This window comes from Frigoribacterium sp. CF331 (assembly GCF_057787905.1).
The window spans coordinates 1585536-1810209 of sequence record NZ_CM173545.1 but is presented as its reverse complement, the minus strand read 5'-3'; the positions used below and the strand labels follow the sequence as shown (position 1 = coordinate 1810209).

Below are 224674 nucleotides of genomic sequence, written 5' to 3'. Positions count from 1 at the left end.
GCCTCGGTGCAGGTGCGGCTGGCCGACGGGGCCCGGCAGATCCGGCAGTACAGCCTGCGCGGCGGGCCCGACGAGCAGTGGCGCATCAGCGCGCGATTGCTCGTCGGCGAGCGGCCCGCCCCCGACGGTGAGGTCTCGTCCTACCTGATGCGCGAGCTGAGGGTCGGCGACGTCGTGAGCGTCTCGCCGCCGATCGGGTCGTTGACCATCGACGACCTCGACGACGCGCCGCTGCTGTTCGTCTCGGCGGGCATCGGCTGCACGCCCGTGCTCGGCATGCTCGACCACCTGGCCCGCACCGAACCCGACCGGCCCGTGACCGTCCTGCACTTCGAGCGCACGCCCGAGCGGCACGCCCACCGGGTCGAGCTCGAGGCCCTCGTCGCCTCCATGCCGAACGCGACCCTGCGCGTCAGCTACACGCAGGGGTCGCTGTCGGCCCTCGGCGCCCTGGCCGAGGCGTCGATCGACGGGCCGGGGGTCTACCTCGACCCGATCGACCTCGACCGGGTCGACCTCACGCCGGCGCACCGGGTCTTCTTGTGCGGACCCGTGCCGTTCATGGCCATCGCCCGAGCCGCGCTGATCGGCCACGGGGTCGACGCCGAGCGCGTGCACTACTTCGTCTTCGGGCCGGACGACGGCAGCGTGACCGGGGCCGACACCGGGCTGCGCGGGCTCGGATAGGCCCGCGCGGGCCCGGGTGGGGCCGGGCGGGCTGGTGTCCGCGTTTGGCGGTGTCGGCGGCTCGGGGCATACTCGGTATGCACGGTCGCCGGGGGTGGGGGCCGCGCCACGTGACACGGGTCGCGTGACGAGAAGCGGAGGGCTCCATGGCGGGACGACCAGACGACGTGGCCACCTCGTGACCGTCAGGCTCGGGTTGCTGGCGATCCTCGACCAGGCTCCCGGCTACGGGTACCAGCTGCGCAGCGAATTCGACCGACGCACCGGGTCGACGTGGCCGCTCAACGTCGGCCAGGTCTACTCGACGCTCGAACGCCTCGACCGCGACGGCCTCGTCGAGAGGGACGACCCGACCGACGGCGCGGCCACCGACGGCGCCTCCACCGGCGACCGGTCCACGCCGGGCGACCAGCACCGGCTCTGGCGCATCACCGAGGCCGGCCGCGCCGAGGTCGCCCGCTGGCTCGCGTCGGCGGTCGACAGCCCTGACGCGACCCGCGACGAACTGCCGCTCAAGTTCGCCCTCGCCGCGACGCTGCCCGGGGTCGACGTCGTGACGCTCGTGCAGACCCAGCGCCGCGCCTCCCTGGCGAAGCTGCAACGCCTGACCCGTGGCAAGCGGGCGGGCGGCGACCCGGGCGCACCGGGCGAGTTCGCCTGGCAGCTCGTCGTCGACTCGATGATCTTCGCGGCCGAGGCCGAGGTGCGCTGGCTCGACCACGTCGAGTCGCGCGTGCGCCGGGCGTCGCTCGCCGAGCGGCAGTGGGCGGTCGACGCGACGCCGGGTTCGCCGACGGCCGGCCCGACGACGACCCCGCGGGTCGCGGCCGGGTCCGACCGGGCGCGCGGCGAGACCCTCCGGGGCCGGTCGTGACGGGCCGCGCCGAGGTGCTGACCATGCTCGCCGTCCGGCACGAGCACGGCAGCGGCGACCTCGCCCGCACCGCCCTCGACGGAGTGAGCCTGACCGTGCACGAGGGCGAGCTCGTCGCCGTGATGGGCGCCTCGGGGTCGGGCAAATCGACCCTGCTGGCGATCGCCGGCGGGCTGACCACGCCGACCGCCGGCCACGTGCAGGTCGACGGCACGTGGCTGGCCGACCTGAGCCCCGCCGAGGTCGCGCGGGTGCGCCGACGGTCGGTGGGCATCGTCTTTCAGCAGTTCAACCTCGTGTCCACCCTCACGGCGGCCGAGAACGTGGCCCTGCCGCTCGAGCTCGACGGCATCGGGGCGAAGGCCGCCCGCCGCGCCGCCGACGACGCCCTCGTGAGCCTCGGCCTCGCCGGTCGGGGGCGGGCGTTCCCCGCCGAACTGTCCGGTGGCGAGCAGCAGCGCGTGGCGATCGCCCGTGCGCTCGTCGGCAGTCGGCGCCTGGTGCTCGCCGACGAACCGACCGGAGCCCTCGACAGCACGACCGGCGACGAGGTCATGGCCCTGCTGCGCGAGCGCGTCGACGCCGGGGCCGCCGGGCTGCTCGTGACGCACGACGCCCGCCACGCGGCCTGGGCCGACCGCATCGTGTTCCTGCGCGACGGGCGCCTGGTCGACGAGTCGGCGCCGCGCGGCCCCGAGTCGTTGCTGGCTCCGGAGGCGCGGTGACGGCGGGCGGCGAGGGGTCGTGCCCCGGTCACGGCCCCGCGCCGCAGCAGGCCCGGGCCGCGGTGCCCGAGCGTGACGGCCGCGGTCGCTCGGGCCGCGCCTCCTCGTCCGCCGTCGACCTCGTCGCCCGGCGGCAGGTGCTCAAGCGCCTGCGACAGTACGTGATGGTCGTGCTGTTGATCGCCCTGCCGGTCGCGGGGGCGTCGGGCGCGGCCGTGCTGGTCGCCAGCGCGCAGCCGACCACGGCACAAGAGATCGAGGCGACCCTCGGGCGGACGGCGGCGCGGGTGCAGTGGACGGGCGCCGAGACCCGCCAGTCCCCCGAGACGACGAGCCAGGCCCAGGGCGACCCCGTCGCCTGGCGGCCGGTCGACGACGTCGTGCCGGGGGTCGACCGCGTCCTCACGCTGCGCACGGTCTACACGCGGGTCGGCACCACGTCGGCCAGCGTCGTCCTCGGCCCGGTCACCGACCCGGCCTTCGACGGCCGCTACCGACTCGACGGGGGTCGTGCGCCCGTGCGTGCCGACGAGGTGCTGGTCACGCCGGGCCTCGCCCGTGACGCCGACCTGACCGTCGGGTCGACGACCACGCTGCACCACCTCGTCGGCACCGACGGGCCGCGCGACGTCGAGGTCCACGTGGTCGGCGTGCTCTCGCAGCGGGACGGCCCCGAGCAGCAGGTGTTCGCCCCGGAGGCGCTCTCGCCCCCAGCGGCCGGGGCCCCCGACCCGGGCGACCCCTCCACCGAGCAGTACCTGGTCGGGCAGGGCGTGGACTGGTCGGAGGTCCGTGCCCTGGGCCGCGCGGGCTACGTCACCTGGTCGGCCGACGTCGTCGCCGACCCGCCCGCGCCCGGCACCCCGGGCGTCATGAGCGACGTGGACGGCAACGCCGGCACCTACGCCGCCCTGGGCCTCGTCTTCGCCGTGTTCGCCGGGGCAGAGGTGGCCCTGCTCGCCGGTGCGGCCTTCGGCGTCGGTGCACGGCGGCAGCGACGCACCCTGGCGGTCCTCGCGGCCGTGGGCGCCGACCAGCGCACGCTGACGCGCGTCGTGGCCCGCCAGGGGGTCTGGGTCGGCGTGGTCGCGGCCGTGACCGGCCTCGCCGTCGGCGTCGACGTCGGCATCGCCGCCGTCGCACTCGCCCTCCGGTCCGGGGTCGACCTCGGGCCGTTCCGCCTCTGGGGCGTGCACGTGCCCGGCGTCGTCGTCGCGGGCATCGGCCTCTTCGCCGTGCTCGTGTCGTGGATCGCGGCGGTCGTGCCCGCCCGCCGCGCCGCCCGCGTCGACGTGACGGCCTCGCTGCGGGGCGGCACGACCGCCGGTGCGACCCGGGCACCCCGGGCACCCGGGGCGCCCAGGGCGCCTCGTCGAGTCCGACGACCGGTCGTCGCGGGAGCCCTCGTGGCCGTCGGCACCCTCGCGTGCCTCGGGGCCGGCTGGGTCTCGTACAGCACCTCGGTGGCGGTCGGCTCTGGCTGGTGGTGGGCCGGGTTCGCGGGCCTCGCGGTCGCGGCGGTGACGGCCCTGGTCGGGGTGCTGCTGCTCGTCCCGACCGTGCTGCACGCGCTCGGCCGGTCGTCCACCCACGCCCCCGTGCCGCTCCGCCTGGCCCTGCGCGACGCGACCCACGGCGTCGCCCGCACCGCCCCCGCCGTCGCCGCCGTGACCACGGCCGTCTTCGTGGCCGTGTTCGGCGCCTCGATGTCGACGGCGGCCTCGCAGCAGTCGAGCCGCTCGACGTACGTGCCCTTCCCCGACGGCACGGTCGCCGTCGCCTACGACCTCTCCGCCGACCTCCGGGTGCCCGCCGGCTCCCCCGAGGCCGAACGCCTCGACCAGGCCGCCGTCGCCGCGGTGGCCCGTGAGCTGCCGGTCGCCTCCGAGGTGACCTGGCTGACGCCGGTGCCGGGCGACTTCGACTCGAGCGGTTCGTCGGTGCCGGTCGAGGCCGTCACCCCCTGGGCCGTCGTGCACGTGCCCGACGGCTGCGACGCGTCCGGCGGTCGCCTGAGCGGCCTGTCGAGCCGCGAGATCGAGCGGATCACCCGGGCCGACCCGGCCTGCACGTTCCCGCTCGGCGGGTCGTCGTACGACAACGTCGTCGTGACGGACGACCGTGGCCTCGAGGTGGCCCTCGGCGCGGAGCCGAGTGCGGCCGCGCGTGCGGCCTTCGACTCGGGCGGGGTCGTCGCCTTCGACCCCTCGCTCGTCGTCGACGGGCAGGTGACCATCGGCCTGGCCTCGCCGGACGAGGTCGCCCGGGGCCACGACCTCTCCACCCCGTCCCGGTCCCTGACGCTCGAGGGCGTCGTCCAGCGGCCGACCTCGTTCACCGACGGAGCCGTCGTGATGAGCGTCGAGACCGCCCGGGCCGCGGGGTTCGCCCTCGACCAAGAGGCCGTCGTGCTCACGCTCGACCGGCAGCCGACGACCGACGAGCTGACGAGGGTCGGCGCCGACGTCACCGCGGCGACCGACGGACGAGCCTCGCTGCAGAGTTCGTCCTACGGCTCGCCGTTCGACCTCGGGCTGGTCGTCGCGCTCGTGGCCGCCGCCCTCGTGTCGGCGGCGGCGGCGGCCGTCGCCCTGGGGCTGGCCCGGGCCGAGGGCCTGAGCGACCAGATCACCATGCAGGCCGTCGGCGGCACCGATCGACAGCGGCGGGCGATGTCGTTCTGGCAGGGAGTGGTCGTCGTGGGCCTCGGCGCGGCGCTCGGCACCGCGCTCGGCCTGGTGCCCACGGCGGCGATGGTCTGGGCCGCCGACCTGCCCTTCGCACCGCCGTGGTGGGCGCTGGCGGTGGTGGTGGTCGTCCTGCCGCTCGTGGTCGCCGCGGGCAGTGCCGTCACGAGCCGCCGCCCCGCGTCGCTCGTGCGGCGGCCCGTGCTCGACTGAGGGGCGACCGCGGGCCCGGCGAGCCGGCGCTCAGCGGTCGGCGAGCTCGCGGGGGCGGCGGCCCGCGACGAGACCCACGACTCCGAGGGCGACGACCAGCAGCGCCGCGAGCGCCACCGGCCGGGGCTCGGCGCCCGTCCAGGCGAGCGAGTCCGAGGAGGCGCGGGCCGACTCGGCGGGCAGCGCGCGACCCCGGCCACCCGCGTCCTCGACGACGGGCGTGACGCCGCCCACCGGCGCGACGGCCGGATCGGACGGGGACGTGCCGGGCCCGGCGGGCAGGCCGCCGTCGCCCTCGCCCTCGCCCTCGCCCGGGACGGGTGCCGGAGTCTGAGCCGCGTCGACGCCGAAGGGCACGACCTGGCCGGTCGCCGACACGACGTCGTCCACGGTCCGCATGACGGCCGAGACCTGCCACTCCCCCGCGTCGAGGGCGTCGACCGTGGCTCGGAACGATCCGTCCTGCTCGGCCCGGACCGTGAGGGACGTGGTGCCGCTCGCTCCCGCTGACGAGGTGGGGGCTGATGACGCGGCGGTCGACGACGCGGGGGCTGACGACGTGGGGGCTGACGTCGCGGGGGTGGACGGGGTGGTGCCCGCTGCGGGCTCGACCGTGACGGTGACGAGAGCGGAGTCGAGGGCCGTGCCGGTGACGACCAGCGGCTGCCCCGACGACGACCGGGCGCCCGCGAGCGGTGACGTGACCACCGGGCCGGCCAGCGCCTCCTGCACCTCGACGGTGACGGTGGTGGTCGCCCCCGACGAGCCGACCGCGTCGAGGGTGAGCCGGCCGACCGGGGTCTGCGGCGAGAGACGGACGGGCAGCTCGACCCGGCCGCGGGCGTCGGCCACGGCCGGGGTCGCCTCGGCCATCGCGGCGGACCGGACCTCGACGGTCTCTCCGGGAGTGAAACCGGCCCCGCGCAGCGCGGCGGCGGCCCCGGCCTGCAGGGTGCCGTCGGGGGCGGCCACGATCGGACCCCGCCCGAGGTCTTCGGTCACGGCCGCGAAGGCGTCGACGAGCCCGGCCCCGAAGTACTCGGCCGGCACCTGGCCACCGGCCTGCCGGTCGAGCAGCGCGGCCAGCTCGGCCGGCGTGGCATCGCGGTGCACGGAGGCCAGCAGGGCCGCGACCCCGGCGACGTGCGGGGCCGCCATCGAGGTGCCGCTGAGCGCCGCGAACCCGCCGCCCGGGACGGTGCTGACGACCGCGGCCCCGGGGGCCGTCAGGTCGACGACGCCGTCGCCGTAGTTCGAGAAGCGCGACTTCTCGATCGCGCCACCGAGGCCCTGTTGGGCCGACGAGACCGCGACGACCCCCTCGGCCTCGGCCGGCAGCTGGACGCAACCCCGCGACACGTCGCGCCCCGTGATCGGGGTCGAGTCGTTCGGGCTGAGCGAGTCGGTCGTCTTGTGGGCCAGGTCGACGGCGACGGCCCCGGTCGCGGCGTTGCCGACCGCGGCCACGTCGAGCACGCCCTCGTGCTGCGACCAGGCGACGGCCCGGCGGACCGCCTCGAGGGCTGCCGCCTGGTCGGAGTCGCCCGTGCACCAGGCGGCCCACGGGTCGACGAAGAAGCTGGCGTTCGTGACGTCCATGCCCTGCTCCGCCGCCCACATGTAGCCGCAGATCGCGTACTCGGGATAGATGAAGCCGTCGGCGTCGACGACCTTGACGCTCGCCAGGCGCACGCCGGGTGCGACGCCGACCACCCCGCGACCGTCGTCGGCCGCGGCGATGATGCCCGCGACGTGCGTGCCGTGCTCGCGGGTGCTCGTCGACGCCCCGGGCGACGGCGACCAGGCGGAGGGGTCGGTGTCGGCCACGCCGTCGACGCTGCAGCCCACCGACGCCGTCGGGTCGACCTGCGAGGCGAGGTCGGGATGCGTGGCGTCGACGCCGCTGTCGAGCACGCCGACCAGCACGTCCGGGCTGCCGGGCTGGACGGCCCGGGCCTCGGCGGCGTGCACGGCCTGGTCGTTCCACTGCCGCTGCTCGGCGGGGTCGGCGACGTCGGCGGCCTGCGTGGCCTCGTCGTCGACCTGCCCGACCAGGCCGGTCGACTGCACGCCGCCCGCCTCGGCGGCGTTCGTCGCGCGGACGGCGGCCGTGCGGGTCGGCCCCGCGGACTCGACGGACGAGGAGGCGCGGACCCGGTCGACGAAGTCGGCCCCGGTCGAGCGGGCGGTCACCACCCCGATCTCGTCCCAGGCCGCGAGGACCGTGCCCCCGGCCGCGACCACGGCCGCGGCGGCAGCCGCGGTCGCCGCCTCGCCGGGCGCCGAGTTCACGACGTAGTTCATGGCGCCGACCGCGACGGCTGCGGACGCCGTGGGCGACGTGGCGACCGGAGCCGCACTCGACACCGGCGCGGACGGCGCGGGCGTCGTCGGAGCGGACGGCACGGCGTCGGCGGCGAAGGCCGTGACCGGGGCGAGCACGAGGACCCCGGCCAGCGCGACCCCCACCAGCGCACGGATCGACCGGCGGGCGGAGGGGCGTCGGCGTGGGCTGGTCACCTGGCCACGATAGGCGGCGCCGAGTCACGACGGGGTCACGATCGTCCGACCTGTGGACGAGGTCGCGGCCTGTGGGCGGGGTGACACGTCTCCTCCCCAGCCGTCGAGCGGGCCCCTCGTTACGCAGGGTTGCCCCGGCACCCGTCGCCGGGCCACGACACCCGTAACGTGGGCGGCATGGCCACCAGCGACACCATCTCGAACCTGCTCGACGAGCGACGGACGTTCGCCGCGCCTCCGTCGCTCGCGCGCGACGCGAACGTCACCGCCGACGAGCACGCCCGGGCCGCCGCCGACCCGGTCGCCTTCTGGGCCGAGGCCTCGCAGCGACTCGACTGGCACACCCCCTGGACGGTCGCCCACACGTGGAAACCCGTCACCGAGGGGCCCGACGGCGAACTCACGGTGCCCGAGGCGACCTGGTTCGCCGACGGCACGCTCAACGTCGCGGTGAACTGCGTCGACCGCCACGTCGAGGCCGGCCGGGGCGACAAGGTCGCCCTGCACGTCGAGGGCGAGCCCGGCGACCGGCGCGACATCACCTACGCCCAGCTGCAGCGCGAGGTCGTCAAGGCGGCGAACGGTCTGCGCTCCCTGGGCGTCGGTCAGGGCGACCGGGTGGTCGTCTACCTGCCCGTCATCGCCGAGACCGTCGTCGTCACGCTCGCCATCGCCCGCCTCGGCGCCATCCACTCGCTGGTCTTCGGGGGCTTCTCGGGCGAGGCGCTCAAGTTCCGGGTCGAAGACACGCGCGCCAAGCTGCTGGTCACGACCGACGGGCAGTTCCGCCGCGGGACGGCCGTGCCGGTCAAGGCGAACGCCGACCACGCGGTCTCGGGCGAGAACGAGATCGAGCACGTGCTCGTCGTGCGGCGCACCGGCGACCAGACGCCCGACGTGCCGTGGACGCCCGGCCGCGACCTGTGGTGGCACGACGTCGTCGACCCGCAGCCCGACACCGACGAGCCCGAGCACTTCGGGGCCGAGACGCCCCTGTTCATCATGTACACGAGCGGCACCACGGGCCGACCGAAGGGGCTCGTGCACACGAGCGGTGGCTACCTCACCCAGGCGAACTGGACGCACTGGGCCGTCTTCGACGCCAAGCCCGACGACGTCCACTGGTGCACGGCCGACCTGGCGTGGGTCACCGCCCACACCTACGAGATCTACGGGCCGCTGTCGAACGGGCTGACCCAGGTCATCTACGAGGGCACCCCCGACACCCCGCACCCCGCCCGTCACCTCGAGATCATCGAGCGCTACGGCGTGACGACCTACTACACGGCGCCCACGCTGGTGCGCACGCTCTCGTCGTGGTTCCCCGAGGGGCTGCCCGACACCCACGACCTGTCGTCGCTGCGCCTGCTCGGCACCGTCGGCGAGGCGATCAACCCCGAGGCCTGGGTGTGGTTCCGCGAGCAGTTCGGCCGCGGCGAGTGCCCGATCGTCGACACCTGGTGGCAGTCCGAGACCGGGGCCGCCGTCATGGCTCCGCTGCCCGGCGCCGACACCCTGAAGCCCGGCTCGTCCCTGCGCGCCCTGCCCGGACTGTCGACCTCCGTGGTCGACGACGCGGGCGAGCGGGTGCCGAACGGCAGCGGCGGCTACCTCGTCGTGCAGCAGACCGGCCCGGCCCTCGCCCGCACGGTCTGGGGCGACCCCGAGCGCTACCGCGACAGCTACTGGGCGACCTACTGGCGGCAGGGCTGGTTCTTCTCGGGCGACGGCGCGAAGTACGACGCCGACGGCGACATCTGGGTGCTGGGCCGCGTCGACGACGTCATCAACGTGTCGGGGCACCGGCTCTCGACCATCGAGATCGAGTCGTCCCTCGTCGCGCACCCGGCCGTCGCCGAGGCGGCCGTGGTCGGCGTCGCCGACGACCGGACGGGTCAGGCGATCGCCGCGTTCGTGGTCCCCGCCACCCGGCCCGCAGGAGGCGCGGTGCGAGACGCCGGCGACGCCGCCGAGCCGTCGGTGTGGGCTCCGCTCTCGGGGTCGCTCTCCCCCACCCTGCGAGCCCACGTCGCCGACCAGATCGGCCCGATCGCCAAGCCCGCGACCGTGCTCGTCGTGCCCGACCTGCCCAAGACCCGCTCGGGCAAGATCATGCGCCGCCTGCTGGTCGACATCGTCGACGGTCGCCCCCTCGGCGACACGACGAGCCTGCAGGACGAGACGGTCCCCGGTCGGGTCGCGGCCGTCCGTGAGGCGGTGGACCGCCCGGCGAGCTGACGACGGCGCAAGTGACATGTAGTTCTTGTCACTTGAAGTACAGAATGTTAGTCTTTTGGTAGCGTCCGCCCTTCCCAGCTGCCACGAGGTGACCATGCCCGAATCCGTCCCCGCCCCGTCCCCGCTTCCCGATACGCCCGACGGGGTGTCGAGCGGCACCGCGACGGTCGCCGCCGCGGTGTCCCCCCGGGCCGGCGGTCGCAGCCGGTCGGCCACCCGCCTCCTGTTGCCCGCGGCCGACGGGGCCGCCTGGTTCGTGGCCGTGGTCGCCACGGCCGGGCTCCTCGAGATCGCCACCGCCGAGACCTGGGCCTCGGTCGTCTCCGGCGCAGCGACCGCCGCCCTGCTCCAGGTGGCCGTGGGCGGACTGGCCGGCGTGTACCGCTCGTCCTTCCCGTCCGGCAGCCTGCCCGAGGCGCGTCGCCTGGTCGCCGGTGCGCTCGTCGTCGGGGCACTGGGCAGCCTCGTCCCGCTGACGGCGCCCGGCGTCCTCCGCGGCGCCGCCGCCTGGCCCACGGCCCTGACCGTCGTCGCGTTCCCGGTCGCCGCACTCGCCATGGCCGCGATCCGCAACCTGCTCCGCTGCCGGGCCGAGCGCCGCCTGCGCCCCGGCGACGACGCCGCCCCGACGATCGTGTACGGGGCGGGCACCCTCGGCCAGCACCTCGTCCGGCAGATGCTCAGCGACCCCGACAGCCCCTACCGCCCGGTCGCACTCCTCGACGACGACCCCGCTCGACGAAGCACCCGGCTGGCCGGGCTCCGGGTCGTCGGTGGGCGGGACGCCCTCGCGGGCGCCCTCCGCCGGTTCGGGGCCGCGACCGTCGTGCTCGCCGTCCCCCGGGCCGACGCGACGTTCATCCGTGACGCCACCGCGCGAGCCGAACGCCTCGGTGCCCGCGTCCTGGTCGCTCCGTCGGTCGACGAGATGCTGCGCGGATCGCGACCCGGCGACCTCCGAGACGTCTCGCCCGAAGAGCTCGTCGGCCGACGAGCCGTCGACACCGACGTCGAGGCCGTCGCCGACTACGTGCGGGGTCGCCGCGTGCTCGTCACCGGCGCCGGGGGCTCGATCGGCAGCGAGCTCTGCCGCCAGTTGTCACGCTTCGCACCCGCCGAGCTCGTCATGCTCGATCGCGACGAGACGGCCCTCCAGTCGGTCCAGGTGACCCTGAGCGGCCACGGCCTGCTCGACTCCCGCGAGGTGGTGCTCGCCGACATCCGCGACGCCGCGGCGCTCACCGCGGTCTTCCGCGCACGCCGGCCCGAGGTCGTCTTCCACGCGGCGGCCCTGAAGCACCTGCCCCTGCTCGAGCAGTACCCCGCCGAGGCCTGGCAGACGAACGTCATGGGCACCCTGAACGTGCTCGAGGCCGCCCAGGCGGTCGACGTGCAGACCTTCGTCAACATCTCGACCGACAAGGCGGCCAACCCCACGAGCGTCCTCGGTCGGTCGAAACGCCTCGCCGAGAGGCTCACGGCCGGCGTCGCCCGGTCCACCGGCCGGCGGTACCTGTCGGTCCGCTTCGGCAACGTGCTCGGCAGCCGGGGCAGCATGGTCCCGCTGTTCCGCGACCTGATCGAGCAGGGCCGACCCGTGACGGTCACCCACCCCGACGCGACTCGGTACTTCATGACGATCCCCGAGGCGTGCCACCTGGTGATCCAAGCCGGGGCGATCGGGGCCCCGGGCGAGGCGCTCATCCTCGACATGGGCGAGCCGGTCAAGATCCTCGACATCGCCGACCGTCTCATCGCCCTGTCAGGCCGCCACGTCGACGTGGTCTTCACCGGGCTCCGACCCGGCGAGAAGCTGCACGAAGAACTCAACGGCACCGACGAGGTCGACGCCCGTCCCGTCCATCCGTCGATCTCGCACGCCTCGGTTCCCGCGCTCGACGCCTGTCAACTCGACGTGCGCTCACTCACGAGCGATCCCCCGATCGCCCGCCTCGACACGGTCTGAGACCGGTCGCCCGGCACGGGCCGTCACTCCCAACCCCTCAACGTGAGGCTTGCGCAACATTTCATGTTTCTGTATTTTAGTGGTCACGTGGGTTGACCATCCCGGCACGCCCCGACCCGAACGGAAGAACTTCGACCATGACCCTCACCGACCACCTTCGACTGCTGCGACGTGCCTGGTGGCTCGTCGTCGCCGCCGCGGCCCTCGGGGCGATCCTCGCCGTCGTCGTGACGGCGAACACCCCCCGGCTGTTCGCCTCGAGCACCCAGTTGTTCGTCTCGGTCAGCGGCACGACGACCAACACCGCCATGGACGTGGGGCAGGGCAGCACCGCCGCCCAGCAGAAGGCCAAGAGCTACGCCGAGGTGGTGAAGACGTCGCGCGTCCTCGAACCGGTCGTCCGCGAGCTCCACCTGCCCTACAGCACGTCCCAGCTGGCCGATGCGGTGACGGTGACGACCGGGACGAACAGCGCCACGCTCACCATCTCGGTCCGCGACACCGAGGCCTCCCGCGCGGCAGCGACGGCCGATGCCATCGGCACGAGCCTTCGAGAATTCGTCACGACCCGTCTCGACGCCGCGGCCGACGGGCAGACGAGCCTCGTCGCCGTCGACGTGCTCGAACCCGCGTCGCTCTCGCACGCCCCCGTCTCACCGCGGACCACGGTCGACCTCGGCCTCGGCCTCGTGGGCGGAGGCCTCGTGGGCTATCTCACGGCCCTGGCCCGGTTGCTCCTCGACACGAAGGTGCGTGATCGGCACAGCATCGCCGAGGTCGTCGATCGACCCGTGCTCGGAGCGGTCCTGCACGACGCCGACGCGCCCAAGCGACCCCTGACGGTGCACCTCGATCCGCGAGGTCCTCGCGCGGAGGCCTACCGGACCTTGAGGACGAACATCCAGTTCGTCAACGTCGGCCAGGCAGCCCGCGTCATCGGCGTCACGTCGGCCCTGCCCGGCGAGGGCAAGACGACGACCACGGCCAACCTCGCCATCGCCTTCGCCGAGACCGGCGCCCGGGTCGCGGTGATCGACGCCGACCTGCGCCGGCCGCGACTGGCATCGACGCTCGGACTCGAAGGGGCAGCCGGCCTCTCGGACGTCCTGATCGGCCGCGCCGACCTCGACGACGTGACCCAACCCTGGGGCGGGATCGGCCTCGACGTCGTCCCGGCAGGCCAGATCCCGCCGAACGCCAGCGAACTGCTGGGATCGGTTCGCATGCGGGCGCTGCTCGACGAGCTGCGCGACCGCTATGACTACGTCCTGCTCGACGCACCCCCCGTCCTGCCGGTGACCGACGCGGCCGTCCTGAGCCGCCTCACGGACGGCACCCTCGTCGCCGCCGCCTCGGGCCGCACGCTGAAGGCACGACTCGGCGACGCGGTCGACACCCTCGACCAGATCGGCTCGCGAGTGATCGGAGTCGTCCTCACGATGCAGCCCCGGAGCACGTCGGGGGCCTACGACGAGACCTACGCCTACCCTGCCGAGCCCGCACCCGGCACCCACACGAGTTCCGGACGCAGAGCCGGGCGCTCATCCGCGCGCTCGGCCGGGCGAGCAGCCGGGCGAGCAGCCGGGCGCCGTTCGGGTCACGCCGGCCCCTCGCCGCGACGCGCGGCCCCCTCCCGCATCTGACGGCCGCGCGCGGTCGTGACCCGCGATCACCCCGTGCACGACCGGGCGCACCCGAGAGACCCCCACCGACCACGTCGGCGGGGGTCTTTCGGGTGCGCCCGGTCCACGACACCGGACACCGGACACAGGGCACAGGGCACAGGGGCACAAGGCACAAGGCACAAGGCACAGGGCACAAGGCACAGGGCAGAGCTGATCGCGGATGCACCACGACGCGGTGTCACCGCGGGTGCGGATGCCGATGTGGATGCCGATGAACGAGTCGGGGGCGAAGGCGGGTTCGTCGTGCGGAGCCTCCCCGCGACCTCGTGGACACCGGCCACCTCGATGCACTCGAACCCGGTGACGGTGACATCGATCCGAGCCTGCAGTACCACCTGCACCGCGGGTGCCCGCGACCGCTCGTCGGCCGCCGTCTCGGCGCGGCCTCGGCCTCGGCCTCCGACCCGTCGAGGTCGTGCCGGGCGGCTGGCTCGCCGACGGCCAGCTCTCCCGTTCAGCGATCCTCGGACGAGATCACGACGGGTGCGGGCCGGACACGGTGTCGGCCGGTCGGGCCCGGCGCACGACGGACTCGCCGGCGTCGACGGCGGGCTCGGCCCCGACCACGAGGCGGGCGTGCGGAAGCCCGCGGGAGGCACGCGAGGGCAGGGTGGGCCCCACCCCCAGACCGAGCGTCAGGAGGGCGAAGAACCAGATCAGTCGCGAATCGTAGAGGTCACCCGAGAAGAGGGCGCTGACGAAGACGAGCAGGGCGGCGAGGGCCGTGCAGAGCACACCCGGTTCGAGGCGGTCGAGCCGGCGGAGCCCGACGACGATCCGGGAGAGGACGACGAGAAGCAACACCAGGGCCACGGCTCCGCCCGTGCTCGCGGTCTCGATGACGAGGTTGTGGGTGTGCGACAGTCCCACCGTCTCGCGGAGGAGCAACGGGACCCCGCCCAGGCCGACCCCGGCGACGGGGTGCTGCGCGAAGATCTCGAGCCCGATCGCCGACACGACGTCGCGACCACTGCTGTAGCCCTGTTCGACGGTCTGTTCGACCAGCCTCTTCTCGATCAACGGCCCGAGCCTCGGCCCGAAGAGCACCCCGACGGGGACGCACGCGAGCCCGAGCGTGACGAGCACCTGGCCGGTCCGGTTCGGGCCGATGCGACGCATGACGGGCACGACGCCGACCACGGCGATGACCAACCCGGCGAGCATGCCTCCGCGAGAGCCCGACAGCAGGGCCCCGACGACGAACGGGGGCAGTCCGAGCAGCAGCCACAGACTGCGGCTGCGCAAGTAGGCGTAGAGCACTCCGACGGCACCGAGTCCCATGACGCGGACGAACACGTTCGGCCCACCGCCGAAGGCCGAGTAGCGGCCTTGGACGCCCGGGCCTGCCCCGACGGCCGCGGCGAGGTAGACGGCGGCGATGACGACGACGGCGCCCCACAACCAGCGCAGGTCGGCCACCGCGAGGTGCGTCGTCACGATGGCGGTCATCACCACGAAGGCGGCCAGGAACGACAGGTCGAGCAGGGGAGGCGCGAGCTCGGCGCCCCACGGCGCCCAGACCGCCGAGAGGGCGAGCCAGGCGAAGAGCACCACCAGGGCGGTCGCGAGGCCGCGTGCCGCCGGGGCGTACCGCACCGGCGGTCGTCCGGCCAGGGGCACCAGCGACAGCCCGGCCGCGACGGTCGCGAGCACCCGCACGTCGAGCGAGGGGAACCCGGGGACGAGACCCCCGAGGCCGAACCGGCCGGCGACGAGGCCGACGAACAGGACGACCAGGGCGAGGCGCGCCGGGTTGCCGGCCCGCGCCTCCTGCCTCCCGGAGCGTCGGCGGGTGGGGACGACGTCAGGCACGACCGGCCCACCGATCGGTCACGACGGGCACCAGCCCGCAGAGCGCCAGGCAGACGCCGTAGCCGACGGCCGACGCCCAGGCAGCGCCCTGCGCGCCGGAGCCCGGGATGAGCACCACACAGAGCACGACGGTGACGACGGCTCCGACCGTCTCGATCACGGACACCCCCGCATGCCGACCGTGCGCCACGAGGACGCCCTGCCAGATGCGGCTGAGCGAGTAGGCGAACGACGCCACGGTGAGCGCGGGCACCAGCGCGAGGGAGGACCGGTAGGCGTCGCTCAGCAGGGTGACGACCACGAGGACGCCGACGCCACCGGCCGAGACGGACAGGACGGCGGCCACCGCCGCCAGGGCCGCGACCGGACCTCGCGCCACCCGGCCCGTCACCTCGACCTGACGGCGCCACTCCCCGAGCCTGGAGTCGACCCAGTTCTGCACCGGCCACGACGCCGCCTCGACGACGGACGCGATGGTGACGTAGGCGCCGAGCGCGGCGGTCCCCGCGAGCACGGGCAGCAGGAGGCGGTCGGCACGCAGCAGGGCCGTGTTGCCGAACGAGGCCGGCAGCAGGGCGAGGCCCGACCGCCGGACCTCGGCGAGCGGACCGACGTCGAGCCGGCCGGCGTCGCCTTCGGCACGACGGGAGGACCGCACGGCGTGACAGACCACGACGACGAAGGGCGCGGTCGACAGGGCGTACGACACCAGCCACACGACCGGGCTGTCGACGCCGACCAGCACGAAGGCCAGGGCACACGTCACCAGCCCGACCTGCGACACGAGCGTCGCCGCCCAGTAGGCCCGAGCCCTCGCACCGGTGATGAAGGCCGTGCGGACGAGTCGGGCGAGCAGGTTGCCCGCGACGAACACGCTCGTCACCACCCCCACGACGACGAGCTCACGGTGCCCGAGGCAGGCCGCGACACCACCGCCGATCATCGGCAGGGCGGCGACGACGACCCCGGGGCGGGTCAGCCAGGCCAGTTCGCGCAGGGGCTGCCGGGTGGCCCCCTGCCGCATCGACACGAAGGGCCGCTCGACGCCGAGCACGGCAGCCGTCGTGGCGAAGTAGCCGATCTGCACCCAGAGCGCCAGGGCTCCGCGTCCCGAGGGCACGAGCGATGCCGAGGCCGCCAGATTGGTCGCGAACGCGGCGGCGACGGCGACCAGCTGGGTGGCCTGCAAGGTCAGCACGGAGGCGAAGGGAGCGACCACGGAGGCCACGCGGCGGGGCAGCCTGGTCGTCGCCCCTCCGCCGACGATCGGGAGGCGCGCTCGGGGAGGTCGCGCGCCGTCGTCCACCAGCCGCCCGGCCTCACGCACGGCCGTCGACCTCGTCGAGCGCTCTCGTCAGCACGTCCAGCACGCGCTCCCGGTCGTCCGCGCCGAGTCCGGAGCCACTGGGCAGGGTGAGCCCACGGGCGAACAGGTCGTCGGCGGAACCGGTGACGGTGCGACCGAGGTCGGCGAACACCGGCTGACGATGCAGGGGCTTCCACAGCGGCCGGGTCTCGATCGCGGCCTCGGCGAGGCGGTCGGTCACGATGCGCACCGCGGCGGGGTCGGCGAAGAGCAACGAGCTGAGCCAACAGTTGTCGTCGCGATCGTCGGCGCCCTGGAAGACCGCCACGGAATCGCGACCGGCGGTGAGGCGTCGGTAGTCGTCGCGGATCTCACGACGTCTCGCCATCATGTCGTCGAGGCGGGCGAGCTGGGCCCGGCCCAGGGCGGCGAGCACGTTGCTCAAGCGGTAGTTGAAGCCGATCTCGGTGTGTTCGTAGTGCCGTACGGGCTGCCGGGCCTGGCTCGCGACGCGGCGGGCCGTCGTCGCGAGTCGTTCGTCGTCGGTGACGAGCATGCCACCGCCCGAGGTGGTCATGATCTTGTTCCCGTTGAACGAGATCGCGGCGGCCGCGCCGAAGGACCCGGCCGCACGGCCGTCGAGCCGGGCCCCGAGCGACTCCGCGCTGTCGCACAGCACGGGCACGCCGTACCGGTCGGCGACCTCGCCGATGCGGCGCAGGTCGGCGACCTTGCCGTAGATGTCGACGGGCAGCACGGCCGAGACGCGTCGTCCCGCGGCGGCCAGCTGCGCGAGGGATTCCTCCAGCAGTTCGGGGCAGAGGTTGCCCGTGGCAGGGCAGCAGTCGACGAACCAGGGCTCGGCCCCCGTGTAGGTGACGGCGTTGGCGGTGGCGGCGAAGGTGAACGTCGAGGTCACCACCACGGTGCCCTGGCCCACCCCGATGCCGAGCAGCCCCAGGTGCAGGGCGGCGGTGCCCGACGAGAGGGCCACCCCGTGCGCGCGGCCGGTCCGGGCGGCGATCTGCGCCTCGAAGGCGTCGACCTCGGGGCCGAGGGGCGCCACCCAGCCCGACCGGAGGGCTCGGGCCACGGCGGCGTTCTCGGCCTCGCCGATGTCGGGTGCCGAGAGGGGGACGGAGACCGGGCGGAGGCACGCGGGGGCGGGCGCGTGACGGACGTCGACGGGCATGGCAGACCTCTCGGTGGGGTCGAGCACCCGGTCGGGTCGAGCCGGATGCGCTCCGTGGCCTGAGGCTGGAGCAGCGGGTGATATTCTACGTAGTCAATCTCAGTTTCGCAAGGCCTGGCGGCGCCTGCCACGGGACGCCCGGGCCTCCACGCCGTCACGTTCGACGATGTCGCAGAACTTCTCGGACAGCAGCTCGAGCGAGTGGCGCTCGGCCGCCAGGCGACCAGCGGCGACCGAGGCCCTGGCGACGGCGTCGGCGTCGTCGACGAAGGCCGCCAGCTCGCGGGCGGCGCGTGCCGGGTCCCGCGCGATGCGGATGCCCGCCCCCGTCTCGGCGAGCGCGTCGGCCTGCCACCCGCCGTGGTTCACGACCACCGGCCTGTGGGCGGCGAGCGCGTCGAAGTACTTGTTGGCACTGTTGCTCTCGAGGGCCGGCACGTCGACGAAGCTGCTGAGCGCCACGGTGGCCGCCGCCAGGACGTCGGGCAGGTCGGCCTTCGCGACGGGGTCGAGCACGACGAGCTCGTCGTCCAGCACGCCGAGCTCGGCGGCACGGGCGCGCACCCGGGCCTTCTCGGCTCCTGAGCCGAGGAGGACGATGCAGAGGTCACTTCCCAGCTCGCGCAGGTGACGGGCGACCTCGACGAGGTGGACCAGGCCGTTGGCGCGACCGAACGTGCCCGAGTACACGGCGAGACGACGCCCCCGGAGGCGCGGGTGGCGCGACAGGAACGCCTCGGCGTCGGCGCGAGACGGGTCGAAGCGCTCGAGGTCGCTGATGTTCGTCACGATCTCGGTGCGCTCGCGTGGATGACCGGTCGCGACGACCGAGTCGGCCATGCCGGGGGACAGCGCGACGACCGTCGACGACGCGAGGTAGGCGAGGCGTTCGAGGGTGCGTGCGGCGAAGCGCAGCACCGGGTTGCGCAACGAACCGAGGGCGATCGGGACCTCCGGCCACACGTCCCGCACCTCGAACACCATCGGGGTCCGGCGGCCGATCGTCGCCCCGATGCCCGGGAGCGCGATCGTCAGCGGGGTGCTCGTCGCGACGACGACGTCGCCGCCGAGACCGCGCGCACGCCCCACGGCCCGCAGGGCGAACGAGCAGAAGGCGGCCATGCGCCGCAGGTCACCCATGCCGTTGTCGTACGGGACGGGCAGGCGGTGCACGGTGATCCCGTCGACGACCTCGGTCGAGAACCGCCCACGATCGGCCCGGGGACTCGCGCCGGGGTCCACGCACGAGGCCGTCGGGGGCGTCGCCGTGACGACGTGCACGTCGTGCCCCCTGGCCGTCAGCGCACGGGCGAACTGGTAGGACCGGATGCCGCCGCTCTGCTCGGGGGTGAGGAAGTACTGGTGCAGGTAGACGATGCGCATGGAGGCCTCTCGGGTCGACGCGAGGTGCGTCGTGAGGGATACTTGACATATCCATTATGCCGGTCCGAGCAGGTTGTGCAACATGTCACATGGACGTATTTTTATGGTCGACCTGGTGGACGCCCTCTGCCGATCGATCCGAACGGACGGAACCCGTGAAGCTCCACGACCATTTGCTCCTGCTGCGCAGTGCGTGGTGGATCGTCCTCGCGACGACACTCGCCGGCGTCACCGTCGCCACCGCGATCACGGTGTCGGCGCCGCGGGTGTTCCAGTCGAGCACCGAGCTCTTCGTGTCGGTGTCCGGGGCGACGACCGCCACCGCGCAAGACGTGGCCCAGGGCAGCACTGCAGCCCAGCACAAGGCCAAGGGCTACGCCGAGGTCGCGACGAGTTCGCGAGTGCTCGATCCCGTCATCCGCGAACTGGGCCTCGACTGCACGGCCGCCGAACTGGCACGGGCCATGACGGTGACGACGGGCACGACCAGCGTCACCCTGACCATCTCGGTGCGCGACACGGACGCGGGCCGGGCGTCCGCCACGGCGGACGCCGCCGCGGCGAGCCTCCGACGGTTCGCGACGACGAAGCTCGATCCAGCGCCCGACGGGCAGCCCAGCCTGGTCGGCATCGAGGTCCTCGAACCCGCGACCGAAGCCGGGTCACCCGTGTCGCCCCGCCCGATCGAGAACCTCGGGCTCGGCGTCGCGCTCGGCGGCCTGCTCGGCTACGGGGCCGTCTACCTGCGTCGACTGCTCGACACGAAGGTGCGTGGGCGACGCAGCATCGACGAGACCGTCGACTGCCCCGTGCTGGGGACGATCCTGCACGACGCGAGCGCCTCCACCCGACCCCTGACCGTCCGGGTCGAGCCCCGAGGGGCCAAGGCCGAGGCGTACCGTGCCCTGAGGACCAGCATCCAGTTCGTCGGCACGGGACGGCCCGCCCACGTGATCGGGGTGTCCTCGGCGATGCCGGGTGAGGGCAAGACGACGACGTCGGCGAACCTCGCGGTGGCCTTCGCCGAGACCGGTGCCCGGGTGGCCCTCGTCGACGCCGACCTGCGCCGACCGCGCATCGCCGCGGTGATGGGCCTCGAGGGCGCGGTCGGGCTGTCCGACGTCCTGGTCGGTCGGGCCGACCTCGACGACGTCGCCCAGCCGTGGGGCGGACTGCCGCTCGACGTCGTCCCGGCGGGACGCATCCCCCCGAACAGCAGCGAGCTGCTGGGTTCGACGAGCATGGACGCGCTGCTGGACCACCTGCGAGGCCGGTACGACTACGTCGTCCTCGACGCGCCACCGCTGCTGCCGGTGACCGACGCCGCGGTGCTGAGTCGGCTCACCGACGGCACCCTCGTCGTGGCCGCGACGGCCCGGACCCGCAAGACCCAGCTCGCCGACGCGGTCGGAACGCTCCACCAGATCGGGTCCCGGGTGCTCGGCGTCGTGCTCACGATGCAGCCGTCGAAGGACGCCGGGGCCTACGAGACGGGCCGCGCCCACGCCGCGGACGCCATCCCGACGGTCGAGACCTCCCCCCGACGACGAGCCCGCGCCCGGGCCCGAGCCCGGGCCTGAGCACAGGCACGCGGGGGCGGGTCAGAGGTCGACGACGACCGCGCCCCAGGACAACCCGACACCGAAACCGACGAACATCGCCGTCATGCCCGGGCGCAGCTGACCCGACGCGAGAGCGGCGTCGAGCGCGATCGGGATCGACGACGACGTCGTGTTGCCGCAGTCGCGCATCTCGACGACGAAGCGCTCGGGCGCGATGCCGAGCTTCTTGCGCAGGGTCTCGAGCATGAACGCGTTCGCCTGGTGGAACACGAACGCGTCGATGTCGCCGAGGTCGACACCGGAACGCCGCAGCGCCTCCTCGACGATCTCGGGCACGACGCGCAACGAGAAGGTGAACACCTCCGCCCCGTCCATGTACATGTCGTAGCCGTTCGAGACGAGACCACGGGCCTCGGCTGTCGACTTCGGCGACAGGACGGCGCCGTCGGCCAGACCGCCGTGGGGGACGATCAGGTGCGGGGCGCCCGAGCCGTCGGTTCCGTACGACAGACCGCGCAGGGAGGGCTCGTCGGCCGTGGCCGTCACGAGGCTCGCGGCCGCGCCGTCGCCGAAGATGACGCGCAGCTGCCTGTCTGCCGGGTTGACGTAGCGCGACAGGGTGTCGGCCGTGAGGAGCAGGACGGTGTTCGCCCGACCCGACTCGACGAGGGCCTTGGCCATGCCGAGTCCGTACACGTAGCCGGAACACCCCATGCCGAGGTCGAGGGCGCCGATGTCGGTGCGGAGACCGAGACGTGCCTGCACGAGGCACGAGGTCGTCGGCATGGCGTGGTCGGGGCTCTGCGTGCAGAGCAGCACGAAGTCCACCTCGCGGCGGTCGACGCCGTGGCGACGGAACAGTTCTTCGGCCGCCGCCACGGCGAGGTCGGCTGTCGTCTCGCCCTCGCCGACCACGTGCCGACGGTCGATGCCGGTCTTGGCGGCGATCTTGGCGACACCGGCAGGGGCGAACTCGGCCTCGAGCTCGTCGTTGGTGACCACGCGGGCGGGCAGGTGGGTGGCGACCGCCGTGAGGGCCGCGTGGCGGGTTGCGTTCGGGTTCATGAGTCCTTCTTCGAGATGACGACGGCGGGGTTGCCGAAGACGGTGGTTCCAGGCCGGACGCGTCGCAGGACGACGCTGCCGGCACCGACCGTCGAGTCCGCGCCGACCCGCGCGCGGGGCAGGACGGTGGCTGCCGGGCCGACGAACACGCCGTCGCCGACGGCCGCACCACCCAGCAGCTGGGCGGCACCCGAGACGGTCACGTGGTCGCCGACGACGACGTCGTGGCCGATCACCGCCGCGGTGTTGACGAAGCAATGGGCCCCGACCTCGACGTCGGTCGAGATGACGGCGTTCGGATAGACGATCGTGCCCTCGCCCACCGAGGCTCCGTCGCAGAGGACCGCGCGGTCGTGGACGAACGAACCGAAGCGGCATCCGGAGAGCGCCAGCCGATCGGTCAGGCGGCGACGCGTGGATGGATCACCGACCGTGCAGAGCACGAGGTCGCCCTCGGCGGGCACGTAGTCGGCGACGCTCGAGACGACGTCGGGCCCGGTCGCACCGTCGTCGACGAAGACGATGCGGTCGACGCCGTGGGCCGAGACCCAGGCGGGGCTCGTGTCGATGACGGCCCGGACCTCGCGGCCGGCCCCACCGGCGCCGACGAGGACGACGCGGCTCGTGCCGCTCATCGGGCCGTGTACCCGCCGTCGACGACGAGCGCCGAACCGGTGACCCAACGGGCGTCGTCGGACAGGAGGAACCGGATCGAGGCGGCCACGTCGGACGCACGGCCGATGCCGAGGGGGTGTGCCTCGGCGACCTTCTGCACCCCGTCGTCGCCGATGGTGCGAGCCAGGTCGTGGAGCATGGGCGTGACGACCGTGCCCGGGCAGACGCAGTTGACCCGGATGCCCTCGCGGGCGAGCTCGAGCGCGAGCGACTTCGTCATCGAGATCAGGGCGCCCTTCGAGGCCGAGTACGCAGCGGCCCCCGGTTGCCCCACGAGCCCGAGCACCGACGACACCAGGACCACGGAGGCGCGCTCGGCGCGACAGCCACGGCGCCGGAACGCGCGAACGAGCTGCAACGCCGAGGTGACGTTGACCGACAGCATGCCGTCGACGACCGACGTGGTGGAGCCGCGGACCGGCTGGACGGTCTGCACGCCGGCGCAGTGCGCGAGTCCGTGCAGCGGCCCGAACGCGTCGACCACGGAGTCGACCAGACCCGCACAGGCCGTCGGGTCGGTGAGGTCGGCGACGAACGACCGGTGCCCCTCGCCCGGCAACGAGGCCAGGGTCTCGGCGAGCCGGGCCTCGTCTCGCCCGGCCAGCGCGACCGTGAGGCCCCGCTCGCCCAACGCGACGGCCGTGGCCCGGCCGATGCCGGACGACGCCCCGGTCACGAGCACGACGGGCCGCGACCCGTCGTCCACGGTGCTCACGACGACGAGACGGCGAGCCCGGCGACGTCACCCAGGGTGACGCAGTCGGCCAGCCGCTGCGCGTCGATCGTGATGCCGCACGTCGCATCGACCTGGGCGATGAACTCGACGTTCGAGAGGGAGTCCCAGCCGACGGACTCGAGGTCGTCGGCGAGCGTCAGGGACGACGGTTCGGCCTCGACGAGCTCTTCGGCGAGGGAGAGGAATTCTGCGGTGTTCACGGTTGCCCCTTCTGGCCTCTGGCCGATCCAAAGGCATGCAACATTTTAAACACCCGTTCCGACGAGGCGCAAGAGTGGTTCTGTCCCTTTTTCGAGGCCACTCTCTTGACATTCATATTTTGCATACTTAGCCTCGAGGCATCAGCATCCCTGCCACCGTCCCGATCGGAGCCTGATGAGCACGTCCCCCCTGCCCTCGCCGACCCCCGGCGCCCCGTCCGAGCGCCCGGGCCGCCGCAGGGCGTCCGACTCGTTCCGCACCCGGGGCGGGCTCGCCCTCAAACGGTGCGTGGACGTCCTCGGCGCCAGCGTGCTGCTCGCCGCGACGAGCCCCCTCCTCGTCGCGGCAGCTGCGGGCGTCGCCCTCACCATGGGTCGCCCCGTCCTCTTCCGGCAAGATCGCGCCGGACTCCACGGCCGACCGTTCGCGCTGCTCAAGCTGCGCAGCATGCACGACGTCGGCACCGGTCGCGTGTCCGACGCCGAGCGGCTCACTCCCTTCGGGCGAGCACTTCGGGCCTCCAGCGTCGACGAGCTCCCCGGGCTGGTCAACGTGCTCCGAGGTGAGCTCAGCCTCGTGGGCCCGCGCCCCCTGCCCGTCCGCTACCTCGGGCGTTACTCCGCAGAGCAGGCCCGTCGGCACGAGGTGCGACCCGGCGTGACCGGCCTGGCCCAGGTGCGAGGTCGCAACGCCGTCGACTGGACCGAACGACTCGCCCTCGACGTCGAGTACGTCGACCGGCGGAGCACCGCACTCGACCTGGGCATCCTGCTCTCGACCGTCGGCGTCGTGCTGCGACGCACGGGCACGTCGCGGCCGGGCGAAGCGACGATGACCGAATTCCGGCCCGAGACAGCCACCCCTCGCTGACCACTGTCGCGCTCGCCCACACCTCGGCCCCCGGATGACGGAGACGTGACGCGCCTCGTCCCCCGCGCAACACGGCCCGGCCGACACGACGGCCGGGCCGCGAGCCGGCCCGGCCGCCGTCGACCGCGGGGTCGGGCCCCGTCGAGCCCGGTCGTCAGGCGATGGTGAAGGTCACCCAGTCGAAGCCCCACGTCGTGCCGTCGCCGTCGGCGATCTTGGCGTAGGCGGTCTGACCGGCCTCGCCACCGCGCACCGTCAGCTCGGCGCGGCCCGACTCGTCGGCCTGTGCCCAGGCCATCGAGCCGCCCAGCGCGACCAGCACCCACTCGCCGGGAGCCGCGGAGGCGACGACCGTGGTGCTGCCGCCCGACGCTCGAGCCGTCTCGACGGTCGGCGCGGGCTTGACGCCCAGGACGTCGACGACGGCCGAGGTCGTCGCGTGCGCGCCGGTCGGCGTCACGACGTCGAGGGTGATCGGGTGGCTCTGCCAGGCCGCGAGCTCGGTCGAGACGCAGGACGCGGTCCGACCGGCCGTGACCGGGGCCGAGCACAGCTCGGTCTGACCCGAGCGGATCGTCGCCGTGCCCGAGGAGGTGCTCGAGAACTCGATCTCGGGCGTGGTGTCGTGCGAGGCGAAGTGGAGCGTGCCGGCCGGCGCCGTCAGGGGACCGGTGTCGCCGTCCACGGACAGGATCGAGGCGTCGGACGGCGGCGGCGTGTAGCCCCAGGCCGAGGCCGAGGTGGCGGGCAGGACGACGGCGGCGAGCGTGGCGGCGGCGAGCGCCGACGTGCCGAGCGTGCGGGTGAGGGTCGACATGGTGACTCCGTTCAGATCGGGGCACCCGGGCGGGTGCCACCGTGATCCTGGCATGTTCCATATTTCACATTCTGTGAAGAGGCCGAGTGCGTCGACGAGGTCGGCGACTGGTGCAACCCAGCCGGGGCTGCTTGGCTGGCCGCATGTCGATCTCCACGACGGCCGAGAAGGCCGAACTCCTCCGCTCCCTGCACGTCCCCGGTGACCCGCTGATCGTGACGAACGTCTGGGACGCGATCACGGCGCGCACCGTCGCCGGGGCGCCCGGCGTCAAGGCCCTGGCCACCGCCTCCCACTCCATCAGCGAGGCGCACGGCGTCGAGGACGGCGAGGGGCTCGACGTCGACGACATGCTGACCGCGGCCCGCATCGTGATCCGTGCCGTCGACCTGCCCGTCTCGGTCGACTTCGAGAAGGCGTACGCCACCGACGCGGCCGGCACCCTCGACAACGTCTTCCGCCTGATCGAGGAGGGGGCCGCCGGCCTCAACCTCGAGGACAGCATCGGCCAGGCCAAGGCTCCGCTCTACGACATCGACACCCAGGTGTCGAAGATCGCCGCCGCCCGTCAGGCCGGCGACCGCGCCGGGGTGCCGATCGTCATCAACGCCCGCGTCGACGCGCTGGCGGGCGACCCCGACTCGTTCGACGACGCGGTCACCCGCGCCAACGCCTACCTCGACGCGGGCGCCGACTGCGCCTTCGTCCTCGGCCTCGGCACCGACGACCTGGTCAAGACCGCGCTCGACCGCATCCACGGCAAGGTCAGCGTCATCTCGAACCCGTCGTCCGTGCCCCTCGCCCGCCTGGCCGAACTCGGCGTCTCGCGCGTCAGCTTCGGCCCCGGCACCCTCGGCCTCACGCTGTCGCACCTGCGCGACGCCGCGACCACCCTCACCGCGCGCGGCGACTACCCCGCCGAGCTCGGCTTCTCGTTCTAGCCGCCCCGCCGACGCACCCCGCCGACGAGAGACGACCCGCGCCTCCCGAGCTCGTGAGAGCCGAGGAGGCGCGGGTCGTCTCGCGCGAGGACGTCACCTAGTCGTCGCGGTGGCCCTTCGTGCGCTCGTCCTTCTCGCGGTCGGACCCGGACGGCTCGGAGCCGCCCTCGCCGTCGGGCTCGGGCACCTCGTCGCCGTTGCGCTCGATGGTCGCCGCGGCGGCCTGTCGGAGGCGCATGCCGGCGAGCTCGTCCTTGGCGAGGGCCGCGGCCTTCTTCTCGCTCTGGGCGGTGTCGCGCGGCGGCAGCAGGATGTCGCGCTCGGCCCGGAGACCGGCCTGCAGCTCGCGTCCGCGTTCGAGCTCGGCGTCGAACTCGGCCCCGAAGAGCAGGGCGTTGTTGGTGATCCAGAGCCACAGCAAGAAGACGATCACGGCACCGAGCGAACCGTACGTCTTGTTGTAGTTCGAGAAGTTCGCGATGTAGAACGCGAACCCGACCGACGCGACCAGCCAGATGACCAGGGCCACGAGCGACCCGAGGCTCATCCACTTGAACTTCGGCTGCTTCACGTTGGGCGCCCAGTAGTAGAGCACCGCGACGATCACGATGGCGATGACCGCCAGGACCGGCAGCTTGGCGATGTCCCAGACGAACACGGCCGTGCTGCCGAGGCCGACGAGGTCGCCGACCGTCTCGGCGACGGGACCGCTGATCACGAGGATGAGGGCGGCGACGACGATGAGCACCACGGTGAAGGCCGTGACGCCGAGCATCGTCGGGCGGAGCTTCCAGATCGGACGACCCTCGTCGATGCCGTAGACGCGGTTCATCGCCCGGCCGAACGCCCCGACGTAGCCGGAGGCCGACCACAGGGCGCCGAGCACACCGACGACCAGGGCGAGGCCCGCGGCGGGCGAGGCCGTCAACTGCATGATCGGGTCTCGCAGCAGCCCCTCGACGTCCTCGGAACCGAATTGTCGGACGAGGTCGAGCACGGTCTCGGCGGTCGCCTGACCCTGCCCCACGACGCCCAGCAGCGACACGATCGCCAGCAGCGCCGGGAAGATCGCGAGCACCGCGTAGTACGTCAACGCCGCGGCGAGGTCGGTGCACTGGTCACGGGTGAACTCGCGCAGCGTCTTGCCCAGCACGTAGCCCCACGACGGCTTCGAGACGTCGGTCAGGTCTTGCGGCTTGCGCGAGTCGTCCTCGTCGGGCGCCTGCTGCTCGCGCTCGGTGCTCTTCTGGGCCACGACTCAGCGCCTGATCGTCTTGACGATGCCGGCCACGAGGGCGACGACCCCGACGGTTCCGGCCGCAGCCGCCGCGAGGACGGGCTTCGGGTCGGAGTCGAGCCGCCGCGTGACGCTCGCCTTCAGGCGACGGGCGTGGGCGGGGACGCTGAGCTTGTCCTCGATGGCGTCGAGCGTCGCCGCGAACTCCTCGCGGGTGCGGGCGAGGTCGAGTTCGATCTCGGGGATGCTGGCACCGGCGCGGGGGCCGTCGGCGTTCTCGGCGTCCTTGTCGGGCGAGACGCCGGCCGAGTCGGCCCGAGCCTCGTCGGCACGGGCCCGAGCCAGTTCGTCGCGGGGATCGGGCTTCGCGGCCCCCGACGACCGATCGCCGTCAGTGCTTCTCGGAGTCATAGCTGCCCTGCCCCTTCAGTGCGCTGACGTCGGCCTTCACGCTGGCGACCGCCTTCTCGGGGGTCGGGGGGACGCCCTTCTTGAGCGCCTTGATGCCGAGCATCGCCAGCACCGCCGTGATGACGAGCAGCACGGCGGCCACGATCAGGGCGGCCAGCCAGGGGGCGACGACGTTCGAGAGCCCCAGGACGCCGGCCGTGATGAGCACGGCGAGCAGGAAGAAGCCGAACAGGGCGGCGCCGACCAGCAGCCCGACGCCCACCCCGGCCTCTTTGGCCTTGGTGGTGAGCTCGGTCTTGGCGAGTGCGATCTCGCCGCGGATCAGACGCGAGATGAGCTCGGGCAGGCTGCCGATCAGCGAGCCGAGCGAACGTTTGGTGCTCTGTTCGGGTGCCTTCAGGTCACTCACCGACCGTCACCCCCGGCAGCTTGTCGTCGTCCGGGCTGGTGCCGCTCGTCTTCTCCTTGACGTCGTCGGCCTTCTCGTTCACCTTGTCGGCGGCCTTGCGGGCCGCGTCGGTCGCCTTGGCGGCGGCCTTGTCGGTGGCGTCGGAGCCCTTGCCCGAGACGGACTTCGCCTTGGCGCCGACCGCGTGGGCCGCGTCGTTCGCAACGCCCTGGGCCTTCTTGGCGACGACGGGAGCGTTCTCCTTCACGAAGCCCTCGGCCTGGTGCACGCCCTTCTGCACGGTCGGGTTCTCCCACAGGCTCTCGGCCTGGCCCTTGATCTTGACGTAGGCGCCGCGGCCCGCGCGGGCTCCGAGGACGTACCCGACGGCCGCTCCTGCGACGAAGAGGATCTTGCCTTTCATGAGTGCTCCTTGGTTCGTGGTGGCAGGTAGGACCTCCACGCTGGCACGAGACGGGGCGCGCGGCCCAGATTGGCGGGCCACCCCGGGACGACCGGACGCCTCGCCGCCCTGGGGGCGACGCGACGACGACCCGTCAGGAGGCGCGGGTCCCCACCGCGGGGACGCGCACCTCGGCCGCGTCGCCGCGCACCGTCTCGACCGCCTGCCGCACGAGGCGCACCGTGCACCAGCAGAACAACGCCACGAGCAGGGCGTTGCGTGCCCCGAGCACGATCACCGCGACGGGGTTCAGCTCGATGAGGGGTCGGTAGAGGAGGGGGAAGACGAGGGTCGTGAGCCCCGAGGCCCAGGCCGTGAGCACGGCGGGCTTGCGGAACGCCTCGGGGCGCGACGCGTACCCGACGGCGACGATCGGGACGATCCAGAGCAGGTACTGCGGCGAGCCCACCTTGTTGAAGACGACGAACGCGAGGGTGAGGGTCAGGGCGCCGAGCAGCACCGTGCCGAACTCGTCGCCGCGATCGCGACCCGGGGCGACGAGGACGCCGGCCGTCGACCGGGCCGACCCGCGCCTCCTCGGCCCGACCCACCGGGGGAGCCCGAAGGTGGCGACGGCGAGCACGCCGGCCAGCACCGCGAGCACGGCGAGCATGACCTGGGTGCTGTCGTTGATCATCCAGGTGTCGCCGGGGCCCATCACCTCGCGCGTGGCGAGCGCGACGTTCTGGTAGATCGAGGCCCCGGGCACGCGCAGCATGGCCATCCAGACCCAAGGCGTCGCGAGCGTCGCCTCGAGCTGCAGGGCCCGACCGGACTGCATCGAGACGAAGCTCGTGATGTCGTCGGCACCGCGGCCGAGCAACACGCACGAGACCACCACCATCGTGACGAGCACGCCGGCCCGCAGGACGACGACGCGGTGCCTCGACCCGACGGCGACCGCCACGACGACCGCCGCCGGCCAGACCTTGATCCAGGTCGCCGTGGCCAGCAGCAGCCCGGCCACGCGCGGCCGGGTCGACAGCAGCATGAGGGCGGCGACCACCAGCGGGGCGCTGAACCCCTCGAGCCGCAAGAACGCGACGGGGCTGAGCACGAGCGTCACGAGCAGCCACCACCAGGCGGCCCGGTTGTCGACCGTGCGACGACCGCGGTCGGTCAGCAGCCACAGCGCGACGGCGTTGAGGGCGGTCAGCAGCGCGAGCCAGACGAACTGGTAGTGCTGTTCGCCGAAGACGTTCGGCAGCACCACCGGCACGACGGCACCGGCCGGGTAGACCCACGAGAAGTCGAGCACGGGCCAGACGCCCTCGCTCAGGGCCTGGGTCGCCCAGAGCCGGTACAGGGGCAGGTCGCCGCTGACCCCGCCGCCGATCATCAGGGGCGTCAGGGCGAGGAAGACCGCCGCGTGCACCGAGGCGAAGCCGTAGAGCAGACCGCGCGGGTGCGCCTGCACCCGCGCCCAGGTGCGGCGCAGTCGCACGGGGAGGGGCGCAGGCGCGACGGCGCTCGAGGTGGTCACGCCTCGAATGTAGGGCCGTGGGCTTTCGTTTGTCTTGACGGCAGGTGAATCCGACGGAAGATCCCTCTCGAGGCGGAGGCCGGGGCGGTGTACGGTGCCGACCATGGACCGACGACGTTCCGCAGACGGGGGCGAGGTCACCCCGCCGACCGACGACACCAGCGCACCCACCACCCCGGGCCCGGCACGCGAGGGTGACGGGCCCGTCGACCTCGGCAGCGTCGACGACGACCTCGCCGTCGACCGCGGTCGGCCGATCGGCTTCTGGCTGAAGCTCGTCGACGGGCTCGTCGACCGACGGTTCGACCAGGTGCTCGACGAGCACGGCGTCACGCGCCGGCAGTGGCAGCTCCTGAACCTGCTCGAGCGCGGCCCGGCCACGCGGGCCACCCTCGACGCGGCCGTGGCGCCCTTCCTCGACCCCGCGACGGGCGAGACCAGCGCCGACCACCTGTCCGAGCTCGTCGAGAGCGGGTGGGTCAGCCTCGCGACGGACGGCGTCGGGGCCGGGCGGTACGCGCTGACCGAGCGGGGCGGCCTCGCCCACCGCAAGCTGGTCGACGTCGTCGAGGGAATCCGCGACGAGGCCGTGCAGGGTGCCGAGCCGGGTGCCTACGCGACCACCGTGAGATTCCTCCGGACGGCGGCCCTCAACCTCGGCTGGCGCCCCTGACGCCCACGCCCGATGCCCGGGCCCGTGCCGACGACCCCGGGAGGCGCGGCGTCAGTTCCGCAGGAACACCCACCAGATCATGAGCATCGTCACGACGAACCCGCTGACGAAGTTGAGCGCCAGGAACCGTCGCCAGCCCCGGTTGACCTCCTCGGCCCGGTCGTCGGTGACGTTCCACCACGGCGCGCAGCTGATGGCGTAGGGCAGGGTCAACAGCGCGGCCACCGGGCCGGGCCACTCGGTGAAGGTCAGCAGCACGCCGGCCAGCAGGTAGGCGAGGACCGACAGTCGGACGGTCGCCCGGGCACCGATCTCGGTCGCGATCGACGAGATGCCGCCCTCGCGGTCGGCCAGCACGTCCTGCACGGCCCCGAAGGCGTGACTCGCGACGCCCCACAGGAAGAACGCGCCGAGCAGGGCCCACAGCTCGGGCGTGAACGAGGCCCCGGCGAGCACGAGACCGTAGACGGCGGGACTGACGAAGTGCGTGCTCGACGTGATCGAGTCGACGAAGGGGCGCTCCTTGAAGCGCAGGCCGGGGGCCGAGTAGGCGACCACGGCGAAGACGCTGACCGCCAGCACGAACCAGCTCAGCGGACTGCCGACCGCCACCAGGAACACCAGGAACGGCACGTTCGTGACCACCGCGGCCCGCAACGTGGTGCGGTGCAGGCTGCGGTCGAGCAGGGCCCCCTCGACCCCGCCCTTGCGCGGGTTGTGCAGGTCGCTCTCGTAGTCGAAGACGTCGTTGATGCCGTACATCGCGAGGTTGTAGGGGATCAGGAAGTACAGGGCGCCGACGATCAGCACGAGCCAGTTCACGGGGCTGAGGACGTCCTCGGGTGCCGAGAAGATGACGGCCCGGGTGCCGTCCGGCAGGGGCTCGGCCTGCGACAGCGGACCGTACGAGCCGGAGTACGCCGTCGTCGTCGGTGCGAGCAACGAGGTCAACACGTACGCCGCCGCGAACGGGAACGCCGTGTTGATCCAGCTCAGGGGCCGGGACGAGACGAACAGGGCCTTGAGCGTGTTCACGAGCGCGCCTCCTTCGATGCGGCGGCCGCGGCGGCCGACGTCGCCGCCTTCGGCGCACGAGGCGCCTTCGGCCCGCCGAGCAGCACCCACACCGACGGCAGCAGCACGAGGGCCGCGACCGCGTAGGCGAAGTCCTCGAGCGGGGCGATGCCCACGAAGACGCCGCTGATGCGGGCGGCGTCGTAGCCGACCAGCCCGATGCCGATCATGACGTTGTCGAACACCGCGGTCATCACGAGCAGCACGCCCGTCGCGATGCCCGCGCCCAGCACGGCCTCGCGACGTCGTCGCGTCGACGCCCCGGGCGACGAGGAGGCGCGCGCGGCCCGACCGCGGACCGCCGCGGTCACCAGCGCCAGCACCCCGACGACGGCGACGATCGCCAGGAACACCGCGTTCACGGCCCAGTAGGTCACGACGACGCCCCGTCCGTGGAGCGAGCCGCAGCAGGGTCGCCCGCGACCGCGGTGGAGGACCCGCGGCGGTCGAGCACGACCGCGGCGACCATCCGTGCGCCGGCCAACAGGTTCATCGTGAGGTAGCAGAGCAGCGCGAGGAAGAACACCTCTTCGAGCGGCAGCTCGGTCGCCACCAGGACGCCGGTCATGAACGAGGTCTCGCCGCGGAAGAAGATGCCGAGGTCGATGCCGACGACGTCCCAGATCAGGAAGAACACGACGCCGACCAGCAGCGTCACCGCCGCCCGGGGGACGTCGCGCCAGAAGAACAGCCGGAACCTGCGGTCGAGCACCACCATGCCGAACAGCGAGACGAGCAGCGCCGCGAGGTAGACGAAGCCCATCAGCCGACGGCGGGCTCGGGGAGCGGCTCGGTGCTCGTGTCGCCGCGCAGGTTCTTAAGCAGCACCTCGGCGCTGATCAGGCACATGGGCAGGCCGATGCCCGGCCGGACCGAGCCGCCCGCGTAGAACAGCGAGTCGACCCGCGTCGAGACGTTGCCGGTGCGGAACAGCGCGCTCTGGGCGAGCGTGTGCGCCGGGCCGAGCATGCTGCCGCTCCAGGCGTTGACGTCGTCGACGAAGTCGCGCGGACCGCGGGTGCGGCGCACGACGATGCGGTCGGCGAGGTCGGGCACGTGCGCCCACTCGGCGATCTGCGCGATGACGCCGTCGGCGAGGCGCTCGATCATCGGGTCTCCGTCGCCGTCGACGTCGCCCGAGCCCAGGGACGGGTCGGCGGGCAGCGGGACGAGCACGAAGAGGTTCGTGTGGCCGGCCGGAGCCGTCGACGGGTCGACCGAGCTGGGCTTGCAGACGTAGAGCGACGGCGGGTCGGGGATGCGCTTGTCGGCGCCGAAGATGCGCTCGAAGTTCTCGTGCCAGTCGCGGGCGAAGAGCAGCGTGTGGTGTTCGAGCTCGGGGATCTCGCCCTCGACGCCCAGGTACAACAGCAGGGCACTCGGCCCGGGGTTCTTCGTCGCCCAGTACTTCTCGTCGTAGGTGCGCAGCTCGCGCGGCAGCAGCCGGGTCTCGGTGTGGTGCAGGTCGGCGGCGCTGACCACGAGGTCGGCGTCGACGCGGTGCGTCGCGCCCCCGGCGTCGGTCCAGTCCACCCCGGTCGCCTCGGCGGTCGCCTTCGAGCCGCGGGGCAGGGCCGCTCCCTCGGCGGCGAGCGGCTGCGTGACGATCCGGGTCACGGTCGCGCCGGTGACGACGGTCACGCCCGCCTCGACGGCCACGTCGCGGATCGCCTCGATGACCGAGATCAGGCCGCCCTGCGGGTACAGCACGCCGTCGTCGAGGTCGAGCGTGCTCATCAGGTGGTACATGCTCGGCGTGTCGAACGGCGACGACCCGAGGAACACCGCGGGGTAGCCGAGGATCTGGCGGAGGCGCGGGTCGGTCACCGTCCGCGAGGCGAACGAGTCGAGGTTCGTCAGCAGCAGGCGCGCCAGCTTCGGCATCCGGACGAGCACGTCGCCGCGCAGCAGCGGGGTGAGGCTGCCGAAGCTCGTGTAGAGGAACCTCCGCTTGGCGATCTCGTAGGTGTCGCGGGCCGAGCGCAGGTAGCGGCGCATGCGGTCGCCGCTGCCGGGCTCGATGCGGTCGAAGAGCTCGACGTTCTGCTCGAGGCCGCGCGGCACGTCGATCGGTGCGCCGGCCGCGGGGTCGTCCGGCGTCGGCTCGAAGAACACGCGGTACCCCGGGTCGAGCTCGACGAGGTCGAGTCGTTCGGCGGCCGACGTGCCCATCAGGCGGAAGAAGTGGTCGAACACCTCGGGCATCAGATACCAGCTCGGCCCGAGGTCGAAGCGGAAGCCCTCGTGCGACCACGAGCCGGCGCGGCCGCCGACCTCGTCGTTCTTCTCGAGCAGGGTGACCTCGTGACCCTCGCGGGCCAGCAGGGCGGCGGACGCGAGACCGCTGATGCCTCCGCCGACCACGACGACGCGTCGCCCGTGCCGGGTGACGCTGAGGCCGTGCGAGAGGTCGGGTGCCCCGGTGCCGGCGCCCGTCGCGCCGCGGTCGACCGACTCGTGGCTCATGCGCGGGCCTCGGGCAGGCGCGTCACGCGACCGGCCGCGGCACCCGCCGCGATGCGCACCTTGACGGGGTTCGGCACGCGCACCCGCGCCCGGACCAGCGAGGAGGCGGGGGTCGCCTCGAGACGCCGGTTCAGCTCGGCGAACAGGCCGTGCGCGAGGGCCACCGCGCGACGCGAGGTCGTCGGCAGCACGGGGATGATCTCGCCGCTCACGCGGAGGTCGTCGTCGATGTCTCGCACCAGTCTCGTCTTGGTCTGCTCGTCGAACGTGGTCACGTCGACCCCGGGGAAGTAGCTGCGGCCGAGCTGCTCGAAGTCGGCCGCGAGGTCGCGCAGGAAGTTCACCTTCTGGAACGCCGCGCCCAGCCGGCGGGCACCCTCTTCGAGCTCGGCCACCGTGCTCGGGGGGAACGCGTGGCCGTGCAGGAACGCCTTGAGGCACATCAGGCCGACGACCTCGGCCGAACCGTGCACGTAGGCGTCGAACGAGGCCTGGTCGTGTTCGCGGGCGCTGAGGTCGGCGCGCATCGAGGCGAAGAACGGGGCGGTCAACTCGGCGCCGAAGCCGGTCGCCCGCGCGGTGCGGGCGAAGGCGTGGACGACGAGGTTGGGGCTGAAGCCCTCGGCCAGGGCCCGCTCGGTCTCGGCCTCAAACCCGTCGAGCAGCCGGCCGGCCGCCTCGACGCCGAGACCGGCCTCGGTCGCGGGCCCGTCGACGATCTCGTCGGCCACGCGCACGAGCGCGTAGACGTTCTCGACGTGCTGACGCACGTCGCCGCCCAGGAGGCGCGAGGCCAGCCCGAAGGACGTCGAGTACCGGCGGATGACCCCGCCGGCGGTCGCGTCGGCGACGGCGTCGTACAGCGACAGGCCGGTCATCGCACCCTCTCGAGGACGTCCTGGACGACCGGGGTGAGGGCCTCGCGCAGCGTCTCGGACACCTCGGGACGATCGAGCACGTCCAGGGCCCGGCGGGCGTGCTGCTCGACGAGGCCCTCGGCGAAGGCCCGGGCGCCGCACACCTCGAGGCGACCGCGCACGTGCTCGGCCTCGGCCTCGCTGAGGTCGGCCTTGCCGATGAAGGGCTGGATCGAGAACCACTCGTCGGTGGTGGCGGCGTGGGCGACGAGCACGGTGCGCTTGCCCTCGCGCAGGTCGCCCCGCGTCGTCTTGCCGGTGGCCTCTTCGGTGCCGAACACCCCGAGCAGGTCGTCGACGACCTGGTAGGCGACGCCGACCTCGCGACCGAAGTCGCCGACGGCCGTGACGACCGCCTCGCCGGCACCGGCCAGCACCGCACCGGCCTGCAGGGGGGCCTCGAACGAGTAGACGGCGGTCTTGGCGCGTTCCATGTCGAGGATCTCGTCGACCGTCGGCAGGTCGGCGGCCAGCGAGAACTCGACGTCGACCATCTCGCCGCCGGCGCTGACGAAGATCGCCTCGTCGAGCAGGTCGAGCAGCCGGGTGCGGACGTGGTCGGCGCAGCCGATGCCGAGCAGCATGCGGCTGGCACCCGTGAGGGCCAGGTCGCCGGCGATGACGGCCGCCGACATGCCCCGGTGCTCGGCCGCGGGCGTCGGGATGCCGGCCGTCGTGGCGGTGTCGCGGTAGCTGCCCGAGACGTTCGGGATGCCGCGTCGCGAGAAGTCGCGGTCGATCACGTCGTCGTGGACGATCAGGGCGGTGTGCAGCAACTCGAAGGCCGCGCCGACGCGGGCCACGGCCTCGTCGTCGTCACCGCCGAGGGCGTCGTACGCCGTGAACACCATGCGGGGCCGGAACCGCTTGCCGCCTGCGCTGTTGCGCTCGAGCACCGACCACAGGTCGACGTAGCGCCAGCCGACCGACTCGGCCCGGCGCTTGGCCAGGGCGAAGAAGTCGTCGAGGACGGCGTCGACACGATCGTGTCTCGCCCGCGTGCCTGCGTGCAGGTGATCACCGTCCACCAGGGCAGACTACCTCTCATGACCCGTGAGACCCCGACGACCCGTCCCCAGCCGACCCCCGGCCACGACGGCGGCGCGCACGACGAGCTCGTCGTGCTGCTCGCCGACGACGGGACGCCCGTCGGCACCACCGCGAAGGCGACCGTGCACACGGCGACGACGCCGCTGCACCTCGCCTTCAGCTGCCACGTCACCGACGACCTCGGCCGCGTCCTCGTCACCCGTCGCGCGCTGTCGAAGAAGACCTGGCCCGGCGTCTGGACCAACTCGTTCTGCGGACACCCCGCCCCGGGTGAGACCCCGGCCGAGGCCCTGATGCGCCGTGCCCACCAAGAGCTCGGCATGGAGGTGCGCGACGTCCAGGTGATCCTGCCCGAGTTCCGCTACCTGGCCACCGACGCGTCCGGCGTCGTCGAGAACGAGATCTGCCCCGTGTTCACGGCGCGTGCCGTGGGCCTGCCCGACCCGTCGCCCGACGAGGTCGCCGAATGGGCCTGGGTCGAGCCCGACGAACTCCGTGACGCCGTCGCGGCGGCCCCCTTCGCCTTCTCCCCCTGGCTCGGGTGGCAGCTGGCCGCCTGGCCGTCGTGACCCGCCCCCGCCGACGACGTCCTCGGTGACGGCACACCGGCGCGGCCGACGAACGTAGCCCCTCGACCCCCCGCCTGACAAGCCCCTCGCGGCCCCGGCGGGCTCGTCCTATCGTGGCGGTCGGAGCACCGGATGCGACGTCCGGACGACGGTGTGGGAGGCGATCGTGGAGTCCAGCTACGAGAGTGACGCGTCGACGTCGCCCCTCACGATCCACCCCTACCCGAAGCAGCAGTCGCGGCCGGTCGGCGGTGCCGACCGCCGATCGACGGACCAGGAGGCGCGGCTCGCGTCCCCCGGCGCCCGTCCCGTCCGCTACGAGGACTTCTTCGAGGACGACGAAGGCGCGAGCCGGTCCGCCTGACCCGGCCCGCGCCTCCTGCGCTCGTGGCGTCGACCGCCTAGCGCGGACGCAGCGCGTACGCCGCGGGGCAGTCGAACGGGTCGCGGGCCGACAGGCCGACGCGGTTGAGGTAGCGGATGACGATCGCGTAGGACGCGCCGATCGTGGCCTCGGTGTAGGGGATGCCGTGCTCGGCGCAGTGCGCCTTGACGAGCGCGCTGGCGGCCCGCAGGTTCGGGCGCGCCATGCTCGGGAAGAGGTGGTGCTCGATCTGGTAGTTGAGCCCGCCCATGAAGGCCGTCGAGTGACGCCCGACGATGTTGCGCGAGGTGAGCACCTGCTTGCTGAGGAAGTCGACCTTCGCCCCCTCGGGGATGATCGGCATGCCCTTGTGGTTCGGCGCGAACGACGACCCCATGTAGAGGCCGAAGACGGCCATCTGCACCCCGACGAAGGCGAACGCCATGCCCACGGGCAGGAACCAGAACACGACGCCGAAGTAGGCGACCAGACGCACGGCGATCAGCGTGATCTCGAGCGCGCGGCCCTCGACCTTCTCGCGACCGAGCAGCGTGCGGAACGACGTCACGTGCAGGTTGACGCCCTCGCCGAGCAGCAGCGGGAAGAAGAAGTACCCCTGACGGCGCGTGACGAAGCCGAGCACGCCCCGGGCCTTCGCCGCGTCCTCTTCGAGGAACGAGATCGTGTCGAACGCGATGTCGGGGTCCTTGCCCTTGGTGTTGGGGTTGGCGTGGTGACGGCTGTGCTTGGTCATCCACCACGCGTAGCTGATGCCGACGACGCCCGCCGCGAGCACGCGGCCGACCTTGTCGTTGCGCGTGCCCGACTCGAACACCTGACGGTGCGAGGCCTCGTGGGTGAGGAACGCGAACTGCGTGAGGATGATGCCGAGCGCGCCGGCGATCAGCAGCTGGAACCAGCTCGAGCCGAGCAGGACGAACCCGGTGGCCGCGCCGCCGAGGCACGCCACGAGGACGACGAAGACCGTGACGTAGAAGCCGGTCCGGCGCTTCAGGAGCCCGGCCTCGCGCACGGACTTGAGCAGGCTCGAGTAGGTGCTCGTCGGCTTGCCGACCTGGCCGGCGACGGTGGGCCGGAACCCCGCCGGTGCGGCACCCGCGGGCGCGTGCACGATGAGCGGGCGGGAGGTTCGAGGGGTCGGGGGGACGGTGGCGGTCATCGGGGCTCCCGCGGCTGATCGACTTCTCAGCCGGGTGGTGGGGCCGGAGGCGGCCCGCAGATGGTGTGAACGTAGTGGCGCGGGCTGAGAAGAGGTGGGGAGATCGCCTGGCCCGCCTGAGCTTGCCCGACCGACATGTCACACGTAACCTGTCGGGGTGACAGCCGGATTCGTCGAGCGCCTGAGCGGGGTCGTGCGCGACCTCGAGCAGGTGCCCTACCGCACGGGCGAACGCAACGCCCGGCAGGGCTTCGGCCTGCGCGAGAGCGCGCTCGAGGCCGCGTCGTCGGACGCCCCGGCCCGGCGGGTCGAGATCACGGGGCTCGAGCTGCTCGTCGAGATCTGGCCCGACGCCAAGGACGGCCACGGGTCGTGGGTCACGGGCGGCACGGTGGTGGGCACGGGGCCCCGCCCGGCCTCCGTCGTCGCCGGCTACGTCGACCTGCTCTTCATGAGCACCGAGGGCCGTCGCCGCACCTACTACCGGCTGCTGACCGTCGACGACCCCGACCCCGACGTCGCGACGGTCCGGTTGATCGAGTGCGTCAAGGAGGTCGGCCCCGACTGGCGATCCACCTGGGCGGACGCGTCGACCGTCTACACGCGGGTGAGCAGGCTGCCGACCGGCGTGCTCATCGCGGCCGAGATCGACACGGCCGAGGGGCTCGCCTTCACCCGGCGCGTGATGGACGGCGTGCTGACCGGGTTGGCGCTCGAGTCCGAGGGCGTGCTACGCGTCACGCCCTACGGCATGGCCCGCCAGCTCACGACGTTGACGGGCCGCGGCTGGCCGTTGACCTTCGGCACCGCCCGCCGCCTGGCGTTCAGGAGCGCGCGGTAAACTCTGCGGGTCCCCCACCCGTGAGAGAGGCCTCGTGACGCCTGCGCACCACGAACCCGGCGCGAACGCCCCCGTGGCGTCGAGCGACCCCTCCACCCGGGGCGTCGACCCGTCGTCCTCCGCGTACTGGCCCGTCCCCGTGCTGCGCGCCGTGCCCGCACTGGCGGCGGCCGCGGCGATCACGTTCAACCCCGACCACTCGCCCCAGGTGGGCCTCGTGACCTTCGGCTGGGCGGCCGTCGTGGGCGGCGTCGTCCTCGCCGCGGGGTCGGCCCTGCGCCTGAGCGACCGCTCGAGCCGCACGATCGCCGTCCTGCAAGGCGTCGTGGGCACCGTGATCGGCGCCCTCTGCCTCGTCTTCTCGCACGGGCAGCTGCCCGTGCTCGTCGCCTTCGTCACGGCCTGGGCCGTCCTGACGGGCGTCCTCGAACTGCTCACCGGCCTGCGCCGACGCCGCCGCTCACCGCTCGCCCGCGACTGGACGACCGTGGGCGTGCTGACGCTCGCGCTCGCCGTGGTCTTCCTCGTGGTCCCGCCCGACTACAGCCAGCAGCTCGGCGGCATCGAGCAGATCGAGGGCGAACTGACGTCGTCGACCGTGCTCGTCGGCATCCTGGGCGCCTACGGCGCCCTGGTCGGCGTGTTCCTCGTGATCGCCGGCCTCTCGCTCAAATGGCAGACCGGGCACCCGCCCGCTGCCGACACCCCTGACGACAAGGCACGCACGTCATGACCCACCCCACCTGGCGCGACCGGTTCCGTCCCGCCGAGTTCCTCGGCCTGTCGGCCGTCTTCGCCGCCTTCGTCGGCCTCGTCGTGCTCATGACGACGCGCGACCTGCAACTCGCGCTGATCTTCGGGTGCGTCGGCTTCATCGTCGCCCTCGTCCTCATCGCGATGCTCGCCCTCGCGGCGAAGCCGAACGACGACGAACGGCACGAGATCGACGACGCCGACAAGCCCCGCGGCCACTGACGCGAGCCGCCCGACCGACCGGCGCGAGCCGCCCGACCGACCGGCCCGAGCCGAGCGGCCGCGCGGCCGGGCGACGCAGGCCGACCTCGGGGCTCTGCCCGCACCTCCTCGGGCTCAGGGCAGGCGGTCGACCAGCTGCGAGGCGATGCCGGTGTAGGTCGCCGGGGTCAGCGCCACGAGCCGGGCCTTGGCCTCGTCCGAGACGTCGAGGCCCTCGACGAACGCGACGAGTTCGGCCTGCCCGACGCGCCTGCCGCGGGTCAGTTCTTTGAGCATCGCGTAGGGGTCCGAGATGGACGACCGACCGGCGACGACCTCGGCGCGCACCACGGTCTGGATCGCCTCGCCCAGGACCTCCCAGTTGGCGTCGAGGTCGGCCTCGAGGGCCACGGTGCCCACGGCGATCTCGCCGAGGCCGCGACGCAGGTTGTCGAGGGCGAGCATCGAGTGGCCGAACGCGACCCCGATGTTGCGCTGGGCCGACGAGTCGGTCAGGTCGCGCTGCTGACGGCTGGTGACCAGGGTCGAGGCGAGCGAGTCGAACAGCGCCGACGAGATCTCGAGGTTGGCCTCGGCGTTCTCGAAGCGGATCGGGTTGATCTTGTGAGGCATCGTCGACGACCCGGTCGCGCCGGCCTGCGGGATCTGGGTGAAGTAGCCCATCGAGATGTAGGACCACACGTCGGTGGCGAGGTTGTGCAGGACGCGGTTCGCGTGCGAGACGCGTGAGTAGAGCTCGGCCTGCCAGTCGTGCGACTCGATCTGGGTCGTCAGCGGGTTGAAGGTCAGGCCGAGGGCGTCCTCGACGAACGACCGGGCGGTCTCGGGCCAGTCGAGGGCGGGGTCGGCGACGACGTGCGCCGAGAACGTGCCGGTCGCGCCGCTGAACTTGCCGAGGAACTCGGTGCCGACGATCTGGGCGCGGAGGCGCTGGAGGCGGTGGGCGAAGACGGCGAACTCCTTGCCCACGGTGGTCGGGGTCGCCGGTTGGCCGTGGGTGTGCGCGAGCATCGGGACGTCGCGGGCGTCGGTGGCCCAGGTCGTCAGGGCGGCCAGGACGGCGTCGAAGGCCGGCAGCCAGACGTCGACGAGGGCCGCCCTGACGGTGATCGCGTACGAGAGGTTGTTGACGTCCTCGCTCGTGCAGGCGAAGTGGGTGAGCTCGGCGATGCGGTCGAGGCCGAGTTCGGCGAGGCGGGCTCGCACGTAGTACTCGACCGCCTTGACGTCGTGGCGCGTCGTCGCCTCGAACCCGGCCAGCTCGTCGATCGCCGCCTGCCCGAAGTCGGTCACGACGGCCCGCAGCGCACGCTTCTGCTCGTCGTCGAGCGGGGTCGAGCCGAACGCGCCCCGGTCGGTCTGGGCGATCAGCCACTCGACCTCGACGTGCACCCGGGCCCGGTTCAGCCCCGCCTCGCTGAGGTGGTCGCCCAGCGACCCGACCGACGTGCGGTAGCGGCCGTCGAGCGGGCTGAGGGGTTGAGGAGGCAACGTCATGACTGTCCCTTGCGGAGTGCGGGTTCGATCTGGCGGAAGAGGGCCGAGCAGGCGCGCTCGACCATGTCGAGCACCTCGTCGAAGAGTCCTGCGTCGGAGTAGTACGGGTCGGGGACGTCGAGACCGCCACCCGCCGGCGCCGCGTCGGGGGCGAAGGTGAGCAGCAGCTGCACCTTCGATCGGTCGGCGTCGTCGCCTGCCCAGGCCCGGAGGATGCGCTCTTGACCGCGATCGAACGCCACCACGAGGTCGTAGCGGGCGAAGTCGTCGGCCTCGAACTGCTTCGCCCGGTGCCGCGAACCATCGTAGCCGCGACGCTCGAGGGCCTGGACGGTGCGCGGGTCGGCCCCCTCGCCGACGTGCCAGTCGCCGGTGCCCGCGCTGGTCACCTCGAGACGGTCGCCGAGACCGGCGTCGTCGGCGAGCGACCGCAGCACGGTCTCGGCCATGGGCGAGCGGCAGATGTTGCCCGTGCAGACGAAGCAGATGCGGAACCGGTTCACCGCTGACGGTCACCCCGCCCGACGACGGGGCGGACGACGACGCCGATGGCCCAGGCGAACACGGCGAGGACGACGGCGCCGAGCACGCCCCACCAGAAGCCGTCGACCGTCAGCCCGAAGCCGAAGAGGCCCGAGATCCAGGCCACGATCAGCAGCAGCAGCCCGTTGACGACGAGCGCGATCAGCCCGAGCGTCAGGATGTACAGCGGGAACGCCACCACGCGGATCGCCGTGCCGACCACGCCGTTGACGACGCCGAACACGAAGGCGATCAGCAAGAAGGTCAGGATCGTCTCGACGGTCCCCCCGTCGCCGTACGGCGTCACCCTCACCCCCGACACGAGCAGCGTGGTGAGCCACAGGGCCACCGCGTTGATGAGCAGCCTGACGACGAATCGGGTCATGCCCCCATCATGCCGACCTCTCGTCCACGGGCGGTAGCGCCCGGACGCATCCCCCAGGAGGCGCGGTGCCCTGACGCGACGCGGGCCCCGCCCCATAGGCTGGCCGCGTGACCACTCCCGTACGACTCCGCCCCGAGATCGCCGCCCTGCCGCCCTACCGGCAGGGCAAGCAGGCGTCGCCCGACGCCTTCAAGCTGTCGTCGAACGAGAACCCGTTCGACCCCCTGCCCTCGGTCGTCGAGGCCGTACGCGGTGCCGTGTCGCTCAACCGGTACCCCGACGCCTCGGCGACCGCCCTGCGGACGGCCCTGGCGACGCGCTTCGGCGTCACCGTCGACGAGGTGCACGTGGGTGCCGGGTCGGTCTCGCTGCTCGCCCAGTTCGTGCTCGCGGCCGCCACGGTCGGCGACGAGGTCGTTTACGCCTGGCGCTCGTTCGAGGCGTACCCGGGGCTCGTCACGGTGGCCGGCGCGACCAGCGTGCAGGTGCCCCTGCGGGCCGACGGCGCTCACGACCTCGAGGCCATGGCCGCCGCGGTGACCGACCGCACCCGCGTCGTCATCGTCTGCTCGCCCAACAACCCGACGGGCACGACGGTGTCGACGGCCGAGTTCGCGACGTTCATGGCCGCCGTCCCGGACGACGTGCTCGTCCTGCTCGACGAGGCCTACGCCGAGTTCGTCACCGACGGCACCGCCGTCGACGGCGAGACGCTCACCGAGCTGCACCCGAACCTCGTCCTGCTCCGCACCTTCTCGAAGGCCTACGGCCTGGCCGCACTGCGCGTGGGGTACGCGATCGGCGCCTCCTACCTGCTCGACGCCGCCCGGGCGACGGCCATCCCCCTCGCGGTCACCGAGCAGGGCGCGGCCGCCGCGCTGGCCTCCCTCGAGCACGCCGACGAACTGCTCGCCAGGGTCGACCGCATCGTGCTGCTGCGCGACCAGGTGCGCCGGGCGCTGCTCGACCAGGGCTGGTCGGTCCCCGAGGCGCAGGGCAACTTCGTCTGGCTCGCCACGGGCGAGCACACGGCGACCGCCGCCCAGGTGTTCGCCGACCACGGGGTCGTGGTCCGGCCGTTCGCGGGCGAGGGCGTCCGCGTCACGATCGGCGAACCGTCGTCGGTCGACAAGCTGCTGCACGCCGCCCAGCAGGTCGTCGACCTCACATCCCGGTGACGGCATATGCCGCGGAATAGATTGGACGCCATGTCCCCCTCCGAAGCGAACGACGCGCCCGCGCCCGTCCAGCTGTTGTCGCCGTCGGGCGAGGTGGTCGAGTCCGCCGCGGCCGACGAGTTCCGCCCGTACGTCGACGCGCTCGGCGACGACGACCTCCGCGCCCTGCACCGCGACATGGTGCTGACCCGACGGTTCGACCGCGAGGCCGCGGCGCTCGCCCGCCAGGGCCAGCTCGCCCTCTGGGTGCCGAGCCACGGTCAAGAGGGTGCCCAGGTGGGCCTCGCGCACGCCACCCGCCCGCAGGACCACCTCTTCCCGTCGTACCGCGAGCACGCCGTGGCCCTGTCGCGCGGCATCGACCCGGTCGACATCCTGCGCCTGCTGCGCGGGCACACGCACGGCGGCTGGAACCCCGCCGAGCACCAGAACTTCCACGTGTACACGCTGGTCATCGGGTCGCAGACGCTGCACGCGACCGGCTTCGCGATGGGCCTCACGCTCGACGGCAAGAGCGGCACGGGCGACCCGGAGGTCGACGAGGCCGTCGTCACGTTCTTCGGCGACGGCGCCACGAGCCAGGGCGACGTGAGCGAGGCCCTGGTCTTCGCCGCGAGCTTCCGGACTCCCGAGCTGTTCTTCCTGCAGAACAACCAGTGGGCCATCAGCGTGCCCGTGTCGCGCCAGTCGCGCACGCCGCTGGTCGCCCGGGCCGGTGGCTTCGGCATCCCCGGCACCCAGGTCGACGGCAACGACGTCCTGGCGAGCTACGCGGTCAGCCGACGCGACCTCGAGGCCGCGCGCGCGGGGGGCGGCCCCCGCTTCGTCGAGGCGCTGACCTACCGCGTCGGGGCCCACACGTCGTCCGACGACCCGACCAAGTACCGCACCGACGACGAGCTGCAGTCGTGGATCGCCCGCGACCCGATCACGCGGTTCGAGGCGTTCCTGCGTGGTCGTGGCGAGGGCGACGGGTTCTTCGCCGACCTCGAGGCCGAGGGCGACGACCTCGGGGCCGACGTGCGGCGACGCCTCGTCAGCCTGCCGAACCCCGACCCGGGCCTCATCTTCGACCACGTCTACTCCGAACCGCACCCGCTGATGGTCGAGCAGAAGCAGTGGCTGGCGACCTACGAGCAGAGCTTCGGCAGCGCGGGCGACACCGTGAAAACCGACGAGGAGGCATCATGACCGACACCGTCGAGACCGCGACGGGCGCCGGCGACCCGGCCCGCGCCTCCGTGCAGAGCATGCCGCTCGGCAAGGCGATCAACGCCGGCCTCCGCAAGGCGTTGGCCGACGACCCCCGCGTGCTGCTGATGGGCGAGGACATCGGGACGCTCGGCGGGGTCTTCCGCGTGACCGAGGGCCTGCAGGCCGAGTTCGGCGACAAGCGGGTCATCGACACCCCGCTGGCCGAGTCGGGCATCGTCGGCACGGCCATCGGGCTCGCCATGGGCGGGTTCCGCCCGGTCTGCGAGATCCAGTTCGACGGGTTCATCTACCCCGGCTTCGACCAGATCACCTCGCAGCTCGCGAAGCTGACGAACCGGCACGAGGGCGCCCTCACGATGCCCGTCGTGATCCGGGTGCCCTACGGCGGGCACATCGGCGCGGTCGAGCACCACCAAGAGAGCCCCGAGGCGTACTTCGCCCACACGGCCGGCCTGCGAGTCGTCAGCCCGAGCACGCCCCACGACGCGTACTGGATGATCCAGGAGGCCATCGCTTCGAACGACCCCGTGATGTTCTTCGAGCCCAAGAGCCGTTACTGGCCCAAGGGCGAGGTCGACCTGAGCGACCCGCAGGCCCCCCTGCACGCCAGTCGCGTCGTCCGCACGGGCACCGAGGTGACCCTGCTGGGGCACGGCGCGATGGTCAGCGTGCTGCTGCAGGCGGCCGAGATCGCGGCGGCCGAGGGAGTCTCGGCCGAGGTCGTCGACCTGCGGTCGCTCTCACCCGTCGACTACGGGCCCATCCTCGAGTCGGTCCGCAAGACCGGCCGGCTCGTGGTGGCGCAAGAGGCCCCCGGGTTCGTCAGCGTCGGCAGCGAGATCGCCGCGACGGTCGCCGAGAAGGCGTTCTACTCGCTCGAGGCGCCCGTGCTGCGGGTCAGCGGCTTCGACGCCCCCTTCCCTCCCGCCAAGCTCGAGACGCAGTACCTGCCCGACGCCGACCGCGTGCTCGAGGCGGTCGACCGGGCCCTGGCCTACTAGGAGTCACGACATGACCAGCGAATTCACCCTGCCCGACGTCGGCGAGGGCCTGACCGAGGCCGAGATCGTCGAGTGGAAGGTCGCCCCCGGCGACAGCGTCGAGATCAACCAGGTGCTCGTCGAGATCGAGACGGCGAAGTCGCTCGTCGAGCTGCCCTCGCCCTACGCGGGCGTCGTCGAGAGCATCCTCGTCGAGCCCGGCACCACGGTCGACGTCGGCACCCCGATCATCCGCGTCGGCGACTCGTCGGCCCCGGCCACGCCGTCGGGCCGGGCGGCCGAGTCCGAGTCGCTCGAGTCGGGCGGACTCGCCCGCACGGCCCAGATCATCTCCCAGGGCGAGGAGGCCCTGTCGGCCCAGCGCGCGCGCCAGGTCGAACCGGTCGCCGCGGCGTCGACGACGGGCTCGACGGCGATGCCGGCCGCGGCCCCGGCCCCGGCCCGTTCGGCCGACGCGGTCAGCGCCGACGGCGACACCGGCTCGGTCGTCCACGCCCCCGAGGCCCCTGCCGAGTCGGGCTCGGGCGCCGTGCTCGTGGGCTACGGCGCCGCCGGCGGCCACGGCGCGACCCGCCGCCGCCGCCCCTCGCAGACCGAGGTCGACGCACGTCAGCTGCGCGTCGCCGAGCAGGCCCGCCGCCGCCCCACCACGTCGGTGCCCGCCGCCCAGGCCCTGCCCATCATCGCCAAGCCGCCGATCCGCAAGCTGGCGAAAGACCTCGAGGTCGACCTGGCCGTCGTCCAGCCGACCGGGCTCGCCGGCGAGGTCACGCGCGACGACGTCATCCGTCACGCCCAGCAGGCCAGCGTGTTCCGCAACATCGAGACGCCCGAGTGGGGAGAGGAGCGCGTCGAGCGCATCCCGGTCAAGGGCGTCCGCAAGGCCATCGCGGCGGCCATGACGTCGTCGGCCTTCACCGCTCCGCACGTCAGCCTCTTCGTCGACGTCGACGCCACGCGCACCATGGAGTTCGTCAAGCGCCTCAAGGCGTCGCCCCAGTTCGCGGGCGTCAAGGTCTCGCCGCTGCTGATCATGGCCAAGGCCATCATCTGGGCCGTGCGCCGCAACCCGATGGTCAACTCGGCCTGGACCGACCGCGAGATCCTCGTGCGCCACTTCGTCAACCTCGGCATCGCCGCGGCCACCCCGCGTGGCCTGATCGTGCCGAACGTCAAAGAGGCCCAGTCGATGAGCCTGCTCGAGCTGGCCCAGGCCCTCGAACAGCTGACGTTGACCGCCCGCGACGGCAAGACCACTCCGGCCGACATGAAGGACGGCACGATCACCATCACGAACATCGGCGTCTTCGGCATGGACACCGGCACGCCCATCCTCAACCCGGGCGAGGTCGCGATCGTGGCCCTCGGCACGATCAAGCCCAAGGCCTGGGTGGTCGACGGAGAGGTGCGCTCGCGCATGGTGACGACGATCGGCGCGAGCTTCGACCACCGCGTGGTCGACGGCGACGTCGCCAGCCGGTTCGTGGCCGACGTGGCGAGCGTCCTCGAGGAGCCCGCGCTGCTGCTCGACTGACGCCGCGCCTCCTCGTCCGTACCTGGGAAGTCCGAGGGGGTCGGGTGCACGCCGGCCTGCGACCGCCCGGCGTGCACTAACGTCGGAGGCAGAACGACCGGTCATGACCAGACGGGACCACCCTCGGGCACGACCGACGAGGGGCCCGCCATGACCGACCACATCGTCGACGGAGCCGTGCCGAAGCACGAGCAGCTCCGCTCCATCGTGCAGCGCCTCGCCGCCGAGGCGCAGCCCGGCTCGGCGATCGCGAGCGAGCGCCAGCTCATGCTCGAGTACGGCGTCAGCCGCATCACGGTGCGTGAGGCCGTGGGCCAGCTGGTCAACGAGGGCTGGTTGACGCGGGTGCGGGGCAAGGGCACGTTCGTGGCCCACCGGGTGGTGCAGTCGACGCTGCACCTCGCCTCGTTCACCGACGAGATGACCAAGCTCGGCCACGTGCCGAGCACCGTCGTGCTGGTCAAGGCCGAGACGACTCCCCCGCCCGAGACCGCGGCGGCGCTCGGGCTCGGGGTCGGCGCCACCGCGTTCCACGTCAAGCGCCTGCGCCTGGCCGACGGCGTCCCGGTCAGCATCGACGACGGCTGGTACCCCGCCGGACGGCTGCCGGGCCTGCTCGACCGCGACCTCAGCCGCTCGCTCTACCGCACGCTCGACGGCGACTACGAGACCCCCATCACCCGGGCGACCCAGACCGTGAGCGCCGAGGGCGCGGACGCCGACGTCGCCACCCTGCTCGGCACGAGCGAGGGCGCCCCGGTGCTGTTCTTCGACCGGGTCTCGTTCGCCGGCGACGTCCCGCTCGAGCACGCCAGGAGCTGGTACCGCTCGGACCGTTACCGCCTGCAGATGCAGGTCGCGTCGGGCGTCTCACCCGCCTGACGCTCGGCCCCGGACGCACGGCACCGCGTCTCGTGCAACGCACCGCGTCGAGATGCGGTGCGGTGCACGAAAGGCGGTGCGGTGCCGGGCCAGGTCCCGTCGGCCGGGCCAGGCCCTGGCCCCGGCCCCGGCCCCGGCCCCGGCCCCGGCCCCGGCCCCGGCTCAGCCCTGGGCTCGGTGCACCGCGGCACCGCGTTCCGTGCACCGCACCGCGTCTAGAGCGGGCGCGGTGCACGGAACGGGGTGTGGTGCCGGGTTCAGAGGTCGAACAGGGGCGCGCCGGACGCGACGGTCGTGCCGACGGCCTGCTGCGAGACGCTGTCGGGCGCGCTGTCGAGCACCACGACCGGGACGACCGCCGAGTAGCCGGCCGCGGCCACGACGGCCGGGTCGAAGCGGACGACCACGTCGCCCGCCGACACCGTCGCCCCCTCGGACACCGCGAGCTCGAAGCCCTCGCCCGCGAGCTTCACGGTGTCGATGCCGACGTGCACGAGCACGCCCGTGCCGGACGCGTCGACCACGACGAACGCGTGCGGGTGCACCTTGACGAGCTCGCCCGCGATCGGCGAGACGACGTCGACGAGCGCGCCCGCGGCGTCGGACGCCGGGCCGTCGGCCGCGAGGCCCTCGGCCGCGGCGGCGTCACCGGCAGGAGGCGCGCTCGGCTCGATCGCGACGCCCGCGCCCACGAGCTGCTCGGCGAACACGGCGTCGGGCACCTCGGCGAGCGCCGTCACCCGACCGGCGACGGGCGCGACGACCGTGGTCACGGCAGCAGGTCGTTGATGTCTTCGGCCAGCGAGTCGGCGATCGTGCCGACGATCACCTGCACGCTGCCGCCCGCGTGGACGACGGCGGTCGCGCCGGCGGCCTTCAGGGCGGCGTCGTCCACGAGCGAGATGTCACGGACGTCGGTGCGGAGGCGGGTGATGCAGCCCTCGATCTCCTCGATGTTGTCGGCGCCGCCGAGTCCGTCGATCATGGCCTGTGCTTTCGACATGAGCTGTTCTCCTCCGTTGGTCCGTCGCTCGCGGCGACGAGGGGTGTCGTCCTAGTTGACACCACCCGCCGGTCTGAGGAAACTACCACTCACTGGTCATGACCGGACAGGACCGCCGAGCCCCGGCGCCCGACGCGACCCGCGCCTCCTGCACCGCCCCACGGCACCACCCGACCCCGCCCCGCACCACGGCTGCTCACCGACGAGAGGACCACCTGATGACGACGATGACCGAGTCGGCCCCGACCAAGAAGAGGGGCTCGGCCGCGTTCGCGGTGCTGCAGCGCCTCGGTCGCAGCCTCATGCTGCCGATCGCCGTGCTGCCGGCCGCGGGCATCCTCTTGCGCCTCGGGCAGGCCGACCTGCTCGGTGCCATCCCCGGCTTCGAGACCGGCGCCTCGGTGATCGGCTCGGCCGGCAACGCGGTCTTCACCTGGCTGCCGCTGATCTTCGCGGTCGGCATCGCGATCGGCTGGGCCAAGAAGAGCGACGGCTCGACCGCCCTGGCGGCCGTCGTCGGCTACATGGTCATCGACGGGGTGTTCAAGGCGATGTCGCCGGTCGTGCTCGCCGGCCGCGAGACCGCGACGGGCGACCCCGAGCTGATCAACTACGGCGTGCTCGGCGGCATCGTGATGGGCATCCTGTCGGCGATGATCTGGCAGCGCTTCTACCGGACGAAGCTGCCGGACTTCCTCGGGTTCTTCTCGGGGCGTCGCCTCGTGCCGATCCTCACGGCCGTCACGGGCCTCGTCGTCGGCGTCGTCATGTCGTTCATCTACCCGTTGTTCAACAACGCGCTCGTCTGGATCGGCACGGCCGTCGCGTCGAACGACGTCGTCGGCGGCGGCGTCTACGGCGTCGCCAACCGGCTGCTGATCCCCACGGGCCTGCACCACATCCTGAACTCGGTCGTCTGGTTCTTGGTCGGCGACTACACCGGTGCCGACGGCAAGCTCTACCGCGGCGACCTGACCCGGTTCTTCCAGGGCGACCCGAGCGCCGGCGTCTTCATGACCGGGTTCTTCCCGATCTTCATGTTCGCGCTGCCGGCCGCCGCCCTCGCGATCTGGCGCCACGCCCGCCCCGAGAAGAAGAAGCTGATCGGCGGCATCATGCTGTCGACCGCCCTGACGGCCTTCCTCACCGGCATCACCGAGCCGCTCGAGTTCTCGTTCATGTTCGTCGCCTGGCCGCTCTACCTCATCCACGCCGTGCTGACCGGCACGTCGATGATGCTGGTGAACGCGCTCGACATCCACACCGGGTTCACGTTCTCGGCGGGGTTGATCGACTACGTGCTCAACTTCAACATCTCGCAGAACTCGATCTGGTTGATCCCGATCGGGCTCGGCTACGCGGTCGTCTACTACTTCTTGTTCAGCTTCGTGATCAAGAAGTGGAACCTCAAGACGCCCGGCCGCGAGGACGACGACGTGGCCGGCGCCGAGTCGGTCGAGGCCGCCACCAAGGCCTGAGCGGCGCGAGACCCCAGGACGTGACCGAGACCCCCGTGCGCGCACGGGGGTCCCGGCGCGTCTGCAGGGTCTCGACGAGGCGAGGACGCGCGCCCGGCCGACCCGCGCCTCCTCGTTTTGACAATCATTATCAGTAGCAATAGCGTGACGGACATGAAGAAGCGATCGCTGCCGGCCCTGCTCGTCCTGCCCGCCACGGCGGTCCTCGTGCTGAGCGGCTGCTCGACGGGCGACGCCGGCGCGAGCGGCGGCGACGCCGACGGAGGCGCGATCGCCGTGGTCGCGTCGACGAACGTCTACGGCGACATCGCGACGACCGTCGGCGGCGACCTGGTCGACGTCACGAGCATCGTCAGCGACCCCTCACAAGACCCGCACTCGTACGAGGCCGACGCCCGCACGCAGCTGGCCGTCTCGAAGGCCGACGTCATCGTCGAGAACGGCGGCGGCTACGACCCGTTCGTCGACACGATGGTCGACGCGAGCGGGACCGACGCCACCGTCATCAGCGCGGTCGACGTCTCGGGGCTCGACCCCGAGGCCGGGCACGACGACCACGACCACGCCGACGAGGCCTCCGACGCCGCGACGACCGACGACCACGACGACCACGACCACGACCACGACCACGACCACGCGGCCTTCAACGAGCACGTCTTCTACAGCCTGCCGAGCATGGCGGCGCTCGCCACGGCGATGGCCGACGAGTTCGGCCGGGTCGACACCGCGAACGCCGACACCTTCACCGCGAACGCCGAGGCCTTCGGTGCGAAGGTCGCCGACCTGGAGGCGCAGGCCGCGTCGATCGAGGCGGCCCACGACGGCGAGTCGGTCGCCTACACCGAGCCCGTGCCCGGCTACCTCTTCGACGCGATGGGCCTGGTGAACGTGACGCCCGACGCGTTCTCGGAGGCGATCGAGGAGGGCGACGACGTCTCGCCCGCCGTCCTCAACGAGACCCTGAAGCTCTTCTCCGACGGCCGGGTCGATCTGTTGGCCTACAACGAGCAGACCTCGAGCCCCGAGACCGAGCAGGTCGAGGCGGCGGCGACCGACGCGGGCGTGGCGATCGTGCCGGTCACCGAGCTGCTGCCCGAGGGGGAAGACTACGTGTCATGGCAACAGAGCAACATCGACGCGATCTCGGAGGCGCTCGGCAAGTGACCGACGCCGCCAGCGCGACCTCCGTCGCCGCCGCCACCCGCGCCTCCTCGGCCGGTGGCGGCGGCGACGCCGTGCTGCGCCTGCGCGACGCCGGCGTGACCTTCGGCCGGCGGACGCTGTGGTCGGGCCTCGACCTCGACGTGCGGCCGGGCGAGTTCGTCGCCGTGCTCGGGCCCAACGGCGCGGGCAAGACCACCATGCTGCGCACGATCCTCGGGCAGCAGCAGCTGACCGAGGGCAGCATCGAGTTCCTCGGGCGGCCGGTCGGCCGCGGCCACCGCCGCATCGGGTACGTGCCGCAGCAGCGGTTGATGGAGTCCGGCACCCCGTTGCGCACCCGCGACATGATCGCCCTCGGCGTGACGGGCCACCGGTGGGGCCTGCGCCGCGAGTCCGCCGCCGAACGGGCCCGCATCGACGCCCTGGTCGACGAGGTCGGCGCCACGCCGTTCGCGACCGCGCCCGTCGCGAGCCTCAGCGGCGGCGAGCAGCAGCGCACGCGCGTCGGCCAGGCCCTCGCCGCCGAGCCCGCCCTGCTGCTCTGCGACGAACCCCTCATCTCGCTCGACCTGCGGCACCAGCGGGAGGTGACGCGCCTCATCGACGAGCAGCGCCGCGCCCGGAACGCCGCGGTGGTGTTCGTCACCCACGACGTCAACCCCATCCTCGACGTCGTCGACCGGGTGCTCTACCTGGCCGGCGGCCGGTTCCGCATCGGCACGCCCGACGAGGTGCTGCGGGCCGACGTGCTCAGCGACCTCTACGGCACGCCGGTCGACGTGATCCGCACCATGGGCCGCGTCGTCATCGTCGGCAGCCACGACGGGCACGACCACCACGTCGACGAGCCGGCCGACGACGACGGGCTCGTCCGATGACCGACCTGTGGTCGCAGCTGTTCAGCTTCCAGGACTTCGGCGAACTGCTCGTGCTCGTGCGCAACAGCGTCATCGCGGGGGCCGTGCTCGGGCTGGTCGGGGGCCTGATCGGCCCGTTCGTCATCACGCGCAACATGCCCTTCGCCGTGCACGGCATCAGCGAGCTCTCGTTCGCCGGGGCGGCCGCGGCCCTGCTGCTCGGCGTCAACGTCGTCAGCGGCTCGCTCGTCGGCAGCCTCGTCGCCGCCCTGCTGATCGGGTTGCTCGGCACCCGCGCGCGCGAACGCAACTCGATCATCGCCGTGCTCATGCCGTTCGGGCTGGGTCTCGGCATCCTCTTCCTGGCGCTCTACCGGGGGCGGTCGGCCAACAAGTTCGGGCTGCTGACGGGTCAGATCGTGTCGGTCGACAACCCGCAGCTGGGCTGGCTGATCGCCATCTCGGCGGTGGTGGTCGTCACGCTCGTCGTCATCTGGCGCCCGTTGACCTTCGCGAGCGTCGACCCGGACGTCGCCGCCGCGGCGGGCGTTCCCGTCCGCACCCTCGGCATCGCGTTCATGCTCGTGCTCGGGCTCTCGGTCGCCGTGTCGGTGCAGATCATCGGCGCACTGCTGGTGCTGTCGTTGCTCGTGACGCCCGCGGCCGCGGCCCTGCGGCTGACGGTGAACCCTCGACTCGTCCCGGTGCTGAGCGTGACGTTCGCCGTCGTGTCGGTCGTCGGCGGCATCCTGCTCGCCCTCGGCGGCGGCCTGCCGATCAGCCCGTACGTCACGACCATCTCGTTCGCGATCTGGCTCGTCTGCCGACTCGTGAGCTGGCGGCGGACGGCCGCCGCCGCGGGGCCACGCAGGGGCCCGCGGGTACCCTTGGCCTCGACCGGGGCCTGACACGGTTCGACGCACAGAAGATCGACGCACGCAGGGTCGACGAACGCAGGTCGACGCACAGAGGGTCGACGCACACTCCGGGGTCTGACGGACAGAGAGGCAGGACGACGTGGTGGTCCGACGCAACACGTGGCAACGCGAGGCCGTGCGAGAAGCACTGGGCACGAGCGAGGGGTTCGTCAGCGCCCAGGCGCTGCACGCCCACCTGCGCGACACCGGCATCGGCCTGGCCACCGTCTACCGTGCCCTGGCCGACCTCGCCGCCGACGGCTCGGCCGACTCGCTGCAGCAGGAGGGCGAGAGCCTGTACCGCGCCTGCACCCCGGGCACGCACCACCACCACCTCATCTGCCGCAACTGCGGCACCACCGTCGAGATCGAGGCCGACGAGGTCGAGACCTGGGCCCAGCACGTCGCCGCGACGCACGGGTTCACCGCTGCGCAGCACGTCGTCGACGTGTTCGGGCTCTGCCCCGCGTGCACGCTCGAGGCCCGCGCGGCCGCCGACGCCGCTGCAGCGGGCTGACCCGCGCCTCCTCGGCCCGCCGGGTCGTGCCCGGTCGGCCCCCGCCCGCGTGACGGCCTCGGAGCCGGGAGGCGCGGGTTGCGGGGGCTCGGGCGTGTCGCGTAAGCTGTCTCTTTGGTTGGGCGCACTCTGCGCCCATGTGCACCGCCTCCCGGCAACACCGTGCGATCCGACGATCGTGCAGGGGGATCGGCGCGCCGACAAGTGACCTTGGGTGAGGGCTCCGGCCCTCACGGTACCTACGGAGGAAAACCATGGCAGCAACCTGCCAGGTGACCGGAGCCGTTCCCGGTTTCGGACACAACATCTCGCACTCGCACCGACGCACCAAGCGTCGTTTCGACCCGAACATCCAGAAGAAGACGTACTACGTGCCGTCGCTTCGTCGTAACGTGACGCTGCAGCTCAGCGCCAAGGGCATCAAGGTCATCGACGCCCGTGGCATCGAGTCGGTCGTCAAGGACCTGCTCGCTCGTGGGGAGAAGATCTAATGGCTCGTCAGCAGGACGTCCGTCCCATCATCAAGCTCCGCTCGACGGCGGGCACCGGTTTCACGTACGTGACCAAGAAGAACCGTCGCAACAACCCCGACCGTCTCGTGCTGAAGAAGTACGACCCGGTGATCCGCAAGCACGTCGAATTCCGCGAGGAGCGCTAACCATGGCCAAGAAGAGCATGATCGCCAAGAACAACCAGCGCGCCGAGATCGTGGCCCGCTACGCCGAGAAGCGTCTCGAGCTGAAGAAGGCCCTGATCGACCCGAACGGTTCGGACGAGAGCCGCGAGGCCGCTCGCGTCGGCCTGCAGAAGCTGCCGCGCAACGCGTCGCCGGTCCGCCTCCGCAACCGCGACTCGGTCGACGGCCGCCCCCGCGGTCACCTCAAGGCCTACGGCATCAGCCGCGTGCGTTTCCGCGACATGGCCCACCGTGGCGAGTTGCCGGGCATCACGAAGTCTTCCTGGTAGGTTTCAACCGGTTCCACAGGGCCCTCGGCTCTCTGGTCTCGACCGCACGGGCATGGTGAACGCCGTGTCTCGTCACACCGAACGAAGTCCGAGGAGGACATTTACATGGCTGACAAGTCACTGAACCGTACCGAGCTCGTCGCAGCTGTCGCATCCGAGTCCGGCCAGAGCCAGGCCGCCGTCAGCGGCGTCGTCGACGCGTTCTTCTCCGTCGTCTCGAAGTCGGTCGCGGACGGCACGAAGGTCACCATCCCCGGGTGGATCGCCTTCGAGAAGACGCACCGCGCCGCTCGCACCGGCCGCAACCCGCAGACGGGTGAGGCCCTCGAGATCGCCGCCAGCGACAGCGTCAAGGTCAGCGCCGGCAGCAAGCTCAAGGCTGCCGTCAAGTAGTCTTCGTTCTCACGAGCACCCGAGAAGGGGCGTGACGACCCTCGGTCGTCACGCCCCTTCTCGGGTGTCCAGAGGCCCGCACCTCGGCGTGGGCCCCGCCCCGATCACTCGACGTCGAGCGACGGCCCGGACCCCCGCCTGTTCACCAGGTGATCCGACTTACCCTGGTAGACGATGCCCAGACTCGCCCGCACCACGGCCCCCGCACTGCTCGTGCTCGTGGCGTTCGCGTCCCTCCTCGCCGCCCTGAAGTTCGGCGGGGCGGCCGACGCGCCCCTCGTCGTCGACCCCGGCGAGGTCGTCCGCTACGGCCTGCCGATGGCCAAGATGCTCGGCAACGTCGGGGCGGCGCTGACCATCGGCACGCTCTTCCTGACCTGCTTCGCCCTGAGCAAGCGCGAGAGCGAGTACGACCGCGCCATGGACGTCGCGGCCGCTGCCGCCGGCTTCTGGGCGGTCGCCTCGGCGGTCACCACGTTCTTCACGTTCCTCAGCGTCGCCAACGTGCCGGTCACCTTCGACGACCAGTTCGGGCGCACGCTCGCGTTCTTCCTGACGAACACCGAGCTCGGCACCGCCTGGCTCGTCACGACGCTCGTCGCGGCGACCGTGACCGTGCTCTGCTTCGTCGTCCGCAACATCTGGCTGGTCGTCGCCGTGACCGTGCTCGCCGCCGGCGGGCTCATCCCCATCGCCGAGCAGGGCCACGCGGCCGGCACGAGCGGCCACGACGCCGCCGTCACCGACCTCGCCCTGCACCTCGTCGGCGCCTCGGTCTGGCTGGGCGGCCTGCTCGCCATCGTGCTGCTGCGCGGCCACCTCTCGAGCGGGCGCCTGGCGATCGTGCTCGCGCGCTACTCGAGCGTGGCGATCGTCTGCTTCGTGGTCGTCGCGGTCTCGGGCATCGGCAGCGCCGCGATCCGCATCGGCGACTGGTCGGCCCTCACGTCGGGCTACGGCGTGCTCGTGCTGGTCAAGACGTTCGCGCTCGTCGCCCTGGGCCTGTTCGGCGTGGTGCAGCGACGCTGGCTCGTCGGTCGCCTCGCGACCCACCCCAAGGCCACCGCGAAGCCGTTCTGGTGGTTCGTCACCGCCGAGCTCGCGTTCATGGGCCTGGCGTCGGGCGTCGCGGCCGCGCTGGCCCGCACGGCCACCCCGGTCGAGCAGGTCGCCGCCACCGACCTGGCCGACCCGACGCCCGCGGTCATCCTCACCGAGGAGGCGCTCCCGCCCGAGCTGACGCCGCTGCGCTACCTCACCGAGTGGAACGTCGACCTGCTCTGGGGCCTGCTCTGCGCCTTCGGCGTCTTCTTCTACCTGGCCGGCGTCGTGCGCCTGCACCGCCGCGGCGACCGGTGGCCGATCGGGCGCACGGTCTCGTGGGTGGCCGGCCTCGCCGTGCTGTTCTACATCACCTGCGGCGCCCCGAACGTCTACGAGGAGTACCTGTTCAGCACCCACATGCTCGCGCACATGGCGCTCGGCATGCTGGTACCCGTGCTGCTCGTGCCGGGTGCGCCGGTGACGCTCGCGCTGCGCACCGTCAAGAAGCGCACCGACGGCACGCGGGGCGGCCGCGAGTGGATCATGATCCTCGTGCACTCGCGCGCGGCGACCGTGGTCAGCAACCCGATCGTCTCGGCCGTGCTGTTCGCCGGCTCGCTCTGGGCGTTCTACTACACGCCGCTGTTCAGCTGGGCGACGACGACCCACGTCGGCCACTACTGGATGATCGTGCACTTCGTCATCACCGGCTACCTCTTCGTGCAGTCGATGATCGGCATCGACCCGGTCAAGGGTCGGCTGCCCTACCCCGCACGGCTCGTCGTGCTGCTCGCGACCATGGCGTTCCACGCGTTCTTCGGCCTGGGCATCATGAGCGCGTCCGGTCTCTTCCTGGCCGACTGGTACGGCGCCATGGGTCGCACCTGGGGCGCGACGCCGATGCAGGACCAGTACGTCGCCGGCGGCATCGCCTGGAGCGTGGGCGAGATCCCCACGATCATCATGGCGATCGCGGTCGCGATCATGTGGCAGCGCAGCGACGGCCGCGAGGCGGTGCGCAAGGACCGCCAGGCCGACCGCGACGACGACGCCGAGCTCAGGGCGTACAACGAGCAGCTCGAGGCGCTGTCGCACCAGCGCGAGCGCACCCGCTGACCTGCTGACCCCGGCCCGCGCCCGGGGTGCGGGCCGCAGCGCACCGCGTTCCGTGCACGGCACCGCGACTAGTCGGGGTGCGGTGCACGAAACGCGGTGTGGTGCGAGCCGGGTGGGTGCGGGGTGGGTGCGGGGCCGAGGAGGCGCGGGTCGGGCTACGCGAGCATCTCGCGCACCAGCGGCACGACCTTCGTGCCGTACAGCTCGATGCTGCGCATCATGAGCTCGTGCGGCAGGCGCCCCATGCTGTACCGCATGTCGAAGCGCGTCGCGCCGAGCAGGCGCATGTTCTGCGCGATCTTCGTCGCGACGGTCTCGGGCGAGCCCACGTAGAGCGCCCCGGTCGAGCTGGCGCTGGCCTCGTACTGCGCGCGGCTGTAGGGGGGCCAGCCGCGTTCGCGACCGAGCTGGTTCGTCTGCTCCTCTTGGTACGGGAACAGCGCCTCCTTGGCTTCCGCGTCGGTCTCGGCCACGAAACCGGGCGAGTGCATCGCGATCGGCTGCGACTCGTGGCCGAACTCGCCGAGCGCGCGGCGGTAGAGGTCGGCGTAGGGCGCGAACTGGGCGGGCTGCCCGCCGATGATCGCGAGGAAGAGCGGGAACCCGTAGTGCGCCGCGCGGATGACCGACTGCGGCGACCCGCCCACGCCGACCCAGGTGCGGATCGAGCCGCCCTCGGTCTTCGGGTACACCTCTTGCGCGTCGAGGCCGGCGCGCACGGTGCCCGACCAGGTGGTCGGGCCTTCTTTCAGCAGCTCGGCGAAGAGCTGGATCTTCTCCTCGAAGAGCACCTCGTAGTCCTGCAGGTCGAGGCCGAAGAGCGGGAACGACTCGGTGAACGAGCCGCGGCCCAGGATGACCTCGGCGCGGCCGTTCGAGACGGCGTCGACCGTGGCGAAGCGCTGGAACACCCGCACGGGGTCGTCCGAGCTGAGCACCGTGACGGCCGAACCCATGCGGATGGTCTCGGTGCGGGCGGCGATCGCGGCGAGGACGACCTCGGGGGCCGAGACGGCGAAGTCCTTGCGGTGGTGCTCGCCGACGCCGATGAAGTCGAGGCCGACCCGGTCGGCGAGGACGGCCTGCTCGACCAGGTTGCGGATGGCCTCGGCGTGCGTGACCGGGCTGCCGTCGAGGCGGTCGGTGATGTCGCCGAAGGTGTCGAGGCCGAACTCGAGGGGGTGTGCCATGCGGGTGATCTCCTGATTCATACGTTTGCATCATTCTAGCCGGTCGAGACCGGCAACGGGAGGGGGCGACGGGGCCGCGGGTCGACCCCCTTGACCGGGGGGTGTCGGGTCGGATAGACAGGACTCGCATGACAACGCTGTCATCGACGACACGCGTCGCTCGTCGTGCATCGCGAGTCGCCCCGACCGGGCGACCGCACCCGAGATCACGGGATCGAACCCCAGGAGAGTGACGATGGCGTCAGGTCGTGTCCAGGTCATCCGGCAGCGCGGGGGCGCACGCTGGGTCGCACGAGCGAGACGGGCGGGGGTGATGACGACGGCGACGGCACTGGCCCTGACGGGCACGCTCGTGGGGGCGGGCCCCGCGAACGCGGCCGACGGCGGCGGCGACGCCGACACCCGCCGGGCCGTGGCCGCCGGCAGCGACTGGCGCACGAGCTTCGAGGCCGCCGACGCGCAGCCGCTGGCCAGCACGCCCTTCGGCGAGCCGGTCAACGTCACCGGTTCGACCGGCTTCGCGCCCGGCAGCCTGCTCGGTCACGTCACCGACGTCTCGGCCAGCGCCGAGAACGGCCCGGGCGAGGTCGCGGTCAACCTGTCGGACGGCAACCCGGCGAGCAAGTGGCTGGCCTTCGAGCCCACCGCCCGCATCACGTACCTGCTCGACTCGCCGCAGACCGCGGCGACCTGGTCGCTGACGAGCGCGAACGACGCCCCCACCCGCGACCCCCGCGACGTGACCCTGCTCGGCTCGACCGACGGCGGCGCGACCTGGACGACGGTCGACCAGCGGGCCGGCACCGCCTTCGCCGGGCGCGGCACGACCGTCGACTTCGCCGTCCCCGCGCCGGCCGCCTACGACGCGTACCGACTCGACATCACGGCCAACGGCGGGGCCGGCCTGACCCAGCTCGCCGACTGGACGCTGAACGACGGGACCGACGCCGCGCCTCCCGCCGGTCCGATGGTGACCGTCGTGGGCTCGGGCCCGGTCAGCGGCCCGAACATGAAGCCGGGCGCCGGCTTCAGCGGCACGAAGTCGCTGCGCTACGCGGGCGAGCACACCGCCGCCGGGCCCGCCTCGGCCAGCAACGTGCTCTACGACGGCCTCGACCTGGCCATCGGCGAGAGCAGCGAGTTCTCGTACAAGGTCTTCCCCGAGCTGGGCGGAGACCTGCAGTACCCGGCGACCTACGCGGCCGTCGACCTCGTGCTCTCGGACGGCTCGCGCGTCAGCGCCGCCGACGGCGTCGTCGACGCCCACGGCGAGGGCGTCTCGGCCGCCGCCCAGGGGTCGTCGAAGATCCTCTACGCCGACCAGTGGAACTCGGTGCGCATCCCCCTCGGCGACCTCGCCGGGAAGACCGTCGAGTCGGTCGTCTTCACCTACGACAACGCCGGAGGCACCGCCGACACGCGCTTCCAGGGCTGGATCGACGACCTCGACCTCGACCCGGCACCCGCCCGGGTGGACGGGTCGAGCCTGGTGGAGCACGTCGACACGCGTCGCGGGACCAACTCGACGGGCAGCTTCAGCAGGGGCAACGACATCCCGGCGGCGACGGTGCCGAACGGCTTCAACTTCTGGACGCCGATGACGAACGCGTCGAGCCAGACCTGGCTCTACGACTACGCCCGCGGCAACGACGCGTCGAACCTGCCCACCCTGCAGGGCATCGGCGTCTCGCACGAGCCGAGCCCGTGGATGGGCGACCGCAACCAGCTCGCGATCCTGCCCTCGACGACGGCCGCCGGGGCCGGAGGCGCGGGCGCGCCGGACGCGACGCTCACCACCCGTGCCCTGTCGTTCGACCACGGCGACGAGATCGCCCGACCCGACCTCTACGCCGTGCAGACCACCAGCGGGCTCGAGGCCGCCGTCACCCCGACCGATCACGGCGCCGTGATGCGCTTCGCGTTCCCCGAGACCGCCGGCACCGACCCGGCGAGCGCCGCCCGCACGGGCAGCGTCATCGTCGACCGCGTGGCCGGAACGTCCGGCCTGGTCGTCTCGGCCGACGGCACGGTCAGCGGGTGGGTCGAGGGCGGCTCTGGCCTGTCGACGGGCGCGACGCGCATGTTCGTCAGCGGCACGTTCGACCGCACGCCCACCTCGGTGGGCCTGCCGGCCGGTGACCGCGACGGCGCGCAGTACGCGTCGTTCGACGCCTCGGCGACCAGCGCCTCCGGAAGCCCCGCCGGCGTCGTCGAGCTGCGGCTCGCGACGTCGTTCATCTCGCTCGAGCAGGCGACCCGCAACCTCGACCTCGAGGTCACCGGGCGCAGCTTCGACGAGGTGCAGGCCGACGCCGCCCGCCAGTGGGACGACCGGCTCGGCGTCATCACCGTGAAGGGGGCCCGCGACGACCAGCTCGCGACCCTGTACGGCAGCCTCTACCGGCTGAACATGTACCCGAACTCGCAGTTCGAGAACACCGGCACGGCCGCGGCGCCCGACTACCGCTACGCCAGCCCCGTGGCACCGGTGCAGGGCACCGCGACCGACACGACCACGAACGCGCAGGTGAAGAGCGGCAAGGTCTACGTCAACAACGGCTTCTGGGACACCTACCGCACCGTGTGGCCCGCCTACTCGATGCTCTACCCCGACGTCGCGAGCGACCTCATGGACGGCTTCGTGCAGATGTACCGCGACTCGGGCTGGATCGCCCGCTGGTCGAGCCCCGGCTACGCCGACCTGATGACGGGCACGAGCTCGGACGTCGCGTTCGCCGACGCCTACGTCAAGGGCGCGGTCGACGGCCCTCTCGCGCTCGAGGCCTACGACGCCGCGTTGAAGAACGCGTCGGTCCAGCCGACCGAGAGCGGCGTGGGGCGCAAGGGCCTCGACCAGTCGCTCTTCCTCGGCTACACGCCGGCCACGACGGGCGAGAGCGTCTCGTGGGGGCTCGAGGGCCACATCAACGACTTCGGGCTCGGGCAGATGGCGGCGAAGCTCGCCGACGACCCCGCCACCCCGGAGGCGCGGCGTGCGCAGCTGAAGGAGGAGTCGGCCTGGCTGCTCGACCGCGCCCGCGAGTACGGGTCGCTGTTCGACCCGTCGATCGGCTTCTTCCAGGCCCGCAACGCCGACGGCACGTTCCAGCAGGCCGCGGACGCCTACGACCCCGAGTCGTGGGGCGGCGCCTACACCGAGACGAACGGCTGGAACTTCGCCTTCCACGCGCCGTTCGACGTCGCCGGGCTCGCCGCGCTGTACGGCGGCTCGGACGGCCTCGACGCCAAGCTCGCCGAGTTCTACGGCACCCCCGAGGAGGCGGACAAGCCCGGCGGCTACGGCGGCGTGATCCACGAGATGGTGGAGGCGCGCGACGTGCGCATCGGTCAGCTCGGCATGAGCAACCAGGTGTCGCACCACATCCCCTACATCTCGGCCGCCAACGGCGACCCGGCGACGACCCAGCGGGTGGTGCGCGAGATCACGCAGCGCCTGTTCGTCGGCAGCGACATCGGCCAGGGCTACCCCGGCGACGAGGACAACGGCGAGATGTCGTCGTGGTTCGTGTTCTCGGCGCTCGGCTTCTACCCGCTCGCCATGGGCACCGACTCGTACACGATCGGTTCGCCGCTCTTCGACGAGGCGACGTTGCACCTCGCGTCGGGCGGGACGTTCACGGTGCGTGCCGAGGGCAACTCGAACGACGCCGTCTACGTGCAGTCGGCCCGCCTGAACGGTGAGGCGATCGACACCGCCTCGCTGTCGCAGGCGGCCGTCGCCGCCGGCGGGACGCTCGACCTCACCATGGGCACGACGCCGAGCACGTGGGCGGCGCACGCCCCCGAGCCGGTCGACGTGCCCACGCCGCTGGTCGACGCCACGACGCCCGGCCAGGGCGTGCTGACCTCGAGCGACGGCACCACGCTCGACCGCCTGGTCGACGACTCGGCGGTCACGCCCGTGACGTTCGACCTGCCGGACGCCGCCGTCACCTGGCGGTCGGCCTCGGGGCCGGTCACGGTCTCGCGCTACACGCTGACGAACGGGCCGACCGGCTCGGCGGCACCCACCGGGTGGACGCTCGAGGGCTCGACGGACGGCACCACCTGGCTGCCGCTCGACGAGCGCACCGGGCAGACCTTCCCGTCGGCGCTGCAGACCCGGCCGTTCACCGTCACCGACCCGCGTCCGTTCAGTTGGTACCGGATCTCGACGACCGGCACCACCGACGGCCGGGCGGCGACGCTGTCCGAGCTCGAGCTGATGGCCGACACCACGGCGACCGGCGGGGAGTTCACCCTCAACGGCAAGCCGGGGCTGAGCATCGAGGCGGGGACCGCGTTCGCGGGCTCCGTGGCGACGGTGACCAGCGCCTCCTCGTCCGGGACCACCGTGCCCGACGGGCTCGTGGCGACGGTCGACTGGCTCGACGGCCGGGGGCCGCAGGCGGCGACGCTCACCGCGACGGCGCTCGGCGGCTGGGACGTCGAGGCACCCGCGACGACCTTCGACGCACCGGGCACCTACACGGCCATCGTCACCGCGACCGACGGCACCGACTCGGCCAGCACCACGGTCGACCTCGCCGTCACCCGGACCGCCCCGACCCTCGTGGGCGCGTTCGACAGCGTCTGCCTCGGCGAACCGGGCCAGGCCGCGAACTGCGACTACCTGCAGAACGGGTTCTCCCGTCCGTCGCTGGCCGACGCCGGCTTCGTGCAGGGGACCACGGTCGCCGTGCCCGGCACCGCGCTCGACTTCGACCTGCCGGCCATCCCGGCGGGCGAGCCCGACAACGCGACCGGCGCCGGCCAGGTGCTGCCCCTGCACCTCGGCGACGACGTGACGCAGCTGTCGGTGATCGGCACCGCGAACGAGCGGGCGCAACAGACGGTCGGCACGCTCACCTTCGACGACGGCAGCACCCAGCCGTTCCCGATCGAGTTCGGCGACTGGACGGCGGGCGTCACCACGCCGGCCTTCGGCAACGTGGTCGTCGCGACCTCGCAGGGGCGGACGAACGGGGCGAACGGCTCGGACGGCGCCGTCGCCGGGGTCTACGCCACGGCACCGGTCACCCTGCCCGTGGGCAAGACGGCCGTGTCGCTGACGCTGCCGGTGCAGACGGGCGACCCCCGGGCCGCCGGACGCATCCACGTGTTCGCGCTGGCGACGGACGGGACGCGCCTCGCGCCTCCGGCCGACCTCGCGGTGACCGGCAGCACGGCGGGGCTCTCGGGCACCGCGGGCACCGAGGTCACGGGTGCGCTGGCCACGGTGACCGGCGGTGCGGACGGCGTCGACGCCGTGCCGGCCGACGGCACCGTGACCGCGACCGTCAACTGGGGCGACGGCACGGCCGTCACCCCGGGCACGGTCTCGGGCGGCGTCGTCTCGGGGACACACGCCTACGCGCTGCCGGGCAGCTACACCGTCACGGTCACGGCCGACGACGGACGCTCGAGCGCGGCGGGCACGACGACCGTCGCGGTCGCGGCGGCTCCGGTCGACCCGGGGCCCGGGACGGGCGAGCCCGGAGAGCCCGGCACGCCCGGCGACCCCGGCACGCCCGGCGACCCCGGGACGCCCGGCGAGCCCGGGACGCCCGGCGAGCCCGGTGATCCGGTCGTCTACGCGCCCTCTCTGCGGGTGCTGGCCGGGTCCGCGACGCGCGGCACGGTCGTGCCGGTCGACGGCGACGGGTTCGCGCCGAACGAGACGGTCGCGCTGACCCTGTTCAGCGACCCGATCGCGCTCGGCACGGTGACCGCCGACGCGGACGGCATCGTCCGCGGCTCGTTCACCGTCCCGGCCGACGCCACCACGGGCGCCCACGAGGTCGAGGCCCTGGGAGGCACGTCGCAGGTGGCCGTGCGCGTCGCGTTCGGTGTCGTCGACGTGGCGCCGGCCGACACGGGTGCGGCGCCGGTGCGACCCGGCTCGTACGACGGCGACCTCGCCTACACGGGCGGCACCGTCGGACGGCCGCTCGACGCGGGCGTGCTGGCCGGCATCCTGCTGGCCGCGGGCGCCCTCGCGCTCGGCATCGAGGCGACCCGTCGCCGCCGCCGCTCGCTGCTCGGGGCGGACACCCTGTAGCGGCCGGGCGGCCCGCCGCCCGGCCCACGACGACGACCCTCGGCCCTCCGGCCGGGGGTCGTCGCCGGTCGGGGGCGTCGCCATGCGTGGGGCGCCGTCGTGCGTGGGGCGTCGTCGTGCGTGGGGCGTCGCCGTGCGTGGGGCGTCGCCGTGTTCGGTGTCGGTCGGGGGTGGCCGTCGGTCGACGGCTCAGCGCCAGCCGACCCCCGGGCCGACCTCGCCCGAGCCGCGCGGCACGAGCGTCGTGGGGATGACGACCCGCCGGGCCGCCCGCTCACGCCCGGGCCCGGTGGGTTCGAGCGCGAGGCGCGCGGCCTCGCGTCCCATCTCGCAGGGTTCGTGCGACACGACGGTGACGCCCAGCAGGTCGGCGAGCTCGAAGTCGTCGAACCCGACGAGGGCAGGAGGCGCGGCGAGGCCCCGCAACGCCGAGAGCGCCCCGATCGTCACCCGGTTGTTGCTCGTGAAGACGGCGGTCGGCGGCTCGGGCGACGAGAGCAGGTCGCGCATGCCGCTGCGGGCCGACGCGGCGTCGTGGCGGTCCTCGCGCACCCACTCGCGCCAGCCGGTGACGCCCGCGGCGTCGAGCGCCTCGCCGTACCCGGTCAACCGTTCGAGGTGCGTCGACAGCCGCGAGTAGTCGCCCACGAAGCCGATCCGACGGTGGCCGTGGGCCAGGAGGTGCTCGACCGCGACCCGGGCGCCCGCGGCGCTGTCGAGCAGCACGGCGTCCGCCTGCAGGCCGACGGGCGGGCGGTCGACGAACACGACGCGCACGCCGCGCTCCTGGAGCACCCCCATGTCGACGTGGGAGGCGCGGGTCGACGCCACGACGAGCGCCCGCACCTGCCGCGACACCAGCTCGTCGACGAGCTCGCGCTCGCGTGCGCCGTCCTCGTCGGTGCTGGCGACCACCAGCTGCATGCCGTGCCCGCGGAGCTCCTGCTCGAGACCGGACGCGATCGCGGCGTAGAACGGGTTGGCGAGGTCGCCCGTGACGAAGCCGACGACCGTCGAGCGGATGCCCCGTCGCAGCATGCTCGCCGGCCCGTTGAGGCGGAAGGCGAGCCCTTCGGCCGCGCGCACCACGCGGCGGCGGGTCTCGTCCGCGACGTGCGGCTCGCCGTTCAGGGCGCGGGACGCCGTCTTGAGGCTGACCCCCGCCCGCGCGGCGACGTCGACGAGGGTCGCCGGAGGCCGCGCCCCGTCGACCACGTCATCGCCCGCCACGTCCTCGCCAGCCACGGGCTCAGTATGGCAGCGGCGCCTCTGGGGCCGCGGTGCACCGCGCGTGCCGCGGGGGGCCCGCCGCCCGGGGCGGGTCGCACCACCGCCGCGTCGTCGAACCACGCACGAGGGTGGTTCCGCGACGCGAGCGTGGTGCGACCCGAGGCACGCACCCGGCTCGCGACCCGAGGGCCGTCGCGGGTCAGAGCCGGTCGAGCGGGTTCGCCGCGATCCGGTCGCGCATGCCCGCGCGGATGGTCCGTGCGGCCTCGGACCCGGGCTTGCGGTGCGCCTGCGCCGAGACCAGCCCGCCGAACTCGACGCCGAAGCCGTCACGCGGCAGGCGTCCGACCAGGGCTCCGAGCAGCTCGACCGGCCAGTCGTCGCCGCCCACCCCCGACACGTCGAGGCTCGTCGCCCGCTCGAGCAGGTGCCCCTCGACGTCGAGGTCGGCCGACACCGCGGGCCACATGTGCCGCACGATCACGTCGACGAGCCTCTGCGCCCGCTCGGCCGACCAGCCCGCCCCCGACGCGAACACGCGGGCGACCTCCGCCCCGGCCCGCTCGAACGGCTCGGCGTGGCTGTCGAAGGGGGCGGCGAGTCCCACGTCGTGCAGCGCCGCCGCCACGAACAGCAACTCGTGGTCGAACGCGAGCCCCTCCCGGCGGCCGAGGTCGACGGCGAGCGCCGCCGACCGTCGGCTGTGCGCGAGCAGGGCCGGGCTCGACACCACCGCGGCGGCCTCGAGCGCCCGGGCGGCGACGGACGAAGGAGGCGCGAGCACCTCGTCGAGGAGGGCGGCGGTCGGTCGGGGCTCGGTGGTCATGGCAGGAACCCTACGAGTGGACAGGTCCTGCCACGAGTGGCAGTCTGGCCACCACCCGTCGACATCCCGCCACGCTCGGATGCCGCCTCGCTCGCCCGTTCCGCCACCCAGCCACCCTCGCCCGCACCGCCCCGCCGCCACACCGCCACACCGCCACACCGCCACGAAGTGGACACGACGCCACGAGAAGACGTGGCGCCGTGTCCACTCCGTGGCGTCGTGCGGCTCGTCCCCCCTCAGGAGCCACCATGCCCCCGTTCCGCACCGTCGCCACGATCGTCGCCGACGGCGTCGCCCCCTTCGAGTTCGGGGTGCTCTGCGAGGTGTTCGGCCTCGACCGGACCGACGAGGGCGCGCCTCCGTTCGAGCACCGCATCGTGACCGAGCGACCCGGGCTCGTGCGGACGAACCAGGGCTTCTCGATCACGGTCGACCTCGGCTTGGACGCGGCGACCGACGCCGACGTCGTCTGCGTGCCCGCCCTGTGGAACCGGCCCGACCGGGCCGAGCTCGTCTCGCCGGCCGTCCGCGAGCTGCTCGTCGCGGCCGAGGCGCGCGGGGCCTGGCTGCTCAGCGTCTGCAGCGGCGCCTTCGTGCTGGCCGAGGCCGGGCTGCTCGACGGCCGACGGGCGACGACGCACTGGCGGTACTCGGACGCGCTGCGGCGGGCCCACCCCGCCGTCGACGTGGACCCCGACGTGCTCTTCGTCGAGGACCGTCGCGTCATCACGAGCGCGGGCACCGCGGCCGGCATCGACGCCTGCCTGCACCTGGTCCGACGCGAGCACGGAGCCGCCGCGGCGAACGTGATCGCCCGTCGGATGGTCGTGCCGCCGCACCGCGACGGCGGCCAGAGCCAGTTCGTCAAGACGCCGCTGCCGGTCGAGGTCGACGACTCGCTCGCGCCGCTGACGGACTGGATGCTCGGACACCTCCGCGACGACCTGAGCATCGAGGGGTTGGCCGCGAGGGCGCACATGTCGCCGCGCACGTTCGCCCGGCGGTTCAAGGCCGAGCTGGGGGCGACGCCCGGGGCGTGGCTCACCCGCCAGCGCCTCCTGCGGTCGCAGGAGCTGCTCGAGGCGACGGGCCTCGGCATCGACGCGATCGCCGACGAGGCCGGCTTCGGCTCGGCGGCCGTCCTGCGGCACCACTTCGCCCGCGTGCTCGGCACGACGCCGCGCGCCTACCGCGCGACCTTCGGTGGCGCCGACGTGCTCGACCTCGAGCGGGCGGGTGCCGCCACGGCGTGAACGGGACCGTCCCCGACGGGCCGACCCGCGCCTCCTACTCGAACGTCAGCTCGTCGGCCGTGCTGATGCGCATGAGGTACGTGACGGTGAACGGGACGTCCTCGTCGATCGTGTACCGCTTGCCGTCGAAGAGGGACTGGGCGCCGACGACGAGGTGGGCGGTGCCGGCGACGCCGGGCACCTGCCACTGCCCGGACGGACCGGGCACGATCGAGACGACGGGGTGCACGGGAACCGTCCACGTCGGGTCGTCGGTGACCCGGTCGTCGACCTGTCGGCCGAACGGGCACCCGGCCGGCAGCAGCACCTGCTGCGTCACGCACTGCTCGTCGAGCTGGCGGTCGACCATGTCTTGCACGGCCTCGACGAACGCGGCCCGTGGCTGGACCTCGACCGCGACGCCCGAGGTGGCCCCGACGGAGACGACGTCGGCCTCGACGGTCGGCGCCTCGAGGTACTCGGACGAGTGGCCCAGCTCGAACCGCGACGGGGCGAGCACCGTGAAGCGGGTCGCGACGTCGGGGGCGTCGGTCGTGACCTCGCGGCCGTCGACCGTGAAGCGGGCGTCGTGCTGCGGCGTCACGTCGAGCGAGGCGGTCGGCGCCTGCACGAAGCGCCACGCGTGGAACAGCCCGAACCGGGTGCCCGCCCGCTGCACGACGAACTGGGACTGCGCCGGCGCCTCGGCGGTGGCCGACGTGCCCCGCATCGAGTACGACAGCGTGATCGCGTGGACGTCGTCACCGAGGTCGACGTCGCCCACCTCGGTCACGTCCTCGACGCCGCCGAGCGAGGGCACCTCGAGCAGCGAGTCGGCCAGCTGGTCGGTCGGCGTGACGCCCGCGAGCGTCAACGCGCTCGACGTGTCGCCCCGGTCGACCGCCGCCACGTAGCCGCGGGCGAACCCGGCGGCGCTGTAGACGGTCGCGTTCAGCGCCACGACCGTGACCCAGAAACCGATCAGCACGAAGAGCAGCGCCCCGCCCCAGATGGCGACGAACGGCCAGCCGAGCGACGGGCGCGTCCCCTCCCCCACAGACGACGACATGACGACAACAATAGGAGGCGCGGGTCACGGAGAGCCGAGCGTCGCCTCGGTCGCGGGTAGATTGGTGCCCTCCCCACCCCCTGTCGAAAGGTGCTCGTCGTCGTGAGCGTGGCCCTCTCCGCCGAACAGCAGGCGCTGTACGACGCGATCGAGAACACCCGCGAGCACATCTTCGTCACGGGTCGGGCGGGCACGGGCAAGTCGACGCTGCTGAACCACCTGTCGTGGAACACCTCGAAGCAGATCGTCATCTGCGCCCCCACCGGCGTCGCCGCGCTCAACGTCGGCGGCCAGACGATCCACTCGCTGTTCCGCCTCTCGGTCGGGTTGATCGCCGACCACGACATCGAGCAGAACGCCGAGCTGCGCAAGCTGCTCAACACCATCGACACCCTGGTCATCGACGAGGTCTCGATGGTCAACGCCGACCTGATGGACGCGATCGACCGCTCGCTCCGCCAGGCCCGGCAGCGCAAGCACGAGCCGTTCGGCGGCGTGCAGGTGGTGCTGTTCGGCGACCCGTACCAGCTGCCGCCGGTGCCGGGCGACGCCGAAGAGCGCGAGTACTTCCGCGACAACTACCGGTCGATGTGGTTCTTCGACGCCAAGGTGTGGGCCGAGGCGAGCCTGCGCATCTACGAGCTCGCGTTCATCCACCGGCAGACCGAGGGCGACTTCAAAGAGATGCTCAACGCCGTGCGGCACGGCCGCGTCACGGCCGAGATCGCGGGTGCGCTCAACGCCGCGGGTGCTCGACCGGTGCCGACCGACGGCGGGGCCATCACGCTCGCCACCCGCAACGACACCGTCAACCGCATCAACAAGGTCGAGCTCGACCGACTGTCGGGCAAGGTGATGACGGCCAAGGCCGAGGTCAGCGGTGAGTTCGGCGGTCGGGCCTACCCGGCCGACGAGGCGCTCGAGCTCAAGGTCGGGGCGCGGGTGATGTTCCTGCGCAACGACTCCGAGCAGCGCTGGGTGAACGGCACCACGGGCGTGGTCACCCGGGTGCGCGACACCGTCTTCGTCGAGGTCGACGGCGAGGTGCACGAGGTGCAACCCGTCGTGTGGGAGAAGCACAAGTACTCGTACTCGGCGACCACCAAGCAGCTCAAGAAAGACGTCGTGGCCGAGTTCACGCAGTTCCCGCTGCGCCTCGCCTGGGCCGTGACGATCCACAAGTCGCAGGGCAAGACCTACGACCGGGCCGTCGTCGACCTCGGCTCGCGGGTGTTCAGCGCCGGGCAGACCTACGTCGCCCTGAGTCGCATCACCTCGCTCGACGGCCTCTACCTCTCACGCCCGTTGCGGCCGGCCGACATCATCGTCGACCTCGACGTGCGCCGGTTCATGAGCGAGGCGTCGCGCGTGCCCGCGATCCAGGCCGCCGCGGACGCCCGCGGTGGCGGCGACGCGGCCCACGCGAGCGAGCAGAGCTCGGGCGCGAGCGCGAACGACGCACGACCGCCGCGGGCTGAGCGCGCGACCGGTGCGGGCGACCGTCCTGTCGGCGCGAAGGGCCGCACGGCCGCCGCGGGCTGAGCGCCGGGCCCGCGCCTCGGGTCAGACGGCGGCCTTCGCGGCGGCGAGGTCGGCGAACAGCTCGGTGCTGAACCGGTAGGCGGCGCAGACCTCGTCGAGCACGCGCTCGCGCTCGGCGGCGGACCACGCGACGGCGTCGAGCTGACGGCGGTAGGTCGTCTTGAACGACTTCGGCTCGGCGATCTCGGCGAAGAGGAAGAACCCGACGCCGTTGGTGTCGAACCCGAACCGTCGCTGCAGGATGCTGCGGATGAGGTGCCCACCCGACAGGTCGCCGAGGCACCGCGTGTAGTGGTGCGCGATGAAGCCGCCGGCCCAGCTCGACGCCCGGTCGATGCGGTCGACGTAGGCGCGGGTCGTCGGCAGCGGCGACACGAGTGCCCGCCAGTCGTCGCCGAGCAAGAACGCCAGGTCGGCCTCGATGGCCGGCAGCCGGGTCAACCCCGGAGCGAGGAACGGTGCCACGACCGGGTCGCCCGACCACCGCTCGGCGGCGTCCTCGAGTGCGGAGTAGACGAAGAAGTGCTGGGCCAACAGCTGCACGTAGTCGTCGCGCGTGCCGCGGCCGATCAGCAGGTCGGTCATGAACGAGCAGCCGACGTCGGCCGGCACGCGCTCGGCCGTGCGCTCGCGTACCGCCTCGGAGAAGGGGATGACGACGGTCATGGTGCGCACCTCCTGGGTGACCTCGGTTAGGTGACCCTAACCATAGTCAAGGAGGCGCGGTGCCGGTAGCCCCCCGGCGACGATCCCCATGGACCTGCAGGTGGCCCGCACGCCCCGGACGGCATGCCGACTGCGCGTCACCCCGTCATCCGGCGCAAACACCCTGCCTAGGCAAATCGCTCAGCGCCGCTTCGCGGGGTGTGGCACGTGTGCGCGTCGCCCCACCCCCACGACCGGCGAAAAACACCCTGCCTAGGCAAATCGCTCAGCGCCGCTTCGCGGGGTGCGGGTGCGGGGTGCGGGTGCGGGTGCGGGGTGCGGCCTCAGCGGCGGCGGCGCTCGGCGCCCGCGGCCGTCGCGAGCAGCAGCAGGCCACCGACGAGGTGCGTGACGTTGTCGCCGAGGTTGAAGGCCAGGAAGTTCACGTCGGTGCCCTCGAGGAAGAACCCCGCGACGCCGAACACGACGAAGATCAGGCCGACCCACGTGTTGATGTAGCGGGCGCTCGCCCGCGACGACGCCCCCGCGATGATCAGGGCGGCACCCGCCAGCACCCAGACGACGACCAGCGCCGGGTTGAGGTTCCAGACGAACCAGAGCGACGCGCCCCGCGTCGAGAAGAACGTGCCCATGTCCTCGACCAGGAACCCGATGGCGCCGAGCAGCAGGAAGACCGTGCCGACGAAGAGTCCGACCCCGCGGTTGGGCGACTCGCGGATCGTCGGCTCGTAGGGGGCCGGGGTCGCGGTGGTCGTGGTGCCGTGGGTGCTGCTCATGGTGAGGGTGCCTCTCGTCAGGTCGTCGGCATCCAGTATGCCCGCCGCGCCCGGCGGCCCGCCCGGCCCGCCGCCCACCGGCGCCCGCACCCGGCCAGGCACCCGCACCCGCACCCGTCCAGCCGCCCGCGCCCGGCCAGCCGCCCGCGCCCCGCGACCGCCCGGCTGGCATGATCGTCCCCATGACCCCGACGCCCCTCCGCCTGGTCGTGGCGGTCAACCCCGGTGCCTCCGCCGGTGGCCGATCCGGCCGAGGGGGCAAGGTGCTCGACGATCTGAGGGCCGCCGGCCACACGGTGGTCCCGCTCACCGAGACGACCTACGACGACCTGGTCGCGGCCGCCCGTCGCGAGCTCGACCGCGAACGGCCCGACGCACTCGTCGTGGTCGGCGGCGACGGCATGGTCAACCTCGGGGCGAACCTCGTCGCCGGGACGGACGTGCCGCTGGGGCTCGTGCCGACGGGCACCGGCAACGACACGGCCCGGTCCTTCGGGCTGCCCCACGACGACTCCGAGGCGGCCACCCGCCTCCTGCTCCGCCTGCTCGAGGGCGAGCCGACGACCATCGACGCCGGGCGCGTGCTGCAGGCCGACGGTCGGGCGACCTGGTTCGCCTGCATGGTCTCGGCCGGTTTCGACGCGGTCGTCAACGAGCGGGCCAACCGCCTGAGCTGGCCGAAGGGACGTCGTCGCTACGACGTCGCACTCGCGATCGAGCTGGTGCGCCTGCCGAGGATCTCGTACCGACTCGAGCTCGACGGCGTCGCCTCGACCGTCGAGGGCACCCTGATCTCCGTCGGCAACGGCCAGTCGCTCGGGGGCGGCATGAAGGTCACGCCCGACGCCGTGCTCGACGACGGCCTGCTCGACGTGCTCGTGGTCGAGCGCCTGACGAGGTGGCAGTTCGTCCGGCTGTTCCCGAGCGTCTTCCGCGGCACGCACCTGAGCCACCCGGCCGTCACGGTGCACCGGGTGCGCCGCGCCGTCATCGAGGCCGACGGCGTCGCGGCCTACGCCGACGGCGAGCGCGTGGGCCCCCTGCCGGTCACGGTCGAGGTCGTGCCCGGCGCCCTGCGCGTCTACGCCGCGCTCGACGCCTGACCGGCCGTCGACGCCCGACCGGCGGGAGACCCGAGCCGGGGAGGCGCGTCGGGCGGCACGCGCGCCTCACGCCGCCGGCACGACCGACCTCAGCCGCGGTGCAGCGTCTCGCGCGGGTACTCGCCGAACCGTTGCTGGTACGCGGCCGAGAACCGGCCCAGGTGGGCGAAGGCCCAGTGCCGGGCCACGTCGGCGACCGTCGTGGAGTCCGGGGTTGCCGCGCGGAGGGCCTCGTGCACGCGTTCGAGCCGGATCTCGCGCAGGTAGGCCGTGGGCGTGGTGTCGAGGTGGCGACTGAAGGCCTGTTGCAGGCCCCGCGGGGTGAGTCCCGCCTCCTGGGCGATGTCGGCGGCCGTGATCGGCAGGTGCGCGGCCGCGTGCATGTACTCGACGGCGAGGCGGAGGCTCGCGTTGCGGGGCGCGAGCAGGGCGTCGGGCATGCGGGTCGAGGTGTGGGCGAAGGTGTCGAGCATCGCCCCGGCCGCGAGGCGCGCCATCTCGGTGCGCATGAGGTCGCTCGGTTCGCCCGAGCCGAGGTACGCGCGTCCGATCAGGCGGACGGTGGCGTGCCAGGCCTGCACGGCCACCGACGAGACGGGGGCGGCGTGGTCGAAGCGGATCGTGCCGGGCATGATGCCGTGCCGCTCGGCCGCGACCTCGTCGACGACGGCCTTCGACAGGTGCAGCAGGCTCTGGTTGACGTCCTCGGTGGTGAACTCGAACTCCCGCCCCTGCGGGAAGAGCACCGGTCGGCCGACGGCGCCCGCGACCTCGTCGCGGCCGTTGTCGACGGTGGACCGGCCGTCGAGCAGCCAGTGCACGACGTGCTCGTCGCCGGCCGAGGCCTGACCGTCGACGCGACCCATGAACATGGTCGAGCGCAGCGTCATCGCGCCGTCACCGACGATCGTGTGCCGGAACGAGAAGGGCGCCTCGGTCGGGGCGACCTGGAAGCCGCGCCCGTTGTAGCCGGCGGAGAGGATCTCGACGGCTTCGTCGAGGTCGCGTCCGCGCGCGTCGAAGCGCATCTTGTCGTCCCGGGAAGCCATCTCGACGAATTGTTGCACGCACTCCAAGCCCGGCACCACTCGGCCGGCGGGGGTTGACAGCATCTCGATGACATGTCTACGAGCGGCCTCGCAGCGGATCGGCCTACCGTCGGGCGCATGAGCCTCGACGACATCACCCTGACCACGATCCGCGGCGAGTCCACCACGTTCGGCGCCTACGCCGACAAGGTCGTGATGGTCGTCAACGTGGCGTCGCGCTGCGGCCTCGCGCCGCAGTACGAGAAGCTCGAGGCGCTGCAGAAGCGGTACGCCGACCAGGGCTTCACGGTGCTGGGCTTCCCCAGCAACCAGTTCTTCCAGGAGCTCTCGAGCGGCGAGGCCATCGAGGAGTACTGCTCGGCCACCTGGGGCGTGACCTTCCCGATGATGGAGAAGGTCAAGGTCAACGGCCGCGGCGAGCACCCGCTCTACACCGAGTTGAAGAAGGCGTCCGACGCCGACGGCAAGGCCGGCCGCGTCAAGTGGAACTTCGAGAAGTTCGTCGTCACGCCCGGCGGCGCCGTGCACCGCTTCCGTCCCACGACCGAGCCCGACGCCCCGGAGGTCGTCGCGGTCATCGAGGAGGCGCTGGCCGGCTGAGCGGACCGGCCACCCCGGTCACCGGCCCGCGCGGTAGTGGGCGGCCACCTGGGTGGCGGAGAGGGCGACGGTGTTCCAGACCTGGGTGCTGTCGAGCGAACCGGCGAGGTAGTTGCTGGTGGGGGCCGAGGTCCAGCCCGAGAGCGGCAGCTGGCCGACGCGCCACCAGCCGTTGTAGGCCTGCGCACTCTTGGTGGCCGTGTCGGTGGCGACGCTCTTGCCGTCGACGTACAGCGCCATGCCGTTCGTGCTCGACAGCGTCGCGACGACGTGGTGCCAGGCACCGTCGTTGTACGACAGCGGCGACGCGATCGTCTTGACCGAGTTGGGGTAGACGCCGAAGACGAGCTTGCCCGCGTTCGTCATGTAGAGGTGCCGGTCGTAGTTGCCGGGGGCACCCGCCTGCGAGTTCGAGAAGCCGACGAGCTCGCCGCCGGCGGTGGTCTTCGTCCTGACCCAGGTCTCGATCGTCACGTTGTTGGAGCCGGTGAACGACGTGGGGGTGGTGACCTGCCCGCTGGCGCCGTCGAGCGTCAGGTACGGGCTGTCGTCGGCGGCGCACGAGCCGGCCGTGAAGGCGGCCCCGCCGACCAGGGTGCCCGGTCGAGCGTTGCCCGAGCTGTCGGCGGCCGTCGTGCCGGACGTCTCGTTGTAGGCGAACGCGAAGCTCGGGGCGTCGGCGTAGGTCTCGGTCAGGCAGTCGTAGCTGCCGGCGGTCAGCTTGGACGTGGGGTTCGTGACGTTCGCGGCGAACGCGGCGTGCGAGCCGCCCGAGACGACGAGGGTGAGCGCGAGACCGCCGCCGATCGCTGCCAGGCCGAGCGCGCCTCCTGCGGTCCGGAGGCGACGGAGGCGCCGCTCGCGTCGACGCTGCACGCGGCGGCCGGCCGAGACGGTCGCCGCCGGCGACGCGGTGCGCTCGTCGCGCAGCAGGTAGCGGTCGCCCCGGCTGAGCAGGACGACGAGGACGAGCAGGCCCCCGGTGACGAGCAGGTGGCCGTACCGGTGGTCGGCCGCCCAGACGAAGGGGGTGCCGACGTAGGGCACGCGGAGGAAGCCCACGCCGATGACGGCACTGCGGTCGATCGGCGTCGAGTCGGCGCTGGGGTTGGCGTCGCCCTTGGTGACGATCTGCCCGGCCCGACCGTTGTCGTGGTAGCGGTGCAGGCGCAGGTGTCCGGCCTGGTCGGGGTCGTCGAAGAGCAGCACCTGTCCGCGGTGGACCTCGGACGCTGCGACGGGCTTGGCGACGACGACGTCGCCGGGGTGGATGCGGGGCTCCATCGAGCCGGTCATCACGGTGGTGGGGCTCCAGCCGAGCACGGCCGGGGCGGCGGCGTAGACCATGAGGCCGAGCAGCGAGTACAGCACGACCCGCGACGCGGTGCCGAGTGCCAGGCGCGTCCAGTCGAGCCACGCACGAGAGGCACCCACGGGCAGCGTGATCGAGGCCGTGGCCGCGGGGGCGGGCCGCAGCTTCAGGTCGATCGTGCTCATGGGTGCCTCTGCTCGGGTGTGGTGCGGGTGGTGCGGTGTCGGGCCGCCTGGTGCTGTGTCGCTGTGGTGCGACGTTGCCGGCGTGCCGCGGCGTCAGGCGGCCGTCCGGGCTCAGCTGTTCTGGGCCTCCCAGGTGAGGCCGAGGCTGGCGGTGCCGCCCTGGGTCGTGTTGGGAGCCGAGTTCGAGACGGTGTAGGTCACCTGGTAGGTGCGGGTCTCGGACGCCGTGCCGGTGGGGGCCCAGGTGCCGACGCCGTTCGAGTAGTTGGTGTAGCTCGTCCCGAAGGCGGCCAGGGTGCCGCTGTAGAGGCTCGAGCCCGAGGCCAGGGGGGTGAAGCCGGTGCACGAGCCGAAGCCGCCGCCGGTGCCCTGCACGACGCTCAGCGTGATGTTCGAGGCCAGGTTGTTGGTCGTGGCGGCGTTCGTGCCGTAGAGCTTGACGGCCGAGGCGAGCGAGCCGGTGCTGGTGACGGCGATGCAGTTGGTGCCGGTCGAGCCGGGCTTGAGGTTGGTGGCCGTGAAGAGCGCGGTGTTGCTGTCGTCGTCGGTCAGGGCGACGGTGCCGGCGGTCCAGTTGCTGGTCGGGTTGACCGTGGTGGACGAGAAGGCCGAGTACGACGCGGTCGAGACGACGATGCCCGAGGCCACGAGGGCGGCGGGGATGGCGATCCAGGCGGCGATGCGGGCGATGCGGGGGGTGGGACGGGACATGGCGTGCTCCAGGGGGCGAAGGGGTGGAAGAGGGGGTGTCGTGCGGGGATGTCGGGGGCCACTCCGGCGACGAGGTTCAGGGGCTTCGCCGGTGAGAAGCTCGTCACCCGAGCCGTTCTGGTTTCGAGTGATCGTTGTTCTCAAGTGGTACGACAATCAAATTACTTGCGGTGCAAGAGGCTTGCAAGCCGAACCATGTCCCCAGTGGTGGGGGTGTCACGACGATCGAGATTCTTGTTGACTGAGGTGGTGCCACGGACGGCACGCCCACGCGTCATGGAGGACCCCTTGCCGATCGCCCCACCCCTGCTGGACCCCGCCGTCGCCGACGGCGGACTCGACCTCGACGACCTCACCCGCCTGCTCGACTCGTTCCGGTTGCTGATGCTCAACCACTCGCGCGTGCTCGACCACCAGGGCGACCTGTTCGGGCTGGGCGACACCGACATCCGGTTCCTCTTCTACGTGTCGGCGACCGGTGACTCCGTCACCCCGAAGCGCGCCGCCGACCACCTCGACCTCTCGTCGGGCGCCATGACGAACCTCGTCGACCGCCTCGTCGACGCCGGCTACCTCGACCGTCGGCGCAACCCCGACGACCGTCGCAGCGTCATCGTCAGCCGCACCCCGCGCGGCGTCGAGGTCACCGGCGCCATCGCCTCCGTCTACGGGGCGGCGTTCGCCGAGGTCGTCCCCGCCTCGCAGCACCGCGTCCTCGCCGACACGCTGCTCGACCTCGGCCAGGCGTTCGACCGCCACGGGGTCGGCGTCAGCCCGGCCGCCCCCGCCGCCGCCTGACCGGCCTCGGCCGCGGACCGGGCGCCAGAACGGGCGAGTCCGTGGCGGACGGGCGGGTGCGACGGCCCGTCGACGACGAACTGGCCCGCGCAGGCCGTGCGTCGCGGCCCGCGACCTACGGGATCAGGCGGCGCAGGCGTGCGGCGTCGGCCAGGTCGGCCCGGAACCGGTCGAGCGTCGACAGCGTGTAGAGCCCGTCGATCTGCTGGTCGACCCAGAGCTGGTGGATGCGCTTGAGGTCGGCCTGACGACTCTTCCACCCGATGCCGTCGATGACGGCCATGACGGTCTGGCGGGGCAGGCGGACGTCGGCCATCTCCTCGATCTCGCGGACGGCGTCGGTCAGCTTCGACCCGGTCGAGTCGAAGCCCTTCGCCGCGACCACGATCGCGGGCTCGTCGGCCGACGGGATCACCAGGTCGCACGGCGCCGTGCGGTTCGCCCGCCCGGTGAACCGCGTGCGCGTGCCGCAGGCGAGCCCGAGGTCCCGGGCGATCGCCTCGATCTCGTCCTCGAGCCGTCGGCCCGACACGCCCGCCCGGATCGCCGAGGCCCGCGTGCCGGCCCGGGCCGCCAGCACGTCGCCGAAGTCGTACGTGCGGTGCCGCTGCGCCGCGACGAGGCGCACGAGCTCGAACTCGTCGTCGAGGTGGGCCACCAGGTCGTCGGCCCGTCCGCGGGCGAGCGTCAGCCAGCTCGGGGTGTCGAAAGCGTGCCGGAGAGAGTTGCGCAGCTTCTCCTGCGACAACCCGACGGCGAGGCCGAGCGCCGGCACCCAGGCCGGGTGCTGACGGGCCCACTCGGCGAGGTGGTCGCGGTCGACGACGGGCAGCTCGCCGAGGCTGGCCGCGGCGCGGGCGAGGTCGCTCGCCGCGGCCGAGGGCGCGGTCGGGTCGACGTGGGCGGTCATGCGGCCGAGCGAGGCGACGTACTCGTCGAAGGTGGGGATGCCCACGGTCAGTCCCTCCCGACGAAGACGTACTCGGTGGCCGCCGTGCGGGTCGCCGCCCGGTGGGTTCCGAAGCTGTAGGTGTGGTCGACGACGTGCACTTCGACGTGCGGCTTCACCGTGCGCAGCAGCTGCTCGATGCGCCCGCGGTCCGGCACGGCGTTCGACGAGTACGACAGCACGAGCGCGCCCGCGTCGGCGAACTGCTCGAAGGTGCGCACGAGCGCGTCGTCGACCGTTCGCGGGTAGGCGAACGGCGTGAACAGCTTGGCGATCTTCTTCGTCCTGGTCTCGGTCATGATCGTCTGGCCCCGCCAGTAGACGGCCAACCCCTGCAGGAAGTGGTAGCGCTTCATGTAGTCCGCGTCGTCCCGAGGAGGCGCGTAGGGCGGGTCGAGGTACACCAGGTCGGCGGGCGGTCGCCTCAGTGCGGCCACGTCGCCCTCGACGGCCTCGTGGCCCCGGCCGTCGTCGAAGACGGCCCCGCCGTAGGCCCGGACGGCCGCCCGGAACTGCTCGGCCATGGTCAGCCGCAGGTCGCGACGACCGTCGTCGTAGCGCGCGCCCGTGAAGCTGAAGACGCCGCGCGGCTGCTTGCGGGCCGCGGCGAGCACGAGGCCGGCGATCGCCAGGTCGCGCTCGGCGCCGACCAGGCGGTCGACGTGCGACCAGGCCGAGTCGAGGAACGCCCGGTCGTCGGCCGAGAAGAAGACCCCGTCGAAGGTGCGTCGGACGAGGTCGCGGTCGTCGGCGGCCGGCCCGCAGATCTCGTCGACGAGCTCGTCCGACAGCGTGGTCGACCCGTTGACGACGGAGGCGCGGGCGATGACCGCGGGGAACGCCAGGAAGTCGTTGCTCACGACCCGGCGACCCTGCGCCTTCATGAGGTACGAGACGACGCCCGACCCGCTGAAGGCGTCGATCGCGCTCGAGGGCCGGGCCGCGCCTCCTCGGCCCCCTCGGTCGTCGGCCGACACGGGCGCGACGCTCGAGAAGACGTCGTGCAGCACGGGCAGCAGCGCGTACTTCGAGCCCATGTACCGCAGGCGGGGGAAGGCCGCGACGCGGGCGGGCACGGCCGTGACGGCACCGCCGACCTCGGGGGGAACGAGCTCGACGGTCACCGGGCAAGTCTGCCGCACTCCGGAACCGGGCAGGCGCCCGCGTCAGTCGTCGGTCGGGCTCCAGGCCTGGGTGTCGAGGTCGGCCCGCGACGCGTGCGGCACGTTGCCGGTCGTGGTGCCGGCGATGCGCAGGCTCTCCTGGCGCAGCTCGAGCTGGGCGACCACGAGGGCCGCGAGGTCGGTCAGGTTCGCGACCTGCTCGTCGCTGGCGGTGCCCGGCTGACGGTCGATGACCGAGAGGGTGCCGATGGTGTGGCCGTCGCGTCGGGTGAGCGGGACGCTGACGTAGAACCGCATGCCGAGCGGCCCGGTGACGAGGGGGCTGGAGGCGACGCGTCGGTCGGTCGCGGCGTCCTCGATGACCAGGGGTTCGGACGAGTGCACCGCCCCCTGCGACAGGTCGATCTGACGGGCGACGTCGCCCACGGCCGGGTCGTAGTGCGTGGTGAACCAGGTGCGGTCGTCGTCGATCACGGTCGCCAGGGCGATCGGGGCCGAGAAGAGGCGCGCCGCCATGGCGGTCACCCGGTCCAGCGCCTCGTTCGGCAGGGTGTCGAGCACCTCGCTGTGGTCGAACGGCTCGGTGTCGCCACCCCGCGTCGTGCCGTCGCCGGCGGGGAAGTCGCCCCCGCCGTCGCGGTGGTCGGTGGTCTCGGTGATCACGACGTCGCGCATCAACGCGACCAGCTCGGCCCGCGTCGGACGCTCGGCCGGGTCGCGCCGGGTCATCGCCCCCAGGGCCTGACGCCAGTGGTCGGGCAGCGGCTCGGGCAGCACCGGGTCGCGCGACAGGCGCGCGACGGCGGACTCGACGAGCGACCCCGGGAACTCACGGCGGCGGGTGAAGCACTGCAGCAGGACGAGGCCGAGGCTGTAGACGTCGCTCGCCGGACCGACCTCGCCGCCCACCGCCTGCTCGGGGCTGAGGTAGGCGGCGGTGCCGGTCGTGACGCCCTCGGCGGTCAGGCGTTCGACGTCGTCGGTGAGGGCGATGCCGAAGTCGGCCAGCTTGGCCCTGGCCCGGGCGGCACCGTGGTCGCCGTAGTCGACGAGCAGGATGTTCGACGGCTTGATGTCGCGGTGCACCACGGAGTGGCCGTGGATGTAGTCGAGCGCCTCGGCCATGTCGTAGCCGATCTCGGCGATGTGGCGGGGGGCGAGGGCGCCGTGGTTCAGGCGGTCCTCGAGGTTGAGACCGGCGATCAGCGGCATCACCAGGAAGCGCTGCGGGCCGTTCGGCCCGTGCTCGACGCCGGCGTCGAACAGGCCGACCAGGCCGTGGTGCTCGAGGCTCGAGAGGACGCCGAGCTCGGCTTCCTGCCGCGCCGGGTCGACCATCGCGCTGTGGAAGACCTTGATCGCGACCGTGCGGTTGAGGCTCTCGTCGACGGCCTTGTAGACGGTGGCCATGCCGCCTCGACCCACGACGGACTGCAGGCGGTAGCGCTCGGCGAGCACGCGATCGAGCGCGTCGTCCTGCTGTGGCGCGGCCATCGCCTCCCCCTCGTGACTGGTGTGGGGTCCATCCTGTCGCATGCGGGGCGTCCGCGTGACGATCGGACCGGTGACGATCGGATCACGACCGGCGCCCGACGAGGCCGCGACGGCCGACCCGCACCTTGTGAAGCCCTGGGAGAACGCCGCCGTCGGGAAGGGAGCCGCCCGCCCGTCGGTTGGGTTGCACATGACAACGTACGGAATCATCGGAGCAGGCAACATCGGCAGCCAGGTCGCCCGGGCGGTCATCGCCCACGGCCACGACGTCGTGATCAGCAACTCGCGCGGGCCCGAGACCCTCGCCGACCTCGTGGCCGACCTCGGCCCGAAGGCCCGGGCGGCCACCGCCGCCGAGGCCGGTGAGGCAGGCGACGTGGTCATCGTCACCGTCCCCCTCAAGAACCTCGACCAGGTGCCGGTCGAGCCGCTCGCGGGCAAGACCGTGATCGACACGAACAACTACTACTTCGAGCGCGACGGGCACATCCCGGCGCTCGACGCGGGCACCGACACGACCGCCGAGATGCTGCAGCGCCACCTGCCCACCAGCCGCGTGGTCAAGGGCTTTAACCACATCGAGGCGAAGGACATCACGACCGACGTCGCCCCCGCCGGCACCCCCGACCGCCGCGCCCTCGCCACGTCGAGCGACTCCCCCGAGGCCGTCGCCCTGGTGACCGACCTCTACGACGAGCTGGGCTTCGACACCGTCGACGTCAGCCCGCTGTCCGAGAGCTGGCGCGTCGAGCGCGACCGCCCGGCCTACGTCGTGCGCCAGACGAAGGACGAGCTCGTCGCCAACCTCGCGAAGGCGAACCGGGTGCCGCAGGCCTCGTGACCCGGCCGGGCGGCGACGCCCACCGACGGACGCGACCCGCGCCTCCTGCTCAGGAGGCGCGGGTCGCGTCGTCCGTCCGGCGTCGTGGTCAGAGCACCCAGCAGCGGTAGGCCGATCCGGTCACGGCCCGCTCGCTCGTGACGAGCGAGGTCGTGTAGGTCTGGGTGTGGGAGTCGACGGCGGGCAGCTCGACGACCTTCCAACCGACGACGGCCCGGTTCTCGTTGAGCGCCTGCACCGCGCACCCGACCTCGGTGCCGCCCGCCACGTTGACCGTGTACTGCACGTCGACCGAGTCGTCGCCGGCGACGGTGAACCCGTAGTGGCTCACCTCGAGCTCGGCCGAGTCGCCGTCGAACGCGACGAGCACGACCCAGGCCGTGACCACGAGGGCGACGGCCGAGCCCGCGACGAGGGCGACCAGTCGTGACCGCCGGGCCCGGCCGGGCCGTCGGCCGTACCGGTCGTCGAGTCGGGCGGCCGGGCCGACGCGGGCCGGGTCGGTGGTCTGCATGGCGTCAAGGGTAGGAGGCGCGAGCTCGGAACCGCATGGACGCGGACTCCCGGCGCGCCCGGCATCGCCCCGATGCCCGGGCGGGACGAGCGCGCCTAGGCGGCGTCGGCCTCGAACAGCACGGACAGGTCGAGGGGTTCGGTCGGAGCCAGCTCGACGTGGAGCAGGTCGTCGTTCACAGGAAGAGGCCGTTGCTGAGGAAGAGGGCGGCGACGAGGCTGGCGCTCGCTCCCACGGCCGCCGTGGCGATGACGAACAGCGTCGCCTGGCGCTCGGTCTCGCGGACCTCGGAGAACGGGCTGCGGGTGTCGTCGGCGCGGCGACGCGACGGGGTGAGGAGGGTCATGGTCGGTCCGTTTCTCGGCAGCCCTGGGCTGTCTGCCGGTGATGCTGGTCTCAGGGGACCGCGGCTCGGGAGCCGCGGTCCGCACCGCCCGTGAAGTCGGTACCCACGAATGAAATCACGAGGTAGCTAGGCCATCTAGCTACCTCGTGACGCAGTTCGCATTGCGGACAACGTGCGCGTGCCGACCGGCGTCGAGGGCGCCGGAGGGCCGCCGGTTAGCCGATTTCCGACGCATGCCCCAGGATGGGGGCCTGTCCTCTTTTCGGGGGACCACCAGACTGGCTACGGTCTCAGGACGAGACCGTCGGAGGCCGCGCCTCCTGCACCGCACGGATTGCGAACGAACATGCCCCTGGTCGAACCCCCGACCCCCCGCCGACACGGCCGCCTGGTCGCGGCGCTCGTGCGGGTCACGAAGCCCCTCTTCCGCCTCCACCTCGCGCTCTACGAGCGGGAGCTGGCGCGGGCCCCCTTCCCCCGCGACGCCCGACGCACGCTCATCGAGGGCCCCGACCCCGACCGGCTGCTCTTCGTCGGCAGCATCGCCGTCGAGGGCTTCGGCGTGCTCGACCACGACCTCACCTGCGCCAGCCAGACCGCCCGCCTGGTCGGCTCGACCCGAGGTCGCGGCGTCACCTGGCGCGAGGTCTCGGCGCCCGTGCTGACGGCCGCCGAGGCCGCCCGGATCGACCTGCCCGACGAGCCGGCGGACGTCGCCGTGGTGCTGCTCGGCATCTGCGACGTGTTGTTGGCGACCGAGGGCGCCTCGTGGGAGGCCGACCTGCTCCGCCTCGCCGACCGCGTGCGCGAGACCGCCGGCCCCGACTGCCGGATCGTCTACGTCGGCATCCCGCCGATGGCCGAGTTCCGGCCGATCCCACCCGTCGCGAAGCGGCTGCTGACGAAACAGATCGAGCGGCTCAACGCCTTGACGGCCCGGGTCGCGCTCACCCTGCCCGGGGCGTCCTGGGTGCCGTTCCCCGAGTGGCGCTCCGAAGGGCTCTACCACCAGGAGCTGCTCTCGTGGGCGACCATGCACCGACGCTGGGGCCAGGCGATCGCGCCGGCGGTCGTGTCGTCGCTCGATCCCGTCGAGCAGGCCGACGCCGCCACGATCGACCCGCGTCCTAGCAGACGATCGTGATCCGGTTGCCCGTCCCGTCGGCCTGACCTACACTCGATCCGTTCGAACACACGTTCGAACGAGCAGGAGGACGACATGAGCACGCAGACCACCCATGAGCCCGTGGCGCTCTGGTTCGAGCGCGACCTGCCCGCGCGGCTGGTGTGGTCGTGCCGGCGGTGGCGCGTGACCGACAGCCCGACCGAGCTGCGGGTCGAGCCGGCGGTCACGCCCGACTTCATCACCCACCCGCCGCGCCGGTTCGTCGGCTGGCGGTTCCAGGCCACCGACGACGACGGCACGACCCACATGTTCGAGGTCGTCCTCGGCGCGGACGGCGGCTGGGTGCTGGGCCGCGTCTACGACTGAGCCCCGAGAGGTGGACCGCCGGGTCGTGGATGCCGGGCGGCCGATGCGGTAAGAACGGTCCGTGATCGATCGCCCGGCCCTCGCCGACTTCCTCCGCCGTCGACGGACGGCCCTGCAGCCCGAGGACGTCGGCCTGCCGCGAGGTCCGCGGCGACGGACCGAGGGTCTGCGACGCGAGGAGGTCGCGGTGCTCTGCGCCATGTCGACCGACTACTACGCCCGGCTCGAACGCGGGACGGGGCCGCACCCCTCCGAGCAGATGGTCGCCGCGATCGCCCAGGGCCTGCACCTCACGGTCGCCGAACGCGACCACCTGTTCCGGCTGGCGGGCCACCACCCACCCGTGCCGGGGCTCGTGGGCGGGCACGTCGCACCGGGCGTGCTGCGCATCCTCGACCGACTCGAGGACACCCCCGCCGAGATCGTCACCGAGCTCGGCGAGACGCTCCGCCAGACACCGCTCGCCCGTGCGCTCACCGGTGACGCCACCGAACGCTCGGGCAGCCGCCGGAGCCTCGGCTACCGCTGGTTCACGGACCCCGAGGCGCAGGCCGCCTACCCGCCGGACGAGCGCGACGTGCTGTCGCGGGTGTACGCCGCGGGCCTTCGCGAACTCGTCGCGCTGCGCGGACCCGGGTCGCGGGCCGCCGAGCTGGTGCACGAGCTGTGGGACGACGCCGGGTTCCGTGCGGCGTGGGACCGTCACGAGGTCGGCCTCGCGCCTCCCGAGGTGAAGCGGTTCGTCCACCCGGAGGTCGGGGCGCTCGAACTCGCCTGCCAGACGCTCGTCGACCCCGACCAGTCGCACCGGCTGCTGGTCTACACGGCGGAACCCGGCAGCCCCAGCCAGGAGCGCCTCCGGCTCCTGGCCGTCGTCGGATCGCTCAGCCACTGATCGGCGGGCCCTGGATGCGCCCGTGACCAGACCCGAGCATGGGGGGACGCACCCGCCACCGAGAACCCCGGAGGACCTCCATGCCCACCACCCCGCACCTCGACATCCCCGACCAGACCGGCAAGCTCGCCCTCGTCACGGGCGCGAGCGACGGCCTCGGCGCCGTCATCGCCCGTCGCCTGGCCGCGGCCGGCGCCGAGGTCGTCATGCCGGTCCGTTCGGCCGCCAAGGGCGAACGGGTCGCCGCCGACATCCGCTCGCGGGTGCCCGGCGCGAAGGTCACCGTCGCCTCGCTCGACCTGTCCCGCCTCGAGTCCGTCGCCGCGCTGGCCGCCCGGCTGCGGGACGAGGGGCGACCCGTCCACCTGCTGGTGAACAACGCCGGGGTGATGCGACCGCCGACCCGGCAGCAGACCGCCGACGGGTTCGAGCTGCAGGTCGGCACCAACCACCTCGGGCACTTCGCCCTCACCCTCGGGCTGCTCCCCCTGTTGCAGGCGGGGCGCGCCCGCGTGACGAACCAGACGAGCGTGGCCGCCCGCAGCGCCACCTTCGACCTCGACGACTTCGCCGAGCAGCGACGCTACGACGTGATGCGCGCGTACGGCGCGTCGAAGACGGCCGTGGGCCTGTTCTCGCGCGAGCTCGACGCCAGGAGCCGCGCCGCCGGGTGGGGCATCACCAGCAACCTGGCCCACCCCGGCGTCTCGCCGACGAACCTCCTCGCCGCCCAGCCCGGCATGGGGCGCGAACGGGCCGGCGCGGAACGACGGGTCATCGGCGCGCTGTCCCGCGTCGGGGTGCTGGGCACCGTCGAGAGCGCCGCCCTCCCCGCGCTGATGGCGGCCACCCGGGCCGGGTCGCCGGGCGACGAGTTCTTCGGACCGCGCCGGACCGTCGGCGGCCCGCCCGCCCCTCGCCCGCTCTGGCGGCCCCTGACCGACCTCGACACGGCGCGGGCGCTCTGGGACCTGTCGGCACGCCTCACCCTCGTGCAGGCCTGACGAGCCGGTCCGGCGGCGCGCCCCCTCGACCGGTCGCCGTCCCGCCCGCCGTTGCCGCGCCTCCAGGTTTGTGCCATTGTTAGGACAATTGCCCACCACCTGGAAGTAGTACAGAGACGTATGAACCAGTCCCTCGCCCGCACCCTGCGTCCGGCGCTCCGATGAAGGCGTCCGTCGCCGGCGCCCCGGTGAGCTTCGGCGTCTTCGAGCTGACCCCCGAGGGCGCGGACGTCGTCGCTCCCGACGAGTTCGTCGACGTCCTGGCCGAGAGCGGCTACGCCGGCGTCGACCTCGGACCCGTCGGCTACCTCGGCCGCGGCGACGAGCTCCGCGCCCGACTCGCCCGCTCGGGCCTCGAACTCGCCGGGGGGTGGATCCAGCTGCCCTTCTCCGACGACGACGCCTTCGCGGCCGCTCTCCCGCAGCTGGACGCGACCCTGCGCCTCTTCGCCGAGGCGTCGGACGGCGGCCCGGCACGCCTGCCGCTGCCGACCCTCGCCGACGACGGCTCCGACGCCCGTCGCGCCGGACCGGGTCGCGGCGCCGCCACCGACCCGCTCGACGACCGACGGTGGTCCACCCTCGCCGCCAACGTCGAGCGCGCCGTCGACAGGACGCGGGCAGCAGGCTTCGAACCGACCTTCCACCACCACGCGGGCACGTTCGTCGAGTCGCCGGACGAGATCGACCGGTTCCTCGCCGTGGTCGACGTCGGCCTGACCCTCGACACCGGGCACCTCGTCATCGGGGGCGGCGACCCCGTGCTCGCGATCGAGCGCTGGGGCGACCGGATCAACCACCTGCACCTGAAGGACGTCGACGTCGCCGGACTCCGACGGGTGCTGGCCGCCGGAGGCGGGATGCGCGAGGTCTGGTCCTCGGGGTCGTTCGTCGCCTTCGGGCAGGGCGACGTCGACCTCGACGCGGTCATGACCGCCCTCGACCGCCTCGACTACGACGGCTGGATCGTCGTCGAGCAGGACGTCCTGAACGCCCCGGACGCCGACCTCTCGGCGTTCCGCACCGAACGGGGCGCCGACCAGCTCGTCAACCGCGACGCCCTCCGCGAGTGGGCCTGACGCGCCTCCCCACCCTCCCGCCCCTCGGGGCCCCACGACGCCCACGGGCAGCAAGGACGACGACGTGACCACTCCGCTCCGCTTCGGACTCATCGGCACCGGCCGCATCGGCCAGGTGCACGCCGCGAACATCGCGGCCGACCCCGAGGCCACCCTCGCCTGGGTCTGCGACCCGTTCGTCGAGGGCGCCGAGGCCGTCTCGGCACGCCACGGCGGCACCGTGACGACCGACGCCGCCGCGATGTTCGCGTCGGGCGAGATCGACGCCGTCCTCATCGCCTCGCCCACCGCGACCCACGTGGACCTGCTCGGGGCGGCACTCGACGCCGGCGTCCCCGCGCTGTGCGAGAAGCCGATCGACCTCGACATCGCGCGGGTCGACGCCCTGCTGCCGCGCGTCGAGTCGTCGGGCGTCCCCGTCGCCCTGGGCTTCAACCGCCGCTTCGACCCCGCGTTCGCCGCCGCGCAGGCCCGCGTGGCGGCCGGCGAGATCGGCGCACTCGAGCAGCTGTCGATCGTCAGTCGTGACCCGGCGGCCCCGCCGGCCGCGTACGTGGGGGTCTCGGGCGGCATCTTCCGCGACATGACCATCCACGACTTCGACATGGCCCGGTTCTTCCTGCCGGACATCGTCGAGGTGACGGCCACCGGCACGACCCTCTTCGACCCGGGCGCCCGCGAACACGACGACCACGACACCGCGATGGTGACGCTCCGCTCGGCCTCGGGGGCCCTGGTCTCGATCACGAACTCGCGGCACAGCGCCGTGGGCTACGACCAGCGGCTCGAGGCCTTCGGCGCCGAGGGCTCCCTGCAGGTGTCGAACGCGCTCACCAGCCTCGTGAGCGTCTCCACGGCCTCCCAGGTCGAGGCGAAGCCGCCGTACCAGGACTTCTTCCTCGAGCGGTACGCCGCGGCCTACGTCGCCGAGCTGCGCGCGTTCATCCGGCTGGCCCGGGGCGAGGAGTCCGCGAGCCCGACCTTCGCCGACGGTCGGGCGGCGCTCGTCCTCGCCGACGCCGCCGCCCGCTCGGCGGTCGAGCGCGTCTCCGTCGCCGTCGAACTCTGAGCAGGCCATGACCTTCCGGCTGGCGGCCTGCGCCGAGATGCTGTTCCGCGAGCTGCCCGTCGTCGACCGCGTCCGGCGCCTGCACGAGCTCGGCTTCGAGGTCGAGATCTGGGACTGGTCCACGAAGGACCTCCCCGCGCTCGCGGCCACCGGCGCGACGTTCTCGTCGATGACCGGCTACCTCGCGGGCGACCTGACGACGACCGACGGCATCGCCGACCTGCTCCGCACGGCCGAGCTCTCCCTCGCCGCGGCCGAGGTCGTCGACTCGCCGCGGCTCAACCTGCACGGCACCGGCCTCGACCCGGACGGGCTCCCGGTGCGACCGGGCGAGGCCGTGACGCCCGGCGACCGCGAGCGGGCGCTCGAGACCCTCGCCCGCCTGGCACGGCTCGGCGAGCGCCACGGCCGCGTCTTCACGCTCGAGAACCTGAACACGGCGGTCGACCACCCGGGCACGCCCTTCGCCCGGGCCGACGACACCCTCGCGCTCGTGAGCGCCGTCGACAGCCCGGGCCTGCGCCTCAACCTCGACCTGTACCACGCGCAGATCGGCGAGGGGAACCTCGTCGAGCTGCTGCGGCGGGCGCTGCCCTGGGTCGGCGAGATCCAGGTCGCGGACGTGCCGGGGCGCTTCGAGCCGGGCACGGGCGAGATCCGGTACCCCGCGATCGCGGCCGAGCTGCGGACGCTCGGGTACGAGGGCGTCGTGGGCCTCGAGGCCTGGCCCTCCGTCGACTCCGACACGGCGCTCGAACGCTTCCGCGCCTCCTTCGCCTGACGCCGCCCGCGGCGGACCGGACCCCGGGAGGCGCGGGTCCGGCCGTGCGGGCCGGCCCGCCCCCGGCCCGGCGGGGCAGGCACCTCGGGTCGGAGGCCGTCCGGGTCAGAGGTCGTACGTGGTGGGCCCTTCGACGCGGCCGACGGCCTCCCATGCGCGGGCCCGGTCGCTGCGGACGGCCGCCTCGACGATCTCGGCCGCCGACCAGGCGTCGGCGGCGGACGGCGCGAGCTGCCGACCCTCGAGCACCGACCGGAGGAACAACTGGGCCTCGATCGTCTTGAGGTCGTCGAAGCCCATGCTCGTGCCGGCGCCCGGCTGGAACCGGGCGAAGTCGCCGAAGCCGGGCTGGGCCATGACGGTGCGGTAACCGGTCGTGTCGTCGGCCACCTGCAGCTCGTTCAGCCGCTGGAAGTCCCAGCGCAGCGAGCCCTTCGTCCCGTAGACCTCGAGCGCGTACTCCGCGCGCGGCCCGATCGCCACGCGGCTCGACTCGAGCACGACCACCGCGCCCGTGTCGAACCGGCCGAGCACGGCGGCGTAGTCCTCGTTCTCGACCTCTCCGGTCGCCCCGCCCTCGGCGCCCTTGCTGAAGTGGCCCGCCGAGCCCGAGCCCGGCAGCGGACGCTCGCGGATGAACGTCTCGGTGAGGCCGGTCACGGACTCGATGCGCCCGACCACGAACTGGGCCAGGTCCGCCCCGTGCGACAGCAGGTCGCCCAGCACGCCCGACCCGGCCCGGTCACGACGGAACCGCCAGGTCAGGGCTCCGAGCGGATCGGCCGAGTAGTCGGCCAGCAGGCTCACCCGCACGTTGGTCACGGTGCCGAGGGCGCCCGAGCGGACGAGCTCCCGGGCCCGGGCGACGGCGGGTGCGTGGCGGTAGTTGAAGCCGACCGAGGTGACGACGCCGGCGTCGGCGGCGGCGCGGGCGATCTCGGACGACTCGGCGGCCGACCGGCCCATCGGCTTCTCGATCCAGAAGGGCTTGCCCGCGGCGGCCGCGGCGAGGGCCACCTCGTGGTGCAGGAAGTTCGGCGCGCAGATCGACACGACGTCGACCTCGGGGTCGGCGACCACCTCGCGGTAATCTCCGGTGGTGCGGCGGTAGCCGAGCACCGTCTCGGCGCTCCGTCGTGCATCGGCATCCGTGTCGGCGGCGGACACCAGGTCCACGCGGACCGGCAGCTCGGGATAGTGCTCCGCGACCGCGCGGTACGCCCGCGAGTGGAGCCGCCCCATCCATCCGAGCGAGACGAGACCCACTCCTACGCGATCCGGTGTCGACATGGTTCTCCTGACGTCGTCGGCGGGCCCCGGTCGAGCGGGGTCGGAACGAGCCTAGCCCAATGACAGAATGTATTGACAATCATGCACCCCTCGCACATACTCGGAGCCGACATCGACGTCACCCCGGACCGTCCTCCGCGACGAGATCCGCATCGAAGGGACTTTCAATGAAGAAGCGATTCCTCGCCGGCCTCGGCCTCGCTGCGGCGACCGGGTTCCTCCTCGCCGGCTGCTCGGGAACGGGCCAGGAGACGGCCAGCCCGGACACCGGAGGCGGCGACCTCACGTTCGCCGTCGTCACCCACTCCGGCCCCGGCGACGCCTTCTGGGACCGCGTGAAGTCGGGGGCCGAGACGGCCGGGTCGGACTACGACGCCACCGTCACCTACAACTCCGACGCCGACCCCGCGAAGCAGTCGCAGCTCATCGACAACGCGGTGGCGCAGAAGGTCGACGGCATCGTCGTCTCGATGGCCAACCCCGACGGCGTCGAGGACAGCGTCAAGAAGGCCGTCGCCGCGGGCATCCCCGTCGTCACCATCAACTCGGGCATCGAGCGCTCCGCCGAGTTCGGTGCGCTGACCCACATCGGCCAGAGCGAGACCGTCGCCGGCGAGGCCGTCGGCACCGAGCTCGCCGACGCCGGCCTGACCAACGCGCTCTGCGTCATCCAGGAGGCCGGCAACGTCGGGCTCGAGGACCGCTGCTCCGCCGCCGCCAAGACGTTCGGGGGGACGATGACGAACCTCCAGGTCGACGGCACGAACGACGCCGACGTGAAGGCGACCATCAAGTCGAAGCTGCAGGCCGACCCGTCCATCGACGGCGTCCTGACCCTCGGCGGCCAGTACGCCATCGACGCGGTCGGGGCGGTCGAGGAGTCCGGCAGCTCGGCGAAGGTCGGCACCTTCGACCTGTCCGAGGACGTCGTGTCCGACGTCGAGAACGGCTCCATCCTCTTCGCCGTCGACCAGCAGCCCTACGTCCAGGGGTTCCTGGGCGTCACGGCGCTCGAGCTGTACGTCACCAACGGCAACGTCATCGGCGGCGGCCAGCCGGTCTACTCCGGCCCGGCCTTCGTCACCAAGGACAACGCGGCCCAGGTCGCCGAGTTCGCCGCCAACGGCACGCGCTAGGCATCCCCGGGGGCCGGCGCGACGCGCAGCCGGCCCCCTTCCTCCCCCGACCCAGGAGTCACCGTTGACGACCACAGACATCGTGACGATCGCGACGAGGCCACGCCTCGAGCGGCGTCCCCTCCGCAAGATCCTCGCCCGCCCCGAGACGGGCGCCTTCGTCGCCGCGCTCGCGGTGCTCCTCTTCTTCTCGCTGTACACCCCGCAGTTCCTGAGCTTCGCCGGGGCCGGCGTCTGGCTCGAGTCGGCCTCGACGTTCGGCATCATGGCCGTCGCGGTGGCCGTGCTCATGATCGGCGGCGAGTTCGACCTCTCCGCCGGCGTCATGACCGGCTTCTCGGCGTTGATCGTGGGCATCCTCACGACGCACTACGGCCTCAACATCTGGGTCGCGGTCGTCGTGTCGCTCGTGGTCTGCCTCGGCGTCGGCGCCGTCAACGGGGTCCTCGTCATGAAGACGGGCCTGCCGAGCTTCATCGTGACCCTCGGCACGTTCTTCGCCCTCGCGGGCATCGACCTCGCCGTCACCAAGATCATCACCGGCCAGGTCGCCATCCAGGGCATGACGAAGGTCCCGTCCTACGACTCGATCCAGCCGCTGTTCGGCGCGTCGGTGCAGATCGGCGGAGGCACCTTCTACGTCTCGGTCCTCTGGTGGTTCGTCGTCGCCGCGGTGGCCACCTGGATCCTGCTGCGCACCCGTGCCGGCAACTGGATCTTCGCCGTCGGCGGGGCCCTGAACTCGTCCCGCCAGGTCGGCGTCCCCGTCTTCAAGACCAAGGTCGGCCTCTTCATGGGCACGGCCGGCGCCGCCTGGCTGGTCGGCATGATCTCGCTCTTCCGCACCTCGACGGTGCAGGCCAACACCGGGGTGGGCCAGGAGTTCATCTACATCATCTGCGCCGTCGTCGGCGGTTGCCTCATGACGGGCGGGTACGGCTCGGCGATCGGCGCCGCCCTCGGCGCGCTGATCTACGGCATGGTCTTCCAGGGCATCACCTTCGCCCAGTGGGACACCAACTGGCTGCGGACGGTCCTCGGCGCCATGCTGCTCGCCGCGGTGCTGCTGAACAACTTCGTCAGGACACGAGCAGGAGGCGCGCGATGAGCACCGAGACCACCACCGACCGCACGGACGCGCGTCCCGTGCCGCCGCGTGCCGCCGTCGGCACGACGATCGTCGAGGTCCGCGACATCGGCAAGAGCTACGGGGCCGTCAACGCCCTCTCCGGGGTCTCGACGACGGTCGCCGCCGGCCAGGTCACCTGCGTGCTCGGCGACAACGGCGCCGGCAAGTCCACCTTCATCAAGATGCTCGCCGGTGCCCACACCCCGAGCGAGGGCGAGCTGCTGCTCGACGGCGAGCCCGTCACCTTCGCCTCGCCGAGGGCCGCCCTGGGCGCCGGGATCGCGACGGTCTACCAGGACCTGGCCGTCGTGCCGCTCATGCCCGTCTGGCGCAACTTCTTCCTCGGCTCCGAGATGACGACCGGGGCCGGTCCGTTCCGTCGCCTCGACGTCAAGGCGATGAAGCAGATCACCTTCGAGGAGCTCGCCCGCATGGGCATCGACCTCCGCGACGTCGACCAACCGATCGGCACGCTGTCGGGAGGCGAGCGCCAGTGCGTCGCCATCGCCCGCGCCGTCTACTTCGGGGCCCGCGTGCTCATCCTCGACGAGCCGACGGCCGCCCTCGGCGTGAAGCAGTCCGGCGTCGTGCTCAAGTACATCGCGCGCTCGCGCGACGAGGGCCTCGGCGTCGTCTTCATCACGCACAACCCCCACCACGCGTACCCGGTGGGCGACCGGTTCCTGCTGCTGAACCGCGGCACGAGCCTCGGCAACTTCGAGAAGAGCGAGATCACCCTGCCCGAGCTGACCGCGCTGATGGCCGGCGGCGCCGAGCTGGACTCCCTCGCCCACGAGCTCGAACGCGAGATGCCCGGTTCGCCCGTGGCTCGCGAGATGGCGGCCGAGGCCTCCGAGACCGTGCCCGAGGCCGTGCGGCCCCGCGAGGGCTGACGCCAGACGCCTGCCGATCCCCCGCTGTGGAAGGATGGAGGACCACCGATCGAGAGCGGACACGATGCCTCAGGACGAGCAGCTGCTGCCCCCGGACTTCTTCCTCGGGCTCGATCGCTCCGGCCCGGTGCCGCTCTACTACCAGGTGTCCAACCTGCTCGAGGAGGCCATCCACGACGAGACGCTCCCCGCCGGGGCGCGCCTCGAGAACGAGGTGGCCCTCAGCGCCCGGCTCGGGCTCTCTCGCCCGACCATCCGGCGGGCCATCCAAGAGCTCGTCGACAAGGGCCTGCTCGTGCGTCGACGGGGCATCGGCACCCAGGTCGTCCACGGTCGCGTCACCCGCAACGTCGAGCTGACGAGCCTCTACGAAGACCTCGAACGCACCGGGCAGAAGCCCGAGACGTTGCTGCTCTCGTCGTCGGTCGAGGGTGCCGACGACAAGACGGCCGAGGCCCTCGGCGTCGAGGTCGACAGCCCCACGCTCCACCTCGTGCGCCTGCGCTCGGCCGACGGCGTGCCCCTGGCCATCCTCGACAACGTGCTGCCCGAGCCGTTCGTCGACCTCGACATGGCGTCGCTCGACACGCACGGGCTGTACCAGCTGCTGCGTGGCCGCGGGGTGACGATGCGGGTCGCGAAGCAACGCATCGGGGCGCGTTCGGCCACGGCCTCCGAGGCCCGCCTGCTCGACCTGCCCAAGAGCGCGGCCGTCCTCACCATGGGCCGCACGGCCTTCGACAACTCCGGGCGTGCCGTCGAGCACGGGCAGCACTGCTACCGGCCCGACCTGTACTCGTTCGAGATCACGCTCGTCGAGCGCTGACGCGCTGACTCGCGGGCGCGGGCACGGGCGCGGGCCGCGGGCCGCGGGCCGCGGGCCGTGCCGCCGGCGCGGCCCCGGCGGCCCCGGCGCGTCAGCCCAGCAGCGGGCGGCGCGAGGCCGACCGCGCGACGTAGCCGTCGCGAGCCTGACGCGTTCCGGGCAGCGTCGACACCTCGGCGACCGGCACGTCCCACCAGCCCTCGCCGTCGGGCGCGTAGAGCAACGGGTCGCTCTGCACGTGGATGAGCGTGGTGGTCTCGGACGCCTTCGCGGCCGCCACGGCCCTGCGCAGGTCGGCCACCGCCTCCGGACCCGCGGCGACCTCGATGGTCTCGACGCCGTAGCTGCGGGCGTTGGCGGCCAGGTCGACGGGCAGGGTCGCCCCGCCGGCATCGCGGTACCGCGTGCCGAAGCGCTCGGAGCCGACCGTCTCGGAGAGGTGCCCGATCGACGCGTAGCCGTGGTTCTGGATCAGCACGACGACGATCTTGAGGCCCTCTGCGACCGCGGTCACGAGCTCGGTGTGCAGCATGAGGTACGAGCCGTCGCCGACCATGACGATGACGTCGCGGTCGGGGGCCGCGCGCCGGACGCCGAGGCCGCCGGCGATCTCGTAGCCCATGCACGAGAAGGCGTACTCGACGTGGTAGCCGAGGGCGTCGCGCACACGCCAGAGCTTGTGCAGGTCGCCCGGCAGCGAACCCGCGGCCTGGACGACGACGTCGCGGGGGTCGGAGGCGGCCTGCACGGCGCCGATGATCTCGGCCTGACCCGGCAGGGCGAGCCCCGAGGGCTCGAAGGCGCGGTCGACGACGGCGTCCCATCCGGCCTTCTCGGCCGAGGCCCGCTCGACCCACGCGGCCGGTGCACGCCAGTCGGCGAGCTCGGCGCGCAGGGCGTCGAGGGCCTCGCGGGCGTCCGCGACGAGGGGCAGCTGCGTGCCGTGCTTGTACGCGTCGACCGAGGCGACGTTGACGTTCACGAACTGCACGCCCTCGGCCTGGAAGGCGGTCCGGCTCGCCGTGGTGAAGTCCGACCAGCGCGTGCCGACGCCGACGACCACGTCGGCCTCGGCCGCGAGGCGGTTCGCCGCGGTGCTGCCGGTCGCGCCGACGGCACCGAGGTAGCCGGGCTGGTCCCAGACCAGCGAGCCGCCGCCGGCCTGCGTGGTGCCGACCGGGATGCCGGTCAGCTCGACGAGCGCGCGCAACGACTCCTCGGCCCCCGAGTACAGGACGCCGCCTCCGGCCACGACGATCGGCGCCTTCGCCGCCCGGATCGCGGCGACCGCGCGCTCGAGCGGACCGCGCTCGGGCACGGGTCGGCGCACGTGCCACTCACGCGGCGCGAGGAACTCGGCGGGCACGTCGAGCGCCTCGGCCTGCACGTCCTCGGGCAGGGCGATCGTCACGGCGCCCGTCTCGGCGGGGTCGGTCAGCACGCGCATCGCGGCGAGTGCGATCGAGAACAGCTTCTCGGGGCGGTCGACCCGGTCGAAGAACCGCGACAGGGGCCGGAACGCGTCGGTGACCTGCACGCTCGGGTCGTGCGGCAGCTCGATCTGCTGCAGCACCGGGTCGGCGACGCGGGTCGCGAAGGTGTCGCTCGGCAGCAGCAGGGCGGGCAGGCGGTTCGCGGTCGCCAGCGCGGCACCGGTCAGCATGTTGGCCGCCCCGGGACCCACGGAGGCGGTGCTCGCGAAGGTGCCGCGGCGTCGCCTCGTGCGCGCGTAGCCGACGGCCTGGTGCACCATCGCCTGCTCGTTCCGGGCCTGGTGGTACGGCATGAGACCCGGCTGCTCGACCTCGAGCTGCTGCAGCGCCTGGCCGATCCCGGCCACGTTGCCGTGGCCGAAGATGCCGAACGTGCCGGCGACGGTCCGCTCGCGGTGGTCGCCGTCGACCGTCCACTGGTTCGCGAGGAACTCGATCAGCGCCTGCGCGACCGTCATCCGCCTGGTGGTGCCCATGTCGTCGTGTCCTGTCGTCGGTGCGGCTCCGTCGCCGCGGGTGGTCGTCGTGGGGGGCTCGTCGTGCGGTGGTCGTCGCTCGGAGCTCGTCGTGCGGTGGTCGTCGTGCGGTGGTCGTCAGGATCGGCGCTCGTAGGGGAGGCGCGGGTCGACGTCCTGCGCCTCCCACGTCGCGCGTATCCACCCGTGGGCCGGGTCGTCCGAGATGTGCCAGACCCGCTCGGGGTCGGGCCCGGCCATGACGTTGAGGTAGTACAGGTCGTAGCCGGGGGCCGCGACGCACGGGCCGTGCCAGCCGTGGGGCAGCAGCACGACGTCGCCGGTGCGCACCTCGGCGAGCACGTCGATCTCGCCCGCCGGCGACGAGTAGGCACGGACGAGGCCGAACGGGTCCGCCTGCGGTGGGGCGTCGACGCCCCTCGTGACCGCCGTCTCGAAGTAGTAGACCTCCTCGAGTCGCGACTCCTGCCCCTCGTGCCGCTCGTCGTGCTTGTGCGGCGGCCAGCTCGACCAGTTCTCGGCCGGGGTCACGACCTCGCAGACGATGAACCGGCCGGCGTCGAGCGCCTGGGGCGTGCCGAAGTTGTGCACCTGGCGGCTGGAGCGACCCGCCCCGCGCAGCTCGACGGGCACCTCGTCGCGCCGCACGTGGCGGCTGGGGTGCACCTCGTCGGTGGGCGCCTCGGCCACCGCCACCCGCCCCTCCCCCTCGATCGTCGCGGAGGCGCCGGTCGAGAGGTAGAGGACGTCGCTGGGGCCGTCGAAGACCGAGGCCCGTCCGGCCAGGTGCGTGGTCTCGAGGGGACCCGAGACCCGGTGCGCGACCGTGAACGACCCCGACAAGGGGACGACGAGGCGTTCGACGCCGGCGGCGGGCAGCGAGAGCCCGTCCCCCGGCCCGAGCTCGGCGACCCGCAGCCCGGTGTGCTGCCAGCCCTCGAGCTCGTCGTCGACGACGGTCTCCCAGTCGCCGCGCGTCAGCGTGCCCTTCGGGAACACCCGCTCGTCGTGCGTGGTCATGTCTCTCCTGCTCGTCGTGGGACCGGTCGGCTCCGGCGGCCTCAGTTCTGCGGGAACCCGAGGTCGACGCCGCCGTGCGAGGGGTCGAGCCACCGTGAGGTGATCGCCTTCTGCTGGGTGAAGAAGCGGACTCCCTCGGCCCCGTGGGCCTTGGTGTCGCCGAACAGCGAGTCCTTCCAGCCGCCGAACGAGAACGTGGCGACGGGCACCGGGATCGGCACGTTGATGCCGATCATCCCGACCTGCACCTCGTTCTGGAACCGCCGCGCCGCGCCTCCGTCGTTCGTGAAGATCGCCGTGCCGTTGCCGAACGCGCCGTCGTTGATCAGGGCGACGCCCTCGTCGTACGAGGCGACGCGGACGATCGAGAGGACGGGCCCGAAGATCTCGTCCGTGTAGGCCCGCGAGGTGGTCGGCACCCTGTCGAGCAGGGTCGGCCCGAGCCAGAAGCCCGCGGCGTCGCCGTCGACCTCGATGCCGCGGCCGTCGATGACGACCTCGGCGCCGTCCTCCTCGGCGATCGCGATGTACGAGGCGACCTTGTCGCGGTGCTGCTCGGTGACGAGCGGACCCATGTCGCAGCCGCGACGGCCGTCGCCGATGCGCAGCGTCGACGCGCGGTCCTGGATCTTCGTGATGAGTGCGTCCGCCACCGGCTCCACGGCGACGACGACGGAGATCGCCATGCAGCGTTCGCCCGCCGAGCCGAACCCGGCGTTGATCGCGGAGTCGGCGACGAGGTCGAGGTCGGCGTCGGGCAGCACCAGCATGTGGTTCTTGGCGCCGCCGAGGGCCTGCACGCGCTTGTGGTTCGCGGTGCCCGTCTCGGAGACGTACCGGGCGATCGGGGTGGAGCCGACGAACGAGACGGCGCGGACGGCCGGGTGCGTGAGCAGCCCGTCGACGGCCTGCTTGTCACCGTTGAGCACCGTGAAGACGCCGTCGGGCAGCCCGGCCTCGGCCCAGAGGGCGGCGAGCCAGAGCGCGGCGGAGGGGTCTTTCTCCGACGGCTTGAGGACGACCGTGTTGCCGGCCGCGATGGCGATGGGGAAGAACCACATCGGCACCATCGCGGGGAAGTTGAACGGCGAGACGATGCCGACGACGCCGAGCGGCTGCTTGGTCGAGTAGACGTCGACGCCCGTCGACACCTGCTCGGAGTACTCGCCCTTGAGGTGGTGCGCGAGGCCGGTCGCGAACTCGACCACCTCTTGGCCGCGGGTGATCTCGCCGAGTGCGTCGGAGACGACCTTGCCGTGCTCGGAGGTGATGATCTCGGCGAGTTCGTCCTTCTTCGCCTCGAGCAGCTCGCGGAACTTGAAGAGGATCTGCTGACGCTTGGCCAGCGAGAGGTCGCGCCAGGCGGGGAAGGCGGCCTGGGCCGAGGCGATCGCCGCCTCGATCTCGGCGTCGTCGGCGAGGGCGACGTGCTTCGTCACGACGCCGAGCGCCGGGTCGTAGACGGGGGCCGTGCGGCCCGAGCTCGACGGCGACTCGCGACCGTCGATCCAGTGCGGCACGACGGGCAGGTCGGCGGCGGGGGGTTTCGTCGAGGCGTCAGACATGGTCCTGCTTCTCTCCTTCGAGGGATCGGCCGTGCACGAGCGCGGCGGCGGTGTCGACCGCGGCGACCACGTCGCCGTCGGGCGGGTAGAGCAGCGTGCGGCCCACGACCAGGCCGCGGACGCCCGGGAGCGCGAGCGCGGCCTCCCACGACGCGTACGTCTCGTCGGGACGGCCCGACGGATCGCCGCCGAGCAGGAGGGTCGGCAGCGTCGTCGACGCCATCACCCGCTCCATCTCGGGCACGACGGGGAGCTTCAGCCACGACCAGGCGGACGTGGCGCCGAGGCCCGCGGCGATGGCGACCGAGGTGACCACCGCCTCCGGGGTGAGGTCGTTCTCGACGACGCCGTCGACCCAGCGGCTGAGGAACGGCTCGAGCATGATCGGCACCCGGGCCGCCGCGGCGGCGTCGACCGCCCGGGCCGTCGCCTCGAGGGTGGCCGCGGTCGCGGCGTCGCCGAGGTTGACCCGGATCAGCAGCTTGGCGAAGTCGATGCCCGACGCCACGATGCTCGGCACGTCGTAGCCGGTGAACCGGTCGTCCATCTCGAACGAGGCGCCCTTGAGGCCGCCGCGGTTCATCGACCCCACCACGACCTTGCCCTCGAGGGCGCCCAGCAGGGCGAGGTCCTCGATGACGTCGGGCGTGCCGAGCACGCCGTCCACCCCCGGTCGCGAGAGGGCGGTGACGAGGCGGGTGAGCATCTCGTAGCGGTCGGCCATCGCCGCGGGGTCGCCGCGGACGCCGAGCGCCCCGCGTGCCGGGTGGTCGGCCGCGACGACGAAGAGGCGGCCGTCGTCGGCGAGGAGCGGCCGACGCGCCCGGTCGCGCACGCGGGGCAGCACGGTCTGCGGGGCGAAGGTGCGCACGTGCCGCAGCGTCTCGAAGTCGAGCGGGCGGGGTGCCGTGGCGACCACGGGGACGTCAGGCGTCGACACGGGCGATGCTCCTCACGATCTGGTCGACCTCGTCGGTCGTGGGCATGGCGGTCGAGCACTCGCGTCGGCCGGCGACGATCGCCCCGGCGACGTTGGCGAAGCGGAGGACGTCCCGGAGCGACCAGTCCTGCAGCAGGCCGTGGCAGAGGGCGCCGCCGAAGCCGTCGCCCGCACCGAGGCCGTTGACGACCTCGACGGCGTGGGGCGGCACCTCGACGGTCTCGTCGCGGGTCTTGGCGAGCACGCCGCGCGGTCCCTGCTTCACGACCGCCAGGTCGAGACCGCGGTCGAGCAGGGCGTCGGCGGCGCGGTGGGGGTCGGTCTCGTCGACGGCGACCTCGCACTCCTCGCGGTTGCCGACGGCCACGCTGACGTGCTCGAGCGCGAGCGACACCTCGCGCCGGGCGTCGTCGGGCGACGACCAGAACATCGGCCGGTAGTCGAGGTCGAGCACGGTGAGCGGCCTCCGCCCCCGCGCCTGCCACGCCGCGTGGTGGGCCGTCCGGCTCGGGTCCTCGGACAGGCCCGTGACGGTGGCCCAGAAGATGCGGGCGTCGGTGATCGCGTCGAGGTCGAGCTCGTCGGCGTGGACGACCATGTCGGGGGCCTTGGGCGCCCGGTAGAAGTAGAGGGGGAAGTCGTCGGGCGGGAAGATCTCGCAGAACGTGACCGGGGTGTTCAGGTCGGGCACCGTGCGGACGAACCGGGTCGAGACGCCGAGGCGCTCGAGCTCGCCCGTCACGAAGCGGCCGAAGGGGTCGTCGCCGGTGCGGGTGACGATCGCGGTGCGGAGGCCGTGGCGCGCGGCGGCGACGGTGACGTTCGCCGCGCTGCCACCGAGGTACTTGCCGAACGTCTCGACGGCCTCGAGGCCGACGCCGTCCTGCAGCGGGTAGAGGTCGACGCCCGAACGCCCGATGGTGACGAGGTCGAGGGGAGCCGCCGTCGCGGAAGCTGTGGTGTCGGTCATACGTCGCTGTACAACTCTCTGGTCGTGTCGATCGGGCCCGCCCTGTCACGACGCCCATGTGCTTACATATGAACATAGCGCACGGGTGACGAGAAGTCACGGCCGGTGGTCGGACGACCGGCGTCAGGGCGCGACCGGCGCCTCCTCGTCGGCCGCGACGTCCTTCTGCACGGCGAACTGCGTCCGGTGCAGCTCTTCGTACCGGCCGGCCGCGGCCAGCAGCTCGTCGTGCGTGCCCCGCTCGACGATCGAGCCGTCCTCGACCACCAGGATCAGGTCCGCGCTGCGGATGGTCGAGAGGCGGTGGGCGATCACCATCGCCGTCCGCCCGTCGAGCGCCTCGCTGAGCGCCGCCTGCACGGCGGCCTCCGAGGTCGAGTCCAGCGCCGCCGTCGCCTCGTCGAGGATCACGACGCGCGGCTGGGCGAGCAGGAGGCGCGCGATGGTCATCCGCTGGCGCTCGCCTCCCGAGAGCCGGTAGCCACGTTCGCCCACCATCGTGTCGAGCTGGTCCGGCAGCGACCGGATCAACGGCTCGAGCCGCGCGCGGCGGACGGCGTCCCACACCTCGTCCTCCGTCGCCTCCGGCCGGGCGAGGCGGAGGTTGCTCAGGATGGTCTCGTGGAACAGGTGGCCGTCCTGCGTCACCATGCCCAGGGTGTCGCGCATCGACGCGAAGGTCACGTCACGGACGTCCGCCCCGGCGAGGCGGACGGCTCCGCCGTCGACGTCGTACAGGCGCGAGAGCAGCTGCGCGATGGTGGACTTGCCCGCACCGGACGTGCCCACCAGGGCGACGGTCTGCCCCGGCTCGATCCGGAACGACACGCCGTGCAGGACCTCCTCGCCGCCGCGGGTGTCGAGGGTGGAGACCTCCTCGAGCGAGGCGAGGGACACCTTGTCGGCGGACGGGTAGGCGAAGCGGACGTCGTCGAACTCGACGCTCACCGGGCCGTCGGGGACGAGGGTGGCGTCGGGCTTCTCCTGGATGAGGGGTTCGAGGTCGAGCACCTCGAAGACGCGCTCGAAGCTGACCACCGCGCTCATGATCTCGACGCGGGCGCTCGCGAGGCCGGTCAGCGGCACGTAGAGGCGGGTGAGGAGCAGGGCCAGCGTGACGACCTCGCCGGTGTCGAGCTGGCCGGCGAGCGCGAGGGCACCGCCGAGCCCGTAGACGAGGGCGAGGGCGAGGGCGGAGACGAGCGTCAGGGCGGTGACGAAGACGAACTGCAGGAGCGCGCTGCGGACGCCGATGTCGCGTACGCGGGCGGCGCGGACGCGGAACTCCTCGGCCTCCTCGTCGGGACGGCCGAACAGCTTGACGAGGGTGGCGCCGGGTGCCGAGAAGCGCTCGGTCATCTGCGTGCTCATCGCCGAGTTGTGGTCGGCGGCCTCGCGCCGCAACGCGGCGAGACGACTGCCCATGCGCCGCGCCGGCACCAGGAAGACGGGCAGCATGACCACGGCGAGCACCGTCACGAGCCACGACGTGCTGAGCATGACGACCAGCGTGAGGACGAGGGCCACGACGTTGGTGACCACGCCCGACAGGGTGCCGCTGAAGGCCTGCTGGGCGCCGATCACGTCGTTGTTGAGGCGGCTCACGAGGGCGCCCGTCCGGGTGCGCGTGAAGAACGCGATCGGCATCTTCTGCACGTGGTCGAACACGGCCGTGCGGAGGTCGAGGATGACGCCCTCGCCGATGCGCGCCGAGTACCAGCGCGTGGCGAGCGAGACGCCGGCGTCGGCCACGGCCACGACGGCGATGAGCAGGGCGAGCCGGACGATCGCCCCGACCTCGCCCCGCGCGACGATGACGTCGACGACCCGACCGGCGAGCACCGGCGTCGCGACGGCGAGGAACGCCCCCACGACCGAGAGGCCGATGAAGACGACCAGCTTCGACCGGTAGGGCACGGCGAACGTCATGATCCGCCGCACGGACTCGCGCGAGATGCCGTGCTTCCCGTCCCTCGCGGACGAGATCTTGTACAGCGAGCTCCAGGCCGCGCCTTCCATGCTCATGGCGGTTCCTTCCGTCGGTACCAGGCCCAACCTAGACGGCTGGACGACCCGGGCCCGCCGTTCTCCGCAGGAACCGCAGGAGGCGCGGTGCCGGGACGTCCGACACCGCGCCTCCTCGGGTGTTCGGTCAGGGGACGATGACGGCCCGGCCGCGGACGGTGCCGGCGGCGAGCGCCTCGTACGCCTTCGGGCCGTCGTCGAGCGAGTAGCGCTGCGTGGCGACCTCGACCTGGCCGGCCCGGGCGAGGTCGAGGACCTCGATCAGCTCGCTGCGGCTGCCCCAGTAGGGGATGCGCACGGCGACGTCGAAGGCCACCGTGCCGAAGCCGACCTCGACGGTGCCGCCGCCGATGCCGACGATCGTCACGTCGGCGTCCGGCGCCGCGACCGCGACGGCCGTGGCCATCGTCGGCTGCGCCCCGACGAAGTCGAAGACGGCCTGGACGCCGAGGCCGCCGGTGATCTCGCGGATCGCGTCGGCGGCGTGCTCGTCGCTGATCACGGTGTGGTGCGCGCCGACGTGCTCCGCCAGCTCGAGCTTCTCGTCCGACACGTCGAGGGCGATGATCTGCGCGCCCGACAGCGCCCGCAGGATCTGGATGCCCACGTGCCCGAGGCCGCCGGTGCCGATGACGACGGCGTACGTGCCGGCCCCGAGCTTCGGCAGCGACGTCTTGATCGCGTGGTACGGCGTCAGGCCGGCGTCGGTGAGCGAGACGTTCTCGACCGGGTCGAGGTCGCCGAGCGGCACGAGGTGGCGGGGGTCGTCGACGATCATGTACTCGGCCATCGAGCCGGGCGCGCCGAGCCCGGGGGGCTTGATGCCCTCGGCGGCGGCGTTGACGCAGTAGTTCTCCTTGCCCTGGGCGCACTGGTGGCACCGACCGCAGCCCCACGGGCCGTAGACGGCGACCGCGTCGCCGACCTGCAGGTGCTCGACGCCCTCGCCGAGCTCGGCGACGACGCCGGCGCCCTCGTGCCCGAGCGTGAGCGGCAGCGGGTAGCCCTGCGCTGTGTAGTCCTCTTCGCTGAGGCCCATGACGTACTCGTCGGAGTGGCAGACGCCGGCCGCCGTGACCTTCAGCAGCACCTGCCCGGGGCCGGGCGACGGCTTCTCGATCTCGACGACTTCGGGGTGCTGACCGACGGTGGTGTACTGGAGTGCCTTCATGCCGCGCAGGCTACGCCGGGCGGCTGGAAGGCGATCGACAGGTGTCGTCCAGCCGACGCGGACGGGGCGGCGGACGGACGTGCACGGGGCGGCCCGCCCACGAGGACGGCACGGCGCGCCCACGAGGACGGGTCGACGTCGTCGGGGACGACGGTGGTCGGCCCTACGATCGTCGGCATGGCACACCTGCACCGGGCCGGCATGGACCCCAGCAAGATCGCACTGCTCGACGCCTGGGTGCCGACCCAGCCGTGGTTCGAGGGCCCGGCGCCGTCCCCGGGCGACGGGGGGCTGCGCAACGTCGCCGCCTTCCGGTTCGACGACCCGGCGGGCGAGGTCGGCGTCGAGACGATCATCGTGGCCACGCCCGACGGAGTGCAGCTGCAGGTGCCCCTGACCTACCGCGCGGCCCCGCTGGCCGGCGCCGACGCCCACCTGGTCGGCACGACGCAGCACACGGTGCTCGGCGAGCGGTGGGTGTACGACGGCACGGCCGACCCGGTCTGGGCCGCGGCCCTCGCGACGGCGGTCCTGACCGGCGGCACGCAGGCCGAGGCCTGGTTCGAGGTCGACGGCGTCCGAGAGGTGCGCGAGCCGAACTCGACCGTCGTCGGCAGCGGCAGCCCCGGTGCCCCCGTGCCCGACGTCGACCGCGTGACGGTCGACCAGGTCGAGGGCCGCACGGTCGTCACCGGCGCGGCGCTGCGCATCGTCGTCGCCCGCGTGCTCGGCCGCCACGGCGCCGGCGCCCTCGCCTCGACCGGTGGCCACACCGGCGACCACGGCGTCGAGGTGCTGACCGGCACCTGGACGGGTCACGACCAGCCCGAGACCCTCGCGGTCGTCCTCACGGCCTGACGACCCGGCTGGGGCGCGGTGCCGGCGTGCGGGAGGGCCGGGTGGTGAGGGGCGCCGGGACGCGACCCGCGCCTCCTCGTCTCGTCCCCAGGCGGTCGCCGGGTGACGGGACGGTGAACGATCGTGCACGGAGCCCCGCCCGGCGGCACGGTGCCGCTACGGTGGCCCGATGACGGCGACCGACACCACCCCGACGACCGCGACCACCGCCCCCGGCACGCCCCTCCCGGGCACGGCCTCGCCGGCCGTCCGGGCGCCGATGACGAGCGCGACGGGCTCCGTGCTCGCGACGCCGCCGACCGCCGAGCTGCACCTGCACGTCGAGGGCACGCTCGAGCCCGAACTGGTCTTCGCCCTCGCCGAGCGCAACGACGTCGACCTGCCGTTCGCCTCGGTCGACGAGCTGCGTGCCGCGTACTCGTTCGGCTCGCTGCAGGAGTTCCTCGACCTGTACTACGCCTGCACGGCCGTGCTGCAGACCGAGCAGGACTTCCACGACCTCGCCTGGGCCTACCTCGAGCGGGCCCACGCGCAGGGGTTGCGACACGTCGAGATGTTCTTCGACCCGCAGGCGCACACCTCTCGCGACGTCGACGTCGACGAGGTGGTCGACGGCCTCACGCGCGCGCTCGGTGAGGCCCGTGAGCGGTTCGGCATCACCGGCGGGCTGATCCTGTGCTTCTTGCGGCACCTGCCGGTGGGCGACGCGGCCGCGACCCTCGAGTCCGTCGCGCACCGCGCCTCCGACCTGGTCGGGGTCGGGCTCGACTCGTCCGAGGTGGGGTTCCCGCCCGCGGCGTTCGCCCGCGTCTTCGACCGCGCCCGGGCACTCGGCCTGCACGTCGTCGCCCACGCCGGCGAAGAGGGGCCGCCCGCGTACGTGACCGACGCCCTCGACCTGCTGCACGTCGAACGCGTCGACCACGGCGTGCGCAGCCTCGAGGACGACGCCCTCGTCGCCCGCCTGGTTGCCGAGCGGGTGCCGCTGACCGTGTGCCCGCTGTCGAACCTGCGGCTCGCGGTGGTGTCCGACCTGGCCGAGCACCCGCTGCCCCGCATGCTCGAGGCCGGGCTGCTCGTGACGGTCAACAGCGACGACCCCGCGTACTTCGGCGGCTACGTCGGCGACAACTACCAGGCGCTGCGCGACGTGCTCGGGCTCGACGACGACGCGCTCGCCCTGCTGGCCGAGAACTCGGTCGAGGCGTCGTTCGCCGACGCGGGTCGCAAGGCCGAGCTCGTCGCCGAGGTGCGGGCCTGGCGCGAGGCGCGGCGCGCGGCCTGAGGTGCGGGTGCGGGCTCGGGTGCGGGTGCGGGCTCGGGCTCCGGCTCCGGCTGACGCGCGCGTGCCGGTTCGGGGCACCCCACCAAGCGGCACTGAAACCCTGCCTAGGCGGGTCGCTCAGCGCCGAACACGAGGGTCCCGGCCCGACCACCGCCCGTGCGGCACCCACCACCCCGCCAAGCGGCGCTCGACCCCTGCCTAGGCACGTCGCTCAGCGCCGGACGCGAGGGTCCCGGCCCGACCACCGCCCGTGCGGCACCCACCACCCCGCCAAGCGGTGCTCGACCCCTGCCTAGGCAAGGCGCCCAGCGCCGGATGCGAGGGTCCGGGCTCGACTAGAGCGTGCGGCCGGCGTTCGCGTCGAGCCAGGCCTTGGGGTCGACCTGGGTCGAGCCGCCCAGCAGCACCTCGAAGTGCAGGTGTTCGCCGGTCGCGACCCCGCTGCGGCCGACCTTGCCGACCAGTTCGCCCACCGCGACCGTCTGGCCCGCGACGAGCGGGCTCGAGCCGACCTGCATGTGCGCGTACAGGGTGCTGACGCGCTGCCCGTCGATCACGTGGTCGATGACCGCGTACTGACCGAACTGGCCGTGCATGCCCGAGGTGCGCACGACGCCGGCGGCGACGGCTCCGATCGGGGTGCCTCCGCCCGGGGTCATGTCGAGGCCCATGTGCATGCTCGAGCAGGCCGCGCACGGAGCCGTCCGGGGGCCGAAGCCCGAGCTCAGCACGACGGTGCCCGCGAAGGGCCACCGGATGTCGCCGGTGCCCGAGTTCACGATGGTGCCGGCACCCGAGGAGGCGCGGGGCGAGTTCGACCCTCCCGCGAGGGCCTGCGAGGTGACGACGGGCTCGGGCTCGGGCGGCGGAGGCGGCGGGGGCGCGTCGGTCACCCCGAAGGCGTCGCGCTCGGACACGGTCAGCACGACGAGCGACGCCGCGAGCGTCTGGGTCGGCATCGGCGCGGCACCGGCGGTCGGGATGTTCGACCCGCCCAGATCGCTGGCCGAGGCGGGAGTGAGGTTGGACGTGAAGAAGAGCATCACGGCGCAGGCTCCGAGCACGGGCAGCGTCGCCGCCCGCACGCGGGACGCGACGGTGCGCAGACCCGATCGACGCGGGGTGCCGCTCGACCCGCCACGCGGCTTCGGGCGGGAGTTCGTGCTCGGGCTCTTGCTCTCGCGCGGGCTCTCGCTCGGGCTCTTGCTCGGGCTCTTGCTCGGGCTCTTGCTCGCGCTCGCGCTCGCGCTCGCGCTCTTGCTCGGGCTCGGGCTCGGGCTCGGGCTCGGGCGAGTGTCGACGGCGACGCGGGCCCGGCGCAGCAGGGCCGGCACGGCCGTCCGAGGACGTCGCACGACGGTCGCCTCACCGCCCGGCGTCGCGGACGTGGGCGTGGGCGCAGCCGTCGCCGTCGCCGTCGCCGTCGCCGACGACTCTCGGACCCGGGTGCTCGTGGGTTCGTCGTGCGGAGCCGGGTTCTTCGCGGCCTCGGCAGCAGGTGCCGGCGAGGGAGCCGCTGCGGCGGCGGCGCGCTCGCGGGCCAGGGCCTCGCGGCGGGTGAGCGGCGGGTCGGACGCCGGAGGCATCGCCGCCTCGGACGTCGTCGCCAGGGGCGTCAGGGCCGACGGCCCGGCAGCCGAGGGCGTCGCGTCGGCGGGCGTCGCGTCGGCGGGCGTCGCGTCGGCGGGCGTCGCGTCGGCGGGCGTCGCGTCGGCGGGCGTCGCGTCGGCGGGCGTCGCGCCTCCGGGCGGGGTCGAGGGGTCGGTCATGAGCGCTTCCAGGGGCGGACGGCGCTTCGACTCACGGTTCTCCTCGACGGGGCGGACCGAGCGAGTCTACGATCCGAGCCGCCCGCTGACCAGGGGTGGAGGTGATCTTTCACGGACTGCACCCTTCGTGGTCGTCCGGCACCGCGCCTCCTGACCGGGGCCGCTCGCCGTGATGCGGGCGACGCTACGCACCGATCGGCACGGCGGTCACACCCAGAACGCGGCACAGGCAGGAGGGTCGCGACCCCTCCTCGCGGGGGTTCCGCCGGTCGCGGGGCACCCCCTACCCTCGGGCCGTGACCTTCGTGCTGGCTGCCCTGCCCCTCCTGCTGATCGTGGGGGCGCTCGTCGACATCGTCACCCGCCCCGAGGGCGACGTGCGTCACCTGCCCAAGGCGTTGTGGATCATGATCGTGCTGTTCCTGCCGCTGATCGGCAGCATCGTCTGGTTCGCCGCCGGCCGCGAGTACGGTCGGCGGGTCGAACAGATCGGTCCGCGCGACCAGAGCCGCTACCACGAGGCCGCGGCCCGCACGCTCGACCACCGCGTGCGCACGACCGAGCAGCAGCTCGCCGACCTCGACCGCGAGGCCGAGCACTACGAGAGACTCGCCCGCCTCGCGAGGCTCGAGGCCGAGGTCGAGCAGCGCCGGGCGACGACCGGCGACGACGTCCCCGCCTGACCGGCACCGCGCCTCCCCGGCCGGCGTCCCGCACCGCGACCGGCGGGCGTCCGGCGTGAGGCGCGCCATCGGCCGTGAACCCGGTTTCGAGCGACGAACCCGATCGCTCGTGGGTTCTCCTTTCGAAGGCGGGTTCATCGCGCTTCGGGTCGGGACGGGCGGGACGGGACGGACAGGACAGGACAGGGCGGGAGGCGCGGGGCGGCCGGGCACGCGCCGCTAGGCTCGCGGGATGGTCACCGTCGTGCTCCCCTGGCGTCCGCAGCCGAGCCGGATCGCCGCGTTCGAGGTCGTCCGCGACTGGTACGCCGAGGCGCTGCCCGAGGCCGACGTCCGCACGATCGACTCGCCCGACCCGGTGTTCAACCTGGCGCAGTGCCGCAACCTGGGGGTCGCCGCCCTGGCCGACGACGAGGTCGCCGTCATCGGAGACGCCGACACCCTGCCGCAACGCGAACCGCTGCTCGCGGCGATCGAGGCGGCCCGCACGAGCGGCCGGGTGCACCTGCCCTACACCGAGTACCACTGGCTGGGACGCGACGGCACCGCGCAGGCGGCCGCGGGCACGCCCCTCGAACGGTGCGACTTCGAGCTCGTCCGCGGGGCCTGCTCGGGGGTCTACGTGACCCGCGCCTCCTCGTGGCGGGCCCACGGCGGGCAGGACGAGCGCTTCCGCGGCTGGGGCTTCGAGGACGCCGCCTGGCACCTCGCCCACACCACCCTGCTCGGCGAGGCCCCGCGACGCCACGAGGGCATGGTCTTCGCCCTGCACCACCAGGCCGAGGTGCGCGAGGGGCCGCAGTACGACGCCAACGCCGCGCTGATGCAGCGCTACCGCGACGCGTCGGTCAGTGCCGAGAGCATGCGCGAGTTCATCTTCGGGGTCTAGGGCGGTCCTCCGCACCGCCTGCTGCTGGGCGGACACCGACCCGCACCTCCCGCCCACTCGACGGTCCGGGCGGGCGGCGTCGGGCGCCCCGATCGCCGAGGACGAAGACGCAGCCGCAGCCGAGGCCGCGGCCGCAGCCGAGGAGGCGCGGGCCGGTCCGGTCAATCGCGTCCGGTGAGTGCCGCGTGGGCCCGTGCCCTCCCGGGCGTCTCGCGCAGCGACGACGCCAGCCCGGCCAGGCGTGCGGCCGCACCGGGGTCGCGCGTCGGCAGGTCGAGCACGTGCCGCAGCGCCTCGACCAGCTCGTCCACGGTCGCCGTGTTCGGGGCGAGCGCCACGCCGACGCCGGTGCGCTCGAGGGCCGCGGCCCCGGCGAACTGATCCGTCGAGAACGGCAGGACGACGACGGGCACGCCCGCGGTCATCGCCTCGGTGACGCTGTTGTTGCCTCCGTGCGTGACGGCCGCGGCCGCCGCGTCGAGCAGGGTCACCTGCGGCAGGAACTCCCGGACGAGCCAGTCGGCCGGCACCTCGCCCAGGTCGGCGCGGGCCCCGGAACCGAGCGCGATCGCCGCCCGCACCCCGACCCGCCGCAGCGCCTCGGCCACGCGCCCGAGCACGTCGGACCGCACCGACAGGAAGCTGCCGAAGCTGACGTAGACGAACGGGGCGGGGTGGGGTGCGGCCAGCCAGGCGGCGACCTCGGCGTCGACCGGTTCGGCGCGGACGGCCGACCCGAGCCAGACGTGCGGCGGCAGCAGGGCTTCGCGGGCGGGATCGACGAGCTCGCCCGGGTAGTTGTAGAGGAGCAGGTCGCCGTGCTCGCCGAACGCACTCGTCGACGGGGGCAGGTGCGGAGCGAGCTCGGCCAGCGCGGCGTTCCACTCGGCGGTGAACGACGCGTCGACCTGCTCGCAGAGCTCGCGCAGGCCCGCGATGCCCGACGGGGCCGGCCCGGACGCGGGCCCGGGCCCGGGCGCAGACCCGGCGGCAGGTCGCACCACGTTCGCGTCGTCGAACCACCCCGGAGCGTGGTTCGACGACGCGACGGTGGTGCGACCTCCGGCGGGCGGGGCACCCGGGCCCGCAGCACCCGCTGCGCCGGTGTCCGCAGCACCGGCGCCGGAACCAGCGCCGAACGCGACCGGCCACTCGGACGGGCAACCGTAGACCTCGTCGCCCACGGGCAGCGCCGTCGGGTGCCCGAGCACGACGTCGGCGAAGGGCACGCCGCCGGCCACGAGGGCGAGCCGGGCGCTGAACGCGAGGTGGTCCACGACGATCTGGTCGGGCTGCACCGAGGCGACCACGTCGAGCACCGCGCGGGCCGTCGTGACGGGCTGCCACATGAGGTCGGTGAGGCGTTCGCGCGCCTGGTACGAGAGCGTCTCGACCATGCCGAGGCGGGTGGCGTCGAAGAAGCCGCGCAGCGACGCGTCCTCGTCGGCCACCTGCTCCTCCGCCCGGATGACGCCGGGGTTCGAGCCGCGCCCGAGCTGCAGGTGGACGCGCTCGAAGCCGAACGACTCGACGATGGCGGCGGTCGCGGGCCCGGTCGCGACGACGACGCGCTCGCCACGGTCGCGCCACTCGGTGGCGAGGGTCGCGAGCGGCAGCAGGTGCGAGGCGTAGTCGGGACTGATCACGAGCAGGGTCATCGGGCGCTCACGCTCCACTCGCGCTGCTCGAGCTCGTCGTGGTGCACCGTGTCGTAGACGCCGGTCAGCGACCGCGCCATGGCCTGGATCGTGAAGGACCGCTCGACGGTGTCGCGCGACCGGGCCGCGCGCGCCTCCGTGGTCTCGGCCGCGGCCGCGGTCAGGGCCTCGCCCATGGCCTGGCGGAGGGCGTCGACGTCCCAGGTGCGGGTGAGCCAGCCGGTGTCGCCCTGGCGCACGTAGGTCGACGGGCCGCCGCCCTGCGGCGCGACGACGAGCAGGCCGGTGCCCATGGCCTCGAGCAGGGCGATGCCGAACTCCTCCTTGAGGCTGCCGCAGACGTAGACGCCGCGAGGGGCCACCAGCCCGGGCAGGCCGAAGCGGGCCGCGGCGACCCAGCGGGCGACGGTGTCGTTCGGTCGGTGGCCGGGCAGCAGCAGTCCGGAGGCGCGGTGCCGGCCCGCCGGGACGATCGCGTCGATCAGGTCGAGCTGTTCACGCTCGTCGGCGCTGGGGTGCTCGAGGTCGCCGCCGATCAGCAGCAGGTTCGCGCGGTCGCGCAGCGGAGGCAGGTCGGCTCCGGCGCCGCCCGCGGCATCCGACGCCCCTCCCCCGCCGGGTCCGCCGGCCCCTCCGACCCCGCCGACCCCGCCGGTCTCGCCGCCGGCCCAGGCCTCGACGATCGTGGCCATGCCCTTCACCCGGTGCAGGCGGCCGACGCTGACGAGCAGCGGCAGGCCGCGGCGCTCGGGCGGCAGCGTCTCGAGCAGGGCGCACAGCTCGGCGATCGGCGGGGTCGCCGGGCGTCCGGCGGCGTGCTCGGCGGCCTCGGCGACCGAGCGGTCGACCACGTCGAGGTCGATGCCCTCGGGCACGATCGTGTGCCGCTCGGGGTGCGAGGTGACGTCGATGCCGACCAGTTCGCGCATGTCGCGCTCGAGTTCGGGCCGGGGGAAGAGCACGGTGTGCGAGGCGTTCGAGGCGAGCTGTTGCACGAGTCGCGTGCGGAACCAGAAGTGCTCGACCTCGTCGACGTCGCCGAAGGTCTCGCGGGTCAGGGCGCCCGACAGGTCGAGCGACTGGATGACGGCGTGCGGGTCGGGCGCGACCGTGAACACGACGGGGATGTCGAGCTCGCGTGCCACGTCGGCCGCCGCGAGGCTGCCCACGTCGGCCATCCGCAGGTGCAGCAGGTCGACGCCGCCCGCGGCGCGCAGCACCCGGCGGATGCCCCGGCGGGCCGCGACCCGCAACGGCCACGCGGTCGCCGACGAGACGGGGTCGCTGAGCAGCGGCACCCGCCCGTACACGTGCCCGGAGGCGCGGGTCGCCAGGTCGTGGACGCTCGCGACGGCCGCTCCGGCCGAACCGCGCGAGAGGGTGACGACGCGATCGACGCTGCGTCCGCCGGGGACGTCGGCCGCGCCTCCTGCGCCGAGGCCGGCGAGCGCGGCGCGGGCTCCCCGCGCGGCGACGTCGTCACCGGGGCCGGCCGACACCGAGGAGGCGCCCGGACCGTCGGCCGCGGAGGGCGCCACGGCGAGGGCGTCGCCGAGTCGGACGAGCAGCGTCGCGATGCCGCCGTTGTCGCCGCTGCCGGCATGGGTGAGCCCGGCGTCGATGTCGGCGTGCAGGAAGAGCTGGGCGACGGTGAGGCCCTCGCGTCCGGCCGGATCGGTGCCGTCGAGCTCGGGGTCGAGTCCGCGGTCGCGGCGGCGGTCGCCGTCGGGCACCTCGTCGGGGGCCGACAGGTCGATCACCGAGAGGCGGGCGACGTCGCCCAGGTAGCCGTCGTGGCGGGCGAGCTCGTGGACCGCGGCCGCCACGCCCTGGTCGCCTCGACGCTGCCCGAGGGCGGACACGGCGGCGACGCGGACGTGCTCGTCCTCGCCCTCGTCGCGGGCGATCGTCAGCAGCGGACGCGAGGCGAGGCGGGCCCGGACGAGGCCGAGCGTCTCGACCAGGCGGTACCGGGCGTCGGGTTCGCGGACGCCGATGAGCGTGCCCTCGAGCGCGACGCCGACCACGGCCGGGGCGGACGACGACCACTGCTCGAGCGTGCGCTGCGCGACCATGCCCGTGAACCCGCCCGCGACGACGAGGCCGATCAGGCGGCCCACCGTGTCGTGGCGGGGCAGGCGCTGGCTGAGCGCCGACGCGGCGTGCTCGCGCAGGAAGGTGCGGTCGCTCGACAGCAGGTCGCTCAGCACGACGTCGGCCTGCTCGTCGAAGACCTGGGCGAGGGCGTTCGTGGCGGCGATGGCGACGAGCTGGTCGTCGCTCTCGAGGGCGCCGCGCAGCACCCGGATCGTCCGGGCCCCGCCCGTGCGGGCCGCGTCGAGGGCGAGGTCGTCGGCCAGGCGCATCGAGTCGACCAGGCGGTCGGCCTCGTGGATCGCGTCGAGCGAGGTCTGGATGCCCATGACGGTGCCTCTCGGTGGTGCGGTGCGGTGCGGTGTCGTGCGGTGGGGTCCCGTGCGGTGCGGTGGGGTCTCGGGCCGGCGCGCGGGGTCGGCCCCGGAGCCCGGGCCTGAGGGAGCCTATCGCCGCCCGGTGGCCGGTCGGTGCGGGATCGGCGCGGGGCCGGTGCGGGCCGGTTCGCGCCATGACGCCGCCGAGTGGACACCGCACCACGGCAAGGCGCGGTGCGGTGTCCACTCGGCGGTGTACTCGCCGGTGCGCTCGGCGCCGCGGGCGTCCGGTACCGTCGTGGGCGGCATCGATCCCGCTGCCGAGTCCCGCAGCGAGAGGCCCCACCCGTGCGAATCGTCACCATCGGAGACGTCGGCGTGCTCGACGGCATGGTCCACGTCGGGGACGAGGCGATGTTCCACGAGGCGACCGTGCAGCTGCGGGCCCGCGGCGCCACCATCACCGGCGTCTCGTCGAACCCGGCCGAGACCGCCGAGCGGTACGGCGTCGACGCCGTGCCCGCGATCGGGTTCCACCCCGCGACCACCGGCGGCCGGCTCGGCCAGCGCGAGCGCCGGGCCCGCGTGCTGTCGGCGATCGACGGAGGCGCGGGTCACCTCCCCCAGGACGACCCGGCCTGGCAGCTCGTCGAGGCCGTCCGGGCCGCCGACGGCGTGCTCGTCGCCGGCGGCGGCAACATGGCCTCGCTGTGGCCGATGCACGTGTACGAACGCAACACGCTCGGGCTGATCGCCCGCCGCTTCGGCAAGCCGCTCGTGGTCAGCGGGCAGACCATCGGCCCCGTCCTCGACGGCGAGGACCGCGAGCTCGTCACCGAGCTGCTCGACGCCGCCGCCCTCGTCGGGCTGCGCGAGGGCGCGTCGCTCGAGCTCGTGCGGTCGCTCGGGGTCGACGCCGCGAAGACGGTGGGGACGGTGGACGACGCGAGCTTCCTCGGGGTCGACGCCGCGAAGACCGTGGGGACGGTGGACGACGCGAGCTTCCTCGGGGTCGACGCCGCGCCTCCTGCGGTCGGTCGGGGGCGGCCGGAGGCCGACGGCTCGGCGGCGCCGGACGCCGACGGTTCGACCGCGCCCGACGCCGAGGGATCGACCGCGCCGTCCGCGCCGTACCTCGCCGTCAGCCTGTCGGCGCACGTGGGCGATGCCGATCGCGAGGCGTTCGCGGCCGCCGTCGCCCGGTTGCTCGACCGGGTCGCGGGTGAGGCGGGACTCGAGGTGGTGTTCCTCGCGCACTGGGCGTCGCTCGACCCGGCCGCGGAGCGCGGCGACTCGCTGCTGCACCGGGCCGTCCTCGACCGGCTGACCGTGCCGGCGCGGGTCGAGCCGACGACCGACTCCCCCGCGGCTGCGAGCTTCGCCCGGGGCGCGGCCCTGCACCTGACCAGCCGCTACCACCCGGCCGTCTTCGCCGTCGCGGGCGGCGTGCCGACCGTGGGGCTCGCGGTCGACGACTACACGACGATCAAGCTGACCGGAGCGCTCGGCAACTTCGGCCAGTCGAGCGTCGTCTCGGTCGACCAGCTGCTCGCGGGCGAGGCCGAGGAGGTCGCGCTGGCAACCTGGGCGGGACGCGACGAGGTCCGCGCCGCCTGGGCCCGGAGCCTCGACGAGACCCGGGCCGCGTCCTCCGCGTGGTGGGACCGCGTCGCCGCCGCCCTGCGCCCCTGACGCGACCCGCGCCTCCCGGGCACGGCCCCGCGCCGTGCGCACGCCCGCGGGTGACGGCACGGCGCCAGGTCGTGGCCACAGCACCAGGCCTCGTCGTGGTGCTGTGCCCATCTCCTGGTGCGGTGGGCGGCAGGCTGGCCGCGCCACGCCACGAAGTGAACACGCCGCCACGCGATGTCGTGGCGGCGTGTTCATCTCGTGGCGGGGTAGCCGAGGAGGCGCGGTGAGACCCGCCCGCGCCGGCACGGCGCACCGCGGGTCAGTGCTGCAGCGTCGCGCTGGGGTACTCGCCGAAGCGCTGGACGTACGACGCCGTGAAGCGGCTCAGGTGCGTGAAGCCCCACCGCTGGGCGACGGCGGAGATCGTGGCCTCGCCCGGCGCCAGCTCGAGCAGTTCGGCCCGCACGTGGTCGAGGCGGACGGTGCGCAGGTACTCGGTCGGCGTGACGCCGAGCTGCCGGCTGAACGCCTGCTGCAGACCACGCGGCGTGAGGTGCACGATCTCGGCGACCTGCGTCATGTTGACCGGCAGGTGCGCGTGGGTGTGCAGGTACTCGACGGCCTCGCGCAGGCGGGCGTTGCGGGGCACGAGCAGCGCGGGCGGCAGGTCGATCGAGCGGTGCGTGAACGTGTCGAGCAGCGCGATCGCCGACTGGCGGTTGAGCTCGGAGCGCAGCAGCTCGGTCGACTCGCCGCCGAGGATGGTCCTCGCGGCGTTGGTGATGGTCGCCTGCCAGCGCCGCAGGTCGCCCAGGTCGGGCACGGCGGTGTGGTCGAACTGCAGCGGCCCGGCGAGCGCGCCCTCGTGCTCGGCGGCGATGCGCTCGAGGTAGGCGGCGTCGAAGTGGACGAGGTTCTGGCGGTACTCGCGCACCTCGAACTCGAACGCCTTGCCGGTGGGGAACATCAGCGGGCGGCCGATCTCGAACGCGGCCTCTTCCGCCCCGACGTCGACCCGGCCCTCGCCCGCGGTGATCCACGCGACGACGTACTCGCGCTCGGGCTGGATCGCCCCGCGGATGTCGCCGAGGAACATCGCCGAGCGCAGCGTCATCTCCTGGTCGCCGGCCGTCGTGTACCGGTAGGCGAAGGTCTCCTGCCGAGTGTCGGTGCGGAACCCGGCGCCGTTGTAGGTGTCCTCGAACAGGGCGCGCGCCTGGTCCATGTCGCGGCCGCCCATCTCGGAGCGCACCGGGGGCAGGGTCTGTTCGGGTTCCATCAGAGTGATCCTGCCATGCCGGCAAGGGCGACGGGGTGCCCGGACGGGACGGGACCCCCGAAGCGGGGACGGTGGGGCTCGACGCTCACGCGACCGGAGGGGTCGCCGCGGGGCCGAAGGCCTTCGCGAACGCGGCCCGCAGCACGGCCTTGAAGCCCGACGGCAGGCGCGTGCGGTGCAGCACGTCGGCCTCGACGACCAGTGCGAAGAAGACCTCGCCCTCGACCAGCCACCACGCCCGCACGGTGTCGGCCGCGAAGACCGCCTCGCCGTCGGGCTCGTCGGGGCTCTCGACGATGACGCGGTCCTCGTAGAGGGCGACGGCACCGTGCTCGCCGTTCATCGAGGCCGAGCACTCGAAGATCAGGTCCGGGTCGAGCGGCGGCGCGAAGTCGCCGAAGAACAGGTCGGCCGCGGGGGTGCGGGCCGCGTCGCCGATCTGGCCGAAGTCGCTGGCCGCGTTGAAGTCGCCGAACGCCGTGTCGAGCACCTCGGGCGGGCCGGGCACGCGGCGCGACAGCTCGCTCTCTGCGTCCACTGGCTTCTCGACTCTCGTCCGGGTGCGGCGTGATCGAGGCCGCCGTGCAGCTTCTGCACCAATTCCATTAGACCGCCTAGGCATCTCCCTACGCACCTCGGGGACAGCCCAGTTCGGTTTGTGGCCATGCGGCCACGAGCAATGCGGGAGGCGCGGGTCGCGCCGGTCAGGCGACGCGCGTGATGCGCTCCACGGCCTCGCGGGTCAGGGCCCGGCTGGGGGGCGAGGGGTCGAGGGCCCGGTGGATCGACAGCCCCTCGATCAGCGCGTCGACCTGGCGGGCGGTGTCGGGGTCGAAGTGGCGCTCGAGCTCGACCCGGCTGCGCCGCATCCACTCGCGGGTGATCTCGCGGAACCGCGGCTCGCGGGCGGCCAGCGTGTAGAGCTCGTAGCTGAGCACCTGGTCGCGGACCGCGGCAGGGCCGGTCAGGTCGTCGTGGACCAACGCGACCACCGCCTCCTTGGCCTCGTCGCGGCTCGTGGCGCCGCCGAGCCGCGCCTCGAAGCGCACGATGATCGTCTCGGCGAAGCGCGAGAACGCCTCGTGCAGCAGCTCGTCCATGCCGTCGAAGTGGTAGGTCATCGAGCCGAGCGGCACGTCGGCACGCGCCGCGATCTTGCGGTGCGAGGCGCCGGCCACGCCGACCTCGGCCACGACGTCGAGCGCCACGTCGATCAGGCGGTCGCGACGGTCGGGCTCGGTGCGTCGGGTGGTGGCCACGGCTAGAGGCTCCTCACCACTCGGGCCGGGTTGCCGACGGCGACGACGTCCGCGGGGACGTCCTTCGTCACCACCGCCCCGGCGCCCACGACGCTGTTCTCGCCGATCGTCACGCCGGGCAGCACGACGACGCCGCCGCCGAGCCAGACGTTGTCGCCGATCGTGATCGGCTTCGCCGCCTCGAGCTTGTCGCGGCGCGGCTGCGGCTCGACCGGGTGCGTCGGCGTCAGCAGCTGCACGTTCGGGCCGATCTGGCAGTCGGCCCCGATGGTGATCGGTGCGACGTCCAGCGCGGTCAGGCCGTAGTTGACGAACGTGCCGGCCCCGATGGTGACGTGGCTGCCGTAGTCGACGAAGACGGGCGCCCGGACGTGCGCCGTCTCGTGCAGGCTGCCGAACAGCTCGCGGGCGATCGCCTGCGCGGCGTCGACGTCGTCGGCGTACGCCGCGGCGAAGCGGGCCTGCAGCGTGATCGCCCGCTGCTGCTGCACGGCGATGTCGGGATCGTCCGAGACGTAGAGGTCGCCCGCGAGCATGCGCTCGTGGTTGGTGCGCGGGTCGCCGGCGAAGTGGTCGGTGGTCGTCATGCACGACACCCTAGACGACGAGCGTACGAACGTACACACTGGACCCATGAGCACCCGCCCGCCGTTCAGCCCCGAGCTCGCCCGACGTCGGGCGGCGGTGTTCGTCTTCATGGCCGTCGTCGGCGTCTCGCTGGCCTCGTGGGTCGTGCGCACCCCGGCCATCCGCGACCTGCTGCAGGCGTCGACCGGCGAGATGGGCCTGGTCATCTTCGGCCTGTCGGTCGGCTCGATGGGCGGCATCCTGTCGTCGGCGCCGATCGTGCGCCGCCACGGAGCCCACCGCGCCGTGGCGATCGGCGGCACCTCGCTGGTCGTCGGGGTCGCGCTCGTCGGCCTCGCGGCCGCGCTCTCGCTCACGCCCGGCGTCTTCGCCGGCCTGGCCCTGGTCGGGGCCGGCGTCGGGCTCGCCGAGATCGCGGTCAACATCGAGGGCGCCGCCATCGAGACCGCCTCCGGGCGGTCGGTGCTGCCCGTGCTGCACGGCTGCTTCAGCCTCGGCACGGTCGCGGGCGCCGGCCTCGGCATCCTGCTCACGGCGACGCACGTGCCCGTCCCGTGGCACCTGCTCGGGGTCGCCCTCGCGGGCGGAGCCGCGCTGGCCTGGGCGGTGCCGGTGGTGCCGCGCTCGACGGGACGCTCCGACGCGCCGACCGAGCGCGCCTCCGGGGTGCGGGCCCGCCTCGCCGCGTCGCTCGCCGTCTGGCGCGACCGCCGGCTCGTTCTGCTCGGCCTGATCGTGCTCGCGCTCGCCCTGGCCGAGGGCTCGGCCAACGACTGGCTGCCGCTGCTCTTCGTCGACGGGCACGGCGTCTCGGCGACCGCCGGCACGGTCGTCTTCACGGCGTTCGCGGCGGCGATGACGGTCGGCCGGTTCGCCGGCGAACCGCTGCTCGCCCGGTTCGGCCACGCGACCGTGCTGCGGGCGAGCGCCCTGGTCTCGGCGGTCGGCATCGCCCTCGTCGTGTTCTCGGACTCGGTGGTCGTCGCCGGCGTCGCCGTCGTGCTCTGGGGGCTCGGCGCCGCCCTGGGGTTCCCGGTGACGGTCTCGGCCGCGGCGGACGGCGACGACCCGACGTCGGCGGTCGGAGCGGTCGCGACCATGGCCTACGTGGCGTTCCTGGTCGGGCCGCCGCTGCTCGGCTTCGTCGGCGAGCAGGTGGGGCTGCGCAGCGCGATGATCGTCGTCCTGGTGGTCGTCGTGGGCGCCTCGCTCCTCACGTCGGCGGCACGTCCCCGCACGCGGTCCACGGCCGCCCGGCCTTAGTGTACGTTCGTACACCATGACGTCACCGACGACCTCTCCCGCCGCCCCGGCCCGCACCGTGCCGACGCGCGAGGACCGCCGAGCCCGACTCGGCGTCGCCCTGCTCTTCTTCACCAACGGCGCCCTGTTCGCGAACATCCTGCCGCGCTACCCCGCCATCAAGGACGGCCTCGACCTCTCGAACGCCGACTTCGGCCTGGCGGTCGCCGCGTTCCCGGTCGGAGCGCTCGTCGCGGGCCTCGGGGCCGGCTGGCTCATCCGGCGCTTCCGGTCGTCGCGCGTCGCCGTGATCGGCACCGTGATCACCGGCGTCGCCGTGCTGCTGGCCGGCATCGCCCCGGTCGGCGGCCTGCTCGCGGCGGGCTTCCTGCTCGCGGGGGCGATGGACGCCATCGTCGACGTCTCGCAGAACTCGCACGGGCTGCGGGTGCAGTACCGCTACCGGCGGTCGATCCTCAACTCGTTCCACGCCGTCTGGAGCATCGGTGCCGTCCTCGGTGGACTCATGGGCGGTGCCGCGGCGGGCCTCGGCGTCCCGGTGGCATGGCACCTCGGTGCGTCGGCGCTCGTCTTCGCGGTCGTCGCGATCGTGTCGTACCCGCTGCTGCTGGCCGGGCCCGAACCGGTCGAGGGCTCGGCCGAGGGTGCGGCCGAGTCGGTCGACGTCGGCCTCGACGTCGCCGCGGGCGCCGGGCCGAGCGTCGCACCCGCGGCGGACGTCGCGGCCGCGGACCGGGCTGCGGCGGTCGGGGGCTCGGCGACGGTGCCCGACGGCACCGGAGCACCGGAGGCGCGGGCCGGCTCGACGACCGGGGCGGGCGGTCCCGTCGACGCGACCCGCGCCTCCTCGGGTCGTGGCGGTCGCCCGGTCCCGGTCGGGTTCGTCGCGACGTGGGGAGTGCTGCTCGCCCTCGTCGTGATCGCGTCGTCGGGCGCGGTCGTCGAGGACGCGGGCAGCACCTGGGCGGCGCTCTACCTCGGCTCGCTCGGCGCGGGCGTGACCGTCGCCGCCCTCGGGTTCGTCGCGCTGCAGGGCGCCCAGTTCGTCGGGCGACTGCTCGGCGACGGCATGGTCGACCGCTTCGGCCAGAAGGCCGTCGCCCGGGCCGGAGGCGTGTTCGTCGCGGTCGGCATGGGCGTCGCCCTGGCGTTCCCGTCGGTGATCGGCACCATCGCGGGCTTCGCGGCGGCGGGGTTCGGCGTCGCGACGTTGATCCCGGCGGCGATGCACGCGGCGGACAACCTGCCCGGGTTCCGCGCGGGCACGGGGCTGACGCTGGTCAGCTGGTTGCTGCGGCTCGGCTTCCTGGCGTCGCCGCCGATCGTCGGGTTCGTCGCGGACTCGGTGGGGCTGCGGTACGGACTGCTGCTCGTGCCCGTGGTCGGCGTGGCCGTCGTGCTGCTCGCCGGGGTGCTCGAGGGGCGCCGGGCGCGGGGGTCGGCGCCGCGCGGCAGCTGATCCGGACGGGGTCGGAGCGAGGACGCACCACCGTCGCGTCGTCGAACCCCGCTCCGGGGTGGTTCGACGACGCGGGCGTGGTGCGACCCGACCCGGCCGGGCGACCGCCGGGCCGGCCGGCCGCCGGGCCGGCCGTGGTGGCGCTCCGGACGACCGCGCCCAGAACTGGGGAGGGCGGAGCGGCGGCCGGGCGGGCAGACTCGGTCGAGCCCTGAGCCCGAGGAGGCCCGACCGTGCTGTCCACCGTGTACGTCAGCCGATCGTCGTACCCGTTCACCGACGACGATCTGGCGAACCTGTTGATGACCAGTCGCGCCAACAACGCCCGCCTGGGCATCACCGGCATGCTGTTGCACCGCGAGGGCCGCTTCATCCAGGTGCTCGAGGGGCCCGAGGAGGCGGTGCGAGCGCGCCTCGCGGTCATCGCGCGCGACCCCCGGCACACCGGGGTGAACACGATCGTCGACGAGCTCGTGCCCGACCGGCTCTTTCCCGGGTGGACGATGGGCTACCGGGCCGTCACCGACGACCTGGCCTCGTCCCTGCCGGGGTACGCCGACGTCTTCGGCGCGTCGGCCGACGACCTGGCCGACGGGGCGAGCGGCCTGTCGCCGTCGTCCGCGTACAAGGTCCGCACGCTGCTGCGCTGGTTCCGCGAGCAGCCGACCACGGTCACCGACGAGCTCTTCTCGCCCCGCGCCTCCTGACCCCGGCGGGGTTGTGACGCCGACTCGACGTCGGAGATACTTTCTGGACGAAAGTATGTCTCGCCGTCTGGAGCCACCGTGTCGCACCCCATCCCGTCGCCCACCGTCGCCGTGCCCTCCGGCACACCGGACGCGTTCGTCCACCTGAGCAGCGCGGGCGTGAGCCTGCTGCTGGACGTGACCGCCGGGCGGCTGCCCTCGGTCGTGCACTGGGGCGCAGCCCTCGGGCGTCCGGGCCTCGACGACGTGCGGTCGCTCGCGTCCGCGGCCGTGCCGCCGTACGTCAACAACCTGATGGACGAGCCCGTGCGACTGGCGATCCTGCCCGAGCACCACGCGGGCTGGTCGGGCAAGCCGGGGATCGGCGGCCACCGGTCCGACGGCGCCGACTGGTCGCCGCGGTTCACGGTGGACACGCTCGACGTGACGGGCGAGGCCGAGACGACCCGCGCCTCCTCGGGCCCCGGGCTGATCGACGCGGGAGCCGCCCTCGTGACGGTCGGGGCGCGCGACGAGGTCGCCGGGCTCGCGCTCGTTCTCGAGGTCGAGCTGACCGACAGCGGGCTCGTCCGCACCCGGGCCGAGCTGACGAACGTGGCCGGCCGGGCGGGCGACACGGCGGGCCACGCCGCGAGCGCGGCGGCCGACGTCTACACCGTGACCGACCTGCACCTGGCCCTGCCGGTGCCGCCGCGGGCGCGCGAGATCCTCGACTTCGCCGGCCGCTGGGGCAAGGAGCGCACCCCGCAGCGTCGTGAGCTCGTCGTCGGCGTCCACGAGCGCGAGGGTCGCAAGGGCCGCACCGGCCCCGACGCCGCGACCGTGCTGAGCGTGGGCGTGCCCGGCTTCGGCTTCGGGGCGGGCTCCGGCGAGGTCTGGGGCCTGCACGTCGGCTTCAGCGGCGGACACCGACACTACGCCGAGCGGCTGTCGACCGGCGTGCAGGTGCTGGGCGGCGGCGAACTGCTGCTGCCGGGCGAGGTGCGGCTCGAGGTCGGCGAGTCGTACCGCAGCCCGTGGGTGTACGCGTCGTACGGCGACGGCCTCGACGACCAGGCCCGCCGGTTCCACCGCTGGCTGCGGTCGCGCGAGCAGCACCCCACCCGCCCGCGCCCGACGACGATCAACGTGTGGGAGGCCGTCTACTTCGACCACGACCTCGCCCGCCTGCGTGACCTGGCCGACCGGGCCGCCGCCCTCGGCGTCGAACGGTACGTGCTCGACGACGGCTGGTTCCGCGGCCGACGCGACGACCACGCGGGCCTCGGCGACTGGGTGGTCGACGCCGACGTCTGGCCCGACGGCCTGGCACCGCTGATCGACCACGTGACCGGCCTCGGCATGGAGTTCGGCCTGTGGTTCGAACCCGAGATGGTGAACGAGGACAGCGACCTGGCCCGCGCCCACCCCGAGTGGATCCTGCAGACCGGCGACCGCCTCCCCCCGCGGTCGCGCGACCAGCAGGTGCTCGACCTCGGCAACCCGGAGGCGTTCGAGCACGTGCTCGGGCAGATGACGGCGATCCTCACCGAGTACGACATCGCGTACCTCAAGTGGGACCACAACCGTGACCTCGTCGACGCCGGCACCTGGCCGACCGGCGCCGCGGGCGTCCACGAGCAGACCCTGGCGGCCTACCGGCTGATGGACGAGCTCAAGGCGCGGTTCGTCGGCCTCGAGATCGAGGCCTGCTCGTCGGGCGGCGCACGCGTCGACCTGGGCGTGCTCGAGCGGGCCGACCGGGTCTGGGTGAGCGACTGCATCGACCCGCTCGAGCGCCAGCAGATGAACCGGTGGACGATGCAGCTGCTGCCACCCGAGCTGATGGGCTCGCACATCGCCTCGGGCGTCAGCCACATGACCGGCCGTTGGCACGAGCTGTCGTTCCGGGCGGGCACGGCGTTGTTCGGCCACCTCGGCATCGAGTGGGACCTCGCCCGCGCCACCGACGCCGAGAACCGCGACCTGGCCGAGTGGATCTCCCTCTACAAGCGCCACCGCCACCTGATGCACACGGGCGACGTCGTGCGGGTCGACGCGGCCGACCCGGCGCTGCTGGTCTACGGCACGGTCGCGGCCGACGCGAGCGAGGCGCTGTTCTTCCTCGCGTACGTCGGACGCTCGGACGTCGCGCCGTTCGGTCGCGTGGCCCTGCCCGGCCTCGACCCGGCGCGGCGCTACCGGGTCGCCCCCGTGCTCGTCGGGGCGCCGGACCACGGCCTGACGCCGCCGCCGTGGTGGGGAGCGGCGGACGAGGACGGCTCGTACCCGGGCGTCGTCCTCGACGGGCGCGCCCTGGCCGTGGTCGGGCTGCAGGCGCCCGCGTCGTTCCCCGACCGGGTGGTGCTGCTGCGGGTGACCGCCGAGGGGTGAGGGGGGCGCGGGCCGACGAACCCCGAATGCGAAGAGGAACCCTGAATGATCGGGGTTCCTCTTCGCATTCGGGGTTCATCGTGGGGCGGGCCGGGCAGGAGGCGCGGGTGGCGCTCCGAGGACGGCCGGCGGGGCGAGCGCGGGGGACGCGGTCAGCGGCCGAGTGCGTGCATCTGGATGGCGACGGCGGCGGCGCCCCGGGCCCACTCGTCGAAGCGGAACTCCTGGACGACGAGCCGGGGCGCGGGCGTCGACGGATGCGTGCCGCCCGCGATCGCGCGATCGACCGCGGCGGCGGCGACCGCCGCGAGTCGCACGCCCTCACCCGACAGCAGGACCGCCTCGGGGTCGAGCACGTTGAGCACGCCGGCGATCAGCTGCCCGAGGACGTCGGCTGCGGCGTCGACGACGACCCGCGCCTCCTCGTCCCCGGCGGCGGCGAGGTCGAGCAGGTCGTCGTAGCCGACGGGGCGACCGAGGGCCCGGGCGGCGGCGGCCTCGACGGCGGTCACCGTGAGGAAGGCTCCGGCGCAGTCGTGGTGGCCGAGGTCGCAGGTGGGAAGCGATGCGGCGGCGGGGGCGGAAACGGGGGCGGGGGCGGAAACGGGGACGGGAGCGGAAGCGGCGGCGGGGACGTGAGCGGGAGCGGCGGCGGGCGCGCTCGGGGCAAGCGCGGCAGCCGCCGACACGATGCGGGCGGCCGCGGGCACGACGACGCGCTGGTGACCGACGCTGCCCGCCGACGAGTGCGCTCCGCCGAGCACCTCGCCCGCGGCGACGAGGCCGAGGCCGACCCCGGCGCCGATCGTCACGAGGGCGAACGAGCGCAGCCCGCGTCCCTCGCCGAACCAGAGCTCGGCCCGGGTGAGCGCGCGCACGTCGTTCTCGACCCAGGTCGGCAGGCCGGACGCGCTGGTCAGCAGGCCGGCGAGCGGCACGTCGTCCCAGCCGAGGAAGGGCGCGTGCCGGACGACCGCCCGGTCGACGACCTGCCCACCGACCGTGACGCCCAGCGCACGGATGCGGTCGTCCCGGTCGCGGGCACCGCCGACGACCCGGGCGATCTGCTCGACGACGGCGTCGGGCGAGCGGTCGGGGAGGCGCTCGTCGCGTTCGGACAGCACCTCGCCCCGCTGGTCGGTGACGACGACGAAGAGGCGGTCGTGGGTCAGCTTCACGCCGACGAAGTGGTGCGCGTCGGGGTCGAGGTCGAGCGGGACCGACGGCCGACCCGAGCCCGAGACCGCGAGCGCGGCCCGTTCGACCAGCAGTCCGCTCTCGAGCAGGGGCTTGGTGATGCGTGTGAGGCTCGGGCCCGAGAGTCCGAGGCGCTCGGCGAGCTGCGTCCGGGGGCGGGGGCCGTGCACGAGGATCTCGAGCACCACGGCCTGCGCGCTGCCGGCCAGCGGCGCCCAGCCGTCGACCCCGGGGCGGGGGTGCGGGTCGGACGGCCCGCGGTCACCGGGCCCGGGCAGGCCGGCGTCGGCGTCCGTGTCGCGGGAGTCCGTCACGCGACGATCCTATGCAGCCGACCCGCGCCTCCTCGTCTCGATCCCCCGGCTCGTGCGGCAGGACCGGCGTCGCACCGCCTCGTACCCCGGCACCCGAAGTGGGGGACAACGAACCCGACCCCGATGGCCGAACATCAGGTGTGGCGATGCGGACCGGTGACGAGGCTCTGCCCCCGTGCACCCTCTGCGCGGCACCGACCCGTCGCGAGCCGAACCCGTTCTACGGCACGGCCCTCTCGGTGCACCGTCACGTGCTCGTCTGCACGGCGTGTGCGACCGTCGGCTTCGGGCCGGCTCCGGACGACGACGACCCCGAGGAGGCGCGGCGTCGGCCCCACCGCGTCGGCCTGCGTGCCCGCGTGGCCGGCTGGTACCGCGCGCTGCCCTGACCCCGTCGTCGCGCCTCCCGCGCTCGCCCGCCACCACGCCACGAAGTGGACACCGCGCCACGTCATGTCGTGGCGCGGTGTCCACTTCGTGGCGTGATGTCCGTCTCGTGGCACAGCGCTCCGCTCGTGCCCCGCGCCCGGTCGTCCCGGGTCGCGGCCTCAGCCCTGCTGCTGGCCGCCGCGGGTCGCCGCCGCGTGCTCGGCGTCGGCCTGGAACCGGCCCGCCGCCTCGGCGTCGAGCTCGGTGCCCGACCCGCAGTAGGCGCAGGTGTAGACGTGCTTCGTCGAGTACGGGATCACCGGGATGAAGAACAACGTGAACCACCGACGGTGTTTGACCAGGCGCTGAGCGGCCTCGTTGCCGCAGACCCGGCAGACGAAGAAGAGGACGCCGAGCAGGGCACTCGTGCCCTTGGTGCCGAAGATGATCATGCGCTCACCCTAGGCGGGCCCTGTCGTCGTCGCGGAGCGTTCCCCGAGGAGCGTCGCCTCGGTGCCCTTCCACACGCTGACACAAGCGACGCGAGCGTCAGGGTGGCGAGTTCTCATGAAGATCGTTTCATCCAAGCCGCCAGCTACCCAGCACGGTCGAACCGTCCCGTGCGTAGAGCGGAAGGACGAGGGGCGCGACACCTCGCGCTTGATCCGCGGCCGCGGCAGGGCTGCTCGGCGACGGGATGTCGAGCTCGTCCGCGTACACGTACCCTTCCCTCTCACGGCCCGTCGCATCCGTACCCACGACCGCCACCAGGTCGGGAGGCTGCACGACGACCCCCGCGATCGAGCCATAGGTCTGGCCGGACTCGTTTCGTGGCCATCCAGAAGCCGTCGAGGTCGACGGCGCGTCGTCGACGACCCCGACGGGAGCTGAGGCGTCCCCTGTTGCCAGTGCACACGCCCCTGCCACGCAAAAGAGGAGCACGAGGCCGACGGAGGCCGTGAATCCGGGTCGCCACCTGGCGTCGGAACGGCGGGCGACCTCTCGTCGCACACTTCCCTCGGCAGACGTCCTCCTCTGAAATGACGATGCGGAACCTTTCATTTCAGAACCCTAACCGGGGCTAGAACGGACAGGCAAGTGAGCTCCGGCTCGGCGGCAACCAGACACGCACCGCGAGGTGAGCATCGCACCGCCGGATGAGGCGGTGCGACGTCCAGCCGGCGGTGCGACGCGAGACCCCTTGCGCCGCACGCACCGCACGCACCGGACACCGCGGCTCAGCCGGCGCGGAACCTCCGCAGGCGCAGGCTGTTCGTCACGACGAACACCGACGAGGCCGCCATCGCCGCGCCCGCCAGCACGGGGTTGAGCAGGCCGAGCATCGCGACCGGGATCGCCGCGACGTTGTAGGCGAAGGCCCAGAACAGGTTGCCCTTGATGGTGCCCAGGGTCGCCCGTGACAGCCGGATCGCGTCGGCCACGCCCGCGAGCTCGCCGCTCACGACGGTGAGGTCGCCCGCCGCGATCGCCGCGTCCGTGCCGGTGCCCAGCGCGATGCCGAGGTCGGCCGTGGCGAGTGCGGCCGCGTCGTTGACGCCGTCGCCGACCATCGCGACGACGCGACCGTCCGCCTGCAACCGGGCCACCGCCTCCACCTTCTGCTGAGGGGTCGCGTGGGCGACGACGTCGGCGACGTCGATGCCGACCTGCGCCGCGACGTGTCGGGCCGCGCCCTCGTTGTCGCCCGTCAGCAGCACCGGCGTCAGGCCGAGGCGGCGGAAGCGCTCGACGGCCTCGCGCGCACCCGGCTTGACGGTGTCGGCGACGGTCACGACGCCGCGCACGACGCCGTCCCAGGCGACGGCGACGGGGGTCGCGCCGGTCGCCTCGGCCGTGGTGAACGCCTCCTCGAGCTCAGGAGGCGCGGTGACCGACCACTCGTCGGCCAGCCACCCGGGGCGGCCGACCAGCACGACCGTGCCGTCGACCAGGGCCTGCACGCCGGCGCCCGCGTGGGCGGCGAACTGCTCGGCGGGCGGGACGTCGAGCCCGCGACGGGCCGCCTCGGCTTCGATCGCGCGGGCGACGGGGTGCTCCGAGCCGGACTCGACGGCGGCTGCCCGGGCCAGGACGTCGTCGACGCCGACCTCGGCACCGGCGGCGACGCTCTCGGCGGTGCCCGCGCCTCCCGCCGGCTCGCCCACGACCACCTCGCGCACGGCCATGCGCCCGGTCGTGACCGTGCCGGTCTTGTCGAGGACGATCGTGTCGACCGTCCGGGTGCGCTCGAGCACCTGCGGCCCGCGGATCACGATGCCGAGCTGCGAGCCGCGGCCCGTGCCGACCAGCAGGGCGGTCGGCGTCGCGAGCCCCAGCGCGCACGGGCAGGCGATGATCAGCGTGGCCACGGCGGCGGTGAAGGCGGTCTGCAGCGACCCGCCGAACGCCAGCCAGCCCACGAAGGTCAGCACGGCCAGCCCGATGACGACGGGCACGAACACGGCCGAGACCCGGTCGGCGAGCCGCTGCACCTCGGCCTTGCCGCTCTGGGCCTCCTCGACGAGGCGCCCGAGGCGGGCGAGCTCGGTGTCGGCGCCGACGCGGGTGATCTCGACGAGCAGGCGACCACCGACGTTGAGCGTCGCCCCGACGACGCGGTCGCCCGGGCCGACCTCGACCGGCACGGACTCGCCGGTGAGCATGCTCAGGTCGACGGCCGAGGTGCCCTCGCGCACGAGGGCGTCGCTGGCGATCGATTCTCCGGGACGGACGACCACGAGGTCGCCGGGCACCAGGCTCGCGGTGGCGACCCGCGCCTCCCGGCCGTCGCGCAGCACCGAGGCCTCCTTCGCGCCGAGTTCGAGCAGGGCGCGCAGGGCCTCGCCCGAGCGGCGCTTGGCGCGGGCCTCGAGCCAGCGCCCGAGCAGGATGAACACCGTCACCGCCGCAGCGACCTCGAGGTAGATCTCGGTCGGTCCACCGTGGGTCGCGACCAGGCTGAACGACATGTGCATGCCGGGGCGACCGGCGTCGCCGAAGAACAACGCCCACAGCGACCAGGCGAAGGCGGCGATCACGCCGACGCTGACGAGGGTGTCCATGGTGGCGGCGCCGTGCCGGGCGTTCACGGCGGCGGCGCGGTGGAACGGCCAGGCGCCCCAGAGGGCGACCGGCGCCGCCAGGGTCAGGGCCAGCCACTGCCAGTTCGTGAACTGCAGCGCCGGCACCATCGAGAGCAGGGCCACCGGCAGGGCGAGGGCGGCGCTGACCAGGGTGCGGTGGCGGAGGGCGTCGACCTCGGCTGCCCGGGCGTCCGGGGCGTCGTCGGCCGAGCCGCCGGCCGCGCCGGCCGAGGACGCAGGAGGCGCGGGCACGGTGGCCCCGTACCCCGCCGCGACCACCGTGGCGATCAGCGCGTCGACGTCGGGTGCGTCCGCACCGGCGTCACCGGTCGCGGCGCCACCGGCCACGACCCGCACGTGGGCCTTCTCGGTCGCGTAGTTCACCGACGCCTCGACGCCGGGCAGCTTGTTGAGCTTGCGCTCGATGCGGTTCGCGCAGGAGGCGCAGGTCATGCCGCTGATGTCGAGCTGCACGGCGTCGAGCGGCGCGGTGGCCCGCGGGACGCCCGCGCCCGACCGACCCGCGCCTCCTGCGGTCGTCATCGTGCGGACAGCTGGTAGCCGGCCTCTTCGACGGCGGCCAGGAGCTGGTCGTGCTCGACGGTGGCGTCGGCCGAGACCGAGACGGTGGACGCGCCTCCCGGGTTCAGGTCGACCTCGACCGAGTCGACGCCGTCGACCTCGGTGAGCTCTTCGGTGACGCTGGCGACGCAGTGCTCGCAGGTCATGCCGTCGACCTGCAGGGTGGTGATGGTGGAGTCGGTCATGCGCGGTCCTCTCGATCGGTCCTCAGGTTATACCCCCTAGGGGTATCACGCCAGGCCCGCCGTCGGTTGTCCCCCACCTCCGAGAAGCCTCCGCGTCGAGGCGGCTCCCGGCGGCCCGGACTACGAACGGAGGTGGACCTGCCAGGACGGCAGGAGAGAGAAGGCACCCGACCATGACCGAGATCACCGCCCACCACGGCCTCTTCAAGGACACGAACCTCCACGTCGACGACACCGGCGGCTCGGGCCGCACCGTCGTCCTCATCCACGGCTGGCCCCTCTCGGGCGAGTCCTGGAGCAAGCAGGTCCCCGCGTTCGTCGACGCCGGCTACCGCGTCGTCACGTACGACCGCCGCGGCTTCGGACGCAGCGACAAGCCCAAGACGGGCTACGACTACGACCACCTGACCGAGGACCTGCACACCGTCCTCACCGAGCTCGACCTGCAGGACGTCACGCTCGTCGGCTTCTCGATGGGTGGCGGCGAGGTCGCCCGCTACTTCAGCAAGTACGGCACCGAGCGCCTGCACAGCGTCGTCTTCGCCTCGGCCGTGCCCCCGTACCTCATGAAGACCGACGACAACCCGGACGGCCCCCTGACGAAGGAGGCCGCCGCCGACATGACGGCCGGCCTGACCAAGGACGAGGACTCGTTCTACGACGACTTCACGACCGGCTTCTTCTCGGTCGACGGCGTGCTCAAGGTGTCCGAGGCCGACCGCCAGGACGCCCTGCGCCTCGCCAAGCAGGCCTCGAAGCCCGCCGCCCTCGAGGCCATGGCCTCGTTCGCGAACACCGACTTCCGCGACGACCTGACCAAGGTCACCGTGCCGACGCTCGTCATCCACGGTGACGGCGACGCGACGGTTCCCTTCGAGGGGTCGGGTGCTCGCACGCACGCCGCGGTCGCGGGCTCGGAGCTGCACGTCATCAAGGGCGCACCGCACGGTGCCAACGTCAGCGACGCCGACGAGTTCAACCGCGTCGTGCTGGAGTTCCTCGCGAAATAGGCGCTCACCCGGGGCGGCCGCGGCCGCTCCCGACGCGACCCCCAGGAGGCGCGGTGCGGGTCCTCGAGACCGGCACCGCGCCTCCTGTGCGTGCGCACCGCGTGGGCCTGTCGGGTGGGCCTGTGGGGTTGGCCCTCGTTCGGGGGTGAAGATCACGAGCGGATAACGAACCCGGGGTGCGACCCATCGTTCCGGGCCACGGCGGCGAACCCTGTACATCCCCACCGGGACCAACAGACAAGGAGCTTCACCATGAACGCCTTCACTCGCAAGCGCATCACGAAAGCCGCCTTCGGCATCGCCGCCTCGGGCGCCCTGATCTTCTCCCTCGCCGCCTGCTCGTCCAACTCGGGCACCGCGACCGACACCTCCTCGACCTCGACCTCCGCGTCGGCCGAGCCCACCGCCGAGGCCACCCCCCTGGCCACGATCGCCGACCTCAGCAACGGCGTCGACACCCAGGTCACCGTCGACGCGTCCTTCGTCGAAGCCCTCACCTCGCTCGGCCTCACCCCCGGCGTCGTCGGCTCGGCCACCTTCGACTCGGCCACGGGCACGTTCGCGTTCCCCATCACCGGCGGCAACGTCGACTACTACGACCCCAACGGTGACGTCCGCCCCTACGTCCAGGGCGAGATCGACCACGACGGCTCCGGCCTGTCGCTCACCGCCGGCGACACCGTCGTCGAACTGACCGACTTCCGCATCGACCCGGGCGAGAGCAAGCTCTACGGCACCGTCACCGCCAACGGCCAGGTCGCCGCCGAAGACGCCTACCTCTTCAACCTCTGGGGCGGCACCTTGAAGCCCATCCAGATGGAAGGCACCAACGCCGTCCTCGAGGGCACCACCGTCCACATCAGCCCCGACGCCGCAGCCCTGCTGAACCAGACCTTCAACACCGACGCCGTCCAGGACGAGATGCTCGTCGGCGTCGCGAAGATCACCGCCGCCACGGAGTAGTACCCCCGCCGGGCCGGCCCCGCCGGCCCGGCACGCCTGGCCGGTCACGTGCCGGCCAGGCCCCGAGGCCGCACCCTCCGGGGTGCGACCCGGAACCCGGGTCGTCTCCGTGACGACGCACCGGCCCCGCCCCGCCCGGCGGGGCCGGCGATCCCGGTGGAACCCCCTCCCGCACCCGTGCAGGAGGGGGTTTTCCCGTCCCCCACGCGCCGTCGCGGGAACCCACGCCCCACGCAGCCATGAACCCGGTTTCGAACGATGAACCCCGTTCCTTCCGGGTTCATCGTTCGAAACCGGGTTCATCGCGCGTCCGACGCACACGCCCGCCCCACGCACACGCCCGCCCCACGCACCCACCACCGCGGACCCAGCCCGCCGCCGACGGCCCCCCGGACACGCCACCTCAGCCCCGAACCCCGTTCACGAAGGCGAACCCCGAGAAAACGGGGTTCATCTTCGCGAACGGGGTTCGGGCGGGCATCACGACCGACCCGCAGGCGCCGCCGGCGGCCACGCGTCGGGCTCGGCCGTGCTGCGGGCGATGAGTGCGCGGACGTCGGCGTCGTGCTGCAGCGTCCAGGCGACGGCGGAGTTCAGCGACGACGCCGTGTGCAGCCAGGGCCGACGTCCGCCCTCGTCGCGGCAGTGGGCGTAGACGTCGAACGCGAAGCCGCCCGTCACGGGCCGCTGCCGGACGTAGCCGAGCGGCGCCGCCTCACCCTGCCGGATCAGCCACAGCCCTTGCCCGCCCGGGATCGGCGGGTGCGCGCACGGGTGCTCGGCGGGAGGCTTGCGCAGCACCGCCCGCGCGTTCTCGAACTTCGTCTGCACGCCCATGTCGGCGACCGTAGGGGCGACCACCGACGTCCGGGGTCGACGTGCGTCACGTCGACGTACGACGAAAGTCGCAGGGCAGGTCCCGACTCCTGCACCCGGTGGCGCCGCCGTGCACCCGCGAGCGTGGAGTCATGACCACGACACCGACTCGAGAAGCCCCTCCGTCCCGCCGGCGCCACCCGCGCCTCCTCGTCCGAAAGGGCCTCGCGGCCGCCGCCGTCGTCGCCCTGGGCGTGACGCTCGCCGGGTGCGCGTCCGGGGCGACGGGCGCGACCGTCGACGCCGCGCCTCCCGCACCTCCGCAGCACCAGCCCGGCGGACACTCCCTCACGCAGGACGACGTCGACTCGTGGCTCGACGGTGCCGTCGGGTCGGCGCTGCAGACCACGGGCATCCCGGGGGCGACCGTGTCGGTCGTCGCCGACGGCGAGCTGCTGACCGCGCGCGGCTACGGCATGGCCGACACCGGCACGGGCGACACGCCTGCCGAGGCCGTCGACCCCGACCGCACGCTGTTCCGCGTCGGCTCGGTGTCGAAGGTGGTCTCGGCCACCGCGATCATGCAGCTCGTCGAGGACGGCGACCTCGACCTCGACGCCGACGTGCAGCAGTACCTCGACTTCGACCTCGACACCCCGAAGGGCACCGTCACCCTGCGGCACCTGCTCACCCACACCGCCGGCTTCGAAGAAGTCATCTCGGGGCTCATCGGCACGCCCGGCAGCGAGAAGACGCTACGCGAGGCCGTCTCGGACGCCCCTCCCGCCCAGGTGTTCACGCCCGGCACCACCCCGGCCTACTCCAACTACGGAGCCACCCTGGCCGGTTACATCGCCCAGCGGGTCAGCGGCGTGCCCTTCGACGAGCTGCTGCAGCGGCAGGTCTTCGACCGGGTCGGCATGACCTCGTCGTCGTTCGCGCAGCCGTTGCCCGACGAGCTCGACGCCCGCCTGGCGCACGGCTACCCCGACGACTCGGAGCCCGCCGTGCCGACCGAGGTCGTCAACGCGGCCCCGGCCGGTGCGATGTCGGCGACCGCGACCGACATGGCCCGCTTCATGCTGGCCCACCTCGGCGACCTGCCCGACGACCAGGCGTTGCTCCGGCCCGACACGCTCGCCGAGATGCACCGCCCCGCGCTCGACGCCGACGACCTCGGCACGCTCGTCGCCGGCCAGCGCATGGACCTCGCCTTCTTCGACGACAGCACCCCCGGCCTGGCCGCCTTCGGCCACGACGGCGACACGCAGGTCTTCCACTCGGCGATGCGGATGTTCCCCGAGCACGACACCGGCATCTTCGTCAGCACGAACGGCAGCGGGCGATCGGCCACGGCCTCGCTCGACCTGCGCACCACGGTGCTGCAGGGCTTCGCGGACCGCTACCTGCGCGACGCGTCGGCCGCCGGGTCGGCCGCGGGTTCGGGCGACCCGACCGACGGTGACGGCCGAGGAGGCGCGGGCACCGTCGGCGACGGAGCACCCGCCGCCGACGCGGTCGCCTCGGGCACCGGGCCCGGGTCCGACGCCAGTGCCAGCGCCGCCACCGGCGCCGGCGCCGGCGACGCGACCGACGGACCGGTGGCGGTCGACCTGGCCGGCACCTACCTCTCGTCGCGCTCCCCCGTCACCAACCCCGGCGCCCTGCTCGCCCTCTCCGGCCAGACCACGGTCGCGGCCCGGTCGGACGGCACGGTCGCCGTGACCCCGAAGCCGCTCGGCGTGACCACCGGCGTCTACGAGAAGGTCGGGACGGACCTGTGGCGCGAGGTCGGCGGGGACGCCGTGCTGGCGACGCGGACGGCCGGTGACGCCTCCGGCACCGACGGGGACGCGACCGTCGAGGCGATCTCGTGGGGCGCCTCCTTCACCATGCTGCGGGCGCAGCCCTGGCAGGTGGCGTCGGCCGTGCTGCCGAGCGTCGCGCTGGCCGTCGTGGTGCTGCTCGCCTCGATGATCGTCTGGCCCGCGACCGCCCTCGCCGGGGCCGGACGTCGGCGCCGGGACCTCCGGGCGGGCGTGTCGGGCTCGGTGGTCACCACTCCTCGTCGCCGCGACCGCACCCTGCTGCTGTCCCGACTCGGGCAGGCGTCGACGCTGCTGGCGCTCGTCGGCTGGGCGGTCGTCGCGGTGCAGGCCATGTCGTTCGCCGAGGTGTCGGCCGTCACCCTGCGCGTGCTGCAGGGGCTGCAGCTGCTCGGCGTCGTCGCGATCGCGCCGGCCGCGCTGGTCGCCGTGCAGGCCGTGCGCGACCGCCGGGGATGGGCCGTCGTGACCGGACGCGTGCTCGTCGTCGTCTCGCTGGGGGCCCTCGCCGGGTTCGCGTTCGGCTTCCGACTCGTCGCTCCGAGCGTGAGCTTCTGATGGCTCGCCCCCAGCGCGACGTCGGGGCCGACGGTGCACAGCCGTCGTCGGCCCGGGACCAGGAGGCGCGGACCACCTGGCATGCTCGGACGGTGACCTCGACCCCCGACACTCCGCACACCGGGGCGGCCCGTCCCGGCGGGGCGGCCCGTCCCGGCGGGCCCGACGGCGCCGACGGCCCCGCCGGGCCCGGCGTCGCAGCGGTGCGTCACGGCCTCGCACGGCTGGGCGTGCACACGACGCTCGGTCGGGACGTCGCCCTCGCCGTCGTCTGGGCACTCGTGACCGTCGCCTTCCTGGCGACGCTGCTCGCGGCGGGCGAGTTCTACGGGGCCGATCGCAGCATCCCGGGCGGCCAGGTCGCGGCGGTGGTCGTGCTGACGCTCGTGCAGCACGTGCCCCTCGCGTTCCGGCGGGTCCGACCGGTCCCCGCCCTGCTCGCCGTCGCCGTGCTGCAGGCCGGCCTGCTCGCGGTGCTGCCGACCGGTCTCGCCCTCTGGACGGCCGCGCCCGTCGTCACCGCCTACACGGTCGCCACGCTCCGACCGACCCGGGCCGTCGTCGCGGTCGTGCTCGCGGCGGTGGGCGTCGAGGCCGTCGGTGCCGCCGTCGGGGCGGCGTCGATCGTGAAGGACCAGCTCGGGGCCACGCCGGGCCTGGGCGAGCTCGGCGCGGTCGTCGAGGCGCTCGCCCTCGTGGCGAGCGCCGTGCTGATCAACGGCGTGAGCGCCGCCGTCGGCTCGTGGGTCGCCCTGCGCCGGGACCACGACCGCGACGCCCGAGCCCGGGCCGCCGAGACCGTCGAGCACCAGGCCACGCTCACCCGGGCCGCGGTCGCCGCCGAGCGCACGCGCATGGCCCGCGAGCTGCACGACGTCGCCGCGCACCACCTCACCGGGCTGGTCGTGCAGGCCGGTGCCGCCGAACGTCTCGTCGACGGCGACCCCGAGCGTGCGAAGGAGAGCCTGCGCAGCGTCCGCGCCCAGGGCCGCGAGACCCTGGACGCCCTGCGGTCGATCGTCGGCATCCTGCGCGAGACGGGCGACGAACCGACCGGCACGGTGCCGGTGCCGGGCCTCGACGACGTGGGCGACCTCGTCGACCGGGCCCGCGCCTCCGGGGCCGTCGTCGAATCGCACGTCGACGGGGCGCTGCCGAGGCTGGCACCGCTCGCCGACGTGACGGCCTACCGCACCGTGCAAGAGGCGCTCGTCAACGCCCGTCGGCACGCGCCGGGGGCGACGGTCGAGCTGCACCTACGGGCCGGTGCCGGGGCACTCGTGGTCGTCGTCGAGAACGACCTGCCCGCCGCCCGTGACACGTCGGGCGGTGGTGGCTTCGGGCTGGTGGGCATGCGCGAGCGGGCCGACCTGGTCGGTGGTCGGCTCGAGACCGGACCGACCCCCGAGGGGCGATGGCGCGTGCGGCTCGAGTTGCCGGTCGAGGCCGTCCGCGGAGCCGCGGCGAGCGCCGGGGGCGAGGCCGAGGCCGGAGCCGGAGCCCGAGCGGGAACCGGAGCCGGAGCCGGAGCCGGAGCCGGAGCCGGAGCCGGGGCACCTGACCCGACGGCGGTCGACGACGGGCGTGTGCCGTGATCCGCGTGGTGCTGGTCGACGACCAGGCGATCGTCCGCACGGGGTTCCGGGTCGTGCTCGAGACGGCCGGGGGCATCGAGGTCGTCGGCGAGGCCTCCGGAGGGCGCGAGGCGGTCGAGGTCGTCCGCCGCACCCGCCCCGACGTCGTCGTGATGGACGTCCGCATGCCCGGCGGCGACGGCATCGAGGCGACGCGTGCCATCGTCGACTCCCGAGACGGCACCGGCACGCCGGGAGTCGACGCGGCCGGCGCCGGCACTCCGGGCGTCGACGCGGCCGGTGGTGGCACTCCGGGCGTCGACGCGGCCGGTGGTGGTGGCGGCGGCGGGACCATGCGCCTCGGCGGCGCTCCGACCCCCGGCACCGAGGCCACCGACGGGCAGGAGGCGCGGGTCGGGTCGGCGAGCGCCCCCGCCGTCCTCGTCGCCACGACCTTCGACCTCGACGAGTACGTGTTCGGAGCCCTCGAGGCCGGTGCGAGCGGCTTCGTCCTCAAGGACGTCGAGCCGGACGAGTTCGTCGGCGCCGTCCGGGCCCTGGCGTCGGGGCGGGCCGCCATCGACGGTGCCACCACGCGTCGGGTGATCGCCGAGTTCACGCGGCGTCGGCGGGCGTCGACGGTCGAGCCGTCGCCCGACGTCCTCACCGGACGCGAGCGCGAACTCGTCCGCCTGCTCGGCGAGGGCCTCTCGAACGACGAGATCGGCGAACGCCTGGTCGTCGAGACGAGCACGGTCAAGTCGCACCTCACCCGCATCACGACGAAGCTCGGCACCCGCGACCGGCTGCAGACGGTCGTCTGGGCCTACCGCTCAGGTCTCTTGCCCTGAGCCGGGTGGCCCGACACCCCTGCGCCGAGACGGGCGTCGCGCCATCGGCCCTCGTCGCACCGCCACGTAGACGTCGCACCGCCACGTACACGTCGCACCGCCACGTAGACGTCGCACCGCCGAATCCGGCGGTGCGACGTTCAGTCCGTGGTGCGATGCCCGCCAGCCCGCCCGGGGTGGCGGCGACGGCGACAGCGACAGCGACGCGATCGTGGGGTCGGACCCGTCGTCGAACGCCAGGAACGTGAGCTCGCGACGAAGACGTTCGTCGACACCCTCTGATCGGGCAGGCCCCGGGGGCCGTCGTCGCACCGCCGTCGGCCTCGCTGAGGTTCGCCGTGCCGACGCGGCACCGCCGAGTGGACGAGACACCGCGGCGTTCGGCGGCGTCCAGTCCACTCGGCGGTGCCGTGCGGCGGAGCTGGCTACGCGGGCTACGCGACCGGCTCGACGAGCGAGACGTGCTGCGTCGCCACCCGCACGGGCTGGCCGGCGAAGGCAGCCGCGCGCGCCTCCGACTGGAGGTAGGCGGCCTCGACCTCGGCGAACCGGGCGGCGTCGCCCGGCGTGCTGACGGCCCAGACGAACTGGTTCGCGTCGCGGTCGGCGTAGGCGAACTCGATCTCGAACCCCTCCGAGAGGCGTGCGGGGATGAGCGTCGACGTGAACCAGGCGACGAAGTCGTCGAGCACCCCCTCGACGAGCTCGTAGCGGCGCAGCTGGACGGTCTTCGACGAGTCGGTCATCCCGCCACCCTACTGACGCCCGAACGACACCACGAGACGGGCACCGCACCACGAGACGGGCACCGCACCACGACTAGTCCTGGTGCGGTGCCCATCGCCTGACGTCGTGCGCGCAGGTCGCATGCCGCTTGCCGCCACGCCGCACGCCGCACGCCGCACGCCGCACGCCGCACGGAGGCCCAGCCGACCAGCCACCTGCCCGGCCAGCCATCCCGCCACGAACTCGACATCCCGCCACGACATCGCATGGCGGGATGTCGACATCGTGGCGGGATGCGCGGCCGCGGCGCCCGAACGGCGTCGAGCCGCACAGAAGGAAGCACACCCCATCCCCACCGCACCACGAGATGGGCACCGCACAACGACTAGTCCTGGTGCGGTGCCCGTCGCCTGGCGTCGTGCTCGCGCGCAGCGCGCCGCAGGTCGCAGGGCAGGAGGCGCGGCGCCGGCCGGTCCCGCCACCCCGGTAGCGTGGCCGGGTGACTCCGCTGACGCTCGCCCTCGCCGCCGCGGCGATCGTGGTCGGTGCGCTCACGCAGCGCATGGCCGGCATCGGCTTCGCGTTGACCGCGGCACCCCTGCTCGTCGTCGTGCTCGGTCCCGAGGCCGGGGTCTCCGTCGGCAACGCCCTCGCCGCCGTGCTCGCGCTGGTCGTGTTGGCGAGCACGTGGCGGACGGTGCGGTGGCGGACGGCGGCCCTCCTCGTCCTGCCGGCGCTCGTGACGATCCCGATCGGAGCGTGGGTCGTCCAGACCGCCCCGACCGGCCCGCTGACCATCGCGGTGGGCGCCCTGGCGCTGGTCGGAGTGCTGGTGATGGCGTTCTCGAGCCGCGCGCGCCTCCTGCCCGGCCGCGTCGGCGCCGTCGCCGCGGGGGCCCTCGGTGGCTTCATGAACGTCACCGCCGGGGTCGGCGGCCCGGCCCTCACCGTCCACGCGACGAGCGACCGGTGGCCACGCGAGGTCTTCGTGGGCACGGGTCAGGTCTTCCTGCTGGCGATCAACCTGACCTCGGTGCTGACGAAGGGCATCCCGGCCGAGCCGCTGCCCGTCTGGGCGGGCGCCCTCGCCCTGCTCTTCGTCGGCGCCTTCGTCGGCCACCACCTCAGCAAGGTCGTCCCGGCGCGGGTCGGACGCATCCTCGTGCTGACGCTCGCCGCCGTCGGCAGCGCGCTCGCCCTCGTCCGAGGCATCACCCAGCTCTGAGCCGCGCCACCCGCCCGGCGCCGCCGGCCACCGCCCGCCCGGCAGCACCGCCCGCCTCCCCCCGGCACCGCCGACCGCCACCCGCGGCACCGCACGGCCGCGCCTCCCGCCACCCCCACCGGGCCGAGGAGGCGCGGGTCGTCACCCCGCGCACCTCGCCTAGACTCGGCCCGCCATGCAGTGCGACTACTTCGACGCGGGGCTGTGCCGGTCGTGCACGCTCCTCGACCGCCCCTACCCGGTGCAGGTCGCCGACAAGGAGGCCCGCGTCCTCGACCTGCTCGGCGCACGCCACGCCCCCGCGACCTGGCTGCCGACGCTGACCAGCCCCGAGTCGGGGTTCCGCAACAAGGCGAAGATGGTCGTCGGCGGCACGATCGACGAACCCACGCTGGGCATCCTCGACGGGCGCGGGCAGGGCGTCGACCTCCGCGGGTGCGGCCTGCACACCGAGGGCATCCAGGCGGCGCTGCCGACGCTGGCGGCGTTCGTGACCCGCGCGCGCCTCCTGCCCTACGACGTGCCGAGGCGACGCGGCGAGGCGAAGTACGTGCACGTGACCGAGTCGCCGTCGGGCGAGCTGATGGTGCGCTTCGTGCTGCGCAGTGAGCAGGCCCTGCCGCGGCTCCGCGCCGAACTGCCGTGGCTGCTCGACGAGTTGCCGCAGGTCGCCGTCGTCTCGGTCAACCTGCTGCCCGAGCACAAGGCCGTCCTCGAGGGAGCCGACGAGATCGTGCTGACCGAGCGCGAGACGCTGACCATGCGACTCGGCGCGATCGACCTCGAGCTGCGACCGCAGAGCTTCTTCCAGACGAACACGGCGATCGCCGCCGGCCTCTACGCCCAGGCCGCCGAGTGGGTCGACGACCTCGACCCCGCCCGCGTCTGGGACCTCTACTGCGGCGTCGGCGGCTTCGCCCTGCACGTCGCCCGCCCGGGCGCGGGACGCACGAGCCGCCACGACCACCGCGAGGTCGTCGGCATCGAGACCAGCGAGGAGGCGGTGGCCAGCGCCCGGGGCAGCGCCCGTCGCGCAGGCCTCGAGCACGTGCGCTTCGCGGCGGACGACGCGACCCGGTTCGCGACGTCGTCGGGGTCGGAGTTCATGGGACCTGGGACCTCGGGGTCGGTGTCGTCGGGGCCGGGGTCGTCGTCGGGGCCCGGGGCCTCGGGGTCGGCGCCGTCGGAGTCGGGGTCAGCGCCCTCGGGGCCTGGCACCGCACCTCCGGAGGCCACGTCCTCGGGACCCGGCACCGCGCCTCCCGAGCTCGTGATCGTCAACCCGCCGCGACGCGGCATCGGCGCGGTGCTGGCCGGCTGGCTCGAGGAGTCGGCCGTCGAGCACGTCGTGTACTCGAGCTGCAACCCCGTGACGTTGGCGAGCGACCTCGACGCCATGCCCTCGTTCGAGGTCGTCGCCGCGCGCGTGTTCGACATGTTCCCGCAGACGCCGCACCTCGAGGCGATGGCGCTGCTCCGCCGCCGCTGAACTGCGCCGCCCGCCGTCCGCCGTCGCCCGCCGTCCGTTGCCCGCCGTCGCCCCGCCGCCACGCGCTCATGAACCCGGTTTCGAACGATGAACCCACGTGCTTCCGGGTTCGTCGTTCGAAACCGGGTTCACGGGGCCGGGCGGGCCGGCCGGGGCGGGGCGAGCCGGGCGGGGCGAGCCGGGCGGGGCGGGGCGAGCGGGGCGAGCCGGGGCGAGCCGGGCGGGGCGGGGCGAGCCGGGGCGGGGCGAGCGGGGCGGGCCAGGGCGGCGAGGACGAGAGACCGCCACCCGGCCCCCGGCGCGGCCCGCGCAGCTCAGAGCGCGACGGTGCTGCTCCGCCACCCGAGCGAGTCGGCGCCCGTCTGCCAGACGACCGTGAGACCGCGCCCGGCCCCGCCCTCCCCTCCGACCTCGGTCGTGAAGCGCTTGCCCGACCCGGCCGAGACGGCGTCGATCGACCCGAGCGGCTGCCCGTCGACGAACGCCCACAGCGTGTCGGGGTAGCCGACGACGCTCGGCTCGGTCTGGTCCTGGCTCAGCGGGCTGGCGAACGAGATCGACGCGGGGGCCGTCGGGTCGTACGCCGCGCCTCCTACGGTCTGGTCCTCGGCACCGACGGCCGGGTTCGTCCACTCGTAGAGGGAGTCGCCGGTCGGCGGCACACCCGCGTCGTCGACGCGGAGGCCGTCGGCGGTCTCACGCACGACCCACGCGTCGGCGAGCTCGTCGGTCGTCGCGCTCACGAGGGTGAACGCACCCTCGGGGCCCTCGGCCGAGGCGAGCTCGACGTCGCGCAGGGCGTCGGCCTCGGCGGGGGTGACCGTGCCGTCGGCGGGTGAGGCCGAGGCGAAGGTCTGCTCGGTGCCGTAGAACTGCTGCGCCTCCGGGCTGAGCAGGGCCCAGGCGGCGGCCGTGTCGCCGGTCGCGATCGCGTCGAGGTAGCGGCCGACGACCGCCTGCTCGGCCGAAGCCGGCTCCGCGTCGGCCGGGGCCGCGTCGGTGGGGGTCGCGGACGTGGCACTCGGCGAGCCCGTCGCGGCCGCGGTCGGGGCGGTGACGGAGGGGTCGGTCGTGCATCCGGTGGCGGCGACCAGCGCACCGACGGCGAGGGTCGAGGTCATGAGGAGTTCTCGTGTCTTTGCCATGCCTGGCACGGTAGCGAGGGCCCGGACGGGCTCGTCGCGACTCCCAGCGGATGCCCACGCACGCCGGACCACCCCGAACGGGCAGGACGTGCTGCTCGCCACGAACCGACGAGCACCTTCTGCCCACTCACCCGCGACCCGGCGCCACGCCACCCCCGCGAGGCGCGGGCCGGCAGGCGCAGGCCGCGAGACAAAGGCCGGGAGGCGCGGGCCGGGTCAGCCGCGCGCGACCACCGCCCAGCCGTGCGGCCCGACCGAGAGCACGTCCCCGTCGAGTCCGGAGTCACGACCCGCCAGCCACTCGCCCGGGGCGGGATCGGCCACGCGCAGCTCGTCGTCGCCGAGGTTGAGCGCGACGACCAGCGACTCCCCGGGCCCGGCGCCGGTCACCTCGAGCACGAGCGACTCGTTGGCGACCGAGACGGTCCGGCTGCGGGCGGTGTGCAGCCACGGGTGCCGACGCCGCACGCCGATCAGCCGCTGGTGGAGGGCGAGCACGTCGGGGAGGGCGTCCGGCACGCCGGCACCCGGCGCCTCGGCAGGCGTCGCGGGGAACGCGGGGCGCACGGCGTCGTCGCCGCCGACCCGCGCCTCCTTGACGGCCCGCAGTCCGAACTCGTCGCCGTAGTAGACCGAGGGGGTGCCGCCCAGCACGAAGAGCAGGGCGATCGCGTGGTCGTGGTGGCGCTCGTCGTCGATCTGGCTGGCGATGCGCGTGACGTCGTGGTTGCCGACGAAGGTCAGCGGGACGAAGTCGGCCAAGAACTCGTCGTGACGTCGCAGCGCCCACTCGAGCTCGAACAGGTTGACCTCGTCGACGCCGTGCCAGATGCCCTGCCACAGCTCGTACTGGGTGACGGAGTCGAGTCCGCCGTCACGGACGGCGGCCGCGTAGTCGCCGTGCAGCACCTCGCCGACGACGTACACGTCGGGGTGCCGTTCGCGCAGCGGCGGCAGCACGGTCGCCCAGAACTCCGACGGCACCGAGTAGGCGGCGTCGAGGCGCCAGGCGTCGGCACCCCGGTCGGCCCAGTGCGTCAGGACGTCGGTCACCGTGCGGGCGACCTCGGGCGACGAGTGGTCGAGGGCGATGAGCCCTCCGTGCCCCTCGAAGGTGCCCAGGCTGCCGTCGGCCTCGCGCCGGAACAGGGCGGCCTCGCTCGAGCCGGGGTCGCGGCGGGCCTCGACCAGCGCCGGGAACTCGGGCCCGACGTGGTTGAAGACGCCGTCGAGCATCACCTTCACGCCCTTGGCGTGGGCGGCCTCGATCAGGGTGACGAGGTCGGCCTCGGTGCCGAGTCGCGGGTCGACGGTGAACCAGTCGATCGTGTCGTAGCCGTGCGTCGACGACGCGAACACCGGGCCGAGCGCGAGGCCGTTGGCCCCGAGCGCCAGCAGGTGGTCGAGCCACGGGACGAGGTCGAGGAGGCGCGGTGCCGGCGAGCGGTCCGCCCCGGTCGTGTCCGCCCCGACGAAGCCGAGGGGGTACACGTGCCACCACACGACGTGCTCGGTCCAGGCCGGGCCCTGCCAGGCGGGAGGCGTCACGGGGTGCTGCTGTTCGCTCATTCGCGCCACCCTAGTGACGGGCGGTCGGGAGGCGTCCCCCTGTTCCGCTCGCGGGGCCGCGCAGCGCGTCCCCCTGTTCAGCTCGCGGGGCCGAGCAGCACCGCGAGCAGGGCGGCCGCACCGCCGACGATGAACAGCATCGTGCCGGCCTGCATCGTGCGGGTCTTGTTGCGGTCGGCCGTCGGCACGTCGACCTCGAGGATGGGGCAGCCCGACCAGCCGATCAGTCCGACGCTCAGGGCCACGAGCGCCGCGCCGACCCAGAACAGCGTCGCGAGGCCGGCCGACAGCAGCGCGGGACGCCAGCCGGTCGAGAGCAGCAGGCCCAGGGCCACCGCCACGCTGCCGACCGCGGCGACGAACCAGATCGTGCCGGTCCACATGATGCGTTGGACGTTCTTCTCGGGGGTCATCAGGTCGTGCAGCTCGTGGGTCACCAGAACATCTTTCACCCTCTGCAGCGATCCGGCGCACACGGGCACCGGAAACGGGCGGGTCCGGGCGACGCGGGCGTCCGGGGACGCCCGCACCGCACGAACCCGCCCGTCCTGCGCGTCGCGACGCAGAGCGCGAGCGTCGCGGCGCAGTCCGCGAGCGTCGCGGCGCAGTCCGCGAGCGTCGCGGCGCAGACCGCGAGCGTCGCAGCGCAGACCGCGAGCGTCGCGGCTACTTCGTGGCGTCCTCGAGCAGCGGCACCAGCTTCTCGAGCGCGTACTGCCGCGAGAGCGCCGAACCGAGCGAGTACGCCGCGGCGACGTCGCCGTCGATGACGACCGCGTGGCCCTCCTGCACGGCCGGCAGGGCCTTCCACTGCGCGTCGTCGGTGATCTCGGTGGTGTCGATGTAGATCGGGAACGCCACGATGACGTCGGCGTCGATCTCGTCGAGCTGCTCGCTCGAGATCGAGACCGAGAAGCCGCCGGCGTTCGGCGCCAGCGCCGCGATGGCGGGGTTCTGCTCGAAGCCGAGCGCCTCGAGCTGGTCGACCCGCTCGCTGTCCTCGACGTAGGCGCCCCAGCCCTCGCTGGTCTTCGTGGCGGCGGTGACCGTCTTGCCCTTCCACTCGGGGTGGGCGGCGGCGACGGCCTCGACCGCCTTCTCGTTCTCGTCGACGAGCTGCTCGCCCTTCGCCTCTTCGCCGAGGGCCTCCGACACGAGCTCCATCTGGTCGTCGAAGTCGGTCAGGTAGTTCTCGCCGCCCTCGGGCACGCCGACGGTCGGGGCGATGCTCGACAGGCGGTCGTAGCGGTCCTGGTCGCCCGAGCCCTTCGTGTCGAGGATCACGTCGGGCTCGAGGGCCGCGATCGCCTCGTACGAGGGCTCGAGGGTGCCGATGATCTCGGGGGCCTGGTCGTAGAGGCCCTGCGCCCACGGGCCCACGCCGTCGGCCGCGTCGCCGAAGGCCAGCCAGTCGGACGCCCCGACGGGCTGCACGCCCAGGGCCAGCGCCGCCTCGGCGTCGCCCCAGCCGAGCGCGACGACCCGCGTCGGCTTCTTCTCGATGGTGACCTCGCCGAACTTCGTGTCGATCGACACCGGGAACGCCCCCGACCCGCCGGAGGCCGCGCCCGAAGGGCTGTCGGAACCGGAGCCGGAGTCGGCCGAACAGCCGGCCAGGGCGAGGGTGGCGACCGCGACGGCGGCGGCGATCGAGAGTGTGGTGCGCATGGGTTCCTCAGGGCTGTGACGTCGGTGCTGTGACGTGGTGTCGGGCGGAAGGTGGGGTGCGGGGGTCGGTGCCGGGGACATCGGGCACGACTCCAAGTGAGGGTAGCCTAAGCTAATCATCATGGCGATGCCCCGAGCGCTCACGGTCGGCGGTGCCCCGCGACCGACGCGAGGCTCCCGGCGCACCCGCACGCGCCTCCTCGCCCTCGTGGCCGCGCTGGCCCTGCTGGCCCTCGCCGTCGTGCTGGGTCTCGCCGTCGGCGCGCGGCCGGTCGCCTTCGACGAGGTGCTGCGCGTCCTGACCGGCGCCGCGAGCCGCGACACGGCCGACGCCACCGCCGTGCTCGACCTGCGCCTGCCACGCACCGTCGCCGCGATCGTCGCCGGTGCCGGCCTCGGGGTGGCCGGGGCCGTCGTGCAGGCCGTCACGCGCAACCCGCTGGCCGACCCGGGCATCCTCGGCGTGACCTCGGGCAGCGCCTTCGCCGTCGCCCTCGCGGTCGGCTTCGCCGGGGTCACCTCGGCGAGCGGCTGGGTCTGGTTCTCGTTCGTCGGCGCGGGCGTCGCGACCGTGGCGGTCGCCCTGATCGGCGGCGCCGGACGAGGAGGCGGTGGCCCGGCCCGCCTGACCCTCGCCGGCCTCGCGCTCGGGTCGGTGCTCGCGGGCATCACCTCGTCGATCGTGCTGGCCGACCCCCGCCGCTTCGACGCCGTGCGCGCGTGGGAGGTCGGCTCCCTCGCCGACCGCGGCTGGGACCCCGTGCTGACGGTGCTGCCCTTCGTCGCGGCCGGGGTCGTCGTCGCGATGGTCGCCTCGCGCCCCCTCGACGCCGTCGCCCTCGGCGACGAGCACGCCGCGTCGGTCGGCGTGTCGGTGCCCGCCGTGCGGGTCGTCTCGTTGGTCGTCGTCACCCTGCTGGCCGGAGGCGCGACCGCGGTGGTCGGGCCCGTCGCCTTCGTGGGCCTCATGGTCGCGCACGCCGCCCGCGGCCTGGTCGGCCCCAGCCAGCCCTGGGTCACCGGCCTGTCGGCCGTGCTCGGGCCCGTGCTGCTGCTGCTCGCCGACGTTCTCGGACGGGTGGTGGCTCCCCCGGGCGAACTCGCGGCGGGACTCGTGACGGCGGCCGTCGGCGCACCCGTGCTCATCGCGATCGCCCGCCGCCGACGGGTGGGCGGCGCATGACGCGGGCGGACACCCGGCCGGGCACGCCGAGGACGACCGCCGCGCCGAGTGCCGGCCCGCGCCTCCTGCGCTCGTGGCGTTCGACCGGCGGGCGTCACCGCACCGCGACGCTCGTGCTGGTCGTGGTGGCCGTCGTCGTGGCGATCGTCGCCCTCGGCATCGGCGACTACCCGCTCAGCCCACCCCAGGTCGTCCGGGCCCTGTTCGGCGGCGACGGGTTCGCGTCGACCATCGTGCTGAACTGGCGGCTGCCGCGCGTGCTCGCCGCCCTCGTCTTCGGCGCCGCACTCGGCGTCTCGGGGGCGATCTTCCAGTCGCTGACCCGCAACCCGTTGGGTTCGCCCGACGTGATCGGCTTCTCGACCGGGGCCTACACCGGGGCGATCGTCGTCATCGTGTCGGGTGCCGCCTCGACGATCGGCACCGCGGCCGGCGCCCTGGTCGGCGGGCTGGCGACGGCGCTGGTCGTCTACCTGCTGGCCTACCGCCGCGGCGTCCACGGGCTGCGACTGATCATCGTGGGCATCGGCGTCACGGCCCTGCTGCACTCGGTCAACAGCTGGCTGCTGTTGCGCGCCCAGGCCGAGGTCGCCCTGACCGCGTCGTTCTGGGGCGCGGGGTCGCTCGCGCTCGTCGGGTGGCAGCAGCTCGTGCCGGCCCTCGTGCTGCTCGTCGTGCTGACCCCGTTCGTCACGGCCCTGTCCCGGCCCCTGCGGCAGCTCGAGCTCGGCGACGACACCGCCCGGTCGCACGGGCTGCGCACCGAGGGGTCGCGGCTGGCGCTCGTCGTGGTCGGCGTCGCGCTGACCGCCGTGGTGACCGCGAGCACCGGGCCCATCGCGTTCGTCGCCCTGGCCGCGCCCCAGCTCGCCCGGCGCCTCGTGCGCTCGGCCGGGGTGCCGCTCGTCGGCGGCGGTCTCGTCGGCGCGGTGCTGCTGCTCGTCGCCGACCTGGTCGCCCAGCACGTGGCCCCCACCCCCGTGCCGGTCGGCCTCGTCACCCTCGTGATCGGCGGGGTCTACCTCATCACGTTGCTCGTCTCGGAATCCCGGAGGTCCGCGTGAACGCCGACGCCACCCGCCCGCCCGCGCCGGACGCGAGACGTGCCGCCGACGCGACCCGCGCCTCCCGGCTGTCGGCACGGCGGGCCCACCTCGCGTACGACCGCCGCACGGTCAGCGAGGCCGTCGACGCCGACGTCCGAGACGGCTCCTTCACGGTCATCGTCGGGCCGAACGCCTGTGGCAAGTCGACGCTGCTGAGGGCCTTCGCGCGCCTCCTGAAGCCCCGGTCGGGGTCGGTGCTGCTCGACGGACGCGAGCTCGCGGGCGTCCCGGCGAAGGAGGCGGCGCGCATCGTGGGCCTGCTGCCCCAGACGTCGACCGCTCCGGACGGCATCACGGTCGCCGAACTGGTGGCTCGCGGTCGCTACCCGCACCAGGGGCTGTTCCGGCAGTGGACCGCGAACGACCGCGAGGCGGTCGACGCCGCCCTCGCCGAGACCGACCTGACCGACCTGGTCGACGTGCCGGTCGACGAGCTGTCGGGCGGACAGCGGCAGCGGGTCTGGGTCGCGATGGCGCTCGCGCAGCAGACGCCGGTGCTGCTGCTCGACGAACCGACGACCTACCTCGACATCGCCCACCAGTACGACCTGCTCGACCTCTTCGCGCGGCTGCACGGGCAGGGCACGACCGTGGTGGCGGTGCTGCACGACCTGAACCAGGCCGCGCGGTACGCGACCGACCTGATCGTGATGGCCGACGGCGACGTGGTGGCGACGGGGACCCCGGCCGAGGTGCTGACCGAGCAGCTCGTCACCGACGTGTTCGACCTGCCCTGCGTCGTCGTGCCCGACCCCGTGACGGGGTCGCCGATGGTCGTGCCGCGCCGCCGCTGACGTCCGGGTGGCGGACCTGCCGCGTCGCGTCGCGTCGCGCCGCGCCCGGCCAGGCCACGCCGCGTCGCGCGGTCGCACCACCGTCGCGTCGTCGAACCACCCCGGTGCGTGGTTCGACGACGCGACGGTGGTGCGACCTCCCCGCGGCGGCGTGGAGCCCCCGGCTCAGGCCTGCGCTTCGGTGATGACCTCGGCGCTCCAGCCGTCGTACCGACCACCGGCCCGCTGCACGACGTCGAAGACCTCACGGGTGAAGGTGACGGCACGATCGTCGTCGAGCGCGTCTTCGCGACCCGCCTCGAGTGAGGCGCCGAGCAGGCCCCTGCGCGTGACCGTCACGGCGTAGCCCGACGTGCGCAGCTCGTCGGCCGCCCGTTCGGCGGCTGCCCTGCGCGGGAAGTCGGCCGAGTGCGTGACGGCCCGCGGCAGGTCGAACCGGTCACGGAGCTGGTTGCGGGTCACCAGCTGCGCGGCGCAGCGCTGCAGGTGGACCGCGATGCCCTCGTCCGTCGGTGCCACGGAACGGCCCTAGCGGGTGCGGGCGGCGGGGCGTCCGCCGCGGCCCCGACGGTCGGCGCGCGGCGCACGCGAGGGCAGCACCGCCGCGACCAAGAAGAAGACGATGCCGAAGACGACGACGATCGACCCGATGACCATGAGGGCGATGATGACGGTTTCCATCCGCCCATCCTCCCGGGCGGGCGGGGTGCGCACAAGGCGCGACCGCTGAGCATCCCCTGCCCGCGCCTCCCCGGTCCCCGTCCGGCGACCGGGCTCGGGGCGTTCCTCCCGGCGGGGCCGGACCACGTCTCGTGCCCCCTCGACGCCCGCCGCCGGACCAGGAGGCGCGGGTCGGCGGGGTACGCCTCCCAGCGTCCGGGCCCCGGCGTCGGGCAGTCAGTAGTACCACCGGCACGGTCCGCACGCCCTCATCTGGCCCGATGTCGGTGGCCGGACGTAGCGTCGAGGTCGCCGGTGCGACGGGGGACGTCGCCCGGCCCCCGTCTTCTCCGAGGAGTCCGAGTGACCAGCGACACCACCACCACCACACGCCCCACCTTGTTCTGCCTGCACGCCCTCGGCATGAGTCGGCTCGAGTACGGCCCCGTCGCCGACGCGCTCGGCGACGCCTTCGAGGTCGTCGCGCTCGACCTGCCCGGCTTCGGCGACGCCACGACGGCCGACGGCGTGACCGTCGACGACATGGTGCGCCAGGTCACCCGACAGATCCGCCGGCACGGCGCCACGCGCTGGCTGCTGGTCGGCCACAGCATGGGCGGCAAGATCGCCTCGATCGTCGCCGCGCGCACGCTCGCCGGGCAGGGCGGCCTGTTCGGCCTGGCCGGCGTCGTGCTGCTCGCGGCGTCGCCTCCGTCGCCCGAGCCGATGGACGACGAGAACCGCGAGCAGATGATCGCCGCGGCGGCCGACGGCCCGCTCGACGCCGACACGCGGCGCGCGTTCGTCGACGACAACGTCGGGGCCCCGCTGCCGACGGCGCTCGACGACCAGGCCCTCGCCGACCTGCACCGCACCTCCCCCGAGGCCTGGACGGCCTGGTTCGACCGCGGCAGCCGCGAGGACTGGTCGGCCGAGGTCGGCACCCTCGACCTGCCCGCCCTCGTCGTCGCCGGCGGTGCCGACGGGCCGCTCGGCGAAGAGGCCCAACGCCGCCTGAACGGCGCCGTGTACCCCCGCGCCACGCACCTGACCCTCGACGGCGCCGGTCACCTCCTGCCGCTCGAGCGCCCCGCCGAGGTCGCCGAAGCCATCACCTCGTTCTGGAGTGACGACGCCGGGCGGGCGCCGGTCATGTCGGACGACTTCGCCCGGGTCATCGCCTCGAGCCGCACCGCGTCGAACACCCGTGGCATCCTCGCGAAGCGGGCCGTGGCCGACGACCCGCGCTACGCGCCGCAGGTGCTGACCGAGGCACAGCTGGCCACCCTGCGGGCCGTCGCCGCCCGCGTGGTGCCCCAGGACGACCCCGACCACGCCGTCGACCTCGCCGCCCGCGTCGACGCCCAGCTCGCGGCGGGTCAGGGCGACGGGTGGCGCAACGCCGACCTGCCGAGCGACCCCGAGGCCTATGCCCTCGGGCTGGACGCCCTGGCCGACTTCACCGACCTGACGCCCGAACAGCGAGACGAGCGTCTCGCCGCGATCGTCGCGGGCGACCCCGACGACACCCTCGAGACGGTCGGCGACAGCGGTGGCGGCGACTCGCACCACGGAGGCGACCAGGGCGACGCGGGCCTCACCGGTGGCACGTCCGACGACACCGCTCGGCCCAGCGACGCCGAGGCCCACCCGTTCTCGGTCGAGCAGCTCACCGCATGGTTCGAGGACTGCCGGGTCGACCTGGTGAAGGCCTGGCTGGCCCACCCGGCGACGATGGAGCGCATCGGCTTCGACGGTTTCGCGAACGGCCGTGCCGGTCGCGCCCTGCAAGGATTCAGCCGGCTCGGTGCCGGCCAACGAGAGGGCTGGGAACCAGCCATGGAGGTCACCCGATGAAGCTCGACGCGCAGCGCACCTACGACGAGTCCGAGGTCGTCGACGCGGTCGTGATCGGCACCGGTGCCGGTGGCGCCCCGATCCTCGCCAAGCTGGCCCTGCAGGGGCTCAAGGTCGTCGCCCTCGAGGCCGGCCCGAACTTCGAGCCCGACGAGTACACGCAGGACGAGGTCGAGGCCGTCAAGATCAACTGGATGGACGAACGCCTGAGCGGCGGCGAGACCCCGACCGCGTTCGGTCAGAACAACAGCGGCAAGGGCGTCGGCGGTTCGACCCTGCACTGGGGCGCCTTCACGCCGCGCCCCGACGAGCGCGACCTCAAGCTCAAGACCCTCACGGGCAAGGGCGAGGACTGGCCCGTCGACCACGCCGAGTTGATCGGGTACATCGAGGAGGTCGAGAACTTCGTCGGCGTCTCGGGCCCCGCCGACTACCCGTGGGACCCTCAGCGCTCGTACCTCATGCCGCCGCCCGCACGCAACGCGTCGAGCGACATGATGATCCGCGGTTGCGAGGCCCTCGGCATCCGGGCGACCGACGCGCCGGCCGCGCTCGTCAGTCGGGACTGGCGTCAAGAGCACGTCGGCACGCGCCCCGCCTGCGTCGGCTGCGGCAGCTGCCACCAGGGTTGCCGCAGCGGCGCCAAGGTCAGCATGGACACCAGCTACCTGCCCATGGCGGTCGCGAACGGGGCCGAGATCCGCCCCGAGTCGATGGTGACGGGCATCGAGCTCGACGAGGCCGGCGAGGTCTCGGCCGTCGTCTACGTCCGTGACGGCGTCGAGCACCGCCAGCGCACGGCCGCGCTGTTCCTCTGCGCGGGCGGCGTCGAGACGCCGCGACTGCTGTTGCACGCCGGCATCGCCAACAGCAGCGACCAGGTCGGCCGCAACTTCATGGCCCACGGCGCCACCCAGGTCTGGGGCACCTTCGACACCGAGATGCGGGGCTACCGCGGCTACCCGTCGTCGATCATCACCGAAGACACCATGCGACCCGACGGCGTCGACTTCGCCGGCGGCTACCTCATCCAGAGCCTGGGCGCGATGCCGCTGACGCTGGCGACGACCCTCGCCCGTGGCGCCGGCCTCTGGGGTCCCGAGTTGGTGAAGGCCCTCGACGACTACCGCTTCATGGCCGGCGTCGGCATCAACGCCGAGTGCCTGCCGAGCGAACAGAACCGGCTCACGCTGTCGGACGAGCTCGACGAGAACGGCATGCCCAAGGTCGTCGTCACCTTCACCCCGGGCGAGAACGAGAAGGCCATCGACGAGCACGCCGTCGCGACGATGACGGCCATCGTCGAGGCGGCCGGCGGCCGCGACATCCGCGTCTTGGCGCGCACCGCCCACACGATCGGCACCTGCCGCATGGGCACCGACCCGGCGACGGCCGTGGTCGACCCCGACGGGCGCAGCTTCGACGTGCCGAACCTCTGGATCGCCGACAACTCGGTCTTCCCGAGTGCCGTCGTCGCCAACCCCGCGCTGACGATCATGGCCCTCGGCCTCCGCACCGCCGACCGCTTCCTCGCGAGTGCCGGGCTGTCCGGCGCCGTCGCGGGCGAGCGCGTCGGGGCCGACGTCTCGCGCGTCGTCGACGCGGCCTGACCCGCTCGACGCGACCCGCGCCTCCTGAGCCCGAACCCGAGGGGCACCGGACCCAGGAGGTGCGGGTCGCGTCGTCGACGGTGCCTCCCTGGCGCGGGCCCCTGGTGGCCGGGTCGTGGAGGGGTCCTCCTCTGGTTCCACCGTCTGGTCCCCGAGAGGGACGCGTCAGGTGGTGGCCGGTTCGTACGCTCGAACGATGGCCCGTCGACCCCTGCAACGGCTCGTCGCGGCAGCGGTGGTGGCTGCCGTCGTCGCCTGCGGGCTGACGTCCTGCTTCCTCGCCGAACCGCCACCGGAGGGTTCCGAGGCCTCGCTGGCCGAGCTCGCCGACCGGATCTCGGCCGTCGACGGCGTCGCCTCGGTCGAGACCCGGCTGCAGCAGCGTGACGCGAAGGACGACCCGTTCACCTGGGACGCCCACGTCGACGTCGTGGCCCACGACCCCGACCTGACGGTCGCCACCCTCGTCGACGATGCGGTGGGCGAGGGCGTCACGGGCGCCGTCCTCGGAATCGACCTCGTCGTCCCCGGCGGCCCGGGACTCGCCGCCGTGACCGTCGACCCCACGTCGACGATCCGCGTCGAGCTGGCCGGCGCCCTTCGTACCGAAGGGGCCCTCGCCTCCGTCGACACGACGCGCCACGCCTTCACGGGAGTCGTGGCTCCCGGCCGCTCGTTCGCTGATGCCGCAGCCGCTGGCCAGCCCCACCTCGGCACGGCCGACCCGCCCTTCGTCGTGCGCCTCGGCGACGCCGTGACCACGACGTCCCTCCCGCCGTCCGTGGCTCTGACCCCGACCTCGCCGGCACCGACGATGCTCGCGACCATCGACTCCGTCCTCGCCCTCGACGGCGTCGACGAACTGGCCTTCGTCCCCGGTGACGCCACGGCCGGCACCCGACCGTCGCTGCGCGTCTCGACCTCCGCCCCCGACGCCGTGGTCGCCGCCCTGCAGGGTGCGGTGGACGAGCAGGCCGACGCCGGGATCGCCCGCCGCACCGAGTTCTCGGTGGGACGGCCCGACGCGGCCACGCCGCAGACGGGCTGGGTCGGTCTGCCCCCCGGCGCACCCGAACCCGACGACGGCCCGGAGCCGCAGCCGGGTGACGTCGGTGAGGACCCGTTCGTCAACGAGGGCCCCCTCGCCGAGCTGCCCGAGCAGGAGGCCGCCGTGCGCGCGTACGTCGAGGCGTCCGTGGCCGCGACGGGCGTGCCGGCCGAGGTCGAGACCCGGCGCGAGCTGTGCGAGACCGAGTACGGCACGCGGGTGGTCGGGTCGGTGCTCGTGCCCGTGTTCACCGTCATGGAGGACGCGCAGGTGCCGTTCGACGCGGTCGTCGACGGGTGGTCGGCCGACGGATTCCGTCAGACCGATCGCGCGATGGGCCGCGACCACTGGTCCGCGCCTCCCGGCCGTTCCGACGGCATCGAGTCGGCGAGCATCCGGGGCACGGCCGAGGGCTTGTCGTTCGGCGTCCGGACGAGGTGCCTCCCGTGAAGGAGGCGCGGGTCGAGTGGTCCCGAACCGTCCCTCGGGCGGTGACGAAGGACGATCCGGGACCACTCGACCCGCGGGAGGCGTGCTCGTGGCGCGCGCGACGAGGGCGACGGCGGTCGCGCGACCCGCGCCTCCTGACCCCTCGACCGGAGGGGACGACGCGGTCAGGTCGTGAAGACGTCGTCGAGCGTGACCGTCTGCAGGCCCCGCTCGGCGATCAGTGCGGTCAGCTGGTCGAAGACCGTCGTCACGGGCGGGTGGTTCGCGTGGCCGATGACGATGTGCTGCGGCAGGAACCACTCGGTCGCGAACTGCACGACCTGTTCGGGTGTGATGAGGCCCGAGTCCGACAGCGAGCCGTACCAGAGCACCGGTGACGTGTAGCCGATGCTCGCGGCCGCCGCATCGACCCGGGCGTCGTGGTAGCCGAAGGGCGGCCTGAAGTAGGGGCGCATGTCGACCCCGTAGGTCTGCTGCACGAAGTCGTGGTCGCGCTGCAGCTGCGAGACGATCTCGGCGTCGCTGCACTTCGTGAGGGCGGGGTGGCTCCAGGTGTGGTTCGCCAGCTGCACCTGCCCCGACGTGACGAGGGGGCGCAGCAGGTCGGCGTGGTCGGTCCAGCCGGGCTGCGAGCCGTTGAGGAAGAACGTCAGCCTCGTCCCCGTCGCCGCCGCGAACTCGGCGTAGAGCCGCACGACCTCGCTGTCGGCTCCGTCGTCGACCGTCCAGGCGAGCAGGTTCCCGTCGCCGGGCAGACCGGTCAGGGTGCCGGACGGGAGGGGCACGCGCGTCAGCACGGGCGCCGTCGGCGTCGGGGTCGGGGTCGGCGTCGGGCTGGCGGGGCTCGTCGGACCCGCGGTGGCGCTCGCCCGGGCCGACGGGACGACCTCGTCGGGTGCCGACGCACACCCCGCGAGGGCGAGGGCGAGCGACGCCCCCGAGACCGACAGGAACGACCGACGATCCACGCCTGACCCCTTCGACGAACCGACCCGCCCGCACCGGGCGCCGATCGATCAGCCTGGCACGAGGGGTCGGCCGGGCGCGGTCACGGCACCCCGATCTCATCCTCGCCGCCGACCCGACTCCGCCGTCCGACGGACCCCACCCGCGCCTCCCGCCCTCGCGCCCTCCCTTCCCCCAGGAGGCGCGGGTCGAGTGGTCGCGAAACGTCCTTCGTCGAGGCGCGAACCACGATCTCGGACCACTCGACCCCGGACGGGACGAGGGCGGGGCGGGCGAGGGCGGGGCGGGCGGGGCGTCAGCGCGCGGCGGCCCGTCCGCGCCAGAGCAGCCAGACGAAGTACGGCGTCCCGATGACGGCGGTCAGCAGGCCTGCGCCGAGCTGGGCGGGGGCGATGACGGTGCGGCCGAGCACGTCGGCGGCGCAGACCAGCACGGCGCCGAGCAGCACGGCGACGGGCAGCACGCGAGCGTGGCGCCGCCCGACGAGCGACCGGGCCGCGTGCGGGGCGACGAGCCCGACGAACCCGACCACCCCGACCGCGGCGACGGCCGTCGCCGTCAGCAGCACCGCGAGCGACAGGAAGACCAGGCGCGACCGCGAGAGCGACACCCCGAGGAGGCGCGGCGTGTCGTCGTCCACGGCGAGCAGGTCGAGGCGGCGACGCAGCAGCACGACGACGACGAGCGCCGCCGCGAGCACCAGCGACACCGGCACGACGTCGTCCAGGGTGCGGCCGTAGGTGGACCCCGACAGCCAGGTGAGCGCCTTGGCCCCGTCGAACGGATCGGTCAGGACGATCAGCAGGCTGATCGCCGCCGTGGTCGCCGTCGAGACGCCGATGCCGATCAGCACCAGGCGGTTCTGCGGGAACCCTCCCCGTGAGGCGAGGCCGAACACGAGCACCGAGGCCGCGACGGCCCCGACGAACGCGGCCCCGGCGACGCCCCAGCCGGTGGCCAGCGGCACGGTGGTGACGAGCAGCACGGCGCCGAGGCCCGCGCCTCCGGTCACGCCGAGCAGGCCCGGTTCGGCGAGCGGGTTGCGGGTCACGGCCTGCACGAGCGTGCCGGCCAGGGCCAGGGCGGCTCCGGCGGCGAGGGCCGCTGCGACCCGGGGCACGCGGGTGTCGAGCACGTAGCTGACGACCCGGCCCGACCGGCCGGTCGCCCAGTTGGCGACGTCGCCGAGCAGCAGCTTGGCGTCGCCGAGCAGCACCGACCCGAGCACGACGGCCACGAGCACGGCCACGACGACCGCGACGACCACCACGAAGCGCAGCCGTGAGACCACGGGGTGACGGTCGGTGGGGCTGACGCCGCCGTGGTCGCGGGCACGGAACGCCAGCACGACCAGGAAGACCGCGCCGAGCAGCGACGTCACGACGCCGGTGGGCACCTGCACCGACGTCTCGGCGCCGACGAGCGCGCGCAGCAGCACGTCGGCCCCCAGCACGAGGGCGGCCCCGGCGAGGCCGGCCAGCGGCAGCAGGACGACGAAGCGGCGGACGGCGGGCACGGCCCGGCGCAGCAGCCGCACGAGGGCGGGGGCGCAGAGCCCGACGAAGCCGATCGGGCCCGCGAGGGTGACGGCGGCGGCCGAGAGCAGCACGGCGGCCAGCACGGTCACCACGCGGGTGGTGCGGACGTCCACGCCGACGCTGCGGGCCGCGTCGTCCCCGAGGGCGAGGGCGTCGACGCGGACGTTGACGGCGACGAGCACGAGCAGGCCGACGACGATCACCGGGGCGAGCTGCACGACGCCGTCGAAGCCGTTCTGCGAGATGCTGCCCTGGCCCCAGGCGTAGAGGCCGGCGGTCTGCTGCGGGAAGAGCAGCAGCAGTGCGCTCGTCACCGACGCCAGGCCGAGGGCCAGGGCGCTGCCGGCGAGCACGAGTCGCACGGTGCCGGCGCCGAGCCCCGACAGGGCGAGCACCAGACCGGCGGCGAGCAGGCCGCCGACGAACGCGACCCCGGACGAGGCCAGCAGCGGCAGGCTGAGGCCCGTGACGGCCGCGATCGCGAGCGCGACGTAGGCGCCGGCGTTGACGGCGAGGGTGTCGGGTGCGGCGAGCACGTTGCGGCTCGTCTGCTGCAGGGCCGCGCCGGCGGCTCCGAGGGCGACGCCGACCAGGAGCCCGGCGACCATCCGCGGGAGGCGCGAGGCGACCACCACGGACGAGTCACCGGCCGTCGCGGTGCCGGTGAGCGCCTGCCAGACCTGCCGGGCGCCGACGTCCGCGGTGCCCTGCGTGACGTCGACGAGGGCGAGCACCACGACGACGGCGACCAGCGCGACCGTCACGCCCACCGACCCGGCCGTGAGCCGGCGGGGGGCGGCGAGCCGCGCCTCCTCGGCTAGGGCCGCGCGACGCGCGCGCTCGTCGCGGCCCGGTGCGCCGGGCTCGCCGAGCCGGGGCGGCGCGGGGTCGGTGGGGGTGACGGTCGTGCTCACGGGGCGGACTACTTCGTCAGGGTCGACACCAGCGAGTCGACGTAGGCGGTCATCGCCGCGGGCCCGCCGAACATCCAGATGCCGTCGTCGAGGCGGTGCACGTCACCGGACTGCACGAACGGCAGCGACTGCCACACGGCGTTCGACGCGAGCGACACCGCGAACGGGTCGTCCGCACCGGCGGCGGTGTTGTCGATGTAGAGGAACTGCACGTCGGACGGCAGCTGCGTGAGGCCCTCGACGTCGGTCGTGGCGAGGCCGTACGCCTCGTCGCCCTCGACGGTCCAGGCGTTGGTGAGGCCGAGCTCCTCGGTGACGTCCGACACGAGCGAGCCCTTCGCGTAGGGGCGGATGCTCACCTGGCCGGCGTCGACGTAGCCGTCGGCGAAGGCGAAGGGCTGGCCCGCGAGACCGGCGTCGGCGAGCGCCTGCTTGCCCGCGGCGACGGCGTCGGTGAACTCCTCCTTCACCTGGGTCGCCCTGTCCTCGGTGCCGGTCGCCTTCGCGATGAGGTCGAGGTTGTCCATGCTGTGCTCGATCTGACGCGAGGCGTCGGCCGAGGTGACCTGCAGCACGGGCGCGATCTCCTTCAGCTGCGTGACGGCGTCGGCGCTCAGGCCGTCGGTCGCGACGATCAGGTCGGGTGCGAGCGAGGCGATCGTGTCGAGGCTCGGCTCGCCACGGGTGCCGATGTCGGTCGGCTCGCCGGTCAGCGGCACGGCCGAGTCCCACTCGCCGTAGCCCTTCACGTCGGCGACGCCCACGGGCTCCACGCCGAGGGCGACGAGGTCCTCGACGACGTTCCACTCGGTGCCGACGACCTTCGTCGCCGGGCCGTCGAGCGTGATCTCGGCCCCCGTGCCGTCGGTGAGGGTGATCTGCTCGCCGCTGCCCGGGGTCGCATCGGCGTCGGCCGACTCGGTGGTGCCGCAGCCGGCGAGGGTCAGGGCCGCGGCGGCCGCGACGGCGGTGACCGTCAGCAGTCGGCGGGCCGCGGGACGGCGGGCGGGACCGCCGGAGGTCGGGGTGTGGCGGGGCGTCGTCAGAAGGCGCTGGGTCACGGGTGGTGTCTCTCTCATCGGACGGGCGTCTCGGCCCGGGTGTGGTGTCGGCCGATCGCGCGGGTGCGCAGGTGGCCGGTGGTGGGGTCGGTGTCGACGTCGATGCGGATGCCCCAGACGTCGGTCAGGAGGCGCGGCGTCAGCACGTCCCCGGGGTCGCCCTCGGCGACGATGCGGCCCTCGCTCAGCACGACGATGCGGTCGGCGAGCGCGGCGGCCTGGTCGAGGTCGTGCAGGACGACGCCGACCGCGATGCGGCCCGAGTCGGCCAGGTCGCGGACCAGGTCGAGCAGCTCGACCTGGTAGCGGAGGTCGAGGTAGGTCGTGGGCTCGTCGAGCAGCAGCACGCCCGTGTCCTGCGCGAGGCAGCTGGCGAGCCAGACGCGCTGCAGCTGGCCGCCCGAGAGCTGGTCGACGCCGCGGTCGGCGAGGTCGGCCACGCCGGTCAGCCCCAGCGCGCGGTCGACGGCGGCTCGGCCGTCGGGGTCGGCGCGCCCCCACCGGCCGCGGTGCGGGTAGCGGCCGAACTCGACCACGTCGCGGACGCTCAGCCCGCCGGGGGTCGGGCGCCCCTGCGTCAGCAGCGCGACCCGCCGGGCGAACTCGCGCAGCGACAGCTCGAACCCGTCGACCGAGTCGCCCGCGCCCTCGCCCGGGCCCCCGCCCTCGCCCTCGCCCGACCGGTCGAGTGGTCCCGGATCATCCTTCCCGCCGCGGCGGAGGACGTTCTCGGACCACTCGACGCCCGCAGGAGGCGCGGCGAGGGTCAAGGAGCCCGTGCGCGGCTCCTGCAGACGGGCGAGGGTGCGCAGCAGGGTCGACTTGCCGCTGCCGTTCGGGCCGACGAGGGCGGTGACGCAGCCGGGGCGCAGCTCGAGGCGGGCCCCTCGGACGACGTCGACGCCGTCGTAGGCGACCGAGACGTCGTCGGCGCGCAGGGCGGTCCGAGCCGGCGCGGTGGCCGTGGCGGGCAGGTCGCCGGGCAGGTCTGGGGTCACGCGCTTAGGTTAGCCTAACCTCACCCCGGCGCCGCAACCCGACCTCTCGACGTCGAGCCGATCCGCGCCTCCTCGTCCCTCCTGTCGACGCCACCCCCGCCCGCGCTCGCCCCGCCGCCGCCACCCCCGCCCGCGCTCGCCCCGTCGCCGCCAGCCCCGCCCGCGCTCGCCCCGTCGCCGCCAGCCGCACCGATGCCGCCCCCGCCGTCGCCACCCCGTCGTTCGGCGCGAACCCCCTGCCTAGGCAAATCGTCCGCCGCCGCTCGAGAGGGTGCCTGCCGCCGCACGCCGACGCCACCCCCCGAACCGGCGCAAACCCCCTGCCTAGGCAAATCGCTCGCCGCCGCCCGAGAGGGTGCCTGCCGCCGCACGCCGACGCCACCCCCGAACCGGCGCGAACCCCCTGCCTAGGCAAATCGCTCGCCGCCGCCCGAGAGGGTGCCTGCCGCCGCACACCGACGCCACCCCCCGAACCGGCGCGAACCCCCTGCCTAGGCAAATCGCTCGGTGCCGCTCGAGAGGGTGCCCGCCGCCGCAGGCCGACGCCACCCCCCGAACCGGCGCGAACCCCCTGCCTAGGCGGATCGCTCGCCGCCGCCCGACGGGGTACGCCACCACCGTCCCCGCGCGCCCCCGCCCCGAGGTCCGCCCCGAGGCCCGCCCCGAGGCCCGACCCGACCGGCTCGCCTATCGTGGTGACCGCTCCTCCGCCCGACGACGAAACGAGCCGCATGTCACGCCGGACCCTCTCGACCTCCCTCGCGATCGCCGCCACCCTCGGCCTCGGCCTGACCGCCTGCGCGTCGCCCGGCGGGTCGACGCCGTCTACCGCGCCGAGCGCGAGCGACACCCCGGTCCCGCTGCCCAGCCCGGTCGCCGCGCCCGACCTCGCGACCCCCGAGGTCGAGGCCGCCCTGGCCGAGCTCGAGTCCCGGTACGACGCCGGGATCGGCCTCAGCGTGCTCGACACCGGCTCGGGCGCGACCCTCGACCACCGTGCCGACGAGCGTTTCGGCTACGCGTCGAGCCTCAAGGCGTTCGCCGCGGCGGCCCTGCTCGACGCGACGGACGACACCGGCCTCGACCGCGTCGTCACCTGGACCCAGGCCGACGTCGACGCCGCCGGCTACTCACCGCTCACGAGCCAGCACGTCGCCGACGGGCTCCCGCTGCAACAGCTGGCCGAGGCGGCCGTGCGGCAGAGCGACAACACGGCGTTGAACCTCGTGCTCGCCGAGCTCGGCGGCCCCGCGGCCCTCGACGCCGCCCTCGCCGCGCAGGGCGACGACGTGACCGACGTCGTCCACACCGAGCCCGAACTCAACACGCTCACCCCGGGCAGCACGGCCGACACGACCACGCCCGCCGCATTCACGGCGACCCTCGCCCGCATCACGGACGGTGACTGGCTCGCCGCCGACGACCGCGCCACCCTGCTCGACTGGATGTCGGGCAACGCGACCGGCGACACCCTGATCCGCGCCGGCGCCCCCGACGGCTGGCAGGTGGCCGACAAGTCGGGAGGCGCGGGCGGCATCCGCAACGACGTCGCGATCGTCACGCCGCCGGCGGGCGACCCCGTGGTGATCTCCGTGCTCACCGCCCGCAACGACCCCGCCGCGACCTACGACGACGCCCTCGTCGCCGAGGCCGCCCGCATCGCCCTCGCCGTCGCAGCCGCCGCCCGCTGACCCGCGCCCCACACCCCGCTCCCCACCCGACGCACCAGAACACCGTCGAGTGGACACGACACCACGTCACACGGCGGCGCCCAGTCCACTCGGCGGTGCCGTCCACGGACCCGAGCCCGCCGCCCGCACCCGAACCCGCCGCCCGCACCCGCTGCCGCCCGCGCCCGCCGCACACCCCGCCACCACCTGTTCGCCCCTCGTTCACGCGACCTCCCCCGGGACGTCGCCGCGCCTCCTTAGCGTGCCCAGCGGGCCGTCCGGTCCCCCGTCGCCGTCCCCGGCGAACCCCGGCCCCGCACCCGAAGGACCCCCACCGCATGATCGACAAGCGCCTGCTCGTCTCGGCCGCGACCCTCAGCATCGCCGCCCTCGCCCTGACCGGTTGCTCGGCGAGCGCCGACGCCGACGCCGCAGGAGGCGCAGCGAACGGCACCGACGCCGCCACCGCCACCAGCGCCGAGGACTTCGGCGGCATGGACGCCCTCGTCGAGGCCGCGAAGGCCGAGGGCGAGCTCAACGTGATCGCCCTGCCCGACACCTGGGCCAACTACGGCGAGATCATCGACGCGTTCGAGGAGGAGTACGGCATCACCGTCAACTCGGACAGCCCCGACGTCTCGAGCGCCGAGGAGATCACGGCCGCGCAGAACCTGGAGGGGCAGGACACCGCCCCCGACGTGTTCGACCTCGGCTCGGCCGTCGCGCTGGCGAACCTCGACCAGTTCGCGCCCTACAAGGTGTCGACCTGGGACGACATCGCCGACGACCACAAGGACGCCGACGGCAGGTGGGTCTACGACTACACCGGCCTGATGTCGATCGGCTACGACGCCGACGCCGTGCCGGCCCCGACGAGCCTCGACGACCTGCTCGGCAGCGACTACGAGGGCAAGGTCGCGATCAACGGCGACCCGACCCAGGCCGGCGCCGCCGCGGCTGCCGTCGAGTGGGCCGCGCTGCAGACCGGCGGCAGCGCCGACGACGTCAGCACCGGCGTCGACTACTTCTCACAGCTCGCCGACGCGGGCGCCTTCCTGCCGACCGACCCGACCCCGGCGACGATCGCGTCGGGCGAGACGCCGGTCGTCTTCGACTGGAGCTACAACAACCTCGCCGCGGCGGCCGACGCCGGCGGACGCGACTGGAAGACGGCCGTGCTGCCCGGCACCGCCCTCGCCAGCTACTACAACCAGGCGATCAACGTCGACGCGCCGCACCCCGCCGCGGCCCGCCTGTGGCAGGAGTTCGTCCTGGGCGACGACGCGCAGAACCTCTACCTCGCCGCCGGCGCCTACCCCGTGCGCCTCGCGGCGATGACCGAGGCCGGCACGGTCGACCAGGACGCCCTCGAGGCGGTCGGTGAACAGCCCGCCGACACCGTGCAGTTCACGGCCGAGCAGACCGAGGCCGCCTCGAAGGTGCTGGCCGACACCTGGGCCACGGCGATCGGCTGATGGTGACGACGTCGACCCGCGCGGCGGACACGACCGCCGACGCGCGGTCGGCGCACGGACGGGACCGCGGCGACCTGCCGGACCGCGCCTCCTCGTCCTCGGACGGCGTCGGCCCCTCGCGGGGTCGGCGTCGTCCGGCGGCGTGGTGGGCCCTGACCCCGTTCGCCGTGTGGGTGCTCGCCTTCCTGATCGTGCCGTGCCTGCTCGCGCTCGGCACGGGCTTCGTCGACGGCGACGGCACCCCCACCCTCGACAACCTGGCCGCCCTGGGCGACCCCCTGATCGTGCGGGCCTTCGCCAGCTCGGCCGCGGTCTCGGCCGTCACCGCGCTGGCCGGAGCCGTCGTGGGCGCGGTCGTCTGCTGGGGGCTCACCTCGCTGCGTCCCGACGGAGCCGTCCGCAGCGCCGTCGACGCCGCCTCGAGCGTGCTCGCCCAGTTCGGCGGGGTGATGCTGGCCTTCGCGTTCATCGCCACCATCGGCATCCAGGGCGTCGTGACGCGGCTGCTGCTCGACGTCGCCGGCGTCGACCTCTACGCGGACGGCGTCTGGTTCTACCAGGTGCCCGGCCTGCTGCTGCCCTACCTCTACTTCCAGGTGCCGCTCATGGTGATCACGTTCATGCCCGCCGTCAGCGGCCTGCGCCCGCAGTGGAGCGAGGCCGTCGCCACCCTCGGCGGCACCCGGTGGCAACACCTCGTCCGCGTGGTCGTCCCGGTGCTCGCCCCCGCCTTCGTCGGCAGCCTGCTGCTGCTGTTCGCCAACGCGTTCTCGTCGTACGCGACTGCCGCGGCCCTGATCAGCCAGGGAGCCCAGATCGTCCCGCTGCAGATCCGGGCGGCGCTGATCAGCGAGACCGTGCTCGGCCGCGAGAACGTCGCGGGCGCGCTCGCCCTCGGCATGGTCGTCGTCATGGCCGTGCTGATGACCGGCTACTCGCTGCTGCAGCGCCGCACCGAGCGGTGGCAGCGATGACCGCCCGCCCGTCGGCGAGCGCGCCGCGGTCGACGAGGGCGCCGCGGTCGACGAGCGCGGGAGGCGCGAGCACGGTCGCGCGCCGCACCGCCCTGGTCGTCGTGGGCGCCCTGTTCGCGGTGCCGATCGCGGCGATGGTCGCGTTCTCGCTGCGCAGCGCGGACGGCACGGGGCACGACCTGGGCCACTGGCTGGCGATCGTCGACCCCGAGAACGAGCGGATGTACCGCAACCTGGTCGAGGGGGTCACCAACTCGCTGCTGCTCGCGGTCGTGTCGGCCCTGCTCGTCCTGGTGCTGCTCGTGCCGGCCATGGTGCTCGTGCACCTGCGCCACCCACGTCTCGCGCGCCCGCTCGAGTTCGTCTGCCTCGTGCCGATCACGGTGCCGGCGATCGTGCTCGTGGTCGGACTCGCGCCGGTGTACTCGGTCGTCTCGCGGGTCGCCGGTTCGGGTGCCTGGACGCTCGCGCTCGCCTACGGCGTGACGGTGCTGCCCTACGCGTACCGCGCGGTGCAGTCCGACCTCTCGGCGACCGACCTGCGCACGCTGACCGAGGCCGCCCGCACGCTCGGCTCGGGCTGGCTGCGGACGATGGTCCTCGTGGTCGTGCCGAGCCTGCGCCGGGGGCTGCTCGCGGCCGCCTTCATCACGGTCGCCGTCGTGCTCGGCGAGTTCACCATCGCCTCGCTGCTCAACCGCGTGAACCTGCAGACCGCCCTCGTGCAGGTCTCGCGCTCCGACCCCTATGCCGCCGTGATCTTCGCGCTGCTCGCCCTGGGCTTCGCGTTCGTGCTGCTGCTCGTGATCGGCCGCGTGGGCGCCCTCGGCGCCGCCCGCCCGATCCCCTCTCGAAAGGCCCTCTCGTGACCGCCACGCTGCCCCGCCCCACCGTCACGAACCCGACCGACGCCGTCGCAGGTGCCGCCGTGACCTTCCGGGACGTGACGAAGCAGTTCGCCGGGCACCGGGCGCTCACCGGGCTCGACCTCGAGCTGCAGCCCGGCGAGCTCGTCGCCGTGCTCGGCCCGTCGGGCTGCGGCAAGACGACCGCGCTGCGCAGCCTCGCCGGGCTCGAGGACGTCACGACCGGACGCATCACGATCGACGGGCGCGACGTCGTCGGCGTCCCGACGCACCGCCGCGACGTGGGCATGGTGTTCCAGGCGTACTCGCTCTTCCCCCACCTGACCGTGCGGCAGAACGTCGAGTTCGGGCTGCGCATGCGTCGTGTCGACAAGGCCTCGCGGGCCACCCGTGCGGGCGAGATGCTCGACCTGGTGGGCCTCGGCGACCTCGGCGAGCGCTACGCGCACCAGCTCTCGGGGGGCCAGCAGCAGCGGGTCGCCCTGGCCCGGGCGCTCGTGACCCGACCCCGGGTGCTGCTGCTCGACGAGCCCCTCAGCGCCCTCGACGCCAAGGTGCGCGTGCAGCTGCGCGACGAGATCCGCCGCATCCAGCGCGAGCTGTCGATCACGACCCTCTTCGTCACGCACGACCAGGAGGAGGCCCTCGCCGTCGCCGACCGCGTCGCCGTCATGCGGGCCGGCTCGATCGAGCAGGTCGGCACGCCGGAGGAGCTCTACTCGGCCCCCGCGACCGCGTTCGTCGCCGAGTTCGTCGGCACGAGCAACCGGGTGTCGGGCGAGGTCGTCGGCACGCTCGTGCGCCTGGCGGGCTGCCCTGAGGTGCCGGTCGTGGGATCACCCGCCGAGGGGCCGGTCTGGGCGTACGTCCGACCCGAGGACGTGTCGTTCGTCGAGCAGGGCGGGCTCGCCGGGATCGTCGAGTCGGTGTCGTTCCTGGGGGCCGTGTGCCGCACCCGCGTGCGCGTCGACCCCGAGACGCTGCTCGTGGTCGACCACCGGGCCGACGAGCGACGCGAGCCCGGGTCGCCGGTGCGCCTCTCGTTCACGCCCGCCCGCGTCGCGGTGACGACCCGCGCCTCCTGACGTCTCGCGCGAGCTGTCGGGCGGTCGAGCTGTCGGGTGGTCGAGTGGTCGAGCGGTCGAGCGGTCGAGCGGTCGAGCGGTCGAGCGGTCGCGGATCGTCCTCCACGCGCCCCTGAACGACGATTCGGGACCACTCGACCCAGGCCGGGTACGACCTACGGCGACTGGCGGCGGTTCCACGAGGCGCGGACGACGGCGTCGAGGGCGCTCGAGAGGTCGGTGCACCACCAGCGACGTTCGGGCGCGGCGGAGAGCGTGAGTTCGTAGCCGGCCTCGGTCTGGGCCACCGAGCCGACGACGACCACGGCGCCGCGTTCCGAGCGTCGGACGTCGACGACGCGCCAGCGACCCCGACCGACGACGTCGAGCCGGAGGTCGAGTGCACTCGCGACCGGGCCGTGTCCGGGCCAGGCCGTGCCCGACCGGCCGCTCCCACCGTCGATCAGCATGGCCGCCTCCCTCTCGGCACGCCCCTGTGCGCTCCGACGAGGTGCACGGTAGACACGCGACCTGACAGCGGGCGGGGTTGACGCCGGGGGCCCGGCGTGCTGCGCGTACCCCGACGGGTCGAGCTCGCGCGGGCCCGCGGCCCGGACGTCCGGGCCCGCGCCTGTCAGGGTGGGGGCATGTCGTCCCCCACCGCGTCGTCCGAGCGCGCTGCCCTCGAGGCCCTGCGCGCCTCCGTCCTCTCGACCCGGGGAGGCGCGGTGGACGACAGCATCCCGCAGCTCGCCGCGGCCGACCCCGAGCTGTTCGGGGTCGCCGTGGTGCGGCCCACCGGCGAGACGGTCGCCGCCGGCGACTCGGCCCACGCGTTCTCGATCCAGTCGGCGGTGAAGCCGTTCGTCTTCGCGCTGGCCCTCGCCGACACGGGCGGCGACGCCCTGGACGCGGTGGGCATCGAACCGACCGGCGAGGCGTTCGACGCGCTCGAACTCGAGGCCGGCACCGGACGTCCGCCGAACCCGATGGTGAACGCGGGCGCCCTGCTGACCGCGAACCTCGTGGCGGGCGACTCGTGCGACGAGCGGACGGCACGCATCGTCGCCGGCCTCGGTGCCTTCGCGGGTCGCACCCTCGACTACGACCGCGAGGTGAGCGAGTCCGAGCAGCTGCTCGGCGACCGGAACCACGCCCTGGCGCACCTGATGCGGTCCGAGGGCACGCTGCACGAGACGGCCGACGACGCCGTAGCCGTCTACGCCCGCGCCTGCTCGGTGCTGGTCGACGCCGAGGCCCTGGCCGTGATGGGTGCGACGCTCGCCTTCGGCGGCCGCAACCCGGTGACCGGCGAACAGGTCGTCGACGCCCGCGTCGCGCGAGACGTGGTCTCGGTCATGGCGACCTGCGGCGTCTACGACGGGTCGGGCCGCTGGATGCGGGCCGTCGGCGTCCCGGCGAAGTCGAGCGTCTCGGGTGCGATCGTCCTGTCGGCGCCGAACCGGCTCGGGGCCGCCGTGTTCAGCCCGCCGCTCGACGAGCAGGGTACGAGCGTGCGCGGCGCCGAGTTGGCCCGCCGGCTGAGCGACGAGCACGACCTGCACTCGTTCGGCTTCCGCCGCTGAGACGACCGAGGCCCACGGCGGGCCTCCTGGGATCAGGAGCCGCCGTGGGCCTCGACGAGTGGGGCCGGGTCTCAGGCCTGGACGTCTCCGCGCCAGCCGCCGTCGACGTTGCCCTCGCGCTCGATGAACTCCTTGAAGTTCTTGAGGTCTTTCTTGATGGCGTGGTTGTCCGCACCGAGCGAGCCGCCGAGCTTCTCGAGGAAGCCCTCGGGCGTCCAGTCGATCTGCACCGTGAGGCGGGTCTCGTCGTCGCTCAGCTTGTGGAACGTGATCACGCCGGCGTGGTCGACCTCGCCGCCCGTGCTGTTCCAGGCGACGCGCTCGTCGGGGTGCTGCTCGGTGATCTCGGCCTCGAAGGTCTTCTCGACCGGCCCGACCTTGACCTTCCACACGGTGAGGGTGGGGGTGGTCTGGGTGATGGACTCGACCTCGTCGAGGAACTTCGGGAACTCCTCGAACTGGGTCCACTGGTTGTAGGCGACGCTGACGGGGACGTTGACGTCGATGGTCTCGATGGCCTGTGCCATGGTGCACTCCTTGCTGACGGTGTTCAGAATTCGTGGGCGGCGCCGAGTCGGCGTCGTGCCCTGCCGTGAACGGTAGGAGGCGCGGGTCGGCTTCGCCCACGTGCGGAGGCAACGGTCAGGTGGCGGGTGACGCCGCCCACCGCGCCGCCGCACACTACTCGCGTGCCGGCCCTGTGCGTTGCGTCGCGGGCTCGGCCGTCGCGGGCTCAGCCGTCGCGGGCTCAGCCGTCGCGGGCTCAGCCGTCGCGAGCTCAGCCGTCGCGAGCTCAGCCGTCGCGGGCTCAGGACGAGGCGCTGCGGCGGGCGGCGAGTTCGGTGTCGATCTCCTCGATGCGGGCCAGGTTGCGCAGCAACCGGAGGAAGTCGGCTGCGGCTGCTTCGACGTCGCAGTAGGTGCGGACGCTCTGTTCCTCGATGAGACCTCGCTCGTCGAGGAAGTAGGTGCTCCACACCTCGTCCCGTCGAGCGAGGACGAGCGCGAAGGGCTTCCCCGTCGTCGCGTCCCCGATGACGGCGTTCAGGTGGCCGAGTCCGCCGGCGTCGACCTGGGTTCGGAGGGCGGCCAGGGTGCGCGCGACCATCGTCATGACGGTTCTCCTGCTCGGCGGCGTCGGTCTCGAAGTTCGTCCTGGATCTCGAGCTTGCGATGCTGCGACCTCAGACGGTCGAGGAAGTCGGCCACGGCCGAGACCTCGTCGGGGAACGCATGCAGGCTCGCTTCCTCCACGGCCGCTCGTTCGTCGATGTAGAAGGTGCTCCACACACCGTCGCGTCGCGCCACGGCGAGACAGTCCGGGCGCCTGAGGTACACGTCACCGAGAGCGACACGGACGCGGTTCAAGCCCTCCGCCTCCATCTGCGCAGGCAGCGATTCGAGGCTCATCGCCGCGCGCTCGACGTCGCGCTCCCGTTGAAGGTCGCGGAGGAGCTTCTTCAGCCGGAGCAGGACGAGGAAGTCCTCCAGCGCCTCGGACTCGCTCGGGTAGGTCCGCACGCTCTCGTCGATGACCGTCGCCCGCTCGTCGGTGGAGAAGGTCACCCAGGCATCGTCGCGTCGCGTGACGACGAGGCAGTCCGTCCTGTTCGCGTGGTCACCGTCGACGACGTGTCCCAGGTCGTGGAGTCCCTCTGCCGCCATGACGGCGTGCACCGACTCGATCGTGGCCATGTCATGCCCTCCCCGGTCGGTCGTCTCGTGACGCCCGCCACGTCTCGTGGGCGAGCCTGTTCTTCTCCCTGATGCGCGACATGATCACGTCCTCGTCGGCCCTCAGCCTCATGAGACGCAGGAAGTCGTCCAGAGCGTCGGAGAGTTCCTCGTCCGTGCGAACGCCGGTCTCCTCGACACCGGCCCGCTCGGTGGTCGAGAACGAGGTCCAGACGCCGTCTCGTCGGGTCAGGACCAGGGCGTCCGCCGAACTGCCGTGATCGTCTCCGATCACGTGGGCGAACCTGTCGAGCCCCTCGGCCTCGATCGTGGCGACCGACTCCTCGAGGCTCTTCCCTCGCGATCGACGATCAGCCATCGGGCTCCAGGCCCGCGTCGAGGACGGCCCGCAGCTCCTCCAACCGAGCGACGTTCCGCAACTGGGACATGAACTCCATCCGTCCACTTCCGCTCCTCCTCGAAGTCCGTTCACGTCACTCACGCTCATGGACTCTTGAGCACCGGCTAGACGTCCTTCTCAGCCGCGGCCTCGGAACGGAGCCGCTTGACGAGCGCGATGCCGTTCAGGAGGACGAGGAAGCCCTCGACCGCCGACCGCTCATCCGGATACGTCCGGACGCTCTTGACCCTGGTCAGCCCTCTTTCATCCCTGACGAAGGTGCTCCAGACTCCTTCGTCCTGGGCGATGACGAGTGCGTATGGACGCCGTGTCTCCGCGTCACCGATCAGAAAGTTCAGATGCCCGAGTCCTAGTCGATCCACGCGGTTCGTCAACGAGGCCAGAGTGTTCGAATCGTCGTCAGTCACGGATCTCCTCAAGTAAGCCGATGCTCATCAGATCCTCGACGCTCATGGGCAGAACGATCTGCGTGCCTCCCCCAGCTTGGCCGAAGCCCGGCGCAATGGGTCCTCTGAGAAGATGCATGTCGTCCCATGTGACGCCGAAGACGGCCATCTGCGTCTCGAATGCCAGACGAACCTTGGCGTCACTCCGATCGAAGGCGCCACGGATGTCAGAGAGGTCACCTGTTACACGGTAGGTGTGTTCCACACCTTCGTCCCGGACCCACGGCGTGGCCCTCTGGTCGTGACTGAAAGGCACACCATCGTCCGGGACAGGTGAAACGAAGATTCCTTCGGCCGATCCGGCCCTGTCGACGAGTGATCCCAGAGCAACGCTTGGGTCCCTCTCGATGATCGAAACACCCTGCTCATCGAGCGCGAACCCCATGGGGGGAACGTCGTCCCAATTCACTCGCCCGTCCGCGCCGAGGAACCGAGAGTCTGCCGGAATGCGCTGATCTGAGGGCCAGACGCCGCGATCCCGGAATGCTGTGCCCGCCTCGTGGTCCATCACGTCCAAGTAGTCGGCCAACTGGTTGCGGGTCATCGAACTACCGTCGATGATCGGGGTGAGGTCCTTCTTCCCCGTGGTGTCTGTGATCGGACCCGTCGGGGCGTCCTTGAACGGGGCTGGCGAAGCGGGGGCGTCGCCACCCGAGCCACCCGTTCCGGCATCGCCGTCGGCGCGACCGGGCTGGTCGGCCGCGGGGGCGTCGTCGACGTGACCCGCGCCTCCTGCGTCCTCGCGGACGGGCGGGGCCGACGCGTCGTCGCCGCGGACCGGCCCGGGCGTCGCGTCGGGGCCGTCGACCCGCGCGGGCGGGGGCGCGAGGCCGTCGGAGCGGACGTCGACGACGTCGTCGAGGCGGTCGAGCTGCTCGCCGAGGCGCGACGGGGCGTCCGGTCCCCCGGCCGTCGAGCGGGGGCCGTCAGTCGGCACCCTCAGGCGCTCCGACAGGCCGGTGAAGGCGTGTCCCACGTGCGTCAGGCCGTTGCGCAACGCCGAGCCCTCGGGGGCCCGGAGGCCGGCCCGTTCGACCGCGCCGCCGAGCCGCGCGAGGCCTGACGTCGCCTTCGTCGCACCGACGGCCGCACCTCCGACCGGGACGAAGAACGACGCCACGCCGAGGGTCGCGAAGGTGCCGGCCGCGACCGGGTCCTCGTCGTACATCTCGGGCGTGCCGACGATGCCTTGCACGACGCCTTCGAGCGTGGAGCGGTACCAGTCGATCGCGGGCTGAGCGGGCGCCGATTCTGCACCCGGGGGTGCGTACGCCAGCGCGATCGTCGCCGGACTCGTGATGAGGATGGCCCCGAGCCCCTGCAGCAGGCCGCTCCAGGCCTGCAGGCCGAACTCCTTGGTGACGCCCGTGCCGCCCTGGATGTCCCAACCCACCAGGGCCGCGGCTCCGTAGCCCGCCTCGGCGATGAACATGCCGAGGCCCGTGCCCATCGACTCGGAACAGGTCTTGTGCGGGTCGCCCGGGGCGCCGTAGGGCAGGTCCTTCATCGAGTCGAGCTGCTCGGCCGTGAACGCGACCTGCTCGCGGAAGCACATCGGGTCGGTGCGCAACGCATTGATGCCGTTCTCGCACTCGGCTCGGGCGGCGTCGATCTTGGCGACCTCGGCGTTCACCTCGCCGAGCAGCTCGTCATTGCGGTTGCGCGAAGGGATGTGGTCGTACCACTCGACGGTGACCTCGTCGGGCCCGCTCGAGATGTACGAGTTGTAGCTCTCCGTGCTGTAGGTGACGCCGCCGGACACCTCGGCGGTGAAGGCCTCGGCCTCGGTGACGAGCTCCTTCAGGCGCGCCACGGGCGCGGCGACGGCGCTTGCCAGGTCGTCGAGCAGCGTCGCGACCTTGCCGAACGTGTCGCCGAGGGTCTGCGTGCTCGTGCCGACCGGGTCCATGGCGACGAACAACTGCTCGGCCTCGGGCGCCGCGTAGACACCCGACAACCCTGACCACGACGTGACGACTCCCGCGCCCTGCTCGGCGATCGCGGTCGCCGTGCTGCGGAAGGTCGCGGCGGACCCCGAGATGGCGGCCGGGTCGATGGTGACGCCGGGGATCGCTCCGGGGACGATCAGCGAGGGGCTCATCGCGGCACCCCCGGGCTCGACGCGGGCGGGATGCCGGCGGCGCTCTGCTCGTTCGCCAGGGCGGGCGCCTGGGACGCGGCCGTCACGGCGGCGGACTGCGCGTTCGCCGCCATCTCCTCGTCGCCGGCCACGTAGGCGATCGTCGCCTCGGCAGCACCGGCGCCGCAGGAGTCGATGCGGTTCACGACCGACGTGAGGGTCGTCGTCTGGGACTCGATCAACCCGAACACGGCGTTGGCGACGCCGACGAGCAGGTCGCCGACGCCGCCGCTCAGTTCCTCGTGGCCGGTCGCGAGGCCCTCGGCCGCCGTGCCGAGGTCGCCGGCCGAGACCTGGACGTCGGCCAGGACCGCCTGCACCCCGCTGGGCGAGATCGACCACGAACTCATGCGCCTGCTCCCTCGTTCGTCGTCGACGGTGGCACGGTCGCGGACGCCGCCGGCGCCGCGGTCACGGGCGCCGCGGTCACAGGCGCCGCGGTCGCGGGCCTCGGCCCGCCCGGAACCGCCTCGACGACGACCCGGCCCCCGGTGCCACGGACGAGCGCCTGGACGACCGCGTCGGACACCGGGTCGGTGCCCGGCGCGTACGCCTCGGTCAGCCAGCTGCCCGCCTCGATCTCCACCCCGAGCAGGACGGACGCGTCGGCCGGGTCCTCGACGTACGTGCTGCGCACGATGGCCAGAACGAGTCCGTCGTCGGTCGCGATCTGCAGCCCGCCGCCCTTCCAGAGCTTGCCGAGGCCGAGGTCCGGGTCGATCTCGGCGGCCGCGCGGGCGCCGTCGACGGCGGTCACGGGACCGGGCGTCACCACGGTGTACTCACGAGGCACGGCGCACCCCCGGCGGGGTCATCGCGGCGAGGACCTCGTCGGCACCGACGACGTCGACCGCGTCGGCGAAACGGTGCCAGCGGGCGGCGGCGGCGGCACCGTCGTCAGCACCCGCACCGGCGCCGGCGTCACCGGCCGGCCCCTCGTCGAACGACACGAGCACCGACGGCGTCCGCGACGACCCGAGCACCCGTCCGCCCACCCGACGGACGAGACCCTCGACGTCCAGGTGCACGTCCCGCACGCTCCGGGCCCCGACGACGGCGGCCACCGGCTGCGGCGCCACCCGGTCGTGGGCGGACACCGTCGCGTCGGCCCGGCCGGACATCGACCACGCCGTGGCCAGGAGGACATGCTGTCGACCGGCCACGTCGGCGAGGGCGTCCGCGACGACGCCCGGGGCGACGGCACCGGTCACGATGATCCGGGTCTCCTCGACGACCCCGTCGGCGCTGCGCGAGACGCGCACCCACCCGCGGTACCTCGGCCCCGAGGCGTCGCCTCCGGCCACGTGGAACCGCGTCTCGGACGGCATGCGGCTGCGCGCCGCGGCCGTGAAGAAATCGCGGTCCCAGACCGCGGTGGCCGGCTCGGTCGTCCCCCACAGGGTCCGTGTGCCGGGCGCGAGGGCCTCGACGAGTCGCTCGAGCGTGCCGCCGAGTCGGGCCTCGGCCCGCGCCCGGTGATGCGTGACGACGGCGAGCTGCGTCCAGGGGACGGCGCCAGGGTCGGCCGCGCGCCCCTCGTCGAGCCGGACCGACGACGGCGCCTCGTCCCGCGGCAGGGGGTAGCCGTCCTCGGTCACCCCGAGCCCGTGCGCCGGCGAACGCACCGGCTCGAGCGTGATCGCTCGGCGCAGCGAACCGTCGGAGGCGCGGGTCAGCCAGACGCCGCCGAGCAGGTCGAGCAGGTGGAACAGCGAGTACGTGAGCCGCGAGTCCGGGCCGGTGACGAGCGCGACGCGGGTGCCGAACTCGGCACCATCGACGAAGAGGGCCGACAGGCCGCTCGAGACCCCGACGACGGGCTTGCTCGACCTCGACTCGACCCACCCGGGCCCGTGCGTGTCGAGCAGGGGGTGCAGCAGCTTCACGGACGTCGTGGCATCGTCGGTCATGGCTTCCCCCCGGTAGCGGCGACGTCCATCGTACGGGGACGACGCCTCCGACCGCGGTCCCTCGATCGGCCCACCGGCGCGTCCCCCGAGCGCCTCGGCCCGCCTAGGCTCGGACGATGCCCTCGCCAGCCCCCGACCCGCACCGCCTCGACCGACGGCGACGGGTCCGGAGGCACGGCACGTTCGCCGCCGTGCTCGTCGCCGGGCTGGTCGTGATGGCCGGGGCGGCGTACCTCTTCTCCGACGTGTACGCCGCCGTCACCGACGACGAGAGCATCGCCCTGCTCGACCAGCCGACCCTGCGGCTGGCCATGCAGGCGCGCTCCCCCTGGCTGGACACCGCCCTGACCGTCTACACGAACGTCGCCGGGGTGATCGCGCTGCCGATCCTCGGGCTGCTGGTGGTCGTCGTGCTCGCGGTCCGGCGCCGCGAGTGGGTGCCCGTCGTGCTCGGCCTGTCGGCGGGTGCCGGCTCGCTGCTGATGACCCAGGCCGGCAAGGAGCTCTTCGGCCGCGACCGCCCGCCGATGTCGGACGCGGTGCCGCCGTACGAGACGAGCGCGTCCTTCCCGTCCGGGCACACCCTGAACGCCACGGTCGTCGTCGGCATCGTCGCGTACCTGCTGGTGCTGCGCCAGACCCGGCGGTCGATGCGTGCGCTGACGATCACGGCGGCCGCGGTGTTCGCCCTGACGATCGGCCTCAGCCGCGTCTACCTCGGGCACCACTGGCTGACCGACGTGGTGGGTGCCTGGCTGCTGGCGCTCGCGTGGCTCGCCGTGCTGGTGGTCGCACACCGGATCTGGCTGCGCCTCGGCAGACCGGACGGTGGAGAAGAGAGCGAGTGACGGGAATCGAACCCGCGCTATCAGCTTGGGAAGCTGAAGTTCTACCATTGAACTACACTCGCGCAGCGCCTCGAGGGCGCGTCAGACCACTATAGCGGCCCGCGCCTCCCGTGCCCTCTCGGCCGCCTCTCGGTGTCGCACCGCCGGGTGGACATGACACCGCCGAATGCGGCGGTGCGATGTCCACGTCGCGGTGCGACACCGCCGGCCACCGCGCGGGCGGCCCCGGGAGGCGCGCTCAGGCTCCGGTCGCGACCGAGACGATGCGCAGGTCGACGGATGCCGGCGGCACGGGCTCCCCGCTCACGCGGTCGAGCAGCGCCTGGGCGACCGCGCGGGCCACGAGCGGCCCGGAGCCGCTCTCGTCCACGGCGATGTCGAGCGTGATGCGGGTCTCGAGGTCGGCCACGGCGATGCCGACGAGCGGGACGGGCCGCCCGGGGGCCGCCGCGGCGGCGGCCTCGGCGGACGAGGGGTCGGCGCGCTCGACGTCGGGGACCTCGGGGGCCGACGCCGCGCCTCCAGCGGGCGAGCCGTCGCCCGGCACGGTCGAGCCCACGACGCCGCCGCCGCCCACGACGGCGCTCAGCCCCTGCAGGGCCGAGCGCACGACGCTGCCGAAGCCGGGGCGGGCCCGCACGTGGACGACGCCGTCGACCGAGGCCGCGATCTCACCCAGCTCGGCCGCGAGCAGCGAGAGGTCGGCCGGGCTGATCCCGGCGTCCGGGTCGTGGTCGCTCATGCCGCGCCTCCTTCGCCGTGCAGGTGCACGTCGTCCACGGTGACGTCCACGCTCTCGATCGTCAACTCGGTCTGGCGCGACAGTCGTGACGAGACGGCCTCGCGGACGGCGTCGGCGAGCGCCGGCAGCGACCGGCCGAACAGGCCGCTGACGACGACCTCGACGCGGACGAGGGCCCCGGGCACGCTGACGTCGCCTCGGATCGAGCACGAGATCACCATCGCCCCCTCGACCCCGTCGCCCGCCTCGCGGATGAGCGCCCGTACCGCGCCCTCGGTGATGTGGAGGGTCGAGCGGTCGTCGATCGACGTGAGCGGGATCTGTCGACCGGCCCGGGACTCGAGTCGCACGCGGTCCATGACGCCGGCGATCCAGCTCGGGTCGGGGGCGGGGGTCGCCGCGGCGTCGGCCTCGAGCAACCGCGCACCCATGGACCGCAGCCGTTCGAGGGCGGCGAGCTGCGCGGTGGCCTCGGGCGACTCCTCGATCTCGGGGTCGTAGGGCTGCCGGCCGGCGTCGAGGTAGTCGACGAGGCGCTCGGGCGAGAGGCCGTCGTCGGCGTCGGCGTCGACGTCGTCTGCCGTGTCGTCGCCGGACGCGGGCGCGTCACCGTCGCCCGGGTCACCCACGGTCCGGTCGCCGACGGCCTCCTCGAAGGCGTCCTCGGGCAGCTGCTCGTGCTCGACGACCGCGCTCAGGTCGACGGCCACGTCGGGCGGCGTCGGGTCTTCGTGGGCGTGGTCGGTGCCGTGTGGTCGGTCGCTCATCGCCAGGCCTCCATCTCACGGGTCAGTGTCTCTCGGGCCCGGGCGAGCTGCCCCCGGACCGCCGTCACGGTGCTGCCCGTCCGTTCGGCGATCTCGGTGTACGACTCCCCGCCGACCTCGCGCAGGGCCCACACCCGTCGTTGACTCGCGGGCAGTCGGGCGAGCGCCGAGCGCAACGCCTCCATGGCGTCGTTCGACGCGGCCAGGCGTTCCGGATCGGTCGTCGGCGTCGCCGAGGCCAACTCGAGGTCGTCGACGTCGTCGGTCAGCCGTCGCGACCGGATCAGGTCGAAGGCCTTGCGCGACACGATGCGCATCATCCAGCCCTTGGCCGCGGCGGGCGTCTGCAGCGTGGGCAGCTCGCGCCAGATCGTGATCGAGGCCTCTTGCACCGCGTCGGTCGCGTCGGCCCGCGAGCCCGTCAACCGGGTCGCGTACGCGGTCATCAGGCCCAGGTGACGTCGCAGCAGCATCTCGAAGGCACGCTCGTCGCCTTCGGCGGCTCGCGAGGCGAGCACCCCGTCGGTGGCCTCGGTCAGGTCTGCCGACATGCCCGCCCCCTCTGGTGGTGCGTCCCTCGCCCGCCGCCCCGAAGACGGGGAGGCGCGGGCCGGGACCCGTGGAAAAGTGCCGACGGGCGCCGTGACGTCCGGATCACCGGACCCGTCACCTTCTTGGATACACCGAAACCGGCCGCGCCGGGTCGGAGGCCTCCGTGGCTCGCGCGACCCGCGCCTCCTGTGCCCCCGGGGTGCGGTCAGCGCACCGCGAGCAGGATCTTGCCGCTGTGGCCGCCGGACTCCATGCGCTTGTGGGCCGTGGCGACGAACTCGAGCGGGTAGACGCTGTCGAGCACGGGCCGGACCGACCCCGCCTCGACCAGCGGCCAGACGTGCTCGCCGACCTCGGCCATGATCGCGCGGCGCTCGTCGAGGGGACGCGCCCGCAGGGTGGTGCCCCAGATCCGGCCCCGCTTGGCCATGAGGCGCGACAGGTCGACCGTGGCCGACGCGCCGCCCTGCACGGCGATCACCATGATGCGTCCGTTCGGGGCGAGCGCCTCGACGTCCCGCGCGACGTAGTCGCCGCCGACCAGGTCGAGCACGACGTCGACGCCGCGTCCGTCGGTCGCCTCGTGGAGCACCTCGACGAAGTCCTCGGCCTTGTAGTCGATGCCGCGCGTGGCGCCGAGCTGCTCGCAGAACGAGGTCTTGTCGGGCGTGCCCGCGGTCGCGTAGACGGTCGAGCCGAGGGCGACCGCCATCTGGATGGCGATCGAGCCGACGCCGCTCGACCCGCCGTGCACGAGGAGGGTCTCGCCCGGCTTCAGCCCGGCGCTCATGAAGACGTTGGACCAGACGGTGGCGACGGCCTCGGGCAGGCCCGCGGCCTCGACGAGGTCGACGCCGCGGGGCAGCGGCAGGACGAGCCCCTCGTCGACCTGCACGCGGTCGGCGTAGCCACCCCCGGACAACAGCGCCACCACGTAGTCGCCGACGGCGACGGCCGTGACGTGCTCGCCGGTCGCGACGACGGTCCCGCTGACCTCGAGCCCCGGCCAGGCGGGTGCCCCCGCGGGCGACGGGTAGTGCCCCTCGCGCTGGTTGACGTCGGCACGGTTGACGCCCGCGGCGGCCACGTCGATCACGACCTCGCGGGGCCCGGGCACCGGTTCGGCCACCTCGGAGACGACGAGGGCCGAGGGCCCTCCGGGCACGGGGACGGTCATGGCACGCATGCGACCATCCTGCCCCCGTGGGCCGGCGACCGCTGACTAGGCTTGGACCCGTGCTGCTCTCCGACCGCGACATCAAGCTCGAGCTCGACGCCGGGCGAATCGGCCTCGACCCCTACGACCCGACGCTGATCCAGCCGTCGAGCATCGACGTGCGGCTCGACCGGCTGTTCCGCCTCTTCGACAACCACAAGTACCCGTTCATCGACCCGGCCGAAGACCAGCCCGAGCTGACCCGCCTGGTCGAGGCCAGGGCCGACGAACCGTTCATCCTGCACCCGGGCGAGTTCGTGCTGGGCAGCACCTACGAGTTCGTCCGCCTGCCCGACGACGTCGCGGCCCGCCTCGAGGGCAAGAGCTCGCTCGGGCGCCTGGGCCTGCTCACGCACTCGACCGCCGGCTTCATCGACCCGGGCTTCGGCGGGCACGTCACGCTCGAGCTGTCGAACGTGGCCACCCTGCCGATCAAGCTCTGGCCCGGCATGAAGATCGGCCAGCTCTGCTTCTTCCGGCTCAGCTCACCGGCCGACCACCCCTACGGCTCGTCCGAGTACGGCTCGCGCTACCAGGGCCAGCGGGGCCCGACCGCCAGCCGGTCGTCACAGGGCTTCGTGCACACGGACGTCTCCGCCCGCGACTGAGCCGCCTCGTCGCCGACCGCAGGAGGCGCGGTCCGGCCGACCCGCGCCTCCTGCGTCCCCGACGCGTGCGGCGCCCTGAGACGAGAAGGGGGTGCGGAAGGAACCCGACTCCCTCCGCACCCCGGCGACACGAGAGAAACCCGACGTCGATCTCGTGCGCTGTGACTCGCGGTCCTGAACCTTTCACCGCGAGGCTTTCTCATTGTGCGTCGGTCTGCCCAACGGGCAAACCCGCCCCTGTCCGAAAAACGAAACGAAGGCCCTGGGTGCGAAGGCGGGGCCGAAACTCACCCGTCAGGCCTCGAGGGTGTCCCGGGGTGAGTGCCCGAACTCGGCCGTGTACTGGGCCGCGAACCGCCCCGGATGCGCGAAGCCCCAGCTCAGTGCGATGCCCGCGACCGTGTGACCGAGGGTCGGGTCGGCCATGACGAGGTCGCCGTGCGCCCCCCGCAGCCGGGCCCGCCGCAGCTCGGCCATGGGGGTCGAGTCGAGGTGACGGCGGAACGCCAGTTGCAGGGCCCGAGGGGTGACCCGGGCCGCCTCGGCGATCTCGACGACGCCGATGTCGTCGTGGGCGTGCTGCTCGATGAACTCCCGTGCCCGGCGGACGGTGGACGGCAGGGGGGCCTGCCCGTCGCCGCCGAGCACGACGACGTTGGTCTCGAACGCCTCGAGGTAGGCCGCGACGAGCGAGCGGAACGCCGAACCGCGGACGAGCGGGCTCGCCATCGCCGCGTCGTTGCGGATGACGTGCTCGTGCACGTGCGTGACGAGCTCGGACCAGTACCGGCCCATCGCGGGCGAGACCGCCTCGGTGGCCAGGGACCTCAGGCCACCGGGCGCGGAGAGCCGCATCGCCGCCAGTTCGTGCTCGACGGCGGCCCGGTCGAGCAGCACCTGGCCGAGGACGAGGTCGAACGACTCCATCGTCTTGGCGTCGTGCGAGGGGAAGGCGATGGGGGTGCCCGGGGCCACCCGGATCTCGTGGCCGCGCGTCGAGAGCGACAGGCGGCCCGCCATCACCCCGCCGGCCACCAGGAACCCCGCGGGCTCGCTCTCGGTCAGCAGTCGACCCCGCCGGTACTCGAAGCGGCACAGGGCGAACCGGGTCTCACCCGACACGGCACGGCTGTAGGTGAAGGGGTCCGGCCCCTCTCCCTCGAGTCGGGTGATCCGGTAGTTCTTCCGGATCAGGGCGTGCGCGACCTCGCGGTCGCTCGTCGACACGCTGCGGACGCGCGGATCGACCTGCGCCCCCAGGGGCGTCGTCACGGGGCGCTGTGGCGCGGGGCGCGGTGGCGCGGGGCGCGGCGCGGCGGCGTGCGGTGCAGCAGGGTGCGGTGCGGCAGCGTGCGGTGCAGCAGGGTTCGGTGGGCGGCTGGTGGCTGATCCGGCGGGCACTGTGGCCGCCTCGGCTGGTGATGACACGGTCGTTCCCCTCGGGTGGGACGGTGATCCGGGGTGGTTGGTCCCGGCTCGGTCGGGCCCGACGACGATGTCGGACGACCATCTGCCGATTATCCACCTGACGAACCCCGAACACCCTGCGTCCGGGGGTCGCCACGGGCCCGGCGGCCTGCTCCGCACGCGCGTAGCGTCGGATCATGGACTACAGAACCCTCGGAAACAGCGGTGCCTCGGTGTCGGAGCTGACCCTCGGCACCATGACGTTCGGCGCCGAAGCCGACGAACCGACCTCTCACGCGATCCTCGACGCCTTCGTGGCGGGCGGCGGCACGCTCGTCGACACCGCCGACGTGTACAGCGCGGGCACGAGCGAGACCATCATCGGCCGCTGGCTGGCCGACCACCCCACCGACGCCGACCAGGTCGTGCTCGCGACGAAGGGGCGGTTCCCGATGGGTGACGGCCCCAACGACGTGGGACTCTCGCGGCGCCACCTCGCGAAGGCCCTCGAGGCGTCCCTCACGCGGCTCGGCGTCGAGCACGTCGACCTCTACCAGATGCACGCCTGGGACCACCTCACCCCGATCGACGAGACCCTCCGATTCCTCGACGACGCGATCAGCGCGGGCAAGATCGGCTACTACGGCTTCTCGAACTACCTCGGCTGGCAGGTGACGAAGGCCGTCGGCCGGGCCGAGGCCCTGGGCTTCGCCCCGCCGGTCACGCTGCAGCCCCAGTACAACCTGCTCGTCCGCGACATCGAGCACGAGGTCGTCCCGGCCTCCCTCGACGCGGGCATCGGCCTGCTGCCCTGGTCGCCGCTCGCCGGCGGCTGGCTGAGCGGCAAGTACGTCCGCGACCAGGCCCCCACCGGCGCCACCCGCCTCGGCGAGGACCCCAAGCGCGGCATGGAGGCCTGGGAGGCGCGCAACGCGGACGAACGCACCTGGACCGTCCTCGACGCGGTCACCTCGATCGCCTCCGCCCACGACGCCTCGGCGTCGCAGGTCGCCCTCGCCTGGCTGCTGCGTCAGCCCGCGGTCACCTCGGTGATCCTCGGAGCCCGCTCGGTCGAGCAGCTCGACGACAACCTGGGCTCGTCCGACCTGGCCGCGGCCCTCACCGACGACGAGGTCGCCCGCCTCACCGCGGCGAGCGCACCCCGCGTCGACGACTACCCCTACGGCACCGCCGGCGTCGCCCAGCGCGACCGCAAGATCACCGGCGGCCGCTGACGAGGAGGCGCGCCGCGCCTCCCGCACGCACCGCGCGTTCCGCACGACGCCAGGAGATGGGCACCGCGCCAGGTCTTCTCCTGGTGTCGTGCCCGTCTCGTGGCGCGGTGCAGCGTGCGGCGACACCGCCGACCAGGCATCCCGCCACGCGGTGAACAGTCCGCCACGACAATGCGTGGCGGACTGTTCACTTCGTGGCGGCGTGGCCCGCGGGCAGCGTGCAGCGGGCAGCGGGCAGTGGGCAGCCGGCGGCGGGCAGCGGTGGGCAGGCAGGGGTGCGCGGCGCGCGGGGGCTCAGCGGTGCAGTGAGGCGGTGGCGCCGACTCGACCGCGCGCCACCCGCACGGCGATCGTGACGACGAGGACGACGGCGGCGGCCACGATCGCCGCCACCCCGGCGACCACGTTCTCGGGTTCGCCGGTCAGGCGGCCGACGGCGATCCAGGCGAGCCCCCACGCCAGCGAGAGGGCCGGAGCGATGCGGCCCCGACCGGCGAAGGCCAGCACGACGCCGACGAGGGCGGCCACGCCGAGCACGACCGACGACCAGAACCCGGCGGCGAAGCCGAACCCGTCGAACCCGGCGTCGACCAGGCCGGCAGCGATGTTGGCGACGGTGGCCACGCTGACCCAGCCGAGGTAGAGGCCGAGGGTGCCGTCGGTGACGATCGCGTCGACCCAGCCCGACGACGCCGTGTGGAAAAGGATGACGAAGATGCGCGCGAGCACGAGCAGCAGCGCGACGATCACGGCGGCGCCGAGCCACACGCTGCCGAGCTGGACGGCCGCGAACAGCCAGGCCGCGTTGAGCAGCAGCGACGCCGCGACCCAGTAGCCGAGGCGGCGGTGCCGGGTGACGGCCCGCTGCCCGGGCAGCGCCTGGTGGATCGCGTAGGCGACGAGGCCCAGGTAGATGACGCTCCAGATGCTGAAGGCGGTCGTCGCGGGGGCGACGGCCGTGGCCGTCGCGCTCAGCGCGCCGCCCGCGGCGTCCGAGACCGAGACTCCCCCGAACGCGCCCGAGCCGTAGGCGGCCAGCACGATGGCGAGCACCGCGGTGACGACCACCACGATCTGGCGGACGACGTCGCGTGACGTCGCGGCTCCGGCGGGGGCGTGGGTGCTCGAGTTCGCGGTCATGCCGTGGACGCTAGTCGCGCCTCCGGTCCGATCTCTTAGTTGCTAAGAGGATTGCCAGGGAGGCGCGGTGCCAGTGCGCGGGGAGTCGCGCGGGAGGCGCGGTGCGGTCGGTCACCCCACCTGCACGGGCGGCCCGGCGGCGAGCAGCACCGCGAACACGACGACGACGGCCACGACGAGCAGCACCAGGGCGAGCACGAGGTGCCCGAGCATCCAGCGCAGCAGCCGGTCGAGGGGCCGTCGGTCACGGGGGTCGTCGGTGGCCGTGCGACGCCAGTCGCCGGAGAGCAGCCCGCGACGGTCGATCCACCGCTCGACGGGCAGCGAGGCGAAGGGCACGACGGCGCTCGCCAGGGCGGCCACCGTCACGCCACCCGACCACCGCTGGTTCACGGCGACGACGACGCCCGCCACGAGGTACGCCAAGAACACGAACCCGTGGATGGGCCCGGCCACGCTCACCGGCCAGTCGCCGACCCGTACCGCGTACTTGAGGATCATCCCCACGATCAGCAGCGACCACGTCACCACCTCGGCGACGGCGAACGATCGGAAGAGGGTGCGAGGTGACACGAGGTGCTCCTGGTGAGGGGGCCGACGGGGTACGCGACCATGGTCTCAGCCCGCGCCTGGACGCGGGCCGGAGGCCCGGCCCGCCCGTGGGCGGCTGCCGTGAGGGCCGCCGTTGGGGGCTGCCGTGAGGGCCGCCCGTGGGCGCTGCCGGCGGGCCGCCGGTGGCCCGCCCGTGGGCGGCTGCCGCGGGCGCGGCCGACGGGCCTGGCGCGAGCGGGGGCCGTGCGGATCGGTCCGACGTGGCCGGGGAGGCGCGGGGCGACGCGACCACGCACCTCGCGTACCCCTCTTGCTGGGTGCCGACCCGCGCCTCCTCGTTTTGATGGGGCGCATGACGACACTCGCGATCATCGGAGCAGGCAAGGGGCTCGGCGCTGCCGTGGCCCGACGATTCGGCGCGGAGGGCTTCAGCGTCGCGTTGATCTCACGGCACCAGGGACGCCTCGACGCGCTGGCCGCCGACCTGGGCGACGACGGCGTGACCGCCCAGGGCTTCACGGCCGACGTGCGCGACCCGGCGAGCATCGCCACCGCGCTCGAGCAGGCGACCGAGCAGCTCGGGCCGATCCAGGTGATGCAGTACAGCCCGCTGCCGCAGAAGGACTTCATGCGGCCCGTGCTCGAGACCATGCCGGCGGACCTGGTCGGACCGGTCGAGTTCTCGATCTACGGGCCCGTCGCGGCCGTCCACCAGGTGCTGCCCGGCATGCGGTTCCTGCCCGACGGCGGGGGCACCATCCTCTTCGTCAACGGCGGGTCCGCCGTCACCCCGGGCGCGAAGGTCACCGGCACGTCGATCGCGTTCGCGGGACTGACCGCCTACGCGCAGCTGCTGCACGACGAACTCGCCGACGAGGGCATCCACGTCGGCCAGCTGATCATCCCCGGCGGCATCGAGCCGGACAGCAGCGACAAGAGCCCCGAGGCGCTGGCCGAACTGCTCTGGCAGCAGCACGTCACCCGGGGCGAGTTCCGCACCACCGCCCCCGAGAAGGGCTCGCCGGCCTGACGCCGGGCCTGCTGGCGGCGGGCTCTGGGCTCTGCCCGTCGCCCCGTGAACCCGGTTTCGAACCGTGAACCCGTTTCCTCGTGGGTTCATCGTTCGCAACCGGGTTCATCGTCGGGCGAGGATCGGCACGGCGCGAGCCGGGTCGGCGCGAGCCGGGTCGGCGGCGGGCACGAACCCCGAAAGCGAAGACGAACCCCGATTGATCGGGGTTCGTCTTCGCTTTCGGGGTTCTTCATTGATTCGGCACGCGGGCCGGAGCAGCGGCGGGCCGGGCTCACCAGCTCGCGGGGTCAGACGCCGCCGAAGCGCTCGGTGCGGACGCGGGTCGGCGCGTGCCCGAGCTCGACCAGCCACCCGGCGACAGCCGCCACGAAGGAGTTCGCTCCGCAGACGTAGACCAGCGGGTGCTCGGACGCCGGCAGCACGAGCCGCTCGAGCTCGTCCCGCGTGAGTCGCCCCGCCGGCCGCCCAGGCCCCTCGGGAGCGACACGGCTGTAGACCCAGTCGACCGCCAGGCTGCCGGGCCCGCGGCCACCATCCGGCCCGCGGACCGTGCCGGCCGCATCACCACCGTCGGCACCATCGGTGCCGTCGGCACCGTCGGCGCCATCGGTGCCGTCGGCACCGTCGGCGCCATCGGTGCCGTCGGCACCGTCGGCGCCGTCGCCGCCGGGCACCGCGCCGGGCACCGCACCAGCCGAGGAGGCGCGCGCGGCCTCGTCGAGCTCCGCCACGAACCACCGCGAACCCGGGTCGCGCACCGAGGCGAGCAGCCGCATCGGGGGTGCGCCCCGGCCTCGTGCCCGCACCATCGCCATCAGGGGTGCGACTCCGGACCCGCCGCCGATCAACTGCACGGGGGCCGACGTCGGCGGGGTCGCTCCCTCGGGCTCGGGCAGCACGGCGTGGACGGCCGAGTCGGGCTCGAACTCGGTCGGCGGCCAGACGAACCAGCCGCCGATCGGTCCGCGCACCTCGATCGGGTCGCCCGGTTCGGCCGCGTCGACCAGGTAGGGAGACACCTCGCCGTCGTCGAGCCGCTCGACGGTGACCTCGACCTGTGGGACCCGGCCCGCGCCTCCTGTGGGCACCGCGTCCGTCGCGCCTCCCGAGGCGCGGACGTCACTCAGCGAGTACGACCGCACGGCCGTGTAACCGTCGTCGGCGGTGAGTCGCAGGTCGACGTGCTGGCCGGCCCGCGCCGGGCGCAATCCCGGCACGGCCAGCGTCAACGACCGGGCCCCCGGGGACCGCGCCACCGTCGACACGATGGTGGCGGGCAACCAGGCGAACGCGTCACCGGCAGGGTCCGCCCCGGCTCCGGCGTCCGCCGCGGCCCCGGCGTCGGCCCCGGCTCGAGCTCCGCCTCGGGCCCTCGCCCCCGCCTCGGACTCGGCCCCGCTCACGCGTACCGTTCTTCCTTCCACGGGTCGCCGTGGGGGTGGTAGCCCATGCTCTCCCAGAAGCCGCGACGGTCGGTGGCCATGGTCTGGATGCCCTGCAACCACTTCGCGCTCTTCCAGAAGTACAGCCCGGGCACGAACAGCCGGGCGGGCCCGCCGTGCTCGGCGTGCAGCGGCTGGCCCTCGTAGGTGTCGACCACCCAGGCCTTGCCCCCGAGCAGCTCGCTCAAGGGCAGGTTGGTCGTGTAGCCGCCGTGGCTGGTGGCCATGGCGTATTCGTGGGTCGTCTCGAGACCGTCGAAGAGGGTGTCGAGCGAGACGCCGCGCCAGTGCGTGCCGAGCTTCGTCCAGCTCGTGACGCAGTGGATGTCCGTCTCGATCGCCTCGTGCGGCAGGGCCTGGAAGTCGGCCCAGCTCAGCGAGCGCTGCCCGGTCTCGGTCGCGATCTGGAGCTCCCAACGCTTGATGTTCGGCGTCGGGCCGGCCGACAGCACGGGGAACCCGCTCTCGAGGTACTGCCCCGGGGGCAGTCGGGGGTCGGCTGCGCGCCGCCTGCCGAAGCCGGTGAATCCTGCCATGGTGCGCCTCCTCGTGGTGCGTCGGGGTGCGTCGCGGTGCCGCGCGTGCCCGCCAGCCTACGCACGGCCACCGACGCCGAGGGGCCGTGAGGCTGCGTCCGCGCTGGGAGAACCTCGACACCGGCATGGGTGGAGGTCGTACGGTGGATGCAGGTCAATTCGAAAGGACCCCACATGGCTGAGTACACCCTGCCCGATCTGCCCTACGACTACTCCGCTCTGGCGCCGCACATCAGCGCGAAGATCATGGAGCTGCACCACTCCAAGCACCACAACACCTACGTCACCGGCGCGAACACGGCCAACGCCGCCCTCGCCGAGGCCCGCTCGACGGGTGACCTGGCGAACGTCAACAAGCTCGAGAAGGACCTGGCCTTCAACCTCGGCGGCCACGTCAACCACTCGATCTTCTGGACGAACCTCACCCCCGAGACCAGCGAGCCCACCGGCGACCTGCTCGAGGCGATCGGCCGCGACTTCGGCGACCTCGAGAAGTTCAAGGCGCACTTCACCGCCACCGCGCTCGGCGTGCAGGGCTCGGGTTGGTCGGTGCTCGCCTACGACGTGCTCGGCCAGCGCCTCAGCGTCTTCCAGCTCTTCGACCAGCAGGGCAACGTGCCGTTCGGCCTCGTCCCCCTGCTGATGCTCGACGTGTGGGAGCACGCCTACTACCTCGACTACCAGAACGTGCGCGCCGACTACGTCAAGGCCTTCTGGAACATCGTGAACTGGAGCAACGTCGAGGCCCGCCTCGCCGCCGCGACGACCAAGACCGACGGTCTGATCACGCTCTAGTCCCACCCCTGCACCCCGCCGACGGCGCGTCCCCATCCGGGGGCGCGCCGTCGCCGCGTCGGCGGGGCGCGCCGTCGCGGCGTCACCGGCCGACGACTCCTCCCCACCCCCGGCGCGTTCGTCCTCAAGGATGAAAACCCCCGAGGAGGCGCGCGCGGCCCGTCGACCACGCCTTACGGTCGTCGACATGGACACCATCCCCGACGACCTGCGCACCTGGGTGCCGCGTCTCGCGGCCCCCGTCGCCGCCGCGGTCTTCGTGCTGCTGTGGACGATCGCCGAGGCCGGCCGGGGAAACCTCGTCGAGAACGTCGTCGTCTTCGCGCTCTTCGGCATCGCGATCGGCCTCTCCGTGTGGATGCCCTGGACGGCGATCGGGGTGCTGACGGTCGTGCCGGTCCTGCAGCTCGCAGGATGGGTGCAGCCCCCCACCGACACGACCTGGCCGACGTACCTCGCGATCGCGTTCGTGGCCTTCTTCGCGGCCTTCGCCCGGTCGGTCGCCGTCCGCCTGGTCGCCCTCGCCGCCGCCGGCCTCGCCTCGGGGCTCGCCGCGATCACGATGGCCGTGCCCACCCTCGCCCGACCGTACGTCTGGTCGTCGTGGGTCGGCGGCGGGCAGGGCACGAAGACCGACGTCATCACCCTGGCGGCCTCGCTGTTCGGCGCCGCCGCCGCGGCCTGGGCCGTCGGCATATTCCTGTCGAGCGTGCTGCGGGTGCGCCGCATCGGGCAGGTGCTCGAGCGCACCGAGACCCGCTTCCACGAGACCGACGTCGAGCTGCGGCTCGCGCACGACCGGGCCCGCATCTCGCGCGACGTGCACGACGCGCTCGCCCACTCGCTCGCCGTCGTCGTGTCGCAGGCGCAGGGCGCCCTCGCCCTCTCGGCCACGCGCCCCGAGGTCGTCGACCAGGCGCTGCGCACCATCGCCGACGTCGGCCGTACGTCGCTGGTCGACGTGCGCCACCTGGTCGAACGCATCCAGCAGGACGCCGACGACGCGACGCCCCGCGAGACCATCGCCGACCTCGACCGGTTGGCGACGACGATGCGCGACGTGGGCATGACCGTGACCCTGCGGCACCTCGGCGACGCCGCCGAGCTGCTGCCGTCGCAAGAGCTCGCGGTCTTCCGCATCGTGCAAGAGAGCCTGACCAACGCCCTGAAGCACTCCGGCTCGTCGTGCACGGTGGACGTCGCCCTCGACTGGCGCGGACCCGGCCTGGCGCTGCTCGTGACCTCGTCCGGCGACGAACCGCTCGTGGCCGCCCGCCAGGGCAGCGGCCGCGGCACGGGCATCGCCGGCATGACCGAGCGGGCCCGGCTCGCCGGTGGGTGGCTGACGGCGGACCTCGACGACGACGGCGTCTTCGTCGTCACCGCGTTCGTCCCCACGCCCGAACCGATCGGCGTGCTGCAGTCCTGGACGGAGCGACCCGCATGACCGACGTCACGGGCGCGACGACGCGCACCGCGCCTCCTGCCCTGGTGAGGGTGGTCGTCGTCGACGACCAGCCGCTGTTCGCCTCGGGGTTGCAGATGCTGATCGAGGCGCAGCCCGACCTGGTCTGCGTCGGCACGGCCGTCGACGGGGCCGCCGGCGTCGCCCTGGTCGAGCGCGAGCGGCCCGACGTCGTGCTGATGGACCTGCGCATGCCCGTGATGAACGGCCTCGAGGCGACGACCCGCATCGTGGCCGCGGCGGGCAGCGACCCCGAGGCGGCCCCGCGCGTCGTCGCCCTGACGACGATCCAGCGTGACGAGGCCGTGTTCAGCGCGCTGAAGGCCGGCGCCTACGCGTTCTTGACGAAGGACGCGACGCCCGACGAGGTGCTGACGACGATCCGCGCGGCGGCGGCCGGCGAACCGGTTCCGACGGCGGCAGCGGCGCTCGACGTCGTGCACGCGTTCGCCGTGCCGACCCCGTCGCCGTCGCGGCGCACCGCGCCGCTCGACGTGCTGTCACCGCGCGAACGCGAGATCTTCCTGCTCGTGGCGCGCGGCCTGAGCAACGCCGAGATCGCCGAGAGCGCGTGGCTGAGCGAGGCGACCGTCAAGAGCCACGTGCGCGCGGTGCTGCAGAAGCTGGGCATGCGCAACCGGGTGCAGATCGTGGTCTTCGCCTACGAGAACGACCTGGTGGGTCCGGTGCCCGCCGACGAGAGGAACACCCGATGACCGACCACGAGAGCGTCCCGACGCGCACCGCCCCGTCTCGACAGCGACGGGCGAAGCGCCTCACGCTCGGCGCCGTGGTCGCGGTGGTGGCCGGGGTGGTCGCGTACGGCATCCCCGCCAACGCCGCCTACGCCCTGCCCGACCTGCCCGGGAAGGACGTCGACGCGTGGACGATGCCGCTCGACCGGTACGTGACGCTCGGGTCGTCGTCGGTCGGCTACGCCGAACTGCTCGTCGTGCAGCCGTGCATGATCGACGCGGGCTACGACGAGTACGTGCTGCCGTGGCGCGACGTCGCGGCGGCCGATCGGGCCGACGAACTGTCGGTGAACGGTTCGCGGCGCCTCCGGGCGTTCGACCTGGCCACCGCCGAGGCGAGCGGCTACCACGCGGCCTCGGTGCTCGACCCTGGTGCCGCGGCGTGGTCCGAGTTCTCGCAGCAGACGTGGACCGACGAGAAGAGCGACCGCCTGACGTCGTGCCTCCGACAGGCGCGGGCCGAGGTGCCGGCCTTCGACCGCCTCTACGACTATTCCAACCTCACCCAGTCGCTCGTCCGCCTCAACAACGCGGCGTTCGAGGGCGCTCGTCACGACCCGGCGGTGACCGCCACCTGGGCCGACTGGCGCTCGTGCCTGCAGGCCGCCCGGGTCGGCGACGTCGCGTCGGACCCGTCCGGCATGCCGACGCGCGACATGGCCGACCGGTTCACGACGCTCGACTCGACGACGTCGCCGACGGACGACGAGATCGCGATCGCGACGGCCGACGCCCGGTGCCGTGAGAGCTCGGGCTACCGCGACGCCCTCTACGAGGCCGAGTGGCAGCGTCAGCTCACCGTGCCGCACGACGACGGCGAACTGCTGGCGCAGATCGACACCGAGGCCCTCGCCGCCGACGACGCCGCGGTCCGGCGCGTCCTGGACGAGCTCACGCCCCCGCGGCCGACGTCGTGACCGTCGCGCCCGGACGGGCGGTCGCCGAGACCGACGCGCCCCGGGCGGGCGGTCGCCGTGCGACCGTGATCGCGCGCCCCCTCGGTGGGGGACTGGAAAACCGGTCGTCCAGTATCTATCCTGGGACCGCAGAGGACACGTCGGGGGACGGGGGGACGTCCGACGGCCTGATCAGCGGGGGCAACGAGCTGGTCAGGCCCTCGCGACCGGGGGACACCACGGTCGGCAGCACGAACGCCCACATGTCGCGCAGCCGGTCGAAGAGGTCGGCCCGACCGGTCAGGGCCTGCGAGACGATGTGGACCCCGGCGTACGACCCGACGACGAACCGAGCGACGCTCTCGACGTCGGTGTCGGCCCGGAAGTCCCCCTCGGCGACGGCGCGGTCGACGAGACCCGAGATCTGGGCCTGCCAGTCGAGGTACGGGTGCTCGACCCGAAGGTCCCGACTGGGCGACTGGGTGGTCAGGCGGATGCCGGCGGTCACGAGCACCTCGGTGGTCAACTGCGTCGCGAGCGACGCGCACGAGAGCATGAGCGCCTCGGCACCGCTGCCGGCGGCTGCCGACACCTGGTCCGCGTAGGCCCGCGAGAGCGAGTGCTGCTCGGCGATCACGGCGTTCGCCAGGTCGGCCTTCGACCGGAAGTGGAAGTACAGCGCACCCTTGGTCACCTTGGCGGTCTCGGCGACGAGGTCGAGCGAGGCCTCGCTGTAGCCGTGCTCGTCGAAGACGACGGCGGCACCTCGGACGATGGCGGCGCGGGTGGCCAGGGCGCGTTTCTGCTGGGGCATCGGGTGGGTTTCTCCTGCGGGTCGACACGATGCCCTGCGGGGCACCGCACGGCCTCCCCCCGTCGGCCGCTGCTCACGCTACCGGGGCGACCTGCGCCCTCCGGACGCACCCGGGGTACGCGTGGCGAAGCGTTTCGGGGTACGACCGACCGGTCCGCCCGCGGGCGACGTCCAGCCCCGCACCGCGCTAGCGTGCGGGCATGACGCTCAGCCTCGTGCCCATGCCCACCTCCCGCCTCGTGCCGTGGATGCGCCGCTCGACCGCCGAGTACGAGAAGTCGCGCGTGCTCGCCGGTGAGACTCCCGAACAGGCCGCCGAGGCCGCCCGGCGCTCGTTCGGTGAGGCGTTTCCCGACGGCGCCCCCGCCGAGGGCCACCTCGTCTACGACGTCGTCGAGGACGACCGACCCGGCGACCCCGTGGGCATCCTCTGGATCGCCCCGCGGGTGCCCGGCGCGACGGACTGGTGGGTCTTCGACGTCGAGATCGACGAGGCCCACCGCGGGCGCGGCCTCGGACGGGCGACGATGCTGCTCGCCGAGCAGGCGGCGGCCCGGCACGGCGCCGCGACCCTGGGCCTCAACGTCTTCGGCTACAACGACGTCGCCCGACACCTCTACGAATCGCTCGGCTACGAGACCACCGCGGTGCAGATGAAGAAGCCCGTCAGCGCCTGACGGCCGGCCGGGGAGGCGCGGTGCCGGTCTCGGTGACGGCCACCGACCCGGGCGGGTCGACCCGCGCCTCCTCGGGGTCGCCCTCCGCGGCGCGCGCCCGGGGCACGCGGCTGGCGTAGAGCACGCCGCCGACCACCGCGACCCCGGCGACGAGCTCGACCGTGTCGGGCACCTCGCCGAACGCCAGCCACGACGCGAGCACGCCGACGACGGGCACCAGCATCGAGAACGGTGCGACGGTCGCCGAGGGGTAGACCGAGAGCAGGCGGGTCCAGATGCCGTAGCCGACCAGCGAGGCGATCAGCACGAGGTAGAGCAGGCAGAGCACCGACGGCAGGGCCTCGAGCGTGAGGACGGACCCGAGGCTCTCGCCGATGCGGGCCGGACCCTCGACGACGAACGACAGGGCGAGCATCGGCACCGGCGCGACGATCGACATCCACAGCGTCAGGTGCAGCGGGTTCGGCGGCGCGGCGCGGCGCACCGCGACGTTGCCGATCGCCCAGCCGAGCGCCCCGCAGAGCGTCAGCACGACGGGCAGCAGCGCGGCGACCTGTGACCGGTGACCGGCGATGACGACGAGCCCCACGACGGCGATGCCGATGCCGACCGCCTGCCGTCGCGTGATGCGCTCCCGCAGCCAGACGCCGGCGATCACGACCGTGAACGGCGCGGACGCCTGCAGCACGAGCGAGGCGAGCCCCGAGGGCATGCCCGCCGCGATGCCGAGGTAGAGGAACGCGAACTGCAGCATGCCGAGGGTGGCGCCCACGAGCAGGAGGCGCGACCACGGGATCGCAGGACGCGGCACGAGCAGCACGGTCGGCACCGCGAGCAACGTGAAGCGGAGGGCCACGAGCAGGAACGGCGGGAAGTGCTCGAGGGCGATCGCCGTCACCGGGAAGTTCACGCCCCAGCAGACGGCGACGACGAGGGCGAGGAGGCGGTCGCGGACGGTCACGGGTCCATGGTGGCGCGCCCGACCGTTCAGGACCAGCACCGATGACGGGATGGTCTTTGTAGGCTGCCTTCATGGACCTCACCCACCTCGACCTGCTGCGCGAGTTGGCCGACCGGGGCAGCGTCACCGCGGTGGCCGAGGCGACGCACCGGTCGCCCAGTGCCGTGTCGCAACAGCTGAAGACGCTGCAGCGTCAGCTCGGGGTCGAGCTCGTGCGTCGGGTCGGGCGGGGCGTCCGGTTGACCGAGGCGGGCCGGGCCCTGGCCCGGGCCTCGGTGGGCGTGGCGACGGCCGTCGCCGAGGCCGAGGCCGCGTTCGAGGTCGTCCGCGGCGGGACGGGCGGCATCGTGCGCGTGTCGATGTTCGCGTCGGCGGCCGAGCTGCTGCTGCCCGGTCTCCTGCACCGCATGCGGGCCCACGAGGGCATCGAGCTCGAGGTCGCCGACCGTGACGTCTCCGAGGACGAGTTCGCGCCCCTGACCGCCGACTTCGACGTGGTGCTCGCCCACCGGTCGGACGGCGTGCTGCCACCGGGGCGGGACTCGCTCACGGTCGTGTCGCTGCTGCGCGAACCGCTCGAGGTGGCCCTGCCGCTCGACCACCGCCTGGCCGACCGGCCGCGCGTGGCGATCGACGACGTCGTCGGCGAACCCTGGATCGGCGTGCCCGAGGGGTACCCCATCGACCGCGTGCTGGTGTCGATGGCCCTGCAGTCGGGAGTCACCCCGCTCGTCGTGCACCGCACCGTGCACCTGCCGCTGATCGAGGACCTCGTCGCCGCCGGCCACGGGGTCGCCCTCGTCCCGCGCCACACCTCGGCCTCGCGGGCCCCCGGCAGGTTCCACCTGGCGACGCTCGAGAACGTCCGGGCCGGCCGACACCTCGAGGCCCTGATGCGCCCGGACCGGGCCGCGCGACCGGCCGTCCGCACCGTCGTCGACGAGATCCGGGCCGAGGCGGCGTCGATCGAGGTGCACGACGACCCGGTGGGCACCACCACGGGCGAGTTCGGCTGATGCGGGCGGATGCGGGCGCCCGGAACCGCCGAACACGCCCGCCTCACGGCATCTGACGCCCGGCAGCCGTCAGCGCACGCCCTTGGCCGCCAGGAAGACCACGGGGTCGGTCGCGACGCCGCCCTGTCGCACCTCGAGGTGCAGGTGGCAGCCGGTCGAGCCGCCCGAGGTGCCGACGCCGGCGATGTCCTGGCCCGCCGCGACCCGTTGGCCGACCGAGACGTGGATGCCGCTACGTTCCATGTGGGCGTAGGCGCTGCTGACCCCGCCGCCGTGGTCGACGACGATCAGGTTGCCGTAGCCGCTCGACGGGCCCGCGTAGCTGACGCGACCGGCTGAGACCGCGTAGATCGGCGTGCCGCAGGTCGCACCGAAGTCGGCGCCGGCGTGCAGCTTGTACTCGCCCGTGATCGGGTGGGTGCGGTAGCCGTAGGCCTGGTACGAGCCGTACGACCGGATGGCCGCGACCCAGCCGGTGCCCGGGTCGGGGACGGTGACCCCCGGGCCGGGCCCACCCGTGCCGGGAGCGACCGGACCGGTGCCGCCACCGGCGACCGGCGCCGGTCGGGCGGCCGCGGCCGCCGCAGCCGCCTGGGCCTGGGCCTGGGCCTGGGCCTGGGCGTAGGCCTGCTCGAGCGTCAGGCGGTCGTCCTCGAGCAGGGCGGCCTGGGCGGCGAGGGTGGCCTTCTCGTCGTCGACGGCGGCGAGGTCGGCCTCGGCCGTCACGCTCGCGGCCGCGGCCTCGTCGAGTGCGGCCTGCGCGTCGCCGGCGAGCCGGTCGCGTTCGGCGAGCGCGACGGCGGCCTGTCCGGCCAGCGAGGTCGCCAGGTTGTCGGCGGTCTGGGCCCGTTCACGGAGGCGTCCGACGTTCTCGCCGAGCTTGCTCGACAGGCTGAGCCCCTTGGGCACCTCTTGCGCGCCGTCGCCCGCCGAGAGCAGGTCGCCCACCAGCCCCCCGCTGCCGGGTCGGGCCATCAGGGCGGCGGCCTGACCCACGATCCGGCGTGCCGAGTCGGCGGTCTCGCGGGCCCCGGCCCGGCGCGTCTCTAGCTGCTCGTGTCGTGCCGTGGCCTCGTCGACGGCGGCCCGGGCCTCGCCCAGGACGCGACCGGCCTCGTCGGCCGACGCGCGTGCGGCGTCGGCGCGGGCCGTCGCGTCGTCGAGCGCGCCCTGGATGTCGGCGAGTGCCTTCTTCTTCGCGGCTTCGTCGTCGCGCGCCGCGACGACGGCCTGCCAGGTGGGTGCCGCCGCGGCGGCGGGGTCGGGGACGACCACCACGGTCAGCACGGCCAGAGCCAGGACGACGGTGGCGGCCGCCGACCGCCGGGGCGGGAGCACGACCGACACCCGGCGGGGCACGGAGCCGGCCGACGACCGGCGGGGCAGGGGGGCGGTGTGACGTGGGGAGTGGTCCGAGGGGGGCATGGCTCTCTGTCTGTCTGACTGGTGCGGACGCGGGGTGGACGCGCGTCGGCGACGGTGCAGGGGGTCCGCGCTCGGGCTCGCGGATGATCCACCCTATCGAGGGGCGGGGGCGCGACGGGCACGGACGACGGGCACCGCGCCTCCTCGGCGGTGTCGCCGGGCTGGGGACGAGGCGTCGCCACGGCCTACGCAGGGTCCGGGACGCCCGCGAGGTACGGCGGTGTCCCCCTTTCGGCCCCTGTGGCCGAGGGGGCATCCGTGGTCGACTGTCCCTTCCACCACCGTCGGGGCAGCACCCCCGACTGCGCCGAGAGAGGCGCAGATGGCATCGTCCCGACGCACCCCGGCCGCCCTCGGCCTGCTGGCCGCGGCGGTCGTGCTCGTGCTGACCGCGTGCTCGTCGGGCGACGGCACCCGACCCGTGCCGACCGACGGGCCGCCCACGTCGAAGCCGACCCCGACCTCGACCCCGACCCCGACGTCGCAGGCGACGCGCGTGACGGCCGACACCATCCGGACGGCCCCGACCGAGGCGGTGTTCCACGGCGGCATCGCGCTCGAGCCGAACTCGCTGGCGGCACGGGCCGAGGCGACCCTCGGCGCCGACGGCGAGACCGACGCCTCCCGTGCCGCCGCCCTGATCGCCGAGCGACCGGTCGCGATGTGGATCGGCGACGGGTACGACGACGCCCAGCTCGTCCGGGTGATCACCGACTACCTCGTCGCCGCCGAGCGGCAGGGCGCGACGCCCGTCTTCGTCACCTACGCGATCCCCGACCGGGACTGCGGCAACCATTCGGCCGGCGGGCTGTCGGCCGAGCGCTACCCGGCCTGGAACGCCACCATCGCGGCCACCCTCGCCGGGCACCGGGCCGTCGTCATCGTCGAGCCCGACTCGCTCGGCATGCTGAGCCGGTGTCCGCAGCTGGCCGACGTGCGCCTCCCGTTGCTGAGGCAGGCGGTCGCCGACTTCGCCGCGGCCGGCGTGCCCGCGTACCTCGACGGCGGCAACTCGCACTGGGTCGCGCCCGAGGTGATGGCCGACCGTCTCGAGGCGGCGGGCGTCGACCGGGCACGGGGCTTCTTCACCAACGTCGCGGGCTTCTACCCCGTGGGCGACGAGCAGCCCTACGCCGAGGAGGTCGCCGCGATGACGGGCGGCAGCCGCTACGTCATCGACGTCTCGCGCAACGGCCGCGGCTGGAAGGGCACCTGGTGCAACCCCGACGACGTCGGCCTCGGCCAGGACCCCCGCGTCGTCGACGACGACGGACGCCTCGACGCCCTGCTCTGGGTCAAGACCCCCGGCATCAGCGACGGCACCTGCAACGGCGGCCCGGCGGCGGGCGAGTGGTACCCGTCGTACGCCGAGATGCTCGTCGACCGCCGGCCGGAGTGGGCCCGCAGCTGACCCGCTCCGGGCGGCGCTGCCACCGGGCACGCCGCCACGACGTGGACACACCGCCACGCGATGACGTGGCGCGGTGTCCACGTCGTGGTGGGAACGGGGCAGGCGTGGGTCGGTGCGGGCAGGCGTCCCGCGCCCGCGCGACGCTCAGCGCAGGCGGGCGCGCAGCAGCTCGAGGAACTCGTCGGCCATCGCGAGCTGTCGCTCGAGCTTGGCGCGGCGCTCGACGGTCTCGTCGACGAACGCCGCCAAGGAGGCGCGGGTCGCCTGGGCGCGCACGTCGCCCTCGTCGTCCGGCTCGCCCGCACCCTCGGGCCCGCCCACACCGTCCGCGCCGTCCGCACCGCCCGTACCCTCGGGACCGCCCGCGCCGTCGAGCGCCCCGACCACCCGCAGCAGCTCGGCCATCTCGTCGAGGCTGAACCCGAGCGGCTTCATGCGCCGGATGACCATCAACCTCAGGTAGTCGTCGTGCGTGTAGAGCCGGAACCCGCCCTCGCTGCGGCCGGAGGGAGTGAGCAACCCGACCTCGTCGTAGTGCCGGATCGTGCGCAGCGACATCTCGGTGCGCTCGGCGAGCTCGCCGATCTGCATCATGGCGGTCTCGTCGGGCATGGGCTCTCATTTCATCTCTACCCTCACGTGAGGGTAGGGTTGCATCGTACGGCAGCGTCGCCGGTCCCATTCTTCCCCACACCTCTGGAGTCCCCCGTGACCGTTGCCCCCGACGCCGACCGCGCGCGCCCTGAACCCGCCGCGCGGTCGGCCCGCCCCGCCGACACCGTGCTGTCCGTGTTGCGCGACCCGCGCCTCCTGACCCGCGAGGCCCTGGCCGGCGTCGTCACGACGCTGGCGCTCGTGCCCGAGGTGATCTCGTTCTCGGTGATCGCCGGCGTCGACCCGATGGTCAGCCTCGTCGCGTCGATCGTGCTGGCGCTCGTGATGTCGGTGCTCGGCGGTCGGCCGGCGATGGTCACGGCCGCGGCCGGGTCGGTCGCCCTCGTCATCGCACCGCTCGTGCGCGAGCACGGCACGGACTACGTGCTGCCGACGGTCGTCCTGGCCGGGCTCGTGCAGCTCGCGTTCGGGTTGGCCGGCCTCGCGCGGCTGATGCGGTTCATCCCGCGGTCGGTCATGATCGGCTTCGTCAACGCCCTGGGCGTGCTGATCTTCGTGGCGCAGGTGCCGCACATCATCGACCAGCCCTGGGTGGTCTACCCGCTCTTCGCGCTGACGATCGCGATCGTCGTGCTGCTGCCGAAGGTGACGAAGGCCGTGCCGGCCCCCCTGGTCGCCATCGTCGTCGTGACGGTCATCGCCGTGGCCGCCCGTCTCGACGTGCACACCGTCGGCGACGAGGGCCCGATGGGCGGCGGCCTGCCCGGGCTGACCCCGTGGCTCGCACCGTTCACGCTCGAGACGCTGCAGATCATCTGGCCGACGGCCCTCAGCGTCGCCTTCGTCGGACTGATGGAGACCCTGCTCACCGCGAAGCTCGTCGACGACATCACCGAGACGCCGTCGCACAAGGGCAAGGAGTCCTGGGCCCTCGGCGTCGCCAACATCGCGTCCGGCTTCTACGGCGGCATCGCCGGCTGCGCCATGATCGGCCAGACGGTCGTCAACGTGAAGATCGGACGAGCCCGCACGCGGGTGTCGACGATCGCCGCCGGGCTCTTCCTGCTGCTGCTGGTCACCGGGCTGAGCGCCGTGATGTCGACGATCCCGATGGTGGCGCTGGCCGCCGTGATGATGATCGTCGCGATCTCGACCGTCGACTGGCACTCGCTGAAGCCGTCGACCCTGCGCCGCATGCCGGTGCCCGAGACACTGGTCATGGTGGTCACGGTGGCCGTGGTCGTCGCGACCGACAACCTGGCCCTCGGCGTCGCGGTCGGCGTGCTGCTCGCCATGGTGCTGTTCGCGCGCCGCGTGGCCCACGTGATCACGGTCGAGCGTCGCGTGACGCCGGCTGCCGTGGCCGACGCTCGTGGCTCGGACGCGTCGGACGTTTCGGACGCAGGAGGCGCGGGTGCGGTCGTCGGGTCCGCCCCGGCCCCCGAGACGGTGCGGTACGACGTCGTCGGCCCGCTGTTCTTCGGCAGCAGCAACGACCTCGTCGAGCACTTCTCCTACGGGGACGACCCCGCGACGGTGGTCGTCGACCTGTCGCGCGCCCAGGTCTGGGACGCGTCGAGCGTGGCGGCCCTCGACTCGGTCGACGAGAAGTTCCGGGCACACGGCGTCACCGCGACGTTCATCGGGCTGGACGACCGCAGCCAGGCCTTCCACGGGCGGCTCACCGGCCGCCTCGGCTAGCCGGCCGGCCCGGGGACGCGACCCGCGCCTCCCCGCCCTCACAGACGCCCGCAGGCCCTCACGCTCGCTGCTCACCGGTCGCGGGCGCGCACTCCGCGACAGCACGCCGTCGGAAGCGCGCCCCACCACCTCACGACACGGGACCGTCGGGCGAGGCCTCGCACGGTCTCGGTCGGCGGGAACGCCGGACAGACCCGGCCGAACCGACCTGGCCGACCGACCCAGCCGGACGACCCCGTCGGCGCTCAGCCGTCGATGCGGACGAAGTGGTGCGCCTGGTTCCAGATCGGGCGGACGTCGACGAAGCCGCCGGGCTTCGGGGCGTCCAGGATCATGCCGTTGCCGGCGTAGATGCCGTCGTGGGCGAGGTTGTCGAAGACCACGAGGTCGCCGGGCACGGCCTCGGACTCGGGGATCGTGCGTCCCTCGGTGTTCTGAGTCGGCACGTAGTGGGTCAGCTTGATGCCGAACTGCGCGTAGACGAAGGTGATCAGGCCCGAGCAGTCGAACTTCGAGGGGTCTTCGCCGCCGTGCACGTACGGCGTGCCGATGTACTGCAGCGCCACCGCCAGCACCTGGTCGCGGTCGAGCTCGGGGTAGATCGGGTTCGCGAGGTAGTCCGCCGTCGTCGGACCCTCGTAGGTCGTGTTCGCGGCGGCCTTGCGGTTCTGCAGGTTCTGCGTGACGACGTCGACCATCGACGTGGCCGAGTAGGCGTCGCGGGCCGTCTCGTCGGACTCGTCGGTCAGCGACGCCGTGTCGACCGAGAAGCTCTGCGAGCCCAGCGACGACCTGGCCGAGGCACCTGACGCGACGGCCTGCGCCTCGTCTCCGGTGGTGGCGAGCAGGGGCAGCACGCCGCTGGCGGCGAAGCCGACGATCGCGGTGACGATCGAGAGCTTCTTCACGGCGGTGCCGACGCTGTGGGCGGCCCCGGCGCGAGACCGGCCGCCGTGAGGCGTCGAAGCGGGACGGGCGGCCACGGCCTGGGTCCGTCGCGCACGACGGGTCGACACGGAGCGGCCGACCGCCGAGGAGGCGCGGGTCGCGACCGAGGGACGACCCTCGTCGGTCGCGGCGGAGGTCTCGAGGCCCAGGGTCGGGCTGATGCGTGCGGGGGCGTCGCTGCGGCGAGGACGGACGCGCGGGGCCACGGCGGCCTCGGCGGCACCGACGAGGGCGGCGCACTCGACGAACGACTCGCGGTGCGAGGTCGGCAGCACGTCGCGACGGGCACGACGCTCGCGTCGCTCGACGGCGAGCCGGGCCGAGCGCTCACCCAGCGGACGGGCCCCGGTGGCGCCGGACGCCGAGGGGTTCTGACCAGCACTTTCGTCGTGACCGGAGGTCGCGCCACCCTGACTCGTCGAGGTCGGGTCGGCGGGCTTCGTCACGCGTGCGGTCCTCTCGTCAGGGGGTGGTGCGAACACTCGACCCTAGCGCGCATCATCCTTCAGGTGTAGTTGCACCGAGAAAAAGGTCACGGATCGGTCACGGGATCATGCGGGTGAGGCGCCACCGGGTGAGCCCGGGTCACCCTCACCCGATGCTGGGCCGCCGGAGCGTGCGTCCCGGCCCCGGCCCTCACGGCGCTCGGTCTCGCGCCGGTCGACCTCGCGCCGCCGGACCTCTCGCCGCAGGGCCCGCCGCTCGCGCCAGCTCGGCGGCGGGGGCGGTACGGCTGCGGCCTCGGCGGCACGCCTCGCCTGCCGGCGCTCGTGCCAGAGCAGCACCTCGGCGTCGACGTCGCGGGTGGGCGTCACGACCGGCGGGCCGCCCGACAGCTGCCGCCTCGCCTCGACGATGCGCGCGTTGAAGTCGTCGAGGTGCGACCGCACCGCGGCCTCGGAGCGCAACCGGTCGAGTTCGGCGTGCAGCCCGCTGCTCTCGGCCCGCAGCGACAGGGCGGGCGGGGCGAGCCCGGTGAGGCCCTCGCGTTCGATCAGGCCGCGGATCCACCAGTCGGGGTCGACCGTGCCGCCCGCGAGCCCCGGCAACGGCTTGCCGGCGAGCGGCAGGTCGTCGAACTCGCCCCGGGCGATCGCGAGGTCGATGGCCGTGCGCGCCCAGGCCCGCATCTCGGCCGCCGTGCGGGTGTCACGGGGCGCGTCGTCGCTCGGCACGTCGCCGTCGACCCGGTAGCGCGCCGCCTCGACGCGGTGGTCGCGAGCGGGGGGCCGACGTTCGGGCGGTCGACGTTCGGGGTCTGGGGTCATGCGCCGCGCCTCCTGCGCTCGTGTCGTGGGCCGGGCCGTGCCCGGCCGCCACCCGGGCCCCTCGGCCCGGCTCGTTCGTGGCGTCGAGGTTACGCCGCGCCACCGACACCGGCCGGGCCTAGCCTGAGAGCCCCGCCCGCCGCCCGAGGAGGACCGATGCGCGACGCCGCCCCACCTGCCCCCGCCACGATCTCGACGGCCCACGTGCTCTGGATCGTGGTCGTCGCCGTGGGCGTCGTGGGTGCGGTCCTGGTGATGCTGTTCGGCGGTCCGGCACGGGTGTCCACGTCGGGCGGCACCCTCGCCAACCCCCGCGGGGCCGACGTCGCGGGCGGCGTGTTCGCGATCGTGCTGGCCCTCGTGCAGCTCGCCATCGCCCGGTCGATGCGCGACGGGCGGCGGTGGGCGCGGACCGCGCTGCTCGTCCTGACGATCTTGCAGGTGCTCGGCACCCTGAGCGGGGCGAGCGGGGGCGGGGCGCTCACCTGGGCCTCGGTGGCCTGTGCGGCCGTCGCCAGCCTGCTGATGCTGCTACCGCCGTCGACCGCGTTCTTCGAACGGCACGCCCGCTAGCTCGGGCCGGGCGCCGCCGGGGAGGCGCGATTCGCGTCCCGAAGAGGCACGGCTCTCGTCGTGGAGGAGCGCGGCACACCCGCCGGGCGGGCGGACCCCGTCAGGCCGAGCGTCCCCGTCCGCGGGCGCGCAGCACGTCGACGACGACGGCGCCGACCACGGCCCCGGCGCCGAGCAGGGCCAGGACGGTGCTCGAGCGCACGAAGTCCGAGCGGCGCCCGCGGGGCAGGCGTCCGGCGGCGAGGTCGTGCAACAGCTGACCGGACGCGGCGAGGCAGGCGGACTCGGCCTCGGCGTCGTGCAGCGACCAGTCGGGCACCGACACGTCGCCGATCACCGAGACGTCGCCGTCGTCCGCGTCGAACCAGACGTCGATCGGGGCCCGTCGCGGCCCGGTGACGGTCAGCACGCGCGACTGCCAACCGGCGCGGCGGATCGCGCCTCCCGGCACCTCGTCGCCGACCCACGAGTGGACGACGCGCAGTCGCCCGCTCTCCTCGGCGGCGGCCAGGTCGAGGGCCCGCCGCAGCCGGTCGACGAACGGCGGACGCTCGGGTTCGGGCAACGAGATGGTCGGCAGGCCTCGGTACATGCCGACAGTGTGCCCCGCCCGCCTGGACGCCGTCGCCAGCCCGCCGACCCCGTCACCAGCCCACCCGTCCGGCCCGCCTGCCCGCCGACCTGCCCGGCTGCCTGCCTGCCCGCCCGGCTGCCTGCCCGCCTGCCCGCCGACGCAGACCACCCGTCCCGGTCGCGGACCACCCGCCCCGCCGGCAACTCAGGAGAACGACGACCCCGACACCGCCAGGAGGCGCGGCGCGCGCCGATGCCCTGAGTTACCGACGGCAGGCGCGCACCAGACGCAGGAGGCGCGGCGCGGCACCCGGCACTGCCCGCGCCCGTCACACGCTTGGCACGGAGGCCCGCAGGCAGTTGACTGTGTCCACCGTCCGGCCCGCACAGCCGGCACCCCACAGCACACCCGTTCCCGGAGGTCCCCCCTCATGCCCGTCCGCCCCGCCGCACCCGCCGCTCCCGCACCCGCCGCAGCCACCCGCTCCCGAGCCGCCCGCGCCGGGAACGGTCCGTCGTCCCGCCTCCGCCACCCGCGCCTCCTCGGGGTCGCCGGGGGCCTCGCCGGCCTGGCCCTGCTCGCGGGGTGTGCCAGCGCCCCGGCCGACGGCGGCCCCTCGGGCGGTACCGCCGCGGGCGACCACTGCGCCCGCATGGTGACGAACTCGGGCGGTCTCGACGACCGTTCGTTCAACCAGTCGAGCTGGGCGGGCCTGCAGAAGGCGGAGAAGGACGACGGCATCCAGGCCCGCGTGCTCGTCTCGACGACCGAGAACGACCTGGCCCCGAACGTCGCGCAGGCCGTCGACTCGGGCTGCGGCTTCGTGCTGACGGTCGGGTACGAGCTCGCCCCCGCCACCGAGGAGCAGGCGGCGGCCAACCCCGACATCGACTTCGCCATCGTCGACGAGACCGTCGACGCCCCGAACGTGAAGCCGATCCTGTTCGACACCGCGCAGGCCTCGTACCTCGCCGGATACCTCGCGGCCGGTGTCAGCAGATCCGGCAAGGTCGCGACCTTCGGCGGCGGCAACCAGCCCCCGGTCACCCTGTTCATGGACGGCTTCGCGGACGGCGTCGACGCCTACAACGCCGCGCACGGCACGAGCGTGCAGCTGCTCGGCTGGTCGAAGGAGGCGCAGGACGGCTCGTTCACCGGCGACTTCGAGGACGTCAACAAGGGCAAGCAGCTCGCCCAGGCGCTGATCGACCAGGGTGCCGACGTCATCATGCCGGTCGCCGGCCAGGTCGGCGAGGGTGCGGCGTCGGCGGCACTCGCCACCGGTGGCGTCGACGTGATCTGGGTCGACAACGACGGCTACGACACCCTGCCCGCCGAGTACCGCCCGATCGTGCTGACCAGCGTCATCAAGGACACCGAGAAGGCCGTCCAGCAGATCGCCGTGTCGTCGACCGACGGCACGTTCAGCAACGAGCCCTACGTCGGCACGCTCGACAACGGCGGCGTCGACCTCGCGCCCTTCCACGACCTGGAGTCCTCGGTCAGCCCCGAGCTGTCATCCGAGCTGGACGCCCTGCGCGACCAGATCGCGAGCGGCGCCGTGACGGTGACCTCGCCCAGCCAGCCGTAGCGACCCGCGCCCGACCCGGCCCGGCCGCCCCGCCGAGTGGGCAGGAGGTGCTCTCCGGCGCGAGCCTGGCAGCACCTCCTGCCCACTCGCGCCCTCCGGGAGGGGCGAGGCGCGAGGAGACCCCGGCCGAGGACGCCCCGGCCGAGGAGGCGCGGGTCAGGAGGCGACGGAGGCTCCGGCCCGGCGCGCCCCGGCCCGGGCGACCGCGGTGCGCACGGCGGCGACGACGCGCTCGGTCGTCATGCCGCGCTCACGCAGCGCGTCGGCGGCGGGAGCCGAGAGGCCGAACTCGTCGATGCCGACGACGACGCCGTCGGGGCCGGCGACGCCCTCCCAGCCGAAGCTCGCCGCGGCCTCGACGACGACCCGCGCCGACACCGCCCGGGGCAGCACCTGCTTGCGGTACTCATCGGGCTCGGCCTCGAACCACTCGCGGCAGGGCATCGACACGACGCGCACGGCCAGATCGTCGAGCTGCGCGACGGCCTCGAGCACGAGGGCGACCTCGCTGCCCGTGGCGACGACGACCACGTCGGGCGTCGCACCGGTCGGCGTGCCGCCGGTCGGCGTGCCGTCCTGGACGACGTAGGCCCCGCGGCGCACGCCCTCACGGACGACGTCGGCCGGCGTCGACGCGACGGGCAGCGGCTGGCGTGCCAGCACGAGACCGGCCGGGCCGTCCTTCTCGAGGATCGCGAGCCAGGCCGCGGCCGTCTCGGCGCCGTCGGCCGGGCGCACCACCGAGAACCCGGGCATCGCCCGCAGGCTCGCCAGGTGCTCGATGGGCTGGTGGGTCGGCCCGTCGGCCCCGAGCGCGACGGAGTCGTGCGACCAGAGGTACGTGACGGGCAGCTGCATGAGCGCCGCCAGTCGGATGGCCGGTCGCTGGTAGTCGCTGAACACGAGGAAGGTGCCGGCGAAGAACCGCGACCCCTCGATCAGCGCGATGCCGTTCATGGCCGAGGCCATCGCCCCCTCGCGGACGCCCCAGTGGACGTTGCGACCGGCGCGGCCGGTGCCGGGACCCTCCTCGGGGAGGTACGACGCGCCTCCTGCGATCGCCGTGCGGTTGGGTTCGGCGAGGTCGGCCGAGCCACCCCACAGCTCGGGCATCGCCTCGGCGAGCGCCTGGATCACCTTGCCGGACGCGTCGCGGGTGGCGAGCGTGTCGCCGGGCGAGAAGACGGGGAGGCGCGACCCGAGGTCCGCGGGCAGGGTGCGCGACCGTGCGCGCTGCCGTTCGGCGGCGGCCACGGGGTGCGCGAGCTCCCAGGCGTCGGCGGCGACCTGCCAGGCCTCGCGGGCGGCGCGCCCCCGCTCGATCGCCGAGCGGGTGTGGGCGAGCACGGCGTCGTCGACCGTGAAGGGCTCGGAGTCGACGCCGAGCTCGACCCGCGTGGCCGCGACCTCGGCGGCACCGAGCGGGGCGCCGTGCGAGGCCGAGGTGCCGCGGGCGTTCGGGGCGGGCCAGGCGATCTGCGACTTGAGCACGACGAGGTGCGGGCGGTCGCCGCGGCGGTCGGTGGTCGAGAGCACCTCGTCGAGGGCCTCGACGTCGACGTCGCCGTCCGAGGCGAGTCCGACGTGGTCGACCCGCCAGCCCTGGGCGGCGAACCGCGCGCCGACGGCCTCGCTCGACGTGAGGCTCGTGTCGCCCTCGATCTGGACGTCGTTGTCGTCGTAGATCACCGTGAGGTTGCCGAGGCGGTGCCGTCCGGCGAGCGCGCCGGCCTCGTACGAGAGGCCCTCCTGCAGGTCGCCGTCCGAGGCGAGCACGAAGACCCGGCGGTCGAAGACGGACTCGCCCGGGGCGGCGTCGGGGTCGGCGACGGCACGCTCGTGCAGCATCGCCATCGCCATGCCGACGGCCGTGGCGAGGCCCTGCCCGAGCGGCCCGGTCGTGGTCTCGACGCCGGGCGTGTGGCCGAGCTCGGGGTGACCGGGGGTGCGCGACCCGAACGAGCGGAACGCCTTGAGGTCGTCGAGCGACACGTCGTAGCCGATGAGGAAGAGCTGCGTGTAGAGCAGGACGCTCGCGTGGCCGCAGCTCAGCACGAAGCGGTCACGGCCTGCCCAGTCGGGTGCCAGCGGGTCGTGTCGCAGGTGCTTCTGGAAGAGGAGGTGCGCGACGGGTGCCAGCGCGGCCGCCGTCCCCGGGTGGCCGGACCCGGCACGCTCGACGGCGTCCAGGGCGAGCAGGCGGGCGGTGGTGACGGCGGCGTGGTCGAGGTCGTGGGTCACGTGTGGGGGGCTCCGGTTCGGGGGTGGGGCGGGCGCGGACTCCGACGACCGTAACCGAAGGCGTCATGACGTCATGACGAATCAAGACGACTCCCGACTTGCGTGCCCACCCCTCGGGACGTACTCTCGTCGAAGTCATCATGACGACTTGACGACCTGACGACTCGATGACCCGACGACCCAGGCCGGGACGGGCCGGCACGACGCCGCCCCATCCCCTGGGCGGCGACCCACTTCAGCAACGACGCGGAGGCACCGGATGAGCACCACGAGCGGCACGAGCAAGTACGTGGCCGTGCGCGAGCACCTGCTGTCCCGCATCCAGAAGCTCGAGGCCGGGTCGCAGCTGCCGGCCGAGCCCGTGCTCTGCGACGAGTACGGCGTCAGCCGCATCACGCTGCGGCACGCGGTCGACGGCCTGATCGCCGACGGCCACCTGGTGCGCGAGCACGGCCGGGGCACCTTCGTCACCGAACCGCAGTACCGCCTGCACTACCGCGAGCGCTTCGCCGACGAGGTCAAGGGCTTCCACGCCCAGCAGACCGGTGAGGGCTTCGCAGTCAGCACGCGCGTGCTCGAGCAGAAGGTCGTGCGGGCCGGCGAGACGGTCGCGAGCCACCTCGACATCAACTCGGCCGACGAGGTCGTCGAGCTGACCCGACTGCGCTTCGTCAACGGCTCGCTGCACCACCTCGTCGTGACCTGGCTGCCGTACGCGCTCTTCCCCGAGACGGCGACCGTCGACTTCACCGACGGCTCGCTGTACGGGCACCTCGACCGCGAGCACGGCGTCACGCTCGCCCGACAGGACCTCCTGGTCTCGCTCGACGGCGCGAGCAGCGTCCACGCCGACGAGCTCGACGTGCCGCTCGGGACGACCCTGTTGAAGATCGCGTCGACCGTGTTCGACGGCGACGAGCGGGCCGTCGCGTACGGCACCAGCCACTTCACCCCGCAGAACAGCGAGATCTTCTTCGGCCTGCACGGCTGACCGCCCGGGCGCTCCTCGGCCGCCGAGCCGCGCCTCCCGAACCCGCCCGACCACCACGACCCCGACCGACGCGCGTCCCGACGCCGAGGTCTCCGACCCACCAGGAACGACAGTGCTGACCGACCTCCTCACCCCCGAGACCATCCTCTTCGCCGACCGCGTCGACGGCTGGCGCGACGCCGTCGAACGCGTCGCGCGCCCGCTGCTCGACAGCGGCGCGATCAGCGACCACTACGTCGCGGCCATGACCGACTCCATCGCCGCGGGCGGCACCTACATCGACCTCGGCTTCGGCATCGCGCTCGCCCACAGCCGGCCCGAGAACGGCGTCGTGCGCACCGGGCTCTCGAGCCTGCGGGTCGGCGAGACCGTGCTGCTGGCCGACGATCCCGCACACCCCATCGACCTCTTCTTCTGCCTCGCGGCGACCGACCCGCAGAGCCACCTCGACACGATGATGGCCCTCGCCACCCTGCTCTCCGACGAGACGCTCCGCGCCGAGCTGCTCGCCTCCACCACCCCCGCCGACACCCTGGCGGTCCTCACCAAGATCGGACAGAACGCATGAAATTCCTCGCCGTCTGCAGCTCGGGCCTCGGTTCGAGCTTCATGGTCCACATGAACATCGAGAAGGTCCTCAAAGAGCAGGGCATCACCGGGGTCGACGTCGACCACGCCGACCTCGGCTCGGTGGGCCCGGGTGCCGCCGACGTCGTCTTCGTCGGTGCCGACCTGGCCGACTCGGTCGGCGGCCTCGGCGACGTCGTGGTGCTCGACAGCATCATCGACCTGGCCGAGCTGCGCACCAAGGTGCGCGAGACCGCGATCCGCAAGGGCGTCACCGTGCCCGACGCCGGGGCCAACTGATGGAGGGCGTGCTGTCCGTCCTGCTGGACGTCTTCCGTCAGCCCGCGATCATCGTCGCGCTGATCTCGCTCGTCGGCCTGCTGCTGCAGCGCAAGGCGTTCAGCGACGTGCTCAAGGGCACCGTGCGCACCCTCGTCGGGTTCCTGGTGCTGGCCGCCGGCGCCGGCGTCGTGGTCGCCTCGCTCGACCCGTTCGGCGCCATGTTCCAGCAGGCGTTCGACGTTCAGGGCGTCGTGCCGAACAACGAGGCCATCGTCGGCCAGGTGCTGCTCGACTACGGCTCGGCCGCCGCGCTGATCTTCTTCTTCGGCTTCATCGTCAACGTGCTGCTGGCCGCGACGACGCACTTCAAGTACATCTACCTCTCGGGTCACGTCGCCTTCTACATGGCCGCGATGATCGCCGTGATCCTCGGCGTCGCCGGGTTCCCGGTCTGGGGCGTCGTGCTCTGGGGCGCCCTGCTGCAGGGTCTCGTCACGACGCTGTCGCCCGCGATCGTGCAGCCCTTCATGCGCAAGGTCACCGGGTCGAACGACGTCGCCCTCGGCCACACCGGTGGCGCGGGCGTGGCCCTGAGCGGCCTCGTCGCCACGCTGACCCGCGGCAAGGGCAAGCCGTCGAGGTCGACGGAGGACATCACGTTCCCCAAGGGACTGGGCTTCCTCCGCGACACCACCGTGATCGTGGCGCTGTCGATGGCCGTCATCTACGTCATCGTCGCGCTGTTCGCCGGGGCCTCATTCGTCGAGACCGAGCTGAGCGGCGGCCAGAACTACATCGTCTACGTCGTGATGCAGGCCGCGACCTTCTCGGCGGGCGTCTTCGTGATCCTCGCCGGCGTGCGCGTCGTGCTGGCCGAGATCGTGCCCGCGTTCAAGGGCATCAGCGAGCGCCTCGTCAAGAACGCGATCCCGGCGCTCGACGTGCCGATCACCTTCACCTTCGCGCCGAACGCCGTGCTGATCGGGTTCCTCGCGAGCTTCGTCGGCGGCATCGTCGGCATGTCGGTGATGATCTTCGCCGGCACCGCGATCATCATCCCGGGCGTCGTCGCACACTTCATGACCGGTGCGGCCTCGGGCGTCATCGGCAACGCCGCGGGCGGTCGACGCGGAGCCGTGCTCGGCGCCTTCGCCAACGGTCTCGCCATCACGTTCCTGCCGCTGTTCCTGCTGCCGGTGCTCGGTGACATCGGGCTGTCGAACTCGACGTTCTCCGACTCGGACTACGGCGTGGTCGGCATCCTGTTCGGCCAGATCAGCCTGGCCGGCGGTCAGATCGCCGTGATCGTCGCGATCCTCGCGTCGCTCGTGCTGGTGTACGCGTCGAGCCTGTTCGTGCGGGCCCGTGCCCGCCGGAACGCCGGCCGCGACGGCGACGGCTCGGGCACCGACTCGGCCGCGGACGCCGAGGCCGGTCCGACCCGCGTCGGCGAGACCGCCTCGGCTCGCTAGGCAGGTCGACCTCCCCGCAGAGACGGGCGGGTCCGGCGAGGCCGGGCGTCCCTGGACGCCCGTGCTCCCCGGGCCCGCCCGTTCCGTGCGTCCGGCCCGTTCCGCCGGGCCGGGCCGTTCCGCACGGCCGGGCCGTTCCGTGCGGCCGGGCCGTTCCGCACGGCCGGGCCGTTCCGCACGGCCGGGCCGTTCCGCAGGGCCGGGCCGTTCCTCGAGCACGGGCGCCGCGCCTCCTCGTCCCGACGGTTCGATCGAGTGGTCCGAAACCGTCCTTCCCGACGGGGTGGAGGACGATTCGGGACCACTCGACGGCCGATCGGCCCGGGCGATCGGGCCCACGAGCAGGTGCTGCCGATGATCGACGGCATCGAACGGCTCGTGAGGGCATGGACGAGGCCGAGCGGGTCGTCGTGCAGGGGTTCCTCGACCGGCTGATCGGCGTGTACGACGACGCGACGCCTTGAGGCCGCGGAGAGCCGCGAGCGCGGGCCGCGACGCGACGCGACGCGCCCACCACACCACGAAGTGGACACCGCACCAGGACTAGTCGTGGCGTCGTGTCCACTTCCTGGCGTCGTGCCGGAGCAGCGGCGTCGCGACGACCAGCCCTACGCTCGACGCGTGATCGAGACGCCCGACGACCTCACGCGCCTCGTCGACCGGTGGGTCGAGGGCTGGTCGTTCTCGCGCGGAGCCGCCCGTCACCGTGACGGCGACGCCTGGCGGGTCGACGTCGCCGCGGCGACCCGCGCGGTCGAACGGATCGTGGCCCGGCCGACCTCCGGGGAGCTCGCCCGACTCGTCGCCGCGACGACCGCTCCCGACGCGTGGCTGTCGGTCGTCGGCCCCCTCGACGACGACGCTCGCCGGGCACTCGCCCGGCTCGACGCCGTGACCCACGCCGAACGGATGATGACCGCCCCGGTCTCGCCGACGCCGCTGCCTCCGGACGTGATCGTGGACGACGACGACCGGGTCGTGCACGTGCGGGTCGAGCTCGACGGCGTCGTCGCCGCCCGCGGCCAGGCGGCCGTCGTCGGCGACCACGCGGTCTTCGACCGCATCGCGACCGAACCCGACTTCCGGAGGCGCGGGCTGGGCAGCCGCGTCATGGCCGGCCTCGAGCACGGGGCCGCCGTCCGAGGAGCGACGACGGGCCTCCTCTTCGCCAGCGTCGACGGTCGCCGTCTCTACGAGGGCCTCGGCTGGCGCGACGTCGCCGAGCTGGGCACGTGGCGGGGCCGCGGCGTCCCGGGCTGACGACCCGCGCCTCCTTCGCCGGACCCGGCCCGGCTGGCAAGGCGCGGCTCGGCTGGCGCGGCGCGGCCCGGCCCGGCCCGGCTGGCGCGGCGCGGCCCGGCCCGGCCCGGCCCGCATCCCGCCACGAGATGGGCACGGCGCCACGCGAAAAGGTGGCGGCGTGTCCATCTCGTGGCGGTGTGGAGCCGGCGACGCTCGGGCCGACCCGGAGCCCGACTCCGCCCCCCGCCCGACTCCCACGCCGGCCGACTCCTACGCCGGCCGACCCCGAGCCATGCCGACCCCGAGCTCGGTCGACCCCGACCACGAGCTCGGCCGAGCCCTACCCCGCCCTACCCCGGTCGACCCCGGCCGTGCCCGGCGAGGCACCGCCCCACCGCCCGCGCCCCGTGTTCTGCTGGGAGCATGCCGTTCGACCAGACCCTCGTCCCGTGGATCGTCGCCGCCGTCCTGCTGGTCGCGCTGATCGTCGTCGCCGTCGTGCTGCGGGCCCGGGCACGACGTGCCGTGGCCGCAGCGAAGGCCGCCGCCGACGAGCAGGCCCGCGCCGCCCGTGAGCAGCACGAGGCCCTCGCCGCCGCCCACGACGACGCCCTCGCCCGGACCGCCGCCGAGCACGCCCGCGAGCGCGACGCCCTGGGTGCCGAGCGCCAGGCCGCGCTCACCGAGGCGAAGCAGGCCCGCGACCTCGTGGCGGCAGGCCTCAAGTGGGAGGCCACCTCGCGCGACGACATCGCCGACGCCTGCCGTCAGCTGGGGGTCGACGCCGTGTTGCTGACCAACGTGGTGTTCGTGCCGGTGGCGACCAGCGCCTCCTCGCGGTTCGTCGCGCAGGTCGACCACGTCCTGCTCAGCGAGACCGGCGTGATGGTGGTCGAGAACAAGGGCTGGAACGGCATCGTCTTCGACGGCCTGACACCGAGCAGCGTGTTCCCGGCCTTCGCGGGCCTGTTCGACGAGAGCACGATGACCCCTCCGTTCGCCCTGCAGGTCGTGAAGGACTCCCCCACCGTGCTCACCGTGCGGACGCACCTCGGCCGCGACGCCCCCGCGTCGCAAGTGCGTCGGCAGGCCCAGCGGCTGTCCGACCGGGTGCAGGCCGAGGTCGGCGCTCGCGTCTGGTTCGACACCTGCGTCTTCTACTCGCACCGCGACGCGACGGTCTTCGCGACCGAGCGCGACGCCACCGACGGAGGCGCGGCCACGGCGATCGTCTCGCACCGCTCCCAGCTCGCGGGCGTGGTCCGCGAACTGACCTCGCGACCGACGAAGAAGTTGTCCCGGGCCCGCGTCACCGACCTGACCGCCCTGTTCGCGTCGTACGGCGCCGACGTGCTCCGGTTCGGCGCCTACGCCCAGGAGGCGCGGGTCGCGTCGGCCCCGGAGGCGCAGGAGGCGCGGGTCGCGTCGACCCCGGAGGCGCAGGAGGCGCGGGTCACGTCGGATGCGCCGGCCGAGTCAGCCGGGTCCACCGAGCCGACCGCGTCCGCGGAGCCGGCGACCGGTCACGCGGAGCCGGCGACCGGTCACGCGGAGCCGGCCGAGTCCGCCGAGCCGACCGGGTCGCCGGCCTGATCCCGCCACGGAAGACACACGCCGCCACGTGATGACGTGGCGGCGTGTGTCTTCCGTGGCGGCGTGTGTCTTCCGCGGCGGCGTGACCGCTCCGTCACGACGCCGGCACCGGCTGCCGCTACTGCCGCTGCCGCCTCACCGATCGACGGGGTCGCCTCCCGTGAGCGGGTCGGCCCCGACCCCGTCGAGGTCGACCGCCCCCTCCCAGTCGCCGGCGTGTCGGCAGGCCGCCGCACCCGAGAGGCTGGCGAGCCGCAGCCGCGCGGCCAGGTCCGTCCTCCGAGACCATCCGGCGAGGTAACCCCCGACGAAGGCGTCCCCCGCTCCGACGGTGTCGACGACCCGCACCTCGTGCGCCGCGACCGTGGCGCGGCGTCCGTCGTGCCGGGCGGCGGCGCCGGCGGACCCCGCGGTGACGACGACGTGCTCGTGGCCCGCGCGGGTCAGGGCGTCGGCGGCGAGCTCCGCCTGCTCGAGGCCGGGTGCCCGGGGGTCGACCTCGAACGACGCCCCGACCAGGAAGGGCACCTCGTCGACGCTCGCCACGACGAGGTCGGCTGCGGCCGCCAGGGCGCGGTGCGGTTCGTGGGCCGGCCGGTCACCCCACAGGCGGGGCCGGTGGTTGACGTCGAATGAGACGAGCGCGCCGGATTCGCGGGCGCGGCCGACGAGGTGCCGGACCGCGTCGGCGGCGGAGGTCGAGAGCGACCCGGTGATGCCGGTGACGTGGACGAGGGTGCCCGGGGCGAGGTCGAGGCCGAGGGCGTCGACGTCCGCCACGCTCAGGGCGCTGCCCGCACTGCCGGCGCGGTGGTAAGAGACGGCGGTCCGGCCGTCCGCACCGACGTCCTTGACCAGCAGGCCGGTGGGACGATCGGGGTCGACGACGGTCCGGACGCCCACGCCCTCGGCCCGCAGCTCGCGCGTCACGCGGCGGGCGAGCGAGTCGGCGGCGACCCGGCCGGCCCAGACGACGGGCACGCCGAGGTGGGCGAGCGTGATGGCGACGTTGGCCTCGGCTCCCCCCGTGCCGACGGTCACCCGGTCGGCCCGCCAGAGCTGTTCGTCCGGCGCCGAGCGGAAGACGGCGAGCCCCTCGCCGACCGTCACCACGCGGTCGACGACGCGCCCCGCACGGTCCTCCGGCCCCGGCCCCGGCCCCGGGAGACGGCCGGCCCCCGTGGGCTGCTCGGGCCCGGTCACGCGACCACCTGCTCGCGGAACGCCCGGGCCCGGTCGGTGACCAGCTCGAAGCGACCGTCGGCGATCGCGTCGCGTGGGGTGACCCAGCTGGTGCTCACCGAGTGCACGGCGTCCAGCCGGTACGAGGCCGCCTCGGCGAGGCCCACTCCCCCGCTCGGCACGAAGCGCAGGTCGGGGAACGGCCCGGCGAGCGCCGCGATCGCCGCCGCGCCGCCGAGCGGGGCCGCGGGGAAGAACTTCTGCACCGTGAACCCCGCGGCACGGGCCCGCATGACCTCGGTGGCCGTGGCCACGCCCGGCACGTGGGGCATCCCGAGCGCCCGGCACCGGTCGGCGACGGACTCGTCGAACCCCGGGCTGACGACGAACCGCGCCCCGGCCTCGACGGACGCCTCGACCTGGTCGGCGGTCACCGCCGTACCGCACCCGACGACGAAGTCGGGCACCCCGGCCATCGCCCGCATCGCGTCGACGGCGGCGGGGGTGCGGAGGGTCACCTCGGCACACGGCACGCCGCCCGCGACGAGCGCGTGCGCCAGCGGCACGGCCTGTGCCGCGTCGTCGATGACGACCACGGGCAGCACCCGGATCGTCGAGAGTCGGATGAGGACGTCGATGGCGCTCATCCCCCCAGCCAACCATCGCCCGGTCGTCCGGCGCGACCACCCGGCGACGGAGCGTCCCGACGTCTCGTCCCCAGGAGGCGCGGTGCCGGTCGTCCGCACACCGCGCCTCCCGGGTCCTCGGCCTGCGAGGCCGCACCCTGTAGCGTCGTGCCGAAGACGGAAGAGACGACACCTGTGGTCGAACGATCGACCCGAGAGCGAGGGGACCGGCATGGGGCGTGTCACGGGCAGTGTCGACGCCGTCGGGCGGGCGCTCAACCGGGCCCTGCGGAGCGTCCCGGTCGAGAAGGTGCCGCTGTTCCGACAGTCCTTCATCTCGCTGCTGGTCGTGCTGGCAGCCGTGCTGAGCGCCGTGCTGCCGTGGCTCGTCGTCACCGACGCCGTGACGATGTGGCTCGGGGTCGCCGTCGCGGTCGCCGCCCTGGCGTTCGCCGCCCTGATGGTCCGCCACGGCGAGCTGCGCCGCTGGGAGCTCGTCGTCCCCGCGGCCGACTTCGTCGCCGTGGGCTTGTTGCGCTACGGCACCGGCGACCAGCGCTCGGTCTTCCTGCCGATCGTGCTGCTCGCGGTCATCTGGGTCGCCTCCTGGCCGGGTCGACGCCACGTGCTGCTGCCCCTGGCGGGCACCTGCGTCACCCTGCTCCTGCCGTACCTGTTCAGCCCGGGCGGCCGGGGGCCGAGCGAGCTCGTCCGACTGGCCTTCGCCCTGATCGTGTACGCGACGGTCGCCGCGTCGGTCAACGAACTCGCCCGCCAGGCGACGGCGCGACTCGAGCGCGCCCGGGCCCAACAGCACGCCGTCGAGCGCGAGCTCGCCCGGGCGGCCGTGGTGCAGCAGTCGTTGCTGCCCCCGGACGCCTCGACGCTGCCCGAGGCGTTCGCCGTGTTCGGTGCCTGCGTCCCCGCGCGCGAGGTCGGCGGCGACTTCTTCGACTGGTACCCGACCTCGACGGGCATCGCCGTGACCGTCGGCGACGTCATGGGCAAGGGCATGGGCGCCGGCATGATCGCAGCCGCGGTGCGCTCGGTGATCCGCAGCAGCGTCGACGACGGTGACCCGTCCGAGGCCTTCCGCCGCGCCTCCGTGGGGTTGACGACGAGCGCGTACGACACCGAGACGCAGTTCACGACGTCGTTCCACGCGCGCATCGACGCCGACGGCGGCGTGCTGTGGGCCGACGCGGGGCACGGACTCGCGTTCGTCCGGCGGGCCTCGGGCGGCGTCGACCGGCTGAACTCGGCCGACCTGCCCATCGGAGTGGGCACCGGCTGGCAGCGGCACCGCTCCCAGCTCGACGAGGGCGACGTGTTCGTCTGCGTGAGCGACGGCGTCCTCGACCTCTTCCCCGTCGAGCTCGAGGCGCTGCACGACCTCGAACGGCTGCTGGCCGCGACGCCCGAGCCCGCCCGCATCGTCGAGGTCGTCGAGCGTCTCGCCCGCGAGCGCGACCGCAGCGACGACGTCACCGTGGTGGCGACGGCGCTCGCCCCCGCGTCCGTGCCGGCGCGCCCCTGAGCGTCGGCGACTGCTGGTCGTGGCGCGCCGTCGCCACAGCCGGCTTCTCTTTCACCACGTCGCCATCCCGCCACGAAGTGGACACCGCGCCACGTTTTCGCGTGGCGCGGTGTCCATCTCGTGGCGTCGTGCTCGGTCCGTGGCGGGCCGGGGAGTGCGCGGCCCGTCTGCCCGACGTGCGTCGCGCGGCGGACGAGACCGGGGTGTTGACTTCGAGCCACCCCGGGGGCGCACCGTCGCGTGCCCCGAGCCCCGTACCCGCGCCCCACCGGAGGTCGACAAGATGGCCGCTCCCCTCGAGGTCACGACGACCGACGTCGTCATCCCCACCGAGATCCCGACCGCGACCCGCGGGCTGACGGGGGTCCTGGCCGTGCCCGACGGGGCCGGACCGTGGCCCGCCGTCGTCATGGTGCACGAGGCGTTCGGGCTGACCGACGAGATGCGGACGCAGGTCGTCCGGCTGGCGTCGGCCGGGTACGTCGTGCTCATGCCCGACCTCTTCACGGCGGGTGGTGCCAGGAAGTGTCTCGTCGCGACGTTCCGGGCGCTGACGTCGGGGTCGGGTAGGGCGTTCGACGACATCGAGTCCGCCCGCCGCTTCGTCGCGGGCCGGGCCGACGTCACCGGCGGCACGGGCGTGATCGGGTTCTGCATGGGTGGCGGCTTCGCGCTGATGACGGCGTCCCGCGGGTTCGCGGCGTCGTCGGTGAACTACGGCCAGCTGCCGAAGGAGCTCGACGCCGTCCTGGTCGACGCGTGCCCGATCGTCGCCAGCTTCGGCGGACGGGACAGGTCGCTCAAGGGCGCCGCGGCACGGCTCGAGGCCGGGCTCGAGCGGGCCCGCGTGCCGCACGACGTCAAGGAGTACCCGGAAGCCGGCCACTCGTTCCTCGACGAGACCCTGCCGGGCCCGGCCCCGCTCAGGCCGCTGCTGCGCGTGATGGGCGCCGGGCCGAGCCCGGTCGACGCGGCCGACGCGTGGGGGCGCATCGAGGCCTTCTTCGCCGAGCACCTGGCGCCGGCCGGGACGCGGTCGCCCTGATCTCGCTGAGCCCTGGAGGCGCGGTGCGGGTCGGACGCGCCCCGCGCCTCCTGCGGTCCGGCCGGCCTGCCCGCCAGCCCGCCAGCCCCTCAGCCCACCAGCCCGCCACGAAGTAAACATCCCGCCACCCTTTCGGGTGGCGGGATGTTTACTTCGTGGCGGGGTCACGTCAGCGGGTGGCGTCGCGTCAGCGGGCGGCGACCGCCGGGTGCTGCGAGGCCAGGTCGGCTGCCGCCGCCGCCCGCCCCAGGACGTCGAACGACCGCACCGACATCGCGGGCAGCGACAAGGAGCCGATGAGCAACCCGGCGAACGACAGGGCGGGGACCCCCGAGACGACCGTCACGCCCACCAGGATCAGGGCCCCGACGATCGCCGCCCCGAACGAGGCGAGCAGCATGGTGAGCGAGCCGACCGCGTCGAAGCACTGCTTCGCCGCCGAGGCCAGGAGGCGCGGTGCCAGCTGCGCGCTCAGCTCGGGCGCCCCGGGCTGCGTGTGGTCGACGACGAGCCGGTCGTCTCGCCACGGGACCGGGGGCAGGTGCCGACGGTCCCGCCGCCACCACACCGCGAACATCACGACGAAGGCGGCCCCGACGACCACGCAGCCGAACCCGAGGTCACCGACCACGCGCGTGGCTCCGTCCCAGCGGAAGTCGCCCCGTCCCCGGAAGAGAGCGTCGGCCCCGACCGCGCCGAGCCAGCCCGCCGTCAGCGCGACGAGCGCCACCACGACACGGCGCCGGGGTCCAACGAACTGTCCCACCTCGCGGCGGTACACACGCCACCCCGCGCGCCGGTACCCGGCCTGCCTCGTCGCCATGTCCCCACCGTACGACACCCCGTCCCCGCCAGCCCGCCAGCCCGCCAGCCCGCCAGCCCGCCAGCCCGCCAGCCCGCCAGCCCGCCACGAAGTAAACATCTCGCCACCCTTTCGCGTGGCGGGATGTTCACTTCGTGGCGGCGAAGCACCCGCCCCACGCACCACACCACGGGATGGACACAGCGCCAGGTCTAGTCCTTGCGTCGTGCCCATCTCCTGGCGCGGTGGGCGTCCTGGCCGGGCACGGCCGGGCCACCGCACGCGTCAGCCGTCCCGCTACCCGCGCGCGCCCACCCCGGGCGCCGGCCCGCTCGACCCCGCCACGTGCAGCACGCACGGCAGCAGCACCTGCGTCAGCTCGCCGGCGCCCGCACCCCCGGCGCCCGCCGCACCCGCCGCACCCGCCGCACCCCCGGCGCCCGCCGCACCCGCCGCACCCGCCGCACCCCCGGCACCCCCCGCGCCCGCCGCACCCCCCGCGCCCGCCGCGCCCCCAGCACCCGCCCCGGCGTCCAGCCGGGCGACGAGCGACTCGACCGCGAGCCGCCCCATCTCGACCCCCGGGGCGTCGAGCGTCGTGAGGGTGGGTTCGGTCGCGGCTCCGTTCGCGGTCGACGAGGCCAGCGAGACGACCGACACGTCGTCCGGCACGCGGCGTCCGGTCGCGGCCAGTCCGCTGAGCAGGCCGCCGGCGGCGTCGTCCTTCATGATCAGCACGCCGGTGACGTCGGGCAGCTCCGCGACCAGGTCGTGTGCCGCCCGGCGTCCACCGGCGGCCGAGGGCCCGCACGTGACCAGCGTCGACCGCAGGCCCCGCCGTGCCGTCGAGCGTCGGAAGGCCTCCTCGGTGCGGGCCGCCGGGCCGTACCCGACGATCGGGCTCGACGAGAAGTCCTCGAGCACGAGGCCGACGCTCCGGTGCCCCAGGGACTCGAGGTGGTCGAGCGCCTGTTCCACCGCCTCCTCGAAGTCCATGTCGACGAAGGGCACGCGGTCGTTCTGCGAGGTGCGTCCCATCGCCACGAAGGGCAGGCCGAGCTCGAGCAGGGCCTCGACGCGGCTGTCGTGCAGCTGCACCTCCATCACGAGCACGCCGTCGACGAGGCGCCCCGAGACGAGGTCGCGGACGTCCTGGTCGGTCTCGCCGCTCGGCCAGAGCACGAGGTGGTAGCCCAGCTCGGAGGCCCGGGTGGCGGCGCTCATGAACATCCGCAGGGCGATGCCGCCGAGGCGCTCCTCGAGGGCGGGGAAGAGCAGCGCGACGATGCGGGTGCGCTTGCTGGCGAGGGCCCGGGCGACGACGTTGTTCGTGTAGCCCAGCTCGGCCATCGCGTCGGTGACCCGCCGGTGGGTGGTGGGCGAGACGCTCCTCGAACCGTTGACGACGAACGACACCGTCGCGATCGACACCCCGGCCCGCGCGGCCACCTCTCGCATGGTCGCCACGGCGCCCTCCCTTCCCTGCCGCTCAGGCTAGTGCGGTGCGGCCACCGCGCCCGACCGCCCGGACCCGCCCCGGCGAGGCGGCACGGCCACCGCGCCCGACCGCCCTGACGAGGAGGCGCGGCGTGGGTCGCCCCGGCCGCCACCGTCCCCGACGACTCCAGTTAAGCGCTTTACAAGCTAAGCGGTTAACTGCTACTTTCTCGGCAACGGAGCCGCGACGCCGCACTCCGCCTCTCGGGCCAGGCCCGGGTGGCCGACGTCGTGAGCCGCCCACCAGTCGCCAAGAGAGAGCTGAGCAATGAAGCCTGCATCGATCCGCAGAAGGTCCCTGACCGCGACCGCCCTGGTCGCCGTCGTCCCCCTCGTCCTCGCCGGGTGCACCGGCGGCGGCGGGGGGTCGAACTCCGGCGGCGAGGTCACGAAGCTGACCGTCGTCGACTACTACGGCGAGAACGACGAGAAGGTCATCACGTCGTTCCTCGACGAGTGCGGCACCGAGAACGGCGTCGAGATCGAGCGCACGATGGTGCCCGGCGGCTCGCTGATCCAGCGCGTGCTGCAGCAGGCGTCGTCGCGCACCCTGCCCGACGTGCTCATGCTCGACAACCCCGACCTGGCCCAGATCGCCGAGACCGGCGCCCTCGCGCCCCTGTCCGACTTCGGCCTCGACGCCGACGGGTACGCCGAGGGCGTCGTCCAGTCGGGCACCTACGACGGCGAGCTGTACGGGCTGGCCCCGACCGTCAACACGATCGCGCTGTTCTACGACAAGAGCGTGCTGGCCGACGCGGGCATCGAGCCGCCCACGACGTGGGACGAGCTCGAGAGCGCCGCGAAGGCGCTCACCTCGGGTGACCGCTACGGCATGGCGGTCGACGCCAACGCCACCTACGAGGCGTCCTGGCAGTTCTTGCCGTTCATGTGGTCGAACGGCGGCGACGAGAAGGACATCGCGACGCCCGAGACCGCCGAGGCCCTGCAGCTCTGGACCGACCTGGTCGCCGACGGCTCGATGTCGAAGAGCGTCCTGAACTGGACCCAGGCCGACGTCAACGACCAGTTCATCGCCGGCAAGACCGCGATGATGGTGAACGGCCCGTGGCAGCTGCCCGCCCTCGACGCCGCCGGCGCCGACTACGGCGTCGTGACCATCCCCGTGAAGGACGCCTCCGACACGGCCGTCGCCCCGCTCGGCGGCGAGGTGTGGACCGTGCCGCAGACCGGCGACGCGGCTCGTCAGGCCGTCGCCGCGAAGGTCGTGGCCTGCATGAACTCCGACGAGAACCAGCTGGCGATGGCCGAGCAGCGCAACACCATCCCGTCGAAGACCTCGGTCGCCGACACGTACGCCGAGCAGCAGCCCGACCAGCAGGCCTTCGTGACGCTCGTCGCCAGCGCCCGCTCGCGCACGGCCGAGCTCGGGGCCGAGTGGCCGACCGCCGCGACGGCGATCTACACCGCGATCCAGGCGGCCCTCACCGGCCAGGCCTCGCCCGAGAAGGCACTCGACGACGCCCAGGCGAGCGAGTGACATGACCACCGCCACCCCGCTCGCCCCCCGGCGGGCCGCCGACGACGACGCCCCGGCGTCGCGTCGGCGGCCCGGCCGGGCCGGGCCCCGCTCCCCCCGGCGCCGCATCCTGACCTGGGAGCGCGTCTCGCAGCTGCTCTTCGTGGTGCCGGCCGCCGTCTTCCTGGTGCTGTTCTTCGGCTACCCCGTGGTCAAGAACCTCGTCATGAGCTTCCAGGCGTACACGACGACGACGTTCTACACGGGCGAGGCCCCCTTCGTCGGGTTCGCGAACTACGCGAAGGTGCTCGGCTCGCAGCTGTTCGGCACCGCCCTACTCAACACGGCGCTGTTCACGATCGGCTCGATCGTCGGCCAGTTCGTCATCGGCCTGCTGTTCGCCCTGTTCTTCCGCCGGGCGTTCCCGCTGAACGGCGTGCTGCGCTCGTTGCTGCTGCTGCCCTGGCTGCTGCCGCTGATCGTGTCGAGCGCGGTCTGGAAGTGGATCCTCGACCAGGACTCCGGCGTGCTCAACCAGTTCCTCGGGTCGTTCGGCGTCCCCGCCGTGCCCTGGCTGACCAGCCCGAGCGTCGCGCTGCTGACCGTCGTGCTCGTCAACGTGTGGATCGGCATCCCGTTCAACACGACGATCCTCTACGGCGGGCTGCAGGACATCCCGACCGAGCTCTACGAGGCGGCGTCGCTCGACGGCGCCACCGGCTTCAAGGGGTTCCGCCACGTGACCTGGCCGTTGCTGCGACCGGTGGTCAGCGTCGTGCTGGTGCTCGGCGTCGTCTACACGATCAAGGTGCTCGACATCATCCTCGGGTTGACCAACGGCGGGCCCGCGAACGCGACGCAGACCGTCGCGACGCAGTCCTACTCCCTGTCGTTCCAGCAGTTCGACTTCGGCTCGGGTGCCGCGCTCAGCAACGTGCTGATCGTCATCTCGGCCGTGTTCGCCGTCGTGTACCTGCGACTCAACCGGAAGGCCGTCGATGAGTGAGACCGCCCTGCGCGTGCCGAGCACCCGGGCCGTGGCCCGCGGCGCCCGGTCGCGTCGTCCCCGGGCCGATGGCCCGAAGAAGTACCTGCTGACCGCGGTCGGCGTGCTGCTGCTCGCCGTCATGCTGTTCCCCGTCTACTGGATGGTGAACATCTCGCTGCAGCCCGCGGGCTCGGCGATCGAGGCCGACTGGTTCCCGTTCCAGGCGCAGTTCGGCGGGTACGCCCAGGCCCTCGCCGACCAGGGCCGCAACCTGGTCACGAGCCTCGTGATCGCACTCGGCAGCGTCGTGCTCAGCCTCGTGATCGCGACCCCCGCCTCCTACGCCCTGGCGCAGTTCAAGGTGAGGGGCGTCGGGGCGGTGCTGTTCGCCATCCTGATCTCGCAGATGATCCCGGGCATCGTCGTCGCGAACGCGCTGTACGCGGCGTACAACGACCTCGGCCTGCTGAACTCGATCCCCGGGCTGATCCTGGCCGACTCGACCGCCGGGGTGCCGTTCGCCATCTTGATCATGCGGGCGTTCATGCTGAACATCCCCACCTCGATCGTCGAGGCGGCGAAGGTCGACGGCGCCGGCAACTTCCGGGCCTTCCGCAGCATCGTGCTGCCGATCAGCCGCAACGCCATGATCACGGCCGGGCTCTTCACGTTCCTGTTCACCTGGAGCGACTTCCTGATGGCGCTGACCCTGACCACCACGACCGACATCCGGCCGATCACGCTGGGCATCTACCAGTACATCGGCACCTACACCGCCGACTGGTCGACCGTGATGGCCGCCGCGGTGCTGGCCTCGCTGCCGGCCATCGTGCTGCTGCTCGCGGCACAGAAGTTCATCGCCGCCGGTGCCACCGGCGGAGCGGTCAAATGACACACGAGAGGACCACCATGACCACCACACCGTTGCGCGTCACCGTCTGGGGCGAGAACGTCCACGAGAAGGTCGAGCAGCACGTCGCCGACCGGTACCCCGACGGCATGCACGGCGCGATCGCGGCCGGCATCGCCGAGAACCTGCCCGACGCCGTCGTCCGCACCGCCACCATGGACCAGCCGGAGCACGGTCTCACCGAGAGCGTGCTCGAGCAGACCGACGTGCTGACCTGGTGGGGCCACGCCGCCCACGCCGACGTCGACGACGAGGTCGTCGAGCGGGTGCACCGTCACGTGCTCGCCGGCATGGGCCTCGTCGTGCTGCACTCGGGCCACTGGTCGAAGATCTTCACCAAGCTGATGGGCACGACCTGCACCCTGCGCTGGCGCAGCGAGCACGACCAGGAGCTCGTCTGGACGGTCAACCCGCAGCACCCGATCACGCGTGGCGTGCCGAACCCGATCGTCATCCCCGAACAAGAGATGTACGGCGAGTACTTCGACGTGCCGACACCCGACGAGCTGATCTTCATCTCGGGCTTCACCGGCGGCGAGGTGTTCCGCAGCGGCATGACCTACCGTCGCGGCTTCGGCAAGATCTTCTTCTTCTCGCCCGGCGACCAGGACTTCCCGGTGTACTTCCACCCCGACGTCCGCCGCGTGATCTCGAACGGCGCCGAGTGGGCCCGCCCCGAGCGCGAGCGCGCGACGCCCACCCTGCTGCGCTACGACCTCGGCGAGTACTTCGACGGCAAGGACTACTCGGGCCCGATCGACGAACCGGTCGAGGCGTGAGCGCCGACGTCGGCCCCGCGGGTGCCGCGACGCCCGGCGGCTTCCGCAGGCTCGAGAACGCAGGAGGCGCGGTGCGCGTGATCCAGGTCGGCGCCGGCGAGATGGGCCGCGCCTGGTTGCGCACCGTGGCCGGGTCGGCCGACGTCGAACTGGTCGGCATCGTCGACCTCGACCTCGACGCCGCCCGGGCCGGAGCCGTCGCGGCGGGCCTGCCCGACCTGCCCGTCGACCGCGACCTGGCCCGGCTGGCCGAACGCACCTCCCCGGACGCCGTGCTCGACGTGACCGTGCCGGTCGCGCACCACCCCGTCACGATGCAGGCGCTGCGCCTCGGCCTGCCCGTGCTCGGTGAGAAGCCGGCCGCCCAGACGGTCGCCGAGGCCCTGTCGCTGACGGCGGCGACCGAGGTGACGGGCGAACTGTTCATGGTGTCGCAGTCACGGCGGTACAACGACCAGCTCGTCGCGCTGCGGGCCCACGCCGGGCTGCTCGGCGACGTCGGCATGGTGTCGACCTCGTTCGCGCGGGCGCCGCACTTCGGCGGGTTCCGCGAGCAGATGGACGACGTGCTGCTGCTCGACATGGCGATCCACGCCTTCGACTCGGCGCGGTACCTGATCGGCCGCGACCCCGTCTCGGTCTGGTGCGACTCGTGGAACCCGTCGTGGTCCTGGTACCGCGGCGACGCGGCCGCGAGCGTCGTGGTCGAGTTCGAGGGCGGCGTCCGCTACCGCTACGACGGGTCCTGGTGCAGCCCCGGGGCCGAGACCTCGTGGAACGGCGCCTGGCGCGTCTCGGGTTCGGGCGGCACGGCCCTGTGGTCGGGCGACGACGAGCCCACGAGCGACCTCGACGGCACGCCCGGGGTCGCCGAGGCGCAGCCCACCGTCGGCGTCGAGATCGCCGGGTCGCTGGCCGCGTTCACGCGGGCGCTGCGGTCGGGCGAGCGGCCCGACGGCGAGGTCCACGGCAACGTGATGAGCCTGGTGATGGTCGAGGCGGCGATCGCCTCGACGCGCAGCGGCCAGCGCGTGATGGTCGACGAGGTGCTCGAGGCGGCGCACCGCGAGGCCGTCGCGGCCGAGCGCGACCCCGAGGTGCGCGCACGCCTCGAGTCGTGGCGGTCCGTGCGGGGTGCCCTGCAGGGCGACCCGGCGGGGGACGGTGGCGACGCCGGCGAGCCGGCCCGCGCCTCCTCGGCGGCAGACGGCGTCGACCTGCAGGAGGCGCGGTGACCGGAGGGGGCGAGCTGCGGTTCGCCCTCGTCGGACACGGTTTCATGGGTGCGGCGCACTCGCAGGCCCTGCGGGTCGCCCCGGCCTTCGTCGACCTGCCGCTCGCCCCGGTGATGGCGACCCTGGTCGGCCGCGACGTGGCCGCCACCCGGGCCGCCGCCTCCCGGTGGGGCTGGCGGTC

The 224674-nt window shown here is 73.5% G+C and carries 209 protein-coding genes and 1 tRNA gene (2 of these 210 only partly in view); 106 read left to right on the top strand and 104 right to left on the bottom strand.

The features are described from left to right. From AC3CCI_RS08465 to AC3CCI_RS08450, 4 genes are all read left to right on the top strand, one after another. Positions 1–687: the final stretch of a globin domain-containing protein gene (locus AC3CCI_RS08465; protein ID WP_488626860.1), read on the top strand. It extends 696 nt beyond the left edge of the window; only the last 687 of its 1383 coding nucleotides appear in the window; the start codon falls outside the window, past its left edge; its stop codon occupies positions 685–687. A 178-nt stretch (positions 688–865) separates the two neighbouring features. Next, entirely contained in the window at positions 866–1561 is a 696-nt protein-coding gene (locus AC3CCI_RS08460) for a PadR family transcriptional regulator (protein ID WP_488626859.1), read from the top strand. Between the two features lie 23 nt (positions 1562–1584). Then, positions 1585–2286, top strand: coding sequence for an ABC transporter ATP-binding protein (locus AC3CCI_RS08455; RefSeq protein WP_488628675.1), 702 nt, complete (start codon positions 1585–1587; stop codon positions 2284–2286). A 62-nt stretch (positions 2287–2348) separates the two neighbouring features. Continuing rightward, complete coding sequence (locus AC3CCI_RS08450) at positions 2349–5186, top strand: FtsX-like permease family protein (protein ID WP_488626858.1); 2838 nt, start codon at positions 2349–2351, stop codon at positions 5184–5186. Between the two features lie 30 nt (positions 5187–5216). Here the strand turns inward: AC3CCI_RS08450 and AC3CCI_RS08445 are convergent, their stop codons facing one another. Then, positions 5217–7706 (bottom strand): S8 family serine peptidase, encoded by a 2490-nt coding sequence (locus tag AC3CCI_RS08445; protein ID WP_488626857.1) that lies wholly within the window; start codon positions 7704–7706, stop codon positions 5217–5219. 177 nt (positions 7707–7883) lie between these two features. On the opposite strand from AC3CCI_RS08445, the gene acs reads away from it, so the two are divergent. From acs to AC3CCI_RS08430, 3 genes are all read left to right on the top strand, one after another. Further along, complete coding sequence (acs, locus tag AC3CCI_RS08440) at positions 7884–9944, top strand: acetate--CoA ligase (protein WP_488626856.1); 2061 nt, start codon at positions 7884–7886, stop codon at positions 9942–9944. A 94-nt stretch (positions 9945–10038) separates the two neighbouring features. Next, the gene (locus tag AC3CCI_RS08435) at positions 10039–11910 is read left to right on the top strand and encodes a polysaccharide biosynthesis protein (protein ID WP_488626855.1); all 1872 of its coding nucleotides are present in this window, start codon (positions 10039–10041) and stop codon (positions 11908–11910) included. Positions 11911–12047: 137 nt separating this feature from the next. Then, positions 12048–13553, top strand: a complete 1506-nt coding sequence (locus AC3CCI_RS08430; RefSeq protein ID WP_488626854.1) for a tyrosine-protein kinase domain-containing protein — start codon at positions 12048–12050, stop codon at positions 13551–13553. 516 nt (positions 13554–14069) lie between these two features. Here the strand turns inward: AC3CCI_RS08430 and AC3CCI_RS08425 are convergent. The 4 genes from AC3CCI_RS08425 to AC3CCI_RS08410 form a co-directional block, all read right to left on the bottom strand. After that, complete coding sequence (locus AC3CCI_RS08425) at positions 14070–15407, bottom strand: O-antigen ligase family protein (RefSeq protein WP_488626853.1); 1338 nt, start codon at positions 15405–15407, stop codon at positions 14070–14072. Further along, positions 15400–16635: a hypothetical protein gene (locus tag AC3CCI_RS08420; protein WP_488626852.1), complete on the bottom strand. Its 1236-nt coding sequence runs from the start codon at positions 16633–16635 to the stop codon at positions 15400–15402. The genes AC3CCI_RS08425 and AC3CCI_RS08420 overlap by 8 nt, the downstream gene beginning before the upstream one ends. 91 nt (positions 16636–16726) lie before the next feature. Next, a complete protein-coding gene (locus tag AC3CCI_RS08415) occupies positions 16727–17905 on the bottom strand; it encodes a DegT/DnrJ/EryC1/StrS family aminotransferase (protein ID WP_488626851.1) in 1179 nt (392 codons plus the stop codon). Between the two features lie 99 nt (positions 17906–18004). Continuing rightward, entirely contained in the window at positions 18005–19288 is a 1284-nt protein-coding gene (locus tag AC3CCI_RS08410) for a glycosyltransferase family 4 protein (protein ID WP_488626850.1), read from the bottom strand. 155 nt (positions 19289–19443) lie between these two features. Here AC3CCI_RS08410 and AC3CCI_RS08405 point away from each other — a divergent pair, with 155 nt between their 5' ends. After that, complete coding sequence (locus tag AC3CCI_RS08405) at positions 19444–20868, top strand: tyrosine-protein kinase domain-containing protein (RefSeq protein ID WP_488626849.1); 1425 nt, start codon at positions 19444–19446, stop codon at positions 20866–20868. Positions 20869–20889: 21 nt separating this feature from the next. Here the strand turns inward: AC3CCI_RS08405 and AC3CCI_RS08400 are convergent, their stop codons facing one another. The 4 genes from AC3CCI_RS08400 to AC3CCI_RS08385 are packed head-to-tail and all read right to left on the bottom strand — an operon-like array spanning position 20890 to position 23526. Continuing rightward, positions 20890–21915: a 3-oxoacyl-ACP synthase III family protein gene (locus AC3CCI_RS08400; protein WP_488626848.1), complete on the bottom strand. Its 1026-nt coding sequence runs from the start codon at positions 21913–21915 to the stop codon at positions 20890–20892. Beyond that, positions 21912–22550 carry an acetyltransferase gene (locus tag AC3CCI_RS08395; protein WP_488626847.1) on the bottom strand — a complete coding sequence of 213 codons (639 nt, stop codon included), beginning with the start codon at positions 22548–22550 and terminating at the stop codon, positions 21912–21914. Before AC3CCI_RS08395 ends, AC3CCI_RS08400 begins: the two co-directional genes overlap by 4 nt. After that, the gene (locus tag AC3CCI_RS08390; protein WP_488626846.1) at positions 22547–23305 is read right to left on the bottom strand and encodes an SDR family NAD(P)-dependent oxidoreductase; all 759 of its coding nucleotides are present in this window, start codon (positions 23303–23305) and stop codon (positions 22547–22549) included. The genes AC3CCI_RS08395 and AC3CCI_RS08390 overlap by 4 nt, the downstream gene beginning before the upstream one ends. Beyond that, entirely contained in the window at positions 23302–23526 is a 225-nt protein-coding gene (locus tag AC3CCI_RS08385; RefSeq protein ID WP_354595260.1) for an acyl carrier protein, read from the bottom strand. The genes AC3CCI_RS08390 and AC3CCI_RS08385 overlap by 4 nt, the downstream gene beginning before the upstream one ends. A gap of 175 nt (positions 23527–23701) precedes the next feature. On the opposite strand from AC3CCI_RS08385, the gene AC3CCI_RS08380 reads away from it, so the two are divergent. After that, positions 23702–24397, top strand: a complete 696-nt coding sequence (locus AC3CCI_RS08380; protein ID WP_488626845.1) for a sugar transferase — start codon at positions 23702–23704, stop codon at positions 24395–24397. 154 nt (positions 24398–24551) lie between these two features. On the opposite strand, the gene AC3CCI_RS08375 is transcribed toward AC3CCI_RS08380, so the two are convergent. Continuing rightward, positions 24552–25214, bottom strand: coding sequence for a hypothetical protein (locus tag AC3CCI_RS08375; protein ID WP_488626844.1), 663 nt, complete (start codon positions 25212–25214; stop codon positions 24552–24554). A 143-nt stretch (positions 25215–25357) separates the two neighbouring features. Between AC3CCI_RS08375 and AC3CCI_RS08370 the strand changes: the two genes are divergently transcribed. Then, entirely contained in the window at positions 25358–26155 is a 798-nt protein-coding gene (locus tag AC3CCI_RS08370) for an isocitrate lyase/PEP mutase family protein (protein WP_354595263.1), read from the top strand. 97 nt (positions 26156–26252) lie between these two features. Here the strand turns inward: AC3CCI_RS08370 and AC3CCI_RS08365 are convergent, their stop codons facing one another. The 5 genes from AC3CCI_RS08365 to AC3CCI_RS08345 form a co-directional block, all read right to left on the bottom strand. Beyond that, positions 26253–27410 (bottom strand): YihY/virulence factor BrkB family protein, encoded by a 1158-nt coding sequence (locus AC3CCI_RS08365; protein WP_488626843.1) that lies wholly within the window; start codon positions 27408–27410, stop codon positions 26253–26255. A gap of 3 nt (positions 27411–27413) precedes the next feature. After that, entirely contained in the window at positions 27414–27803 is a 390-nt protein-coding gene (locus AC3CCI_RS08360) for a DUF3618 domain-containing protein (protein WP_354595265.1), read from the bottom strand. Next, the gene (locus AC3CCI_RS08355) at positions 27784–28212 is read right to left on the bottom strand and encodes a phage holin family protein (protein WP_354595266.1); all 429 of its coding nucleotides are present in this window, start codon (positions 28210–28212) and stop codon (positions 27784–27786) included. The genes AC3CCI_RS08360 and AC3CCI_RS08355 overlap by 20 nt, the downstream gene beginning before the upstream one ends. Further along, entirely contained in the window at positions 28205–28615 is a 411-nt protein-coding gene (locus tag AC3CCI_RS08350; protein ID WP_488626842.1) for a YtxH domain-containing protein, read from the bottom strand. Before AC3CCI_RS08350 ends, AC3CCI_RS08355 begins: the two co-directional genes overlap by 8 nt. A 133-nt stretch (positions 28616–28748) precedes the next feature. Continuing rightward, complete coding sequence (locus AC3CCI_RS08345; protein ID WP_488626841.1) at positions 28749–30137, bottom strand: glycosyltransferase 87 family protein; 1389 nt, start codon at positions 30135–30137, stop codon at positions 28749–28751. 103 nt (positions 30138–30240) lie between these two features. Between AC3CCI_RS08345 and AC3CCI_RS08340 the strand changes: the two genes are divergently transcribed. Beyond that, positions 30241–30810 carry a MarR family winged helix-turn-helix transcriptional regulator gene (locus AC3CCI_RS08340; protein WP_488626840.1) on the top strand — a complete coding sequence of 190 codons (570 nt, stop codon included), beginning with the start codon at positions 30241–30243 and terminating at the stop codon, positions 30808–30810. A gap of 51 nt (positions 30811–30861) precedes the next feature. Here AC3CCI_RS08340 and AC3CCI_RS08335 read toward each other — a convergent pair whose 3' ends face one another. The 6 genes from AC3CCI_RS08335 to AC3CCI_RS08310 are packed head-to-tail and all read right to left on the bottom strand — an operon-like array spanning position 30862 to position 36295. Beyond that, a complete protein-coding gene (locus tag AC3CCI_RS08335) occupies positions 30862–31845 on the bottom strand; it encodes a prenyltransferase (RefSeq protein WP_488626839.1) in 984 nt (327 codons plus the stop codon). Beyond that, the gene (locus tag AC3CCI_RS08330) at positions 31842–32261 is read right to left on the bottom strand and encodes a lycopene cyclase domain-containing protein (RefSeq protein WP_488626838.1); all 420 of its coding nucleotides are present in this window, start codon (positions 32259–32261) and stop codon (positions 31842–31844) included. Before AC3CCI_RS08330 ends, AC3CCI_RS08335 begins: the two co-directional genes overlap by 4 nt. Then, positions 32258–32647: a lycopene cyclase domain-containing protein gene (locus AC3CCI_RS08325; protein ID WP_488626837.1), complete on the bottom strand. Its 390-nt coding sequence runs from the start codon at positions 32645–32647 to the stop codon at positions 32258–32260. The genes AC3CCI_RS08330 and AC3CCI_RS08325 overlap by 4 nt, the downstream gene beginning before the upstream one ends. Beyond that, positions 32647–34350, bottom strand: a complete 1704-nt coding sequence (crtI, locus tag AC3CCI_RS08320; RefSeq protein ID WP_488626836.1) for a phytoene desaturase family protein — start codon at positions 34348–34350, stop codon at positions 32647–32649. Before crtI ends, AC3CCI_RS08325 begins: the two co-directional genes overlap by 1 nt. Further along, positions 34347–35228 carry a phytoene/squalene synthase family protein gene (locus AC3CCI_RS08315; protein WP_488626835.1) on the bottom strand — a complete coding sequence of 294 codons (882 nt, stop codon included), beginning with the start codon at positions 35226–35228 and terminating at the stop codon, positions 34347–34349. Before AC3CCI_RS08315 ends, crtI begins: the two co-directional genes overlap by 4 nt. Next, positions 35225–36295 carry a polyprenyl synthetase family protein gene (locus tag AC3CCI_RS08310; protein WP_488626834.1) on the bottom strand — a complete coding sequence of 357 codons (1071 nt, stop codon included), beginning with the start codon at positions 36293–36295 and terminating at the stop codon, positions 35225–35227. Before AC3CCI_RS08310 ends, AC3CCI_RS08315 begins: the two co-directional genes overlap by 4 nt. An 18-nt stretch (positions 36296–36313) precedes the next feature. Between AC3CCI_RS08310 and idi the strand changes: the two genes are divergently transcribed. Further along, positions 36314–36886 (top strand): isopentenyl-diphosphate Delta-isomerase, encoded by a 573-nt coding sequence (idi, locus tag AC3CCI_RS08305; protein WP_488626833.1) that lies wholly within the window; start codon positions 36314–36316, stop codon positions 36884–36886. Positions 36887–37052: 166 nt separating this feature from the next. Then, on the top strand, positions 37053–37250 hold the full coding sequence (locus AC3CCI_RS08300; protein WP_354595277.1) for a hypothetical protein: 198 nt from the start codon (positions 37053–37055) through the stop codon (positions 37248–37250). A gap of 37 nt (positions 37251–37287) precedes the next feature. Here AC3CCI_RS08300 and AC3CCI_RS08295 read toward each other — a convergent pair whose 3' ends face one another. Beyond that, positions 37288–38430, bottom strand: a complete 1143-nt coding sequence (locus tag AC3CCI_RS08295; protein ID WP_354595278.1) for a fatty acid desaturase family protein — start codon at positions 38428–38430, stop codon at positions 37288–37290. A 157-nt stretch (positions 38431–38587) separates the two neighbouring features. Between AC3CCI_RS08295 and AC3CCI_RS08290 the strand changes: the two genes are divergently transcribed. From AC3CCI_RS08290 to AC3CCI_RS08280, 3 genes are read left to right on the top strand one after another with little or no spacing between them, the layout of a single operon-like run. Then, positions 38588–39271 carry a hypothetical protein gene (locus AC3CCI_RS08290; protein WP_488626832.1) on the top strand — a complete coding sequence of 228 codons (684 nt, stop codon included), beginning with the start codon at positions 38588–38590 and terminating at the stop codon, positions 39269–39271. A gap of 34 nt (positions 39272–39305) precedes the next feature. Then, on the top strand, positions 39306–40004 hold the full coding sequence (locus tag AC3CCI_RS08285) for an HdeD family acid-resistance protein (protein ID WP_354595280.1): 699 nt from the start codon (positions 39306–39308) through the stop codon (positions 40002–40004). Next, positions 40001–40246, top strand: a complete 246-nt coding sequence (locus AC3CCI_RS08280; RefSeq protein WP_354595281.1) for a hypothetical protein — start codon at positions 40001–40003, stop codon at positions 40244–40246. The genes AC3CCI_RS08285 and AC3CCI_RS08280 overlap by 4 nt, the downstream gene beginning before the upstream one ends. Before the next feature lie 114 nt (positions 40247–40360). Here AC3CCI_RS08280 and purB read toward each other — a convergent pair whose 3' ends face one another. The 3 genes from purB to AC3CCI_RS08265 are packed head-to-tail and all read right to left on the bottom strand — an operon-like array spanning position 40361 to position 42650. Further along, positions 40361–41743: an adenylosuccinate lyase gene (gene purB / locus AC3CCI_RS08275; RefSeq protein WP_488626831.1), complete on the bottom strand. Its 1383-nt coding sequence runs from the start codon at positions 41741–41743 to the stop codon at positions 40361–40363. Continuing rightward, positions 41740–42246 (bottom strand): low molecular weight protein-tyrosine-phosphatase, encoded by a 507-nt coding sequence (locus AC3CCI_RS08270; RefSeq protein WP_354595283.1) that lies wholly within the window; start codon positions 42244–42246, stop codon positions 41740–41742. The genes purB and AC3CCI_RS08270 overlap by 4 nt, the downstream gene beginning before the upstream one ends. Then, the gene (locus tag AC3CCI_RS08265; protein WP_354595284.1) at positions 42243–42650 is read right to left on the bottom strand and encodes a phage holin family protein; all 408 of its coding nucleotides are present in this window, start codon (positions 42648–42650) and stop codon (positions 42243–42245) included. Before AC3CCI_RS08265 ends, AC3CCI_RS08270 begins: the two co-directional genes overlap by 4 nt. Positions 42651–42757: 107 nt before the next feature. Here AC3CCI_RS08265 and AC3CCI_RS08260 point away from each other — a divergent pair, with 107 nt between their 5' ends. The 5 genes from AC3CCI_RS08260 (at position 42758) to AC3CCI_RS08240 (ending at position 48460) form a co-directional block, all read left to right on the top strand. After that, complete coding sequence (locus tag AC3CCI_RS08260; RefSeq protein ID WP_488626830.1) at positions 42758–43828, top strand: histidinol-phosphate transaminase; 1071 nt, start codon at positions 42758–42760, stop codon at positions 43826–43828. A gap of 30 nt (positions 43829–43858) precedes the next feature. Beyond that, complete coding sequence (locus AC3CCI_RS08255; RefSeq protein WP_488626829.1) at positions 43859–45019, top strand: thiamine pyrophosphate-dependent dehydrogenase E1 component subunit alpha; 1161 nt, start codon at positions 43859–43861, stop codon at positions 45017–45019. After that, a complete protein-coding gene (locus tag AC3CCI_RS08250; RefSeq protein ID WP_354595287.1) occupies positions 45016–46044 on the top strand; it encodes an alpha-ketoacid dehydrogenase subunit beta in 1029 nt (342 codons plus the stop codon). The genes AC3CCI_RS08255 and AC3CCI_RS08250 overlap by 4 nt, the downstream gene beginning before the upstream one ends. A 10-nt stretch (positions 46045–46054) precedes the next feature. After that, positions 46055–47578 carry a dihydrolipoamide acetyltransferase family protein gene (locus AC3CCI_RS08245; protein ID WP_488626828.1) on the top strand — a complete coding sequence of 508 codons (1524 nt, stop codon included), beginning with the start codon at positions 46055–46057 and terminating at the stop codon, positions 47576–47578. A 150-nt stretch (positions 47579–47728) separates the two neighbouring features. Beyond that, on the top strand, positions 47729–48460 hold the full coding sequence (locus AC3CCI_RS08240; RefSeq protein ID WP_354595289.1) for a GntR family transcriptional regulator: 732 nt from the start codon (positions 47729–47731) through the stop codon (positions 48458–48460). A gap of 257 nt (positions 48461–48717) precedes the next feature. Here the strand turns inward: AC3CCI_RS08240 and AC3CCI_RS08235 are convergent, their stop codons facing one another. Both AC3CCI_RS08235 and AC3CCI_RS08230 read right to left on the bottom strand, forming a co-directional pair. After that, the gene (locus AC3CCI_RS08235; RefSeq protein WP_488626827.1) at positions 48718–49233 is read right to left on the bottom strand and encodes a PTS sugar transporter subunit IIA; all 516 of its coding nucleotides are present in this window, start codon (positions 49231–49233) and stop codon (positions 48718–48720) included. Next, on the bottom strand, positions 49230–49463 hold the full coding sequence (locus tag AC3CCI_RS08230) for a PTS sugar transporter subunit IIB (RefSeq protein WP_054145886.1): 234 nt from the start codon (positions 49461–49463) through the stop codon (positions 49230–49232). The genes AC3CCI_RS08235 and AC3CCI_RS08230 overlap by 4 nt, the downstream gene beginning before the upstream one ends. A gap of 218 nt (positions 49464–49681) precedes the next feature. Here AC3CCI_RS08230 and AC3CCI_RS08225 point away from each other — a divergent pair, with 218 nt between their 5' ends. The 10 genes from AC3CCI_RS08225 to AC3CCI_RS08180 all read left to right on the top strand — a co-directional run bounded on the left by AC3CCI_RS08225 (position 49682) and on the right by AC3CCI_RS08180 (position 57915). Next, complete coding sequence (locus AC3CCI_RS08225; protein ID WP_488626826.1) at positions 49682–50941, top strand: PTS transporter subunit EIIC; 1260 nt, start codon at positions 49682–49684, stop codon at positions 50939–50941. Positions 50942–51094: 153 nt separating this feature from the next. Then, positions 51095–52105 carry a metal ABC transporter solute-binding protein, Zn/Mn family gene (locus tag AC3CCI_RS08220; RefSeq protein WP_488626825.1) on the top strand — a complete coding sequence of 337 codons (1011 nt, stop codon included), beginning with the start codon at positions 51095–51097 and terminating at the stop codon, positions 52103–52105. Beyond that, on the top strand, positions 52102–52983 hold the full coding sequence (locus AC3CCI_RS08215; protein WP_488626824.1) for a metal ABC transporter ATP-binding protein: 882 nt from the start codon (positions 52102–52104) through the stop codon (positions 52981–52983). Before AC3CCI_RS08220 ends, AC3CCI_RS08215 begins: the two co-directional genes overlap by 4 nt. Beyond that, positions 52980–53870 (top strand): metal ABC transporter permease, encoded by an 891-nt coding sequence (locus AC3CCI_RS08210; protein WP_488626823.1) that lies wholly within the window; start codon positions 52980–52982, stop codon positions 53868–53870. Before AC3CCI_RS08215 ends, AC3CCI_RS08210 begins: the two co-directional genes overlap by 4 nt. A 112-nt stretch (positions 53871–53982) precedes the next feature. Then, a complete protein-coding gene (locus AC3CCI_RS08205) occupies positions 53983–54396 on the top strand; it encodes a Fur family transcriptional regulator (RefSeq protein ID WP_488628674.1) in 414 nt (137 codons plus the stop codon). 254 nt (positions 54397–54650) lie between these two features. Further along, the gene (rpmB, locus tag AC3CCI_RS08200) at positions 54651–54887 is read left to right on the top strand and encodes a 50S ribosomal protein L28 (protein WP_043595945.1); all 237 of its coding nucleotides are present in this window, start codon (positions 54651–54653) and stop codon (positions 54885–54887) included. After that, the gene (gene rpmG / locus AC3CCI_RS08195) at positions 54887–55054 is read left to right on the top strand and encodes a 50S ribosomal protein L33 (protein ID WP_043595944.1); all 168 of its coding nucleotides are present in this window, start codon (positions 54887–54889) and stop codon (positions 55052–55054) included. The genes rpmB and rpmG overlap by 1 nt, the downstream gene beginning before the upstream one ends. A gap of 2 nt (positions 55055–55056) precedes the next feature. After that, on the top strand, positions 55057–55362 hold the full coding sequence (gene rpsN / locus AC3CCI_RS08190) for a 30S ribosomal protein S14 (protein WP_488626822.1): 306 nt from the start codon (positions 55057–55059) through the stop codon (positions 55360–55362). A 105-nt stretch (positions 55363–55467) separates the two neighbouring features. After that, on the top strand, positions 55468–55755 hold the full coding sequence (locus tag AC3CCI_RS08185; RefSeq protein WP_043595940.1) for an HU family DNA-binding protein: 288 nt from the start codon (positions 55468–55470) through the stop codon (positions 55753–55755). 174 nt (positions 55756–55929) lie between these two features. Continuing rightward, a complete protein-coding gene (locus tag AC3CCI_RS08180; protein ID WP_488626821.1) occupies positions 55930–57915 on the top strand; it encodes a bifunctional copper resistance protein CopD/cytochrome c oxidase assembly protein in 1986 nt (661 codons plus the stop codon). A gap of 155 nt (positions 57916–58070) precedes the next feature. Here AC3CCI_RS08180 and AC3CCI_RS08175 read toward each other — a convergent pair whose 3' ends face one another. Further along, positions 58071–59105 (bottom strand): LLM class flavin-dependent oxidoreductase, encoded by a 1035-nt coding sequence (locus tag AC3CCI_RS08175; protein ID WP_354595349.1) that lies wholly within the window; start codon positions 59103–59105, stop codon positions 58071–58073. Between the two features lie 313 nt (positions 59106–59418). Here AC3CCI_RS08175 and AC3CCI_RS08170 point away from each other — a divergent pair, with 313 nt between their 5' ends. After that, positions 59419–65166: a GH92 family glycosyl hydrolase gene (locus AC3CCI_RS08170; RefSeq protein WP_488626820.1), complete on the top strand. Its 5748-nt coding sequence runs from the start codon at positions 59419–59421 to the stop codon at positions 65164–65166. 189 nt (positions 65167–65355) lie between these two features. Here the strand turns inward: AC3CCI_RS08170 and AC3CCI_RS08165 are convergent, their stop codons facing one another. Both AC3CCI_RS08165 and AC3CCI_RS08160 read right to left on the bottom strand, forming a co-directional pair. After that, positions 65356–66411, bottom strand: a complete 1056-nt coding sequence (locus tag AC3CCI_RS08165) for a LacI family DNA-binding transcriptional regulator (RefSeq protein ID WP_488626819.1) — start codon at positions 66409–66411, stop codon at positions 65356–65358. A gap of 184 nt (positions 66412–66595) precedes the next feature. Beyond that, positions 66596–67222, bottom strand: a complete 627-nt coding sequence (locus AC3CCI_RS08160) for an HD domain-containing protein (protein WP_488626818.1) — start codon at positions 67220–67222, stop codon at positions 66596–66598. A 248-nt stretch (positions 67223–67470) separates the two neighbouring features. Between AC3CCI_RS08160 and AC3CCI_RS08155 the strand changes: the two genes are divergently transcribed. Beyond that, positions 67471–68475, top strand: coding sequence for a GlxA family transcriptional regulator (locus tag AC3CCI_RS08155; protein WP_488626817.1), 1005 nt, complete (start codon positions 67471–67473; stop codon positions 68473–68475). A gap of 34 nt (positions 68476–68509) precedes the next feature. On the opposite strand, the gene AC3CCI_RS08150 is transcribed toward AC3CCI_RS08155, so the two are convergent. Next, positions 68510–69523 carry a hypothetical protein gene (locus AC3CCI_RS08150; protein WP_488626816.1) on the bottom strand — a complete coding sequence of 338 codons (1014 nt, stop codon included), beginning with the start codon at positions 69521–69523 and terminating at the stop codon, positions 68510–68512. 102 nt (positions 69524–69625) lie between these two features. Here AC3CCI_RS08150 and AC3CCI_RS08145 point away from each other — a divergent pair, with 102 nt between their 5' ends. Then, positions 69626–71065, top strand: a complete 1440-nt coding sequence (locus AC3CCI_RS08145) for an ATP-dependent DNA helicase (RefSeq protein ID WP_488626815.1) — start codon at positions 69626–69628, stop codon at positions 71063–71065. Between the two features lie 21 nt (positions 71066–71086). On the opposite strand, the gene AC3CCI_RS08140 is transcribed toward AC3CCI_RS08145, so the two are convergent. Further along, the gene (locus AC3CCI_RS08140; RefSeq protein WP_488626814.1) at positions 71087–71731 is read right to left on the bottom strand and encodes a biliverdin-producing heme oxygenase; all 645 of its coding nucleotides are present in this window, start codon (positions 71729–71731) and stop codon (positions 71087–71089) included. Positions 71732–72054: 323 nt separating this feature from the next. Continuing rightward, positions 72055–72507 (bottom strand): DUF4383 domain-containing protein, encoded by a 453-nt coding sequence (locus AC3CCI_RS08135; RefSeq protein ID WP_354595357.1) that lies wholly within the window; start codon positions 72505–72507, stop codon positions 72055–72057. Positions 72508–72689: 182 nt separating this feature from the next. Here AC3CCI_RS08135 and AC3CCI_RS08130 point away from each other — a divergent pair, with 182 nt between their 5' ends. Next, complete coding sequence (locus tag AC3CCI_RS08130; RefSeq protein ID WP_354595358.1) at positions 72690–73610, top strand: diacylglycerol kinase family protein; 921 nt, start codon at positions 72690–72692, stop codon at positions 73608–73610. A gap of 89 nt (positions 73611–73699) precedes the next feature. On the opposite strand, the gene AC3CCI_RS08125 is transcribed toward AC3CCI_RS08130, so the two are convergent. After that, a complete protein-coding gene (locus AC3CCI_RS08125) occupies positions 73700–74659 on the bottom strand; it encodes an AraC family transcriptional regulator (protein ID WP_488626813.1) in 960 nt (319 codons plus the stop codon). A 117-nt stretch (positions 74660–74776) separates the two neighbouring features. On the opposite strand from AC3CCI_RS08125, the gene AC3CCI_RS08120 reads away from it, so the two are divergent. Beyond that, the gene (locus tag AC3CCI_RS08120; protein ID WP_488626812.1) at positions 74777–75259 is read left to right on the top strand and encodes a glutathione peroxidase; all 483 of its coding nucleotides are present in this window, start codon (positions 74777–74779) and stop codon (positions 75257–75259) included. Between the two features lie 18 nt (positions 75260–75277). Here the strand turns inward: AC3CCI_RS08120 and AC3CCI_RS08115 are convergent, their stop codons facing one another. Further along, complete coding sequence (locus AC3CCI_RS08115; RefSeq protein WP_488626811.1) at positions 75278–76756, bottom strand: signal peptidase I; 1479 nt, start codon at positions 76754–76756, stop codon at positions 75278–75280. Between the two features lie 111 nt (positions 76757–76867). Next, positions 76868–77467 carry a hypothetical protein gene (locus tag AC3CCI_RS08110; protein WP_354595362.1) on the bottom strand — a complete coding sequence of 200 codons (600 nt, stop codon included), beginning with the start codon at positions 77465–77467 and terminating at the stop codon, positions 76868–76870. Positions 77468–77755: 288 nt separating this feature from the next. Between AC3CCI_RS08110 and AC3CCI_RS08105 the strand changes: the two genes are divergently transcribed. After that, positions 77756–78265 carry a MarR family winged helix-turn-helix transcriptional regulator gene (locus AC3CCI_RS08105; protein ID WP_488626810.1) on the top strand — a complete coding sequence of 170 codons (510 nt, stop codon included), beginning with the start codon at positions 77756–77758 and terminating at the stop codon, positions 78263–78265. A gap of 115 nt (positions 78266–78380) precedes the next feature. Here AC3CCI_RS08105 and AC3CCI_RS08100 read toward each other — a convergent pair whose 3' ends face one another. Genes AC3CCI_RS08100 through AC3CCI_RS08090 form a run of 3 tightly spaced genes read right to left on the bottom strand, consistent with a single transcriptional unit; the run spans position 78381 to position 81832 of the window. Then, positions 78381–79220 carry a hypothetical protein gene (locus AC3CCI_RS08100; RefSeq protein WP_488626809.1) on the bottom strand — a complete coding sequence of 280 codons (840 nt, stop codon included), beginning with the start codon at positions 79218–79220 and terminating at the stop codon, positions 78381–78383. A 2-nt stretch (positions 79221–79222) separates the two neighbouring features. After that, positions 79223–80338, bottom strand: a complete 1116-nt coding sequence (locus AC3CCI_RS08095; RefSeq protein ID WP_488626808.1) for a DNA adenine methylase — start codon at positions 80336–80338, stop codon at positions 79223–79225. Positions 80339–80380: 42 nt separating this feature from the next. Then, on the bottom strand, positions 80381–81832 hold the full coding sequence (locus AC3CCI_RS08090; protein WP_488626807.1) for a protein kinase domain-containing protein: 1452 nt from the start codon (positions 81830–81832) through the stop codon (positions 80381–80383). A gap of 127 nt (positions 81833–81959) precedes the next feature. Here AC3CCI_RS08090 and AC3CCI_RS08085 point away from each other — a divergent pair, with 127 nt between their 5' ends. Then, the gene (locus tag AC3CCI_RS08085) at positions 81960–82673 is read left to right on the top strand and encodes an NADPH-dependent F420 reductase (protein WP_488628673.1); all 714 of its coding nucleotides are present in this window, start codon (positions 81960–81962) and stop codon (positions 82671–82673) included. A gap of 88 nt (positions 82674–82761) precedes the next feature. Here the strand turns inward: AC3CCI_RS08085 and AC3CCI_RS08080 are convergent, their stop codons facing one another. Together AC3CCI_RS08080 and AC3CCI_RS08075 are read right to left on the bottom strand one after the other, a co-directional pair. Further along, the gene (locus AC3CCI_RS08080) at positions 82762–83187 is read right to left on the bottom strand and encodes a DUF4307 domain-containing protein (RefSeq protein ID WP_488626806.1); all 426 of its coding nucleotides are present in this window, start codon (positions 83185–83187) and stop codon (positions 82762–82764) included. Between the two features lie 175 nt (positions 83188–83362). Beyond that, positions 83363–83533 (bottom strand): hypothetical protein, encoded by a 171-nt coding sequence (locus tag AC3CCI_RS08075; RefSeq protein WP_354595369.1) that lies wholly within the window; start codon positions 83531–83533, stop codon positions 83363–83365. Positions 83534–83879: 346 nt separating this feature from the next. On the opposite strand from AC3CCI_RS08075, the gene AC3CCI_RS08070 reads away from it, so the two are divergent. The 7 genes from AC3CCI_RS08070 (at position 83880) to AC3CCI_RS08040 (ending at position 89853) form a co-directional block, all read left to right on the top strand. Next, positions 83880–84677, top strand: coding sequence for a GDSL-type esterase/lipase family protein (locus AC3CCI_RS08070; protein WP_488626805.1), 798 nt, complete (start codon positions 83880–83882; stop codon positions 84675–84677). Positions 84678–84752: 75 nt separating this feature from the next. Then, positions 84753–85025 (top strand): hypothetical protein, encoded by a 273-nt coding sequence (locus AC3CCI_RS08065; RefSeq protein ID WP_354595371.1) that lies wholly within the window; start codon positions 84753–84755, stop codon positions 85023–85025. A gap of 61 nt (positions 85026–85086) precedes the next feature. Next, positions 85087–85920: a helix-turn-helix transcriptional regulator gene (locus AC3CCI_RS08060; protein WP_354595372.1), complete on the top strand. Its 834-nt coding sequence runs from the start codon at positions 85087–85089 to the stop codon at positions 85918–85920. Between the two features lie 80 nt (positions 85921–86000). Then, the gene (locus AC3CCI_RS08055) at positions 86001–86924 is read left to right on the top strand and encodes an SDR family oxidoreductase (protein ID WP_488626804.1); all 924 of its coding nucleotides are present in this window, start codon (positions 86001–86003) and stop codon (positions 86922–86924) included. Positions 86925–87085: 161 nt separating this feature from the next. Then, entirely contained in the window at positions 87086–88003 is a 918-nt protein-coding gene (locus AC3CCI_RS08050) for a sugar phosphate isomerase/epimerase family protein (RefSeq protein WP_488626803.1), read from the top strand. Between the two features lie 64 nt (positions 88004–88067). Further along, positions 88068–89072, top strand: a complete 1005-nt coding sequence (gene iolG, locus AC3CCI_RS08045; RefSeq protein ID WP_488626802.1) for an inositol 2-dehydrogenase — start codon at positions 88068–88070, stop codon at positions 89070–89072. A 7-nt stretch (positions 89073–89079) separates the two neighbouring features. Then, positions 89080–89853 (top strand): TIM barrel protein, encoded by a 774-nt coding sequence (locus tag AC3CCI_RS08040; protein WP_488626801.1) that lies wholly within the window; start codon positions 89080–89082, stop codon positions 89851–89853. A 105-nt stretch (positions 89854–89958) separates the two neighbouring features. Here AC3CCI_RS08040 and AC3CCI_RS08035 read toward each other — a convergent pair whose 3' ends face one another. Continuing rightward, a complete protein-coding gene (locus tag AC3CCI_RS08035) occupies positions 89959–91143 on the bottom strand; it encodes a Gfo/Idh/MocA family protein (protein ID WP_488626800.1) in 1185 nt (394 codons plus the stop codon). A 167-nt stretch (positions 91144–91310) separates the two neighbouring features. Between AC3CCI_RS08035 and AC3CCI_RS08030 the strand changes: the two genes are divergently transcribed. The 4 genes from AC3CCI_RS08030 (at position 91311) to AC3CCI_RS08015 (ending at position 95127) form a co-directional block, all read left to right on the top strand. After that, a complete protein-coding gene (locus AC3CCI_RS08030; protein WP_354595378.1) occupies positions 91311–92279 on the top strand; it encodes a sugar ABC transporter substrate-binding protein in 969 nt (322 codons plus the stop codon). Positions 92280–92343: 64 nt separating this feature from the next. Next, positions 92344–93387, top strand: coding sequence for an ABC transporter permease (locus AC3CCI_RS08025; RefSeq protein ID WP_354595379.1), 1044 nt, complete (start codon positions 92344–92346; stop codon positions 93385–93387). Further along, positions 93384–94301 (top strand): ATP-binding cassette domain-containing protein, encoded by a 918-nt coding sequence (locus tag AC3CCI_RS08020; protein ID WP_488626799.1) that lies wholly within the window; start codon positions 93384–93386, stop codon positions 94299–94301. Before AC3CCI_RS08025 ends, AC3CCI_RS08020 begins: the two co-directional genes overlap by 4 nt. A 64-nt stretch (positions 94302–94365) precedes the next feature. Beyond that, positions 94366–95127, top strand: coding sequence for a GntR family transcriptional regulator (locus tag AC3CCI_RS08015; protein ID WP_354595381.1), 762 nt, complete (start codon positions 94366–94368; stop codon positions 95125–95127). A gap of 91 nt (positions 95128–95218) precedes the next feature. On the opposite strand, the gene iolD is transcribed toward AC3CCI_RS08015, so the two are convergent. The 7 genes from iolD to AC3CCI_RS07980 all read right to left on the bottom strand — a co-directional run bounded on the left by iolD (position 95219) and on the right by AC3CCI_RS07980 (position 104787). Beyond that, positions 95219–97096 carry a 3D-(3,5/4)-trihydroxycyclohexane-1,2-dione acylhydrolase (decyclizing) gene (gene iolD / locus AC3CCI_RS08010; RefSeq protein WP_354595382.1) on the bottom strand — a complete coding sequence of 626 codons (1878 nt, stop codon included), beginning with the start codon at positions 97094–97096 and terminating at the stop codon, positions 95219–95221. Positions 97097–97213: 117 nt separating this feature from the next. Continuing rightward, positions 97214–98116, bottom strand: a complete 903-nt coding sequence (gene iolB / locus AC3CCI_RS08005; protein ID WP_488626798.1) for a 5-deoxy-glucuronate isomerase — start codon at positions 98114–98116, stop codon at positions 97214–97216. Between the two features lie 41 nt (positions 98117–98157). Beyond that, positions 98158–99681, bottom strand: a complete 1524-nt coding sequence (locus tag AC3CCI_RS08000; RefSeq protein ID WP_488626797.1) for a CoA-acylating methylmalonate-semialdehyde dehydrogenase — start codon at positions 99679–99681, stop codon at positions 98158–98160. Continuing rightward, positions 99674–100528, bottom strand: coding sequence for a Cgl0159 family (beta/alpha)8-fold protein (locus tag AC3CCI_RS07995; RefSeq protein ID WP_354595393.1), 855 nt, complete (start codon positions 100526–100528; stop codon positions 99674–99676). The genes AC3CCI_RS08000 and AC3CCI_RS07995 overlap by 8 nt, the downstream gene beginning before the upstream one ends. A 79-nt stretch (positions 100529–100607) precedes the next feature. Beyond that, on the bottom strand, positions 100608–101591 hold the full coding sequence (iolC, locus tag AC3CCI_RS07990) for a 5-dehydro-2-deoxygluconokinase (RefSeq protein ID WP_488626796.1): 984 nt from the start codon (positions 101589–101591) through the stop codon (positions 100608–100610). Positions 101592–101714: 123 nt separating this feature from the next. Further along, on the bottom strand, positions 101715–103616 hold the full coding sequence (locus AC3CCI_RS07985; RefSeq protein ID WP_488626795.1) for an ABC transporter ATP-binding protein: 1902 nt from the start codon (positions 103614–103616) through the stop codon (positions 101715–101717). 127 nt (positions 103617–103743) lie between these two features. Continuing rightward, complete coding sequence (locus tag AC3CCI_RS07980) at positions 103744–104787, bottom strand: NAD(P)-dependent alcohol dehydrogenase (protein WP_488626794.1); 1044 nt, start codon at positions 104785–104787, stop codon at positions 103744–103746. Between the two features lie 177 nt (positions 104788–104964). Between AC3CCI_RS07980 and AC3CCI_RS07975 the strand changes: the two genes are divergently transcribed. Together AC3CCI_RS07975 and AC3CCI_RS07970 are read left to right on the top strand one after the other, a co-directional pair. Further along, on the top strand, positions 104965–105645 hold the full coding sequence (locus AC3CCI_RS07975; RefSeq protein ID WP_488626793.1) for a CG0192-related protein: 681 nt from the start codon (positions 104965–104967) through the stop codon (positions 105643–105645). Between the two features lie 259 nt (positions 105646–105904). Next, positions 105905–106930 (top strand): adenosine deaminase, encoded by a 1026-nt coding sequence (locus AC3CCI_RS07970; protein ID WP_354595394.1) that lies wholly within the window; start codon positions 105905–105907, stop codon positions 106928–106930. A gap of 335 nt (positions 106931–107265) precedes the next feature. On the opposite strand, the gene AC3CCI_RS07965 is transcribed toward AC3CCI_RS07970, so the two are convergent. After that, positions 107266–108699 carry a M23 family metallopeptidase gene (locus AC3CCI_RS07965; RefSeq protein ID WP_488626792.1) on the bottom strand — a complete coding sequence of 478 codons (1434 nt, stop codon included), beginning with the start codon at positions 108697–108699 and terminating at the stop codon, positions 107266–107268. 296 nt (positions 108700–108995) lie between these two features. Between AC3CCI_RS07965 and AC3CCI_RS07960 the strand changes: the two genes are divergently transcribed. Further along, positions 108996–109382, top strand: coding sequence for a PLDc N-terminal domain-containing protein (locus tag AC3CCI_RS07960; protein ID WP_354595390.1), 387 nt, complete (start codon positions 108996–108998; stop codon positions 109380–109382). A 232-nt stretch (positions 109383–109614) separates the two neighbouring features. After that, a complete protein-coding gene (locus AC3CCI_RS07955) occupies positions 109615–110271 on the top strand; it encodes a hypothetical protein (RefSeq protein ID WP_488626791.1) in 657 nt (218 codons plus the stop codon). Positions 110272–110432: 161 nt separating this feature from the next. Here the strand turns inward: AC3CCI_RS07955 and AC3CCI_RS07950 are convergent, their stop codons facing one another. Further along, the gene (locus AC3CCI_RS07950; protein ID WP_488626790.1) at positions 110433–111929 is read right to left on the bottom strand and encodes a glycosyltransferase; all 1497 of its coding nucleotides are present in this window, start codon (positions 111927–111929) and stop codon (positions 110433–110435) included. Then, entirely contained in the window at positions 111926–114352 is a 2427-nt protein-coding gene (locus tag AC3CCI_RS07945; RefSeq protein WP_488626789.1) for a glycosyltransferase, read from the bottom strand. Before AC3CCI_RS07945 ends, AC3CCI_RS07950 begins: the two co-directional genes overlap by 4 nt. Positions 114353–114688: 336 nt before the next feature. On the opposite strand from AC3CCI_RS07945, the gene AC3CCI_RS07940 reads away from it, so the two are divergent. Beyond that, on the top strand, positions 114689–116032 hold the full coding sequence (locus tag AC3CCI_RS07940) for a polysaccharide pyruvyl transferase family protein (RefSeq protein ID WP_488626788.1): 1344 nt from the start codon (positions 114689–114691) through the stop codon (positions 116030–116032). 259 nt (positions 116033–116291) lie between these two features. On the opposite strand, the gene AC3CCI_RS07935 is transcribed toward AC3CCI_RS07940, so the two are convergent. The 4 genes from AC3CCI_RS07935 to AC3CCI_RS07920 form a co-directional block, all read right to left on the bottom strand. Continuing rightward, complete coding sequence (locus AC3CCI_RS07935; RefSeq protein ID WP_354593835.1) at positions 116292–117251, bottom strand: helix-turn-helix transcriptional regulator; 960 nt, start codon at positions 117249–117251, stop codon at positions 116292–116294. Positions 117252–117336: 85 nt separating this feature from the next. Further along, a complete protein-coding gene (locus AC3CCI_RS07930) occupies positions 117337–117789 on the bottom strand; it encodes a hypothetical protein (RefSeq protein ID WP_354593836.1) in 453 nt (150 codons plus the stop codon). Between the two features lie 166 nt (positions 117790–117955). Continuing rightward, positions 117956–118510: a TetR/AcrR family transcriptional regulator gene (locus AC3CCI_RS07925; RefSeq protein WP_488626787.1), complete on the bottom strand. Its 555-nt coding sequence runs from the start codon at positions 118508–118510 to the stop codon at positions 117956–117958. Between the two features lie 2 nt (positions 118511–118512). After that, on the bottom strand, positions 118513–119097 hold the full coding sequence (locus AC3CCI_RS07920; RefSeq protein WP_354593838.1) for a sugar O-acetyltransferase: 585 nt from the start codon (positions 119095–119097) through the stop codon (positions 118513–118515). 46 nt (positions 119098–119143) lie between these two features. Here AC3CCI_RS07920 and AC3CCI_RS07915 point away from each other — a divergent pair, with 46 nt between their 5' ends. The 4 genes from AC3CCI_RS07915 to AC3CCI_RS07900 all read left to right on the top strand — a co-directional run bounded on the left by AC3CCI_RS07915 (position 119144) and on the right by AC3CCI_RS07900 (position 124900). After that, positions 119144–120361: an MFS transporter gene (locus tag AC3CCI_RS07915; protein ID WP_488626786.1), complete on the top strand. Its 1218-nt coding sequence runs from the start codon at positions 119144–119146 to the stop codon at positions 120359–120361. Positions 120362–120377: 16 nt separating this feature from the next. Continuing rightward, complete coding sequence (locus tag AC3CCI_RS07910; RefSeq protein WP_488626785.1) at positions 120378–121820, top strand: MFS transporter; 1443 nt, start codon at positions 120378–120380, stop codon at positions 121818–121820. A gap of 233 nt (positions 121821–122053) precedes the next feature. Continuing rightward, on the top strand, positions 122054–122527 hold the full coding sequence (locus AC3CCI_RS07905; RefSeq protein ID WP_354593841.1) for a BLUF domain-containing protein: 474 nt from the start codon (positions 122054–122056) through the stop codon (positions 122525–122527). Positions 122528–122605: 78 nt separating this feature from the next. After that, positions 122606–124900: an alpha-galactosidase gene (locus AC3CCI_RS07900; RefSeq protein WP_488626784.1), complete on the top strand. Its 2295-nt coding sequence runs from the start codon at positions 122606–122608 to the stop codon at positions 124898–124900. A gap of 152 nt (positions 124901–125052) precedes the next feature. On the opposite strand, the gene AC3CCI_RS07895 is transcribed toward AC3CCI_RS07900, so the two are convergent. Then, entirely contained in the window at positions 125053–126411 is a 1359-nt protein-coding gene (locus AC3CCI_RS07895) for an ROK family protein (RefSeq protein WP_488626783.1), read from the bottom strand. A gap of 146 nt (positions 126412–126557) precedes the next feature. Here AC3CCI_RS07895 and AC3CCI_RS07890 point away from each other — a divergent pair, with 146 nt between their 5' ends. Further along, the gene (locus AC3CCI_RS07890; protein ID WP_354593845.1) at positions 126558–126800 is read left to right on the top strand and encodes a hypothetical protein; all 243 of its coding nucleotides are present in this window, start codon (positions 126558–126560) and stop codon (positions 126798–126800) included. Between the two features lie 159 nt (positions 126801–126959). Here AC3CCI_RS07890 and AC3CCI_RS07885 read toward each other — a convergent pair whose 3' ends face one another. From AC3CCI_RS07885 to AC3CCI_RS07875, 3 genes are all read right to left on the bottom strand, one after another. After that, a complete protein-coding gene (locus tag AC3CCI_RS07885) occupies positions 126960–127232 on the bottom strand; it encodes a zinc-ribbon domain-containing protein (protein WP_488626782.1) in 273 nt (90 codons plus the stop codon). Between the two features lie 786 nt (positions 127233–128018). Then, complete coding sequence (locus AC3CCI_RS07880; RefSeq protein ID WP_488626781.1) at positions 128019–130406, bottom strand: heavy metal translocating P-type ATPase; 2388 nt, start codon at positions 130404–130406, stop codon at positions 128019–128021. Beyond that, the gene (locus AC3CCI_RS07875) at positions 130403–130630 is read right to left on the bottom strand and encodes a heavy-metal-associated domain-containing protein (protein ID WP_488626780.1); all 228 of its coding nucleotides are present in this window, start codon (positions 130628–130630) and stop codon (positions 130403–130405) included. The genes AC3CCI_RS07880 and AC3CCI_RS07875 overlap by 4 nt, the downstream gene beginning before the upstream one ends. Before the next feature lie 173 nt (positions 130631–130803). Between AC3CCI_RS07875 and AC3CCI_RS07870 the strand changes: the two genes are divergently transcribed. Continuing rightward, positions 130804–131640, top strand: a complete 837-nt coding sequence (locus AC3CCI_RS07870) for an alpha/beta fold hydrolase (RefSeq protein WP_488626779.1) — start codon at positions 130804–130806, stop codon at positions 131638–131640. Between the two features lie 252 nt (positions 131641–131892). Beyond that, positions 131893–132603, top strand: coding sequence for a hypothetical protein (locus tag AC3CCI_RS07865; RefSeq protein WP_354594783.1), 711 nt, complete (start codon positions 131893–131895; stop codon positions 132601–132603). Between the two features lie 480 nt (positions 132604–133083). On the opposite strand, the gene AC3CCI_RS07860 is transcribed toward AC3CCI_RS07865, so the two are convergent. Next, a complete protein-coding gene (locus AC3CCI_RS07860) occupies positions 133084–133440 on the bottom strand; it encodes a hypothetical protein (protein ID WP_488626778.1) in 357 nt (118 codons plus the stop codon). 131 nt (positions 133441–133571) lie between these two features. Between AC3CCI_RS07860 and AC3CCI_RS07855 the strand changes: the two genes are divergently transcribed. The 3 genes from AC3CCI_RS07855 to AC3CCI_RS07845 all read left to right on the top strand — a co-directional run bounded on the left by AC3CCI_RS07855 (position 133572) and on the right by AC3CCI_RS07845 (position 138228). Beyond that, positions 133572–135803 carry a serine hydrolase domain-containing protein gene (locus tag AC3CCI_RS07855; protein WP_488626777.1) on the top strand — a complete coding sequence of 744 codons (2232 nt, stop codon included), beginning with the start codon at positions 133572–133574 and terminating at the stop codon, positions 135801–135803. Between the two features lie 92 nt (positions 135804–135895). Continuing rightward, the gene (locus AC3CCI_RS07850; protein ID WP_488626776.1) at positions 135896–137398 is read left to right on the top strand and encodes a sensor histidine kinase; all 1503 of its coding nucleotides are present in this window, start codon (positions 135896–135898) and stop codon (positions 137396–137398) included. Next, positions 137395–138228, top strand: a complete 834-nt coding sequence (locus AC3CCI_RS07845) for a response regulator (protein ID WP_488626775.1) — start codon at positions 137395–137397, stop codon at positions 138226–138228. The genes AC3CCI_RS07850 and AC3CCI_RS07845 overlap by 4 nt, the downstream gene beginning before the upstream one ends. A gap of 434 nt (positions 138229–138662) precedes the next feature. Here AC3CCI_RS07845 and AC3CCI_RS07840 read toward each other — a convergent pair whose 3' ends face one another. Continuing rightward, positions 138663–138974: a hypothetical protein gene (locus tag AC3CCI_RS07840; protein WP_354593855.1), complete on the bottom strand. Its 312-nt coding sequence runs from the start codon at positions 138972–138974 to the stop codon at positions 138663–138665. A 479-nt stretch (positions 138975–139453) separates the two neighbouring features. On the opposite strand from AC3CCI_RS07840, the gene AC3CCI_RS07835 reads away from it, so the two are divergent. Further along, a complete protein-coding gene (locus AC3CCI_RS07835; RefSeq protein ID WP_488626774.1) occupies positions 139454–140179 on the top strand; it encodes a TSUP family transporter in 726 nt (241 codons plus the stop codon). 175 nt (positions 140180–140354) lie between these two features. Further along, positions 140355–141668, top strand: a complete 1314-nt coding sequence (locus tag AC3CCI_RS07830; RefSeq protein ID WP_488628643.1) for a methyltransferase domain-containing protein — start codon at positions 140355–140357, stop codon at positions 141666–141668. A 314-nt stretch (positions 141669–141982) separates the two neighbouring features. Here AC3CCI_RS07830 and AC3CCI_RS07825 read toward each other — a convergent pair whose 3' ends face one another. From AC3CCI_RS07825 to AC3CCI_RS07810, 4 genes are all read right to left on the bottom strand, one after another. Continuing rightward, a complete protein-coding gene (locus tag AC3CCI_RS07825) occupies positions 141983–142813 on the bottom strand; it encodes a hypothetical protein (RefSeq protein ID WP_488628642.1) in 831 nt (276 codons plus the stop codon). Between the two features lie 216 nt (positions 142814–143029). Continuing rightward, positions 143030–144382 (bottom strand): alpha-amylase family glycosyl hydrolase, encoded by a 1353-nt coding sequence (locus tag AC3CCI_RS07820; protein WP_488628641.1) that lies wholly within the window; start codon positions 144380–144382, stop codon positions 143030–143032. 77 nt (positions 144383–144459) lie between these two features. Next, positions 144460–144819 carry a hypothetical protein gene (locus AC3CCI_RS07815; protein ID WP_157490182.1) on the bottom strand — a complete coding sequence of 120 codons (360 nt, stop codon included), beginning with the start codon at positions 144817–144819 and terminating at the stop codon, positions 144460–144462. Positions 144820–145048: 229 nt separating this feature from the next. Beyond that, complete coding sequence (locus tag AC3CCI_RS07810; RefSeq protein ID WP_488628640.1) at positions 145049–146050, bottom strand: iron-siderophore ABC transporter substrate-binding protein; 1002 nt, start codon at positions 146048–146050, stop codon at positions 145049–145051. Between the two features lie 121 nt (positions 146051–146171). Between AC3CCI_RS07810 and AC3CCI_RS07805 the strand changes: the two genes are divergently transcribed. From AC3CCI_RS07805 to AC3CCI_RS07795, 3 genes are read left to right on the top strand one after another with little or no spacing between them, the layout of a single operon-like run. Next, positions 146172–147233 carry a FecCD family ABC transporter permease gene (locus AC3CCI_RS07805; protein ID WP_488628639.1) on the top strand — a complete coding sequence of 354 codons (1062 nt, stop codon included), beginning with the start codon at positions 146172–146174 and terminating at the stop codon, positions 147231–147233. Further along, positions 147230–148297 (top strand): FecCD family ABC transporter permease, encoded by a 1068-nt coding sequence (locus tag AC3CCI_RS07800; RefSeq protein WP_488628638.1) that lies wholly within the window; start codon positions 147230–147232, stop codon positions 148295–148297. Before AC3CCI_RS07805 ends, AC3CCI_RS07800 begins: the two co-directional genes overlap by 4 nt. Beyond that, the gene (locus tag AC3CCI_RS07795; protein WP_488628637.1) at positions 148294–149133 is read left to right on the top strand and encodes an ABC transporter ATP-binding protein; all 840 of its coding nucleotides are present in this window, start codon (positions 148294–148296) and stop codon (positions 149131–149133) included. Before AC3CCI_RS07800 ends, AC3CCI_RS07795 begins: the two co-directional genes overlap by 4 nt. A gap of 165 nt (positions 149134–149298) precedes the next feature. Here AC3CCI_RS07795 and AC3CCI_RS07790 read toward each other — a convergent pair whose 3' ends face one another. Both AC3CCI_RS07790 and AC3CCI_RS07785 read right to left on the bottom strand, forming a co-directional pair. After that, entirely contained in the window at positions 149299–149652 is a 354-nt protein-coding gene (locus AC3CCI_RS07790; RefSeq protein ID WP_488628636.1) for a ribonuclease E inhibitor RraB, read from the bottom strand. 9 nt (positions 149653–149661) lie between these two features. After that, entirely contained in the window at positions 149662–149814 is a 153-nt protein-coding gene (locus AC3CCI_RS07785; RefSeq protein WP_354593864.1) for a hypothetical protein, read from the bottom strand. Positions 149815–150156: 342 nt separating this feature from the next. Here AC3CCI_RS07785 and AC3CCI_RS07780 point away from each other — a divergent pair, with 342 nt between their 5' ends. From AC3CCI_RS07780 to AC3CCI_RS07770, 3 genes are all read left to right on the top strand, one after another. Further along, positions 150157–151650, top strand: a complete 1494-nt coding sequence (locus AC3CCI_RS07780; protein ID WP_488628635.1) for an alpha/beta hydrolase — start codon at positions 150157–150159, stop codon at positions 151648–151650. Further along, entirely contained in the window at positions 151647–153260 is a 1614-nt protein-coding gene (locus AC3CCI_RS07775; protein WP_354593866.1) for a GMC family oxidoreductase, read from the top strand. The genes AC3CCI_RS07780 and AC3CCI_RS07775 overlap by 4 nt, the downstream gene beginning before the upstream one ends. 196 nt (positions 153261–153456) lie before the next feature. Next, positions 153457–154758: a hypothetical protein gene (locus AC3CCI_RS07770; RefSeq protein ID WP_488628634.1), complete on the top strand. Its 1302-nt coding sequence runs from the start codon at positions 153457–153459 to the stop codon at positions 154756–154758. A 164-nt stretch (positions 154759–154922) separates the two neighbouring features. Here the strand turns inward: AC3CCI_RS07770 and AC3CCI_RS07765 are convergent, their stop codons facing one another. The 4 genes from AC3CCI_RS07765 to AC3CCI_RS07750 form a co-directional block, all read right to left on the bottom strand. Beyond that, positions 154923–155726 carry a polysaccharide deacetylase family protein gene (locus AC3CCI_RS07765; protein ID WP_488628633.1) on the bottom strand — a complete coding sequence of 268 codons (804 nt, stop codon included), beginning with the start codon at positions 155724–155726 and terminating at the stop codon, positions 154923–154925. Between the two features lie 293 nt (positions 155727–156019). Continuing rightward, positions 156020–158176, bottom strand: coding sequence for an iron ABC transporter permease (locus AC3CCI_RS07760; protein ID WP_488628632.1), 2157 nt, complete (start codon positions 158174–158176; stop codon positions 156020–156022). Between the two features lie 8 nt (positions 158177–158184). Further along, complete coding sequence (locus AC3CCI_RS07755) at positions 158185–159159, bottom strand: iron-siderophore ABC transporter substrate-binding protein (RefSeq protein ID WP_488628672.1); 975 nt, start codon at positions 159157–159159, stop codon at positions 158185–158187. A gap of 92 nt (positions 159160–159251) precedes the next feature. Beyond that, the gene (locus tag AC3CCI_RS07750; RefSeq protein WP_488628631.1) at positions 159252–160235 is read right to left on the bottom strand and encodes an ABC transporter ATP-binding protein; all 984 of its coding nucleotides are present in this window, start codon (positions 160233–160235) and stop codon (positions 159252–159254) included. A 731-nt stretch (positions 160236–160966) separates the two neighbouring features. On the opposite strand from AC3CCI_RS07750, the gene bla reads away from it, so the two are divergent. The 5 genes from bla to AC3CCI_RS07725 all read left to right on the top strand — a co-directional run bounded on the left by bla (position 160967) and on the right by AC3CCI_RS07725 (position 166305). Next, complete coding sequence (bla, locus tag AC3CCI_RS07745) at positions 160967–161926, top strand: class A beta-lactamase (protein WP_488628630.1); 960 nt, start codon at positions 160967–160969, stop codon at positions 161924–161926. 317 nt (positions 161927–162243) lie between these two features. Further along, positions 162244–163380 (top strand): ABC transporter substrate-binding protein, encoded by a 1137-nt coding sequence (locus AC3CCI_RS07740; RefSeq protein WP_488628629.1) that lies wholly within the window; start codon positions 162244–162246, stop codon positions 163378–163380. Next, positions 163380–164354: an ABC transporter permease gene (locus AC3CCI_RS07735; RefSeq protein WP_488628628.1), complete on the top strand. Its 975-nt coding sequence runs from the start codon at positions 163380–163382 to the stop codon at positions 164352–164354. Before AC3CCI_RS07740 ends, AC3CCI_RS07735 begins: the two co-directional genes overlap by 1 nt. Further along, on the top strand, positions 164351–165223 hold the full coding sequence (locus AC3CCI_RS07730) for an ABC transporter permease subunit (protein WP_488628627.1): 873 nt from the start codon (positions 164351–164353) through the stop codon (positions 165221–165223). Before AC3CCI_RS07735 ends, AC3CCI_RS07730 begins: the two co-directional genes overlap by 4 nt. Beyond that, entirely contained in the window at positions 165220–166305 is a 1086-nt protein-coding gene (locus AC3CCI_RS07725) for an ABC transporter ATP-binding protein (protein WP_488628626.1), read from the top strand. The genes AC3CCI_RS07730 and AC3CCI_RS07725 overlap by 4 nt, the downstream gene beginning before the upstream one ends. A 155-nt stretch (positions 166306–166460) precedes the next feature. On the opposite strand, the gene AC3CCI_RS07720 is transcribed toward AC3CCI_RS07725, so the two are convergent. Next, positions 166461–166754 carry a hypothetical protein gene (locus AC3CCI_RS07720; protein WP_488628625.1) on the bottom strand — a complete coding sequence of 98 codons (294 nt, stop codon included), beginning with the start codon at positions 166752–166754 and terminating at the stop codon, positions 166461–166463. 177 nt (positions 166755–166931) lie between these two features. Between AC3CCI_RS07720 and glsA the strand changes: the two genes are divergently transcribed. Beyond that, positions 166932–167870: a glutaminase A gene (glsA, locus tag AC3CCI_RS07715; RefSeq protein WP_354593876.1), complete on the top strand. Its 939-nt coding sequence runs from the start codon at positions 166932–166934 to the stop codon at positions 167868–167870. Between the two features lie 71 nt (positions 167871–167941). Here glsA and AC3CCI_RS07710 read toward each other — a convergent pair whose 3' ends face one another. The 9 genes from AC3CCI_RS07710 to AC3CCI_RS07670 form a co-directional block, all read right to left on the bottom strand. Beyond that, positions 167942–168397, bottom strand: a complete 456-nt coding sequence (locus AC3CCI_RS07710) for an SRPBCC family protein (protein WP_056260395.1) — start codon at positions 168395–168397, stop codon at positions 167942–167944. 281 nt (positions 168398–168678) lie between these two features. Continuing rightward, the gene (locus AC3CCI_RS07705) at positions 168679–168984 is read right to left on the bottom strand and encodes a hypothetical protein (RefSeq protein ID WP_488628624.1); all 306 of its coding nucleotides are present in this window, start codon (positions 168982–168984) and stop codon (positions 168679–168681) included. Next, positions 168981–169547: a hypothetical protein gene (locus tag AC3CCI_RS07700; RefSeq protein ID WP_488628623.1), complete on the bottom strand. Its 567-nt coding sequence runs from the start codon at positions 169545–169547 to the stop codon at positions 168981–168983. Before AC3CCI_RS07700 ends, AC3CCI_RS07705 begins: the two co-directional genes overlap by 4 nt. 19 nt (positions 169548–169566) lie before the next feature. Further along, positions 169567–170046: a hypothetical protein gene (locus tag AC3CCI_RS07695; protein WP_488628622.1), complete on the bottom strand. Its 480-nt coding sequence runs from the start codon at positions 170044–170046 to the stop codon at positions 169567–169569. 23 nt (positions 170047–170069) lie between these two features. Beyond that, positions 170070–170372, bottom strand: a complete 303-nt coding sequence (locus AC3CCI_RS07690) for a hypothetical protein (RefSeq protein ID WP_354593880.1) — start codon at positions 170370–170372, stop codon at positions 170070–170072. Then, positions 170365–172512, bottom strand: a complete 2148-nt coding sequence (locus AC3CCI_RS07685; RefSeq protein WP_488628621.1) for a glycohydrolase toxin TNT-related protein — start codon at positions 172510–172512, stop codon at positions 170365–170367. The genes AC3CCI_RS07690 and AC3CCI_RS07685 overlap by 8 nt, the downstream gene beginning before the upstream one ends. Beyond that, entirely contained in the window at positions 172509–172901 is a 393-nt protein-coding gene (locus AC3CCI_RS07680) for a DUF6507 family protein (protein ID WP_488628620.1), read from the bottom strand. Before AC3CCI_RS07680 ends, AC3CCI_RS07685 begins: the two co-directional genes overlap by 4 nt. After that, entirely contained in the window at positions 172898–173344 is a 447-nt protein-coding gene (locus AC3CCI_RS07675) for a hypothetical protein (RefSeq protein WP_488628619.1), read from the bottom strand. Before AC3CCI_RS07675 ends, AC3CCI_RS07680 begins: the two co-directional genes overlap by 4 nt. After that, a complete protein-coding gene (locus AC3CCI_RS07670; protein ID WP_488628618.1) occupies positions 173334–174461 on the bottom strand; it encodes a DUF6177 family protein in 1128 nt (375 codons plus the stop codon). Before AC3CCI_RS07670 ends, AC3CCI_RS07675 begins: the two co-directional genes overlap by 11 nt. 116 nt (positions 174462–174577) lie before the next feature. Between AC3CCI_RS07670 and AC3CCI_RS07665 the strand changes: the two genes are divergently transcribed. Further along, the gene (locus AC3CCI_RS07665) at positions 174578–175309 is read left to right on the top strand and encodes a phosphatase PAP2 family protein (protein ID WP_488628617.1); all 732 of its coding nucleotides are present in this window, start codon (positions 174578–174580) and stop codon (positions 175307–175309) included. Here AC3CCI_RS07665 and AC3CCI_RS07660 read toward each other — a convergent pair. The 5 genes from AC3CCI_RS07660 to AC3CCI_RS07640 all read right to left on the bottom strand — a co-directional run bounded on the left by AC3CCI_RS07660 (position 175301) and on the right by AC3CCI_RS07640 (position 178556). After that, a tRNA-Gly gene (locus tag AC3CCI_RS07660) sits at positions 175301–175371 on the bottom strand. The genes AC3CCI_RS07665 and AC3CCI_RS07660 overlap by 9 nt on opposite strands. Positions 175372–175547: 176 nt before the next feature. Then, positions 175548–176051 carry a hypothetical protein gene (locus AC3CCI_RS07655; RefSeq protein WP_488628616.1) on the bottom strand — a complete coding sequence of 168 codons (504 nt, stop codon included), beginning with the start codon at positions 176049–176051 and terminating at the stop codon, positions 175548–175550. After that, a complete protein-coding gene (locus AC3CCI_RS07650) occupies positions 176048–176818 on the bottom strand; it encodes an Asp23/Gls24 family envelope stress response protein (RefSeq protein WP_488628615.1) in 771 nt (256 codons plus the stop codon). Before AC3CCI_RS07650 ends, AC3CCI_RS07655 begins: the two co-directional genes overlap by 4 nt. Continuing rightward, a complete protein-coding gene (locus AC3CCI_RS07645) occupies positions 176815–177369 on the bottom strand; it encodes an RNA polymerase sigma factor (protein ID WP_354593885.1) in 555 nt (184 codons plus the stop codon). Before AC3CCI_RS07645 ends, AC3CCI_RS07650 begins: the two co-directional genes overlap by 4 nt. Positions 177370–177575: 206 nt before the next feature. Further along, complete coding sequence (locus AC3CCI_RS07640; protein WP_488628614.1) at positions 177576–178556, bottom strand: NAD(P)H-quinone oxidoreductase; 981 nt, start codon at positions 178554–178556, stop codon at positions 177576–177578. A 50-nt stretch (positions 178557–178606) separates the two neighbouring features. Between AC3CCI_RS07640 and dcd the strand changes: the two genes are divergently transcribed. Then, positions 178607–179194: a dCTP deaminase gene (gene dcd / locus AC3CCI_RS07635; protein WP_488628613.1), complete on the top strand. Its 588-nt coding sequence runs from the start codon at positions 178607–178609 to the stop codon at positions 179192–179194. Positions 179195–179488: 294 nt separating this feature from the next. On the opposite strand, the gene AC3CCI_RS07630 is transcribed toward dcd, so the two are convergent. Then, positions 179489–180466 (bottom strand): helix-turn-helix transcriptional regulator, encoded by a 978-nt coding sequence (locus tag AC3CCI_RS07630; RefSeq protein ID WP_488628612.1) that lies wholly within the window; start codon positions 180464–180466, stop codon positions 179489–179491. Between the two features lie 332 nt (positions 180467–180798). On the opposite strand from AC3CCI_RS07630, the gene AC3CCI_RS07625 reads away from it, so the two are divergent. Further along, positions 180799–181836 (top strand): aldo/keto reductase, encoded by a 1038-nt coding sequence (locus AC3CCI_RS07625; protein ID WP_488628611.1) that lies wholly within the window; start codon positions 180799–180801, stop codon positions 181834–181836. A gap of 294 nt (positions 181837–182130) precedes the next feature. On the opposite strand, the gene AC3CCI_RS07620 is transcribed toward AC3CCI_RS07625, so the two are convergent. Further along, positions 182131–182976, bottom strand: coding sequence for a TspO/MBR family protein (locus AC3CCI_RS07620; protein ID WP_488628610.1), 846 nt, complete (start codon positions 182974–182976; stop codon positions 182131–182133). Between the two features lie 111 nt (positions 182977–183087). Further along, positions 183088–183549, bottom strand: coding sequence for a DUF3817 domain-containing protein (locus AC3CCI_RS07615; protein WP_354593891.1), 462 nt, complete (start codon positions 183547–183549; stop codon positions 183088–183090). A 331-nt stretch (positions 183550–183880) separates the two neighbouring features. On the opposite strand from AC3CCI_RS07615, the gene AC3CCI_RS07610 reads away from it, so the two are divergent. Next, positions 183881–184558 carry an SDR family NAD(P)-dependent oxidoreductase gene (locus AC3CCI_RS07610; RefSeq protein ID WP_488628609.1) on the top strand — a complete coding sequence of 226 codons (678 nt, stop codon included), beginning with the start codon at positions 183881–183883 and terminating at the stop codon, positions 184556–184558. A 290-nt stretch (positions 184559–184848) separates the two neighbouring features. On the opposite strand, the gene AC3CCI_RS07605 is transcribed toward AC3CCI_RS07610, so the two are convergent. Both AC3CCI_RS07605 and AC3CCI_RS07600 read right to left on the bottom strand, forming a co-directional pair. Further along, positions 184849–185964, bottom strand: a complete 1116-nt coding sequence (locus AC3CCI_RS07605) for an FAD-binding oxidoreductase (RefSeq protein ID WP_488628608.1) — start codon at positions 185962–185964, stop codon at positions 184849–184851. Further along, a complete protein-coding gene (locus AC3CCI_RS07600) occupies positions 185961–186539 on the bottom strand; it encodes a molybdopterin-dependent oxidoreductase (RefSeq protein ID WP_488628607.1) in 579 nt (192 codons plus the stop codon). Before AC3CCI_RS07600 ends, AC3CCI_RS07605 begins: the two co-directional genes overlap by 4 nt. A gap of 174 nt (positions 186540–186713) precedes the next feature. On the opposite strand from AC3CCI_RS07600, the gene AC3CCI_RS07595 reads away from it, so the two are divergent. The 4 genes from AC3CCI_RS07595 to AC3CCI_RS07580 all read left to right on the top strand — a co-directional run bounded on the left by AC3CCI_RS07595 (position 186714) and on the right by AC3CCI_RS07580 (position 190471). After that, a complete protein-coding gene (locus tag AC3CCI_RS07595) occupies positions 186714–187334 on the top strand; it encodes a superoxide dismutase (protein ID WP_055976080.1) in 621 nt (206 codons plus the stop codon). Between the two features lie 187 nt (positions 187335–187521). After that, positions 187522–188781 (top strand): sensor histidine kinase, encoded by a 1260-nt coding sequence (locus AC3CCI_RS07590; protein ID WP_488628606.1) that lies wholly within the window; start codon positions 187522–187524, stop codon positions 188779–188781. Next, a complete protein-coding gene (locus AC3CCI_RS07585) occupies positions 188778–189515 on the top strand; it encodes a response regulator (RefSeq protein ID WP_488628605.1) in 738 nt (245 codons plus the stop codon). Before AC3CCI_RS07590 ends, AC3CCI_RS07585 begins: the two co-directional genes overlap by 4 nt. After that, positions 189512–190471 carry a hypothetical protein gene (locus tag AC3CCI_RS07580; protein WP_488628604.1) on the top strand — a complete coding sequence of 320 codons (960 nt, stop codon included), beginning with the start codon at positions 189512–189514 and terminating at the stop codon, positions 190469–190471. The genes AC3CCI_RS07585 and AC3CCI_RS07580 overlap by 4 nt, the downstream gene beginning before the upstream one ends. Positions 190472–190586: 115 nt before the next feature. Here the strand turns inward: AC3CCI_RS07580 and AC3CCI_RS07575 are convergent, their stop codons facing one another. After that, on the bottom strand, positions 190587–191264 hold the full coding sequence (locus tag AC3CCI_RS07575) for a ScbR family autoregulator-binding transcription factor (protein WP_354593899.1): 678 nt from the start codon (positions 191262–191264) through the stop codon (positions 190587–190589). A gap of 200 nt (positions 191265–191464) precedes the next feature. On the opposite strand from AC3CCI_RS07575, the gene AC3CCI_RS07570 reads away from it, so the two are divergent. Then, a complete protein-coding gene (locus AC3CCI_RS07570; protein WP_488628603.1) occupies positions 191465–191941 on the top strand; it encodes a GNAT family N-acetyltransferase in 477 nt (158 codons plus the stop codon). Here AC3CCI_RS07570 and AC3CCI_RS07565 read toward each other — a convergent pair. Beyond that, a complete protein-coding gene (locus tag AC3CCI_RS07565) occupies positions 191931–192902 on the bottom strand; it encodes an EamA family transporter (protein WP_354593901.1) in 972 nt (323 codons plus the stop codon). The genes AC3CCI_RS07570 and AC3CCI_RS07565 overlap by 11 nt on opposite strands. Before the next feature lie 71 nt (positions 192903–192973). On the opposite strand from AC3CCI_RS07565, the gene AC3CCI_RS07560 reads away from it, so the two are divergent. Then, positions 192974–193918, top strand: a complete 945-nt coding sequence (locus AC3CCI_RS07560) for a LysR family transcriptional regulator (RefSeq protein WP_354593902.1) — start codon at positions 192974–192976, stop codon at positions 193916–193918. 69 nt (positions 193919–193987) lie between these two features. Here AC3CCI_RS07560 and AC3CCI_RS07555 read toward each other — a convergent pair whose 3' ends face one another. Further along, complete coding sequence (locus AC3CCI_RS07555; RefSeq protein ID WP_488628602.1) at positions 193988–195343, bottom strand: peptidoglycan DD-metalloendopeptidase family protein; 1356 nt, start codon at positions 195341–195343, stop codon at positions 193988–193990. A 322-nt stretch (positions 195344–195665) separates the two neighbouring features. Here AC3CCI_RS07555 and AC3CCI_RS07550 point away from each other — a divergent pair, with 322 nt between their 5' ends. Beyond that, positions 195666–196754, top strand: a complete 1089-nt coding sequence (locus AC3CCI_RS07550; protein ID WP_488628601.1) for a glycoside hydrolase family 6 protein — start codon at positions 195666–195668, stop codon at positions 196752–196754. Between the two features lie 144 nt (positions 196755–196898). Here the strand turns inward: AC3CCI_RS07550 and AC3CCI_RS07545 are convergent, their stop codons facing one another. Then, a complete protein-coding gene (locus tag AC3CCI_RS07545) occupies positions 196899–197366 on the bottom strand; it encodes a MerR family transcriptional regulator (RefSeq protein WP_488628600.1) in 468 nt (155 codons plus the stop codon). A 96-nt stretch (positions 197367–197462) separates the two neighbouring features. On the opposite strand from AC3CCI_RS07545, the gene AC3CCI_RS07540 reads away from it, so the two are divergent. Further along, positions 197463–199070, top strand: a complete 1608-nt coding sequence (locus tag AC3CCI_RS07540; protein ID WP_488628599.1) for a SulP family inorganic anion transporter — start codon at positions 197463–197465, stop codon at positions 199068–199070. A gap of 245 nt (positions 199071–199315) precedes the next feature. On the opposite strand, the gene AC3CCI_RS07535 is transcribed toward AC3CCI_RS07540, so the two are convergent. Together AC3CCI_RS07535 and AC3CCI_RS07530 are read right to left on the bottom strand one after the other, a co-directional pair. Then, entirely contained in the window at positions 199316–200464 is a 1149-nt protein-coding gene (locus tag AC3CCI_RS07535) for a C40 family peptidase (protein ID WP_488628598.1), read from the bottom strand. Positions 200465–200569: 105 nt separating this feature from the next. After that, entirely contained in the window at positions 200570–201286 is a 717-nt protein-coding gene (locus tag AC3CCI_RS07530) for a DnaJ family domain-containing protein (protein WP_488628597.1), read from the bottom strand. A gap of 156 nt (positions 201287–201442) precedes the next feature. Here AC3CCI_RS07530 and AC3CCI_RS07525 point away from each other — a divergent pair, with 156 nt between their 5' ends. Further along, complete coding sequence (locus AC3CCI_RS07525) at positions 201443–201859, top strand: hypothetical protein (RefSeq protein ID WP_488628596.1); 417 nt, start codon at positions 201443–201445, stop codon at positions 201857–201859. Between the two features lie 100 nt (positions 201860–201959). Here the strand turns inward: AC3CCI_RS07525 and AC3CCI_RS07520 are convergent, their stop codons facing one another. Then, on the bottom strand, positions 201960–202451 hold the full coding sequence (locus tag AC3CCI_RS07520; RefSeq protein WP_488628595.1) for a hypothetical protein: 492 nt from the start codon (positions 202449–202451) through the stop codon (positions 201960–201962). A gap of 412 nt (positions 202452–202863) precedes the next feature. Between AC3CCI_RS07520 and AC3CCI_RS07515 the strand changes: the two genes are divergently transcribed. Then, positions 202864–204024, top strand: coding sequence for a BMP family lipoprotein (locus AC3CCI_RS07515; protein ID WP_488628594.1), 1161 nt, complete (start codon positions 202864–202866; stop codon positions 204022–204024). Positions 204025–204180: 156 nt separating this feature from the next. Here the strand turns inward: AC3CCI_RS07515 and AC3CCI_RS07510 are convergent, their stop codons facing one another. After that, positions 204181–206265 (bottom strand): transketolase family protein, encoded by a 2085-nt coding sequence (locus AC3CCI_RS07510; protein ID WP_488628593.1) that lies wholly within the window; start codon positions 206263–206265, stop codon positions 204181–204183. Between the two features lie 259 nt (positions 206266–206524). Between AC3CCI_RS07510 and AC3CCI_RS07505 the strand changes: the two genes are divergently transcribed. From AC3CCI_RS07505 to AC3CCI_RS07480, 6 genes are all read left to right on the top strand, one after another. Beyond that, the gene (locus tag AC3CCI_RS07505) at positions 206525–207256 is read left to right on the top strand and encodes a GntR family transcriptional regulator (RefSeq protein WP_354593912.1); all 732 of its coding nucleotides are present in this window, start codon (positions 206525–206527) and stop codon (positions 207254–207256) included. Positions 207257–207368: 112 nt separating this feature from the next. After that, on the top strand, positions 207369–207824 hold the full coding sequence (locus AC3CCI_RS07500; RefSeq protein WP_488628592.1) for a PTS sugar transporter subunit IIA: 456 nt from the start codon (positions 207369–207371) through the stop codon (positions 207822–207824). Further along, positions 207821–208123, top strand: coding sequence for a PTS sugar transporter subunit IIB (locus AC3CCI_RS07495; protein ID WP_354593914.1), 303 nt, complete (start codon positions 207821–207823; stop codon positions 208121–208123). Before AC3CCI_RS07500 ends, AC3CCI_RS07495 begins: the two co-directional genes overlap by 4 nt. A gap of 8 nt (positions 208124–208131) precedes the next feature. Then, complete coding sequence (ulaA, locus tag AC3CCI_RS07490; protein WP_488628591.1) at positions 208132–209577, top strand: PTS ascorbate transporter subunit IIC; 1446 nt, start codon at positions 208132–208134, stop codon at positions 209575–209577. Positions 209578–210198: 621 nt separating this feature from the next. Beyond that, positions 210199–210837: a GNAT family N-acetyltransferase gene (locus AC3CCI_RS07485; RefSeq protein ID WP_488628590.1), complete on the top strand. Its 639-nt coding sequence runs from the start codon at positions 210199–210201 to the stop codon at positions 210835–210837. A 405-nt stretch (positions 210838–211242) separates the two neighbouring features. Then, positions 211243–212412: a nuclease-related domain-containing protein gene (locus AC3CCI_RS07480; protein WP_488628589.1), complete on the top strand. Its 1170-nt coding sequence runs from the start codon at positions 211243–211245 to the stop codon at positions 212410–212412. A gap of 135 nt (positions 212413–212547) precedes the next feature. On the opposite strand, the gene AC3CCI_RS07475 is transcribed toward AC3CCI_RS07480, so the two are convergent. Continuing rightward, positions 212548–213615, bottom strand: coding sequence for a sugar kinase (locus AC3CCI_RS07475; protein ID WP_488628588.1), 1068 nt, complete (start codon positions 213613–213615; stop codon positions 212548–212550). Next, entirely contained in the window at positions 213612–214241 is a 630-nt protein-coding gene (locus tag AC3CCI_RS07470; protein WP_488628587.1) for a bifunctional 4-hydroxy-2-oxoglutarate aldolase/2-dehydro-3-deoxy-phosphogluconate aldolase, read from the bottom strand. The genes AC3CCI_RS07475 and AC3CCI_RS07470 overlap by 4 nt, the downstream gene beginning before the upstream one ends. 211 nt (positions 214242–214452) lie before the next feature. On the opposite strand from AC3CCI_RS07470, the gene AC3CCI_RS07465 reads away from it, so the two are divergent. Both AC3CCI_RS07465 and AC3CCI_RS07460 read left to right on the top strand, forming a co-directional pair. Further along, a complete protein-coding gene (locus AC3CCI_RS07465) occupies positions 214453–215757 on the top strand; it encodes a PP2C family protein-serine/threonine phosphatase (RefSeq protein ID WP_488628586.1) in 1305 nt (434 codons plus the stop codon). Between the two features lie 283 nt (positions 215758–216040). Continuing rightward, a complete protein-coding gene (locus tag AC3CCI_RS07460; protein WP_488628585.1) occupies positions 216041–216802 on the top strand; it encodes a dienelactone hydrolase family protein in 762 nt (253 codons plus the stop codon). Between the two features lie 187 nt (positions 216803–216989). On the opposite strand, the gene AC3CCI_RS07455 is transcribed toward AC3CCI_RS07460, so the two are convergent. Both AC3CCI_RS07455 and AC3CCI_RS07450 read right to left on the bottom strand, forming a co-directional pair. Further along, complete coding sequence (locus tag AC3CCI_RS07455) at positions 216990–217625, bottom strand: hypothetical protein (RefSeq protein ID WP_488628584.1); 636 nt, start codon at positions 217623–217625, stop codon at positions 216990–216992. Positions 217626–217901: 276 nt separating this feature from the next. Continuing rightward, the gene (locus AC3CCI_RS07450) at positions 217902–219062 is read right to left on the bottom strand and encodes a LacI family DNA-binding transcriptional regulator (RefSeq protein WP_488628671.1); all 1161 of its coding nucleotides are present in this window, start codon (positions 219060–219062) and stop codon (positions 217902–217904) included. 307 nt (positions 219063–219369) lie between these two features. Here AC3CCI_RS07450 and AC3CCI_RS07445 point away from each other — a divergent pair, with 307 nt between their 5' ends. The 6 genes from AC3CCI_RS07445 to AC3CCI_RS07420 form a co-directional block, all read left to right on the top strand. Beyond that, entirely contained in the window at positions 219370–220602 is a 1233-nt protein-coding gene (locus AC3CCI_RS07445; protein ID WP_354593923.1) for a sugar ABC transporter substrate-binding protein, read from the top strand. 1 nt (position 220603) lies between these two features. Continuing rightward, a complete protein-coding gene (locus AC3CCI_RS07440) occupies positions 220604–221587 on the top strand; it encodes a carbohydrate ABC transporter permease (RefSeq protein WP_354593924.1) in 984 nt (327 codons plus the stop codon). Continuing rightward, positions 221580–222461, top strand: coding sequence for a carbohydrate ABC transporter permease (locus AC3CCI_RS07435; RefSeq protein ID WP_488628583.1), 882 nt, complete (start codon positions 221580–221582; stop codon positions 222459–222461). The genes AC3CCI_RS07440 and AC3CCI_RS07435 overlap by 8 nt, the downstream gene beginning before the upstream one ends. A gap of 17 nt (positions 222462–222478) precedes the next feature. Further along, positions 222479–223258 (top strand): ThuA domain-containing protein, encoded by a 780-nt coding sequence (locus AC3CCI_RS07430; RefSeq protein ID WP_194595893.1) that lies wholly within the window; start codon positions 222479–222481, stop codon positions 223256–223258. 101 nt (positions 223259–223359) lie between these two features. Then, positions 223360–224493: a Gfo/Idh/MocA family protein gene (locus AC3CCI_RS07425; protein ID WP_488628670.1), complete on the top strand. Its 1134-nt coding sequence runs from the start codon at positions 223360–223362 to the stop codon at positions 224491–224493. After that, positions 224490–224674, top strand: the start of a protein-coding gene (locus tag AC3CCI_RS07420) for a Gfo/Idh/MocA family protein (RefSeq protein ID WP_488628582.1). Its footprint extends 991 nt past the window's final position; the window shows 185 of its 1176 coding nt (coding positions 1–185); the start codon lies at positions 224490–224492; the stop codon falls past the right edge of the window. The genes AC3CCI_RS07425 and AC3CCI_RS07420 overlap by 4 nt, the downstream gene beginning before the upstream one ends.

Bases quoted from the DNA above. Each gene is read 5' to 3' on its own strand.
- AC3CCI_RS08455 (WP_488628675.1), top strand. From the start codon at position 1,585: ATGCTCGCCGTCCGGCACGAGCACGGCAGCGGCGACCTCGCCCGCACC.
- acs (WP_488626856.1), top strand. From the start codon at position 7,884: ATGGCCACCAGCGACACCATCTCGAACCTGCTCGACGAGCGACGGACG.
- AC3CCI_RS08435 (WP_488626855.1), top strand. From the start codon at position 10,039: ATGCCCGAATCCGTCCCCGCCCCGTCCCCGCTTCCCGATACGCCCGAC.
- AC3CCI_RS08430 (WP_488626854.1), top strand. From the start codon at position 12,048: ATGACCCTCACCGACCACCTTCGACTGCTGCGACGTGCCTGGTGGCTC.
- AC3CCI_RS08415 (WP_488626851.1), bottom strand. From the start codon at position 17,905: ATGCCCGTCGACGTCCGTCACGCGCCCGCCCCCGCGTGCCTCCGCCCG.
- AC3CCI_RS08410 (WP_488626850.1), bottom strand. From the start codon at position 19,288: ATGCGCATCGTCTACCTGCACCAGTACTTCCTCACCCCCGAGCAGAGC.
- AC3CCI_RS08400 (WP_488626848.1), bottom strand. From the start codon at position 21,915: ATGAACCCGAACGCAACCCGCCACGCGGCCCTCACGGCGGTCGCCACC.
- AC3CCI_RS08395 (WP_488626847.1), bottom strand. From the start codon at position 22,550: ATGAGCGGCACGAGCCGCGTCGTCCTCGTCGGCGCCGGTGGGGCCGGC.
- AC3CCI_RS08380 (WP_488626845.1), top strand. From the start codon at position 23,702: ATGAGCACGTCCCCCCTGCCCTCGCCGACCCCCGGCGCCCCGTCCGAG.
- AC3CCI_RS08375 (WP_488626844.1), bottom strand. From the start codon at position 25,214: ATGTCGACCCTCACCCGCACGCTCGGCACGTCGGCGCTCGCCGCCGCC.
- AC3CCI_RS08370 (WP_354595263.1), top strand. From the start codon at position 25,358: ATGTCGATCTCCACGACGGCCGAGAAGGCCGAACTCCTCCGCTCCCTG.
- AC3CCI_RS08360 (WP_354595265.1), bottom strand. From the start codon at position 27,803: ATGACTCCGAGAAGCACTGACGGCGATCGGTCGTCGGGGGCCGCGAAG.
- AC3CCI_RS08350 (WP_488626842.1), bottom strand. From the start codon at position 28,615: ATGAAAGGCAAGATCCTCTTCGTCGCAGGAGCGGCCGTCGGGTACGTC.
- AC3CCI_RS08340 (WP_488626840.1), top strand. From the start codon at position 30,241: ATGGACCGACGACGTTCCGCAGACGGGGGCGAGGTCACCCCGCCGACC.
- AC3CCI_RS08325 (WP_488626837.1), bottom strand. From the start codon at position 32,647: ATGGGCTTCGTCTACCTCGCGGCGCTGCTCGTCTCGCTGTTCGGCATG.
- crtI (WP_488626836.1), bottom strand. From the start codon at position 34,350: ATGAGCCACGAGTCGGTCGACCGCGGCGCGACGGGCGCCGGCACCGGG.
- AC3CCI_RS08315 (WP_488626835.1), bottom strand. From the start codon at position 35,228: ATGACCGGCCTGTCGCTGTACGACGCCGTCGCCGACGCGACCGCCGGC.
- idi (WP_488626833.1), top strand. From the start codon at position 36,314: ATGACCCGTGAGACCCCGACGACCCGTCCCCAGCCGACCCCCGGCCAC.
- AC3CCI_RS08295 (WP_354595278.1), bottom strand. From the start codon at position 38,430: ATGACCGCCACCGTCCCCCCGACCCCTCGAACCTCCCGCCCGCTCATC.
- AC3CCI_RS08280 (WP_354595281.1), top strand. From the start codon at position 40,001: ATGACCCACCCCACCTGGCGCGACCGGTTCCGTCCCGCCGAGTTCCTC.
- purB (WP_488626831.1), bottom strand. From the start codon at position 41,743: ATGACGTTGCCTCCTCAACCCCTCAGCCCGCTCGACGGCCGCTACCGC.
- AC3CCI_RS08265 (WP_354595284.1), bottom strand. From the start codon at position 42,650: ATGACCCGATTCGTCGTCAGGCTGCTCATCAACGCGGTGGCCCTGTGG.
- AC3CCI_RS08255 (WP_488626829.1), top strand. From the start codon at position 43,859: ATGTCCCCCTCCGAAGCGAACGACGCGCCCGCGCCCGTCCAGCTGTTG.
- AC3CCI_RS08250 (WP_354595287.1), top strand. From the start codon at position 45,016: ATGACCGACACCGTCGAGACCGCGACGGGCGCCGGCGACCCGGCCCGC.
- AC3CCI_RS08245 (WP_488626828.1), top strand. From the start codon at position 46,055: ATGACCAGCGAATTCACCCTGCCCGACGTCGGCGAGGGCCTGACCGAG.
- AC3CCI_RS08240 (WP_354595289.1), top strand. From the start codon at position 47,729: ATGACCGACCACATCGTCGACGGAGCCGTGCCGAAGCACGAGCAGCTC.
- AC3CCI_RS08230 (WP_054145886.1), bottom strand. From the start codon at position 49,463: ATGTCGAAAGCACAGGCCATGATCGACGGACTCGGCGGCGCCGACAAC.
- AC3CCI_RS08225 (WP_488626826.1), top strand. From the start codon at position 49,682: ATGACGACGATGACCGAGTCGGCCCCGACCAAGAAGAGGGGCTCGGCC.
- AC3CCI_RS08220 (WP_488626825.1), top strand. From the start codon at position 51,095: ATGAAGAAGCGATCGCTGCCGGCCCTGCTCGTCCTGCCCGCCACGGCG.
- AC3CCI_RS08210 (WP_488626823.1), top strand. From the start codon at position 52,980: ATGACCGACCTGTGGTCGCAGCTGTTCAGCTTCCAGGACTTCGGCGAA.
- rpmB (WP_043595945.1), top strand. From the start codon at position 54,651: ATGGCAGCAACCTGCCAGGTGACCGGAGCCGTTCCCGGTTTCGGACAC.
- rpmG (WP_043595944.1), top strand. From the start codon at position 54,887: ATGGCTCGTCAGCAGGACGTCCGTCCCATCATCAAGCTCCGCTCGACG.
- rpsN (WP_488626822.1), top strand. From the start codon at position 55,057: ATGGCCAAGAAGAGCATGATCGCCAAGAACAACCAGCGCGCCGAGATC.
- AC3CCI_RS08185 (WP_043595940.1), top strand. From the start codon at position 55,468: ATGGCTGACAAGTCACTGAACCGTACCGAGCTCGTCGCAGCTGTCGCA.
- AC3CCI_RS08180 (WP_488626821.1), top strand. From the start codon at position 55,930: ATGCCCAGACTCGCCCGCACCACGGCCCCCGCACTGCTCGTGCTCGTG.
- AC3CCI_RS08175 (WP_354595349.1), bottom strand. From the start codon at position 59,105: ATGGCACACCCCCTCGAGTTCGGCCTCGACACCTTCGGCGACATCACC.
- AC3CCI_RS08170 (WP_488626820.1), top strand. From the start codon at position 59,419: ATGACGACGGCGACGGCACTGGCCCTGACGGGCACGCTCGTGGGGGCG.
- AC3CCI_RS08160 (WP_488626818.1), bottom strand. From the start codon at position 67,222: ATGACCACCGAGCCCCGACCGACCGCCGCCCTCCTCGACGAGGTGCTC.
- AC3CCI_RS08155 (WP_488626817.1), top strand. From the start codon at position 67,471: ATGCCCCCGTTCCGCACCGTCGCCACGATCGTCGCCGACGGCGTCGCC.
- AC3CCI_RS08150 (WP_488626816.1), bottom strand. From the start codon at position 69,523: ATGTCGTCGTCTGTGGGGGAGGGGACGCGCCCGTCGCTCGGCTGGCCG.
- AC3CCI_RS08140 (WP_488626814.1), bottom strand. From the start codon at position 71,731: ATGACCGTCGTCATCCCCTTCTCCGAGGCGGTACGCGAGCGCACGGCC.
- AC3CCI_RS08135 (WP_354595357.1), bottom strand. From the start codon at position 72,507: ATGAGCAGCACCCACGGCACCACGACCACCGCGACCCCGGCCCCCTAC.
- AC3CCI_RS08130 (WP_354595358.1), top strand. From the start codon at position 72,690: ATGACCCCGACGCCCCTCCGCCTGGTCGTGGCGGTCAACCCCGGTGCC.
- AC3CCI_RS08125 (WP_488626813.1), bottom strand. From the start codon at position 74,659: ATGGCTTCCCGGGACGACAAGATGCGCTTCGACGCGCGCGGACGCGAC.
- AC3CCI_RS08120 (WP_488626812.1), top strand. From the start codon at position 74,777: ATGAGCCTCGACGACATCACCCTGACCACGATCCGCGGCGAGTCCACC.
- AC3CCI_RS08115 (WP_488626811.1), bottom strand. From the start codon at position 76,756: ATGAGCACGATCGACCTGAAGCTGCGGCCCGCCCCCGCGGCCACGGCC.
- AC3CCI_RS08110 (WP_354595362.1), bottom strand. From the start codon at position 77,467: ATGTCCCGTCCCACCCCCCGCATCGCCCGCATCGCCGCCTGGATCGCC.
- AC3CCI_RS08090 (WP_488626807.1), bottom strand. From the start codon at position 81,832: ATGGCCGCGCCACAGCAGGACGACGCGCTCGATCGCGTGCTCGCCGAG.
- AC3CCI_RS08080 (WP_488626806.1), bottom strand. From the start codon at position 83,187: ATGCAGACCACCGACCCGGCCCGCGTCGGCCCGGCCGCCCGACTCGAC.
- AC3CCI_RS08075 (WP_354595369.1), bottom strand. From the start codon at position 83,533: ATGACCCTCCTCACCCCGTCGCGTCGCCGCGCCGACGACACCCGCAGC.
- AC3CCI_RS08070 (WP_488626805.1), top strand. From the start codon at position 83,880: ATGCCCCTGGTCGAACCCCCGACCCCCCGCCGACACGGCCGCCTGGTC.
- AC3CCI_RS08065 (WP_354595371.1), top strand. From the start codon at position 84,753: ATGAGCACGCAGACCACCCATGAGCCCGTGGCGCTCTGGTTCGAGCGC.
- AC3CCI_RS08055 (WP_488626804.1), top strand. From the start codon at position 86,001: ATGCCCACCACCCCGCACCTCGACATCCCCGACCAGACCGGCAAGCTC.
- AC3CCI_RS08050 (WP_488626803.1), top strand. From the start codon at position 87,086: ATGAAGGCGTCCGTCGCCGGCGCCCCGGTGAGCTTCGGCGTCTTCGAG.
- AC3CCI_RS08040 (WP_488626801.1), top strand. From the start codon at position 89,080: ATGACCTTCCGGCTGGCGGCCTGCGCCGAGATGCTGTTCCGCGAGCTG.
- AC3CCI_RS08035 (WP_488626800.1), bottom strand. From the start codon at position 91,143: ATGTCGACACCGGATCGCGTAGGAGTGGGTCTCGTCTCGCTCGGATGG.
- AC3CCI_RS08030 (WP_354595378.1), top strand. From the start codon at position 91,311: ATGAAGAAGCGATTCCTCGCCGGCCTCGGCCTCGCTGCGGCGACCGGG.
- AC3CCI_RS08020 (WP_488626799.1), top strand. From the start codon at position 93,384: ATGAGCACCGAGACCACCACCGACCGCACGGACGCGCGTCCCGTGCCG.
- AC3CCI_RS08015 (WP_354595381.1), top strand. From the start codon at position 94,366: ATGCCTCAGGACGAGCAGCTGCTGCCCCCGGACTTCTTCCTCGGGCTC.
- iolD (WP_354595382.1), bottom strand. From the start codon at position 97,096: ATGGGCACCACCAGGCGGATGACGGTCGCGCAGGCGCTGATCGAGTTC.
- iolB (WP_488626798.1), bottom strand. From the start codon at position 98,116: ATGACCACGCACGACGAGCGGGTGTTCCCGAAGGGCACGCTGACGCGC.
- AC3CCI_RS08000 (WP_488626797.1), bottom strand. From the start codon at position 99,681: ATGTCTGACGCCTCGACGAAACCCCCCGCCGCCGACCTGCCCGTCGTG.
- iolC (WP_488626796.1), bottom strand. From the start codon at position 101,591: ATGACCGACACCACAGCTTCCGCGACGGCGGCTCCCCTCGACCTCGTC.
- AC3CCI_RS07985 (WP_488626795.1), bottom strand. From the start codon at position 103,616: ATGAGCATGGAAGGCGCGGCCTGGAGCTCGCTGTACAAGATCTCGTCC.
- AC3CCI_RS07980 (WP_488626794.1), bottom strand. From the start codon at position 104,787: ATGAAGGCACTCCAGTACACCACCGTCGGTCAGCACCCCGAAGTCGTC.
- AC3CCI_RS07975 (WP_488626793.1), top strand. From the start codon at position 104,965: ATGGCACACCTGCACCGGGCCGGCATGGACCCCAGCAAGATCGCACTG.
- AC3CCI_RS07970 (WP_354595394.1), top strand. From the start codon at position 105,905: ATGACGAGCGCGACGGGCTCCGTGCTCGCGACGCCGCCGACCGCCGAG.
- AC3CCI_RS07965 (WP_488626792.1), bottom strand. From the start codon at position 108,699: ATGACCGACCCCTCGACCCCGCCCGGAGGCGCGACGCCCGCCGACGCG.
- AC3CCI_RS07955 (WP_488626791.1), top strand. From the start codon at position 109,615: ATGGTCACCGTCGTGCTCCCCTGGCGTCCGCAGCCGAGCCGGATCGCC.
- AC3CCI_RS07950 (WP_488626790.1), bottom strand. From the start codon at position 111,929: ATGACCCTGCTCGTGATCAGTCCCGACTACGCCTCGCACCTGCTGCCG.
- AC3CCI_RS07945 (WP_488626789.1), bottom strand. From the start codon at position 114,352: ATGGGCATCCAGACCTCGCTCGACGCGATCCACGAGGCCGACCGCCTG.
- AC3CCI_RS07935 (WP_354593835.1), bottom strand. From the start codon at position 117,251: ATGGAACCCGAACAGACCCTGCCCCCGGTGCGCTCCGAGATGGGCGGC.
- AC3CCI_RS07920 (WP_354593838.1), bottom strand. From the start codon at position 119,097: ATGACGACCACCGACCACTTCGCCGGCGACCCGCGCACCAACCACGAG.
- AC3CCI_RS07915 (WP_488626786.1), top strand. From the start codon at position 119,144: ATGAGCACCCGCCCGCCGTTCAGCCCCGAGCTCGCCCGACGTCGGGCG.
- AC3CCI_RS07910 (WP_488626785.1), top strand. From the start codon at position 120,378: ATGACGTCACCGACGACCTCTCCCGCCGCCCCGGCCCGCACCGTGCCG.
- AC3CCI_RS07890 (WP_354593845.1), top strand. From the start codon at position 126,558: ATGCGGACCGGTGACGAGGCTCTGCCCCCGTGCACCCTCTGCGCGGCA.
- AC3CCI_RS07885 (WP_488626782.1), bottom strand. From the start codon at position 127,232: ATGATCATCTTCGGCACCAAGGGCACGAGTGCCCTGCTCGGCGTCCTC.
- AC3CCI_RS07880 (WP_488626781.1), bottom strand. From the start codon at position 130,406: ATGACGACCGCAGGAGGCGCGGGTCGGTCGGGCGCGGGCGTCCCGCGG.
- AC3CCI_RS07875 (WP_488626780.1), bottom strand. From the start codon at position 130,630: ATGACCGACTCCACCATCACCACCCTGCAGGTCGACGGCATGACCTGC.
- AC3CCI_RS07870 (WP_488626779.1), top strand. From the start codon at position 130,804: ATGACCGAGATCACCGCCCACCACGGCCTCTTCAAGGACACGAACCTC.
- AC3CCI_RS07865 (WP_354594783.1), top strand. From the start codon at position 131,893: ATGAACGCCTTCACTCGCAAGCGCATCACGAAAGCCGCCTTCGGCATC.
- AC3CCI_RS07860 (WP_488626778.1), bottom strand. From the start codon at position 133,440: ATGGGCGTGCAGACGAAGTTCGAGAACGCGCGGGCGGTGCTGCGCAAG.
- AC3CCI_RS07855 (WP_488626777.1), top strand. From the start codon at position 133,572: ATGACCACGACACCGACTCGAGAAGCCCCTCCGTCCCGCCGGCGCCAC.
- AC3CCI_RS07840 (WP_354593855.1), bottom strand. From the start codon at position 138,974: ATGACCGACTCGTCGAAGACCGTCCAGCTGCGCCGCTACGAGCTCGTC.
- AC3CCI_RS07830 (WP_488628643.1), top strand. From the start codon at position 140,355: ATGCAGTGCGACTACTTCGACGCGGGGCTGTGCCGGTCGTGCACGCTC.
- AC3CCI_RS07825 (WP_488628642.1), bottom strand. From the start codon at position 142,813: ATGGCAAAGACACGAGAACTCCTCATGACCTCGACCCTCGCCGTCGGT.
- AC3CCI_RS07820 (WP_488628641.1), bottom strand. From the start codon at position 144,382: ATGAGCGAACAGCAGCACCCCGTGACGCCTCCCGCCTGGCAGGGCCCG.
- AC3CCI_RS07810 (WP_488628640.1), bottom strand. From the start codon at position 146,050: ATGCGCACCACACTCTCGATCGCCGCCGCCGTCGCGGTCGCCACCCTC.
- AC3CCI_RS07805 (WP_488628639.1), top strand. From the start codon at position 146,172: ATGGCGATGCCCCGAGCGCTCACGGTCGGCGGTGCCCCGCGACCGACG.
- AC3CCI_RS07800 (WP_488628638.1), top strand. From the start codon at position 147,230: ATGACGCGGGCGGACACCCGGCCGGGCACGCCGAGGACGACCGCCGCG.
- AC3CCI_RS07785 (WP_354593864.1), bottom strand. From the start codon at position 149,814: ATGGAAACCGTCATCATCGCCCTCATGGTCATCGGGTCGATCGTCGTC.
- AC3CCI_RS07775 (WP_354593866.1), top strand. From the start codon at position 151,647: ATGAAGCTCGACGCGCAGCGCACCTACGACGAGTCCGAGGTCGTCGAC.
- AC3CCI_RS07770 (WP_488628634.1), top strand. From the start codon at position 153,457: ATGGCCCGTCGACCCCTGCAACGGCTCGTCGCGGCAGCGGTGGTGGCT.
- bla (WP_488628630.1), top strand. From the start codon at position 160,967: ATGTCACGCCGGACCCTCTCGACCTCCCTCGCGATCGCCGCCACCCTC.
- AC3CCI_RS07740 (WP_488628629.1), top strand. From the start codon at position 162,244: ATGATCGACAAGCGCCTGCTCGTCTCGGCCGCGACCCTCAGCATCGCC.
- AC3CCI_RS07735 (WP_488628628.1), top strand. From the start codon at position 163,380: ATGGTGACGACGTCGACCCGCGCGGCGGACACGACCGCCGACGCGCGG.
- AC3CCI_RS07730 (WP_488628627.1), top strand. From the start codon at position 164,351: ATGACCGCCCGCCCGTCGGCGAGCGCGCCGCGGTCGACGAGGGCGCCG.
- AC3CCI_RS07720 (WP_488628625.1), bottom strand. From the start codon at position 166,754: ATGCTGATCGACGGTGGGAGCGGCCGGTCGGGCACGGCCTGGCCCGGA.
- glsA (WP_354593876.1), top strand. From the start codon at position 166,932: ATGTCGTCCCCCACCGCGTCGTCCGAGCGCGCTGCCCTCGAGGCCCTG.
- AC3CCI_RS07710 (WP_056260395.1), bottom strand. From the start codon at position 168,397: ATGGCACAGGCCATCGAGACCATCGACGTCAACGTCCCCGTCAGCGTC.
- AC3CCI_RS07705 (WP_488628624.1), bottom strand. From the start codon at position 168,984: ATGACGATGGTCGCGCGCACCCTGGCCGCCCTCCGAACCCAGGTCGAC.
- AC3CCI_RS07685 (WP_488628621.1), bottom strand. From the start codon at position 172,512: ATGAGCCCCTCGCTGATCGTCCCCGGAGCGATCCCCGGCGTCACCATC.
- AC3CCI_RS07680 (WP_488628620.1), bottom strand. From the start codon at position 172,901: ATGAGTTCGTGGTCGATCTCGCCCAGCGGGGTGCAGGCGGTCCTGGCC.
- AC3CCI_RS07670 (WP_488628618.1), bottom strand. From the start codon at position 174,461: ATGACCGACGATGCCACGACGTCCGTGAAGCTGCTGCACCCCCTGCTC.
- AC3CCI_RS07665 (WP_488628617.1), top strand. From the start codon at position 174,578: ATGCCCTCGCCAGCCCCCGACCCGCACCGCCTCGACCGACGGCGACGG.
- AC3CCI_RS07655 (WP_488628616.1), bottom strand. From the start codon at position 176,051: ATGAGCGACCACGACCCGGACGCCGGGATCAGCCCGGCCGACCTCTCG.
- AC3CCI_RS07650 (WP_488628615.1), bottom strand. From the start codon at position 176,818: ATGAGCGACCGACCACACGGCACCGACCACGCCCACGAAGACCCGACG.
- AC3CCI_RS07645 (WP_354593885.1), bottom strand. From the start codon at position 177,369: ATGTCGGCAGACCTGACCGAGGCCACCGACGGGGTGCTCGCCTCGCGA.
- AC3CCI_RS07640 (WP_488628614.1), bottom strand. From the start codon at position 178,556: ATGCGTGCCATGACCGTCCCCGTGCCCGGAGGGCCCTCGGCCCTCGTC.
- AC3CCI_RS07625 (WP_488628611.1), top strand. From the start codon at position 180,799: ATGGACTACAGAACCCTCGGAAACAGCGGTGCCTCGGTGTCGGAGCTG.
- AC3CCI_RS07620 (WP_488628610.1), bottom strand. From the start codon at position 182,976: ATGACCGCGAACTCGAGCACCCACGCCCCCGCCGGAGCCGCGACGTCA.
- AC3CCI_RS07610 (WP_488628609.1), top strand. From the start codon at position 183,881: ATGACGACACTCGCGATCATCGGAGCAGGCAAGGGGCTCGGCGCTGCC.
- AC3CCI_RS07600 (WP_488628607.1), bottom strand. From the start codon at position 186,539: ATGGCAGGATTCACCGGCTTCGGCAGGCGGCGCGCAGCCGACCCCCGA.
- AC3CCI_RS07595 (WP_055976080.1), top strand. From the start codon at position 186,714: ATGGCTGAGTACACCCTGCCCGATCTGCCCTACGACTACTCCGCTCTG.
- AC3CCI_RS07590 (WP_488628606.1), top strand. From the start codon at position 187,522: ATGGACACCATCCCCGACGACCTGCGCACCTGGGTGCCGCGTCTCGCG.
- AC3CCI_RS07585 (WP_488628605.1), top strand. From the start codon at position 188,778: ATGACCGACGTCACGGGCGCGACGACGCGCACCGCGCCTCCTGCCCTG.
- AC3CCI_RS07580 (WP_488628604.1), top strand. From the start codon at position 189,512: ATGACCGACCACGAGAGCGTCCCGACGCGCACCGCCCCGTCTCGACAG.
- AC3CCI_RS07575 (WP_354593899.1), bottom strand. From the start codon at position 191,264: ATGCCCCAGCAGAAACGCGCCCTGGCCACCCGCGCCGCCATCGTCCGA.
- AC3CCI_RS07570 (WP_488628603.1), top strand. From the start codon at position 191,465: ATGACGCTCAGCCTCGTGCCCATGCCCACCTCCCGCCTCGTGCCGTGG.
- AC3CCI_RS07560 (WP_354593902.1), top strand. From the start codon at position 192,974: ATGGACCTCACCCACCTCGACCTGCTGCGCGAGTTGGCCGACCGGGGC.
- AC3CCI_RS07555 (WP_488628602.1), bottom strand. From the start codon at position 195,343: ATGCCCCCCTCGGACCACTCCCCACGTCACACCGCCCCCCTGCCCCGC.
- AC3CCI_RS07550 (WP_488628601.1), top strand. From the start codon at position 195,666: ATGGCATCGTCCCGACGCACCCCGGCCGCCCTCGGCCTGCTGGCCGCG.
- AC3CCI_RS07545 (WP_488628600.1), bottom strand. From the start codon at position 197,366: ATGCCCGACGAGACCGCCATGATGCAGATCGGCGAGCTCGCCGAGCGC.
- AC3CCI_RS07530 (WP_488628597.1), bottom strand. From the start codon at position 201,286: ATGACCCCAGACCCCGAACGTCGACCGCCCGAACGTCGGCCCCCCGCT.
- AC3CCI_RS07525 (WP_488628596.1), top strand. From the start codon at position 201,443: ATGCGCGACGCCGCCCCACCTGCCCCCGCCACGATCTCGACGGCCCAC.
- AC3CCI_RS07520 (WP_488628595.1), bottom strand. From the start codon at position 202,451: ATGTACCGAGGCCTGCCGACCATCTCGTTGCCCGAACCCGAGCGTCCG.
- AC3CCI_RS07515 (WP_488628594.1), top strand. From the start codon at position 202,864: ATGCCCGTCCGCCCCGCCGCACCCGCCGCTCCCGCACCCGCCGCAGCC.
- AC3CCI_RS07505 (WP_354593912.1), top strand. From the start codon at position 206,525: ATGAGCACCACGAGCGGCACGAGCAAGTACGTGGCCGTGCGCGAGCAC.
- AC3CCI_RS07495 (WP_354593914.1), top strand. From the start codon at position 207,821: ATGAAATTCCTCGCCGTCTGCAGCTCGGGCCTCGGTTCGAGCTTCATG.
- AC3CCI_RS07480 (WP_488628589.1), top strand. From the start codon at position 211,243: ATGCCGTTCGACCAGACCCTCGTCCCGTGGATCGTCGCCGCCGTCCTG.
- AC3CCI_RS07470 (WP_488628587.1), bottom strand. From the start codon at position 214,241: ATGAGCGCCATCGACGTCCTCATCCGACTCTCGACGATCCGGGTGCTG.
- AC3CCI_RS07465 (WP_488628586.1), top strand. From the start codon at position 214,453: ATGGGGCGTGTCACGGGCAGTGTCGACGCCGTCGGGCGGGCGCTCAAC.
- AC3CCI_RS07460 (WP_488628585.1), top strand. From the start codon at position 216,041: ATGGCCGCTCCCCTCGAGGTCACGACGACCGACGTCGTCATCCCCACC.
- AC3CCI_RS07455 (WP_488628584.1), bottom strand. From the start codon at position 217,625: ATGGCGACGAGGCAGGCCGGGTACCGGCGCGCGGGGTGGCGTGTGTAC.
- AC3CCI_RS07450 (WP_488628671.1), bottom strand. From the start codon at position 219,062: ATGCGAGAGGTGGCCGCGCGGGCCGGGGTGTCGATCGCGACGGTGTCG.
- AC3CCI_RS07445 (WP_354593923.1), top strand. From the start codon at position 219,370: ATGAAGCCTGCATCGATCCGCAGAAGGTCCCTGACCGCGACCGCCCTG.
- AC3CCI_RS07440 (WP_354593924.1), top strand. From the start codon at position 220,604: ATGACCACCGCCACCCCGCTCGCCCCCCGGCGGGCCGCCGACGACGAC.
- AC3CCI_RS07435 (WP_488628583.1), top strand. From the start codon at position 221,580: ATGAGTGAGACCGCCCTGCGCGTGCCGAGCACCCGGGCCGTGGCCCGC.
- AC3CCI_RS07430 (WP_194595893.1), top strand. From the start codon at position 222,479: ATGACCACCACACCGTTGCGCGTCACCGTCTGGGGCGAGAACGTCCAC.
- AC3CCI_RS07425 (WP_488628670.1), top strand. From the start codon at position 223,360: ATGGGCCGCGCCTGGTTGCGCACCGTGGCCGGGTCGGCCGACGTCGAA.